The following is a 230,686-nucleotide window of genomic DNA, read 5'->3' on the forward strand; positions in this document are numbered from 1 at the left end:
CCGTCGAGTGACAGCTGCACGTCCACGTAGTCGGATTCGGCCAGCCACCGCGCGCGTTCCGGCGTGATCCGTACCCCGTTGGTGGAGAACTTCACGCCGACCTGGTGGTCGACGGCGTACTCGACGATCTCCCAGAAATCCGAACGGATCGTCGGCTCGCCGCCGCCGATGTTGATGTAGAACACCTGCAGCCGCTGCAGGTCGTCGATGACGGCCTTGCATTCCTCTGTGGACAGTTCCCGAGGATCGCGGCGGCCGGAGGAGGACAGGCAGTGCACGCACGAGAGATTGCAGGCGTAGGTCAGTTCCCACGTCAGGCAGATCGGTGCGTCGAGCCCGTGCTGGAAATGCTCGACGAGTTTCATCTAGTCACCTCTGACTTCGATCGTGCCCGCGGAGGCGAGCCCCGCGAGGGCGTCGAGGTACTGGTCGTGTTGGCCGTCGGGTACCTCGGCCGACCGCAGTGCCGCGTGTGCGTCCGGCGTCTTTTCCAGCGCGTGCACGACGTCGACGAGCAGCCGGGTCTTCAGGAAGGAGAGCTTCCGCGTGGTGAAGTCGTAGACGAGCGCCCCGAACGGTTCCGGCCGCAGAGCGACACTCGGGGAGAGTCGATACGGCCGGTCCGGGGCGAATGCCTCAGTAGACACCGCACATTCCGTCGATGGAGACCTCCTCGACGAGCAGGTCTTCCTCGATGTCCGCCTCGGCGGTGGTGACCGTGTGGTTCTCGGACATGGCACGCTACCTTTCACGTCGTTGTGTGTGACAGCACACCCGACATTAATGACACCGGGTGTCAAATGGAAGGGGGTCAGGTGAGTACCGCGGCAAATTCGCCCGGACGGCCAGGTCGGCGCCCTTCGACCAGTCAGGTCGAACTCGAGAAGGTCGCGTTCCGGCTGTTCGACCGGAACGGCTTCGACGCCACCACCGTCGACGACATCGCGAAGGCCGCGGGCATCGGCAGGCGCACGTTCTTCCGGTACTTCGACTCGAAGAACGACGTCGTGTGGGGCGCGTTCACCGACCAGCTCGAATACATGCGCGAACGGTTCGCGGCCCGTCCGCCGGCCGAACCCGTCATGGAATCACTGCGCGCGGTGGTCGTCGACTTCAACCGGGTGGAGGCCGGCGAGACGGACCGGCACCGCAGGCGGCTCCAGCTGATCCTGCGCGTGCCCGCACTCCAGGCGCACTCCACGCTGCGGTACGCCGACTGGCGCGCGGTGGTCGCCGAATTCGCCGCTCACCGGACCGGAGTGCACCCGGGCGACCTGCGACCGCAGGCGATCGCCCACGCCGCACTCGGCACTGCGCTCGCCGCCTACGAGCACTGGCTCGGCGACCCCGGCAGTGACCTGGCCACCGTGCTCGACACCGCGTTCGCCGAGCTGGCACGCGGTTTCGGAGAGGAGTCCCGATGCAGTTGACCGAGACGTTCGACTGGCGTGGCCGTGCCGTCCGCTGGGCCTCGCGCGGTAGCGGCCCGCCCGTCGTGTTCTGCCACGGCACGCCGTGGTCGTCTCGGTTGTGGGAACCCTTCGCCGATGCCCTGTCGGCCGAGTTCACCGTCTACCTGTGGGACATGCCGGGCTACGGGGCGTCGTCGAAACTCCCCGAACACGCCGTGTCGCTCGACGTCCAGGGCGAGCTGCTCGCCGAGCTGCTCGAGCACTGGAACCTCGACCGGCCCCACCTGGTCGCCCATGACTACGGCGGCGCCGTGTCCCTGCGGGCACACCTGTTGCACGGCTGCGCCTACGCCTCCCTGGCGCTCGTCGACGTCGTCGCGCTGGCCCCCTGGGGATCGGAGTTCTTCCGGCAGGTGCGCGAGACCCCGGACGCGTTCACGACACTCACCCCGGACATCCACGAAAGCCTCGTACGCACCTACATCAGCGGGGCGAGCCACCGCGGACTGCGCGAAGCCGATCTCGCCGCGCTCGTCGCACCGTGGCTCGGCGAGGTCGGGCAGCGGGCGTTCTACCGGCAGATGGCCGAAGCCGACCAGGCCTACACCGACGCGGTGCAGCCCCGGTACGGCGAACTCGACCTGCCCGTGCTCGTCGTCTGGGGCCGCGAGGACACGTGGATCCCGGTCGACCGTGCCCACCGGCTCGCCGCGACCATCCCGGGCGCCGAACTGGAGCTCATCGACGACGCGGGCCACCTGATCCAACTCGACCAGCCCGCGCGGCTGGCCACTCGGCTGCACCGGTGGCTCACCGCGCAGGCGTCCAACAGGGGAACGTGACGGTCGCGGGCGCCGCCGGGGCCGGCCGAGGCCGGATCCGCGACATATCGGTCGAACGGTCACGATTCTCCCCGTTCACCCAGTAGCAGCGGCAAGATCGTCTCGATGTCGGCAGCCGGTCCTGTTGTACGAACAGGCTGACCGCATGGCCGTACAACGCACTCCCCGGACCCGTCCCCGTAGCCCCCGACTCCGCGTGCTGCTGGCCGCGCTCACCGGTGCGGTCCTGCTGGCCCAGCCCGGCCTCGCCGCGGCGGGCAACCCCGCGCCGGAAGCCGCCCGGCCCGGCGGCCCTGCGCACGCCGAGCCGAAGCCTGGCGACCCGGGCACGACCACCTTCGACGTCTTCAGCGACATCCAGGGTCACATCGACGACTGGGACGCGGTGCTCACCGACGCCGAGCGGGCCGCACCCGGATCCGCCGCCACGGTGATCAACGGCGACATCGTCGACCGCGGCTACGCCGACGAGTACGCCGAGGTTCGAGAGGTCATGGACGCGCACGATCGCAACCAGCCGTTGCTGACCTCGTTCGGCAACCACGAGGCGTACGCGCCCGCCTGGTGCGACCAGCAGACGCTGTGCCAACCGAGCTGGCCCAACGGCTTCGTTCCCGAGGACCTTTACGGCACCTACTTCGACTTCGCCGGAACCGACAAGGTCTACGGCGAACGCGTCGTGAACGGTGTCCCGCTGATCGGCATCGGCCCGGACGAGCTGATGTGGTGGGAGGACCCGAACCTCGACGATCACGTCCACATCGGTTCGGAGCAGCTGGAGTGGTTCCGGGACCGGGTGGAAACCCACGGCCGCACCGGCAAGCCGTTCTTCGTCTTCACGCACTATCCGCTGTCGGACACCGTGACCCAGTCGGACGGTGACGCGGGCCGCTACCACCTGATGGAAGAAGAGATCCGCGAGATCCTCGGCGACTATCCGCAGGCCGTGCTCTTCTCCTCCCACACCCACGCCGACATCGGCCGGGACTGGTGGGCCTCGCGGGTCCGCGTCCCCGGTGGTCACCCGGACGGCTTCACGGCTGTGGACACCGGTGCGGTGCTGAACCGGCAGTACATCCAGGTCACGACAGGCCCTGCCGGTGCCGTCGTCCGCGCGCGTGATGCGCGGGGCGGCAGCGTGATCAATCAGTTGACCGTGCCGAAGGCCGACCGGGGAGTCGGGCGCACGACGCTCACGCTGGACACGCCGGTCGAGGCCGCGGCCCCGGGACGGTCAGTGGACGTCACGGCGACGGTGGCCCGGCTCGGCAACGGCGCCATCGGCGGCGCGACCATCGAACTCGACCTGCCGGACGGTTGGGCGACCGACGCGGACACGACGCGCTCCGTCGGTCCCGTCAAGCCGGGACAGCGGGAGCGGCTGACCTGGACGCTGCGGGCGCCGAACGCCTTCGCGGACGAGGCGATCGGTGTCGTCGCACGTGACCGGGCCGGCCGGGAGATCGCCAGGGCCTCCCGGAACGTGGCGGTCGCCGCGGCCCCGAGTGGCGAGACACGCCTCTCCGATCTGCCGCTGCTCGCCGAGACCAACACCCACGGCCCCGTCGAACGTGACCGCACCAACGGCGGCCCGGCACCGGCCGACCGCGGAGCGATCACGATCGACGGCACGACCTACGAGCACGGAATCGGCATGCTCGCCCCTGCCTCGGCGACGTTCTACTCGGGCGGCCGGTGTTCGCGGCTGACCGCGCTGGCCGGGCTGGACGACAACATCCCGCAGGGATCGCAGCGGAGGCCGTACCCGGACGGCGACGCCGGGGACGTCGTGTTCGTCGTCCAGGCCGACGGCACGGAGATCTACCGCAGCGGCGTGGTCCGGCAGGGAGACCCGGCGGTGGCGGTCGATGCGGCGATCGACGGTGCCGACACCGTGCGGCTGATCGCCGAGGACGCCGACGGCACCTCGACCGGGGACTACGCCGACTGGGGTGACGCGACTCTGACCTGCGCAGGCTGAGTCGCGACCGGCCGAGCTACGCCGGCCCGAGCCGGAACGCGCGGCCCACCACGAGGGATCGGTGATCCGGCCCGGTTGTCCCTGCTGTGACAGCAGCGACGGAAACCGGGCCGGACCGCCCGGTACCGGCGGTTCACCGCGTAGGTCGTCACTCGGGGGGTGTGAGCTCGACGATCTCCGCCGACACCTGACCACCGGGCGTGCGATAGGTGATCGTGTCGCCCTTCGCATGACCGGCGATGGCGCGGCCGAGCGGGCTGTCGGCGGTCAGGCTGGACAGCTCGTCGTCCGCCTCAGCCGTGAACCCGACCACGAACAGATCCTCGGTGTCCCCGTCCTCGAACTTCAGCGTCACCCGCGTGCCCGACGGCAACAGCCCCTCGTTCTGCTCGGCGGTCGGGCCGCCGTGCAGCAGATCCGTGATCTCGGCGATCCGCCGGTCGAGCTTCGACACCGACTCGGCGCGCTCCAGCAGGTCCGCCTGATCGGCACTGTCGCCCAGCGGATCCTCGCCCAGCCGTGGAGCCAGGGACTCGCGCTGCTGCCGTAGCGCATCCAGTTCCTGCTGGAGGCGCTCACGGGTCTTGGCGCTCAAGCCTCCGGTCGACGTCATCCGGTCCTCCCTCACGTGATCCGACGACGTTCGCGCCGCGATCTACGACATTGTCGACGTTGTGTGCTCACCTCGCCACGTGTTACCCGGCACGGGCCGTGTTCACCGAGGTCACGTGAGGGAGAACCGAATGAACGGCCGGGCCTGTCAGCCGCTGTAACCGGCCTTGCGGAGGGCGTCGGCCATGGCGCCACCCGCCGCGGCCTGCTTGCCGCCGCCCTGCCGATTCTGCCGGCCGCCCTGGTTACCGCCCTGCTTGCCGCCCTGGCGTCCGCCGCGGTCACCGCGGTCACCGCCGCCGCGCGGTTTGCCACCCCGGGGCTTGCCACCGTCCTGCTCACCGGGCGTGATCTCGTCGTCGAGGCGGAGGGTCAGTGAGATGCGCTTGCGGTCGGCGTCCACGGCGAGCACCTTCACGGTCACCACGTCGCCCGGCTTGACGACCTCGCGCGGATCGCTGACGAAGTTGTGCGACATGGCCGACACGTGCACCAGGCCGTCCTGGTGCACGCCGACGTCGACGAACGCGCCGAACGCGGCCACGTTCGTGACGACACCCTCCAGGCGCATCCCCGGGTCGAGGTCCGACAGCTTCTCCACACCGTCGGCGAACGTCGCGGTCGTGAACTCCGGACGCGGGTCCCGGCCGGGCTTCTCGAGCTCGGACAGGATGTCGGTGACGGTCGGCAGGCCGAACGTGTCGTCGACGAACCGTTCGGCCTTGACCCCGCCGAGCGCCCGCGTGTTGCCGATGAGCTCGCGGATGCCCGTGCCGGTCTGGTCGAGGATGCGCCGCACCACCGGATAGGCCTCGGGGTGCACGGCCGAGGCGTCGAGCGGGTCGTCGCCGCCGGGAATGCGCAGGAAGCCCGCGCACTGCTCGAACGCCTTCGGCCCGAGCCGCGCCACGTCCTTGAGCCCGTCCCGCGTGCGGAACGGTCCGGTCGCGTCGCGGTGCGAGACGATGTTCTCCGCCAGCGACGTGCCGATGCCCGACACCCGGGCGAGCAGCGGCACCGACGCGGTGTTGAGGTCCACGCCGACCGCATTCACACAGTCCTCGACGACCGCGTCCAGCGACCGGGACAGCTTCGACTCCGACAGGTCGTGCTGGTACTGGCCGACGCCGATGGACTTCGGGTCGATCTTCACGAGCTCGGCGAGCGGATCCTGCAGGCGCCGCGCGATCGAGACGGCGCCGCGCAACGACACGTCCAGGTCCGGCAGCTCCCGCGCGGCGTAGGCCGAGGCCGAGTACACCGAGGCACCCGACTCGGACACCATGATCTTGGTGAGTCCGAGCTCCGGCTTCGCCTTCACCAGGTCGGCCGCGAGCTTGTCGGTCTCCCGGGAGGCCGTGCCGTTGCCGATCGCGATGAGGTCGGCGCCGTGCTCGCGAGCCAGTTTCTCCAGCGTCGCCATCGCCTCGTCCCAGCGAGCCTGCGGCTTGTGCGGGTAGATCGTGTCGGTCGCGACGACCTTGCCGGTGGAGTCGACGACGGCGACCTTCACGCCCGTGCGGTAGCCGGGGTCGAGGCCGATCGTGGCGCGCGTACCCGCCGGGGCGGCGAGCAGCAGGTCACGCAGGTTCGTGGCGAACACCCGCACGGCCTCGTCCTCGGCGTTCTGCCGCAACCGCATACGCAGGTCGATGCCCAGGTGCAGCAGGATCTTGGTGCGCCATGCCCAGCGCACCGTGTCCGACAGCCACTTGTCGGCCGGCCTGCCCCGGTCGTCGATGCCGAAACGTTCGGCGATCCGCACCTCGTAGTCGGTCGGGCCGGTCCGGGGCGCCTCGTCCGGGTTCGCGGGCTGCTCCGGCTCGGTCGACAGGTCGAGGATCTCCTCCTTCTCCCCGCGCAACAGCGCCAGCACCCGGTGGGAGGGCAGCTTCGTCAGCGGCTCGGCGAAGTCGAAGTAGTCGGCGAACTTGGCGCCCTCGGTCTCCTTGCCTTCCCGGACCTTCGAGGTCATCCAGCCCCGGTTCCACATGCGCTCGCGCAGTTCGCCGATCAGGTCGGCGTCCTCGGCGAACCGTTCCACGAGGATGGCCTTCGCCCCGTCCAGCGCGGCCTGGGCGTCCGCGACGCCCTTCTCCGCGTCGACGAAGGCCTCGGCGGCCGCCTGCGGCTCGGTCGTCGGATCACCCAGCAACTCGTCGGCGAGCGGTTCGAGACCCGCTTCCCGCGCGATCTGGGCCTTGGTGCGGCGCTTCGGCTTGTACGGCAGGTAGATGTCTTCGAGGCGGGCCTTCGTCTCGGCCGCCATGATGCTCGCTCTGAGCTCGTCGTCGAGCTTGCCCTGGGAGTCGATCGACTCGAGGACGGCCGTCCGGCGCTCTTCGAGTTCCCGTAGGTAGCGCAGGCGTTCCTCGAGGGTGCGCAACTGCGTGTCGTCGAGGGTGCCGGTCACCTCCTTGCGGTACCGGGCGATGAACGGCACGGTCGCACCACCGTCGAGCAGCTCGACCGTCGCCTGGACCTGACCGGGGCGGACGCCGAGCTCGTCGGCGATCTTCTGGGGAATGGACACCGTCTGAACCACGCAGGGCATTGTGCCCTGCCGGTCCGGCCGGATTCGGGGGAGGATCTCCCCATGGCCGAACATGACGTGAAACCTCGCAGCCGCGAGGTGACCGATGGGATGGAACGTGCGGCCGCTCGCGGGATGCTCCGAGCGGTCGGCATGGACGACGAGGACTTCGCGAAGCCGCAGATCGGGATCGCGTCGTCGTGGAACGAGATCACCCCGTGCAACCTGTCCTTGGACCGGCTGGCCGAGGCGAGCAAACAGGGTGTGCACGGCGGCGGAGGGTTCCCGATGGAGTTCGGCACCATCTCGGTGTCGGACGGTATCTCGATGGGCCACGAGGGGATGCACTTCTCGCTCGTGTCGCGAGAGGTCATCGCCGACTCGGTGGAGACGGTGATGGAGGCCGAACGCCTCGACGGGGCCGTGCTGCTCGCCGGGTGCGACAAGAGCCTGCCCGGGATGCTCATGGCCGCTGCGCGCCTCGACGTGGCGTCGGTGTTCCTCTACGCGGGCTCGATCCTGCCCGGCAGTGTCGACGGCCGCGAGGTGACGATCATCGACGCGTTCGAGGCAGTGGGTGCCTGTGCGCGCGGGCTGATCACTCGGGAGGAGGTCGACAAGGTCGAACGCGCCATCTGCCCCGGTGAGGGTGCGTGCGGCGGCATGTACACGGCGAACACGATGGCGTGTGCCGCCGAGGCACTGGGCATGTCGCTGCCGGGCTCGGCCAGTCCGCCCTCGGTGGACCGCCGCCGCGACCGGTTCGCCAGGGCCGGCGGTGAGGCCGTCGTCGGGCTGCTGGCGAAGGGCATCACCGCTCGCGACATCCTCACCCGCGAGGCGTTCGAGAACGCGATCGCGGTGGTCATGGCACTCGGCGGGTCGACGAACGCGGTGCTGCACCTGCTGGCCATCGCGAGCGAGGCCGAGGTGGAACTGACCCTCGACGACTTCTCCCGGATCGGTGACCGGGTGCCGCACCTGGCCGACGTGAAACCGTTCGGGCGGCACGTGATGACCGCTGTCGACCGGGTCGGCGGCGTGCCCGTCGTGATGAAGGCGCTGCTCGACGCGGGTCTGCTGCACGGCGACTGTCTCACGGTCACCGGCAAGACAGTGGCCGAGAACCTCGCCGAGCTGGCGCCGCCCGAACTGGACGGCGACGTGATCCGCAAGCTCAACGAACCCATCCACCCGACGGGCGGGCTGACGATCCTGCACGGCAGCCTCGCTCCCGAGGGCGCGGTCGTGAAGAGCGCGGGCTTCGACTCGGCCCGGTTCGAGGGCACGGCGAGGGTGTTCGACGGCGAACAGGCCGCCATGGACGCACTCGGCTCGTTGCAGCCCGGCGATGTCGTGGTGATCCGCGGCGAGGGCCCGCGCGGCGGGCCCGGGATGCGCGAGATGCTCGCGGTGACCGGTGCGATCAAGGGCGCGGGGCTCGGCAAGGACGTGCTGCTGCTCACCGACGGCCGGTTCTCGGGCGGCACCACCGGCCTGTGCATCGGGCACGTGGCACCGGAGGCCGCGCACGGCGGGCCCATCGCGTTCGTCCGGGACGGTGACCCGATCACCCTCGACATGGAGCGGCGCGTACTCGATGTCGGCGTGAGCGACGAGGAACTGGCAAGCAGGGCGGAGGGCTGGGAGATGCCCCCGGTGCCGCGCAGGACCGGCGTGCTCGCCAAGTACGCGAAAACGGTGGGCACGGCGGCGAAGGGAGCCGTCTGCTCCTGAGGCCTCCCGAGCCCGAGCCCGAGCCCGAGCCCGAGCCCGAGCCCGAGCCGGAGCCGGAGCCGGAGCCGGAGCCCGAGCCGGAGCCGGAGCCGGAGCCCGAGCCCGCGGGCTCTGCCATCGCGGCCGCGGTGGCTCCGTCGAGGCTCGGAGCCGGTGCGGTGGCCGCCTCCGCACCGGCACTGGGCCGTAGGCCCGCCCGTGTGCGGCGACCGTGCCGGGCACCGTGGGTGCATGACGGGCCAGGCCTGTCATGCACCCACGGGCGAGGACGTCACCTGTCTTCCAGGTCGCCCTCGATCCGGAGGTAGACCTCCTGCATGGCCGACATCAGTTCCGGGTCCGGCTCGGCCCACAGGCCTCGATCGGCCGCCTCGTTCAGCCGCTCGATGATGCCGCGCAGCGCCCACGGATTGGCCTGTGCCAGGAAGTCCTGGTTCTCCTTGTCGAGCACGTACGACTCGGTGAGCTTCTCGTACATCCAGTCGTCGACCACGCCGGCTGTGGCGTCGTAGCCGAACAGGTAGTCCACCGTCGCGGCCTGCTCGAACGCGCCCTTGTAGCCGTGCCGCCGCATCGCCGCCAACCAGCGGGGGTTGACGACGCGGGCACGGAACACCCGGGTCGTCTCCTCGGACAGCGACCGGGTGCGGACCGCGTCCGGACTGGTGCTGTCCCCGATGTACGAGCGTGGCGCACTGCCGGTCAGTGCGCGTACCGCGGCGATCATCCCGCCGTGGTACTGGAAGTAGTCGTCCGAGTCGGCGATGTCGTGTTCGCGGGTGTCGGTGTTCTTGGCAGCCACCGCGATCCGCCGGTACGAACTCTCCATGTCCTGGCGCGCTTCGGCGCCGTCCAGACCGCGGCCGTAGGCGTAGCCGCCCCACACGGCGTAGACCTCCGCCAGGTCGGAGTCGTCACGCCAGTTGCCCGAATCGATCAGCGGCAGCAGACCGGCACCGTACGAACCCGGCTTCGAGCCGAAGATCCGGGTCGTGGCACGGCGTTCATCGCCGTGGTCGGCCACGTCCGCGCGCACGTGGGCGCGGACGAAGTTCTGCGTCTCCGGCTCGTCCAGCGTCGCCACGAGGCGGACCGCGTCGTCGAGCAGGTTCACCACGTGCGGGAACGCGTCGCGGAAGAACCCGCTGATGCGCACCGTGACGTCGATCCGCGGCCTGCCCAGCTCGTCGAGCGGGATCGGCTCGATACCCGTGACCCGGCGCGAGGCCTCGTCCCACACCGGCCGGACACCCAGCAGCGCGAGCACCTCGGCGGCGTCGTCGCCGGAGGTGCGCATCGCCGACGTACCCCACACCGACAGCCCCACCGAGCGGGGGAACTCGTCGTCGTTGTCGGCCCGGTAGCGCTTCAGCAGGGAATCGGCGAGCGATTGGCCCGTCTCCCACGCCAGTCTGCTCGGGATCGCCTTCGGGTCGACGGTGTAGAAGTTGCGACCGGTCGGCAGCACGTTGATCAGCCCGCGCAGGGGTGAGCCGCTCGGACCCGCCGGGATGTACCCGCCGTCGAGCGCGTGCAGGATCGCGTCGAGTTCGCCGCTCGTGCCCGCGAGTCGCGGCACGACCTCATCGGCCGCGAACCGCAACACCGAGGCCACGTCCGCCCGCACGTCCGTGTCCACGGCGGCGCAGACCTCGTCGACGGCGCCGGGCGACCAGTCGCGCTGCTCCATCGCGTCGACCAGTTCGTGAGCGGTGGCCTCGATGCGGTCCACATCGGACTTCGGTGCGTCCTCGCTGAGCCCGAGTGCGGTACGCAGTCCCGGCACCGCGGCCTGGGTGCCGCCCCACATCTGATTCGCCCGCAGCATCGCCAGCACGAGGTTGACGCGCGCCTCGCCCGCCGGAGCCTCACCGAGGATGTGCAGCCCGTCGCGGATCTGCGCGTCCTTGACCTCGCACAACCAGCCGTCGACGTGCAGCAGCATGTCGTCGAACTCCGCGTCGTGCGGCCGCTCCTCGAGACCGAGGTCGTGGTCGAGCTTGGCCGCCTGCATCAGCGTCCAGATCTGCTGCCGGATCGCGGGCAGTTTGGCCGGGTCCATCGCCGAGATGTTGGCGTGCTCGTCGAGAAGCTGTTCCAGCTTGGCGATGTCGCCGTAGCTCTCGGCGCGCGCCATCGGCGGTACGAGGTGGTCGATGATCGTGGCGTGCGCCCTGCGCTTCGCCTGTGCGCCCTCACCGGGGTCGTTGATGAGGAAGGGGTAGATCATCGGCAGGTTGCCGAGGACGGCGTCCGGTGCGCACGCCGAGGACAACCCGGCGGTCTTACCGGGCAGCCACTCCAGCGAACCGTGTTTGCCCAGGTGCACCACCGCGTGGGCGCCGAATTCCTCCTCCAGCCAGCGGTAGGTGGCCAGATAGTGGTGGCTCGGCGGCAGATCCGGATTGTGGTAGATCGCGACCGGGTTCTCGCCGAAGCCGCGCGGTGGCTGGATCATCAGGATGACGTTGCCCGCCTGCAGCGACGCCAGCACGATGTCGCCGTCCTCGCCACCGTCGACGTAGAGCTCGCCCGGAGGCGGGCCCCAGTGCTCGATCATCCCCTCGCGCAGTTGCTGCGGCAGCTGGTCGAACCACTCCCGGTAGCGCGCGGCGGGCACTCGGATCGGGTTGCCCGCGAGTTGCTCCTCGGTGAGCCACTCCGGGTCCTGGCCGCCGGCCTCGATCAGCGCGTGGATCAGTGCGTCGCCGTCGGGCTGATCCGTACCGGTCGGATCGACGCCCGGGAACGCGTCCGGTCCCAGATCGTATCCCTGGGTGCGCATCCGGCGGAGCAGTTCGACGGCCGAGGCGGGTGTGTCCAGCCCGACCGCGTTGCCGACGCGCGAGTGCTTCGTCGGGTACGCCGACAGCATGAGCGCGATCTTGCGGTCGGCGGCGGGTGTGTGGCGAAGGCGGGCGTGTGCCAGCGCGATGCGAGCGACCCGCGACGCGCGTTCGGCGTCCGGCACGTAGTGGGGCAGACCGTCCTCGTCTAGTTCCTTGAACGAGAACGGCACGGTGATGAGCCTGCCGTCGAACTCCGGTACGGCCATCTGGTTGCCCGCGTCCATGGGGGACAGGCCCTCGTCGTTGTCGAGCCACGTGTCCCGATCGCTGGTCAGGCACATCGCCTGCAACGTCGGGACGTCGAGCGCGGCGAGTTCGGCCACGTCCCACGACTCGTCGTCGCCGCCGGCGCCCGCCTCGGACGGCCGGGTGCCGCCTGCGGCCAGTACGGTCACCAGCAGCGCATCGGCGCGCTCGAGCTCGGCCATCATCTCCGGTTCGCGCGAGCGCAGCGACGCGCAGTATATCGGCAGCGGCCGCCCGCCGGCGGCCTCGACCTGATCGGCCAGCGTGTGCACGAACGCGGTGTTGCCGGACAGGTGGTGCGCGCGGTAGTAGAGGATCGCGACGACGGGACCGTCGGCCGGGCCGCTCGAGGTCCGCGGCAGCACGCCCCACGAGGGCTGTTCGGCGGGAGGTTCGAACCCGTCGCCGGTCAGCAGCAGCGTGTCGGACAGAAAACGGTGCAGCTGCGCCAGGTTCTCCGGTCCGCCGTGGGCGAGATACGTGTGCGCCTGGGTCGCGGTGCCGACGGGGACCGTCGACAGGGCCATCAGCTCCGCGTCCGGCGCCTGTTCGCCGCCGAGCACCACCACGTGCGCACCGCTCTCGCGCACGATGCGGAGTCCCTCGGCCCACGTGCGCTCGGTGCCGAGGATGCGCACGACGACGATCGGCGCGCCGTCGAGCAGCCCTGGCAGCTCCTCGAGATCGAGGCGGGCGGGGTTGGCAAGGCGATAGTCGGCGCCGCTCGAGCGCGCACTCAACAGGTCGGTGTCCGACGTGGACAGCAGCAAGATCACAGGTGGTTCCTCCTCGGCCGCCAACTCTCCGGGGGCAGCCGTGGCGAGTCAAGGTGACGTATTGCTCCGCAGTGCGCTGACCTGGGGGAGACGGCACGAAGGGTCCCTTCGTGCCACCCTGATCGGCGCACGCGGCTTTCGTTGGCAGCGCGCCGTTTCCCGCGCGGGGCCCCGCGGAGCCGGGACCAGCAGCGGCGTGGCCACCATGACCGCGAGCACAGCCGCCCCCGCCGTGGTGCTCCCGCCCCGCTGGGACCTGTCTCCTCCGCGCCCGAGCCACACGGGGCTGGCGCGGGCGGGACGGCTGCCTAGAGTGGGTCCATGGCCACGACCCCACCCGCCGCAGGCGGACCCGGCGGCGATCGCTGCGGTACCCGGCGCCCCGATGCCGAGCGCCCCGGTGCCGAGCGCCCCGGTGCCGTCCGGCTGCGTGCGGACGCGTGCCCCGGGGTGCTCGCGACACACGACGCCGCCGACGGTCCGCTCGCACGGGTCCGGCTGCCCGGCGGCGGGCTGTCACCGGCGCAGGCGCAGGCGATCGCGGCCTGCGCCACAGAGCTCGGTGACGGCGCGGTGCACCTCACCTCCCGCGGGAATCTGCAGCTGCGCGCGGTCAGTGACGTCGACGCCCTCGTCGGCAGGTTCGCCGAGGCGGAGCTGCTGCCGTCGCCCGGCCACGAGCGCATCCGCAACATCCTGGGCTCGCCGCTGTCCGGCCTCGCTCGTCGGCGGGTGCCCGAGACCTCCGAGTCCGGTGGGGCCGGTGGCGCAGGGGACGCCGAACCGGGGAGGATCGCCGACGTCCGCCCGCTCGTGCGCGAACTCGACGCGGTGGTGTGCGCCACACCCGAACTGACGGGGCTGCCCGGCCGGTTCCTGTTCGCCCTCGACGACGGCAGTGGTGACGTCGCGGCCGATGCGGACCTGTGCTGGCGCGCGACGGCGGCCGACACCGGTGCCGTGCTCGTGGCGGGTACCGACACGGGGCTGCGCGTGCCGGCGTCCCGTGCTGCGGCGGCGATGGTCGCGGGTGCGCAGGCCTTCGACGAGATCCGTGCCACGGCCTGGCGGATCCACGAGATCGACCCGTCACCCGTGGTGGCTGCGCTGCGCCCGTACGCGAGCGCCGACACCGAGCCCGTGCCGCAGCGGTTCGCCCCTCCTGCGCCGGTCGGCCCCGTCCCGGGGGTCCACGCCGTCGTCGCCGCACCGCGGTTCGGCCAGCTGTCCGCGGACACGCTGCGTCAGCTGGCCGGCCGCGCCGGTGACGGCCGCGCGCTCACCGTCACGCCGTGGCGCACCGTCGTGGTGCACGACACGTCACCCGGCGACCTCGCGGTGTTCCCGGACCTCGTCGTCGACCCGGCCGATCCGCTACTCGGGGTGAGTGCGTGTATCGGCGCGCCGCGGTGCGCGAAATCGCACGCCGACGTGCGCGCCGACGCGCTGGCACTCGCCCCCGACGGGATCAGCGCCCACTTCGCAGGGTGTTCGCGGCGGTGCGGGAGACCGGGCGGATCTCACATCGACGTGGTCGCCGCGGAGGGCGGCTATCACGTCGGGGGTACGTTCGTCGGGCTCGACCGGGTCGCCGAGGCCCTGTCCGCGCCGAGCCGGTGACGATCTCGCCGGGGCGCGTGACCATCCGACCGCACGACACGGAAGGACAGCAGTGATCGACTACATCCGCGACGGAGCGGAGATCTACCGCCACTCGTTCGCGACGATCCGGGAGGAGGCCGATCTCGCCGTGTTGCCGGACGACGTCGCAGGCGTGGCGGTGCGCATGATCCACACGTGTGGCATGCCGGATCTCGTCGATGACCTGGCCTACAGCCTGGACTTCGTGGAGGCAGGGCGCCGGGCGCTCGAAGCGGGCGCGCCGATCCTGTGCGACGCCAACATGATCGCCAGCGGGATCACCCGCAAGCGGTTGCCCGCCGACAACGAGGTCATCTGCACCCTGTCCGACGACCGGGTCCCGCGGCTGGCCGAACAGCTCAACAACACACGCTCGGCGGCCGCGCTCGAACTGTGGCGGGACCGCCTGCCCGGCTCGGTCGTCGCGATCGGCAACGCGCCCACCGCCCTGTTCCGCCTGCTCGAACTGATCAACGAGGGAGTCGGCAAGCCCGCGGCGATCATCGGTGTCCCGGTCGGGTTCGTGGGCGCCGTCGAGTCGAAGGACCTGCTGATCACGCGTGGTCCGGCGCCCTATCTGGCCGTGCGCGGGCGGCGTGGCGGCAGCGCGATGGCCGTGGCCGCGGTCAACGCGCTGGCCACGAAGGAGGAGATCCTGTGAGCTCCGGAACCGGCGTGCTGTACGGCGTGGGGCTCGGGCCCGGTGACCCGGAACTGGTGACGGTCAAGGCCGCGCGGCTGATCTCCGAGGCCGACGTCATCGCCTACCACTGCGCCCGGCACGGCAGGAGCATCGCGCGGTCGGTCGCCGAGCCGTACCTGCGTGACGGCCAGCTCGAAGAGCGGCTCATGTACCCCGTCACCACGGAGACCACCAACCACCCCGGCGGCTACGAGGGTGCGATCGCCGAGTTCTACGAGCTCGCCGCGAAGCGCCTGGCCGAGCACCTCGACGAGGGCCGCAACGTCGTCCTGCTGTGCGAGGGCGACCCGTTCTTCTACGGCTCCTACATGTACATGCACGAGCGCCTCGCCGACCGCTACGAGGCCCACGTCGTTCCCGGCGTGACGTCGGTCAGCGGCGCGTCCGCCGAACTCGGCCGTCCGCTGGTGCAGCGTGACGAGGTGCTCACCCTGCTGCCCGGCACGCTGCCGGCCCCGGAACTCGCCCGCAGGCTGGCCGACACCGAGGCCGCCGCGGTGCTCAAGCTCGGGCGGACGTTCGGTGCCGTGCACGAGGCGCTGAGCGAGGCCGGCCGGCTCGAGGAGGCGTACTACGTCGAGCGTGCGAGCTGGCAGGTGCAGCGGGTCGAACCGCTCACCGACGTCGACCCCGAGACGGTGCCGTACTTCTCGCTGGCCGTGGTGCCGAGCCCCGCGTACGCCTCCCGCAAGGCGGGCGCGGACGAGGCACCGGCACCGGAGGGCGACCGTGCCCGTGGGGACGTCGTGGTCGTCGGTCTCGGCCCGGCAGGCCCGGAGTGGCTGACCCCCGAGGCCGACGAGGCGCTGCGGGAGGCCGAACATCTCGTGGGCTACGGCCCGTACGTGGCGAAGGTGCCGCAGCGGGCAGGGCAGCAGCGGCACGCGTCGGGCAACCGCGTGGAGGCCGACCGGGCCCGCGAGGCGTTGCAGCTGGCCGCGGGTGGTGCGCGGGTCGCCGTCGTGTCATCGGGTGATCCCGGCGTGTTCGCCATGGCCTCGGCGGTGCTCGAGCAGGCGGAGACGTCCGAGTTCGCCGAGGTCGCGGTGCGGGTCGTGCCCGGGGTGACCGCGGCGCACGCGGCCGCCTCCCGGGTGGGCGCCCCGCTGGGCCACGACTTCGCGACGGTGTCGCTCTCGGACCGGCTCAAGCCGTGGGACGTCATCGAACGCCGCCTCGACGCCGCCGGGCAGGCGGACCTCGTCGTCGCGCTGTACAACCCGGCCTCACGCAGCCGCACGACACAGCTGGCGGCCGCGCGCGACGTGCTGTTGCGGCATCGGGCGGCCGACACGCCGGTCGTGATCGCCCGTGACGTCGGCGGCGCCGAGGAGTCGGTGCGCGTGGAGACGCTGGGCGGATTCGACCCCGCCGAGGTCGACATGCGGTGCGTCCTCATCGTCGGTTCGTCCCGCACGCGGGTGCGGACCCAGCCCGACGGCACCCCTCTCGTCTGGACTCCGCGTAGTTACGACTGACCCCCGGCAGGGACCGATGTCCGACACTCCAGACCCCGTGGACGGCCTGCGTGCACTCATGGGCAGGCCGTCTCGCCGGTTCTTCACGGCCGAGCCGGTGCCGCGCGAGGACGTCGAGCGCATGGTGGACCTCGCGCGGCGAACCGGTTCGGCGCGCAACCGGCAGCCGTGGCGGTTCGTCGCGGTCACCGCTGCCGACGTGCGCAGGCAGCTCGCCGGATGCGGTGCGTACGCGGGTCACCTCGCGGGCGCACCGTTGGTCATCGTGCTCCTGACCTGCGATAACGGGTTCCGCGACACGCCCTTCGACCTGGGCCGGGTCGCTCAGTCGCTCACCCTGGCGGCGTCCGTACTGGGCTACGACACGTGCATGGCCACGTTCTACCCCGATGACAACGTCCACGCCGCGGACCGCCTGCTGGGGATCGACGGCCCGTGGCACGCCGAGCACGCGATGTCCCTGGGCCGCGCTGCGAGACCTGTGGACGGCGCGGCGGGCAACGCCGCGTCGGGAGGCTCGGCGGTGCCGACGGGGAGACATCCCGTCTCCGAGCTGTTGACCTGGCACGAGTGAGCCGCCGGGGCGCTGCGCACCCGTGATCCGCCCGGCAGCGGCGTGCCGGTCTCAGCAGCGGTGCAGATCTCAGCAACGACGCGCCGGTCGGCAGTGGCGGGCCGCGACCGTGACGGTCACTGCGTCGCGGCCCGCCACCGCTCAGCGGCTCTTGGAGTTGCCGTCGGGCTGCTGCGGGCCCGGCCCGGGGGACTGCCAGCCCCACATTGTCCGTTCACCCGTCTCGACCGCCGGTTCCGTTCCCTGGCGGTACGGCCTGACCTCGTACAGCGATCCCCACGCCTGGCTGGGCTTGCCCTTGACGTAGCTCGGCACCTCGGGGTCGTCGGCGACCTCTTCGAGGTTGCCGATCGGCCCGCCGCCCTGGCTGCTGGCGATGTTCGACTCGTGGGCCAACGGCTCGGCGACGATCCGGTACTCGGGCATCTCGTAGATGCCGTTGCGGATCTGCATCGGCCTCAGGCAGGGGTAGACGAACGAGGCGGGCCAGTCGATGTACACCGGTTCGTCGCCGACGCGTTCGGTCAGCGTGGTGAACGTGGGCACGCGCGGGGCGGTCACGGCGACCCAGCCGTCCTCGGTGAGGTCGTCGTCGCCCGCGGCGACCCGCACGGCGGTGGCACCGTCCGGCGCCTTGTCGAGGCTCAGCCGCAGGTCCTTCCACTCGTCCTGACCGTCGCCGGTATCCAGCAGCTTCTCGGTGCCGACGACCTCGAAGCCTTGCGGCGTGGGCTTGCCGAACTCCAGCTCGATCTGCGTCGCCTTGCCGCCCGGCGCGTAGGCCGACAGCGCGACCTGGTCACCGTCGGCGCGGTCGCCGAGCCCGAACCAGTCCGTTCGCAGCTGTCCGGTCGGGTTCGCCTGCTCGTTGTAACTGCTCCACATCGGCACCGTTTCCGGGGTGAACCCGTGCGGCGGCTCGGCCAGCGCGTCGCCGTCGCTGATCGGTTCGGTGTGGAAGCCCTCCTGCACGGGACCGTTCGCCCGCTGCGGTTCCGGCAGATCCCCCGGCCGGTTCTGGTCGGGCTGCTCCTGCGGCGGGGCGGTGCGCTGCTGTCCCTGTGGCAACCGCTGGAGCATGCTCGACACCGGGTCCCGCTCGACCATCACGTAGTCGCCGAGGCCGCAGCTCGAGCCCAGCACGTGCTCGACGTTCGCCTTGCCGAACGAGTAGGTGTCCCGCTGTGCGTGGATCGCCTTGGCCATGGACCCGACCTCGGCGGTCACGAACAGCCCGCTGACCACGACGAACGCCAGCGATCCACGGAACAGCATCCGGCGTTGCGACGGTTGCGGCGCCTCCGGCCGTCCCGAGCGGATGTTCTCGACGAACGCGTACAGCGCGAACAGGGCGGCCCCGGCCAGCAGCACCGTGGCGATCTTGATGCCGAACAGCTGGGGCGGCATGTTCCACCACGGCACACCGAGGCGCGAGATGAACCAGTAGGCGTTCGGGCCGGTCAGCGCCAGCGCGGAGACGCCGAGCAGTCCCACCACGAACAGGGCCTGGTTGCGCCGCGATCGCAGCACCGACGCGCTGACCGCCAGTGCCGTCAGCGCGGCCATCGCCGCGCCCACGGCGGCGAAGGCGCCGAAGTGGTGCGTGAACTTGGTCGGTGTCAGCGCCATGAGCAGGAAGAACACCGCCGTGGTGCCGATGAGGCGACGGCTCGGCCCGAGCGCGGCACCCTTGATCCGGCTGCGCCGGAGCAGCACCGCCAGGCACGCCGCGGTGCACAGCAGGAGCAGCAACACGGGGAAGCGGCGGGTCGCCGAGCCGTCCGCGGAATCGGCGAACAGCAGCTCGTAGCGGTTCAGCTCCTGGAACCACGACAGGTTCGGCCCGACCGCGGTCCGCAGTCGCGTGCCCTCCATGACCGTCGCGAACGTCTGGTCGGCGAACACGACGACCAGCACCAGCAGCCCGGTGCCCGCGATCGGCGCCAGCACCGGGCGCCACCCGTTGTCGCGGGCGCGCTGGCGCAGCAATTGGAACAGGGGTTTCGCCGCGACCAGGAAAGGCGCCACGGCGATGAGGCCCGTGGGCGTGGCGGCCAGGGTCAGCGCGGCGGCGAGCAGGCCGAGGCAGACGGGCAGCAGCCTGCGGGTGACCAGTGCGCGTTCGACGGCGCAGATCGCGAGCAGCGAGCCGAGCGCGGCGACGGGCTCGGGGCGGGTGCCGGTGTTGTAGGTCATCCACCAGACCAGGAACACCGTCGCCGCGGCCCACCCGGCGGCGCGACTGGACCGGACCGCCTTGCCGAGGCGCGGCATCACCTCGCGGCTGATGAGCAGCCAGCTGAGCACACCGAGCAGGAAGGACGGCAGTCTGATCCATGGCGCGACCGTGCTGACGTGCGCCATCAGCTCATAGACGTGGTAGAACCAGCCGAACGGCGCCTCCGCGACGCCGAACCAGCGGTGGTAGTTCGTGAGGTATCCGGCGTCCTCGGCCACGCGGGCCATCGACAGGATGTAGCCGTCGTCGGCGGTGACCGGGCCGATGAACACCCAGATTCCGAGCATGCCGATGACGACTGCGTCGCGCCCCGTCAGCCGCCACCAGCCGACCGGTGCCCAGCGGGGGGCGCGGCGGGCGAAGCCGCGGTCGAGCCGGTTCACCACGAACAGGCACGCCAGCAGTGCCACCACGGCCACGGCGCCCACGACGGTCTTCAACACCGTCGGTGTCGACTGGTAGCGGGTGTCGGGCGTGATCGACACGCCGAGCCCGTCGGTCGGGTCCTGCGCGGCCTCGAGCGACGAGTAGATGCCGACCACCCGCGGGCGCACGTCGCCGTCCTCGGAGTACACCGGCGTGTCGTTGACCGACATGCTCGTGTGCTCGGCGGTCGACGAGACCGAGATGGTGCAGTCGCCCGGTGGGAGCTGCTGGCGCGCGACCTGCTCGCCGCGGCTGAACGCGATGAGCGTGTTGTCGTTCACCCGCAGCTGCATGCCCGAGCCGTCCTCGAGGCGCTCCGGCGGGACGGTCGACAGCAGGTTCGTCTCACCCGCGGTCCGGTCGTCGAGCGACCTGGCCGCGGCGCACGGGACGTCGGCCGTCAGCTCCTGGGCCCAGTATCCGGCGAGCGGCGCGTTGACCTGTTCGGTGTTTCCGCCCGCAGGCCAGGTGATCCGTGCGGTGTCCTGGACCACAGGCAGGAACGGGTAGGCCACGGCGCATATGGCGGCGACGAGCCCCAGGATCGTCGCGAGCCACTTCTTCTGTGTGTTCGCGCGAGGGCCCCGTGATCCGGCGGACGCGCCGGAATGTTCCGGCTGTGTGCCGGAATTGTCCGTCGAAGTCGAGTTCGCTGGCGGCATCGGACGTCACGCTAGCGGCAGCGCACCGCCGCTCCGCCCGCGGGGCTATCGCTTCGTGCGGTCGACAACCCAGCGCACGGCGGATTTCACATCGGCCGAATGGGGCATATCGGGCCGCGCTGGACGGCGTACGACGATCACCGGAATACTCGCGTCCCGTGCCGCGTGCAGCTTTGCCGCGGTCATGTCGCCGCCGCTGTCCTTCGTGACGAGCACGTCGATGCGGTGCCTGCGGAGCAGTTCGGCCTCGTCGGCCACGCGGTACGGGCCGCGCGACAGTGTCACCTCGAGCCGCGCGGGCAGCGGCCCGTCCGCCTCGTCCGGCGGGTCGACGCAGCGCGCGAGCAGCCACATGTCGAGACCGGCGAACTCGGCGAGTCCCTGCCTGCCGGTGGTGAGCAGCGCCCTGGTGCCCAGCCGGGGCAGCAGCCGTGCCGCGTCGGCGAGGGTGTCGGCCCAGTGCCAGTCGTCGCCGTCGCCGGGCTGCCAGCCGGGCCGTTCGAGCCGGAGCACGGGTACGCCGGCCGAGGCGGTCGCCGTGGCTGCCGACGCGGAGATCCGCCGCGCGAACGGGTGCGTCGCGTCGACGACGGCACCGATGTCGTGGTCGGCCAGCCACCGTGCGAGACCGTCGGGGCCGCCGAAACCACCCACTCGGATGTCCCCCTGAGGGAGGCGCGGCTTCGCCACCCGGCCGGCGAGGGACGATGTCACCGGGACCTCGCGGGCGACGAGTTCGGCGGCGAGCGCGCGAGCCTCGGAGGTGCCGCCGAGGATCAGCACCCGTGGAGCGATACTTCCCATGACCGGACAGTCTGACCGAGCCCTCCGCCCGGCCGGGCGAATGTGTGACGTAAGCGAGCGCGTGACGGAGTGATTGTGTGACCGAGCTCCGGTACGGCTGGACGACGGGCGCCTGCGCGACCGCAGCGACGACGGCCGCCTACACCGCGCTGCTGACGGGCGTGTTCCCCGACCCGGTCGAGGTCCGGCTGCCGAGGGACCGGCGGCCGTCGTTCGCGCTGGCCACCGAGCGCCTCGCCGACGGCGAGGCGAGCGCCGGGGTGATCAAGGACGCGGGCGACGATCCTGACGTCACGCACGGTGCGCTGGTGATCGCCACCGTGCTGCCGGGCAGGGCGGGCAGTGGGGTCACCTTCCGTGCGGGCGCGGGCGTCGGCACGGTGACGCTGCCCGGCCTGCCGCTGGACGTCGGTGAAGCCGCGATCAATCCCGTGCCGCGGCGGTTGATGACCGAGGCCGTGCAGCGGTTGGCCGCCGAGCACGGCGGCAGCGGTGATGTCGTCGTCGAGATCGGTATCGACGGCGGTGAGGAGATGGCCCGGCACACGTGGAACCCGCGGCTCGGCATCGTCGGGGGCCTGTCGGTGCTCGGCACGACCGGTGTGGTGGTGCCGTACTCGTGCTCGGCGTGGATCGACAGCATCCGGCGCGGGATCGACGTCGCGCGGGCGCTGGGACTCGAGCACGTCGCGGGCGCGGTCGGCTCGACGTCGGAGCGTGTCGCGAAGGAGCTGTACGACCTGCCGGACGAGGCGCTGCTCGACATGGGTGATTTCGCGGGCGCGGTGCTGAAGTACCTGCGCCGGAATCCGGTGCCGCGGCTGACCCTCTCCGGCGGGTTCGCGAAGCTGTCGAAACTGGCTGCGGGACATCTGGACCTGCATTCGAAACGGTCACAGGTGGATCTGGGCCTGCTGGCCGGCATCGCCGAGGACGCGGGCCGGGGCGAGGTGGCGGCCGCCATCGGCGGGGCGAACACAGCGCTGCACGCGCTGGAACTCGCGCGGGAAGCGGGCCTGGAGCTGGGCGACCTCGTCGCGGAACGCGCCCGGCAGCAGGCTGTCGAGGTGCTCGGCGACGCGCCGGTCCACGTCGACGTCGTGGCCATCGACCGCGCGGGCACCGTCGTCGGCAGGGCAGGCTGACCGCGCCCGTGCCGGCGGGGTCGATGCCGGCACGGGCGCGTGCGGGCGTGTCAGCAGTGGCTCAGCAGCAACTCGACGTAGTTCGTGTTGGCCACGCGGTAGTTGAAGCTCTCGCGCGAGCCGAAGCCCGTCGTGCGTGCGACCCCCGTGCCGTCGCCGGTGTCGACGCAGACGTCGGTGTTGTCCGGCCGGGTGTCCTCGACCCAGCCGAAGAAGTTGACACCGCCGTCGGCGCACACGAGCTCCCAGTGGGCCCGGCCGCCGGGGATCGTGGGATCGGAGACCGAGGGGCAGAAGCCACTGACGTGATAGCCGTCGTCGCCGGCCGGAGCCGACTGCGCCGTGCCGGCGTGGGCGGTGGTCGTCATGGTGCCGGCGAGCGCGAGAGCGCCGAGCGCTGCGGCGGCGTGGCGGGTGATCGGGCGCATGCGTTCCTTTCCCTCTGCGGTTTCTGACGCGGCGAGTGTGCGGCGACGGCATGGTCCGCCGGTGGTTCTCGGGTGGCACCGGGTGGTCGGGCGGTGGTTCGAACCGTGCGGGGTCGTGCTTCCGCTCGGTTCCCGCAGGGGACCACTGTCGGCGCACGGAGCTGCGTGGCCGGGCTCCGGTGGCAGCACCGGAAAACGAGTCGACGCGCCACGGCGCACGCACGTACGTTGTCCCGCGTGGGTACAGGTGCTTTCTTCGCAGCGTTCTTCGTGAGGCTGCGCCGCGCATAGCGGCGGCCTCGGCGTATCGCGCGACTCCTCCGTGCGCCGGCCGTCCTCGGCAGGTCCTGCCGGGCGGCCCGTTTCGTGCTGCCCGGGTCACCCCACGGCACCCGGAGAGAACACCCGTGTCTCGTCACAGCGGCCGGCATGAGCTCGGCCAGAACTTCCTCACCGACCGGGCGACGATCGCCCGCATCGTCGACCTCGTCGCCCGCACCGACGGCCCGATCGTCGAGATCGGCCCCGGAGCGGGCGCCGTCACGCTTCCGCTCGAAACTCTCGGCAGGCCGATCACCGCCGTCGAGCTCGACGGGCGCCTCGCCGCCGAGCTCCGGAACACGGTGGGGCCCAGGCGGCCCGCCGACCGGCGACGGGCCGATCGGTTTCCAGCCGGACAGCGGCCCACCGGACAGCAGCCCGCCGCACAGCGTGATTCCGGGCAGCGTGACTCCGGACGGCGTGACTCCGGACGGCGTGACTCCGGACGGCCCGATGCCGCACAGCACGATGTCGGACAGCGTGACTCCGGACGGCGCGGGGAGGCGCCGCGTACCCGCGTCGTCCAGGCTGATTTCGGCAGCTTCGCCCTGCCCCGCACGCCGCACGTGATCGTCGGCAACCTTCCCTTCCACCGCACCACCGGCATGCTGCGCAGGGTGCTGGCCGCCGACCACTGGACCGACGCCGTGCTACTCGTCCAGTGGGAGGTGGCGCGCCGCCGCGCGGGCGTCGGCGGGGCCACGATGATGACGGCCCAGTGGTGGCCGTGGTTCGAGTTCGGTCTCGACCGGCGGGTTCCCGCCGCGGCGTTCACCCCGCGTCCCGACGTCGACGGCGGCCTGCTGACGATCACCCGCCGCGCGCATCCGCTCCTACCCGCCTCCGAACGCCGCGGTTACGCCGAGCTGGTCCACGCCGTGTTCACCGGACCGGGTCGCGGTATCCAGGAGATCCTGACGCGCCGGTTCGGCCATCGCACCGCGGTGAGCCGGTGGCTCGCCGACAACGGCGTACCTGCCACGGCCCTGCCTCGCGCGCTCACCGCGCCGCAGTGGGCAGCGCTGCACGCGCTGGCAGCGGAGTTGTCGGCGCGGCCGTCCGGCGGCGGGCGACGATCCGGCGGGCGCACTCGCCCGCGGCGCCGATGACCGTGGCCATGGCGATCCCGGCGAGCAGTGACAGCACCGGGTCGCCGCGGGTGACCGGTGCGATCAGCAGTCCCATGCTCGTCATGTATCCGCACCACACGGCGGAACTGAGGAGCGTGGCCGGGACGAAGCGGGTCACCGGAATCCGCACGCGGCCGGCCGCGGCGACGCTGACCAGGCGCCCTCCCGGCAGGAACCGCACCGCCACCAGCGTCAGTATCGGCCTCCGGTGCAGCTGTCTGCGCACCCAGGTGTCGTCGCGCCTGCCGCGCAGGAACCGGTGGGACGACCGGCCCAGTGTGTACAGCAGGGCGTCACCGGCGAGTGACCCCACGAAGGCCGCCGCTGCGAGCGCCGCGACCCTGCCGGCGTCGCCTGCCGCCGCGACCGAGGACAGCAGCACCGGTTCGCTGGGCAGGAACGGCAGCGGACCGTCGGCCAGCACGGCGAGTGCCAGCAACGGCAGGAGCCAGGTGCTGCCCAACAGATCGCCCGTCATGCACTCCAGGGTCCCGGCCGGTGGCGGGTCGGTCAGTGGGGCTGGCCCCCGTGTTCGCAGTAGGGATCACCGGGTGCGTGGCGTTCGCGGCCCGCCGAGTAGAGGAAGCTGTCGGGGAAGTTCTCGGCAGCGAGGACCTTGCCTACGAAGATCATCGCCGCGCGGTTCAGTCCTGCCTCGCGCACCTGGACCGCGATGTCACCGAGGGTCCCGCGCAGCACCGTTTCACCCGGCTGGGTCGCCTTCGCGACCACGGCGGCGGGGCAACCGGGCCCGTAGTGCGGCAGCAGCTCGTCGACCACCTGCTCGACGCGGTTGACCGCCAGGTGCAGGGCCAGGGTCGCCCCGGACGCGCCCAGCGTCGCCAGTTCCTCACCCTCGGGCATCGATGTGGACCGGGCCTGCGCACGGGTGAGGATGAGGCTCTGCCCGACGGTTGGCACCGTCAGCTCGCGGCCCAGCACGGCGGCGGCCGCGGAGAAGGCGGGCACTCCCGGGGTGACGTCGTAGGGCACGCCCGCCGCGTCGAGCCTGCGCATCTGCTCGGCGACCGCGCTGTAGACGGCGGGATCGCCGGAACACAGCCGCGCGACGTCGTGACCCGACTCGTGCGCGGCGACCAGTTTGCCGATGATGTCGTCGAGTGTCAGGTCGGCGGTGTCGACCAGGGTGGCGCCGTCAGGACAGTGGGCGAGCAGGTCGGTCGGCGTGAGGCTGCCCGGGTAGAGGCAGACGCCGCAGCTCGCGAGCAGCTGCTGCCCGCGGACGGTGATCAGGTCGGCGGCACCCGGTCCGGCGCCGATGAAATGGACGGTCACGGCTTCCTCACACTCCATTGCGTTACAGCGCGGGCGGGGCTCCACCCGGTCAGGCCGCCCAGCGGTGCGGCGCGTTCGACGGAGATCCTGGTCAGTTCGCCGCCGCGGTCGGCGTACCGGGCCGCCAGTGCCTGTTCGGCCTCGAGCGTCACGCCGTGGGCCACCAGTCTGCCGCCGGAGCGGAGGGCATCCCAGCAGGCGGTCAGCACGCCGACGCCCGCGACACCGCCGCCGACGAACACCGCGTCGGGGGTGTCCAGACCGGCGAGGGCGTCCGGGGCGCTGCCGGTGACGACCTCGATGTCCGGGACACCCAGGCCGGCTGCGTTACGGGCGATGCGCTCGGCCCGTTCGGGGCGGGATTCCACGGCCACGGCCCGGTTGGCGGGGTGCGCGCGGCACCATTCGACCGCGACGCTGCCCGCACCGGCGCCGACGTCCCACAGCAGTTCCCCGGGCGTCGGGGCGAGCCGGGCGAGTGCGCTGGCCCGTAGGTCGCGCTTGGTGAGCTGGCCGTCGTGGTCGAACGCCTCGTCGGGCAGTCCCGCCAGCAGCGAGTACGCCGCTCCGGCGCAGGTGATCGCGACGACGTTGAGCGGCGCGCCGGGTGGGTGCGGCCAGTCGCGTGCGGTGCCGTCGAGGCGGCGTTCCTCGGCCGAGCCCAGGTTCTCCAGGACGGTCAGGGTGCTGTCCCCGAAGCCGTGATCGGCCAGGAGGGCGGCAAGGGTCGCCGGGGTGTCGGCGCCGGAACTGAGCACGAGCAACCGCCTGCCGGGAGCCAGCGCGCGGAGCACCTTGCGGGCGTCCCGGCCGACGGCGCTGACGACGTCGGTCTCCTCGGCGGTCCAGCCCAGCCGCGCGCGGGCGAGGGTGACCGACGACACCGCGGGGACGATCCGCACGGCGTCGGCGCCGAGCCTGCGGATCAACGTGCCGCCGATGCCCGACAGCAGCGGATCCCCGCTGGCGAGCACGCCGACGCGCCGCCCGGCCAGTTCCGCGAGGACGTCGTCGAGCGCGGGCAGCAGCGGACTGGGCCACGGCCGTTTCTCGTACGGGCCGTCGGGGACCAGGTCCAGCTGCCGGGGCCCGCCGAGCAGCACGTCGCACGTCTCGAGCTCCGCGCGGGAAGCCGGTGGCAGTGCCTGCCAGCCGTCCGCGCCGATACCCACCACGGTGATTGTCACGTCTGGTCACGGTAGTTGTGTTGCGGCGAACACCCGAGGGCGGTGGAACATGTGCGATGATGCCCACCGAAGCGGTCGCCGTGGAACCCGGTGCGAATCCGGGACGGTCCCGCCACTGTGACCGGCCGGAAGGCCGGGAAGTCAGAGCTTCGGTGGCCGCGGAGTGCTTGCGTGGTGTGAAACCCGGTGGGCGTGGAAACCCGCCGTCGAGCAAGGGAGTCTGCATGCGGCCGTACCCGTTCACGGCAGTCGTCGGAATGGGCGAACTGCGCCTGGCGCTCCTGCTGTGCACCATCTCACCCTCGATCGGCGGGGTGCTGGTGCGCGGGGAGAAGGGCACGGCGAAATCCACCATGGTGCGCGCTCTCGCGGGGCTGCTGCCCGATGTGGACGTCGTCGACGGGTGCCGGTTCTCGTGCGACCCGGCGGCACCCGACCCCTCGTGCCCGGACGGTCCACACCGGACGGTCTCCTCGTCCCAGCGGCCCGCGCGGCTGGTGGAACTGCCCGTCGGCGCCGCCGAGGAGCGGGTCGTCGGTTCGCTCGACCTGGAACGTGCGCTGCGCGACGGTGTCACCGACTTCCAGCCCGGCCTACTGGCGGGCGCGCACCGCGGGATGCTCTACGTCGACGAGGTCAACCTGCTGCACGACCACCTGGTCGACACGCTGCTCGACGCGGCGGCGATGGGCCGGGTGACCGTCGAACGGGAGGGCGCGTCCGTGTCGCACGCGGCGCGGTTCGTCCTCATCGGAACGATGAACCCCGAGGAAGGCGAACTGCGGCCGCAGCTGCTGGACCGGTTCGGGCTGACCGTCGAGGTCTCCTCGAGCAGGGACGCCGCCGAGCGGGTCGAGGTCGTACGACGGCGGCTCGCCTACGAATCCGATCCGGACGCCTTCGCTGCGGGGTATGCCGACGAGGACGCCGCGCTGGCCGCCGAGATCGCCGCGGCGCGCAAACTGTTGCCGTCGGTGGAGCTGACCGACGATGCGCTGCTGCAGATCGCCGAGGTGTGCGCCGCGTTCGAGGTCGACGGCATGCGGGCCGACATCGTCACGGCTCGCACCGCCGCGGCGCACGCGGCCTGGTGCGGCCGCACGGATGTGTCCACAGAGGACATCCGCGTCGCGGCGCGGCTGGCCCTGCCGCACCGCCGCAGGCGCAACCCGTTCGACGCGCCCGGTATCGACTCCGAACAGCTGGAACAGGCCCTGCAGGACGCCCAGCCACCGGAGGACGACCCCGACCCCGACCCCGACGGCGACGACTCTGACGACGGCGGTGACGGCGGTCCGGAGGGCCCTGACGACGGTGGCCCTGAGGACGGCCCCGATGACGACGGCCCCGATGGCGACGGCCCAGGAGGGGGCGCGCCAGGACCGCGACAGGACAACGAGGACGCGGGGCAAGTCGACGGAAACCCGCATCAGGGTGACCGGAAACCGCGATCCGGCGATACGGACACGGGGAGCGAGGACGGCGCGGCACCGCGTACGGAGCAGCGGGCCGGGACGGACACCCCGTACCGCGCGAAGCTGTTCACCGTCGACGGCACCGGTGCGGGCTCGGACGGCAGGCGTTCCCGCGCGGAAGGGGAGCGGGGCCGGATCGTCGGCGTCCGCCCCGACGGCACGCGCAGCGGATCGCCGCACCTCGTCGCCACGTTGCGCGCTGCGGCCCGGCACCGGCCGCGGCGCGGCCCGCGCGCCGACGGTGCCGGCCCGGTCGTACTGCCCCGTGACCTGCGGTTCGCCCGGCGGGAGGGCAAGGAGGGCAACCTCGTCCTGTTGTGCGTCGACGCGTCCGGCTCGATGGGGTCGAAGGCCCGCATCCGTGAGGTGAAGACCGCCGTCCTGTCGCTGCTGCTGGACGCCTACCAGCGGCGTGACAAGGTCGGGCTGGTCACGTTCCGCGCGTCCGAGGCCGCGGTGGCGTTGCCGCCGACCAGCAGTGTCGACGTCGCCGCCGCGCGGCTGGAGCAGCTGCCGACCGGTGGGCGCACCCCGCTCGCCGAAGGGCTGACCCGCGCCGCCGAGGTGCTGCGGGTCGAGGCGCTACGCGACGGCGATCGCCGGCCGCTGCTGGTGGTGGTGACCGACGGGCGGGCGACGAGCGGGCCCGAGGCGCTCGAGCGGGCGCACACCGCCGCGGACGGTCTGGCACGCATCGGGGTGTCCACTGTGGTCATGGACTGTGAGACCGGCCGCATGCGGCTCGGCCTGGCGAAGACCCTCGCAGGCAGGCTCGGCGCGGAGCACGTGGCCGTCGGGGACGTGGCTGCGGAGAAGCTGACCGACGAGGTGAAACGGAGGGCGGCCTGATGCCGCAGGGAAAGCCGGCCGTGGTGCCGGACGACGGACTGACGACGCGGCAGCGGCGGAACCGGCCCATCGTGGCCGTCCACACAGGACCGATGAAGGGCAAGTCCACGGCGGCGTTCGGCATGGCGCTGCGGGCGTGGAACCAGGGCTGGAACATCGGTGTGTTCCAGTTCGTCAAGTCGGCCAAATGGCGGGTGGGCGAGGAGAACGCGCTGCGCACGCTCGGTGAGACCGGCCAGGGCGGGCCCGTCGAGTGGCACAAGATGGGCGAGGGCTGGAGCTGGTCCCGTAAGAAGGGCACCGACGAGGATCACGCCGAGAACGCCCGTGAGGGTTGGGCGGAGATCAAGCGCAGGCTCGCCGAGGAGACGCACGACTTCTACGTGCTCGACGAGTTCACCTACCCGCTGCACTGGGGCTGGGTCGACGTCGACGACGTGGTGGAGACGCTGCGCACCCGGCCCGGCCGGCAGCACGTGGTGATCACCGGCCGCAACGCCCCGCAGCCACTCGTGGAGGCGGCCGACCTGGTCGCCGAGATGTCGAAGGTCGCGCACCCGATGGACGCCGGGCAAAAGGGTCAGCGGGGCATCGAGTGGTAGCCCGCGTCGTCATCGCCGCGCCCGGTTCGGGGCACGGCAAGACGACCGTCGCGACCGGGTTGATGGCGGCGCTCCGTTCCCGCGGCACCGCGGTGTCCGGGCACAAGGTCGGCCCCGATTTCATCGACCCGAGTTATCACGCCATGGCCACCGGGCGGCCCGCGCGCAATCTGGACCCGTTCCTGCAGGGGGAGCACCGGGTCGTGCCGCTGCTGCAGCACGGGTCGAGCGGAGCCGACGTCGCGGTGATCGAAGGCGTGATGGGCCTGTTCGACGGTGCGCTCGGCACCGACGGCTACGCCTCGACGGCGCACGTCGCGCGGCTGGTCGACGCGCCGGTGGTACTGGTGGTCGATGCCAGCGCGGCGAGCCGGAGCGTCGCGGCGTTGGTGCTGGGGTTCGCACGTTACGACCCGGACATCGAGCTCGCGGGCGTGATCCTCAACAAGCTCGGGTCGCAGCGGCACGAGGACGAGATCCGCGGGGCACTCGCGCCGACGGGCATCCCCGTGCTGGGTGCGCTGCGGCGCAGCGACGACATCCACGCACCGAGCAGGCACCTCGGACTCGTCCCCGCGGGGGAACGGGAGACCGACGCGCGGGAACTGCTGCCGAAGCTGGCCGACTGGATCGCGGGCGGAGTCGACCTCGACGCCGTGGTGCGGGTCGCGCGCGGAGCGCGGCGGTTGACGGAGGCGCCGTGGTCGCCGGGTCCGGTCCACAGTGGACCACGTGCCGTGGTGGCAGCCGCGGCGGGTGAGGCGTTCACGTTCCGGTACACCGAGACTGTCGAACTGCTCGCAACCCACGGCGTCGACGTCGTGGACTTCGACCCGTTGCGGGACGAGGAGCTGCCGCCCGAGTGCGCCGGCATGTACTTCGGTGGCGGGTTCCCCGAGGCACACCTCGAGCAGCTGTCGGCGAACGAGCCGTTGCGTACCGCGATCGGTGACGCTGTCGCGGACGGCATGCCTGCGGTCGCCGAATGTGCGGGCCTGCTGTACCTGTGCCGGGAGCTGGACGGGCTGCCGATGGTCGGCGCGCTCGACGCGACGGCCCGCATGACCCGGCGGGGAGCCCTCGGTTACCGGACGGCGACCGCGGCGTGCGACAACGTCCTCGCCGCCGACGGCGACACGGCGCGTGGGCACGAGTTTCATCGCACCGTCGTCGAACCGCGGGCGGGCGCGACGGCCGCGTGGCGCTGGAACGGCGAGCCGGAGGGGTTCGCGACCCCGACCCTGCACGCGTCCTACCTGCACGTCCACTGGGCGGGACATCCCGAGCTGGCACGCGCCTTCGCGGGCGCGGTGCATCGGAGGGCAGGCCGATGAGCAGCGGCGAGCGCACCGAAAGCGAGAACGATGCCCGCGACATCGACCTGTGGCATCACGGCGACCGTGAGGTCGGTGACGGACTGGTCGACCTCGCGGTGAACGTTCGCGTGCCGCAGCCGCCGGAGTGGCTGCTGGCCGAACTGCGCGACAGTCTGTCGGCTGTCGCCGCCTATCCCGACGTGGCCGGTGCCACCGAGGCGATCGCGGCCCGGCACGGCCGCCGCCCCGAGGACGTGCTGCCGACCGCGGGCGGCGCCGAGGCGTTCACGCTGCTGGCACGGGCGTGGCCGGTGCGCAGGCCGGTCGTCGTGCATCCGCAGTTCACCGAGCCGGAGGCGGCGCTGCTCGCCGCGGGACACGACGTGACGCGCGTCGAGCTGCCCGAGTCCGGCGGGTTCGCGCTCGACGGCGACCCGGTGCCCGCCGACGCCGATCTGGTGTTCGTGGGCAACCCGACGAACCCCACGTCGGTGCTGCATCCCGCGTCGTCGATTCGCGCGCTGGCTCGGCCAGGCAGGCTGGTCGTGGTCGACGAGGCGTTCCTCGACGCGGTGCCCGGTGAGCCCGAGAGCCTGGCAGCAGCGCGGATCCCGGGGATCGTCGTGGTGCGCAGCCTGACGAAGACGTGGGGCATCGCCGGGCTGCGCGCGGGATACGTCCTCGCCGAGCCCGCCGTCGTCGAGCGACTGCGCGGGCTGCAGCCGCCGTGGTCGGTGTCGACCCCTGCGGCCGTGGCGATGGCGGCGTGCAGCAGGCCCGGCGCCGTTGCCGAGGCGGAGGCGCTGGCCCGCGAGGCCGAGGCCGACCGCGACCGGCTGGTCGCCCGGCTGCGGGACCTCGGCGTCCACGTGGCCGGCACGCCGCGGGCACCGTTCGTGCTGGTGCGCGTGCCGGACGGCGAGAAGATCCGCCTGGCGCTGCGCGAGGCGGGTTACGCCGTGCGGCGCGCGGACACGTTCCCCGGGCTCGGACCGGACTGGCTGCGCATCGCCGTACGCTCCGACATGAACGGCTTCCTCGACGCGTTGGCCGCCCTGCTCTGACCCGCGTGTTCTGCACCCAGACGCGCGTGTTCTGCACCCGGACGCGCGTGTTCTGCACCCAGACGCGCGTGTTCTGCGCCCGCCCGTCGCCCGACCACCACCCCCAGCGTCGCGCTGCACGCGCGACTGCTGCGTCCTCCCGCGTGTTCCGCACCCGGACGCGTCGTCGGCCCCCGCACCCGCGAGGGCGCTGCCGCGCGACTGCGCCCACCCGTCGACCCGGCTACCACTCCTCAACGCCGCGCTGCTCCTCAACGCCGCGCTGCCGCGCGACGGCGTGGTCGGGTGCGCCGCGTCCGGGCGGCGCGGTCACCGGACGAGGGCGAGCTGCCGGGACTGGGCGACCAGCACGCCGGCCGAGTCCCAGATCTCGAAGTCTTCCTCGTGGTAGCCGCCGGACAGGTGCCTGGTGAACGCGCGGCAGGTGAGCCATCCCGGCGCGGGCCTGGCGCGCATGTGGACGGTCAGTTCGATCGTCGACGACCCGCCGACACCCAGGTCCAGCACGACCGGCGCCGCCGCGTCGACGAGCATGGCGAGGGCCGTCGTGTCGGCCGCGCGCCCGTCGGCGAACCGCAGCCAGAACTCGGAGACCGGATTCCGCGACGGTGTGCCGTACCAGAAGCCGGGAACCCGGTCGAGCCGGTAGTCGACGCGTGCGGCGAGGGTGACGCCAGGCTGCTCGCTCAGCGTCAACGGATCCGTGCAGCTGTCAGGGTCGGCCAGCGCGGGAGCGGTGTTGTCGAACGCGGCTGTGTTGTGGGGCGCGGCTGTGTTGTGGGGAGCGGCTGTGTCGTGGGAGGTAACCGTGTCGCCGGGCGCGGCCGTGCCGTTCGGCGCTGCCGGGTCCGGCATCCCGCCGAGATCAGCGTAGGTCGCCTGCGCGAGTACGACCGCACCGTCCTGCTGGGACAGCCGGGCACTGCCGGTCGCCGTCCTGCGGCCCTGTTTCACCACCTCGGTGGTGATCTCGGCCGGACCGGGTGTGCCGGGTCGCAGGAAGTGCGCCGACACCGCCAGCGGATCGGGCAGCGCTATCTGATCGCCGAGCGCCCGCACGCACAGTGCCAGCAGGTATCCGCCGTTGGCCACACCCTCGCGTATCACCCAGCGGTCCGAGACGGTCGTGGAGTAGTGGCCGTTCCCGGACGGGGTGACGGCGGTGTCGGTGTCGAACTCGGACGATGCGGTCGTGGTCATCGGCGCCCCTTTTTCGTCGTTGGCACCGATCATGCTGCCGGTCCAGGATGCGTGTCGATGACCTCCGAGGTAATGGTCCGGTGGCCGGGAGTCGCGTGCGGTCGCGGAGCCACCACGACTCCGGAGACGCGGCCGATCGCTGGAACGTGCTGTAGCCGGTGCGGTCATGGCACCACCGCGAGCCGGCGGGACCGGCCGGCGACGGGCCTACCGGGTGATCAGGGTGACGCTGTAGCGACGATCCACACGATCCGTCCCAGCCAGCCGACGGGGCCGAGTCTGCCGCAGCCGTCGCCTGCGCCCGGCACCGGAAGTCAGCCGCGGACGTGGCGGACGTTGACGACGACCGCGATCAGGCGAAAAACCGATTCCGCCCAGTCTGGCCTGAACGATGATGTTCACGTCGCCTGCTGGGGGAGTGTGTCCCAGGACGGCCCGTCGGGATCAGATGCTCAGCACCAGCAGTGTGGCGGTCAGCGCGATCTCGACGCAGCCGCCCAGGACGTCGCCGGTGACCCCACCCAGTCTGCGTACGCACCGCAGGAGCACAGCGCCCGCCGCGCACCAGCCGGCCAGCGCGGCGACCGGGCCCTGCCACCACGCGACGGCCGGGTCGAACCCCGCCAGCACGGACAGCGCCGCTACCGTCAGCGCGACGGTAGCGGCGACCGGTACCGGTACCGCTCCGGCCACGGCGGCGCCCAGGCCCTCCGGCCGCGCCGACGGCACGAACCGCGTGCAGCACAGCGGCAGCACCACGCGGCTTGCGACCACGGCCACGACGAGGCCCGTGACACCGGCACCCGCCGCCACCACCCCGGCGAGGGCGCCGGTCTGGACGAGCAGGACCAGCACCAGCGTGGCGACGCCCGTCGGTCCGGCGTCGCCGCGGCGCATGATGTCGAGGGCGCGGTCGCGGTCGTAGGACGCGCTCAGGCCGTCGGCCGTGTCGGCCAGGCCGTCGAGATGCAGTCCGCGGGTCGCCAGTGCCACCGTGGCGAGCGCCAGTGCCGCCACGGCGAGTGCGGGCAGGCCGAGCAACCCGCCCAGCCAGACGACCACGCCGGCCCCCGCGGCGAGCGCCAGTCCCGCGAGCGGTGCCGTCGCCATGGCGATGCCGGCGACGCGGCGGTCGACCGTCCGGGGTGCGGGTACCGGCAACGCCGTCAGCGTGCCGAACGCCATGCGCAGGCCGTCGCCCGCTGCGTGCCCTGGTGCCGAACCTCCGCCGGAACCGGGAGCGATCCCACCCGCCTGGTCGTGCTCAGCCAAGGCCGGCCAGCCGTCCCATGCCCGCGAGCACGGCGCGGGCGTTGCGCAGCACGGGCACCGCCTGTACGGCGCCACTGCCCTCACCGAGCCGCAACCCCAGGTCGAGGATTGGTTCCAGACCGAGCGCCTTGAGGGCAAACGCTTGCGCCGGCTCGGTGGACCGGTGTCCGGCGACCCACCACTGTTCGGCACCCGGCGCGATCTCGCGCGCCACGACCGCCGCCGCGCACGGGAACACGCCGTCCAGCACGACCGGCACCCTCCGCTCGGCGGCCCGCACGAGAAAGCCGGCGGTCGCCGCCGCGCACGCGCTGCCCAGCGAGGTCAGCGCGGCGAAGGGGTCGTCGGCGGTGGCACGGGAAAGGGCCTGCTCGAGGACGGCGACCTTGCGGGCGCGGCCGTCGTCGTCGATGCCCGTGCCCGTGCCGACCACGTCGTCGGCGGGCAAGCCCAGCACCGAGGCCACGAGCGCCGCGGCGATCGTCGTGTTGCCGATGCCCATGTCACCCGGGATAAGCAGATCCGCCCCGTCGTCGATCTCGGCGTCGGCGACCGCGGCGCCCGCATCGAACGCCTGCCGAGCCTGGCCGGGTTCGAGCGCGTCGGCCACGTCGATGGCTCCCGACCCCCGCCGCACCTTGTGCCGCCGCACCTGTTCGGGCACGTCGTCCAGCGGGTCGTCGACCGCCAGGTCCAGCACGCGCACACGCGCGCCCACCTCGCGAGCCAGGACGTTCACGCCGGACTCACCGGCCAGGAACACGCGCACCATCGCCGCCGTCAGGTGTCGCGGATACGCCGACACCGCCCCGGACGCCGACACCCCGTGGTCGCCCGCGAACACCACGACGCGCACCTCGTCCAGCGGGCGCGGCGGCACCTGGCCGTGGGCGGCGCACAGCCACGCGGCCAGCTGTTCGAGCCTGCCGAGCGCGCCGACGGGTTTGACCAGGCCGTCGAGCTGCTGCAGCGCCTCGTCGCGGGCACGGTCGTCGAGTGGGGGGATCTGCACGGTGTTCTCCTATTCCAGCGTCAGCACGCGACCGGCGACGATCAGCCGGACGGCGTCGGAATGCGTGGCCACGGCGGTGTTCAGGGCCCCGAGTACGTCACGGAAGATGCGTCCCGACGCCGATGCGGGCACGACGCCGCTGCCGACCTCGTTGCTCACCGCGATCGCGGGCACGGTGGCCTGCCGCCACGCGTCGGCGAACGCACCGAGCCGTTCGTCCACGCGTTGCTGCCAGCCCTCGCTCTGCTCCCACGCGCCGGACTCGTCGAGCACGCGCGTCAACCACGTGCCGAGGCAGTCGATGAGCACCGGGGAGTCGGCCTCGCGCAGTGCGGCCGTGACGTCGCCCGTCTCCACCGTGGCCCAGTGCACAGGCCTGCGTGCGCGATGTGCGGCCACGCGGGCGCTCCACTCGGGGTCGTCGTCGCTCGGCGGCTTGCCCGCGGCGATGTAGGTCACCGCGGGATACCGGTCGGCGAGCTGTTCGGCGTAGCGGGACTTGCCCGAACGGACACCGCCGAGCACGAGCGTCTTACCGCCGTCGGCGTCATTGGCCCGGGTCACCGGTTCCCGGTGGCCGCGGAGCGCCGAGGCCGCGGCTTCGAGGCGGCTCGCCGCGAACTCGGCGAGGCGCCTCTTCGCATCGTTCGTCATGCAGGGCATTCTGGACCACTCGATAGGGTGAGCGCTGTGGTCCGTGTTCAAGCTGTCACCGCCGCCGGAATCGTCGCCGGGTACGCGGTCGATGTCGTCGCAGGCGACCCCCGCCGGGGACACCCCGTCGCACTGTTCGGCACCGCCGCGGCCGCGCTCGAACGGCGCATGTGGGCCGACTCCCGCGCGCGCGGCGCGGCGTACGCCGGCGTGTGTACCGGGGGAGCGGTGGCCGCAGGTGCACTCGCGGCGGCCGCGACCCGGCGCAGGCCGCTGGCCCGGTTCGCCCTCACGACCGCCGCGACGTGGGCCGTGCTCGGCGGCACCGGACTGGCCCGCGAAGGGGACGTCATGGCAGGGCATCTGCAGGAGGGGGAGCTGCCCGCCGCCCGCGCCCGGCTCGGGCACCTGTGCGGCCGCGACGCCACCGAGCTCGACGAGAAGGGCCTGGCCCGCGCCGCGACCGAATCGATCGCCGAGAACACCTCGGACGCGGTCGTCGCGCCCCTCGTGTGGGGCGGAATCGCGGGCCTGCCGGGGCTGCTCGGCTACCGCGCCCTGAACACGCTCGACGCGATGGTCGGGCACCGCTGCGCCCGGTACGAGCGCTTCGGCTGGGCGGCCGCACGGGCCGACGACGTCGCCAACCTCGTCCCGTCGCGGCTGTCGGCGCTCGCCGCCGCCGTCGCCGCGCCTGGAGTCGGCGGGCGTTCCGGCGCCGCCGTGCGGGCCTGGCGCCGGGACGCCCGCCAACACCCGAGCCCGAACGCCGGCCCCGTCGAGGCCGCGTTCGCCGGCGCGCTCGGCGTGCGACTGGGCGGAACCAACGTCTACGGCGGGCGCAGCGAGAACCGCGGCACACTCGGCGACGGGCCGTCGCCGAGCGCCGCCGACCTGGGACGGTCCGTGCGCCTGTCGCGCCTCGTCGGACTGGTGTCGCTGGCCGTCACCGCCGGCGTCGCCGCGGTCCGGCGTCACTGACGCACCGTCACCGCGTGGCCGTCACGGCTGCCGCGTCCCAGCGCCTTCTCGGCGAGCATCGCGAACACCAGCCCGAGTGCGCACCACAGCACCACCTGCGTGCCGAGCGAGGCGAGCCGGAAGTCCCACAGCAGCGAACCGGGGAAGCCGTCCGGCACCTCGTCGACCGCTGGCAGCAGCGCCCCGGCCACGGCCATCACGGTGACGTAGACACCCACACCCAGCAGGCCTCCGCTCGCCGCGCCGGCACGATCTGCGGCCGCCCTGCCCACGGCGACCGCCACCATCGCGGTGACCACCGACAGCGCCAGGAACCCGAAGTAGAGCGCGGTGCGATCCTCGATCGTGCCCGCCTGGCCCACCGCGGGCGGATTGGCCGGGTATTTCAGGAACGGCACCAGCACTGCCACGGCGAACCCGCCCGCGGCCAGCAGCGCCACCGATACGCGCGGCCGCAGCGTGGTCACCCGGCCCTGCACCACGGCGAACGCGATCGCGAACAGCCCGCCCACCGCGACGGCGTACCCGGTCACACCGGTCAACAGGCCGAGGGTGCTCTGCACCCCGCGGCCGACGAGCGCGTCGTCACCGTGGTTGTGCCCGGGTGCGGCGTCGGACTCCGCCGCGTGGTCGGGAGATTCGGAGTGTTCGTGTGCGGCCGCGTCGCCGGATCCGGCCCGGCCGGGCGACTCGGCGTGGGGCGGGGCGTCGTGGGATGCCGCGTCGTGGGATGCGGCGTCGTGGGATGCCGCGTCGTGGGCTTGCGTGCCGTGCGATTCCTCGAGCGCGATGGCATCGCCGACCGACGGTTCCCCCACGAGGTAGGCGAACCCGGCCGCGAGCACACCGGCGACGAGGCCCGCGAGCATGCCGCGGACCAGCAACGTCTTCATCATGTGTCCCCTCTCGCCGGTCAGTGGCAGGGGAAGGCCAGCAGGTGCCGGCCGTCGTGGACGAACTCGTGGACCAGACCGTCCGACACCAGCGAGACGGCGCCCGCCTCGGTCGTGACGAACAGCAGCACGAGCAACGCCAGCACAGTGGTGAAGACCGCCCACGGCACGATCTCCCGCAGGGGAATGCGGACGGCAGTGGGGCGGGGGACGGAGACGACGTTCGTCTGCGACATCGCGTGTACCTCCTTGGGCTTGTCGCGGCCCGATCGGAACGGTGGCGATGACGGTGGGTCTGACTACGGGATGTGCTGGACTGAGCACACGCCCGATCACAGTGGCGCGACCGTGCCGGGTTCTCACCGGCTTCCAGCCGCCATCGCATGAGCCGTTCGAGGCTAGGCCCGCCCCGCGCGGAAAGTCAACGCGGTGTGGCCCGGACCGCTCGTCGCGTGTCCTGCGCTCAGAACCGCGTGTCCTGCGCTCACTCGTCGCCCAACCCCACGAGACGCCGAGGCGCGGCTGCGCCCTCCCGCGTGTTTAGGTATCGCTGCTGCCCACCGTCACGGCGTGCATGCCTGTCATGGGCGGCCCACGTCGCCGGTCCGCAACCCGTCCGGACCGGCGACGTCGCGCGCGGTCGGGTCAACCAGGCAGCATGAACTCATTTCGTGCCAGGGCCCGCGACACGATGCGCGTATCGCCCACCTGGCCGTAGAAGCCCTGTCCGAAACGCCCGCCCGACTGGGTCCCGCCGATCGCGAACGGTTTGCCGACCGTCGCGATGCCGCGCGAGTGCTGCGCCGCATTGCGGGCGATCGGTGACCCATCGACGTGGACCACCGTGTGGCTGCCGTCGTTGACGATCGCGACGTGCGTCCACCGTCCGATCGGGACGGCGTGACTCCAGCACGTCGGGTCGTCGTTGATCGACGTCGGGTACACGACGTACTGCAGGAAGCGTTCGCTCGTGACGTTGAGGCTGCACACGGCGTCGTCGGTGGAGTAGCCGCCGTCCTTGCCCGCATCTCCCGCGCGGCCTTCCCAGCTGAGAATGCCCATCCACGCGTGGTCGCCTTCGAACGGCTCGGGCAGGCGGAAGAACGTCTCGATGGTGTAGCCGCGGGTGAACGTCGCCGTGTTGACCGGTGCGCCGGAACGGGTGTGCAGCACGGCGCCCCTGTCGGGGTTCTTGCCGCCGTCGAACCGGACACTGGCGTGAGCGGGTGCGCCGGCATGGTGGTCGGCCGACCACGTCAGCACCTCGGCCGGGCCGTCGTGGAGGCGCTGGGCGACGAGGTCGTTGCCGTTGCCGGACAGGTCACGGGCGACCGCGCCGCCCGCCACCGGTGCGCCGTCGTCGCCCGTGCCGGCGAAGCCTTCGTCGTCGAACCGCCAGTACGCCGCCGTGCCCGCGACGAGTACCTCCGAGGCCGGGCGCGACGGCGGGTTCGGGGGCGGGGCGAACCCTGCGAACCGCTCGGTGAACGGGATCTCGATGCTGAACCGGTCCGCCTCGCCCGTCAGCTCCGCCGTTTCGGCCTCCAACGGCGTGGGGTTCTTCTTGGTCAGCAACCACGGCGAGAATGTCTCGACGTCGATGCACCCGCGGGGGAGGTCGAATGCGTACGTTCGCAGCATGCCCGCACCGCCGTAGTAGCGGTCCTGGTAGTTCGTGATGTGCACGTGGACGGGATTTCCCGCGTCGTTGGTCAACGTCGCGCGCCCGCACGGCCAGTAGTGCCCGCCCAGTGCGAGGAAGATCTGATCGTTGCCGCGGATCAGCCCGTCCCACAGGTGCCGGCCGTGATCGGACAGCGTGGCGTCGCCGGATTCATCGGCCCACACGATGTCGTGCGTGGTGAGGACGGTCGGCAGCTTCGGATGCCGGTCCAGCACACGTTGTGCCCACCGGATCCCCGCGTCGGAGACGCGCCAGTCGAGCGCGAGCACCAGCCAGCTGCGGCCACCGGCGTCGAAGGTGTGGAAGCTGTTGTAGCCGTCAGGCGACGAGCCCCCGTACGACCGCGAACGTGCGAACCGTCCGGGGCCGAACGTGCGCAGATACGGCGTGTCGCCGCGCTGGTCGTCGCCCGACACGTCGTGGTTTCCCGCCAGCACGCTGTAGGGCAGCCGGCGGTCGACGCCGGTGCGGAAGACCGTGTCGGCGACCTGCATCTCGGCCTTGGTGCCGTGCTCGGTCAGATCGCCGAGCTGGGCGAGAAACGCGATGTTGCGATTGCGCCGCTCCCGCACCGCCCAGCGCAGGCTTTCGCGCACCGGTTCGTGGTCCGAACCACCCTCGTCGATGAGGTACTGGATGTCGGGCAGGACGGCGAACGTGAACCTCGCGCCGTCAGGGGAGGCCTGGCTGTGCGGGGCGGCCTGCGCCGGTGCCGCGTTGACAGCACCGGACGTCGCCACGACCGCGGGGGTGACGGCGGCGGCGGACAGGACGGAACGTCGGGATACTCCGGAAGGGGACATGCGCCGCAGTCTCGTCGCCGCCGTTGGCCGCCGAGTGGCACGGATGTTGAGCCATGCTGAACATTTGCGCGTCCACTGTGGCCGAATCGAGACCTGCGACGCCGGATGCGTGCTGCGACACAGGGATGCGGGGACCGATGCAGCACGAAAGCACCGCCGCGCGCCAGCGTGACGGGTGGGAGCATCTGCGGGGCCCGGAGTCCGCAACACGGTCCCCGGAATCGACAACACGGGCACGGAGAGCGCACCTCTCGTGCACGAACGCAGGGCACGCGGTGCCGGATGCAGGACACGCGGTGCTGAATGCAGGACACGCGCGGGGTGGGCCGGAGGGCCGGCCCACCCCGCGCGTGTGGTTGTCGAACGCTGTGGGGTTGTTACGAGATGGGACGGTCCGTCGGCGCGATCGGCGCCGGGAGCATGTCCCGGTCGGTGAGGTACGCGTCGACGCCCGCGGCCGCCGACCGGCCCTCTGCGATCGCCCACACGATCAGCGACTGCCCACGGCCCATGTCGCCGGCCACGAACACGTTGTCCAGGCTCGTCTTGAACTCCGAGTCCCGCGCCACGTTGCCGCGCTCGTCCAGCTCGACGCCCAGGTCCTCGATCAGCCCCTGCTTCTCAGGCCCGACGAAACCCATCGCCAGCAGCACCAGCTGTGCGGGCAGCTCCTGCTCCGTGCCCTCGACCGGTTCGAACCCGCCGCTCTCGCCGCGCTGCACCTCGACGATCCGCAGAGCCTGCAGGTTGCCGTCGGCGTCGGCGACGAACTCCTGCGTGTTCACCGAGTACAGCCTCTCGCCGCCCTCCTCGTGGGCCGAGGAGACGCGGTAGATCATCGGGTACGTCGGCCACGGGTGGGCCTCCGAGCGCGACTCCGGCGGCTTCGGCATGATCTCCAGCTGCGTCACCGAGTTCGCACCCTGCCGGTGGGCCGTGCCAACACAGTCGGCGCCGGTGTCGCCGCCGCCGATCACCACGACGTCCTTGCCCGCCGCGTCGATCGGCGAGGCGCCGAGCTCGCCGCTCGCCACCTTGTTCGCGGGCGGCAGGTACTCCATCGCCTGGTAGACACCCGTGGCCTCACGGCCGGGAGCGGGCAGGTCGCGCCATGCCGTCGCCCCGCCTGCCAGCACCACCGCGTCGTACTGCGACCGCAGCTCGTCGGCCGTGACGTCCACGCCGACGTTCACATTGGTGCGGAACTCCGTGCCCTCCGCGCGCATCTGGTCGAGACGCCGGTCGAGACGGTGCTTCTCCATCTTGAACTCGGGGATGCCGTACCGCAGCAGTCCGCCGATCGCGTCGGCCCGCTCGAGTACGACCACGTCGTGCCCGGCGCGCGTCAGCTGCTGGGCGGCAGCCAGGCCCGACGGACCCGAGCCGACGACCGCGACCTTCTTGCCCGTCTTCGTCGTCGGCGGCTGCGGCGTGACCCAGCCTTCCTCCCAGGCGCGGTCGATGATCGAGATCTCGACGCGCTTGATCGTCACCGGGTCGTCGTTGATGCCCAGCACACACGCCGTCTCGCACGGCGCCGGGCACAGCGTGCCCGTGAACTCCGGGAAGTTGTTCGTGGCGTGCAGCCGCTCGATCGCGTCGGCCCAGTCGTCGCGCCACGTCAGCGTGTTCCACTCCGGAATCAGGTTGCCCAGCGGGCAGCCCTGGTGACAGAACGGGATGCCGCAGTCCATGCAGCGGCCCGCCTGGTCCTTGAGCTTGGTGCGCTCGAAGTCCTCGTAGACCTCACGCCAGTCCTTGATCCGGATGTCGACGGGACGAGACTTCGGCGTCTCCCGCTTCGTGTTCAGAAAACCCTTGGGGTCAGCCATGAGCCGCCTCCTGTGTCTTGTGGGACACCCACGCCCGGTCGGGGCTCATGGCTGCCGCTTCGTAAACTCCGCGATTGTCAGCCATGAGCCGCCTCCATGATCGCCTCGTTCACGTCCCTGCCGTCGCGCTCGGCCTGAGCGCGGGCCTGCAGGACACGCTTGTAGTCCTTCGGCATGACCTTCGTGATCCGCGGCAGTGCGGACTCCCAATCGGTGAGCAGCGCGTGCGCCACGGCCGACCCGGTCTCGGTGTAGTGCTTCTCGACGGCTTCGAGCAGGACCTCGACGTCCTCCTCGTCGAGTCCTTCCAGGTCGACCATCTCACCGTTGACGCGGATCGGGTCGAGATCGAGCACGTAGGCAACGCCGCCGGACATGCCCGCCGCGAAGTTGCGGCCCGTCTTCCCGAGCACGACCACGCGCCCGCCCGTCATGTACTCGCAGCCGTGGTCGCCGACACCCTCGACGACGGCCAGCGCGCCGGAGTTGCGCACGCAGAACCGCTCACCGACCTTGCCGCGCAGGAACAGCTCGCCGCCCGTGGCGCCGTAGCCGATCACGTTGCCGGCGATGATGTGGTTCTCGGCCACGACCGGTGAGTCGTGCGGTGGCCGCACCGTGATGCGCCCGCCCGACAGGCCCTTGCCGACGTAGTCGTTGCCGTCACCGAGCAGCCGCAGTGTGATGCCCTTCGGCACGAACGCACCGAACGCCTGACCGGCCGTGCCGGTGAACGTGATGTCGATCGTGTCGTCGGGCAGGCCCTCGCCGCCCCACTGCTTCGTCAACTCGTGGCCGAGCATCGTGCCGACCGTGCGGTTGACGTTGCGCACCGGCAGGTCGAGCGTCACGCGGTCGCCGGACCGCAGCGCGCCCTCTGCCAGCTGGATCAGTGTGTTGTCGAGCGCGGAGTCGAGACCGTGGTTCTGCTCGACGACCTGGTGCCGGGCGGCACCCGGCTCGATCTCCGGCACCTCGAAGATCGGCGACAGGTCGAGGCCTTCGGCCTTCCAGTGGTCGACAGCGTCGCGGGTGTCGAGCAGCTCCGCGTGCCCGACGGCCTCGGCGATCGACCGGAAGCCCAGCGCCGCCAGGTACTCGCGCACCTCCTGGGCGATGAACTCGAAGAAGTTCACCACGTAGTCGGCCTTGCCGCTGAACTTCTCCCGCAGCGCGGGGTTCTGCGTGGCCACGCCGACCGGGCAGGTGTCCAGGTGGCAGACGCGCATCATGATGCAGCCCGACACCACCAGCGGTGCGGTCGCGAAGCCGAACTCCTCGGCACCCAGCAGGGCGGCGATGAGCACGTCACGGCCGGTCTTGAGCTGGCCGTCGGTCTGCACCACGATCCGGTCGCGCAGCCGGTTCGACAGCAGCGTCTGCTGCGTCTCGGCCAGGCCCAGCTCCCACGGCCCGCCGGCGTGCTTGATCGACGACAGCGGGGACGCGCCGGTGCCGCCGTCGTGACCGGAGATCAGCACGACGTCGGCGTGCGCCTTCGCCACACCCGCGGCGACCGTGCCGACGCCGACCTCGGACACGAGCTTCACGTGGATGCGCGCGGCCGGGTTGGCGTTCTTCAGGTCGTGGATCAGCTGCTTGAGGTCCTCGATCGAGTAGATGTCGTGGTGCGGCGGCGGGGAGATGAGCCCGACCCCCGGCGTCGAGTGCCGGGTCTTGCCGATCCACGGGTACACCTTGCCGCCGGGCAGCTGACCGCCCTCGCCGGGCTTGGCGCCCTGCGCCATCTTGATCTGGATGTCGTCGGCGTTGACCAGGTACTCGCTCGTCACGCCGAACCGGCCACTCGCGACCTGCTTGATCGCGCTGCGGCGCTCCGGGTCGTACAGGCGCTCGGGGTCCTCGCCGCCCTCACCGGTGTTGGACTTGCCCTGCAGTCGGTTCATGGCGATCGCGAGGGTCTCGTGCGCCTCGGCCGAGATCGACCCGTACGAGATCGCGCCCGTCGCGAACCGCTTCACGATCTCCGAGACCGGTTCGACCTCCTCGATCGGCACCGGCGGGCGCTCGCCCTCCTTGAACTTGAACAGCCCGCGCAGCGTCATCAGCTGCTCGGCCTGCTCGTCCACGGCCTGGGTGTACTCCTTGAAGATCTCGTACTTGCCCGACCGCGTGGAGTGCTGCAGCTTGAACACCGTTTGCGGGTTGAACAGGTGCGGTTCGCCCTCGCGGCGCCACTGGTAGTCGCCGCCGGTGGCGAGTTCGCGGTGGTTCGGCCGCACGTCGTCGGCGGGGAAGGCGCGCCGGTGCCGCTCGGTGACCTCGCGGGCCAGCACGTCGAACCCGACGCCGCCGAGCCGCGACGTGGTGCCGGTGAAGCACGTGTCGACGACCTCGGAGCCGAGACCGATCGCCTCGAAGATCTGCGCGCCGGTGTACGAGGCCACCGTGGACACACCGATCTTCGACATCGTCTTGCGGACGCCCTTGCCGAGCGCCTTGATGAGGTTGCTGGTCGCGTCCTTGGCGGTGACGCCGGGAACGCGGCCCTGTTCGGCGAGCTCCTCGACGGTGGCCATCGCCAGGTACGGGTTCACCGCCGCGGCGCCGTAACCGATGAGCAGCGCGATGTGGTGCACCTCGCGGGCGTCGCCGGACTCGACGATCAGCCCGACCTGGGTGCGGCTCTTCTCGCGCACCAGGTGGTGGTGCACCGCGCCGGTCAGCAGCAGCGACGGGATCGCCGCGTGGCCTGCGTCCACGCCGCGGTCCGACAGCACGATCAGCCGCGCACCGTCGGCGATCGCCTCGGACACCTCAGCGCGGATCTCGTCCAGCCTGTGCTGCAGTGCCTCGCCGCCGCCGGCGACCTCGTAGGTGCCGTGCACCGTGTGCGACGAGAACTCGGGCAGGTTGCCGTCGTCGTTGGCGTGAACCAGCTTCGCCAGGTCGTCGTTGTCCAGCACCGGGAACGGCAGCACGATCTTGCGTGCGTGTTCGGGGCCGGCTTCGAGCAGGTTCGGCTCCGAACCGAGCTGCGTGCCCAGCGCCGTGACGAGCTCCTCGCGGATCGCGTCCAGCGGCGGGTTCGTCACCTGGGCGAACAGCTGCGTGAAGTAGTCGAAGATCGGGCGCTGGCCGCTCGAGAGCGGCGCCACCGGGGAGTCGTTACCCATCGACCCGATCGGCTCGGCACCCGAGCGCGCCATCGGCTCGAGCAGCACGTCCAGCTCCTCGGCCGTGTAACCGAACGCCTGCTGCCTGCGCACGAGCGAGGCGTGCGTGGGCACCTCACGCTCGCGCTCGGGCAGGTCGTCGAGCTTCAGCCGGCCCGCCTCGAGCCACTCGGCGTACGGGTTCTCGGCCGCGAGCTGGCCCTTGACCTCCTCGTCGTCGATGATCCGGCCCTCGGCCGTGTCGACGAGGAACATGCGGCCCGGTTCGAGCCTGCCCTTGCGCACGATCGACGCCTGGTCCAGCTCGAGCACGCCCGCTTCACTGGCCAGTACGACGAGACCGCCGTCGGTGATCCAGTACCGCGCGGGCCGCAGCCCGTTGCGGTCGAGCACGGCGCCGATCTGCGTGCCGTCGGTGAACGACACCAGGGCAGGGCCGTCCCACGGCTCCATCATCGTGGCGTGGAACTCGTAGAACGCGCGGCGCGCCGGGTCCATCTCGGCGTGGTTCTCCCACGCCTCCGGGATCATCATCAGCACCGCGTGCGGCAGTGACCGGCCGCCCAGATGCAGCATCTCGAGCACCTCGTCGAACGAGGCCGAGTCGCTTGCGCCGCGCGTGATCACCGGGTAGATCCGGCGCAGCGGTCCGGGGATGAGGTCGGTGTCGAGCTGGGACTCGCGGGCGTCCATCCAGTTGCGGTTGCCCTTGAGCGTGTTGATCTCGCCGTTGTGCGCCACATAGCGGTACGGGTGTGCCAACGGCCACGACGGGAAGGTGTTCGTGGAGAACCGCGAGTGCACGAGGCCGATCGCGCTCACGACACGCTCGTCGGTCAGGTCCGGGAAGAACTTCGGGACCTGCGGCTCGGTGAGCATGCCCTTGTAGACGATCGTGCGCGCCGACAGGCTCGGGAAGTACACGCCGGACTCTTCGAGCTGGTGCTCCGCGCGCTTGCGCACGACGAAGGCGGCCCGTTCCAGTTCGAGGCCGGTCAGGGTGTGGTCCCCGTCGCGCTGCGAGCCGAGGAACACCTGCGCGAAGTACGGCATCGCCTCGCGGGCGCTCGGGCCGACGTGCTCGGCCTGGACCGGCAGGTCGCGCCAGCCGAGCACGCGGAGGTGCTCCTCGGCTGCGATGCGCTCGATGGCCGACATCGCCTTGTCGCGTGCGGCCTCGTCGGTCGGCAGGAACGCGGTGCCTGCGGCGTACGTGCCGGGTTCGGGCAGTTCGAAGTCGGTGACCTCGCGGAAGAACGCGTCCGGGATCTGGATCAGGATGCCTGCGCCATCGCCGGTTTCGGTTTCGGCGCCGCGCGCGCCACGGTGTTCGAGGTTGCTCAGGGCGACCAGGGCTTGGCGGACGATCTCGTGGTCGGGACGGCCGGACAGGTCGGCGACGAAAGCGACGCCACAGGCGTCGTGCTCGTACTGCTCGTCGTAGAGACCGGTGTTCGGCTTACGCGGGGCGTGGCGGGTCACGGCTTGCCGCCCTCCTTGGCTCGGCACAGCCAGGCCGCGCTGCCAGCCGGCCGGGGCGTTCCGGTCGGCTAACGGTGCGGCCTGGTGGTGCGATGGTCAGTAGGGGACTCGTCGATGGCGTCCCGTCCACCTTCCGGCGGCGGGCATGGCACCGAAGCGTCGACCACACGCCGTTGTGTGGATCCTGGTTGGCTCTCCGATGAGCCGGGCGCGCAGTCCGTGGTGGCGAACGGCGCTGGTGCGCAGACACGCGCCGTACACAGGCAGGGTTCGCCTGCCAGCGTGCGGCGCGCGCTGAACATACCGGGGTTAGCCGGTCTTATGACAGTAATGTGAAATCGCCGTTATAGGGACTTCTCAGTGAGCGCTCGTGGGATACAACACTGCGGGATTGACGGCCGGGAAGTCAACTGGTCGATTCCGCAACTTCTGCTGTGACCTGCGACGACGATGCTGATTTCGGCAGGTGCGGACCACGATCACGCCGGCTCGGGGCCGAAGGTCGCCGTGACATCCCCGAGACCGTCCATGTGGGCCACGATCGTCTCGCCTGGATGCACGAAGAAGGCCTGCGTCATCGTTCCCGGCAGCACCACGTGTCCCGGTTCGAGCGAAATGCCCAGCGGCCCGATCGTGTTGGCCAGCCACACGAGGGCGTTGAGCGGTGAACCCAGCACAGCACCGCCCGTGCCGGTGGCCAGCAGCTCGCCCGAGCGCTGCAGGGTGCAGCCCATCAGCCGCAGGTCGACGGCCGACAGCGGAGTCGGCTTCGTGCCGAGCACCACACCTCCGGACGAGGCGTTGTCGGCCACCGTGTCGATGATGGAGATGCGCCAGTCCCGGATACGGGAGTCGACGATCTCCAGCGCGGGCAGCACGAACTCGACCGCTCTCGCCGCGTCGGCCACCGTGACGCCCGGTCCCGTCAGTTCCCTGCCGAGGACGAACGCCACCTCGGGCTCGATGCGAGGCTGCAGGAACGGCGCCGTGATCGGCTGGTGCTCGAGGTGGAACATGCCACTCGTGAGATGGCCGAAGTCGGGCTGGTCGACCCCCATCTGCTGCTGCATCGCAGGCGAGGACAGGCCGACCTTGTGGCCCTTGACGATCTCGCCGGCCTCGACCCAGCCGCGGACCTGTTCCTGCTGGATCCGGTACGCGTCGGTGATCGTCAGATCCGGTCGCTCCTCCACGATCGGATCGATGGGGGTGCCGGTCTCGTAGGCCTGCCGCAGGCGTTTCGCGAGGTCTCCGACGGTGGCGGCGTCGATGGCGTTCATGGGCTCACATTCCGGGTCGGGGGCGGCTGCCGGCAAGCCGGTCGTTCCGATCACAGGGACGACCGGCCACGACGGGAGTGCAGGGCGCGGTCGAGGATCTCGGCCAGGTGCAGTGCGCGCCGTGACGTGAGGTCGGCGATCTGGGTACGGCAGCTGAAGCCGTCGGCGAGCACGAGCGTGTCGTCGGACGCGGCTTCGACCTCGGGGACGAGCGCCCGCTCGGCGGCGGCGACGGAGACGTCGTAGTGGCCGCGCTCCATCCCGAAGTTGCCGGCCAGTCCGCAGCAGCCGGAGTCGAGCGTGCGGCAGGAGATCCCGGCCCCGGCCAGCACCCGCTGGTCGGCGGCGTTGCCCGCAACGGCGTGCTGGTGGCAGTGCTGCTGCGTGATGGCAGGCACGGGCCCGTCGGGGTCGAGCTCGGGGAAGTCGACGTCGGGTGCGTACCGCTCGAGGAACTCGGCCAGTGTGAGGGCGTTGATCCCGTCGCCGGTGCCGCCGTCGATCTCGGCGGGCTCGAACAGGTCGTGGATGTCGTGGCGCAGCACGGCCAGGCAGCTCGGTTCCAGCGCGACGATCGGCGTGCCCGCAGCGATCTCCGGGCCGAGGACCTTCAGCGTCCGCCGCAGCACGGTGCGGGCGACACCGAGCTGCCCGGTGGAGATCCACGTCAGACCACAGCAGACCGATGCACGCGGCAGCACGACGTCGAAACCCGCGTGGTCGAGTACGCGAGCGGCGGCGAGGCCGATGTCGGGGGAGAAGTGGTCGGTGAACGTGTCGGGCCACAGCACCACCCGCGGGCGGGTGAAGGTGGCCGGCACGGATTCCGCGCGGGTGCGCAGGCGTTTGCGCAGCGTGCGACGGGCGAAGCGGGGCAGCGACCGTTGCGGTGCGATGCCGCCGAGCCGGGTCAGTGCCCGCGACAGGCGCCGTGAGCCGAGCACCGCGTTGGCCGCCCAAGGTGCCACCGAGGCGAGGCGCGACCACAGGGGCAGGAACCCGAGCGAGTAGTGCGCCGCGGGCCGGACCCGGCGCCGGTAGTGCTGGTGCAGGAACTCCGCCTTGTACGAAGCCATGTCCACATTGACCGGACAGTCGGACAGACATCCCTTGCACGCCAGGCAGAGGTCGAGCGCGTCGCGCACCTCGGCCGATCGCCAGCCGTCGGGAATCGTGTCGCCGCGCATCATCTCCGACAGCAACCTGGCGCGCCCGCGCGTGGAGTGCTCCTCGCGGCCCGTGGCCATGTAGCTCGGGCACATCACGCCGGTGGAGGTGTCGATGCATTTGCCGACGCCGACGCAGCGGCGCGCCGCGACGGCGAGACTGCCGCCGTCGTGCGGGTACTTCAGCGTGAGCGGCAGCTCGCGCACCGGACCGTCGAACCGCAGGTCGGCGTCCATCGGGCGCGGGCGCACCAGCACGCCGGGGTTCAGCAGGTCGCCGGGATCCCAGATCGCCTTGAACGCCTCGAACAGGCGCAGGATCTCGGGCGAGTACATGCGCGGCAGCAGTTCCGCACGGGCCTGCCCGTCCCCGTGCTCACCGGACAGCGAACCCCCGTGCGCGACGACGAGGTCGCCCGCGTCCTCCATGAACGAGCGGAACCGCGCGCGCCCTGCGTCGTCGGTGAGCGTGAAGTCGATGCGCACGTGGACACAGCCCTCGCCGAAATGCCCGTAGGGAATGCCGCGCAGCCCGTGGTCGGCGAGCAGCCGCCGGAACTCCCGCAGGTAGGCGCCGAGCCGCTCCGGCGGCACCGCGGCGTCCTCCCAGCCCGGCCACGCCTCGGCGCTGCCCTCCGGCGTCGGGATGCGCGTCGCGATCCCCGACGCGGCCTCGCGGATCGACCACAGCTGCTTCTGATCGGCCGGATCGTCGGCGATCGACGTCGTCGCGCCCGTCTCCGCGGTCAGCGTGGCCGCGACCCGCTCGGCCCGCGCTCGCGCGTCCGCGAGGTCGTCCCCGCCGATCTCGACGAACAGCCACCCGCCGCCCTCGGGCAGCCGGTCGAGCGCGGCGGGCCTGCGGCCACGCACCAGCAGGGCGTCGATCATGTCCGAGCCCATGCCCTCCAGTGTGAGGGGTTCCAGCGGCAGGGCGTGGGGCACGGCGTCGGCGGCGGCCACGTCGTCGGCGTATCCGGCGACGAGCAGTACGCGCACGGCAGGTGCGGGAACCAGGCGCACCGTCGCCTCGGTAAGCAGCGCGCAGGTGCCCTCGCTGCCGACGAGCGCGCGGGCGACGTCGAAGCCGTTCTCGGGCAGCAGCCGGTCCAGCGCGTAGCCCGACACGCGGCGGGGCAGCGCCGGGAAACCCTGTCGGATCGTGGCCAGGTTGTCGTCGACGAGTGCCCGCAGCGCCCGCGTGTGGGCGTTGTCGGGTGCCTCGCCGGGGCCGAACGTCATCGGCGTGCCGTCGGCGGCCAGTACGTCCAGCGCGACGACGTTGTGCGTCGTGCGGCCCCAGGCCACCGAGTGCGAACCGCACGAGTCGTTGCCGATCATGCCGCCGAGCGTGCAGCGGCTGTGCGTCGACGGGTCCGGCCCGAACGTGAGCCCGTACCGGGCCGCTTCGGTGCGCAGCGCGTCGAGCACGACACCGGGCTGCACCCGCGCCGTCCGCGCCTCGGGGTCGATGTCGAGGATGCGGTTCATGTATCGCGTGTGGTCGAGGACGACGCCCTCGCCGACGGCCTGCCCCGCGATGCTCGTGCCCGCCCCGCGTGCGGTGATCGGGACGCCGAGTTCCCGGCACACTCGCAACGCGGCGCGCACGTCGTCGGCGTCGCGCGGGAACACCACGGCGCGTGGTACGTGCCGGTAGTTCGACGCGTCCATGCTGAACACGGCGCGCGCGGTCGGATCGGCCTCGACGTCGCCGGTCACCGCGGCGCGGAGCCGGGCGGCGAGCCACTCGGCGTCGGCCCGTGCCGTGCCGGGCTGCGGCGCGTCGGGCCGGGGCGGGTCGGTGGGCGTTACGGCGGCTTCGTTGACGGGATCGCTCACGGCGCCCACCGTAGGCGCCGCGGGCCTACCAATTCTCGAGCGACTCGGTGAGAACCGCTTCGACGTCCTCCTCACGCACCGTGCGGGGTGCCACGGCCAGCAGTCGCTGCTGCTGCATCGTGCCCTCCACGAGCGCGCCGATGTCGGAGCGGCCGTAGCCGACGCCGGACAGGCCGTTGGGGATGCCGATGTCCCGCATCAGCGAGGTCAGCGCCGCGGGCAGCCGCTGGCGGTCGTCGGCGGTGGCCTGCTGTGCGCGCGGATCGAGGATGTCGGCCGCGCGCAGGTGTTTGCCCGGGTCGGTGGGGAAGGTGAAGCGGAACGCGGCCGGTGCCGTCAGCGACACGGACTCGCCGTGCGGCACGAGTGCGGCGTCCTGCGGATAGTTGGCCGGCCGGTACTCGCGCACCCGGCCCGCGATCGGATACGCGCACGCGTGCGGCACGTGCACGCCGGCGTTGCCGAAGCCCATGCCCGCGAACGTCGCGGCGAGCATCATGTCGGTGCGGGCCTCGAGGTCACCACCGTTGAGGACGGCCTTGCGGAACGAGCGCGCCAGCAGCTGCAGCGCCTGCTCGGTCCAGGCGTCGGAGATGGGGTTCGAGCCGTTGTAGGCCACCCGCGTCTCCGGCGTGTGCCTGGGGAACGAGTGGAACGGGCGCGCGGTGTACGACTCGAGGGCGTGGCACAGCACGTCCATCCCGCTGGCCGCGGTCACCTCCGGCGGCATCGACAGCGTCAGCAGCGGGTCGATCACGGCGAGGTTCGGCCGCAGGTGGGAGTGGCTGATACCGGACTTGACCTGCAGATCGAGGAAGTCCATGACGCACACGGGCGTCGTCTCCGATCCGGTGCCCGCCGTGGTCGGAACCGCGACGAGCGGCTTCAGCGGCCCCTCGGGTGCCTTGCCCTGTCCGATCGGCTTGTTGACGTAGTCGTAGAGGTCGGCCGGGTAGGTCGTGAAGAGGTTGACCGCCTTGGCCGTGTCGATGGCCGAACCGCCGCCGACGCCGATGAAACCGTCCCACGTGGACTCGCTCGCGAAGTCGATCGCGTCGCGGATGCTCCGGTCGGTCGGCTCGACGTGCACGCGGTCGTAGATCTCGACGGTGAGCCCGCCCGCCTTCGCCGCGTCGGCGACGCGCTGCGGCACGCCGGTGGCGGCGACGTCCGGGTCGGTGACGATCAGCACGCGCCGGGCGCCCAGCTGCGCGAGGTCCCAGCCGATCTCGTCCACGGCGCCCGCACCGAACTTCAGCGGCGTCGCACCCCAGGTGAAGACGGTCTCGTTCAGGTACTGGGTTTTCGGCGAGCTGGGTGTCATCGGCGAGCTCCAGGTTCGTCGCGCGGCAGTCGGCAGCCGCGTCGCGCTCCGTTGCGGACGGATCCGAGCCTCGCACCCCGGTGCCCACTGATCAACCACTGAGTCGGCGTCCGCCGGTCGAGTGAAGGAGCCGGGTGCCGGTTCAGGTCGGCAGGAACCACCGGCGTGCCAGCGACGGCAGCGTCGGGGTGTCCGGGGCGGGTAGCAGCTGCAGGTACGACGACAGGTTCGAGTACCGGTGCAGCACGGTGTACGCCAGCAGGCGGCGTGCCAGGTCCTCGTCGAGCTCGGCCGCGTCGTAGCCGTACCCGAGCAGCAGCTCCCGCAGCAGGCCCGTGTCGCCCGCGGTGAGGAACACGCCGACGGCCGAGAACTCGTACTCCGGCGCGCCCCGCATCGCGGGTTCGAAGTCGAGCAGTCCCGTGGGAACGAATGTGTCGGGGTCGACGAACACGTGCTCCGGCATGACCTCGGTGTGCAGCAACACCGGGTCCGGGTCGCCCAGGTCGACGTCGTCGAGGAACTCCGGTATCTGCGCGCGCCAGTCCTCGGCAAGGCCGAGCCCGGACTGGTGGGCCATCACCTCGCTGCGGCGGCCGGACAGGAACCGCGACCAGTCGGCGGGCCACAGGTCCGGCGGCGGGACGGCGTGGAGTTGCGCCAGCAGCCCGCCGAGGCGGCGCATCAGGCATACGCGGTCCGATGTGGACATGGCAGGCCATGCCGTCGGGAGATCCACGCCCGGAAGCCGCCGCATGAGGACGTAGCGCCACTCGTCGAGCTCTCCCTCGCCCTCGACGCGGGGAGTCGCGACGTCGAGTGCCCCGTCCAGCGCCGTGAGAGCCGCCAGTTCGGTCAGCGCCTCGTCGACGTCGTCGGCCGGGTAGGCCTTGAGTACGAGCGCGTCGCCGACCGCGAAGACGGGCAGCGAACCGGTGGGGAACGGCTGCACCGGAAGATCGGCGAGGCCTTCGCGGGCGCACGCCGCCGCGACGGGGAAGGTGTCCACCCGCGCAGGCTACGACGGCACATGCGGCCGTACGAGCGATTTCGGTGATTCAGGTGCCCGCCGCGGCCGGTTCGCGGCCGAGGGAGCTCGACGCTGGACCTCCAGCGCGCTCGAGGTTGCATCGTTGCCGGCATGACGACGACCGCGCCGGAGCCGCAGAGCCCGGACCCCGCACACCAGGGCTCCCCGCATCCGCCGTCGCCGCATCCGGACTCCCCGGAGCTGCGGCCAGGACGGACACGACCTCGGCGCCGGAGCGTGCTCTGGAGTCCCGAACGCCGGACAACCACCGCAGGCGTGCTGCTGCTCGTCACGCTGATGGCGTTCGAGAACCTCGGCGTGGCCACCGCGATGCCGACGATGGTCGCTGACCTCGACGGCGGGACGCTGTACTCGTGGCCGTTCACGACGTTCCTGGTCGCCAGCGTGGTGGCGACGGTGCTGTCCGGGCGCGTGTGCGACCGGCGCGGTCCGGTTCCCTCGCTGCTCGGCGGGCCGGTGGTGTTCCTGGTGGGCCTGCTGGCGGCCGGGTTCGCACCGAACATGGCCGTGCTGCTGGCCGGGCGCTTCCTGCAGGGCCTCGGGACGGGAACCGTGCTGGTCGCCACGTCGCTGCTGATCGCGCTCGTGTTCACCGATGCCGAACGCCCGGTGATCTACGCGGCCAACGCGGCCGCGTGGGTGCTACCCGCCGTGATCGGGCCGTCCGTGGCGGGGTTGGTGACCGACACCGTCGGGTGGCGGTGGGTGTTCCACGGACTGGTCCCGCTCGTGCTCGTGGGTCTCGCCCTACTGGTGCCGGTGGTGCGCAGTGTCGCCGGTTACCGTCCGCCGCCGCGCGGCCGTGCGGCGAGCGTGCCCGCCGCCGTCGCGGCCGCCGTGGGGGTTGGCGCGCTGACCTGGGCGTCCCAGCACCCGTCCGGGTTCGCGCTCGCCTACGGTGCGGCGGGACTGGCCGCGGTCGGGCTCGCGTTGCGCAGGCTGCTGCCCGCCGGGACGGTCACCGGCAGGGGCGGACTGGGTGGGCTGGTGCGGTCGCGGGCGTTGCTGGCGGGCACGTTCGCCGGCATGGAGGCGTTCCTGCCCCTGACGATGACCGGGGTGCACGGCTACGGCCCCGCCCTGGCCGGGTTGCCGCTGACCGTCACGGCGCTGAGCTGGTCGCTGGGATCGGCCCTGCAGGGGCGGTTCCCGCACTGGGACCGCGACCGGCTGGTGCGGGCGGGGTTCGCCCTGGTCGGGGCCGGGGTGGCGATGTTCGGCTGCGTCGCGCTGCCGGGATGCCCCGGATGGGTGGCGTTCGCGGCGGCGATCGTCGGCGGGGCGGGAATGGGCATGGCGTACCCGTCGGTGCAGGTCCTGATGTTGCGGCGCGCCGACGAGTCGGAACGCGGCTTCGCCAGCTCGGCCATGCAGCTCGGTGACTGGGTGACATCGGCGCTGGTCATCGGCTTCGGCGGGGTGCTGCTCGGCGCGCTCGGCTCCGCGGCCGCCCCCGGCACGCCGATCGTGGTGCTCGCCGCGTCGCTGACGGTGCTGGCGGCCGTCGGCGGTGCGCTGGCCGGTGCGCGGCGGGAGGGCGAGCGCTCGTGAGCGACGCCGCAGCGTTCGCCGTGAGGGCCCGACTACCCTGGAATGGCGATGACCTACCTCGACCATGCGGCGACCACCCCCATGTTGCCGGACGCCATTGCGGCGATGAGTGACGCGATGTCCACCGTGGGCAACGCGTCATCGCTGCATTCCTCGGGCCGCCGTGCACGCCGCGTCGCCGAGGAGGCCAGGGAAGTCGTGGCCGAGGCACTCGACGCCAGGCCGTCCGAGGTGATCTTCACCGGTGGTGGGACGGAGAGCGACAACCTCGCCGTCAAAGGCACCTTCTGGGCGCGCAGGGACGCCGACCCCGCGCGCCGGCGGATCCTGGTCAGTGCCGTCGAGCACCACGCCGTGCTCGACGCCGTCCATTGGTTGGCCGATCACGAGGGCGCCGAGCTGACGTGGCTAGAGGTCGACGACCACGGGCGCGTGCGTCCGGAGATGCTGCGGGCCGCGTTCGAGCAGGGCCACTCCGACATCGCCCTCGCCACCGTGATGTGGGCGAACAACGAGGTCGGCACCGTCAACCCGATCGCCGAGCTCGCGGCCGTCTGCGCCGAGTACGACGTGCCGCTGCACACGGACGCGGTGCAGGCCGTCGGAGGCGTGGAGGTCGGCTTCGCCGCCTCGGGGACCCAGGCACTGACCCTGACCGGTCACAAGATCGGCGGGCCGTACGGCGTCGGCGCGCTGTTGCTGGACCGGTCGACCCCGGCCGTCCCGCTGCTGCACGGTGGCGGCCAGGAGCGTGAGGTGCGGTCCGGCACGCTCGACGTGCCCGGCATCCACGCCTTCGCCACGGCGGTGCGGGTCGCCGTCGAACACCGCCGGGAGGTCGCCGAGCGCACCGTCAAGCTCCGCGACGAACTGATCACCGCCGTGCGCTCGGCGGTGCCGGACGCCGTGCTGAACGGTCTGCCCGCCGATTCGGCCGATCGGCTGCCGGGCATCGCGCACTTCACGTTCCCCGGTTGCGCGGGCGACAGCCTGCTGATGCTGTTGGACGCGAAGGGCATCGAGTGTTCCACCGGCTCGGCGTGCACCGCCGGCGTGGCCGAACCGAGCCACGTGCTCACCGCGATGGGCGCCGACGCCTCGGCGGCCCGCGGTTCGCTGCGGTTCTCGCTGGGTCACACATCCACCCAGGACGACGTCGACGCGCTGGCGCGGGAGCTGCGTGGAGCGGTCGACAGGGCACGCCAGGCGGGCCTCGCCGGCATGCGCAAGCAGAAGCAGGAGGCATGAGCCGATGCGCGTACTGGCCGCGATGAGCGGGGGCGTGGACTCGGCGGTGGCGGCGGCGCGTGCCGTCGAGGCCGGGCACGACGTGACGGGTGTGCACCTGGCGCTGTCGGCCAAACCCGGCACGCTCCGCACGGGCGCGCGAGGATGCTGCACCATCGAGGACTCGCGGGACGCCCGCCGCGCCGCCGACATCCTCGGCATCCCGTTCTACGTCTGGGACTTCGCTGAGCGGTTCACCGAGGAGGTCGTGGAGACCTTCGTCGGCGAGTACGCCGCAGGGCGCACCCCCAATCCGTGCGTCACCTGCAACGAGAAGATCAAGTTCGAGGCGCTGCTGGAGAAGGCGATCGCGCTGGGCTTCGACGCGGTGTGCACCGGGCACTACGCCCGGCTGTCCGTTGTGGATGGCGTGCCGGAGCTGCGCCGCAGCGCCGACGACCACAAGGACCAGTCGTACGTGCTGGCCTCGCTGACACCGGAGCAGCTGCGGCACGCGATGTTCCCGCTCGGCTCCTCGCGCAAGCCCGACGTGCGTGAGGAGGCCGCCGAGCGAGGACTGGCCGTCGCCGAAAAACCGGACAGCCATGACATCTGCTTCATCCCCGACGGTGACACGAAGAAGTTCCTCGAGAACCGCCTCGGCGAGCGCCCCGGTGACCTCGTCGACGCCGAGACCGGTGCCGTGCTCGGCAGGCACACCGGTGTGCACGGCTTCACGGTCGGCCAGCGCAAGGGCCTCGGCATCGACGCGCCCGCGGCCGACGGCAAGCCGCGGTACGTGCTGTCGTTGGAGCCGGTGTCCGGAACGGTGAAGGTCGGTTCGTCGCAGGAACTGTCCGTGTCGACGATCGACGCCGACCGTGCGATCTGGCCGTCGGAGCAGCCGCTGACCGGCCCGACCGAATGCGTCGTGCAGGTGCGCGCGCACGGCGGCATGGCTCCCGCCGTGGCCGAGGTCGACTCCGACGGGGACGCGGTGCGGATGTCACTGCGGGAACCGCTGACCGGCGTCGCCCCGGGGCAGGTCGCGGTGCTCTACAGCCCCGATGCCGAGGCGGGCGACGTCGTCCTCGGCAGCGCGAAGATCTCCGCCACGGCGTAATCCCCGGGGATCGTGTCCTGGACACGCGGTGCTGAGCGCAGGACACGTGGTGCTGAGTGCAGGACACGCGGGTGTTGAACGGCTCATGCAGCTGGGGGAGGATCGCGGCGACGACGCAGGTCGAACGCGTCGCGATCACGGAGGAGTTCAATGTCGAACGCAGGGCCCGCCGCCGCGAACACTGCCGCCGCGAACACCACTGCAGTGAACGGTGTCGCGGCGAGCGGTATCCGTTCCAGCACGATCGCCGACATCCCACGGCGCAGCGCTTCGCGGACGCCCCACCGCGTGGCGATCCGGTTCGCCGACCGCACGTGGACCTACGCCGAGTTGGACGCCGCCGTCACGCGCGCCGCCGCGCACCTGCTCTCGCTGGGCCTGAACCACGGTGACCGCGTCGCCGCGTACGGCAAGAACTCCGACGCCTTCCTCATCGGATTCCTCGCCTGCGCCCGCGCGGGACTGGTGCACGTGCCCGTCAACTACAACCTCACCGGTGACGAGCTCGCCTACCTGATCACCCAGTCCGGCAGCCGGATGGTGCTGACCGATCCGGCGCTGCGCGCCAACCTCGACGCCCTCGACCTCGACGTCGAACGCATCGTGGCGCTGCGCGACGCCGACGACTCGCTGTTGGCCGTCGCGAGCACCGGAGACGTTCCGGACTCCGGGACCCAACTCGGCACCAAGGTCGCCGACACCGATCTCGCCCAGTTGCTCTACACCTCCGGGACGACGTCGCGGCCCAAGGGCGCGATGATGACGCACCGCGCGCTCGTGCACGAGTACCTCTCGTGCATCGTCGATCTCGACCTTTCCGCCGACGACGAACCGCTGCACGTCATGCCGCTGTACCACTCGGCGCAGATGCACGTGTTCCTCATGCCCTGGCTGGCGGTGGGCGCGTCCAACACGATCGTCGAGACACCCGACCCCGCCGACATCCTGCGCCGGATGGCCGAGGACCGGCACGGGGCGTTCTTCGCCGCGCCGACGCTGTGGGTCGCGCTGGCCAACCACGCGGACTTCGGCACGCGCGACCTGTCGGCGCTGCGCAAGGCCTACTACGGTGCCTCGATCATGCCCGGCCCGATCCTGCAGCGCCTTCGCGAGAAGCTACCGGAGCTCGGGTTCTACAACTGTTTCGGTCAGTCGGAGATCGGCCCACTCGCCACCGTGTTGCGCCCCGAGGACCACGACACGCGCCCCGAGTCCGCGGGCCGTCCCGTGTTGTTCGTCGAGGCGCGGGTCGTCGACGCCGAGGGAGGCGACGTCCCGCCCGGTGGCGAGGGCGAGATCGTCTACCGGTCCCCGCAGTTGTGCCTCGGCTACTGGGACAAGCCGGAGGAGACCGACGAGGTCTTCGGCGGCGGTGGGGGTGCCCCCGCCAATGGGGGCGTAGCCGGTGGGGGAGGGGGTGCCCCCGCCGATCAGGGCGTAGCCGGTGGGGGAGGAGGCGTTCCCGCCGATGAGGGCGGGGGATGGTTCCACTCGGGTGACCTGGTGCGGGTGGACGAGGAGGGCTACATCTTCGTCGTCGACCGCATCAAGGACGTCATCAACACCGGCGGTGTCATGGTGGCCTCGCGGGAGGTCGAGGACGCGCTGTACACCCACCCCTCGGTCGGCGAGGTGGCCGTGGTCGGCCTTCCCGACGAGAAGTGGATCGAGGCCGTCACCGCGGTCGTGGTTCCCAAGGACGACGGCCGGCCCGACGAGGACGAGCTGACGCAGTGGGTCAAGGACCGGCTGTCGGCGTTCAAGGTGCCCAAGCAGGTGCATTTCGTCGACGATCTGCCGCGCAACGCGTCCGGCAAGATCCTCAAACGGGAACTGCGCGACCGCTTCAGCGGATAGGTGCAGGGACGAGGGCCAGGAGCGTCTCGGCGAGACGCGCGGCCACGTCGTCGGCGCCGGTGCCGGCAGTGGTGTCGGCGAGCACGATGCGGTGGAGGGTGATCTCGGCGGTCTGCACCAACAGCGCCGCCGTGTGATCCGCCTGCTCCTGCTCCTGCTCACCGACACCGCCACCGTCACCGCCACCGCCACCGCCACCGCCACCGCCACCGCCACCGCCACCGCCACCGTCACCGTCACCGTCACCGACACCGACGGGGGCGACTCCGCAGCGGCGCACGTGCCGGGCGAGAGCCGTCGTGGCCTCGGCGTGCAGTGCGTGCAGGCTTGCCACGCCCTCGGGCACGCGTGGAGCCAGGTCGTACAGCACGGTGTGCAGCCGCGGCCGGTCGGCGTGCAGCGCCGCCAGCGTCGCCGTGAGCGCCCGGACGGTGTCCTCCCAGCCCGGTCGGGAGTCGTCGAGTTCGGCGAACGTGACGTGCAGGCCGGCGGCCGCGTCCTTGATATGCCGTTCGGCCAGCCCGCCCAGCAAGGCGACCTTGTTGGGGAAGTACTGATACAGCGTGCCGATGGAGAACCCGGCGCGTTCGGCGATGCGATTGGTGGTCGCCGCCATGCCTTCGCGCTCGAAAACCTGAGCAGCCGCTTCGAGTACGGCGTCGACCGTGAACCGGGATCGCTGCTGGCGTGGGCGTTTTCTGGGTGTGTCCATGGCGGTCCCAACGCGAGTTGTCCCGCACCGCGAGCGGGGCTGGGATGGGTGTATGCACGAAGCCTACCGTCGTTTCCTGCCCTCCGAACTGCGCGCGGAGCCGCCGCCGCGCCGCGAGTCGACGTGGTGGCGTTGGCGCGGGGCGGACGTCCACGTGGAGCGGGTCGGCGATCCGGACGCGCCGGTGCGGGCGGTCGCCTTCCACGGTGCGGGCGGGCACGCCGCGCTGATGTGGCCGTACGCGGCGCTCGCGGCCCGGCGCGGGGTTCACGTCGTGGTCCCGGACCTGCCCGGGTACGGCGACACCCGCGTGCCCGACCGGTCGGCGGTCCGCTATGCCGATTGGATCGAGGTGGCCTGCGCATTGACGTCCGCCGAACGGGAAACGCACGACGGTCCACTGTGGCTGATCGGCGCCAGCATGGGCGGGATGGTCGCGTACGAGGCCGCCACGCGCACGTGTGGTGTGGACCGGCTGATCGCGACGTGCCTGCTCGACCCGCGGGATGCCGAGGCGCGCAGGGCCGCGGCCCGCCATCCCTGGCTGGGCGCGGCTGCGGGGCCACTGTTGCGGGTCTCCGCGGGGCCGCTGGCCGGTGCCGCAGTGCCGCTGCGGTGGCTCACCAACATGCGCGGCATCGCCAACGACCCTGAGCTGGTCGACGTCGTGCTGGCGGACCGGCGGGGCGGCGGCAACCGGATGCCGCTCGGTTTCTTCCGGAGCTTCTTCGAGTCGGCGCCCGCCGTCGAACCGGAAGTGGCGACGGGGCCGCACGTGGTGCTGGCCCACCCCGCCGACGACCGCTGGACGCCCGCGGCGCTGAGCCTGCGGTTCTTCGACCGGATCGCCGCGTCGAAGGAGTACGTGCCGCTCGAGGCGGCCGGTCACTTCCCGGTCGAGTCGCCGGGTGCCGAGCGGCTCGCGGAGCTGCTGACTCCGCACTGATCCGTTGTGACGGCGGCCCCGCGGTGACACGCCGGGTGCCCGGGACACGCCGTCGGGCCGATGGGAAACAATCGGGACCGTGGAACAGCGAGTGTGGCCTAGCGGCGTGGCGACGGGGATCGGATCGATGCCGGGCACGGACATCGCCGAGGCGGCGGCGATCGTGTTCGGGGAACTGCCCGACCTGCCTCATGTACCGGAACTTCCCGACCGCGGGGTGGGCGCCGACCTGCTGGGGCGCACCGCGGGCATGCTGGTGGACATCGCGGTGGACGTCGTGCCGACGGCGTACCGGATCGCCGCTCGTCCCGGGCGGCACCACCGGCGGGCGGTCGATCTGCGGCGCTGGGACATCGACGCGGTCACCGAGGCCGCCCAGCATGCGGGTGCCACGCCGTGGGCGGTGAAGACGCAGGTCGCCGGGCCGTGGACGACCGCAGCCGGTATCGAGCTCGCCCGCGGGCGCCGGGTGCTGACCGACCACGGGGCGACGCACGACGTCGTCGAGTCCCTGCTCGAAGGGATCGCCGTGCACGTGGCCGAGCTGTCACAGCGGACCGGTGCGGGCGTCGTGGTGCAGTTCGACGAGCCGACGCTGCCGGACGTGCTGGCCGGTGCACTGCCGACGCCGTCCGGTTACGGCACGGTCGACGCGGTCCCCGAACCCGAGGCGCGCGAACTGCTGCACCACGTCATCTCGCGCACGGCCGAGATCACCGGCAACCCGGTCGTCGTGCACTGCTGCGCGCGCAGGCCTCCGGTGGCGCTGTTGCGCGCCGCGGGTGCGCACGCCATCGCCCTCGACGCGACGTTGCTCGACGGCGCCCCGGGCAGTCTGCTCGACGAGCTCGGCGAGACGTGGGACGCGGGCGTGCAGTTGGGGCTCGGGCTGATCCCCGCCGAGCCACCCGCCGTGTGGCCGGATCTGTCCCGTGTGGCACGGCCTGCGCTCGATCTGGTCGACCGGCTCGGGTTCAACCGGTCGATCCTGGCCGAGCGTGCGCTCGTGACCCCGACGTGCGGGCTCGCCGGTGCGACGGGAGGCTGGCTGCGCCGCGCGTTGGCGCTGACCCGCGACCTGGGCAGGGCATTCGTCGAACCGCCGGAACGGTGGTAGGAGGGGCAGATCATGGGGTGGTTCCGCAGGAAGCGATCCGGCGAGGCGAACGGCCGGCGCTCGGGTGAGGACGGTGCGCGTGGCGGCGGCCCGCGCGGTGGGGACGATGTGGTCGGGGAGGCGCCCGATCCGCGGACGCCGTGGCCCGACCAGCCGGTGCCGGACGATCCGCACGCCGCGGCGGCGGAGTTCTGGTCGACGTGGGCCGAGTTGTTGCCGCACCTGAGCGCGGCGCTGGGGGAGGGCGACACCGAGCGGGCCGAGAATCTGCTCGTCGAACCGGTGGCGGCCGTGCACCCCGGTCTGCAGTTCAGCGTGGATCGTGGCAGCCGCGCGATCTACGCGCTCGTGGTCAGCAGCAGGGAGGACCCCGAGCTGCGGCCCTACACCGACGCGTGGCGGCAGGCCGCGCCGCCGGAGGACGCGATCTGGGAGTTCCACGACTCGGTGCCGCCCGTGCCCGACCCGGCCGGTGTGGCCGTGAACTTCGCAGGCCAGCGGTTCGACCTCGGCGACGTGCGCGTCGTGGCGCAGGTCGACGACGATGCCGGCCTCGTCGACGTCGCGGTGCACCATCCGCTGCTCGCCGAGGTCGACGAGTTCTCTCGGACGACGATGACGTTCCTGCCGCTCGATGTGACCCTCGGCGAACGGCTCGCGGCCCAGCGCCTGCGGCGGGTCGAGACCGCCGTCGCCGAACCGGACAACGCGATCACCCTCGGCGAGTTCCGCGATCTGGTGCGCGAACTCGCCGGCCTGCCCGCCGGCGACGGCGGCGGTGCCTCTGACGGAAACGCGGGTGAGGGCGGCGGTGCCGCTGATGACGGAACTGCACCCGGCGACGGACTCGCAAGTGGCGAGACCGCGGGCGACGGGGACGCGGGGAACGGGAATATGGGCGACGACGGCCCGAGCGCGGAGAGCGACGGCGGCGAAACCGGCCGATAGCGGATCACGGAGCCGATCCCGGCCCGCTGCTGGTCCGCCGTGGCCCGGGGAGCACGCGGTCACCTCCAGCCGTGGTGCACAGGTCCGGATCGGACACGGGGAGCACCGGCATCCACCGGCGGCGCTTCGACGGCCGGAGCGGTTCGTCCCGGCCGGAGTGGGTCGGCGGAATGTCGGGCACGGTGACTACTCTCGGACGGTGTGAGCACTGAGGACCTGTCGGGCGGCCACGTGGCCGAGGACATCAAGGACGTGCCCGCCGACGTGCGTGAGGAGCACGCGGCGCTGACCGAGGAGGTCAAGGGCCACCAGTTCCGCTACTACGTGCTGGACTCGCCGACCATCTCGGACGGTGAGTTCGACACGATGCTGCGCCGCCTCGAAGAGCTGGAACGCGACTATCCGGGACTGGCGACACCGGATTCGCCCACGCAGAAGGTGGGCGGGACGTTCTCGACCGAGTTCGTCGCCCACGACCACCTCGAGCGCATGCTCAGCCTCGACAACGCGTTCGATGTCGACGAGCTGCGCGCGTGGGTCGACCGGGTGGAGAAGGAGATCGGCGGCCGCGCCCGGTACCTGTGCGAGCTCAAGATCGACGGGCTGGCGGTGAACCTGCTCTACGAGAACGGCAAACTCACCCGGGCGCTCACCCGCGGTGACGGGCGCACCGGCGAGGACGTCACGCTCAACGTGCGCACCATGCAGGACGTACCCGACCAGCTGACCGGCACCGACGAGTTCCCCGTGCCAGGGCTGGTCGAGGTGCGCGGCGAGATCTATTTCCGCGTCGAGGAGTTCGCCGAGCTCAACGCCGGCCTCGTCGACGCGGGCAAGCCGCCGTTCGCCAACCCCCGCAACGCCGCCGCCGGTTCGCTGCGGCAGAAGGACCCGAAGGTCACCCGCACGCGCCCGCTGCGGCTCATCTGCCACGGTCTCGGCAAACGACAGGGTTTCGAGCCCGCCCGCCAGTCCGAGTCGTACGAGGCACTGGCCGCGTGGGGCCTGCCCGTGTCGAGCCACAGCACGACGATCGACGACGTCGAAGCGCTCGTGCGGCACATCGAGTACTGGGGCGGCCACCGGCACGACGCCGAGCACGAGATCGACGGCGTGGTCGTGAAGGTCGACGACGTCGCACAGCAGCGCAGGCTGGGGGCCACGGCGCGCGCACCGCGCTGGGCGATCGCCTACAAGTATCCGCCGGAGGAGGCGACGACGCGGCTGCAGGACATCCGCGTCAACGTCGGCCGCACCGGCCGGGTGACGCCGTACGCGGTGATGGAACCGGTGAAGGTCGCCGGGTCGACCGTCGCGATGGCGACCCTGCACAACCGTGAGGAGGTCGAACGCAAGGGCGTCCTCATCGGCGACCGCGTGGTGATCCGCAAAGCGGGCGACGTGATCCCCGAGGTGCTCGGCCCCGTGGTCGACGTGCGCACCGGCGACGAGCGGGCATTCGTCATGCCCGACCACTGCCCGGAGTGCGGCACCGAGCTGGCTTACCAGAAGGAGGGCGACGTCGACATCCGTTGCCCCAACGCGCGTACCTGCCCGGCGCAGCTGCGGGAGCGGCTGTTCCACCTGGCGGGCCGCGGCGCGTTCGACATCGAGGTGCTCGGCTACGAGGCGGCGGCCGCGTTGCTGGAGTCGGGTGTGCTGACCGACGAGGGGGACGTGTTCTCCCTCGATGAGGACAAGCTGAGCCGGGTCGACCTGTTCGTCACCAAGTCGGGTGAGTTGTCGGCGAACGGCGCGCGCTTGCTGGCGAACCTCGACGCCGCCAAGGATCGTCCACTGTGGAAGGTCCTGGTCGGGTTGTCGATCCGGCACGTCGGGCCGACCGCGGCGCAGGCGCTTGCCCGCGAGTTCGGCTCCATCGAGGCCATCGACGCGGCGACCGAGGAGGAGATCGCCGACGTCGACGGCGTGGGCCCGACCATCGCGGCGGCCGTGCGTGAATGGTTCGCCGTCGACTGGCACCGCGAGATCGTCGACAAGTGGCGCGCCGCGGGGGTGCGCATGGAGGACGAACGCGACACGTCGATCCCGCGCAACCTCGAGGGGCTGTCGATCGTCGTCACCGGGTCGCTGGAGAACTACTCCCGCGACGAGGCGAAGGAAGCGATCATGGCCCGCGGCGGCAAGGCGGCCGGGTCGGTGTCGAAGAAGACGGCGTTCGTCGTCGTCGGTGACGCACCGGGCTCGAAGTACGACAAGGCTCTGCAGCTCAAGGTGCCGGTGCTCGACGACAACGGCCTGACCGTGCTGCTGCAGCAGGGTCCCGACGCCGCACGTGAGATCGCGGAGGTCGCCGCCGATGAGTGAGATTCTGGTGCCTGGTGGCGGCGCGATGGACGGCTATCCTGTCCTCATGGATGAGGCCACAGCACGCTCGCGGAGTCTGCGGGCGATGCTCCGGCTCCGCAGTGACGACGTGCTGGCGGTCGCGAGCCGGTACGGCGCCTCGAACCCTCGCGTGTTCGGTTCGGTGGCCAGGGGGGACGCGGGCCCGAACAGCGACATCGACATCATCGTCGACCTCGGCCCCGGTGCGGGGAACCCGCTGTTGGCCGTCGCGGGGATCAGCGACGAACTGGGCGAACTCCTGGGGGTTCGGGTCGACGTCGTCTGCGACGAACTCCTCCGGGATCGCATCTCGGATACCGCGCACGCGGAGGCCGTGGCGCTGTGAGCCGGACGGATGCCGAACGCCTCGGGGACGTGCTCACAGCGTTGGAACGGTGCGTGAGATTCCGTGCGCACTCGGAATCCGACGATTCCACGGTGTCGGACATGGCGCTCGATGCGATTCTCCGGAATCTCGCCGTCGCGGGTGAAGCTGTGCGGGCATTGCCGGACGAGGTTCGCACCCAGTTCACGTCGACGTCGTGGCACAGCATCGCCGGTTTGCGCAATATCGTGATCCACGAGTATTTCCGGATCGACAATAAGATCATCTTCGATGTGGTCGACAACCACGTGGGGCGTCTCGTCGACGAGATTCGCAGCCGACTGTCCGGCACCGGTGAGACGGAGGTCGCCGCCGATGAGTGAGATTCGGGTGCGGATCGCAGAGCCCGAGGAATACGCGGCCATCGGCGAGTTGACGGTCGAGGCGTACACGGCGGGCGGGCATCTCGCCGACGACGTCGGGTACGACGCGGCGCTGCGGGACGTCGCGGGCCGCGCGGCGACCGCCGACGTGCTGGTCGCGACCGGCGGCGACGGCGCGGTGCTCGGATCGGTGACGGTGGTCGAAGCCGGCAGCCCGAAGGCCGAGGTGGCGCGGGCCGGTGAGTTGGAGTTCCGGATGCTCGCCGTGTCGCCGGACGCCCAGGGCAGGGGAGTGGGCGAGGCGCTCACCAGGGCCGTCGTCGACATCGCCCGGGTGCGGCGCATCAGCCGGGTCGTGCTGTCCAGCCGCGACCGCATGACCACGGCCCATCGGCTCTACGAACGCCTCGGCTTCACCCGCACCCCCGAACGGGACTGGGCCCCGCACCCGGAGGTTCCGCTCCTGGCCTTCGGGATGGACGTCTGAGCCGTCGGCGTAACGGCCCGGTCGACCCGCTCTGCCGATCGGCGCGGCCGTGCACCAGTGCCGATCGACGTGGTCGCGAGGTCCGGACCGCGCCGGTCCGGACCTCGGGCCGCCGCGGTGGGCGGGCCCCTGCGCTTCAGCTGCGAATCCGGGTGAGCAGCCGTCCGACGCCGTAGATCGCCCCGGCCGCGGCGATGCCGGCCAGCACGGTGCCCGGAACGCCGACGTGTTCGAGGAACCAGTCGACCACGTGACGGCTCCGGGAATCCGGGTCGGCCAGCACGATCAACGAGAACACGCCGGCCAGGACGATCACGCCCGCCAGCACCCATCGCGCTCGGCGCTGCCCGAGACCGAGCCGTTCGACCACCACCCGGCCCGCGTTCACGATCCGCCGTGCCCGCAGGATGTGGAAGCCGCCGAGCAGCAGCACCAGCCGCAGCACCTGCAGCGGCCCGATCACGAACACCACCGCAGGCACCGCGGCGGCCACGACGAGCAACTGCCAGCGGTACCGGCGCAGCCACCGCCGCACGCTGCCTTCGAGCCACAGCAGTACCACCGACTCGCCGACGAGCACCGACACCGAGGCCCAGTTCAGCACCGTCCCGATCGCCGCGGCGGTCCCGCCGGCACGGGTGAGGAAGACCGCCGGGATCGATGCGAGCGCCGCGATGAGGACCGGAATGGTCAGTTTCCGTTCGAACTCGTCGGCCCGGTCGGACTGCTCGTCCCCGGTCGGCGCCTGCCCGGGCGGTTCGCGGCCCGTCTCGTCCGCGGCGCCGTCGTGCTCCGGCGTCCCGCCGGCCGGGGCTGCGTCCTCCGTTCCCGCGTCCTCCGTCCGGGCGGATTCTGTTCCGGCGTCGTCCGTTCCCGTGTCTCCCACGCCCGTGTCTCCCATGGCCGCGTGCCCGGACGCCGTGTCCCCCGGACTCGCCTCGTCCCCCGGGTTCCCGTCGCCAGCGGCCCCGTCGGCGCCGCCACCCGGGGTGCCGGGACCCGTGGCCCCGGCGCGCGCCTCGGTGGCACCGGGGGTGTCCCCGGCGCCGTCGCGGTGAGGCGGGTCGGGGCGGGGCGAAACGGGCACGGCGGGCTCAGCGACCTCGGATACTCAGCGGGTTCGGCGGCTGGTCCCGGCGCGGCTCAGCCGTCCAGGACCACCGCGACAATACCGGCAAGATGCGCGAGTCGGGCGACTTCGGCGGCACGGAACATCGGCCCGCCCGGCCTGCCGATGAGCAGCACCAGATCAGGCTTGCCGAGCGGGGTGGCCGCCAGCTCGGTGCCCAGCTCACGCCAGGTGTCGGGCACCCACGGCGCCTCCCCGTCGAGCACGGTGGCGCGTTCCAACGGCAGCCACGGCACGTCCCCGATACGGGTCTCCGGGGCCGCGCCGGAGGCCGCGAGCCGATGCACCCCGCCGGAGGTGTGCTGCACGACCACCGACCAGCCCGCATGCATGATCCGGGGCACCCCGCCTGCCAGCACCGTCAGCCCGTGGGCGGGCTGCTCGGCGATCTCCTCGACCAGTTCGAGTTCACTGTGGGTGTCGAGCACGCCCGCGTAGGGGCGGACGGCGTCCACCTCGACGCCGTCGACGCTCTCGGCCGCGGTGATCAGCGCATCCGGCAGCCGGTCCGACGGCAGGTCCACCACCAGGTCGTCGATGGCGGTGCCGCCCGAGCGCTCGACGACATCGACGCTGAGGATGTCGGCACCGGCCGTGCCGAGGGCGGTGGCGATCGCGCCGAGGATGCCCGGAGTGTCCGGCAGCTGCACACGGATCAGGAACGACACCGCGGTCTCCCTTCAAGCAGGTGCGAGAACCGGATGCGCGCCCCACCGGCCACCGGCGGGGTGCGGGAGCATCGCGGCCGTCTCGTCACGTCGTGTCACGTCGTGGCCGGGCGCCTCCCTCGACGGCCGTCGACGGCTGCGGAGGGCCTGCGCCGACCGGTGATTGTTGCAGAACACGCGTTGCGAATATAGGCACCGCCACGCGCACCGCGCGGCCGCCGCGGCAATCCCCGCCCGGCCGCACCGGTCCGGCGCGGCGGCCATAGACTTCGCGGGAGAAGACAGACCTCCGCAGGCGCTCGGCGGTCCTGCGGTCCGAGCACACCCCATCGGAGTCAGCTGCGTGTCGAACATTTCCCGCGACGAGGTCGCGCACCTCGCGAAACTGGCCAGGATGGCCGTCACCGAGGAGGAGCTGGACACTTTCGCCGGCCAGCTCGACCAGATCCTGGACGCGGTGGCCAAGGTCGGCGAGGTGGCGGGCGACGACATCCCGCCCACGTCGCACGCCGTGCCGCTGACCAACGTCTTCCGTACCGACGAGGTCCGTCCGGGGCTGTCCCAGGACGAGGCACTGGCCGGAGCGCCCGCCGCCGAAGAGGGACGGTTCCGCGTCCCGCGCATCCTGGGGGAGGAACAGTGAGCGACCTGACCAGGCTCACCGCGGCTGAGCTCGCGGACAAGATCCACGCCGGCGAGGTGTCGGCCGCCGAGACGACGCAGGCCCATCTCGACCGCATCGCCGCGGTCGACGGTGACGTGCACGCGTTTCTGCACGTCGACGCCGAGGGCGCCCTCGAGGCCGCCCGCGCGGTCGACGCCGACATCGCGGCGGGCACCGCACCCGCCAGCCCGCTGGCCGGTGTGCCGCTGGCACTCAAGGACGTGCTGACCACCCGCGGCGTGCCCACCACCTGCGGTTCGAGGACGCTCGAAGGTTGGCTGCCGCCGTACGACGCGACCGTCACCCGCCGGCTGCGCGAGGCCGGTGTGCCGATCCTCGGCAAGACCAACATGGACGAGTTCGCGATGGGCTCGTCGACCGAGAACTCGGCCTACGGCCCGACCCGCAACCCGTGGGACCTCGACCGCATCCCCGGCGGTTCCGGTGGCGGTTCGTCGGCCTCGCTGGCCGCTTACGAGGCGCCGCTGGCCATCGGCACCGACACCGGCGGTTCGATCCGTCAGCCCGCCGCCGTCACGGCCACCGTCGGCGTGAAGCCCACCTACGGCGGCGTGTCCCGCTACGGCCTCGTGGCGTTCTCGTCGTCGCTCGACCAGGCGGGCCCCTGCGGCCGGACGGTGCTCGACGCGGCGCTGCTGCACGAGGTCATCGCCGGGCACGACCCGATGGACGCCACGTCCATCGACGCGCCGGTGCCGGCCGTGGTCGACGCCGCCCGTGAGGGAGCCCGCGGCGACCTGAGCGGCGTCAAGATCGGCGTCGTCCGCGAGCTGTCCGGCGAGGGCTACCAGGGCGGCGTGCTCCGCTCGTTCGAAGCGGCCGTGGCGCAGCTGAAGGAACTGGGCGCCGAGGTCGTCGAGGTCTCGTGCCCGAACTTCACCTACGCGCTGCCCGCCTACTACCTGATCGCGCCGAGCGAGTGCTCGTCGAACCTCGCTCGGTTCGACGCCATGCGCTATGGACTGCGCGTCGCCGACGACGGGAACCACAGTGCCGAAGAGGTCATGTCGCTGACCCGCGAGGAAGGTTTCGGCGCCGAGGTCAAGCGCCGGGTCATGCTCGGCACCTACGCGCTCTCGTCCGGGTACTACGACGCCTACTACGGTTCGGCCCAGAAGGTGCGCACGCTCATCACGCGCGACTTCGCCGCCGCGTTCGAGCAGGTCGACGTGCTGGTGTCGCCCACGACGCCGGTCACGCCGTTCAAGCTCGGCGAGAAGGTCGACGACCCGCTCGCGATGTACCTCAACGACATCTGCTCGATCCCCGCCAACCTGGCGGGCAACGCGGCCATGAGTGTCCCCAGTGGACTGTCCGACGAGGACGGTCTGCCGGTCGGGCTGCAGATCATGGCGCCCGCCCTCGCCGATGACCGCCTCTACCGCGTCGGCGCCGCCTACGAAACCGCGCGCGGCCCGGTGCTCGACAAGCTGGGTGAACTGGAGGCCGCCAAGTGACCACCGCCGAACTCATGGACTACGCCGAGGTCATCGAACGGTACGACCCGGTGCTCGGCCTCGAAGTGCACGTCGAGCTGTCCACCAACACGAAGATGTTCTGCGGCTGCCCCAACTCCTTCGGTGGCGACCCGAACACGCACGTGTGCCCCGTGTGCCTCGGCATGCCCGGTGCGCTGCCCGTCGTCAACGGCACCGCCGTGGAGTCGGCCATCCGCATCGGCCTCGCGCTGAACTGCGACATCGCGGAGTGGTGCCGGTTCGCCAGGAAGAACTACTTCTACCCGGACATGCCGAAGAACTTCCAGACCTCGCAGTACGACGAGCCGATCGCCTTCGACGGCCACCTCGACGTCGTGCTCGACGACGGCGAGGTCGTGCGCGTCGACATCGAACGCGCGCACATGGAGGAGGACACCGGCAAGTCGCTGCACGTCGGCGGCGCCACGGGCCGGATCCACGGGGCCGAGCACTCGCTGCTGGACTACAACCGCGCCGGCGTGCCCCTCATCGAGATCGTCACCAAGCCGATCACCGGCATGGGGGAGCGCGCGCCCGAGGTCGCCCGCGCGTACGTCACCGCGCTCCGCGACCTGCTGCGGGCCATGGACGTCTCCGACGTCCGTATGGACCAGGGTTCGCTGCGCTGCGACGCCAACGTGTCGCTCATGGCCAAGGGCGCGGGCGAGTTCGGTACCCGCACCGAGACCAAGAACGTCAACTCGCTGCGCAGCGTCGAGCGCGCCGTGCGGTACGAGATGACGCGGCACGCCGCGATCCTGGCCGACGGCGGCTCCATCAAGCAGGAGACCCGGCACTTCCAGGAGGCCGACGGCACCACCGCCGCGGGCCGCACCAAGGAGACCGCCGAGGACTACCGGTACTTCCCGGAACCCGACCTCGTGCCGATCGCGCCGACGCGGGAGTGGGTCGAGCAGCTGCGCGCCACCATCCCGGAGCTGCCGTGGCAGCGCCGCAAGCGCATCCAGGAGGACTGGAACCTCACCGACGAGGAGCTCCGCGACCTCGTTAACACCGGGGCCATCGAACTCGTGGCCGCCACCGTCGACGCGGGCGCCGACCAAGCCGACGCCCGCAGCTGGTGGGTCCAGTACCTCAACCAGCAGGCCACGTCGCGGGAAACCGAGCTCGCCGACCTCGTCATCACGCCCGCGCAGGTCGCGCGCGTCATCGAGCTCGTCGGCTCGGGGGAGCTCACGAACAAGCTCGCCCGCCAGGTCGTCGACGGCGTCCTCGACGGTGACGGCGACCCCGACCAGGTCATCGAGAAGCGCGGGCTGAAGGTCGTCTCGGACGACTCCGCGCTCCTCGCCGCCGTCGACGAGGCCCTCGCCGCCCAGCCCGACGTCGCCGACAAGATCCGCGGGGGCAAGGTGCAGGCGGCAGGAGCGATCGTCGGTGCCGTCATGAAGGCGACCAAGGGGCAGGCGGACGCCGCCCGCGTGCGGGAACTGATTCTGGAGCGCGTCGGGGCCTGACCGGCCCGACGTGGGCCGACCGCACGGGCCGAGCCGGTGCGGTCGGTGAGAAGTGCGACGGAGGTGAAGGTGGCGGTCGTGTTCCAGGATTCCGGACCATGAGCGCCACCGACCGCTCCGGTTACACGTTCCGCCGCGCCCGGCGTGACGGTAACGGCGACTGCGACGGCAACGGCAGTGGCAACTGCGACGGCAGCGGCAGCGGCGACTGCGACGTCCGTGCGAACGGCGACGTCGCTGCCATCGCCGGCGTCGACGACTCCTTCACGACCGACTCGATCTTCCGGGTGAGCATCTCCGAGAGCGGGTTCGCTCTCACCGAGGTGTCGTTGGCATCGCCGCTGACCAAACAGTTCCCCGCCGGTCCGGACGACGAGGACGACGAGGACGACGCCGAAGGCGGTGCCGACTCCCACCGGCACGCCACGTTCGTCGCGGCCGACCCCGACGGCGCGGTCGTGGGGTTCGTCTCGGTCGCGTACGCGCGCTGGAATCGGCGTCTCAGCGTGTGTGACCTCGCGATCGCTCCCGCTCACCGTGGCCGTGGTGTGGGCACGGGACTGATGGCGTGCGCCGACGAGTTCGCTCGCGACTGCGGTGCGCGACACGTGTGGCTGGAGGTCACGAACGTCAACGCGCCGGCGATCCACGCCTATCGCCGGATGGGGTTCGCCTTCTGCGGGCTCGACGCCTCGCTGTACGAGGGGACGGCATCGGCGGGTGAGTACGCCCTGTACATGAGCAAACCTGTGGCCGGATCGAGTGTCGGCGACGATCGATAGGAGTGGTCCTGTGACTGCGCGGCCTTCGTGGCGTGAGATCGGTGGGCTCGCGGCGGCGGTGCTCGCCGTCGTCTCGCTGCTGCTGCCGTGGACCGTGCTGTCCGCCGACGACCCCGCGGTGCGGTCGGCGCTCGCCGAACTGCCCGCCGAGGACGTCACCCGATCCGTGTGGCGGGCGACCTTCTTCGGCTGGTTCCCGCCCCTGCTCGTCGCGGCCCTCGGTGCCACCGTCGCCGCCGTCGGGCGGATCAACACCGCCCGCATGGGTGGCCTTCCGCAGCTGTGGCTCATCGGCGCCTGCCTGGCGCTGCTGGCCGCGGTGCTCGGCTGGCTGCTCGCGGACTGGCAGTTCGGCAGTGAGGAACGGGCCGTGCTCGAGGCGGGCGGCGTGACCGTCGAAGCGGGCATCGGCCGGTACCTCGGTGCGCTCGCCGCCGTCGCGAGTGTCGTCTTCGCCGCGCTGGACACCCGGGCGCTCCACACCGAAACGCGCCGCAACCGCTGACAAACGCCCGGGTCAGTCGCGGCCCGAACCACCCGAAGGCTGGCGCACGATCAACACCACCCGGTCGTCGCTCGAACCCGGGTCGCCGCCGTCCTTGTTGACCGTGCCCGCCACCGAGACGTTCTCCGACACCTGCGACAGCGCTCCCAGCCTGCCGTAGCTCGGTCCGTTGTCGCCGTCCATCGTGACCTGCGGTTCGCCGCCCACGGAGCCGTCCTGTGTCAGCGGCAGGTTCTGCACGTTCTCGTCTCGGGAGGTCGCCACCGCCACCGAATCCGTCCAGTCGGCGCAGCCGGTGACGCCCGGTTTGCCCGGCCAGGTCCAGGCCGGTGCCCCCAGTTCGGCCGCGCCGCCGGACCCGCTGCCACCGTCCGGCACTGAGAACAGCGCATCCTTGTCGGCGCCGCGGTCGGTCACCCAGGTGCGGGACCCGTCCGGGGTCTGGCACAGGCCGCCCGGTGCGGTCAGCCCGGATGCGAGGACCGGCGAACCGTTCGTCGGATTGCCCTGAGCCGGAGCGCCCGACGGGTCGATCCGCAGCACCTTGCCGGACAGCGTGCCCGCGCGGTCCGACTTCCCTGCGTCGCCGGCGTTGCCGGTGGCCACCAGCAGCGAACCGTCGGCCGCAGCCAGCAGGGCGCCCGCGTTGCCGGTCCGTCCCTTCGGAATTCCCGTCAGCACCGGTTTCGGCTGCTGGCCGCGCGCGAACCGCACGACCCGGTTGTCCTCCGGCGTCGTGACGTAGGCGTAGACGAGGCGGTCCTCGGAGTACGTCGGCGACAGTGCCAGGCCGGTGAGCCCCCCGTCGCCGGCGGCGTCCACGTCGAGCGTCGCGAACTCGTTCTTCGTGCCGTTGCTGTCGACCAGCATCACCCGGCCGCTGCTGCGCTCACCGGCCAGCGCGCTGATGACCTGGCCGCCCCCCGGCAACGGGGCCACCGCCGACACCGTGTCCAGGCAGGTGGCGATCACGGCGCGGTCGAAGTCCTTGCAGCCCTGGGGTGGCGGTACCTTCGTCGGCTCCTCCTGCGGAGCGCTCGGCACGTCGGGCGCCTCGACCTCGGGCAGGTCGGGCTGCGGCCCGCGCTCCGGTGACAGTTCGGGCGCCGCCGACCACCGCTGCCCGGCGGCGTCGTCCTCGAAATCGGCGCACCCGGACAGCACGAGCAGGCCGCTGACCGCCAGGACCAGCGGCACCGACCACCGTCGCTGCCCGATGCGCACGGTTTCCGAGAGTAGGCGCCGTGTCGTGAGCCGTGAGTAAGCGGGTCGCGGGTTCCGGCGCGCGAACGGACCGAGAAGATGGGGTCATGGCGATCACGGTTCTGGTTCCCGACGACGACGGTATGACGGCGCTGACCGGCATCGACGGTGTGCAGCCTGTCAGATACGAACCCGGGCAGCCCCTTCCCGAGGAAGCTGTCGACGCGGAGGTGCTCGTGCCCGGCTTCGGCGTCACCGAGAAGGTGTTGTCCGAACTGCCGAAACTGCGGTTGATCCAGCTGCGCAGCGCGGGCGCCGAGGAGTGGATCGACGTCGTGCCGCCCGGGGTGTTGCTGTCGACGTGCCGCGGAGCCCACGGCGGCAGCACCGCCGAATGGGCGGTGGCCACGCTGCTGTCGCTGTATCGCGAGCTGCCGGACTTCCAGGCCGCGCACGCCGAGGGCGTGTGGCGGCCGCACGGCACCGACACGCTGCAGGGCAAGCGGGCCGTGATCGTCGGGGCGGGCGACGTCGGCAGGCAGCTCGAACGCAGGCTGGTCCCGTTCGACGTGCGCGTCACCATGGTCGGGATGACCGCGCGCGACGGCGTGCACGGCGTTGACGAGCTGCCGTCGCTGCTGGGGCAGGCCGACATCGTGGCGCTGCTCGTGCCGCTCACGTCGAAGACGCGCGGCATGGTCGACGCCGGTTTCCTCGCCGCGATGCCCGACGGGGCCGTACTCGTCAACGCCGCCAGGGGACCGGTCCTCGACACCGACGCACTCCTTGACGAGCTGACGGCGCGGCGACTGCGCGCGATCCTCGACGTCACCGAACCCGAACCGCTGCCGGCAGGTCACCCCTTGTGGACCGCACCCAACGTGATGATCACGCCGCACACCGGTGGGTTCGTCGACGGGCGGCTCGCACGCTCGTACGCCATCGTCGCGCGGGAGCTGGAACGGTATGCCGGTGGGGAATTGCCGGAGAACCTGGTCCACGGCGAGTATTGAGCGGGGGATCGCCGCCCGCTCGGGTGCTGCCGCGATGCCCCTACCTCGTGCTGCCGCCGACCGCGCCGGTCGGCGAGAACGGCCTTGCGCGTCGCGGCCTGCTGTTGCCGACCCCGCTGATGTCTCACCGGCCGCAAACACACTCCTGGTCGCGCTCCATGACGGCGGGTGAGAAACCGTAGCCGTCGGCGGTCGATAGACCGTGGAAGTCGCGACGGCCTGCGCCGGGTGGCCGCGGAGGTGTTTCTCCTCGACCGGCCCGGCTACCGATTCGGCGCCGGCGAGTTCTGGCCTGACTGGTCAACAACGCGTATCGTGGCGGCGTGCCACGGCCCCGGGAGTTCGACGAGGAGTGTGTCGTCGCGGCGATCCGCGAGGTCTTTTGGGACAAGGGCTACGCGGCGACGTCGGTGGACGATCTCATGCGGGCCAGCGGATTGGGCAAGGGCAGCCTGTACGGAGCTTTCGGCGACAAGCACAGGCTGTTCCTACGGGTGCTGCGGGAATACAACGACACCAACGACCGGGTGCTCCGCGAGCGGCTGGCTTCCGCGTCGCGGGCCGTCCATTTCGTGCGGGAGTTCGTACACGGTCCGAGTCGTGACTCCACCGGGGCATCCGCCCAGCGAGGGTGTCTGCTGGCGAACAGCACCGCCGAGCTCGCGACGAGCATGCCGGACGTAGCGGCCGAGGCCCGGCGCAGCTATGACGCCACCGCCGAGATTCTGACGGAGGCGATCGAGCGGGCTCGGCGCGAAGGCGACGTGGATCCCGGCGTGGATGCCGACCAGGTCGCCTATGCGGTTCTGGCCGCCCAGCTCGGAGTGGTCGCGCTCGGACGGACAGGTATGGGCGTCGGGGCTCTGGCCTCGGTCGCCGAATCCGCCCTGACTCGGCTGCTGCCTTCGCCGGGACACGAGTAGGCCGCCAACCACGGTTCACGGCACCGACGCCCAGGGCTTCCGATTCGGGGTTCGAGCGGTCGGACGCAGCCGTGCGCGATTCGCGGCTCGATCGAACCACGGCATCGAACCACGGCATCGAACCACGGCGTAGGCCGGTGCGGGCGAGGCTTTCCCACGCCGGCCTGCCCAGGGCGGCTCACCGAGAATCCACCCTGGGCAGGCATGCTTCGACGGAATCACAACGCCCCTGAGGGCGGAGGGCGTCAGATCTGCGCGGCGCCGCCGTCGACGGCGAGTTCGGATCCGTTGACGTAGCTCGACGCGTTCGAAGCCAGGAAGGTGGCGGCGGCAGCGATCTCCTCAGGTGTGCCGAGCCGGCCGAGAGGGGTGGCTTCCTCGGACTGTTCCCGAACTTCCGCGGGTACGAGATCGAGCAGGCCCGGGGTCGGCACCGTACCCGGCGAGAGCACGTTCACCCGGAAGCCGTACTGCCGCGCACTGTGGGCCCAGCCGCGAGCCAGATTACGCACCGCGGCCTTCGTCGCAGCGTAGATCTCGAGCCCGTAGGGAGGGCGGGTCGCGGCGCTCGAACCCGTCAAGATGATGGATGCCCCTGGGCGAAGCAGCGGCAATGCCTTTTGGACGGTGAAGACGGTTCCCTTGACGTTGGTGGCGAACATGGCGTCGAACTGTTCCTCGGTGACCTCACCGAATGCGGTTTGGATGCCGATACCGGCATTGGCGACCACGACGTCGACGTGCCCGACCTGCGCACGGACGGTCTCGTAGAGAGCGTCGAGATCGGCTGGCGCGGCGGAATCGCAGACCACAGCGGTCGCGTTCGCCCCCAGCTCGACGATTGCCTCGTCGAGTGTCTCCTTGCGACGGCCGGTGATGAACACCTTCGCACCCTCATCACGGAACGCCCGTGCGATCGCGAGCCCGATGCCGCTGCTGCCGCCGGTGATCACTGCGACCTTGTCCGTCAGGACGGCCACGCCGCCCACCTCCTCGAGTTATTGACTGAACCGTCCACAACGATGCCCGATATGGACCGTCCGGTCAATAATGGTGAGGCGAGTCTCCCCGGCCACATGGAGAGTGGTCGGTTGGTGGGCGCTCAGCCCGCGGCTGTGTGCTCGGCCGGCGGGATGCGCCGCGGGCCGTCGACGGGAACGCCGGTTGTCGCAATGTGCTCAGGGTTGTCGTGCTCAGGGCTGTCGTGCTCAGGGTTGTCGAACCTGACGTCGGAACGTCGACCGCAGCGCTCGTTCTCGAAGCTGGTACCGGTCGAGATGAGCGCTGGGCCGTCGGGGTGGTTCGGACGAAGCGTCGACCAATGTCGGTTGTTCGCGTGCTCGGTGCGCTGCTTGCCTTCCTGTCGATCATCGATCCGGCAGAGAGGACCTCCCGATGGACCCGGCAGCAGCCGAGCCCGCCCGACCGTCCCACGCCTCCACGCCAGCACATCCGACACACCACCGGTCGACACGGCACCGGTCGACACGGCAACATCCTTCGGCGCAGCGCCCGTCGACGCGATCTTCCGCCCCGCAGCCGGCTGTCCGTCGTTCGTCCCCGCCGCGCCGTCGGCGGTTCGGGCGGTCGCTGCGGGCGGTGAAGACTCTCGCCGTCACGGGCCTGCTCCTCGTGGCACCCATGGCCGGGGTGGCCCATGCCGACCCGCCCACCGCGCTGCCCGCGAGCCACGCCGAGGCCGACGGCCGGTGGCAGCCCGCGTTCGACTACGACACCGACGGCTGCTATCCGACCCCCGCGGTCGGTCCCGACGGCACGCTGAACGAGGGGCTCAACAACTCGGGCGCCCTCAACGGCAACTGCCGCGACGCCTCCGATTTGGACAACACCAACGCCTACTCGCGGTCCAGGTGCGACGGTGACTGGTGCGCCTACCTGTACGACCTGTACTTCGAGAAGGACCAGGCCGTGCCCGGGCTCGACGCGTTCGGCCACCGCCACGACATCGAGCACGTCGTCGTCTGGGTACGTGGCGGCGACAGCGCCGAGTACGTGTCGGTCTCCGCGCACGGGGACTACTCGACCCATTCCGCGTCCGAGGTGAAGTGGGAGGGCACGCACCCGAAGGTCGTCTACCACAAGGACGGCCCCGGTACCCACTGCTTCCGGCTCGCCTCCACCGGTGACGAACCGCCCGAGAACCATTACGGCACCTGGCAGTACCCGGACCTGGTGAGCTGGGACCACTTCCCCGGTGACATCCGAGACACCCTCACCTCCGCCGACTTCGGCAGCGCGAGCCTGGCGATCTCCGACGGCGCGTTCGCAACCAACCTCGAGAAGGCCAAACCCCGAGACATCGCGTTCGACCCGCACGCGTGACGGGACGTCACCATCGCGACACCGGGTGTGCCGTGGCGTTCACCCGGTCGTCGCGCTGATGCTCTACTCTGCGCGGCTATGAGCACACCCGACAACTTCGACTCCCCGACGACGAAGTTCGACTCCGGCACATACGACGACTCCGGTTTCAACCAGCCGGGGAACGACAGCATGCTCGCCGATGTCGAGGAAACCACTCCCGAACCCGACCGCTGGCACGCCGGACTGGACATCGGCCTGCTCGTGCTGCGGCTGGGGCTCGCCATGGTGATGGGCGCGCACGGTCTGCAGAAGCTGTTCGGCTTGTTCGACGGCCCCGGCATCGGCGGCTTCGCGGACGCGCTGTCCGGCATGGGCTACACGGGTCAGACGACGCTGCTGTCCTGGATCACCGCTCTGGCGGAGACAGGCGGCGCACTGCTGCTGGCGATCGGCCTGTTCACGCCGCTGGGCGCGGCCGCGATCCTCGGCGTCACGATCAACATCGTCATCACGAAGTTCCAGGGCGGCGCCGGTTACTTCGAGACCGAGCTCGAACTCCTGGTCGGGGTCGCGGCACTGACCCTGTTGTTCACCGGCGCAGGCCGGATCGCCGTCGACAAGAACACGCCGTGGCGCCGCAAGCCCGGTGCGTTCGGCCTGTTCGGACTGCTCCTCGCCGTGGCCGCATCCATTGTGGTCATCGTGATGTTCCGCTGAGCCACGCCGCCACCGTCCTGCCCGGGCCGGGCGGACGCGTCGGTGATCGGCCTCGCCGCGCGTGATTCCACGCTGGCGCCCTGGCCGATCGGCGAGCCGCGCGCCGGTCCCGTGCATCCGTGGAACGCAAAAAACGGCGCCGCGCCCTCCGTGAGGGTGCGGCGCCGTTCGTCTGTTGTGGATCTCGTCTGTTGTGGATCACGCGTTGAGGTCGCGCACCGCTCCGCGGTCGGCCGAGGTCGCCATCTTGGCGTAGGCCCGCAGCGCGGTGGTCACCGGACGCTGCCGCTCGGCCGGCTGCCACGGCCGCTCGCTCGCGTCCATCTTGGCCCGTCGCTCGGCCAGGACCTCGTCGTCGACGAGCAGCTCGAGGGAGCGCTCGTGGACGTCGATGCGGATCGGGTCGCCGTCCTCGACCAGGCCGATCATGCCGCCGTCGGCGGCCTCGGGGGAGATGTGGCCGACCGAGATGCCCGACGAGCCGCCCGAGAAGCGCCCGTCGGTGATCAGCGCGCATACCTTGCCGAGACCCGCGCCCTTGAGGAACGCGGTCGGGTGCAGCATCTCCTGCATGCCGGGGCCACCGGACGGCCCTTCGTAGCGGACGACGATCACGTCGCCGGGCTGCACCTGCTTGCCGAGGATCGCCGAGACGGCCTCCTCCTGACTCTCCACGACCCGGGCGGGGCCTTCGAAGTGCCACAGCTCCTCGTCGATACCCGCGGACTTGATGACCGCGCCGTTCTCGGCCAGGTTGCCGCGCAGCACGGCCAGGCCGCCGTCGACGGAGTAGGCGTGCTCGACGTCGCGGATGCAGCCGCCCGCGGCGTCGGTGTCCAACGACGACCACCGGTTCTCGGTCGAGAATGCCTGTGTGGTGCGCACCCCGCCCGGTGCGGCGTGGAATAGTTCGACGGCCTCGTCGGACGGCGACTCGGCGCGGATATCCCATGTGGACAACCACTGTTCCATCGACGGCGAGTGCACCGACGCGACGCCGGTGTTGAGCAGTCCGCCGCGGTACAGCTCGCCGAGGATGGCGGGGATTCCGCCTGCCCGGTGCACGTCCTCCATGTGGTAGTCCGAGTTGGGTGCCACTTTGGACAGGCAGGGCACCGACCGGCCGATCCGGTCGATGTCGCCGATCGTGAAGTCGATCTCGCCCTCCTCGGCGGCGGCGAGGACGTGCAGCACCGTGTTCGTCGAGCCGCCCATCGCCATGTCGAGCGCCATGGCGTTCTCGAACGCCTCCTTCGACGCGATGCTGCGGGGCAGGGCGGATTCGTCGTCCTCGCCGTACCAGCGCTTGGCCAGTTCGACGACGGTGCGGCCCGCGTTCTCGAACAGGGCGCGGCGTGCGGCGTGCGTGGCGAGCGTCGAACCGTTGCCCGGCAGCGACAGTCCGAGCGCCTCGGTGAGGCAGTTCATCGAGTTCGCGGTGAACATGCCCGAACACGAGCCGCAGGTCGGGCAGGCGGACCGCTCGACCTCGGACAGCCCCTCCTCGTCGACCGCGTCGTTCGCCGATGCCGAGATCGTCGTGATCAGATCGCTGGACGGGTGTGCGACGCCGTCCACGACGACCGCCTTGCCGGCCTCCATCGGACCGCCGGAGACGAACACCGTCGGCACGTTCAGGCGCATCGCGGCGTTGAGCATCCCGGGCGTGATCTTGTCGCAGTTGGAGATGCACACGAGCGCATCGGCCTGGTGCGCGTTGACCATGTACTCCACGGAGTCGGAGATGATCTCGCGCGAGGGCAGCGAGTAGAGCATGCCCGAGTGGCCCATGGCGATGCCGTCGTCGACGGCGATCGTGTGGAATTCGCGCGCTACACCGCCCGCCTCGCCGACCGCCTTCGCGACGATCTCGCCGAGATCCTTGAGGTGGACGTGGCCGGGGACGAACTGCGTGTACGAGTTGGCGATCGCGACGATCGGCTTGCCGAAGTCGTTGTCGGTCATCCCGGTCGCTCGCCACAGGGAACGCGCCCCGGCGGCGTTGCGGCCGTGGGTGGTGGTACGGGAACGCAGAGCAGGCATGGCGCCCAGGCTACGCCCGTGGTCTCACGCCGTGGACAGGTGTCGGCCCGACATGCGCAGATCGCAGAAACGGTGTGTCCGGCATGTGGGAGCGGGACCCGACGCGGTGCCGGTGGAACGAGGTGCCGGTGGAACGAGGTGCTGCTGGAACGCGGTGCTGCTGGAACGCGGTGCCGGTGGAACGAGGTGCTGCTGGAACGCGGTGCCGGTGGAACGAGGTGCTGCTGGAACGTGACGTGGTGCCGGTGAGCGTGCCAGGAGTGCACGCCCGCTCGACGGCGGCGCCATCCGCACCAGGTGAGAACCCCGGCCGCCACGGCGACGCCGCACGGGCTCCGGGCCCGCATTGGACGAGCGATGCGGCCACGACGGCCAGTGGCGGCGCCTGAGTCGTCGTCAGGACGTGGCCGCCGGGCGCCCGGCCGTGTCGTCGCCGGCGGTAACGGCACGCCCGGTGTCGTCGGCGCCGGCGTCGTTCGTCGAGTTCTCGTCCGCCGAGGCGGCCTCGCTCGTCAGCGCGCCGGACGGGTCGGGGATGCGGCCGTCGGACAGCAACGACAGCACCGGCACGTGATGCAGGCGGACGTAGGGGAGCGGGACGGGCGTGCCGTCGGTCAGCACCGCACGGATCGCGGCCTTCTCCGTGATCGACAGGCCCGAGAGTTCGTCCCAGCGCATCGAGCGGCTGCTCGTCAGGGTGCGGACGGTCAGCCCCTCCGCGGTCGCCGTCGTGCGGACGCGCACCACCCAGAGCACGACGGCCACGGGGATCAGATACAGCAGCTGCAGTCCGGGCGCGCTGAAAGCGATCGGGGTGACACCGAACAACAGGATCGGGACGGTCAGCAGGGACGCCGCCGGGACACGGAACACCGCGCGGCGCTGTTTGCGCACGACCTGTTCGTCGCGGGCCTGCTGCTCGCCGAGCGGGGCTCCGGACTGCTGCGGGGCTCCGGACTGCTGCGCGGCTCCGGACTGCTGCTGCGGGTCACCTGATTCGTCTGCCACACCTCGATGGTGCCACCGCCGGATGACCTCACGATATTCCGGGCTGCAGCTGCGCAGGGTCAACGGTGTCGGCAGAGGACTCCGGAGGGGCAGGACGACCCGGCAGGACGAGCCCGTCCGGGCGGGCCGGCAGGACGGGGCGGCAGAGCAGGAGCGGCTGGGCCGTCCGGGCGGGTCTGTGGGCGACTGCGGCGGTGGTGTTCCCGTCGTGGTGCTGCCGGACGGCGTCCGTCCGGTTGCCCCGGGTGTCCGCTGATTGGATCAGCGTTCCAGTATTCGGAATCACTATCCCGCAGAGTTGACACTCGCATCGTGATCGGACTACCGTCACCGCTGTGACACCGCAGACGATTCTCGTACTTCCCAAGCGCGTTGACGCCGAGAGCGACGCTTAGGAAGCCGCCTCTGCATCAACGCGCGACCCTCGTACGGCCACCCCGGTCGGCGGGGGTTTTTTGATGTCGGGGTTGTGCTGTCACGGAACCGATCGGGTGACACCGGGTGAGGTCACGACGACTCACCGCCGCACGACGACCACCGTGGAGATCACCATCGCGGCGATCGCCGAACGGCGACCACCACGGCGGCAACCATCACAAACAGGCACAAGAACAACAGGCACAAGAACAACAGGCACAAGAACAACAGGCACAAGAACAACCCCGCCCACGACAGGAATCACCACAACAGGCACAGACGACCGGCACACGACAACTCGACCCGAGAACCGACCCGAGAAGCCGACGAGCCAGCAGGATCGACTCAGCACGCTCGAGAGCACCAGGACACGAGGCAGAAATCGATGACTAGCGCGACCTCGCGATCGGAATCCGGCTCGGCCGGAGACACCGGAGCCACGGACGCCTCCGAGGCGTCCCGCAAGTCCTCCCAGCCGAACGGACCCCGTCCGAAGCCCACCCCGCCCGCGGGCACGCCCGTCCGCGTCACCGGCGCCCAGTCGCTCGTACGGGCGCTCGAGGCGGTCGGCTCCGAGGTCGTCTTCGGCATTCCGGGTGGCACGATTCTGCCCGCCTACGACCCGCTTCTCGACTCGACGAAGGTTCGCCACGTGCTCGTGCGGCACGAACAGGCCGCAGGCCACGCCGCAACGGGGTACGCCCAGGCCACCGGCAAGGTCGGCGTGTGCATGGCGACCTCCGGTCCCGGCGCCACCAACCTGGTCACCCCGCTGGCCGACGCCAACATGGACTCGGTGCCGCTGGTGGCGATCACCGGGCAGCAGACGCGCGCACTCATCGGCACGGACGCGTTCCAGGAAGCCGACATCTGCGGCATCACGATGCCGATCACCAAGCACAACTTCCTCGTCACCGACCCGGCCGACATCCCGCGGGTCATCGCGGAGGCGTTCCATCTCGCCGCCACGGGCCGTCCCGGACCGGTGCTGGTCGACATCCCCAAGGACGTGCTGCAGGAGACGACATCGTTCGCGTGGCCGCCGGAGATGACGCTGCCCGGCTACCGGCCCACCCTGCGCCCGCACGGCAAGCAGGTGCGTGAGGCGGCGCGGTTGATCTCGCAGTCGCGCAGGCCGGTGCTGTACGTCGGCGGCGGCGTGCTCAAGGCCGAGGCGTCGGAGGAGCTGGCCGAGCTGGCCGAGCTGACCGGTATCCCCGTCGCGACGACACTGATGGCGCGCGGCGCGTTCCCCGATTCGCACGACCACCACGTGGGCATGCCCGGCATGCACGGCAGCGTGTCCGCCGTCGCCGCCATGCAGCGTGCGGATCTGCTGTTGGCGCTCGGCGCGCGGTTCGACGACCGGGTCACCGGCAGGCTCGACTCGTTCGCGCCCGAGGCCACCGTCGTGCACGCCGACATCGATCCGGCCGAGATCTCCAAGAACCGCAAGGCCGACGTGCCGATCGTGGGCGACTGCAAGGAGATCCTCCGTGAGCTCATCGAAGCCGTGAAGTTCGAGCACGACCGCGGTGACCGTCCCGACCTGACCGCATGGTGGACGCAGATCAACTCGTGGCGTGACACGTTCCCCGCCGGGTACGAGTGGCCCGACGACGGCGCGCTCGCGCCGCAGTACGTCATCGAGCGCATCGGCGCGCTCGTCGGGCCGGACGCCTACTACGCGGCGGGCGTCGGCCAGCACCAGATGTGGGCGGCGCAGTTCATCAAGTACGACAACCCGCGCAGCTGGATCAACTCGGGCGGGCTCGGCACGATGGGCTTCGCCGTGCCCGCGGCGATGGGCGCGCAGTTCGCGCACCCCGGGGCCCAGGTGTGGGCCATCGACGGCGACGGCTGCTTCCAGATGACCAACCAGGAACTGGCCACCTGTGCGCTCGAAGGGGCTCCGATCAAGGTCGCCGTGATCAACAACGGCAACCTGGGCATGGTGCGGCAGTGGCAGAATCTCTTCTACGCCGAGCGCTACTCCAACACCGACCTCGGCACGCACAAGCACCGCATCCCGGACTTCGCGCTCCTCGCCGAGTCGCTCGGCTGTGCGGGCCTGCGGTGTGAGACGGCCGACGAGGTAGACGACGTCATCAAGCAGGCGATGGCGATCGACGACCGCCCTGTCGTGATCGACTTCGTCGTCGGCAAGGATGCTCAGGTGTGGCCGATGGTCGGCCCCGGCGCCAGCAACGACGAGGTGATGGCGGCCCGCGGCATCCGGCCGCTGTTCGACGACGACGATGTCGCCGACGGACCCGCATCCGGTGGGGTCGTCGCCGACAGGGCCGTCACCGACGTGCGAGGGGAGCAGTAAGACTGATGAGCATGCACACGCTGAGCGTCCTGGTGGAGAACGTCCCCGGCGTGCTCGCCCGTGTCTCCGGACTGTTCTCCCGCCGGGGTTTCAACATCGAGTCCCTCGCCGTCGGGCCCACGGAGAACCCCGAGGTGTCCCGGATGACGATCGTCGTCGCCGTCGAGGAGCAACCCCTCGAACAGGTGACCAAGCAGCTCAACAAGCTCGTGAACGTCATCAAGATCGTGGAACTCGACCCGGACAGCTCCGTGCAGCGCGACCTGCTGCTGGTGAAGGTGCGGGCCGATGCCACCGTGCGCAGTCAGGTCCTCGAAACCGTGGAGATGTTCCGCGCGAAGGTGGTCGACGTCTCGCCGGAGGCGGTCACCGTCGAGGCCACCGGCACGCACGACAAACTGAACGCGCTCATGCGCATGCTGGAACCGTACGGTGTGCGCGAGCTCGTGAAATCCGGCATGGTCGCGCTCGGCCGGGGTGCCCGGTCGATCACCGCGAACTCAACCCGATAGAACCTGCGGCCACCGAGCGCCGCCGAGCCCGCGCGTCAGCCGGAAGCTGCGTCGCGGGCACATCACGCGATGGGAAAGGAAGTACCGCCCCTCATGTCAGTCGAAATCTTCTACGACGACGACGCCGATCTCAGCATCATCCAGGGCCGTAAGGTCGCCGTCATCGGGTACGGCAGTCAGGGCCACGCGCACGCGCTGAGCCTGCGCGACTCCGGCGTCGACGTCCGCATCGGCCTGGCCGAGGGTTCGAAGTCGCGCCCCAAGGCCGAGGAGGAGGGCCTGCAGGTCGGCACGGTGTCCGAGGTCTCCGCGTGGGCCGACGTGATCATGATCCTCGCGCCCGACACGAAGCAGCGCGAGATCTACACCGCCGACATCGAGCCGAACCTCAAGGCGGGCGACGCGCTCTTCTTCGGCCACGGCTTCAACATCCGGTACGACCTCATCAAGCCGCCGGCGAACGTGGACGTCGCGATGGTGGCCCCTAAGGGCCCGGGGCACCTGGTGCGCAGGCAGTTCGTCGACGGCAAGGGCGTGCCGTGCCTGATCGCCGTCGAGCAGGACCCGAGCGGTGGCGGCCAGGCCCTCGCGCTGTCGTACGCGGCCGCGATCGGCGGTGCGCGCGCCGGCGTCATCAAGACGACGTTCACCGAGGAGACCGAGACCGACCTGTTCGGTGAGCAGTCGGTCCTCTGCGGCGGCGCGTCGGCGCTCGTGCAGACCGGCTTCGAGGTGCTGACCGAGGCGGGCTACGCCCCGGAGATCGCCTACTTCGAGGTGTTGCACGAGCTCAAGCTGATCGTCGACCTCATGTACGAGGGCGGCATCGCGCGCATGCGCTACTCGATCTCCGACACCGCCGAGTACGGCGACCTCACCCGCGGTCCGCGGGTGATCACGCCTGAGGTGAAGGAAAACATGAAGGCCGTGCTGGCGGAGATCCAGGACGGCACCTTCGCCCGGGAGTGGGTCGGCGAGGACGAGGCGAACCGGCCGAACTTCACCAAGCTGCGCGAGGCCGGCGAGCAGCACCCGATCGAGGAGACCGGCAAGAAGCTGCGCGACCTGATGTCGTGGGTCGACCGCCCGATCACCGAGACGGCCTGATTCATTCGATAGGTCCGTTTTCCGCCGCAGACCCCCAGGACGTGATTCCACGTCTTGGGGGTTTGTGCTGCTCAGGGCTACCGTGCGGGGTAATGACCGACGGCGTTGACCCTGGCACGCCCTCGGCCGGGGGCCCGGGTGGGACCGCCGGCCCGGCCCGTGCCCAGCAGGCGAAGCAGGATGTGTCGGCCGCACTGGACCTGGGGTCCGCCGCGTGGACGCGGCTGCGGGACGAGGCGGGCATCGCGCGCGGGCCGGTCGAGTACGCGTTCGTGCGCCACACCGACGGCGTGACGTACGTCGTCCTGCGGTCCGTTCCCGGCGGCGAGGGGCACTCCGGCGAGGGGCACTCCGGCGAAGGGAACGCGGGCGACGGGCACGGCGGCGGCGGGCACCACGGCGCGGGGCAGCACGGCGGCGCGGAGCAGCACGGCGACCGGCACGGCGGCGGCATGGGGCACGACGGTGGCGGACAGGACGGCAGGAGGGCGGCCGGAGACGGGCACGCCTCCCACGGGCAGGCCGTGCTCGTGTTCACCCCGTCGGAATGGGATGCGTTCCTCGCGGGGGTGCGCGACGGCGAGTTCGACCGCCCACCGGAGTGATCGGCGCCGAACCCCCGTGCGCCGCGGCCGAAACCGGTGGGTACGTCGAACGGTCCGCTGCACAGCTCGCCTCGCCGACCCGCTCGTCTCGCCCGATCCGGCCGCGCTGTCCGACCCGGTCGCGCCGTCCGACCCGGGCGGCGCGGAAGTTTCGCACCGCCTTCTGCGAGACGGTGACCGGCCCCGTTACGGCCGTGCGACCGACGCCGCGGCCTTCCGCTCCCGCGTCTCGGAACGATCACGGTGACGACGCGGTGAGACAACGGAGAAAGCCCGGATCGCACGAGCTTCGGGTCGTCGAATTCGAGTGGCCGACTCGCTCCGCGCCGATTCGAGCGACGGGATCCCGCATGGTGACCTGACGAACGAAGTTCTCGTTCGGCCGTCGTGACCAGGGACAACGCGGAGAGAATTGTCCTCGATGGCGCTGATTTGCCGTCCGAGCATTGCGTCTGCGTTAACTCGGGCGGATAGACTCCTTCCGATCGAGGGCACAGTGACGTGACCTCGACCACGTCGACGATCGCCCCGGCTGGCGAGCAGCACCGGGCAGGTCCGTCGGCGAGTGCGGGGCAGGCGCAGGTCGTGACACGCAGTCCGCAGCGGAGCCGAGGCGCACCGCCCGCCGCTCCGGCCTGCGGTACGTGACACCGCGAGAGCGGGCGTGCCTGCCGCACAAGACCAGTGAGTCGAGCTACGGAAAGGCGCAACGTGACCACTTCCACCAAGCCCGTCGTCCTCCTCGCCGAGAAGCTCGCTCCCTCCGCGGTGAGCGTCTTCGGAGACGAGGTCGAGATCCGGCACGTGGACGGAACGGACCGGCCGGCACTGCTCGAGGCGGTGAAGACCGCCGACGCGCTGCTCGTACGGTCCGCGACGCAGGTCGACGCCGAGGTGCTCGACGCCACCAGCTCACTGAAGGTGGTCGCCCGCGCCGGTGTCGGTCTCGACAACGTCGACGTGCCCGCTGCCACCCAGCACGGTGTGCTCGTGGTGAACGCGCCGACGTCGAACATCGTCTCCGCAGCCGAGCACGCCATCGCGCTGCTGCTGTCGGTGCTGCGCCGTGTTCCCGCCGCCGACCAGAGCCTGCAGGGCGGCGAATGGAAGCGCAGCTCCTACACCGGTGTCGAGCTGAACGGCAAGACCGTCGGTGTCGTCGGCTTCGGCAAGATCGGCCAGCTCGTGTCGCAGCGCCTCGGCGCGTTCGACACGAAGCTGCTGGCCTATGACCCGTACGCCTCGGCGGCGCGTGCCAAGCAGTTCGGCGTCGAACTCGTCACCCTCGACGAGCTGCTCGAGCGTGCCGACATCGTCACCGTCCACCTGCCGAAGACGCCCGAGACCAAGGGCCTGATCGACGCGAAGGCGCTGGCGAAGACCAAGAAGGGCGTCATCGTCGTCAACGCCGCGCGTGGCGGCCTGATCGACGAGGACGCGCTGGCAGGCGCCGTGTCGGACGGCCACGTGGGCGGCGCGGGCATCGACGTGTTCGAGTCGGAGCCGGTCACCGAGAGCCCGCTGTTCGGCCTGCCCAACGTCGTGGTCACGCCGCACCTCGGCGCGTCGACGGGGGAGGCGCAGGACCGTGCGGGCACCGACGTCGCCAAGTCCACGCTGCTGGCGCTGCGCGGCGAGTTCGTGCCGGACGCGGTGAACGTCGCGGGCGGTGCGGTCACCGACGAGGTGCGCCCGTACCTGCCGCTGGCGCAGAAGCTCGGCACCGTGCTGTCGGCGTTCAGCGCGAAGGCGCCGCAGTCGGTGTCGGTCGTCGCCTCCGGCGAACTGTCCGGTGAGGACGTCAGCGTGCTGCAGCTGGCGGCGCTGCGGGGCGTGTTCGCGGGCGTCGTCGAGTCGCAGGTGACGTTCGTGAACGCGCCGCGGCTGGCCGAGGAACTGGGCGTGCAGGTGTCGGTCAGCACGGAGCCGGAGAGCCAGAGCTACCGCAGCCAGCTGACGGTGCGCGCGGTGCAGGACGACGGCACGGCGCACACGGTGTCGGGCTCGGTCACCGGCAAGGACGAGGTGCAGAAGCTGATCGAGATCGACGGCAGGCACTTCGACATCCGGGCCGAGGGCAACATGCTCCTCATGGAGTACCCCGACAAGCCGGGCATCATGGGCCGGGTCGGCACCGTGCTGGGCGAGGCCGGCGTCAACATCGACGCCGCGCAGATCAGCCAGACCACCGACCGTTCCGACTCGGTGATGCTGCTGCGGGTGGACCGCCCCGTCGACCCGGCACTGCTCGACCCGATCGGCGCCGCCGTGTCGGCGCGCAAGATCCGGTCGATCTCGTTCCTGTGACCACGGTCGTCGGACACCAGGTACAAACCATCACATTCGGGTAAAACGCTACGAACGGCGCTATTGGGTGACGCCCCCAGTGGTGTTGGCTGGCTGACCATCGATTGTCAACCTCCCGACCCATTGGGGGCGCCCCCATATGAACCGCTGGCGAGCACGTCTGCTCGCGATCTGTTCGACCGTCCTGCTGGCCGCCACGTTCGCGGCAGGCGGGGCGTCGGCGCAGGACGCAGCGCGTATCGAACCCTTGCCGACCGCCTCGGCAGACGACCTCGACCCGGGTCGCGCCGATGGCGGCATTTCCCCGCGGTTGGCCGAATCGCAGGGCCGCACCGCGGCCTTCGTCGAGGTGAAGAAGCGGTCCGCGGTCGACGCGTTCAACGACGAGAAGGGCAAGGGCACGAACGCCGCCGCGAAGGCCGCGAAACGTGCCAGGTCCGCCGCGCTGGGCGCCGTCGACACGGTCGTCGGCAATCTCAGGGCCTCCGACGGCAGCACGACGGTGCTGGCACGCACGGCCAACGCGATCGCCGGTGCCGTCGTCGCGGCCGACGCGGAGCGCCTGCGGGAGCTGGCCGGCCGCGACGACGTCGTGTCCGTGAAGCCGATCGTGCCGAAGAAGCACCAGAACGCCGGTGCCGATCAGCTGACCAAGGCCATCAACGTCTGGCAGCAGACGGGCCATTACGGCGAGGGCGTCAAGGTCGGTGTCATCGACAGCGGTATCGACTACACGCACGCCACGTTCGGCGGGCTGGGGACGAAGGACGCCTACGAATCGGTCGACCCGACGAAGGAGGCCCCGGAGCTGTTCCCGTCGGCGAAGGTCGCGGGCGGCACGGACCTCGTCGGCGACGACTACGACGCGTCGGGCGAGAACGGCTCGGAGACCCCGAAGCCGGACCCGAACCCGTTGCCGTGCATGGATCACGGCACGCACGTGGCCGGTACCGCGGCGGGCTACGGCGTCGAGGCCGACGGATCGACGTTCAATGGTGACTACTCGAAGCTCGACGGCGACGCGCTGATGGACATGAAGGTCGCGCCGGGCAGCGCACCGAAGGCCGAGCTGTACGACATCAAGGTGTTCGGCTGCGCCGGCTCGACGGCCGTCATGGCGGAGGCGATGGACTGGACGCTCGACCCGAACGGCGACGGTGACTTCTCCGACAAGCTCGACGTCGTCAACATGTCGGTCGGCAGTGACTACGGCGCGCCGGACGATCCGGAGGCCGACTTCGTGCGCAAGCTCGTCGCCAACGACGTGCTGCCGGTGATGTCGGCGGGCAACGGCGGCGACCTGTACGACATCGGCGGCAGCCCCGGCAACACGCCCGAGGGCCTGGGCGTGGCGAGCATTCGTGACTCCTACGTGTTGCGCGACGCCGTCGAGGTGGCTGCACCGTCCGATGTGGCCGGAAAGGTCGCAGGCCAGTTCAGCCTCCACTACGCCGATTACGACTCGCTCGACATCACGAAGCCGGTCGTGGCGCTCTCCGGCGACAACGCCGACGGTTGCGCGGAGTTCTCCGAGTCCGACGCGGCCGCGGTGAAGGACAAGATCGCCTGGCTCGAGTGGGACGACAACGACGAGACGCGGCAGTGCGGTTCGGGCGCGCGCGGACCATGCCACAGCGGCCGGTGCCGCCGGCGTCGTGTTCACCTCCGGGGTGCAGAACTTCGGCGCGGCCATCGCGGGCAACGAGGACGTTCCGGTCTTCCAGTTGACCGGTGAGGCCACGGAGAACCTGCGTCCTGCCCTCGACGCGGGCACCCTCGAGGTCACCATGACCGGTGACGGCCGCACGTCGCTTCCCACCGAGGACGAGTCCATCGAGGACACCCCGAGCTCGTTCACCTCGCGCGGGGTGCGCGGCCCCGCGGTCAAACCGGACCTGGCATCGCCCGGCGACACGATCGCCTCGGCGCTGATGGGTGGCGGGGACGCCGCCACGGTCATGTCGGGCACGTCGATGGCCTCGCCGCATGCGGCGGGCATCACGGCGCTGGTGCGGGAGGCCAACCCGGACTGGAACGCCACCGAGGTCAAGAACTCGGTCATGAACACCGCGGCCCACGAGGTGACCTCCGAGGGCACGGTCGTCGGGCCGCAGCGGGTCGGTGCGGGCCGTGTCGACGCGCGGGCCGCGATCGACAACGACGTCATGGCCTACTCGCTGCACGACCGCAAGGCCGTCAGCGTGTCGTTCGGCGTGCTGGAGGTTAGCCAACCGACCGTGAAGCGCGAGGTGGTCCGTATCGTCAACAAGGGTGACGAGACCAAGCGGTACTCGCTGCGCTATGCGGCCTCGTCCACCGTCCCGGGGGTGAGCTACGAACTCTCGTCCGAGTCGGTGACCGTGCCGGCCCGCGGCAGCGCCGACGTGGCCGTGAAGCTGCGGATCGACCCGGCGGCGATGCGCAAGACGATCGATCCGACACTGGAGCGCAACCAGCTCGACGTGCCGCGGCAGTTCGTCGCCGAGGCCGCGGGGCGCATGGTGCTCGAGCCCCAGGGCCAGGGTGCGACGCTGCGGCTCCCGGTGCACGCAGCGCCGAAGCCGGTGGCGAAACTGCACCACTCCCGGAACATCGCCTTCCGGGGCGGGTCCGACACCGCGGACGTGCGGGTACTGGGTCGCGGCCTGGACCAGGGTTCCGGCAGGGAGGCCTACCGGTCGTTGATGAGCATCATGGAGCTGCACGCCCGGTCGCCGAAGCTGCCGCCCTGCCTCGGCGAGCAGACGAGCGGCTGTGCGGTCAACGAGACCGCCGAGGGCGGCGACCTGCGCCACGTCGGTGCCACGTCGGTGGGCGAGGGCGACGGTGCGATGCTCGCGTTCGGACTGTCCACATGGGGCAACTGGTCGAGTCTCGGCGGGCACACGATCCCGTACGTCCACACCGACACCGACGGCGACGGTGAGGCCGACTACGAGACGTACGCCATGCCGATGCCGTCCACTGACGTACTTGTCGCCCAGACCGTTCGGTTGTCCGACGGTTCCACTGTGGACCTGCAGCCGGTCAACGGGCAGTTCGGTGACGTCGACACCAACACGTTCGACAGCAACGTCGCGGTGCTGCCGGTGTCGCTGGGTGCGCTGGGGATCGACCCGTCGGCCGACTCGCACGAGATCAGCTACACGGTCGGCGTCTCCGGCTTCTACGGCGACCCGGAGACCGGCGATGTGGACAGGATCGACGAGCCGGTCGCATTCGATCCGCTGAACCCGGCCTACACCGTCGCGGGCGCCGACGATGCCGCTGCGCTGTCGTACGTGGCCGGTCGCGGTGACCGGTTCACGGTGACGCGCAACCCGGACTCGGCGGACTCGGCCGAGGGGCTGCTGGTGCTGAACCACCACAACGCCTCCGGCAGGCGCGCCTCGGCGGTCGGCATCCACGAGCTCGACCACCGGCCGGTGTCGACCGACGACGGCTGAGCGGGCGAGGCGGGCTCGCTGCGGGTCATGCCGATCGCGTGACCAGGTGTGCCCGGGACCCTCGCGCGGGGTCCCGGGCACACCTGTGAGACCACCGGACGGGGGACCCGCGACGGTGGCGCATGGGCCGTTGGGGTGGTCGCGGGTCGACAGTTCGTCGACGCCCGGTAACCTGCCGTCGCTGGCTTTGGATGCGAATGGGGTACCCGCGGTCGATGGGACCCGGTCTGACGGAGGTGTGTGGATGCGGCTCGCTGTGATCCCGGGTGATGGGATCGGGCCCGAAGTGGTCTCCGAAGCGATCAAGGTCCTCGGGGAGGTCGTCCCGAACGCCGAGACGACCAGCTACGACCTCGGTGCGTCCCGCTGGCACTCGACGGGTGAACTGCTGCCCGAGTCGGTGCTGGGCGAACTCGCCGAGCACGACGCGATCCTGCTGGGCGCGGTCGGCGATCCGAGTGTGCCGAGCGGCATTCTCGAGCGCGGCCTGCTGCTGCGGCTTCGGTTCGAGCTCGATCACCACGTCAATCTCCGCCCCGGCCGTCTGTACCCCGGCGTGCAGGGCCCGTTGGGGGACCCGGGCGAGATCGACATGATCGTCGTCCGTGAGGGCACCGAGGGCCCGTACGCCGGCAACGGCGGTCTGCTCCGCAAGGACACCGAGCACGAGATCGCGACGGAGGTCAGCCTGAACACGGCCTTCGGCATCCGCCGGGTCGTGTCGGACGCCTTCCGCCGGGCGAACGAGCGCCCGCGCAAGCACCTCACGCTCGTGCACAAGACCAACGTGCTGGAGTACTCCGGGTCGTTGTGGTCGCGGATCGTGGAAGAGGTCTCGCTCGAGTACCCCGAGGTGTCGGTGGCGTACTCGCACGTGGACGCGGCCACGATCCACATGGTCACCGACCCGAGCCGGTTCGACGTGATCGTCACCGACAACCTCTTCGGCGACATCATCACCGACCTGGCGGCCGCCGTGACCGGCGGCATCGGCCTCGCGGCCAGCGGCAACCTCGACATCTCGGGCCGTAACCCGAGCATGTTCGAGCCGGTGCACGGCAGCGCGCCCGACATCGCCGGGCAGAACGTGGCCGACCCGACCGCCACGGTGCTGTCGGTGTCGCTGCTGCTCGACCACCTCGGCGAGAAGGAAGCCGCCCGCCGCATCGAGGCGTCGGTCGCCTTCGACCTCGCGACGCGCGACCAGGCCTCGCCGGGGACGACGACGGCGATCGGTGACCGTCTCGCGGCGCTGGTGTCGTCCAACGCGGCGCCGCGTCCGGCGCTCTGAGCAGCGCCACCGAGACCTGACAGGCGCCCCGGCCGTAACGGCCGGGGCGCCTGTCGCATGTTCGGGCCCGCCTGCGGCCTATCGCCTGCGGTATCCGCCGCCACGACGGGACGGTCGACGAGAGGGACTCGGAGTGGCCGGAAACGCGGCCAGAGCTGCCGTGACGCTGTGGCCGACGTGATGCTGTGGCCGACGTGATGCGGTGGCCGACGTGATGCGGTGGCCGACGTGAAATGGGGGACGGCTACGAGTCCGGAATGTGGGAGCGGAGACCAGTGGTTGGACTCGCTCGCATGTGGTGTGGCATGATTCGGCCCATGGACACGTTTCGCGTGATCATTATTGGCAGGCGCGCCGGGTAAGTGCCCCGTAGGAGCACCCGGCGCGCAGACCTCTCGCATCCACCGCGGGGGGTCTTTTTTGTGGCCGCTTCCGGTCGCGCGTCATCGCCCGCCGCCCGCCGGCCATCCCACAGTTGTTCGCACACCGCGACGAGGAGACGAACCCGTGACCCGCACGGAACCCGCAGGCACCCCGCTCGGCGACGATTTCCACCTGTACGACACGACGCTGCGCGACGGTGCGCAGCGCGAGGGCATTTCGTACTCGGTCGCCGACAAGCTCGCCGTGGCACGGCACCTCGACGAGCTGGGCGTCGGGTTCATCGAGGGCGGCTGGCCCGGCGCGATGCCGAAGGACACCGAGTTCTTCGCCCGTGCCGCGGCGGGGGAACTGCAGCTCAAGCACGCCGCGCTCGTCGCGTTCGGATCGACTCGGCGTTCCGGTGTGGCTGCCGGTGACGACCCGCAGGTCCGCGCACTGCTGGATTCGCAGGCGCCGGTCGTCACGCTCGTGGCCAAATCGGACGTCCGGCACATCGAGCGTGCGTTGCGAGTGGACGTCGACGAGGCGTGCGCGATGGTCGCCGACACGGTCGAGTTCCTGACCGGCGAGGGCAGGCGGGTGTTCCTCGACGCGGAGCACTTCTTCGACGGCTACGCCTACGATCCGGACACCGCCCTGCGCGTGCTGGACGCCGCGGGATCGGCCGGCGCCGACGTCGTCGTCCTGTGTGACACCAACGGGGGACAGTTGCCGCTGGGGCTGGCCGACACGGTGCGCGAGGTGCGCGAGCGCACCGGGCTGCGCATCGGCATCCACTGTCAGGACGACACCTCGTGCGCCGTGGCCAACAGCATCGCCGCGGTGCAGGCGGGCGCGACCCACGTGCAGTGCACCGCCAACGGTTACGGCGAACGGGCGGGCAACGCCGACCTGTTCGCCGTCACCGGCAACCTCGTGGCCAAGCTCGGCATGGACGTCCTGCCTTCCGGGGGAGCGGCCGAGCTGACCCGCGTCTCCCACGCATTGGCAGAGATCGCGAACATCGCACCCGACACCCACCAGGCCTACGTCGGGTCGTCGGCCTTCGCTCACAAGGCGGGGCTGCACGCGAGCGCGATCAAAGTGGACCCGTTGCTGTACAACCACATCGACCCCGCGCTGGTCGGCAACGACATGCGCGTGCTCGTCACGGAGATGGCGGGCAAGGCGAGCCTCGAGCTCAAGGGGCAGGAACTCGGTGTGGACCTCGCGGGCAATCCCCGTGCACTCAGCAACACGGTCCACAAGGTGAAGGACCTCGAGGCGGGCGGCTGGTCGTTCGAAGCGGCCGACGCCTCGCTGGAACTGCTGATGCGGCGGGAGATCGCGGGCTCGGACGGACAGGAACCCGTGGGCCCACCGTTCGAGCTCGAGTCGTACCGCGTGGTGCTCGACCACCGCACCGACGGCGAGATCGTGTCCGAGGCGACGGTGAAGGTCCACGTCGCGGGGGAGCGGGTCATCGCGACGGCCGAGGGCAACGGCCCCGTAAACGCGCTCGACGCCGCCCTGCGCAAGGCGCTGCAACCGCATCTGGCGTGGTTGGACGAGATGTCGCTGTCCGACTACAAGGTGCGCATCCTGGTCAACCGCCAGGGCACCGGTGCGGTCACCCGCGTGCTCGTCGAATCGTCCGACCGCGAACGCGAATGGACGACCGTCGGTGTGCACGAGAACATCGTCGAAGCCAGCTGGCTGGCGCTGTGCGACGCGCTCGCCCACAAGGCGATGCGGGTGACCCCCGACCGGTCGTCCTGACCCGGAGCCGCCTGCTGGCGCGCCCTTGTCCCCAGGGGCACGTTGGTCGCATCCAATGCAGTCGTGAGGCCGCGTGTCGACGAGGGTGGTGGCCGGGAGACGGGTGGGCGCAGAACACGCGGGGCCCGCCCGTCACCCACCGCCGCCCAAACGGAGACGCTCCGCGCCACTGTTTAAGATGGGAACCGTGCGTTTGGCTCGGATTGCTCACCCGGAAGGAGTCGCCTTCGTCTCGGTGGACGGAGACGGCGACAGCGACGACACGATGGTCTCGGAGATCGCCGACCATCCGTTCGGTAAGCCGAACTACACCGGCAGGAAGTGGCCGCTGGCCGACACCCGCCTGCTCTCGCCGATCCTGCCGACGAAGGTGATCGCCGTCGGCCGCAACTACGCCGATCACGCCCGGGAGATGGGCAACGAGGTCCCGGCCGAGCCGATGATCTTCCTCAAGCCGTCGACGACCGTCATCGGGCCGAACGCGCCCATCCGCAGGCCGAAGCAGTCCGAGCAGGTCGACTTCGAGGGCGAACTCGCCGTCATCATCGGCCAGCCCGTGAAGAACGTCCCCGCGGCGCAGGCGGCGCAGGCCGTGCTCGGCTACACGGTCGCCAACGACGTCAGCGCCCGCGACTTCCAGCGCTCGGACGGGCAGTGGGGCCGCGCCAAGGGATTCGACACGTTCTGCCCGATCGGACCGTGGATCGAGACCGCGCTCGACCCGGCCGACCTGGCCATCCGCACCACGGTCGACGGCGAGACCAAACAGGACTCGCGCACCTCGGAGCTCGTCCACAAGATCCCCGAGCTGATCGAGTTCGTCTCGTCGGTGATGACGTTGCTGCCGGGCGACACGATCCTCACCGGAACTCCCGCCGGCGTCGGCCCCATCGTCGCCGGCCAGGAGGTGTCGGTGACCATCGACGGGATCGGCACCCTGACCAATCCCGTCGAGGACGCCTGATTCACGGCCTTCTGCGGGCGAACTCCGGCGCCTGCTCGGGCCGGAGCCCGATACCGACGAGGTAGGCGGGCACGAGCGACAGTGCCGGAACCCTGCGCAGCAGCCGCTGGACGGGTTTCGGCGGGCCCAGCCGCCTGCCTTCCACGACCGGAGCGGCCACCATCCGGTGCATCAGCCGTTGCAGCGTCTGCACCGCCGCCGTCGGCAGCAGCCTGCGCTTGCGCACTGCGGCCAGGTCGGCGGCCGTCGGCGTGCCACGCCGCAGCGGCCCGGCCAGCAGTCTCGCGGCGGCCACCGCGTCCTGCACGGCCAGATTGATGCCGACCCCGCCGATCGGTGACATCGCGTGCGCGGCGTCACCGATGCACAACAGCCCCTCCGTGTGCCACCGGGGCAGCCGGTTGAGCCGCACGTCGAGGTGTTTGACGTCGTCCATCGACGTCAGGTCGCCGACCCGGTGCGAGAGGTGCGGCAGGACCTCCGCGATGTCGCGTCGGAACGCTTCGACGCCGCGCCTGCGCAGGTCGCCGTCGGTGCCTTTGCGGCCGAGGTAGGCGAGCTGGTGGAAGCCCTCGCGCGGGATGTCGAGGACGAACCGGCCGCTGCGCATCGTGGGCGACAGTGCGGCGGTCGTGTCGTCGGGATCGCGGCCGAGCCGGAACCACCAGACGTCGAAGGGCACCGGCCATTCCTTCGGCGTCAGCCCGACCTCGCGCCGGGCGAACGACCAGCGGCCGTCGGCGGCCACGGTCAGGTCGGCGCGCAGCTCTCCCTCACCGTCCTGCCCGCGGTAGCGCACGCCCACGACCCGGCCCTCCTGCCGGAGGAGTCCGGTGACCTCCGTGTTCATGCGCAGGGTGAACGTCGGTTCGTCGGCACCGGCCTTCGCGAGCAGGTTCAGCAGGTCCCACTGCGGCGTGAGCGCGATGTACGGGTGTCGCGTCCAGCGGGCCAGCCTGCGCAGATCGCCCACCACCACCGACGTGCCGTCCGCGGCGGGGAAGGCGATCTCGTGCAGTCGGGTCTGCGGCAGGGTCGCGAACTCCTCGCCGAGTCCGAGTTCGTCGAGCAGCGTCTGCGTCGACGGGTGCACGGTGTCGCCGCGGAAGTCGCGAAGGAAATCGCCGTGCTTCTCCAGCACCGTCACCTCGATGCCCGCCCGGGCGAGCAGCAGTCCGAGCACCATGCCGGCGGGCCCGCCACCGGCGATGACGCAGTTCGTCCGTGCGGTCATCACGACCACCTCGTTTCCTCGTCGACGTTCGCTCACCGGAGCTCGCCCTTCCGGGGTCGCCCGCGGGGTCCGCTCCCGGCTCCGCTCGTGGCCGTCGCTGCCGGCCATCGCTCCCGGTCATCGCTCCCGGTCATTGCCCCCGGTCTTTTATTCAACGATCGTTGAATAGTTTCAGCATGCGCTCGCGGGCGGCCGAAGTCAACAGCGCTACGCTGGGTGGGCTATGACTGAGAACAAGCCTGCCGCCGTTCGTGCTCGCTTCTGCCCGTCGCCCACCGGTACGCCCCACGTGGGCCTGATCCGCACCGCGCTGTTCAACTGGGCGTTCGCCCGGCACAACGGCGGAAAGCTCGTGTTCCGCATCGAGGACACCGACGCCTCGCGCGACAGCGAGGAGTCGTACACGGCGCTGCTCGACGCCCTGCAGTGGCTCGGCATCGACTGGGACGAGGGTCCCGGTGTCGGCGGCGAGTACGGCCCGTACCGGCAGAGCGAACGCGCCGACATCTACCGCGACGTCGCCGCCAAGCTCCTCGAGGCGGGCGAGCTGTACGAGGCGTTCTCCACCGGCGAGGAGGCCGCGCAACGGCGCAAGGACGCCGGGCAGGACCCGCAGCTCGGCTACGACAACTACGACCGCGACCTCACCGAGGAGCAGAAGCAGGCCTTCCGCGCCGAGGGTCGCGAACCGGTGTTGCGCCTGCGGATGCCGGACGAGGACCTGTCCTGGAACGACCTCGTGCGCGGCGAGATCGAGTTCAAGGCGGGCACCATCCCCGACCCGGTGCTGGTGCGCGGCAACGGAGCGCCGCTCTACACGCTGACCAACCCCGTCGACGACGCGCTGATGCGCATCACCCACGTGCTGCGCGGCGAGGACCTGCTCCCGTCGACGCCGAGGCAGATCGCGCTGTACCGGGCGCTGCAGCGGGTGGGCGTCGCCGAGTTCGTCCCCGAGTTCGGCCACATGCCGTACGTCATGGGCGAGGGCAACAAGAAACTGTCCAAACGAGACCCGCAGTCGAACCTGTTCAACTACCGGGACCGTGGTTTCATCCCCGAGGGGCTGCTGAACTACCTGGCGCTGCTCGGCTGGTCGATCGCCGACGACCGCGACATCTTCACCGTCGACGAGCTCATCGAGGCGTTCGAGATCACCAAGGTCAGCGCCAACCCCGCACGGTTCGACCTCAAGAAGGCCGAGTCGATCAACGGCAACCACGTGCGAACGCTGAGCCACGACGATTTCGTCGCGCGCGTCACGCCGTACCTCGTCGACGCGGGCGTGCTGCCGGCGCAGGCGCCGGAGGACCAGCAGGCGAAGCTCGCCGCGATCGCACCGCTCGTGCAGGAACGTGTCGCGGTGCTGTCCGAGGCGTGCGATCTGCTGCGGTTCCTGTTCGTCGACGAGGCCGAGTTCGCCCCCGAGGATGCAGCCGCCACGAAGGCGCTCGGCCCGGACTCCGAACCGGCGCTGCGTGCGGCCATCGAGGCCCTGGAGGGACTCTCGACGTGGGCCGCGGCCGACATCGAGCAGGCGCTCAAGGATGCGCTCGTGGAAGGGCTGGGGCTCAAGCCGCGCAAGGCTTTCACGCCCGTGCGCGTCGCTGTGACCGGACGCACGGTGTCACCACCGCTCTACGAATCGATGGAATTGCTCGGCCGTGACGTGTCACTCGGACGGCTGCGCCGGGCGTTGCCGGGCAACTGAGCGTAGGCGAGCTGGACCGAAACAGACTCGGCCATATCACCTCGTCAGCAGAGTCGGTCCGGCGCAAAAACCCCTAGCCTCGCGTGAGTGGCTTTTGCGCTTGGCTCCCCGACAGCTCCGCATTCCGTCGCCGACACCGATCGCGACGACGTCGACGTCTGGGCACCGCCCGAACTCCGGGCCGTGTGCCTGGACATCGACGACACGCTGATCGACTTCACGGCGACGGGCAAGCGCACGCTCGCCACCCTGACCGGACGCGCCGACATCTGGGACGAATGGGAACGCGTCACCGACGAGCACGTCGCACGCGTCGTCGCGGGTGAACTCGACTACGCCGACATGCATGCGCGCCGCAGTCATGCGTTCCTGCGCGGACTCGGCATGGACGTCGACCTCGCCGACGCGGCAGTGTTCGAAACCCGTCGCAAAGCGCTGCTGAACCGCTCCTGGCGGCTCTTCGACGACGTCGTGCCGTGTCTCGAATGGCTCGCCGCCGCGGGCGTGCAACTGGCCGCCGTGACGAACGCCTCCGGCGCCCATCAACGCGACAAACTCGCCGCACTCGGTCTGGCCCGGTTCTTCGACCACGTCGCCATCGCGGGCGAACTCGGTGTCGCCAAGCCCGATCCCGCGATGTTCCAGTCCGTGTGCCTCCAGCTCGGGTGCGACCCCCGCGAAGCCGTGCACCTCGGGGACAAACTCACCACCGACGCCATCGGCGCGCGTGACGCCGGTCTCACCGGAATCTGGCTCCATCGAGACCCCGACGGGGCGGCCGGAAGTGGGGCAGAGGTCTCCGCCGACACCGACGACGCCGTCCGCGGTGCAGCACCCGCCGACGTCCCCGTCCTCACCACGCTCGCCGCACTGCCCGAGCTGTTGGTGTCCGAGTTCGTCCGCGTCGGCGTCCCGGCGCCCCGCTGACGGCCACTCAGGCCGCAATACCTGCGGCAATGGGCCCGCCGCCGCCGAAACGGGCCCCGGCTGCAAGCGGCCACAGAGCGTGGTCTATGCTTTCTTCAACAACGCGATACGGACCGGGTAGGAACCTGGCGAACGGCAGTCCGCCGGCCGACTCGGACGAAGTATCCGTTGGGGTATGGTGTAATCGGCAGCACGACTGATTCTGGTTCAGTTAGTCTAGGTTCGAGTCCTGGTACCCCAGCTGAGAAGCGAACAAGCCGCTCTGGTAAGTTCTCTTCCAACATAAAAGAACATGCCCCCGTCGTCTAGCGGCCTAGGACGCCGGCCTCTCACGCCGGTAGCGTGGGTTCGAATCCCATCGGGGGTACAAGAAAAACGGAAAAGCCCTATCTGCGGAAAGCGCAGATAGGGCTTTTCTCGTTGTGTCTTGTGGGGGCGCAGCCCCCACGCCCCGAGCCCGGCGGGCTTCGCCCCCGGACCCCCTGCCTGTGGTTGCTCGGCGTTCGTGTGTTGCGTGGGGTGGGTGGGTCCGGCCGTGCTCGCTGCGCTCGCCGGCCTCGCCGGCCTGGGTGGGGAGGGGCGTCGACCTCGCTGCGCGTGGGTCGACGGTTCGCTGGCGCTCACCGCGATGCTGTGGGTGCGAGTGTGGAGTGATGGTTCGCCGTTGCTCGCTGGCGCTCGCTCGGCTTCTCGGGGTGAGGGTAAGGCGTGGGCCGTTGTCTCGGCGCCCTTGCTCGCTGCGCTCGCTCGGCTGGTGCCGGTTTCGGGGCGTGGGGCGGTTTCAGGCGTGTCCTTCGCCGCGGGTTTCGTGGCGTGGGCGGTCGTCATGGCGCCGTTGCTCGCCGGCGCTCGCTCGGCCGGTGCGGGTTTCGGGGGAGTGTGGGGCCGGGGGCTCCGTTGCGCTGAGTCGTGCTCGGGGAGCGGCGCTGGCGAAAGCCGGGCGCGGCCTCGGAGTTGAGGAGTCAGAGGCGTTCCTGGAGGCCTTCCGCCGCGTCGAGGAGATCGCTGGCCCACCGGGCGCCGGGCTTGCGGCCGATCCGGTCCACCGGACCCGACACCGACACCGCCGCCACGACGGCACCCGACGAATCCCGCACCGGCGCCGAGACGCTCGCCACCCCGGGCTCCCGCTCGGCGACACTCTGCGCCCAGCCGCGACGCCGAACCTCCAGCAGCGTCCGCTCCCCGAACACCGCATCCGAGAGAATCGCCTGCTGCGTATGGGCATCCGCCCACGCCGTCAGCACCTTCGCCCCGGATCCGGCCGTCATCGGCAGCCGCGAGCCCACCGGCACCGTGTCGCGCAGCCCGCTCGGCGGTTCCGCCGATGCCACGCACACCCGCTGCACCCCGTCGCGGCGGTACACCTGCACGCTCTCGCCCGTCATGTCCCGCAATTTGGGCAACACGACCGCCGCCGCGTCCAGTAGCGGATCCGCCGTTCCTCCGGACAGTTCCGCCAGGGCCGCCCCGGGACGCCAGCGGCCGTCGGGTCCGCGCCGCAGTAGCCGATGCACCTCGAGTCCCACTGCCAAGCGGTGGGCCGTCGCCCGCGGCAACCCTGTCTCGGCGCACAACTCTGCCAAGCCGCACGGCTGCTGCGCCGCCGCCTGCAAGACGGCGATGGCTTTGTCCAAGACACCGATACCGCTCTGCTGAGCCTCAGAGTTATGCTGTCCCACACAGCGATACTACAATCCCGAAGTCTGGGACGTCCACCATTTGGGACGGTTCGGGCGATCACAGTCCGGCCGGCCACCACATTTCCCAATGACGGCGGTCCCAGCGACCACAGTTCCCAGCGACATTCATGGAGGAGCCCTGATGGCGGAGAAACGGGGCCGCACACTCGCCGAAAAGGTGTGGGACGAGCACACGGTACGCCGCGGCGAAGGCGCCGAGCCCGACGTGCTTTTCATCGACCTGCATCTGGTGCACGAGGTCACCAGCCCACAGGCGTTCGACGGCCTTCGTCTCGCCGGCCGTCAGGTGCGCAGGCCCGACCTGACGATCGCAACCGAGGACCACAACGTACCCACGGTGGACATCGAACTGCCGATCGCCGACCCGGTGTCCAAGACCCAGGTCGACACCCTGCGCAAGAACTGCGAGGAGTTCGGCGTCCGGCTGCACCCCATGGGTGACGCCGAACAAGGCATCGTCCACGTGATCGGCCCGCAGCTCGGCCTGACCCAGCCCGGCATGACCGTGGTGTGCGGCGACAGTCACACGTCGACCCACGGCGCCTTCGGTGCGATGGCCTTCGGTATCGGCACTTCGGAGGTCGAACACGTCCTCGCGACGCAGACGCTGCCGCTGCGGCCCTTCAAGACGATGGCGATCAACGTCGAAGGCACGCTGCGGCCCGGCGTCACGGCCAAGGACATCATCCTCGCGGTCATCGCGAAGATCGGCACCGGCGGTGGTCAGGGCTACGTGCTCGAGTACCGCGGCAGCGCCATCGAATCGCTGTCGATGGAAGCCCGCATGACGATCTGCAACATGTCCATCGAGGCGGGCGCCCGCGCGGGCATGATCGCGCCCGACGAGACCACCTTCGAATACCTCAAGGGGCGCCCGCACGCCCCGCAGGGCGAGCAGTGGGACGAGGCCGTCGCCGCGTGGCGTGGCCTGCGCACCGACGCCGACGCCGAGTTCGACGCCGAGGTCACCATCGACGCCGACACGTTGACCCCGTTCGTGACCTGGGGCACGAACCCGGGCCAGGGACTTCCGCTGGGCGAGAAGGTGCCGGACCCGGAGCAGCTGGGCGACGAGAGCGCCAAGTTCGCCGCCGAGAAGGCCCTGTCCTATATGGATCTCGAGCCGGGAACGCCGCTGCGGGAGATCGCGGTGGACACGGTGTTCCTCGGCTCCTGCACCAACGGCCGGATCGAGGACCTGCGTGCCGCCGCGGACGTGCTGCGGGGCAAGAAGGTCGCCGACAGTGTGCGCATGCTGGTGGTCCCCGGCTCGATGCGCGTGCGGAAGACGGCCGAGGAAGAGGGCCTCGACAAGGTATTCATCGACGCGGGGGCCGAATGGCGCCAGGCGGGCTGCTCGATGTGCCTGGGCATGAACCCGGATCAGCTCAAGCCGGGCGAGCGCAGCGCCTCGACCTCCAACCGCAACTTCGAAGGCAGGCAGGGTAAGGGCGGCCGGACGCACCTCGTCTCGCCGCTCGTGGCGGCGGCCACAGCCGTGCGCGGCACGCTGTCGTCCCCGGAAGACCTCTGACTCACCCCCGCTTCACACCGATCGCATAGACGACCGATCGCTCAGGCAGGAGACCCTGATGGAACCGATCACCGAGCACACCGGCATCGGCGTGCCGCTGCGCAGGTCCAACGTGGACACCGACCAGATCATCCCCGCCGTCTACCTCAAGCGTGTGAGCCGCACCGGCTTCGAGGACGGCCTGTTCGCCGCCTGGCGCGGTGACGAGGACTTCATCCTCAACGTCGAGCCGTTCGACCGGGGCACCGTGCTCGTCGCCGGGCCCGATTTCGGCACCGGCTCCTCGCGGGAGCACGCCGTGTGGGCGCTGATGAACTACGGCTTCCGCGTCGTCATCTCGTCCCGCTTCGCCGACATCTTCCGCGGCAATGCGGGCAAGCAGGGCCTCGTGGCCGCGCAGTGCTCGCCCGACGACGTCGAACTGCTGTGGAAGATCCTCGAGAACGAGCCCGGCACCACGGTCACTGTGGACCTTGCGGAGAAGACCGTGCGGGCCAAGGACTTCAGTGCCCCCTTCGAGATCGACGACTACACGCGCTGGCGGCTGATGGAGGGACTCGACGACATCGCCCTCACACTGCGCCACGCCGACGACATCGCCGAGTTCGAACGCACCCGGCCGGCCCACAAGCCCGTGACGCTTCCGGCCGCGCAGCCGGAGTAGGCAGCCCGCCTCCCTGGAGAACCTCGAAGATTCCCTGTTCAGCAAGGGAATCCGGCCCGGCCCACCGGCCGGCATCCGACACCAGACGGCCAGCCCGAGAACCGGGGTCGATCGCCGCTCATCGGCGGCGATCGCCCATCCGGTAAGGGAAAAATCCGCGTGCCGTTTGGAAATTGTGCTGCGTAGGTAATACCGTGTGCGCATGTCGGCCGGTGTGGCCGGGTAACACGTAGTTCTTCATGGAGGACTGGAATGGCCAACAAGGCCCAACTCATCGAGGCGCTCGGCGAGCGCCTGGGCGACAAGAAGGTCGCCACGCAGGCCGTCGACAATCTCGTCGACATCATCATTCGGACGGTCAACAAGGGCGAAAAGGTGAACATCACCGGTTTCGGTGTGTTCGAGAAGCGCGCCCGCGCCGCCCGCACCGCGCGGAACCCGCGTACCGGCGAGACCGTCCGCGTGAAGAAGACCAACGTCCCGGCCTTCCGCGCGGGCACCACGTTCAAGGATGTGGTGAGCGGCACGAAGAAGCTGCCGAAGGCCACGAAGGCCAAGCCGGTGTCCGGTACCACCGCGCGTGGCACCACCGCCCGTGCCACGACCTCCACGGCCTCGTCCACGCGCAGCACGACCACCCGTTCGCGCGCGACGACGGCGACCCGTGCCACGGCCACGAAGTCGGCTCCGAAGACCGCGACCAAGTCGACGGCTTCGAAGACGGCGTCGAAGTCGACGGCGACGAAGGCCGCTCCGAAGACGGCTGCCAAGTCCACGGCGTCGAAGTCGACCGCGAGCAAGGCGACGGCCGCGAAGTCCACCGCGGCGAAGTCCACGGCCGCCAAGTCGACGGCTTCGAAGTCCACCGCCGCCAAGTCCACCGCGGCGAAGTCCACGGCCAAGAGCACCACCAAGGCCGCTCCGAAGACGGCGTCGAAGTCGACGGCGACGAAGGCCGCCCCGAAGACGGCCGCGAAGTCCACGGCGTCGAAGTCGACCACGAAGGCCGCTCCGAAGACGGCTACCAAGACGACCAAGGCGGCAGCCACGCCGGCGAAGACCACTGCCAAGGCGTCGACGACGAAGAAGACGGCCGCCAAGAAGAAGTGAGCCGGCCTGCCGGTTCACGTGGCGCCGGCCGCGCCGCGCGCAGACGGGCCCCGCACCACATCAGCGGTGCGGGGCCCGTCGCTGCTCACGGCCCGGCCGCAACGCTGCGACCGCGGTGCCGCCGGAGACGGCCTGGGACCGCGGTGAGCCGGTTCCCGGCCGGATCGGGCAGCGGTACCCGTTTTCCGGCGGCGAGTGGTTCTCAGGCGCTAGTGATTGCTAGACGGCGAGTGGCGCGGCCAGCGCGTTCGACAGATAGCCGGCTGCGACGAGACGTCCGACACGGTCGAACGTGAGCTGCCACACCGAACCCTTCTTCGCCGCGACACCGTCCGGTTTGGTCCGGGGCAACGCCACACCGCCGCGGTCGGCGAGCGTGGCGACCACGTGCGGGATCACTCCGCCCTGGCTGCACACGACCGGAGTCCCACCTTCGACCGCGATCTCCACGATGCGCTGCACCGCCCGCCCGGGATCGGCCGCGAAGTTGCGCTCCGAGAGTGCGTCGTCGTGCGCCACCTCGGTGCCGAGGTCCTCGGCGACACCCTTGACGGTCTGCACACAGCGCAGCAGGGGAGCGGACAAGACCCGGTCGGGGGCGAACGTGGCCAGAATCGGTTGCAGGGCTCGCGCCTGACGTTCCCCCGCATCGCTCAGCGGCCGCAGGTCGTCGTCGCCGGTCCACGTCTCGCGTTTGCCCGCCTTGGCGTGCCGCACGAGCAGCATCGACGTGACCTGCTGGGGCAGGGCGGCGAACCGCTCGACCACGTCGCTGTCCGAATCGTAGGTCAACAGCTGGGCCGCGTCGTCCGGTGCGGCCCAGCGCAGTTCGTCGACTTCCCCGTTCGCTTCGAATACGCCCTCTCCGGCGCGCGCACTGAAGTAGTCGACCGCTTTCCTGCCGCGCGCGATGCGGTATTCGACACGTTTCAGGAATGCGCCGAGGACGGCGGGGAAGCCCGTTTCCTCCCTGAGTTCCCGCACCGCGGCCACGGGGGCGGTTTCCCCCGGGTCGAGATGTCCTTTCGGTAGTGACCAGTCGTCGTATCGCGGCCGGTGGACGACCGCGATCTCGACGCCAGGGGCCCCGTCAGCGGCAGGGCGCCAAAGCACCGCCCCAGCAGCGTGGGCGGCGATGTGATCTGCGGCCTCGGTGGTAGTGCTCACCCTGTTGCTCCGTGCTTGCGTAACGTTTCGAGTTGATGGTCGCGGACCTCGGACGAATCGGCAGGGGAGGGGTGCCATTCGCCCGTCGACGCGAGGATCCAGCACCGAGTGTGCGGGTCCATCGTGGAGCTGAGGATCTCGTCCAGCTCCGCGGTCAGCTTCGGGTTGTGGACCTCCACGAGCGCTTCGATGCGGCGGTCGAGGTTGCGGTGCATCATGTCGGCACTGCCGATCCAGTACGACCCGGTGGCGCGGAAGTGGAAGATCCGCGAGTGTTCGAGGAACCGGCCGAGGATCGAGCGCACCGTGATGTTCTCGCTCAACCCGGGTACGCCGGGCTTGAGCGTGCAGATGCCGCGCACGATGACCTCGACGGGCACACCGGCCTGGGACGCGCGGTACAGCCCGTCGACGACCTGTTCGTCGACGAGCGAGTTGCACTTGAGGCGGATGCCGGCCTCGTGGCCCTGCCTGGCGAGCTCGATCTCCCTGGCGACGTGGTCGAGGATGCCGCGCCGGATGCCGTTCGGCGAGGTGAGGATGTTGCGGTACGTCGCCTGGTGCGAATAGCCGGTGAGGACGTTGAACAGATCCGTCAGGTCGGCGCCGATCGCCGGATCCGCGGTGAACAGGCCGAGATCCTCGTAGTGGCGCGCGGTCTTCGGGTTGTAGTTGCCCGTGCCGATGTGGCAGTAGCGGCGGATCGTCGACCCTTCCTGCCGCACGACCAGCGCGACCTTGCAGTGCGTCTTGAGTCCGACGAGCCCGTAGACCACGTGCACACCCGAACGTTCGAGGGTGCGCGCCCACGTGATGTTGGCCTGTTCGTCGAAGCGGGCCTTGATCTCGACGAGCGCGACGACCTGTTTGCCCGCCTCGGCGGCGTCGATGAGCGCGTCGACGATCGGCGAGTCACCGGAGGTGCGGTACAGCGTCTGCTTGATCGCCAGCACCTTGTCGTCGGCGGCGGCCTGCTCGATGAACCGCTGCACGCTCGTCGAGAACGAGTCGTACGGGTGGTGCACGAGCACGTCGCCGTCCCGCAGGGTCGAGAACACGCTCTTGGGCGTCTCCCGTTCCCCGAACGACGGTGGCGTGGCGGGGACGAAGGGACGGTCCTTGAGCTCCTGCCGGTCCAGCGACAGCAACTGGGTCAGGCACGACAGGTCCAGCAGCCCGGGAACCTCCACGACGTCCCGCGGGTCGACCTCGAGTTCGCGCAGCAGGAGCTCGAGCATGTGCTCGCTCATGTCCCGCGAGACCTCGAGCCGCACCGGCGGGCCGAACCGACGCTGCGCGAGTTCCCGCTCTAGCGCCTGCAGCAGATCCTCGTCCCGGTCCTCCTCGACCTCGAAGTCGGCGTTGCGGGTGACGCGGAACGCGTGGTGCTCGATGACCTCCATACCGGAGAACAGCTCGCCCAAGTGGGCGGCGATCAACTCCTCCAAGGGCAGGAAGGTGGCGGTGCGGCTGTCACGCTGCGGCTCGGTGCGGACCAACCGGGGGACGTTGTTCGGCACCTTCACCCGCGCGAACCGTTCGGTGCCCTCCTCGGGATCGCGCACCGTGACGGCGAGGTTGAGCGAGAGCCCCGAGATGTACGGGAACGGGTGCGCGGGGTCGACCGCGAGCGGGGTGAGCACCGGGAAGATCTGCTCCCGGAAGTAGCGTGAGAGCCGCTCGTGGTCCGAATCGTCCAAACCGGACCACGACACGATGTGGACGCCCTCCGCCGCCAGCGCGGGGCGTACCTGCTCCTCGAAGGCGGCGTTGTGCCGCCCGACGAGCTCCTGGTTGCGCTTGGCGATGTGGGAGAGCTGCTCCCGCGGCGTCAGCCCGTCCGCACTGCGTACGGACAGGCCGGTCTCGTCCCTGCGTTTCAGGCCCGCCACCCGGACCATGTAGAACTCATCCAAATTGGACGAGAAGATGGCGAGGAACTTCGTCCGTTCCAGCAGCGGCTGGGACTCGTCCTCGGCCAGCGCGAGCACCCGCGCGTTGAAGTCCTGCCACGAGAGCTCGCGGTTGAAGTATCGGTTGTCGGGCAGCTCGTCCGGGCTGCGGTCGACCGCGGTCGCCGCTGGCAGGGCGGCGGGCAGGGCGTGGTTGGTGGCGTCGGCGACGTTCGCTTCCGGCGGCGGCTCGGTGGTCACCCGCCTCGCGTCCGGAGAGCTCGCGGCGGGCGGGGTGCTCTCGTCGTGGGTCACGCACGCATTGTCCACCACCACCCGGCTCGATGGGCAGATCCGGTGGGCAGGTTTAACCCTCCGGACGGTGCGCCGCCGCCGGAACGGCACCCGCCCGTCCCAGCAGCTCGGTGGTGCTCGGGCCGAGGCCGAGCGTGCGGGCGTGGCGCAGGTCCGACGGTGTGTCGACGTCCGAGCGCAGCGACGCCGCCGCAGTGGTGAGGGCGACCGCTCCCGAACGCGCGTGCGCGTGGGCCGAGCCGGGCCCGAAGTCCGGTGCGAGCGGCTCCCCGGGGGCCGACAGCAACAGGGTCGTGCCCGTGCCGTGGCGGTCGGCGGTGAACGCACGGCGGCCGTCGGCCTCGGCGAGTGCCGCAGCGAGATCGGAGCTGCGCAGGGCGGGCAGGTCGGCCTGTAACGCCCCGACCACGCCGCGGTCGCCGCGGTCGCCGCCTGCTCCCGGCGGCCCGGCGGCGACGCCGCACGGGGCGCGGACGAGCGGCTCGGCCGCGCGCAGCGCCGTGTTCAGGTCAGGGGCGCCGCGGTCGTCGACGATCTCGGCGCCCAGCTCGGCCAGCGGGGTGAGCGCATCGACATCGCCTGTGACGACCACCACGCGGTCGACACCGGGAGTGTCGAGGGCTGCCGACACCGTGTCCCTGGCCAGCGCGAGCACCAGCGACGTGTGCACCTCGGCGGCCCGCATCCCGGCACCGTCCGGCGAACCAGGCGAAACGGGCGAGGCGAGCGCTCCGCGGAGCCGGGATTTGCCGACGTGAGGCGGCTTCATCGGCACGAGGAGTGTGACGGTCACATCGGCCATCTTCGCGCATCTCTCGTGGTCCGGCGCCTGTGGGAGGATCGAGCGCCGAAGTGTGGAAGTGTGCGAGGAGGAGTCTTGGCGGATCGCGAGAAGGGCGGCTTCTGGGTCGGTGCCGCGGCGGCGTTGTTCTACCCGTTGGCGTACCTGAGCAAGCGGGAGTACCGGAACTTCGAGGGCATTCCCCGTACCGGCCCGGTGCTGCTGGTGATGAACCACGTGTCACACCTGGATCCGGCCGTCGATGCGGTGTTCGTGCACCAGGCCAAGCGGGTGCCGCGGTTCCTGGCCAAGGCGAGCCTCGCGCGCGTCCCGGTCTTCGGCAAGATCATGACCGGCGCCGGCTCGATCCCCGTCGCCCGCGGCACGAGCTCGGCGGGCGACAGCCTCAAGGCGGCGCACCAGGCGCTGGACGAGGGCAAGGTCATCGTGATCTACCCCGAGGGCACGATCACGAAGGACCCGGAGTTCTGGCCGAAGCGCACGCAGACGGGCGTCGCGCGGCTGGCGTTGGCCAACGACGTCCCCGTGATCCCCTGTGCGCGGTGGGGCACGCAGGAGGTCCTCAACGGTTACAGCAAGAAGTTCCGCCCGCTGCCGCGCAAGACCGTGACCCACGTGGTGGGGGAGCCGGTCGACCTGAGCGCCTACCGGGAGAAGGCTCCGACGCCCGACGTGCTGCGCGAGGTCACCGACCTGCTGATGGCGGAGGTGACCACGCTGCTGGCCGACATTCGTGGTGAGGAGCCGCCCGCGAAGGCCGGCCGCGATGCCTGAACGGGCGGAACACCCCGACGCGGCCGGAACACCGTCGCAGCGGCCCGCGGTGCGAACCGTGACGGTGCTCGGCGCCGGATCGTGGGGCACGACGTTCGCGAAGATCCTCGCCGACGCGGGCAGGGACGTCACCATGTGGGCGCGCAGGCCCGAGGTGGCGGCAGAGATCACCGAGCAGCACACGAACTCCGGCTACCTGCCGGGCGTGGTACTGCCGGACAACCTCACCGCGACGTCCGACGCCGCCGCGGCACTCGACGGCCCCGACGCCGTCGTGCTCGCCGTGCCCAGCCAGAGTCTGCGCGCGAACCTCGGCCGCTGGCGGGAGTTGCTGCCCTCCGACACGATCCTCGTGAGCCTTGCGAAAGGCGTCGAACTGGGCACGCTCAAGCGCATGAGCGAGGTGATCGGCGAGATCGCCGGCGTCGCCGAGGACTCGGTCGTCGTCGTGGCAGGACCGAACCTGGCGAAGGAGATCGCCGCGGGCCAGCCCGCGGCGGGCGTGTTCGCCTGCGGCGACCACGATCGTGCGGTCGCGGTGCAGGAGGCGGCGTTCACGTCGTATTTCCGGCCGTACACCAACACCGACGTCGTCGGCAGTGAGCTCGCGGGTGCCTGCAAGAACGTCGTCGCGCTCTCGTGCGGCATCGCGGCCGGACTGGGGTTCGGCGCGAACACCGTCGCGACGCTCATCACACGAGGACTGGCCGAAACGGCGCGACTGGGCGCGAAGCTCGGTGCCGACCCGATGACGTTCGCGGGCCTGGCCGGTGTGGGCGACATGGTGGCCACCTGTGCCTCGCCGTTGTCGCGGAACCGCACGTTCGGCGAGCGCATCGGCCGCGGCGAGACGATCGAGCAGGCACAGGAGGCCGTCGGCGGACAGGTCGCCGAGGGCGTCATGTCGTGCCGGTCGATCCGTGACCTGGCCGCCCGTGCCGGTGTCGACATGCCGATCACGGACGCGATGTACCGCGTGTGCCACGAGGGCAACGACCCCGCCACCGTCGGCGCCGAACTCCTCGGACGGGAGCAGAAGCCCGAGCGCATGTGAGCGTCCCCGCACGGGTGTGGGGTGGTTTTCGCGCGAGTGTGGCCGGCGCGACGGGATCGGCGCACCGGCCACACTCGCGCGCCGTGCTCCGCGACGCCGTGCTCCGGGGCGTCGTGGTGCCGGGGCGTCGTGGTGCCGGGCGGCGCGGTGTCGGACCCCCGTTGTGTCGGGCCCGCTGTGTCGTATGCCGCTGTGTCGTACGCCTCGCCGTGACCGTTTTTCGGGCGGTGGTCCTGGTGCAGGTGCTTCTCGCCGGTGCTGTCACGCCCGCGCGGCGGTTTCATTCCGTGGAATCGCCTTGACGCTCCATCACAGGGCTGGTTCTCTTGCGTACGTGCTGACGCAGAACGTATCCGCGCCACGGGGACCGCTCACCGGTCGCCGCGGTACGTGCTGCGCGCCTTGTTGTCGCTGTTGCCGGTGACCTCCGAGTCCGCACCGCAACCGCTTGATGTCTGCTCGACGCTTCCCTTCCGACAGCAAGGATCTCCCGCACGCCCATGTTCGCCGTTCCCGAGAACACCGTCGCCCTGCCCGAATCTCCCGCCCGTGTCGCGCGACACCCCGTGCGTGTCGCCCGCGACTACGCGCTCGACCGTGACCGGTGGCGCACGCTGCTGCGCTACGACCCGGACGAGCGGTTCGCCGCGCTGATCGATCGCACCGACGGCGACGAGGTCTGGTTGCTGAGCTGGTTGCCCGGTCAGTACACCGGCGTGCACGACCACGGCTTCGCCACGGGGGCGTTCACCGTCGTGTCCGGCACGCTCACCGAAACCGTCAGGCGCAGGGCTGCCGGCGAGCACGCGGGAACCGGCGCAGCCGGGCACGCGGCCGCCGAGGTGCACACGCTCGGCGAGGGGCAGTCCCGCGTGTTCGGGCCCGGCTACGTGCACGAGGTGCGCAACGACGGCCCGGACCCGGCCATCAGCGTGCACGTCTACCGCGCCGAGGGCCGCACCGTCCGGCCGGTGCACGTCGACCCGCTCGCCGGGTCCGTGTCCGAGCCCGGCTGACGCGCCCCTTCCTCGCGTGCGGTCAGCGTGGGGCGGGGCGTTCGGCGATGTGCGGCGGGACCGGGACGTCGTCCGGGACGTACGCCGCGGCACGGGGTGCGCCGTAGACGGTGCGAACGTCGACCACACCCGCCCACACGTCGTCGCGGTCGACGTCCACGGGCTGTTCGCTCGGATCGCCGTCGCGGAGCTTCACCGACGCCTCGGCCAGGTCGAGGGCGAGCACCGCGACGCCGGCCAGCTCCTTGGCGTCCGGGGTGCGGGCGTAGTCCCACGAACCGGGTGCGAGGTGTTCGCTGATCACGCGCAGGGCGTGCTCTCGTTCGTCGTCGTCGGTGACCGCACGGGAGCTGCCGTGCACGACAGCGGAGCGGTAATTCATCGAGTGGTTGTTCAGCGAGCGCGCGTAGACGATGCCGTCGACAATCGTGACCGTGACGCAGATGTCCACGCCGCGGGCGGCGGTGCGCACGTTGCCGGATCCGGTGGAGCCGTGCAGGTAGAGCGTGTCGCCGTCGCGTCCGTACCCGGTCGGGACACACAGCGGTGAACCGCCGGACACGAGCGCGAGGTGGCAGATCAGTCCGGCGTCGAGCACGGCATGCAGCTCGGTGCGGTCGGTGGCGGCTCGCTGCTGCTTGCGGGTCAGCGTGCTGCGGGCTGTGGCGGACAGTGATGGGGACGTCGGCATGGGCCAACGATCATCCACGCAGTGGCATGGTGGAATGTCCACAATCAGGCAAGTTCAGGAGTCCACTTTGAAGGAGTCGGTGTGACGCACGCCGAGGCGACGCGCGAAACCGCGTTGCCGGTGACGCTCGACAGGGAATCGCACGTGCCACTGGCCGTGCAGCTGGCCGACGCGCTCCGCGAATCGGCGTCGTCGGGACACCTGCGCGGCGGTGACCGCCTGCCGTCCACGCGCGCGCTGGCGGGCAGGCTCGGTGTCAGCCGCACCGTCACGGCAGCCGCCTACGAACAGCTGCACGCCGAGGGCTGGATCGTCGGCAAACACGGCTCCGGCACGTACGTCACGACCTCGCCACCGAGTGCCCGCCCCGAACACCGTTCCGCTGCCGCGCGCGACGAACTGCCGCCGGGCAGGCTCGCCCTGCTGCCCGGTGTGCCGTGGGCGGAAGGCCTGGACCGGTCGGCGTGGCGGCGTGCGTGGCGGGCGGCGTCCGACACCCCGCCCGCGGTGTACCTGTCGCGGACCGGGTTGGGGGAGTACCGCGAGGTGATCTCCGAACACCTGTTGCGGCACCGCGGGCTCGACGCGGGTACCGAGTCGGTACTGGCCACCGGAGGAACGACGGCCGCGGTGGTCGAACTCGCCGCCGCCGTGCTGGCCCCCGGCGATCTCGTGGCCGTCGAAGAACCGGGGTATCAGCGCGCCGTGCAGACCTTCTCCCGCGCGGGCATGCGCGTGGCGGGGGTGCCGGTGGACGAGGAGGGGCTGCGCACCGACCGCATTCCCCCCGGCGTGCGGGTCGTGTACTGCTCGCCCGCGCACCAGTACCCGATGGGATGCCGGATGAGCGCCTCCCGGCGGGTCGAGCTGGCCGAACTGGCCAGGGAGCGGGATTTCCTCGTCGTGGAGGACGACTACGACGGCGAGCTGCGCTACGACGTCGCCCCGTTGCCGCTGCTGGCTTCGCTCGCGCCCGACGTCGTCGTGCATCTGGGCACCACGAGCAAGATCCTTACCCCGACGTTGGGGGCGGGCTGGATGGTGGCGCCGCCGTCGGTGACGCGGGCCGTGCTCGAACACCGTGAACTGACCGGCACCCGCCCCTCGCCCGCGGGGCAGCACGTGGTCGTCGAACTCGCCCGGCACGGCGATCTGGGCAGGCACCTGCGCAGGCTGCGGCGGGAGCTGTCCGACCGGAGGTCGATCCTCGTCGACGCGTTCGCCACCGCGGGCGTGCCCGTGCTCGGCGACGACGCGGGCGCACATCTCGTGGTGCCGCTGCCGTCTGCCGAGGACGAGCGGGAGCGGATCGCGGCGGGCAAGCGCCGCGGCGTGCTGCTCGACGGCCTCGCCCGGCACTTCGCCACCGCCCCGACGGCACACGGCGTGCTGGTCGGCTACGCCGGGTGTTCGCGGTCCGAGCTCGCCGAATGCGTGCCGACGCTCGTTGACCTGACCCGGATGCGGCACCGGTAGGGTGGCCGGTCATGAGTAGCCGCAAGACGCGCGTGGCCGTGGTGTTCGGCGGCCGCAGCAGTGAGCACACGATTTCCTGCGTGTCCGCAGGCTGCGTGCTGGACAACCTCGACCCGGAACGGTTCGAGGTCGTGCCCGTCGGCATCACCCCGGCGGGTGGTTGGGTACTGGGTACCGACGACCCCAAGGCCCTCGAGATCCGCGGGCGCGAACTGCCGTCGGTCGACGACGGCCGCGCGCTCGTGCTGGCGGGCGATCCGACGAGCAAGAGCGTCGTGAGCCTCGAACCCGGCAGGGAGGCCGAGGTGCTGTCCGAGGTGGACGTCGTGTTCCCCGTGCTGCACGGTGCCTTCGGCGAGGACGGCACCATCCAGGGGCTGCTGGAGATGGCCGACATTCCTTACGTCGGTGCGGGCGTACTGGCCAGCGCTGCGGCGATGGACAAGGAGTTCGCGAAGAAGCTGCTCGTCGCCGAGGGGCTGCCCGTCGGTCCGTACGCGACGGTCCGCCGTGGACAGTCCACCCTCGACGACTCCGAGCGTGAACGCCTGGGCCTGCCGGTGTTCGTCAAGCCGGCGCGGGCGGGCTCGTCGGTCGGTATCACGCGCGTGACCGACTGGTCACAGCTTTCCGACGCGATCGCGCTGGCACGCGAGACCGACCCGAAGGTGCTCATCGAGGCGGGGATCACCGGTCGCGAGGTCGAGTGCGGCGTGCTCGAGTTCCCCGACGGCCGCGTCGAGGCGTCGCTGCCCGCGGAGATCCGCGTGCTCGCCGACGACGCCGACGCCTGGTACGACTTCGAGACCAAGTATCTCGGCGAGGACGCCGAACTGGACATCCCCGCCAAACTCGGCGACGACGTGACCGAACGCCTGCGCGCGTGTGCGGTCGAGGCGTTCCGTGCGCTGGACTGCCAGGGACTGGCCCGCGTCGACTTCTTCGTCACCGACGGCGGCGAGCTCGTCATCAACGAGGTCAACACGATGCCGGGGTTCACCACGACGTCCGCCTACCCGAAGATGTGGTCCGTCACGGGCGTCGACTATCCGACGCTGTTGTCCACTTTGGTCGACACGGCGATCGCCCGCGGTACCGGCTTGCGCTGACCCGTTCCGTCGCGGGGCCGTTCCGTCGCGGGGCACCGGTTCGCCGGCCTGCGTGGCCCGGTGTCTCCGGCCGTCGGACAGAGCCGGTGGTCGTCAGCAGGTAGGGCCGGTCGCCGTCAGAACGTGGGTGAGACCTGCTTCATCGTCTCGTCGGCCAGGTCCGAGATGCGTTGCAATGGGCCGGTCCCCGTTCCCTCCGGCACGGTGAGCGCCAGGAAGACGGGCCGGTCGACGACGTACCAGGTGGCACTCGGGCCGGCCTCGTCCGGCACGTGCAGCCACTGCACCTCGTTGATCTGCCGCAGTGTGGACGTGCGCTTCAGTTCCGGCGGCCGGTCCAGGCCGCAGCGCAGCACCACCGGACTGTCCTGGCCCCAGGCCGCGGTCGCGGGTGGTGCGGGCTCGGCGAGCTCGCGTCGCTGCAACTGTTCGCCCGACGACGTCAGCCGGTCAGGAACGGCCTCCAGCATGCGCCGGCACGCGTCGCTGTCGGACTCCGGTGCGGGAATCGACACGAGCGGCAGCGGACCGGCCGGGCCGGTGGCGTCCGCATCGGCCTGCGCACCACCGGCCGGGTCGGTCCCGGTGTCCCGGCCGAACAGGCCGATGGCACCGACACCCGCCGCCAGTGCCACGGCGAGCCCGGCCGCTGCGATGATCAGCTTCCGCGGCGGCGCCCCCGTGTCGGTGGCAGCGGTATCGGCGGCGGACGCGGATGCCTCCGGCGCGGTCCCTGCCGCGCCGGACGAGCCGGTCGTGTGCACGGGGTCGGGCGTATCCGCCTGATTCGCAGTGCCCGCCGAACCGGCCGCGTCCGTCGTGTCGGCCCCGTCTACCGAACCGGCCGCGTCCGCCGAGTCGGCAGAGCCGTTCGTGTCTGCCGAGCCGTTCGTGTCCGTCGTGGCTGCCGGATCGGCGGTCTCGCCGGATCGGCTGTCCGGGTCGGGCGTGTCGGAGCTGTCGGTCATGCGGTCGTATCGGTCCTCGGCGTCGGTCGGTCCCGGCAGGCCCTGCGGCGATTCCCGCCGCGGGCGGAGCCCGTCACTGCGGCAGGTGCACCACCGGGCAGGTCAGGGTGCGGGTGATGCCGTCGACGTTCTGCACGTTGGCGACGACGAGCTGGCCGAGATCGTCGACGTTGTCGGCCTCCGCGCGGACGATGACGTCGTACGGGCCGGTGACGTCCTCGGAGCTGGCCACTCCGGGCAGTTCGGCGATCGCGGCGGCCACCGACGCGGCCTTGCCGACCTCGGTCTGGATGAGGATGTATGCGTGCACCACGGCGCGTCCCTTCGTCCGTTTCGGCCCCCGTGGGCCCAAGATAGGTAACGTCGCTGCAACGTACCGCAGGTGGGGCACCGGAGGTGTTGTGTGGAGGGCAGGGACAGCGGCAGAGACCCGGGCGGCCGAGCGGGTGACGGTGCCGGTGGCACGGTCGCCGACGTCGGCGAGTTCGGGCTGATCCGCGACGTCACCGGCAGGCAGCAGCTGCCGGCGGGCACCGTCATCGGGCCCGGCGACGACGCGGCCGTGGTGGCTGCACCGGACGGGCGTGTGGTGATCAGCACGGACGTTCTCGTGCAGGGGGTGCACTTCCGCCTCGACTGGTCCAGTCCCGAGCAGGTCGGTCACAAGGCGGCTGCGGTGAACCTGGCCGACATCGCCGCGATGGGGGCGACGCCGACGTCACTGGTGGTCGGCTTCGGTTGTCCCGCCGACACCGACGCCGCCGTCGCGACCGGCATCTCCGACGGCTTGACCGCGGAGGCCGCGCGGGTGGGCGCGGGCATCGTGGGCGGCGACGTCGTGCGCGCCGACCAGCTGGTGGTCAGTGTCACCGCGCTCGGTGACCTCGGCGGGCGCGCTCCGGTGACGCGTTCGGGGGCGCGGCCGGGACACATCGTCGCGGTGTGCGGCAGGCTGGGATGGGCGGCCGCCGGTCTCGCCGTACTGGGCCGCGGATTCCGGTCGCCGGTCGGAGTGGTCAACGCACAGCGTGCGCCGGAACCGCCCTACACCGCGGGTCCCGCGGCCGCCGACGCGGGCGCCACGGCGATGATCGACGTCTCCGACGGGCTCCTCGCCGATCTCGGGCATCTCGCCGAGGAATCCGACGTCGGCATCGACATCGCCTCCGAGTCGCTCGAGGTGGACCGCAAGCTCGTCGATGTGGCGAACGCGCTCGGGGCGGATCCGATGCGGTGGGTGCTCACCGGTGGGGAGGATCACGCACTCGTGGCGACGTTCCCGTCGTTCGTCGACCTTCCCCAGGGCTGGCGGCAGATCGGCACGGTGCTGATGCCCGACACCGGCGTCACCGTCGACGGCAAGCCCTACGACGGCGATATCGGCTGGGAACACTGGCGCTGAATCGGGTTACATGGACGGCGTGGACATTCATGTGCTCGCCTTCGACCACCCCGACTCGACCAAACTGATCGACCTCGTGCAGCAGGAGTACGTCAGCCGCTACGGCGACCCCGACGTCACACCCGTCGACCCGGCGGAGTTCGCGCCGCCGCAGGGGATCTTCCTCGTCGGCTACCGCGACGAGGTGCCGGTCGCCTGCGGCGGCTGGCGCGCCCACGCCACCGACGACGGTTCGCTGCGCGCGGGCGACGCCGAGATCAAGCGCATGTTCGTCGTCGACGGTGAGCGAGGCCGTGGTCACGCCCGCGTGATGCTCGCCGCGCTCGAGCGCACCGCCGCCGAGCACGGCTGCGGCCGCATCGTCCTCGAAACCGGGCACAAACAGCCCGAGGCCATCGCGTTGTACCGTTCGTCGGGCTATCACGAGATCGAGAAGTTCGGCGTGTACGCCCAGGACGAGCTCAGCGTCTGCATGGCCAAGGAACTGGAGTAACGCGGATGGCGATCTACGCGCTCGGCGACCTCGAACCGGACATCCATCCCGACGCGTGGGTGCATCCGGACGCGACCCTGATCGGCGACGTGCGCATCGGTGCCGAGGCGTCGATCTGGCCGCAGACCGTGCTGCGCGCCGACAACGACCGCATCGAGGTCGGCGTGCGCTCCAACATCCAGGACGGGTGCATCGTCCACGTCGCCAAGGGGCAGCCGACGATCCTCGGGCCGGGGTCGGCGATCGGGCACAACGTCCACGTCGAAGGCGCGACGATCGGCACGGGTTGTCTGCTCGCGTCCGGCTCCGTGGTCCTCAACGGCACGGTCGTCGAGGACGGTGGCGTGGTCGGCGCGGGCGCAGTGGTGTCGTACCGCGGGCATGTGCCGTCCGGGCACATCGCGCTCGGTGTGCCCGCCAAGACGCGGGAGAACACGTCACTGGGCGCCGACGCGATCGCGCGCATCGTCGACGGTTACGTCGAGCGCGCGAAGCGGTATCGGGCGGAGCTACGCAGGCTCGACTGACTGTCAGGGCGGACTCACCGGCGCGCTAGAGTCCGGGCCGTGACTTCCACGGGTACTTCCGGACATGGGCTGGCCGATGTCGTCGAAACGGGCTGGGCCGAGGCCCTCGAACCGGTGGCGGACACGATCGCCGCGATGGGGGAGTTCCTGCGCGCCGAGATCGCCGCGGGACGGACCTACCTGCCCGCGGGCGAACACATCCTGCGGGCGTTCCAACAGCCGCTGGCCGACGTGCGCGTGCTGATCGTCGGCCAGGACCCGTATCCGACGCCGGGGCACCCGATCGGCCTGTGCTTCGCCGTGGCCCCGGACGTGCGGCCGCTGCCGAAGAGTCTCGTCAACATCTACAAGGAGTACTGCGAGGATCTCGGGCATCCGATGCCGTCCAACGGCGACCTGACGCCGTGGACCCGGCAGGGCGTGCTGCTGCTGAACAGGTCGCTCACGGTGCAGCCCGGCAAGCCGAACTCGCACCAGGGCAAAGGCTGGGAGCAGGTGACCGAGCAGGCCATCCGCGCGCTCGCCGCCCGCGACCAGCCGCTCGTGGCGATCTTGTGGGGCAGCAACGCGCGCAAGCTCAAGCCGATCATCGGGGCCGAGCGGTGCGTCGAGTCCGTACATCCCAGCCCGCTGTCGGCCCACAACGGCTTCTTCGGCTCGCGCCCGTTCAGCCGCGCCAACGAACTGCTCCAGGCTCAGGGTGGCGAGCCGGTCGACTGGCGCCTCCCGTAACGATTCCCGCCGCGTGTCCTGCGCCCGCCCGTCGCCCCACCACCGCCCCAACGCCGCGCTGTCGCGCGACTGCGTCCCCGCGCGTGTTCTGCACTCAGCACCGCGTGTCCTGCGTTCGGCACCGCGTGTTCTGCGTTCGGCACCGTGTGTTCTGCGTTCGCGGCTGTCGTGTTGTGTGTTGTGGGGCCCGAGTTGTGAGTCGAGGGGCGTGTGTTGCGCCCGCGCGTGTCCCTACCGCCGCCCCGCGGGTGAGCCGCTGAGCCCGTCGGGGCCGTGGGTGCATCGGTGGGCCCGGGTGCGCGTCCTCGGGCCCCGGGATCAGTCGGTGCCTGCGGCGCGACGCCGGTGGGCGGCGACCTTGTGCCGGTTGAGACAGGTCGTCGAGCAGAACCGGCGGCGGCCCGCGGGAGAGGCGTCGGCGTAGACGTCGACGCAGTTCGCGCCCCGGCAGGTGCCGAGCCGGTCCGGCCCATGCCGCAGAAGCCACGCCAACACGGTGGTGGCGAGCGCGGCGGACAGCGTGTCGGTGGGGTGGTCCACGGTCCAGCGCAGCCCGTCGACCGCGGCCACGGGCGTCGGCCGCAGGTCGCGCAACCGGTCGTTGAGGCGTTCGCGGGCGGAGGTGCCGGCGGCGAACACCGGGTGGATCGCGTTGGCCGCGGCCACGAGGCCGTCGACGTCGGGCAGAGGTCCGGTCCAGGTCAGCAGCTCCGCGGCGTCGGGGTAGGCGGTGTGCTGCTCGCCCGCGGCGTCGCGGGCCGCGTCGGCGTACTCGTTCACGAACTCGACCACGTCGTGCATGTCGAGCACAGGCACATCCGGCATCCTGCAACACTAACTCGTTGCGGCGCTTTATATGGTTACACGATCTGTGTAACCATATAAAGCATGTTTTCGGGTTACATCGACGTCGGTGTGCTGCCCGCGTTCCTGGGTGCGGTCGTGGTGCTGATGGTCGTGCCCGGGCCCGACATGGCGTTCATGGTCGCCACCGGTCTGCGCGACGGGCGGCGTGCGGCAGCGCGGGCGGCGTTCGGCATCACCGCGGGCGTGAGTGTGTACGTCGTGCTGACGGCGCTCGGTCTCGGCGCGCTCCTGGCTGCGATGCCGCAGGTCGGCGACGTGATCCAGCTGTGTGGAGCTGTGTATCTCGGTTATCTGGCGTGGACGACGTGGCGTTCGGCGGGCGGCCCGGTCGCGGTCGACGAGCCGCCGCAACCGCGGGCGTTCCGGCGCGGATTCCTGGTGAACCTGTCGAACCCCAAGATCCTGCTGTTCTTCACCGCGTTCCTGCCACAGTTCCTGGGCGAGGCCGGGGGCGACCCGACGCTGCAGCTGCTCCTGCTCGGCGTGCTCCTGCAGGTGATCGGCCTGGCTGTCGACCTCGTCACGGGGCAGCTCGCTGGCGCGGTCCGGGATCGGGTCCTGGGCAGTCCGCGCGTGCGTACTGCGTTCGAGCGGCTCGCCGCAACCGTCTACGGATCGTTGGCCGCCGCGCTGGTCGTCGACTCGCTCCGCTGACGGGCCGCGGTGCCACGAGCGCCGGCGACCCACGAGTGCCGGCGACGAGGTGTCGACTGTCGCGGCACGAGTGGAGGGTGCGCGAAGAGGCAGCCGTGCGGCGGCGCGTCGGTGGGGGTGGGTGACGCGCCGGCGCAGGGCTCGCGGTGCCGAGTGCAGGGCTCGCGGTGTTGAGCGCAGAACACGCGGTGCTGAGTGCAGGACACGCGGTGTTGAGTGCAGAACACGCGCGAAGTGGGTTGCGCACAGCACGAAGCCCCGAGGATCGATCGATCCCCGGGGCTTCGAGAGCTTCGGATTCTGAGGCGTCAGCCCCGAACGACCTTGCCGGCCTTCAGGCAGGAAGTGCACACGTTCATACGCTTCTTCTGGGAAAGCCCGAGCTTTGCGTGCACGGTCTGGATGTTCGGGTTCCACCGGCGGTTGGTCTTCCGGTGAGAGTGCGAGACCGACTTGCCGAAGCCCGGCCCCTTGCCACAGACGTCGCACACGGCAGCCACGTCGAACACTCCTCGAGAAAGTAGGTAAACACAATCCGCCCGGGAATGCCGGGCATCTCGAACAGGGTAGCCGGTGCGGTCTCCGCCGCTCCATCCGGGTCGATACGCTCGCGTCGAACCCACCTTTTCCCTGCAGGAGGACAAGCGGTGCACTCCCTGGACGCGGCAGCCGTGCGCGCGTGGGCGGGCGCCTGCGTACGGAGCCTCGAGGAGCTGCGCGCCGACATCAACGGCATCAACGTCTACCCGGTCGCCGATTCCGACACCGGTTCCAACCTGCTGCACACCGTCACGGCCGCCCGCGCCGCGCTGGAAGGACGCCCCGAGGTCGCGCATGCGGGCGAGGCGCTGCGCGCACTGGCCGAAGGGGCCGTCGCGTCGGCGCGCGGCAACTCCGGGGTGATCCTGTCACAGGTCCTGCGCGGGTTCGCCGAGTCAGCGGGCGACGCCGCGGTCCTGGACGGCCGGGGCCTCGCCGCCGCCCTGCAGCACGCCGATGCGCGCGCCACCGGCGCGGTCGCCCGGCCCGTGGCGGGGACGATGCTCAGCGTGCTGCACGCCGTCGGTATCGCGGTGGCCGGACCCGACGACGGCAACCCCGACGACGGCGGCAATCCCGACGACGGCGGCAACCTCACCGCCGGCGGCGCCGCAGGAGACGCCGCCCGCCCGCACGCCGCCTACGGCTACGGCACCCACCCGCACGACGCCCACTCTCACGCCGTCCAAACCCACGCCCACGCCGTCGCGGCGGATGGCGCCGGCACGCTCGAGGACGTGGCCCGCACCGCCGCGTGGACCGCGGCCGAGGCGCTGGCGGAAACCCCGCGCCAGCTCGCCGCCCTGGCGGCCGCGGGCGTGGTCGACGCGGGAGGCCGCGGGTTGGTGGCCGTGCTGGACGCGCTCGCCGCGGTCGTCGCGGGCGAGACGGCCGTCGCGCCGGATCGTCCGGTGGCCGCCACGGCGGCGCTGCCCGCGCCGCAGGCGTGGGAGGTGATGTACCTGCTCTCCGACCTCGACCCCGCCGCCGAGGACGCCGCGCTCGCCGCCCTGCGCCGGGATCTGGCCGAACTGGGCGACAGCGTCACGGTCGCAGGCGACGGAGCGGGCAACCACGCCGTGCACGTCCACTGCGACGACATCGGGGCGGCGCTCGAGGCCGGGCTGCGGCACGGCAGACCGCACCGGGTGCGGGTCGAACCACTCATGACGCCGGCACCGCCGGAGAGCACGGCCGCCGACCGTGCCGTCGTCGCCGTGCTCCGCGGGGACGGGGTGGCCGAGCTGGTCGGCGCGGAAGGCGTGCCGGTGCTGGCGGTCGCCGCGGGAGCGGAGCCGACGACGGAGGAGTTGCTCGGCCTCATCGGGGAGACGGCCGCGGAACACGTGACGGTCGTGCCCGGCGGGGTGGACCTCACGGCGGTCGCCGAACGCGCGGCGAGTCATCCCGTGCTGGCCGAGCGTGAGGTCGTCGTCGTGCCGTGCGCCTCGCCGACGCAGGCGCTGGCGGCGCTGGCGGTGCACGATCCGGAACGCAGGGCCGGTGCCGACGTCGTCGCGATGGCCGAGGCCGCCGCTGCCACCCGGCGCGGCGACATCGTGATCGCGGGCGAGGACGCGCTCACGTGGGTCGGCCAGGTGCGTGCCGGTGACGTGCTCGGGCTCGTCGACGGCGAGGTCGTGCGTATCGGCGAGTCGGGCGACGTGACCGAGGCGGCCGTCGAGGTGCTGGAGCGGATGCTGGCGGTCGGTGGGGAACTGGTCACGGTCCTGACCGGCGCCGGCTCGCCGCCCGATGTCGAGGACGTGCTGTCGGAGCATCTGCGCGTCGGCCATCCGGAGGTCGAACTGGTGTGCTACTACGGTGGGCAGTCCGATGCGGTGCTGTTGATGGGCGTCGAATGAACCGGCGCAGCATGAAGCGGCGCCGTGTGAACCGGGCCAGTGTGAACCGGGCAGCGGCACGGACGTGCGAGGACAGGGCGACGCGGGCAGGCGAGTGACATGACGACGATGGCCGACAGGCTTTCCGGTGTGCTGGGTGCCAAGACGGCGAAGGCGCTCGCCGCGTCGCTGGACCTGCACACGGTCGCCGATCTGCTGCGGCACTACCCGCGCCGGTACGCGCGCCGCGGCGAGCTCACCGACATCGTAGGTCTCGAACTCGGCGAGTACGCCACGGTGCTGGCGCGGATCGAATCGACCAAGCGGCGCCCGATGAAGAACCGCAGGGGACAGATCCTCGAGGTCGTGCTCACCGACGGCAGCCGCCGCATGTCGTGTGCCTTCTTCGGTCAGGAATGGCGGGAGAAGGAGCTGCGACCCGGCAGGAGCGGTCTGTTCGCGGGCAAGGTGTCGGCGTTCCGCAGCAACCTGCAGCTGTCCAATCCGGAATACGAACTGTTCGACGATGACGACGACAGCTCGTCCACGGTGGACAGCTTCGTCAAGCAGATCATCCCCGTGTACCCGGCGGCGGCGGGCATCACGTCGTGGGCGGTCTCGCGGGCGGTGCGGCAGGTGCTCGACACGCTCGATCCGGTCGACGATCCGCTGCCCGAGGTGTTGTGCGCCGAGCACGGCCTCACCGACCTCGACACGGCGCTGCGCCGGATCCACCGCCCGGAGAGTCAGGAGGAACTCGATTCCGCGCGAGAGCGCCTCAAATGGGACGAGGCGCTGTCGATCCAGTTGATCTTCGCCCAGCGCAGACAGTCCGAGGTGAGCGATCCGGCGCCGGCCTGCCCGAGGATCGACGACGGTATCGCGGCGGCGTTCGACGAGCGGTTGCCGTTCGAACTCACCGAGGGGCAACGCGAGGTCGGGGAGGCGGTCGCGGCCGACCTGGCGACGGCGCATCCGATGAACCGGTTGCTGCAGGGCGAGGTCGGCAGTGGCAAGACGATCGTGGCGCTGCGGGCGATGTTGCAGGTCATCGACGCGGGCAGGCAGGCGGCGATGCTGGCGCCGACGGAGGTCCTGGCCGCCCAGCACGCGCGGTCGTTGCGGGAGCTACTCGGCGATCTCGGCAAGGCGGGCGAGCTCGGTGCGGCCGATCCCGCGACGAAGGTGACGCTGCTGACCGGATCGATGAGCGCGAAGGAACGCAAACACGCGCTGCTCGAGGCGGCCTCGGGCGAGGCGGGCATCGTCGTCGGCACACACGCGCTGATCCAGGACCACGTGACGTTCGCCGATCTGGCGCTGGCCGTCGTCGACGAACAGCACCGCTTCGGTGTCGAACAACGGGACGCGCTGCGCACGCGCGGTGCGGATGGCACCAGTCCGCACGTGCTGGTCATGACGGCGACGCCGATCCCGCGGACCGTGGCGATGACGGTCTACGGCGATCTGGAGACCTCGGCGCTGCGTCAGCTGCCGTCGGGCCGGTCACCGATCGCCACGACCGTCGTGCCGGTCGCGGAGAAGCCGTCGTGGCTGGACCGGGCGTGGCAGCGGATCACCGAGGAGGTCGGCAAGGGCAGGCAGGCGTACGTCGTGTGCCCGCGGATCGGTGACGAACCGCCGGGTGACACGGGTGACCGCCGCCCGCCGATCGCCGTGCTCGATCTCGTGCCGATGCTCGAACAGGGTCCACTGCACGGCCTGCGGATCGGCGTGCTGCACGGCAGGCAGCCGACGGAGGACAAGGACGCGGTGATGCGCGCGTTCGCCGCCGGGGAGGTCGACGTCCTCGTCGCCACGACGGTCGTCGAGGTCGGCGTGAACGTGCCCAACGCGACCGTCATGGCGATCATGGACGCGGAGCGGTTCGGCGTGAGTCAGCTGCACCAGCTACGCGGACGCGTCGGCCGTGGCTCGGAGCCGGGACTGTGCCTGCTCGTGACGGAGATGCCGGACGGCACGAGCACGCGGCAGCGGCTGGCCGCGGTGGAGTCGACGACCGACGGGTTCGAGCTGTCGAAGCTGGATCTGGAGCTGCGCAGGGAGGGCGACATCCTCGGTGCGGCGCAGTCGGGCACGAAGTCGGCGCTCAAACTGCTGTCGCTGCTGGACGACGAGGACGTGATCGCGCGGGCACGCACCGTCGCGCAGCAGGTCGTGGGTGCCGATCCGGAACTGGCGGGCAGTCCCGGTCTCGCGCGGATGGTCGCCGAGGTCATCGATTCCGAGCGGGCCGAGTACCTGGAGAAGTCCTAGCCTCACCCCGGTGCCCGGTGCCCGGTGCCCGGTGCCCGGTGCCCGGTGCCCGGTGCCCGGTGCCCGGTGCCCGGTGCCCGGTGCCCGGTGCCCTGAAGCGCACCTTTGGGGCACCGGGCACCCCGAAGTGCCCTTCGGGGAACCCTGCGTTTGCCTTTGGGGCACCCTGTGTTCCCGATCCGTGGGAAGGAGCTCCCACGAGACGGGAGGTAGCGGGTAACGTGCCCCGCGACCGATCCGAGGGACGGAAGGACCGGGAATGTTCCGCAAAGTGCTCGTCGCCAACCGGGGCGAGATCGCCATCCGCGCGTTCCGCGCTGCCTATGAACTGGGTGCGGGAACCGTGGCCGTGTTTCCGCGCGAGGACCGCAACTCGCTGCACCGACTGAAGGCCGACGAGGCCTACGAGATCGGCGAACCGGGACATCCGGTGCGGGCCTACCTGTCGGTGGACGAGGTCGTCCGCGCCGCGCAGCGCGCCGGCGCGGATGCCGTCTACCCGGGGTACGGCTTCTTGTCCGAGAACCCCGACCTCGCGCGCGCGTGCGAGGAAGCCGGCATCACGTTCGTCGGCCCGGACGCCGAGACCCTCGAACTGACCGGCAACAAGGCCCGCGCCGTCGCGGCCGCCCGCGAGGCCGGGGTGCCGGTGCTCGGCTCGTCGGCCCCGTCGGCCGACGTCGACGAGCTGGTCGCCGCCGCTGAGCAGCTGACGTTCCCGGTGTTCGTCAAGGCCGTCGCCGGCGGTGGCGGGCGCGGCATGCGGCGGGTCGAGGATCCGGCGCAGCTGCGGGAGGCCATCGAGGCTGCCTCCCGCGAGGCGGAATCGGCGTTCGGTGACGCGACGGTGTTCCTCGAACAGGCCGTCGTCGAGCCGCGGCACATCGAGGTGCAGGTCCTCGCCGACGGCCAGGGCAACGTCATCCACCTCTACGAGCGCGATTGTTCGGTGCAGCGCAGGCACCAGAAGGTCGTCGAGCTGGCGCCGGCGCCGAACCTCGACCCGGACCTGCGCGAGCGGATCTGCGCCGATGCCGTGAAGCTCGCCCGGCAGATGGGCTACCGCAACGCGGGCACCGTCGAGTTCCTTGTCGACCGCAGCGGCAACCACGTCTTCATCGAGATGAACCCGCGGATCCAGGTGGAGCACACGGTGACCGAGGAGGTCACCGACGTCGACCTGGTGCAGTCGCAGCTGCGCATCGCCTCGGGGGCGAGCCTGGCCGATCTCGGGCTGTCGCAGGAGGCGATCTACCTGCGCGGCGCGGCGATGCAGTGCCGGATCACCACCGAGGATCCGGCCAACGGGTTCCGTCCCGACACCGGCATGATCAGCGCCTACCGTTCGCCGGGTGGGTCCGGTATCCGCCTCGACGGCGGTACGGCTTTCTCCGGTACGGAGATCAGCGCGCATTTCGATTCGATGCTGGTCAAGCTGACCTGCCGCGGGCGGACGTTCGACACGGCGGTGGGCCGTGCCCGGCGCGCGCTCGCCGAGTTCCGCATCCGCGGTGTCGCGACGAACATCCCGTTCCTGCAGGCCGTGCTCGACGATCCGGATTTCCAGGCGGGACGGGTCACCACGGCGTTCATCGAGGAGCGGCCGCATCTGCTCACCGCGCGCCACTCGGCCGACCGCGGCACCCGGCTGCTGACCTATCTCGCCGACGTCACGGTCAACAAACCGCACGGCGAGCGGCCGCGGCTGGTCGACCCGGAGGAGAAGATCCCGGCGCTGCCGTCCGGTGCGCCGCCCGCGGGGTCAAAGCAGAAGCTCACCGAGCTCGGTCCCGAGGGTTTCGCGCAGTGGATGCGCACCTCCGGCACGGTCGGTGTCACCGACACGACGTTCCGTGACGCCCACCAGTCGCTGCTGGCCACGCGTGTGCGCACGAAGGACCTGACGGCCATCGCACCCGCCGTGGCCCACACGATGCCGCAGCTGCTGTCGGTGGAGTGTTGGGGCGGCGCGACCTACGACGTCGCGTTGCGGTTCCTGGCCGAGGACCCGTGGGAACGTCTCGCGCTGTTGCGGGAGGCGATGCCGAACGTGTGCCTGCAGATGTTGTTGCGGGGGCGCAACACCGTCGGCTACACGCCGTACCCCACCGAGGTCACCGACGCGTTCGTCGAGGAGGCCACGGAGACCGGCATCGACATCTTCCGCATCTTCGACGCGCTCAACGACGTATCGCAGATGCGGCCCGCGATCGACGCCGTGCGGGCGACCGGGAAGTCGGTGGCCGAGGTGGCGTTGTGCTACACCTCGGACCTGTCCGAGCCGGGCGAGAAACTGTACACACTGGACTACTACCTGCGACTGGCCGAACAGATCGTCGAGGCGGGCGCGCACGTCCTGGCGATCAAGGACATGGCGGGCCTGCTGCGTGCCCCCGCAGCCGAGAAGCTCGTCACGGCGCTGCGCCGGGAGTTCGACCTGCCGGTGCACATCCACACCCACGACACCGCGGGCGGTCAGCTCGCCACGTACCTGGCCGCGATCCGTGCGGGAGCCGACGCGGTGGACGGGGCGGTCGCGTCGATGGCGGGCACCACGTCGCAACCGTCGCTGTCGGCCATCGTCGCCGCGACCGATCACTCCGACCGGCCGACCGGGCTGGACCTGCGGGCGGTCGGCGATCTCGAGCCGTACTGGGAGACGGTGCGGAAGATCTACGCCCCGTTCGAGGCGGGGCTGGCCTCGCCGACCGGCCGGGTCTACGACCACGAGATCCCCGGCGGTCAGCTGTCCAACCTGCGCACGCAGGCGAAGGCGCTCGGACTGGGCGACCGGTTCGAAGAGGTCGAGGCGATGTACGCCGCGGCCGACCGGATGCTCGGTCACATCGTCAAGGTCACGCCCTCGTCCAAGGTGGTCGGTGACCTGGCGCTGCACCTCGTGGGTGCGGGCGTGGCACCGGCCGAGTTCGAGGCCGAGCCCGGCAAGTTCGACATCCCCGACTCCGTCGTCGGATTCCTGCGCGGCGAGCTCGGCGACCCGCCGGGCGGCTGGCCCGAGCCGTTCCGTACGAAGGCCCTTCAGGGGCGTGCCGAGGCCAAGCCCGAATCGACGTTGTCCGAAGAGGACCGGAAGGCGCTCGACACGGATCGGCGGGCCACGCTGAACCGGCTGCTGTTCGCCGGCCCCACCAAGGAGTTCGACGCCCACCGCGACGCGTACGGCGACACGAGTGTGCTGCCGAGCAAGGACTTCTTCTACGGCCTGCGGCCGGGGGAGGAGTACACGGTGGACCTCGAGCCGGGAGTGCGGCTGTTCATCGCACTCGAGGCGATCGGTGAGGCCGACCAACGCGGCATGCGCACCGTGATGTCCACACTGAACGGTCAGATGCGGCCGATCCCGGTGCGCGACCGGTCCGTGGCCACGGACGTGCCCGTGGCGGAGAAGGCCGACAGTCGCGATCCGAACCAGGTCGCGGCGCCGTTCGCGGGCGTCGTCACGCTGCAGGTCGGCGAGGGCGACTCGATCGAGGCGGGCGACACGGTGGCGACCATCGAGGCGATGAAGATGGAGGCCGCCATCACCGCTCCCACGGGCGGCACGGTGCGACGGCTCGCCATCACCACGGTGCAGCAGGTCGAGGGCGGCGACCTGCTGATCGTCCTGGAGTGACCGCCGGCCGGTGCGTCACCCGAGTGCGGCGAGGGTGTCGTCGAGCTCGGTGACGCACCGGTGGCGCCGGTCGCCCGCGGGCTGCAGCAGGCCGCGGGCGACCGTTGTCGAGGAGCCCGGTCGGTTCGGCCGGCGACGTACATCACGAACGCCCGGTCGCGGCGGCCGGGCGGCCGAGGTCACCCGCGTGCGGTGCGGCTGACGAGTACCGTGCCCCCGGTGAGGATTCAGGCGATACCGCAATGGCAGGGTGCTCTCTCCGACGACGCGGCACGGCGGCTCCCCGCGGGATGTCGCGCTCTCGCGGCGTTGGCAGGGGAGGTCCTCGGCGCCGAGGTTCGCGGGGTTCCCGTGGTTGCGGACGCCACGGCCACTGTGGATGGTGTCGGACACCGGAATGCGTTGGTACGCAACCGGGACGCCGTGTTGGCTGCATTGGGTCCCGGCGGGCCGGTGTTGACCGTGGGCGGGGACTGCGGCGTTGATCTGGTCCCGGTGGGATTCGCGCGTCACCGCTACGGTCCGGAGCTGACGGTCGCGTGGTTCGACGCGCACGCGGATTGCAACACGGCCGACACCACGCCGTCCGGGGCGTTCCACGGTATGGTGCTGAGTGCGCTGTGTGGTCGGATGGAGCGTCGTAGCGCGCCGCCCGGCCGGCACTCCGGTGCCGACGCCCCGGCCGCAGACGCCGTCGACCGGGACTTCGACGCCAGTCCTGCCGTCGAGCGTGGGCGTGCGGTGCTCGTCGGCACGCGGGTGTTCGATCCGGAGGAACGCCGCGCCGTGGCCGAGGGTCTCGTGCGGCACGTTCCGCCGCCGGCCGAACCGGCCGCGGTGCGCGACGCCGTGGCGGATGGGCCGGTATATCTCCATGTCGACCTGGACGTCCTCGACCCCGCCGCGTTCGACGGCACGCGGTACCGCGAACCGGGTGGGCTCACGGTCGACGGGCTCGTCGCGGCCATCGACGCCGCATCGCAGGGCCGAGTGGTCGGCGCCTCGCTGACCGAGTGCGCCACCACCGATCCGGTGTCGCTGCGGCGGCTCGTGCCCGTCCTCGAAGCGCTCGGCAGGGCCCTGGAACCCGGCCGCTGACACGGAAAGCGCGCGCCTGCCCGGAAGGAAGCCCCGCCCCGCCCCGGCGTGGCGTGGTGACCCCGGGGGGCGAGATGTGCGACCCGGGGCAGATGTGTGGCCCGGGCAGCTGGTCCCCGCGCCTGCCCGACCCACCGGTCGTACTGGGCTGCCCGGGTGAGTGCCGTGGTGCCTCCGCCAGTGCCGGTCTTCCGCCCCGCTGTTTCGTGTGGTGTGCTCGCTTCGTCCCTCCAATGACTGTGGGGAAGGGAGTTGTCACTGCCCGTGAGTGCTCACCGTGCACGAGAAGCGTCGGAGTCCGGCCTGTTGCGGGGCATCGGCGGGATCATGCGTCCCGAACTGGAGGATGTCGCCGGTGAGATCACCGCGGCGATCCGCGCGGCGATCCCCGAGTACCAGGGCTCGTTCGACGGCCCCTACGGCCGGTGGATGACCGAAGGTGTGCGACAGGCGATCGCGCTGTTCGTCGACCGGCTCGGTGACCCCGCCGCGGTGTCCGCGACGCCGACGAACCCGCGCGGTTCCGCCGCACTGGACGGCCACGAGGTGCACCGCAGGATCGGCAGGCAGGAACTGCACGAGGGCCGCAGCCTGGACACGCTGCAGCGTGCCTACCGCATCGGGGTACGGGTGGCGTGGCGGCGGATCATGCTTCTCGGCAGGCGCAGCGGCTTCTCGTCGGCGGTCATGTCGCAGCTGGCCGACCGGATGCTGGCGTTGATGGACGAGCTCTCGTCCGTGGCGCTCGACGGCTACCGGGAGGCGGAGTCGGAGCCGGCCGATCCGGTGACGGCGGCGCGGCGACGGCTGGTCCGATTGCTCGTCTGTGGGCGCCCCGTCGCCCGGGACGACATCGAGGATCTGGCCCGGCTCGCCCGCTGGCCCGTGCCCGACACGGTCACCGCGATCGCGTTGTGCCCTCCGGTGTGGCCGTCGTCGGGAGAGGTGCCCTGCGACATGCTGGCGGATCTGACCGGCACCAGTCCGTTCCTGCTCGCCCCCGGCGCCGTGACGGCCGACGAGGCGGCGCGGTTGCAGGCGTCGCTGGTCTGCGGGCCCGTCGGCGTCGGCGTGCCGGTCGAGCCGTTCGCCGCTGTGGACTCGTTGCGGCTCGCGCGGCGCGTGCTGGCGCTCGCCGGTGACGGCGCCCCGCCGTCGGAGGTCGTCGTATGGGCGGAGGAGCGTCTGCCCGAACTGCTGCTGCAGACGGCGGACGTCGTCACGGCCCAACTGCGCCGAAGGTTGTTCGAACCATTGTCGGATCTCACGGACCGGCAGCGGGAACGCACGATCGAGACACTGCGCGCGTGGCTCGAGGAACAGGGCAACGCTCATGCCATGGCCGACCGGCTGGGACTTCATCCGCAGACGGTCCGGTATCGGATGCGGCGGATCGAGGACGCGTTCGGGCCGCGGCTCCGCGACGCCAGGGGACGGTTCGAACTCGAAATGGCCGTGTACAGCCTCAGCGGCGATGCGTCCGGCGGCACCGGGAGCGGATTCGTCAGCCGGTGACAACGCGGCCGGAAAAGTTGCGCCACCGGTGAGCGCTGAGCGGTCCGCGGTGCGAATGTCTTGTTTCGGCCGATCCGACCGACCTAGCGTCGCATGAGGCGATCCGGCGCGCCGGGTCATTGCCACGAGATCGGCCGGTCTTGCACGAGTTGTCGCACCAAGAGTCTGTCCCACCAAGAGTCTGTTCCCCCAAGAGTCTTCGCCCAACGGAGGATGGAGTTCGATGCGTACACGTATGCCGGGCATCATGAGTGGTCTGGCCCTGTCGGCGGCGATCGCCCTCGCGGCGGCACCGGCCGCATCGGCGGCGCAGGACATCACCGTCACCAACCCGAACGAGGACGGAACGGTGGCCGCCACGGCCTCCGACGTCCGTTTCACCGACAGCGACACGGGCACCGAGGTGACCTGCTCGTCGTCGGCCGCCGACGGCACGATCGCCAGTGGAGACCACACCACGCCCGCGGCCATCGGCGACCTGTCGGTGAGCTTCGAGGACTGCAACGGCCCGCTCGGTAGCGTGTCGTTGACGCCGAACGGCCAGCCGTACCAGCTGCACATCGATGCCTTCGACAGCGGAACCGGCGTCTCGACCGGTTGGGTCGGCGAGGTCAACGTCAGCGTCTCGACCTCCACTTGCAGTTTCGAGGCCGTCGGCAACGCGCCCGGCCGGTACGACAACGGCACGGGCGAGCTCACTCTGACCCCGGACGTCGCGCTGCCGGACGGTGTCGCGCCGCTCGAGGCCAGGAACGTCGGCGGGTGCTTCGGAATGGTCAACGAGGGTGACGCACTGACCTTCGAGGCCGTCTACGAGGTCACCGACCCGGACACGCCGATCACCATCAGCTGACGCGGCCCCGGCGAATCGACAGCCCCGAGGGCACCCTGGTTGCTCCCGCCACCGCCGGCCGGACACGTTCCGCGCGGGCAGTGCCGACGGTCACGACCGGGGTGCCCCGGGGCGTCGGTGCGTTCGGGGTCATTCCGGCGGGTGGCCGACCGGGACGAGCATCGTCGGGATCTCCGATTCGGGAACGCCGAGCAGCTGGGACAGGTTGGCGTCGTCGAAATCGGACACGGCACAGCAGGCCAGGCCGAGTGCCGTGGCGATGAGGTACACGTTCTGCACCGCGATACCGGAGTCGACGTGCATCGTCCGGTAGTGCCGCAACGGTTTGCGCTGGAACGCGACGTCCATCTGCGTCGTCAGCGCGATCGTGACCGGTGCCGCGGCGAACTCCGGCTGCCAGTACACCTGCTGGAGCGGCCGCACCGGATCCGCCGTGGTGAGGCGGGTGAGCTCGTGGGCGATGGCCTCGTAGCGGTACACGCCCGGTTCGAGGATATCGGTGCCGCGGATCAGGACGTACGCCCGCAGCAGGTCCAGACCATCACCGCTCGGAGCCATGCCCATCGGGTGGTGCTCGGACCCGTAGGCGGGTTCGAACCGCTGCACGCCGAGGGCGAACCGCAGCAACCCGCTCAGCGCCGCGAGGTCCAGGCCACGGTGGGCGAACACGTCCCAGGACCGGCGCTTGACCAACGTCTTCACCAGGTCGGTGCGGGGCGGCTCGACGTCGGGAAGGGGGATCCGGCGCAGTGCGGGCAGCGTGTCCGGCGACGGTGGCGTCTGGCCGTTGAGCAGCCGGTGCACGGCGAGCGCGCGCTGGACGGTGTCGCGTACCGCGGGGTCGGTGGCGCCGTCGTCGGCGGGCTGCGGCGGGGCGGGTTCGGGTTCCGGCGGAGTCGCCGTGCTGTCCGGTGCACTGTCGGCCGGATACGGCGGGTCGTCTGGGTCGGGGAGGGCGTGGCGGCCGCTGGTGCTGGTGGGCCGGGCGGTGGAGTGACCGGGGTCGGCGGCGTGCTGCGCTGGGTAGGGCTGCTGCGGCGGGTGCGGCTCCTGCGATGGGTACTGCTGCTGTGGTTCGGCACCGACACCGGGGAGCCACTCGTCGTAACCGGCCGCGTGGTGGCGGTCGTACTCCGAACCCCAATCGTGGCTCAGCGGCTCACCCATTGGTCCCTCCCCGTTACGCCTGGTCACGTCGAGCGCACGCCAAAACGCATCGTAACCGGTTCGGTCTAGTAATCGGGCCGTGTGAGCGAAGCCACGAGTTCACCGAAGCGCTTCCGGTCGGCGCGATCGCGGGCCGTCGTGGTGATGATCACCTCGTCGCCCCGGTGCCGGCGGTCGGCCGGTCCGGTCGTGACCGCACGGTCGCCGGGCAGCAGACGAGCCGGAACGCCGACCGGTCGCGCCTCGCGACGAGGAGCGAGTCGCTCCGATCACGGCCGAGGTGGGGTTCAGCCGCCGGTCAGATACCCGTAGTGCTCGCCGAACGGACCGTCGAGGTGGACGGTGATCTCGTCCCCGCCGACGTCGGTGACCTGTTCGATCCGGTCGCCGCCGTCCCACCAGTACACCGCGGGCGTGACCCGGGTCCGCTCGTCCCGAGCGAAGGCGTCGGCGGCCATGCCCGCGAGCTGTTCCAGCGCGACGGCGAGGTCCGGACCTGCCGGCACGTGGTAGAGCAGCGCGGAGTTGACCGGGGTCGCCATCAGTGCACCGTGGCGGAACTCGTCCCGCCCGGTGCACTGCGACAGCACCTCCGGTAGGAGCAATGCGAGCGCGCCCGCGTGGTCGCCGGTCACCATCCACACGTCGTGACCGAGCTGTTCGGGACCGTCCACCGGCGCGGCCCGCAGGTTGCTCATCGCCGCACCGAACAGCTCCTCAGGGTCGTAACGCGCGACCGTGTCGCTGCCCAGGTAGCGATACATGTCCGGCAGGTCGTGCACGTAGAGCGTCAACGTGCCCTGCAGCATCGACGTCGCGTACTCCCAGCCGAGTTCGTGGAGGTCGACCGCCGCGGGAACCATGCGCGGGAAGATCGTGCCGTCGGGCGGCGTCGTACCGCTGGGCGGTGCCGTGCCGGCAGGGGCGCCGGGGCCGAGGATCCGCGCGAGCCGTTCGTCGTCGGTCTCGTCCTGTCCGCCGAACAGGGGCGTGCTCATGGTGCTCCCCGGAAGGTCGCGTGTCGTGAGGCGGGCAGCCTAGCGCCCTCGGCAGCGCGGCGCGGGCGAAACGGGCGAATCGGCGCCCCTCGACACGACGCCTCGTTTCCCAGCGAATCGGCGCCCCCGTGTCCCAGAATCTCGGCGCCCCGGTGTCTCGGTTCTCAGCGCCAGTCGTCGTCCGAGGCGAGGATCGTCAGCTGCTGCGTCGCACGGGTGAGCGCCACGTACAGCACCCGCCTGCCGGTGAGCGACTCGGTGATCAGTTCGGTCGGTTCCACCAGCGCGACGGCGTCGTACTCCAGACCCTTCGAATCGAGACTGCCGACGACCTTGAGCCGATCCTCCGACTGCCCGGCCAGCCAGCGCTCCACCTCGGGCACGCGGTCCATCGCACAGATGACGCCGACCGTCCCGTCGACCGCGTCCAGCAGCTCCTTCACCGCCGCGTGCACAGCCGTCTCGCGGCAGGCCGCGTCGGTGGTGCGGACCTCCGGTTCCAGACCGGTCGTGCGTACCGCGTTCGGCAGGTCTTCGTCGTCGGCGGCGCGGCCTGCGACCACGCGGGCCGCCAGGTCGAAGATCTCCGCCGAGTTCCGGTAGTTCGTGCGCAGCGTGTACCGGCGGTGTTTCGTCTTCGCCCCGAACGCCTGCGTGCGGGCCTGCTCGGCCTCGACGGGATCCGGCCACGAGCTCTGCACCGGGTCGCCCACGATCGTCCAGCTCGCGTGGCCCCCGCGCCTGCCGAGCATGCGCCACTGCATCGGCGACAGGTCCTGCGACTCGTCGACCACGATGTGCGAGTACTCGTCGTAGTGCGCGGGGCGCGACGTGCGCAGCCGGGCCGGATCGTCCGAATCGCGCGTCTGCTCGGCGTCCAGCTCGATGTCCTGCGCGCGCTTCCTGCGCTTCGGCGGCGGTCCGATCAGCACGCGGACCTCGTCCAGCAGCGCCACGTCCGCGACCGTCCACTCGTCGCCGTCGCCGCGCAGCGATTCGGCCAGCAGCCCGACCTCGTCGGACGTGAGCACGTTCTTCGCCGCGCGCGCCAGGCGGTCGTCGTCGCCCAGCCACCGCAGCACCTGGGCCGGATACAGCACCGGCCACCACGTCACCAGGAACCGGTGGAAGTCGATGCGCTCGCCGAGATCCTGGATCACGTCGGCGCGGTCGAGCTGCGGACCACCGGAGGCCGCGTTCTGCTCGGCCTTGTCGGCCAGCAGTCCCAGCAGCGTCTCCGCGGCCCGCACCCGGGACCGGTTCGGCGGTCCACCCGCCGAATGCACCTTCTTGCGCGCCTTGTCCAGTTCCTTGGTGCCGAGCTTGAGGACCTCGCCCTTGTAGACGATCCGCAGTTCCGTCGGAGCGTCCGGGGGAGTGTCACGCACCGCCTTCAGCAGCACCTTCCGCATCCGCAGCGATCCCTTGACCGAGGCCAGCGGGGCGGGGTCGTGCCGGGTGGCCTCCATCCCGTCCAGGACCTCGCCCAGCGCGCGCAGCTCGACGTTCGTCTCACCCATCGACGGCAGCACCCGCGAGATGTAGGACGTGAACACCCCGGAAGGGCCGACCACGAGCACGCCCGCACCGCCCAGTTGCCTGCGGTAGCGGTACAGCAGATACGCCGCACGGTGCAGCGCCACGGCCGTCTTCCCGGTGCCGGGCCCGCCGGTGATCTCCGTGACGCCGCGCCACGGCGCACGGATCACCTCGTCCTGTTCCTTCTGGATGGTGGCGACGATGTCGCGCATCCTCTCGCCCCGGGCCCGGCCGAGGGCGGCCATGAGCGCGCCCTCACCGACCACCGGCATGTCGTCGGGCACCGACTCGGGCATCAGCACGTCGTCGTCGACGTCTAGCACCTGCTGCCCGGAGCACCGGATCACCCGGCGCCGCACGACGTCCATCGGAGCCTCGGCCGTGGCCTGGTAGAACGCGGCAGCCGCCGGCGCGCGCCAGTCGGTGACGAGGTTCTCGAAGTCGGAGTCGCGGATGCCGAGCCTGCCCACGTACACGGGTTCGGCGGCGGCGTGGTCCAGCCTGCCGAACACCAGGCCCTCGTACTCGGCGTCCAGCGACTGCAGCGTCTGGTTCGCGTGGAACACCATCATGTCCCGCTCGAACAGCATCGACGCCTGCTCGAACACGGCCTCCCGCTGCGCACCGTGGCCGATCTCGTAGCCCTTCGCACGCATGTCCTCGGCCTGGCTCCGGAGTTCGCCGAGCCGGCGGTACACCCGGTCCACGTGGGACTGTTCGATCGCGATCTCGGCCCGTCTGACCCGAGGTTCCGACACTGACGCGCTCCTGCCGCAAAGTCGCCGGGAAGGGGAAGAACGACAATACGCGAGTCGGCAGCCCGCCAGCACAAGGTCCGGCCAAGAGTCACACTCGCCACCATCGACCGTCGGGACCCCCCCGATCCTCCCGGCGCTCCGGATCCGGTCCGCACCGGTAGCGCGTGCGGCCCCTAGGGCCCGCCTGTCTCCCGCCACCGCCCAACCCGACACGCTTCGCGTGACTGCCTAGGGCCCACCCGTCTCCCACCACCGCCCAACCCGACACGCTTCGCGTGACTGCCTAGGATTTGGGTGTGACCAGGATCGTGGCCGGACAAGCGGGTGGACGGACCCTGCGCGTGCCGCCGCGTACGACGCGGCCGACGTCGGAGCGGGTGCGGGAAGCCCTGTTCAACTCTCTCGAGAACGCGGGCGACCTCGACGGGACGCGCGTGCTCGACCTCTACGCCGGATCCGGCGCGCTCGGGCTCGAGGCGCTCTCCCGCGGCGCCGCCGACGTCCTGTTCGTCGAATCGGACCGCCGTGCCGCCGAGGTGCTGCGCGCCAACGTGGCCGCCGTCGGGCTCGGTGGTCACGTCCGGCAGGCCCCGGTCGAGGCGGTCGTGGCCGAGGGCAGCCGGGAACCGTTCGACGTCGTGCTGGTCGACCCGCCGTACGCCCTCACCGGCGACGCGCTCGCCGGGGTGCTGTCCGGGCTGGTCCGCGGCGGCTGGTTGACCGACCGCGGGCTCGTCGTCGTGGAGCGTCCGGCGGCTGGTGGCGACCCCGACTGGCCCGCGGGTCTGGCACCGCTGCGGACGAAACGCTACGGCGGCACCGCGCTGTACCGGGCCGAGGTCGACACCGATGCCGACGTCGCGACGGCGGGGACCGCGGTGGCCGGCGACTGACCTGCCGCGGCGGCCGGGGTCCGCGGGGCGAAGCCGACATCCCGGACAGGTGGAGATCGGCCACATCCGTGCCCGGTGCGGATGGGCGGTTGCTAACGTCCGCCCGTCCTTCGATCACACGAGCAGCGGTGCTCGGCATCGCGGTTAGGGTTCTGTGCCATGCGGCGAGCGGTATGTCCCGGTTCTTACGATCCGGCGACCAACGGGCATCTGGACGTGATCGAACGGGCCGCGAACCTGTTCGACGAGGTCGTGGTCGCGGTGCTGATCAACAAGAGCAAGCGGGGCATGTTCACGATCGCCGAGCGCATGGAGCTGCTCGAAGAGGCGACGGCGAAGCTCCCGAACGTGCGGGTCGACTCGTGGCACGGCCTGCTCACCGACTACTGCAAGGAGCAGGGCATCCAGTCGATCGTCAAGGGGCTGCGCTCGGTCAGCGACTTCGACTACGAACTGCAGATGGCGCAGATGAACCGGGAGATCTCCGGCGTGGAGACCCTGCTCATGTCGAACAACCCGGCGTACAGCTTCCTGTCCAGTTCGCTGGTCAAGGAGGTCGCGACCTACGGCGGCGACGTGACCGACATGGTGCCGCCCGTCGTACACGAACGTCTCCTGGCGCGGATCGCCGAACTCGACTGACTGTCCGCCCCCGGGGGCACTTTGGTTGCACTGAGTGCAACCAAAGTGCCCCCGGGGGCGTTCCGGCCGGGCACGCGGAGACTTGACACGCCCGGCCGCGCCCGGTCACCGAAAACCCGCGCCAGGACCGGCACACTGGTACGCGGCCACGTTCAAGTTCCAGGGGAGTTGCCGTGTACCGGGTGTTCGAGGCGCTCGACGAGCTCGTCACGATCGTCGAAGAGGCGCGGGGTGTGCCGATGACCTCGAGCTGTGTGGTGCCCCGCGGGGACGCGCTCGAGCTGCTCGACGACATCCGTGAGGCGTTGCCCACCGAGGTGGACGACGCGCAGGACGTGCTCGACAAGCGCGACGAGATCGTGCAGACGGCGCGCACCGAGGCCGACACGGCGATCTCGAACGCCAACGAGCAGGCCGAGCGCACCGTGTCCGAAGCCAACGCCGAGGCCGAACGGCTCGTCTCCGAGGCCAGGGCAAGGGCCGAGCAGCTCGTCACCGACGCGCAGGCGGAGGCGGAACGCACCGTGTCCGCCGGTCAGGCCGAGTATCACGACCTGACCGAGCGCGCGCGCACCGAGTCCGAGCGCATGGTCCAGGCCGGCAGGGACGCCTACGACCGCTCCGTCGAGGAGGGCCGTGCCGAACAGGCCCGGCTCGTCGCCCAGACGGAGGTCGTGCAGGCGGCCCACGGTGAGGCGTCCCGCATCGTCGACGAGGCGCACGCCGAGGCCGACAAGCAGCGCGGCGACTGCGACGCCTACGTCGACGGCAAGCTCGCCGAGTTCTCCGAGTTGCTGTCGACGACGCTGCGCACCGTCGACTCCGGCCGTAACCACCTCCGCGGCAGCGGTGGTTACAACGGCTCCGGCGGTTCCGGTTACAACGGCTCGGGCTCCGGCTCGTACACCTCCGGCGCGGGTGGCCGCGGCTTCTACGACTTCCAATCCCACTGAGCGTTCGTGATCACCGGCATCGGTGCCCGTGCGAGCGTGTCGGGTGCCGCCGCCGGCCCGTCCGGGCCCGTCGGGTTCTGCCCGGCCGCCGGGGACGGGTCCGCGCTGCTCGCGTACGCTGGATTGACGGCCTCACGCCGGCCGGTGTGATCGCCGGCGCCGGTCGTTCCAACCTCCCTCGAACCGAGAAATCCGATGTCTGACGAACGTTCCCCGTATCCGAGCTCCGAACGTGCCGACCGCAACCCGTGGCTGGTCGACACGCACGAGCTGGGCCGCCGCCCCGGCGCCAGCCGGCCGCTGCAACGGGACATCCCCGTCACCGAGCCGCTGGGTGTGCCCGATGTGGTCACCGTGCCGTCCGGTGCGGCCATCGCCGTCGACCTGCTCATGGAGTCGGTCGTCGAAGGTGTGCTCGTCACCGGCTCGGCGAGCGCGTCGACCACCGGCCAGTGTTCGCGGTGTCTCGACCCGATCACCGGTGACGTGGCGATCGACGTCACGGAGCTGTTCGCCTATCCGGAGTCGACGACCGACGAGACGACCGAGGAAGACGAGGTCAGCCGGGTCGTTGACGATCGCATCGACCTGGAACCGGTGGTCAGGGACGCGCTCGTGCTCGCGCTGCCGTTGGTGCCACTGTGCAGCGACGACTGCGCCGGATTGTGCGCCGGATGCGGCGTGAAGTGGGCCGATCTCGAGCCCGGACACGGGCATGAGACGATAGATCCTCGGTGGGCCGCGCTCGTCGAGCGACTGCAGGACACGGAGGACGTCTCGGACGTCCCGAGTGACCGGGCAGAAGAAGGATCCGACGGCTCGGACCGGTGACACCGCACGTCGGTGCCGCATCCCACCCCGGAGTTCGAGCAAGCAGCTCGCGCGATCGCGGGCAGATTTTGATGAGGAGAATCAGCCGTGGCTGTCCCCAAGCGGAAGATGTCGCGCTCCAACACCCGCGCCCGCCGTTCGCAGTGGAAGGCGACGCCGGTGCAGCTCGTGGAGTGCTCCAACCGCGCCTGCAAGGCCAAGAAGCCGCAGCACGTCGCCTGCCCTGAGTGCGGTCAGTACGCCGGCCGGCAGGTCGTCGAGCCGGCCTGAGGTTTCGCGAGATGGGGGGTAAGGCACCGGCAGGCCCGGCTACGGATCCCGCACCGCTGCTCGAAGCGCTCGGTGTCGGCTTCGACAGCGAACTGCTGACGCTCGCGCTGACGCACCGCTCGTACGCGTACGAGAACGGTGGGCTGCTGCCGAACGAGCGGCTCGAGTTCCTCGGCGATGCGGTGTTGGGCCTGGTGGTGACCGATCACCTGTATCGCAAGCATCCCGATCTGCCGGAAGGGCAGTTGGCGAAACTGCGAGCGAGCGTCGTCAACATGCACGCGCTCGCGGGCGTCGCGCGTGAGCTCGGCGACGGTGGTCTCGGCACGTACCTGCTCCTCGGCAAAGGGGAGGAGCTGACGGGCGGCCGTGACAAGGCGAGCATCCTGGCCGACGGGCTCGAAGCCGTTATCGGCGCGACCTACATCGCGCACGGCATCGAGACCGCGCGTGAGCTCGTCCACCGGCTGTTCGGCCAGTTGCTCGAAGAGGCGCCGCTGCGCGGAGCCGGCCTGGACTGGAAGACCAGCCTGCAGGAGCTGACCGCGTCGGCGGGCCTCGGCGTGCCCGAGTACAAGGTCGAGGACACCGGGCCCGACCACCGCAAGGAGTTCACGGCCACGGTGTACGTGAGTGGCCGCGACCTCGGCAGCGGCAGCGGCACGACGAAGAAGGAAGGCGAGCAGAAGGCCGCCGAGACGGCGTGGCGTGCGCTGTCCGAGGAGCTCGACCTCGGCAACGAGTCGTCCTCCTGATCCCGTCCGGAGTCGCACGTGCCTGAGCTTCCCGAGGTAGAGGTCGTGCGTGCCGGTCTCGAACGGCACGTGGCGGGCCGGGTTATCGCCTCGGTCGACGTGCTGCATCCGCGGGCGATCCGCAGACACGTGCCGGGTGCCGACGACTTCGCGGGCAGGCTCACCGGCGTGAAGATCACCGCCGCGCGCAGGCGCGGGAAGTATCTGTGGCTGGATCTCGCCGACGGCGAGGCCATGCTCGCCCATCTGGGCATGAGCGGCCAGATGCTCGTTCAGCCGGCGTCGGCACCGGACGAGAAGCACCTGCGCGTGCGCATCCACTTCGCCGACGACGGCCCCGAGCTGCGGTTCGTCGACCAGCGCACCTTCGGCGGACTCGCACTCGACGACCTCATCGACGCCGACGGCACCCTCGTGCCCGCGAGCGTCGCCCACATCGGTCGCGACCCGATGGACCCGCGGTTCGACCTGGCCGCCGCGGTCGCGGGCCTGCGGCGCAGGCGCACCGAGATCAAACGGGCGCTGCTCGACCAGACGCTCGTCTCCGGTATCGGCAACATCTACGCCGACGAGGCGCTGTGGCGGGCGCGCCTGCACGGCGCGCGCCCCACCGAACGGCTCACCCGAGCGCAGGGCGAACTGGTGCTGACCGCCGCCAGCGAGGTCATGGCCGACGCGCTCGCCGCGGGTGGCACCTCGTTCGACGCGCTGTACGTCAACGTCAACGGCCGGTCCGGCTACTTCGAACGCTCGCTGGCCGTCTACGGCAGGGCGGGCCAGCCGTGCCGTCGCTGCGGCGCCGACATCCGCCGCGAAGCGTTCACCAACCGGTCCTCGTACTTCTGCCCGCGCTGTCAGCGCAGGCCCCGCCGGAGTCCCGCGGCCCGCTGAGCGTGTGCCGAGGCGGTGTCGACGGCCCGACGGTTACCGGCTGGACGTGCTCGAGCCGGTCGGTTCGGAACTCGGTCCGTCCGGAGTGGTGGTAGTCGTCGGCTCCGGTTCGGAGGACGTCGTTGTCGTCGTCGTGGTGGTCGACGAGGTGGTGCTCGACGTCGTCGGGTCCGGGTTGCCCGTCGGCTCCGGACCGGGGTCGTCCGGCTGGTCGTCGCGGGACGACGAGGACCGCTGCGGGTCGTCGGTCGTGGTGACGACGGTGGTCGTCGGTGTGCCGTCGGGGCCGATGCTGACCATGGTGCTCGTGGTCGACGTGGGCTCCGTCGAGGCGGGCACCGGCTTGCCGTCGACCATCACGGTCGTCGCGCCGGGCTCGGAACTGCCGGGGTCGGCCGTGGTGCTGTCGTTGCCCGCGTTGTCCACCTGGGAGCTGTCGTCGCCGTCTGCGGTGGCCTGGTCCCCGCCACCGGTCGTGACCTGGGCGAGCGCTCCGAAGGCGGTGGCCAGCACGAGGCCGCTCGCCGCCAGTGCGAGGTAGCCGGTGCGCTGCCAGCGTCCGGACGACTCGCGTGGGGGTGCGGTCTCGTCGTGCGAGGGGGCCATGCGGTTTCCTCCGACTCAGACAACCCGGATGGACGACGGCGGCACGCTATCACTGTCGGGTAAAGCCTGGGTGCGCGCAGGTGGGTAGGCCGGGTGGGCGGAGACTGCGCCGACGGGGCGCCATCATGGACGCGTGGGTGAAGGAGACGACACCGTGGGTACGGGCGAGACCGTGGATACGAACGACATCTCGCGGCCGGACGACTCGGCACGGGTGACCGCGTGGGTGCACGGAGCGGTGCAGGGCGTGGGGTTCCGGTGGTGGACCCGCAGCCGTGCGCTGGAGCTGGAACTGGTGGGAAGTGCGACCAACCTGCCGGACGGCAGGGTGCAGGTGGTCGCCGAAGGCTCGCGCGAGCGGTGCGAACGGCTGCTGGAGGCGTTGCGCGGCGGACAGCCGCCGGGCCGGGTGGATCATGTGGCGGAGCTGTGGGCCGAGCCGAAGGGCGGTCTGTCGGGGTTCGTCGAACGCTGACTCCCCGGACGCCGACCCCCTGAGTGCTGTTCTGGAGCGCTGATCTCGAGTCTGGAGCGCTGATCTCGAGCACCGGGGCACCGGGGGACTTGGACACCGGCGCACTTGGACGCCGGGCGCTTGGACACCGGGGCACTTGGGCGCTGAGATCGAGCACTGATGCCGGACACTGACGTCGGACACGCACATCGGGCGCTGCCGCCCGCGCGGCCCACGGTGTGACGCCTGTGGTCACGGGGCGAACTGTGCCGGTTGGGGCGGGTGAGGCGAAAGCGGCTGGTCGGCGGGCCTCGGCGGTCGCGATGCGGGTGCGGCCGAGGTGGGCCGCGCCGGGGCGTCGTCCGACGGCGCGCGAGGGCACCCGGGTAGCATTCACCGATCGGAGATCGCCCCGGATGTGAGCGAAAGGTCGACGCCGCGTGTACCTCAAGAGCTTGACGCTCAAAGGCTTCAAGTCGTTCGCGTCGGCGACCACGCTGCGGTTCGAACCAGGTATCACGTGCGTGGTCGGCCCGAACGGCTCGGGCAAGTCCAACGTCCTCGACGCGCTGCGCTGGGTCATGGGTACTCAGGGCGCCAAGGACCTGCGCGGCGGCAAGATGGAGGACGTCATCTTCGCCGGCACGTCGGGTCGCGCGCCGCTCGGCCGCGCCGAGGTCACCCTGACGATCGACAACGCCGACGGTGCGCTGCCGATCGAGTACTCCGAGGTGTCGATCACCCGGCGGATGTTCCGGGACGGCGCCAGCGAGTACGAGATCAACGGCAGCGGGTGTCGGCTGCTCGACATCCAGGAACTGCTGTCGGACTCCGGTATCGGCCGCGAGATGCACGTCATCGTCGGACAGGGCCAGCTGTCGGAGATCCTGCAGGCCAAGCCCGAGGAGCGCCGAGCGTTCATCGAGGAGGCCGCGGGTGTGCTCAAGCATCGCAAGCGCAAGGAAAAGGCCGTGCGCAAACTCAATGCGATGCAGGGCAACCTGGACCGGCTCAACGACCTGACGACGGAACTGCGCAGGCAGCTCAAACCGCTCGGCAAGCAGGCGGAGATCGCGCGCAAGGCGCAGACCGTCCAGTCGGAGCTGCGCGACGCGAAGCTGCGCCTCCACGCCGACGATCTGGTGACCCAGCGGGAGGCGATCGCCAAGGAGGAGGCCGACGAGAACGCCGCGCGTGCCCGCCGGGCCGAGGTGGAGCAGGCGCTGGAGGTCGTCAGTTCCGAGCAGGCGGACCTGGAGCGCTCGCTCGCCGAGGACGCGCCGATGCTGCAGGCGGCGCAGGACACCTGGTACAAGCTGTCGTCGCTGGCCGAGCGGCTGCGCGGCACGGTGCGACTGGCCGTGGAGCGGCAGCGGCACCTGTCGGAGGAGATCGACACCGGCGGCACCGGCCGGGACCCGGAGGAACTACTCGCCGAGGCCGAGGAAGCCGCCGAGCGCGAGGAAGAACTCAACGAGGCCGTCACCGAGGCCCGCGCCGCGTTGTCCGACGCGACCGAACGTCGCGAGCATCTGGAACGGGTGGTGCAGGAGGCCGAGCGCGCCCACATGGCCGCGGTGCGCGCCATCGCCGACCGGCGGGAGGGCATCGCGAAGCTGTCCGGCCAGGTGGAGGCGCTGCGCAGCAAGAACAACGCCACGGCCGACGAGGTCGAGCGGCTCACCAGCGCGATCGAGGAGGCCGAAGCCCGTGCGGAGGCCGCCGCCGAGGAGCTGGAGGCCGCCCGTGCCGAGGGCGGGGTCGAGGACTCCGACGACGCCGGCCTGCAGGAACGCCACGAGCGCGCTGTGGCGGCTGCCGAGGCCGCTAAGCAGCGGGTCGACGAACTGGTCAAGGCCGAGCGCAGCGCCGAGCGGGACATCGCGTCCGAGAAGGCCAGGGTCGATGCGCTCTCGATGGGCCTGAGCCGCAAGGACGGCGCGGGTGCACTGCTCGGCGCGACGGACGAGCTGCCGGGCCTGCTGGGGTCGGTCGCGGCGCTGCTGACCGTCGAAACCGGGTTCGAAGTCGCCTTGGCGGCGGCACTGGGACCGGTCGCCGACGCCGTGGCCGTGTCCGCGGGTGAGGAAGCCCTGTCGGCGCTGCGGTACCTCAAGGACAACGAATCCGGCCGTGCTGGTCTGTTGCTCGGCGGTGCCCGCGGCTCGGTGGACACGTCGGCGTGGCCCGCGCTGCCCAGCGGTGCGCGGTGGGCCCGCGAGGTCGTGACGGCGCCGGACGCGTTGCGGCCCGCCGTCGAGCGCGCACTGGACCGCGTCGCGGTGGTCGAGACCCTGGACGACGCGCGTGAGCTGGTGCTCGCCGAGTCCGGGATCACGGCCGTCACCCGGGACGGCGACGTGCTGGGTGACCACTGGGCCGTGGGCGGATCGGCCAAGGACGAGAGCGTCATCGAGGTGCAGGCCGCCGTCGACGAGGCGCAGGACCGGCTGGCCGCCGCCGAGCGCGCCCTGGAACGGGCGTCCTCCGAACTGGAGGGCGCGCGCGCCGAGCAGGAGGATCGCCAGGCCGAGGTCACCGCGGCGAAGGACGCGCTGGGCGAGGCGAAGGTCCGCAAGGCCCGATCCACCGAGCGGCTCAGCAGCCTGGAACAGACCGCGCGGTCGGCCGAGTCCGAGGTGGAACGGCTGCGGAATCAGCGCGCGAAGGTGGAGCAGAGCCGCGAGGAGATGCTGACGCAGCTCGCCGAGCTCGAGGATCGCCTGGCCGCGGTGTCGGAACAGCCCGTGGAGGAGGACCCCGACACCTCGGAACGCGACGAGGCAGCCGAATCGCTCACCGAGGTGCGGCAGGAAGAGGTCGACGCGCGGTTGGCGCTGCGAACCGCCGAGGAACGCGCCCGGAGCATCGCGGGCAAGTCGGACGCGCTGGTGCGGGAGGCCGAGGCCGAGCGGCAGGCGCGGGAACGTGCCGAGCAGGCGCGCATCGCCCGCGAGCGCGGCGCGGCGATCGCCGAGGCGGTCGCCAGCGGCGGTGAGGTGGCGCTCGACCGTATCGAGACCTCGTTGCAGCGCGCCGCCGCCGAACGGGACGCGGTGAAGGCCCGCCGGGAAGAGCGTGAGACGGCGCTGACGCAGGTGCGCGGCAAGGTCAAGGAGCTGACCGGGGAGTTGGAGAAGCTCACCGACGCGGTGCACCGGGACGAGGTCGCGCGCGCCGAACAGCGGCTCCGACTGGAACAGCTCGAAGTGAAGATCACCGAGGAGTTCGGCATCGGGCTGGACGACCTGGTCGCCGAGTACGGGCCGCACGTCGACGTGCCGCCCGGCGCGGGCGAGTTGGCCGAGTACGAAGCCGCCAAGGAACGCGGCGAGACGGTCGCCGAGCCGCAGCCGATCCCGTACGACAGGCCCACGCAGGAGCGCCGTGCCAAGCGCGCGGAGAAGGATCTCGCACAGCTCGGCAAAGTCAACCCGCTCGCCCTCGAGGAGTTCGCCGCGCTGGAGGAACGCTACAAGTTCCTGTCGACCCAGCTCGAAGACCTCAAGGACACCCGCAAGGATCTGCTGCAGGTGATCCAGGAGGTCGACGACAAGATCCTCGAGGTGTTCAGGAGCGCCTACGAGGACGTCGCGCGGGAGTTCGAGACCGTGTTCTCGGTGCTGTTCCCCGGCGGCGAGGGCCGCATGGTGCTCACCGAGCCCGAGGACATGCTGGCCACAGGGGTCGACGTCGAGGCCCGCCCGCCGGGCAAGAAGGTCAAGCGGCTCTCGCTCCTGTCCGGTGGCGAGAAGTCGCTGGTCGCGGTCGGGATGCTGGTGGCGATCTTCCGTGCCCGCCCGTCGCCGTTCTACGTGATGGACGAGGTCGAGGCCGCACTGGACGACACGAACATGCGCAGGCTGATCGGCCTGCTGGAGCAGCTGCGCGACAGCTCCCAGCTCATCGTCATCACGCACCAGAAGCCCACGATGGAGATCGCCGACGCGCTGTACGGCGTCAGCATGCAGGGCGACGGCATCACGAAGGTCATCTCGCAGCGCATGCGCACCGACACGGGTGAGCCGGAACCGGATTCGTCGGACCGCGACCAGGCCGAGCCCATCGAGGCCTGAACCGCAACGGCCTGTGGGGACCGCGGGCGGGCGTCGCGGGCCGTCAGCGCCGGCGGCGGGCGAAGACGACAGCGCCAGGCACGTCCTCGTCCGGCCGCAGGATCAGCTCGGCGTCGATCGTGAACCCCGCGTCGCGGAGCAGACCCGCGACCGCGTCGGGCCTGCGGTCGTGGCTGTCGACGTTGACCGGTCGGCCCGTGTAGCCCTCGGATGTGTGCCGGATGCCGTCGCCGACGTGGAAGCCGACCAGGACGGGGCCCCCGGGGCGCACCACGCGGTGGAACTCGTCGAACACGCCGGGCAGGGCGTGGTCGGGCACGTGGATCACGGACCAGAACGCGAGCACCCCCGCGACGGCACCGCCGGCGAGGTCGAGGTCGGTCATGGTGCCGACGTCGAAGCGCAGGTGGGGGTAGGTGCGCCGGGCGAGGGCGACCATCTCGGGGGAGAGGTCGATGCCGAACGCGTCCACTCCCGCCTCGTGGAGGTGATCGGTGACGTGGCCCGGTCCGCAACCGACGTCGGCGACCGGGCCGCCTCCGCACTCGTGCACCGCTTCGACGAACACCGCCAGGCTCGCCCGCAGGTGCGGCATCTCGTCGAGCAGCCCGCGCACCTTGTCGGCGTATCCGGACGCGTCGGTGTCGTACGAGGAGCGGGTGTCGGACAGCCAGGCGTCGGCCATGAGGTGAACGGTAGTCGCTGCGCGGGCGGGCGGCCGGGCGCCGAACCGGTGGCGGCCGTCCGGGTGCGGGCGCGCGAAGGCCGGCGGGCGAACCGATCACCCGCCGGCCTTCGCCGTCGTGGTACCCGCCGGTGCTAGACGGGTTCCTCCTCCTGCGTCTCCATCTCGGCCGCGCGCGGGTCGGGGCCGCTGTGCCGCAGCGACAGTAGGCCGCCGATGACCAGCGTGACGACCACGCCGAGCGGCACGTACCAGGGGAAGGCCAGGCCGACCTCCTCACCGTCCACGGTGAACGTGACACCCAGGACGAACACGGCGGCCACGACGACGGTGCACGCGAACGCGATGATCGCGTCGGTCTGCCGTGCCTTCTTGACGATCATGCCGAGGAAGAACGCGCCGAGCAGCGCACCGTAGGTGTAGCTGGCGATGCTCAGTCCGAGTTCGACGACCGGGGTGTCGGTGCTGGTGAACATCGAGGCGAACACGACGAACACGACCGCCCAGATGATCGTCCAGATCCGCGCCTGCTTGAGCATCACCGCGTCGGACATCTTCTTCTTCGTGAACCGCTCGTAAAGGTCGGCGATCGTCGACGTCGACAGCGAGTTCAGCGACGAGGAGATCGTCGACATGGCGGCGGAGAGGATGCCGGCGATGAGGATCCCGGACAGCCCGACGGGCAGTTCCTCGAGGATGAACCTGGGGAACAGGTCGTCCGGGTTGGCCAGGCCCAGCGCGTCGATGCTCTGCCCGCCGTAGAACGAGAACAGCATCGCACCGACCAGCAGGAACACCGCGAACTGGAAGAACACCACGACACCACTGGCGATCACGGCCTTCTGGCTGTCACGCACGTTCTTGCACGCCAGCAGGCGCTGCACCATCAGCTGGTCGGCACCGTGCGAGGCCATCGCGAACAGCGCACCGCCGACGACCGCGGTGATGAACGCGTACTGGTCGGTGATGATGTCGGAGCCGAACTCGAAGAGCTGGAACTTGCCCGCGTCGGCGAGCTCGCCGAACCAGCCGCTGGGCAGCTGGCCCGCCAGCACGAAGATCGCGGCGATGGCGCCGAGCACGTAGATGGCCATCTGGACGACGTCGACCCAGATGACGGCGCGGATGCCGCCGAAGTAGGTGTAGATGACCGCCACGAGCGCGATCGCGGCGATCACGACCCAGTACGACACGTCGAGGCCGATCCCGTCGAGCACGAGTTTGACCGGGATGGCCGTGGCGAACAGGCGAACGCCGTCCGCGAGCAGACGGGTGACCAGGAACGTCACCGAGGCGGTGCCCTGCAGTCCGCCACCGAAGCGCTTGCCGAGGAAGCCGTACGCGCTGACGAAGCCGCCTGCGTAGTACTTGGGTAGCAGCACGAATGCGACGACGACGCGGCCGATGAGGTAGCCGATCGCCAGCTGTAGATACGTGATGTTGCCGAGGTAGGCAACGGTCGGCACGCTCAGCACGGTCAGCGTCGAGGTCTCCGTGGCGACGACCGAGAAGGTGACCGCCCACCAGGGCACCTTCCGGCTGCCGACGAAGTAGTCGTTCGACGATCGCTGCTTCCCGCTGAGCAGGATGCCCAGGATGGGCGTTCCCACCAGGAAGATCGCGATGATCGCGAGGTCCAGTGCGCGCATTGGTCTCTCCTACCGTGTCTCGCGCGAGTTGGCCACCCTCAGCCGCGAAATCGGCGACGTCGGTGGGGTCGGAAGGGCGAGCCGTCGCTCACCAGGGGTGATGCTGCCGAGGACGCGTGGCCCGCGGGCGCCGGTGGCGCTGGGAACATTGCCCGCGGCGCCGTGCCACGACAGCCAGCCGAGCACGGCCGTCAGGTAGGCCTCCTTCGCGTCGGCGGGCAGCCCCAGCTCGTCGCTCCTGTGGACGACGAGACGGCGGCCCAACGCGCGCATCAGGGTCGGGTTGTGCACCCCGCCGCCCGAGGCGTACACGGTCGTGGCGCCGTGGCGGGCGCAGGCGTCGGCGATGGTGACGGCCGTGAGCTCGGTCAGCGTCGCCAGCAGGTCGGTGTCGCCGACCTGGGGCAGGCCGCCGAGTGCCGCGGCGAGGTATGTGCTGTGGAAATGCTCCTTGCCCGTCGACTTCGGCGGCGGGGCCGCGTAGTAAGGATCCGCGAGCAGCCGCTCGAGCAGGTCGGTGCGGACCGTGCCGGCCGCGGCGAGCGCACCGTCGACGTCACTGCGGGCGGCGCCGCCGGTGACCTGGGCGGCCGCGAGGTCGAGCAGCGCGTTGCCGGGGCCGGTGTCGTAGGCGAGCACGTCGCCGACCGCGCCGGAGCCGTCGTCGGAGTTGTTGCCGGAGCCGCCGGGCGGCACGACGGTGATGTTGCTGATGCCGCCGATGTTCAGTGCGACCGTCGGGGATCCCGCCCGGTCGGCGACCGTGCGCAGCAGCAGCGCGTCGAGCGTGCTCGCGAGCGGCGCGCCGTGACCACCGGCGGCGACGTCGCGCACCCGCAGGTCGGAGACGACGGGACGGCCGGTGCGCTCGGCGATCCAGGCGGGTTGGCCGAGCTGCAGCGTGCCGAGTGCCCGGCCCTCGTCGATCCAGTGGAAGACCGTCTGGCCGAGCGAGGCGACCACGTCGACGGGGCCGGCATGTGCCTCGGCGTGGCTGACGGCGTCGGCGAACTCCTGGCCGACGTGGGTGTCGAGTTTGGCGAGTTCTTCGGCGCTGCACGGTGCGGGCGGCAGCGCGGCGAGCAGTCGTGCCCGCAGCTCGTCGGGGTAGGGCAGCTCCCACTGGCCACACGGCGTGAGGACGAGCTCGCCGTCCGACTCGGCCAGTTCGGCGATGGCGACGTCGATGCCGTCCACGGAGGTGCCGGACAGTAATCCGGCGATACGGAGCGAAGGGGACACGGGAGTGGTCTAGTCCAATCAGCTGGTCTGTGCAACACGTTCGGTGGGTACCTGGCCTAGATCTATGCGAGACCGTTAACTTCCCACGCCGCGAGCCCTGACGCACCGTCCGACGCCCGGAGCGTTGCGCCGAGCGTCGAGCCGGGCGTCCGGGTTCGGCGCTACCGCGCTCCGGACGGACCCGGGCCGGTGGAGACGGGCCGGCCGGGGCGCGGGGCGAGCCGTGTCAACCGGATCGGAGGCCAGTGGGAGGATGGCGGCGTGTCGAGCACAGCCGTGATCTGGATCGTTGTCGTTGTGGCCGCCCTGCTGGCGGTCGCCCTCGTCGTGGGGCTGACCCTGTCCCGCAGGCGCAAGATCAGCCTGGAGCAGGACCAGGAGAAGCAGGTCCCGAAGGGCGGCGGGTACCAGGCAGGGGGCGGCATCTCGCTCGCACCCGGCGGGGAGGGCGCCACCACCCGGCCGTCGGACGCGCCCTCCCATCCGGTCGAGGAACGCACCGAGGTCGACGGCCAGCCCGGGGTCGGCGACGACGCATCCGTGCCGCGTGATGCACCGCGTCGCGACATCGTCGACGTCGGACTGCCGGACACCGAGCAGGAACCGGCGTCCACCGGCACCGCGGAGCCGGCCCCGGACACCGTGCGCGCCGACGACACAGCGACGGCCGCTCCAGGCACGACCACCCCGGACACGCCTGCCCCGGACACGGCGCCCGCGGAGCCGGCCGAAGCTCCGAAGACGGGCGAGCCCACGCCGGCCGCCCCGGAGCCGGCCGCCCCGGAAGCCGAGGCACCGAAGACCGCAGCGCCGGAGCCGGAGCCGGAGACCGAGGTCGAGGAGCCCGAGCCCGCCTCGGGTCGTATCGAACGGCTGCGGGGACGGCTGTCGAAGTCGCGGTCGGCACTGGGGCAGGGGCTGCTCGGTCTGCTGGGCGCGGGCGACCTCGACGAGGACTCGTGGGAAGAGATCGAGGACACGCTGCTCGTCGCCGACCTGGGCGCGTCGACCACGACCGAGATCGTCGAGAGGCTGCGTGAGGAACTGTCGGCCCGCGGCGTGCGGACCTCCGACGACGCGCGGGCGGCGCTGCGCGACGTGCTCATCGAGACGCTGTCGCCGGAGGCCGACCGTTCGGTGCGGGCGCTGCCGCACGAGGTGGACGGTGCGAAGCAGCCCGCCGTCGTCCTGGTCGCGGGTGTGAACGGCACTGGCAAGACCACCACGACCGGCAAGCTCGCGCGCGTGCTCGTGGCGCAGGGCAGGCAGGTGCTGCTGGGGGCCGCCGACACGTTCCGTGCGGCCGCCGCCGACCAGCTGGAGACCTGGTCGCAGCGGGTCGGCGCCGAGGTGGTGCGCGGTAAGGAAGGTGCCGACCCGGCCTCGGTCGCGTTCGACTCCGTCAAGCGTGGCGTCGACGCGGGTGTCGACGCTGTCCTGGTCGACACCGCGGGCAGGCTGCACACGAAGACCGGCCTGATGGACGAGCTCGGCAAGGTCAAGCGCGTCGTCGAGAAGCAGGCGAAGGTCGACGAGGTGCTGCTCGTGCTCGATGCGACGACGGGGCAGAACGGTCTGGCGCAGGCGCGGGTGTTCTCCGAGGTCGTCGACGTCACCGGCGTGGTGCTGACCAAGCTCGACGGCACGGCCAAGGGGGGAATCGTGTTCCAGGTGCAGCGCGAGCTCGGCGTGCCCGTCAAGCTCGTCGGTCTCGGTGAAGGGCCGGACGACCTGGCACCGTTCGAACCCTCGGCGTTCGTTGACGCCCTGCTGGGCTGAGCACGACCGACGTCACGGCCGCGCCCGGAACCGGCGCCGTGTGACGGAAGCCTGATATGTCGTGGTTCGGCCCGCTGTGCGGGTCGTGGTCTTCGCCCGGCCGAACCGGGCGGCGCCGGGAGAATCCTGCCCGACCCGGTTGCGGGTGGGCGTCACCTGTCGAGGAGTGCCTGTCATGTCCCGTCTGGCCCGTGTCGTCTTCGTGCCGGTCGCCTGCGCGGCGCTGGCGTTGACAGGGTGCTCGTTCGAGTTCTCCGTCGGGTCGACGGTCGGCAAGGACGAGCTCGAGAAACAGGTCATGGGCGCCCTGTCCGAACAGGACCGGCGTCCGAAGGACGTGACCTGCCCCGACGACCTCGAACCGGAGGTCGATGCGACGACGACGTGCACCTCGACCGGGCAGGACGGTGTCCAACGCGATGCGAAGGTGACGGTCACCGAGGTCGGCGAGGACGACCGGGTTCAGTTCGACGTCGTACTCTCGGGCGGTGACGGTGACGGGCAGGCCGGCGGCGACCGGTCCACGGCACCCGACGCCACGCCGGCAGGCGACGACGGCCGGGCGTCCGACGCGCCCGCCGGCGACGAGATCGACCGGGCCGTGCTGGCGCGGGAGGCTGCTCGGTCGCTCAGCCGCGAGGCCGGGCAGCACCTCGGTGAGGTCGGATGCCCGGAACACGTCGAAGCGACGGTGGGCGCCAGCACGCGCTGCGTGCTCACTAACCCGGCGGGAACCCGGTTCGGCGTCACCGTCGAGGTGACCGAGGTCGACGCGGAAACGCAGAACGCGAACTTCCACGTCCAGGTCGACGCGCAGCCGCTGAGTGGCGGTCGCTGACCGGGCGGAGCACGTCAGCCGGCCGAACTGAGGCGGGCGCGGCGATGCGGCGGATACGCCGCTGGTAGCTGCTGCTCGTGTGTGACCTGTAACACCGATGTGTCAGGGAACGAGAAGCGCACATGTGCGGTCTGACCGAAACATGAGGTTTCGGCATCCCGCCGGAGCCGCCGCCCTCAGGAGATCGTCATGCCCCGCGTGTCGCGCGCTCCGGCCCTGTCGGTTGCCGGCGTTTCCGTTCTCGGGCTGACGGCGTGTTCGGCGCACGTCGAGACGGACGAGCTGGAGAAACAGGTGGCGACGACACTCGTCCAGCGGGGCGACGTGGAGGTCGACAGCGTGCACTGCCTCGAGGAGCTCGACGCAGAATCGGATGCCACGACAGCGTGCAGTGTGACCGTCAAGGGTGGACGGAAGCTCACGGCGAACGTCACGGTGACCGACACCGGAGGTGACCTCGTCCAGTTCATGATCGATACCGAGTAGTGCGCCTCGCCGTAGCCGTCCGCCCACTCCGCGTCAGGCCCCGCGGATGCGCGCACACGCGCGGGCACGGATTCGGACCCGATTGCGGTGCGGCACAGTCCTCAGGACGCCCTCGTTTCTGCCCTCTCGTTTCTGCACTGAAGGAGACCCATGTCCACGACCGCTCGTTTCGTTGCTGCAGCTGCCGCCTGTCTGACGTTGGGGCTGGCCGCGTGCTCCGCCGAAGTGTCGGTCTCCACGGGCCCGCAGATCGAACAGGGTGAGCTCGAGAAACAGCTGCTGGCGTCGGTGACGGCGGAGGTCGGACAGCGACCGAAGGATCTCACGTGCCCGGGTGACGTCGATGCCGAGAAGGGCGCGAGGACCGAATGCACCCTGGTTGCCCCGGACGGAACCGCCGCGCCGGTGTCGGTGACCGTGACGCGTGTCGACGCCGACTCCGGTGATTTCGGGGTCGACTGGGAGGTCGGTCAGCCGGAATCGGCCACCGCCGACTCTTGATTCGGGCGCAGGCCGCTCGCGGTCCGAAGTAGACGGCGGCCTCGGCCCGCCGGTGCGACGGCCCGGCCTCGCGACGACAACCCGCTCCGGCCGGACGTGTATTCGTCATGTCGGATTGCGGCGCGGTGCGAGATTGCGGCGCGGTGCGAGATTGCGGCGCTGTGTGGATTGCGGCGCTGTGTGGATTGCGGCGCTGTGTGGATTGCGGCGCTGTGTGGATTGCGGAGCCGCGGGGGATGAGATGCCGTGTGGGATGGGACACCACGTAGCAACGGAACGCGCCGGGCGACTGTGAAGTCGGAGTGAAGTATGAGGCTGCGGCTGTCCGGCCGGAGCTCCCTTCACGTCTTCAGGAGATCGTCATGCCCCGCGTGTCCCGTGTTCTTGCACTGTCCGTCCTCGGCGTCGCCGTGTTCGGACTGGCCGGGTGCTCGATGTACGTCGAGAAGGACGACCTCGAGGAGCAGGTGTCGTCGTCGATCTCGCAGCAGGGCATGCCGGTGGACAGCGTCGACTGCCCCGACGATCTGGACGGCGAGGTGGACGCCACGACGACGTGCACGGTGACCGTGCAGGGCGGTACCGAGGTCAAGACCGATATCACCGTGACCAGTGTCGACGGTGACGAGGTTCGCTTCGACATCACGCCGCAGCAGACCGCGGGGGAGTGAGGGCGCCGGCCGCTCATCACTGACGACGGCGGGCGCCGGGACATCCGGCGCCCGCCGTCGTCGTATGCACGCCCGGCGCCGGTCGCGGTGTGGGCCGGCAGTGGTGTCGGCCGGGTGGTGTGGGCCGGGCGTGGTGTGGACCTGAGCGTGGCCCGCCGGTGCCGCGCCGCCGCGGCGTCACCCCGGTAGTTGTTTCGCCAGGGCCTCGGCGGTGCGCTGGACAGTCGGGGCAATGCGCACGACGGCGTCCTTGGTCAGCCTGCCCTCCGGTCCGGACACCGAGACCGCGGTCGGGGTCGGCGTGCCGGGAACCGGTACCGCTATGCACCGCACGCCCAATTCCTGTTCGCTCTCGTCGAGCGCGTACCCCTGTCGGGCGATCTCGGCGAGGTGTGCCAGGAACGCCTCGACGTCGGTGTGCGTGTGCTCGGTGTAGGCGGGCATGCCGGTCCGGTCGAGGAGGGCACGGACCTCGTCGGTCGGCAACTGCGCCAGGATCGCCTTGCCGACGCCCGTGCCGTGGGGCAGCAGTCGCCTGCCCACCTCGGTGAACATTCTCATGGAGTGTTTCGAGGGCGCCTGGGACACGTAGACGACCTCGTCGCGTTCCAGGACGGCCAGGTTGGCCGTCTCGCCGATCTCGTCCACCAGTTCGGCCAGCAGTGGCCGTGCCCAGGTGCCGAACTGCAGGCTCGCCTGTTCGCCCAGTCGGATCAATCGTGCCCCGAGGGCGTAACGCCGGTTCGCGTTCTGCCGTACGTAGCCGCAGGCTACGAGGGTGCGGATCAACCGATGGATCGTCGGCATGGGCAGCCCCGACGACGTCGCCAGCTCGGACAGACTCGCTTCGCCCCCGGCGTCCGCGAGCCGTTCCAGCAGCTCGAACGCCCGCTCGAGGGACTGCACTCCACCGCTCGTGGCCACCATGACTCCTTTCACCCTCGCTGCAGGGTTGCTCACATTGAGCTTCCGTAATGTAGAAACTATAGTCCGACATATAGAAGATCGATGCTCAACGACGTTCCCTGAGGTGTTCCATGTCTGATGTTCGTGTGCTCGGCGACGCGATCGAGCGCGGCGACGAAGTGCTGACGCAGGAGGCACTCGACTTCGTGGCCGGCCTGCACGAGAACTTCGCGGCCACTCGTGACCAGCTGCTGGAGGCTCGTAAGCAGCGCCGCGAGGAGGCCAAGCGCACCGGACGCCTGGACTTCCTGTCCGAGACCAAGCAGGTTCGCGAGTCCGACTGGCAGGTCGCCGACGCTCCGCCCGCGCTGCGCGACCGCCGTGTGGAGATCACCGGCCCGACCGAGCGCAAGATGACGATCAACGCGCTCAACTCCGGTGCCAAGGTGTGGCTCGCCGACCTCGAGGACGCGAACACGCCGCACTGGAGCAACGTCGTGAACGGGCAGATCAACCTGTCCGACGCGATCCGCGGCACGATCGAGCTCGAGTCGAACGGCAAGCACTACGCGCTGCGCGACGACGTGGAGCACGCCACCATCGTCGTCCGCCCGCGCGGCTGGCACCTCGACGAGCGCAACCTCGAGTTCAACGGCCGCAAGGGGGTCGGCGCGCTCGTCGACTTCGGCCTGCACTTCTTCCACAACGCGAAGGAACTGCTCGCCCGCGGCAAGGGGCCGTACTACTACCTGCCGAAGATGGAGAGCCACCTCGAGGCGCGGCTGTGGAACGACATCTTCACCCACGCCGAGAAGGCGCTCGGCGTGGAGCACGGCACCATCCGGGCCACGGTGCTGATCGAGACCATCCCCGCCGCGTTCGAGATGGAGGAGATCCTCTACGAACTGCGCGAGCACGCCTCGGGCCTGAACGCGGGCCGCTGGGACTACCTGTTCAGCGTCATCAAGTACTTCCGCGACGCGGGTGAGAAGTTCGTCCTGCCGGACCGCAACGCCGTCACCATGACCGCTCCGTTCATGCGCGCCTACACCGAGCTGCTCGTGCGCACGTGCCACAAGCGCGGCGCCTTCGCCATCGGCGGCATGTCGGCGTTCATTCCCAGCAAGGACCCCGAGGTCGCCGAGAACGCCACGAAGAAGGTGCACGCCGACAAGTCGCGCGAGGCCGGCGACGGCTTCGACGGTTCGTGGGTCGCCCACCCCGGCATGGTCGGACTGTGCAAGGAAGAGTTCGACAAGGTCCTCGGTGACAAGCCGAACCAGCTCGACCGCCTTCGCGAGGACGTGTCCGTCACCGCCGACCAGCTCCTCGACGTGGCCGCGACCGACGCGCAGTGCACCGCCGCCGGCCTGCGGGGCGCCGTGGACGTCGGCGTGCGCTACATCGCCTCCTGGTTGGGCGGTAACGGTGCCGCCGGTATCCACAACCTCATGGAGGACGCTGCGACCGCCGAGATCTCCCGGTCGCAGGTGTGGCAGTGGGTGCAGAACAGCGTCGTGCTCGCCGACACCGGGGCGACCGTGACCCGCGAGCTCGTGCGCTCCGTGCTCGACGAGATCAAGGGCGAGCTGGCCGACGAGATCCCGTCCGACCTGCTCCAGCCCGCGGTCGAGCTGTTCGAGGAGGTCGCGCTCGCCGACGAGTTCGCCGACTTCCTGACGCTGCCCGCCTACGAGCGGATCAAGTAAGTGACCGCCGGCCGGCTCACCGAGGACGTCTACGCGCGCATCGACGCCTCACTCGCGGCGTCCGACGCCCGTGTGGCAGCCGCCTATCCCGGTGAGCCGGCCGGACGGCAACCCGTTCACACCGTCTACGTCCCCGCGGGCCGTTACCACGCCGGGTTGGCGGGCCAGTGGGGCACTCGTGCCCTCGACGTCCTGACGTCCCACGAGCTGCCCGCGACCGACGACGTGCTCGCACGGGTGCGCACCAAACTCGCGTCGGAACCGATCGAAGACCTGCGCATCGACTTCGAAGACGGTTACGGCAACCCCGGCGACGACGTCGAGGACGCCGAAGTCGTGCGCTGCGGACGGGAACTCGCGTCCGAAGTGGCCGGTCGCGGCGACCCCGACAGCGGCCCCGTCGCGCCGTTCTGCGGTATCCGGTTCAAGAGCTTCGAGGTCGGCACCCGCCGCCGCGGCATGCGCACTCTCGACCTGTTCCTCGAAGCGCTCGGCGGTCCGCCGCCCGGCTTCGTCGTCACGCTGCCGAAGGTCACCGACGTCGACCAGGTCACCGCCGCCGCGGACGTGCTCAGCGAGCTGGAGAAGGTCCACGGGCTCGCCGTCGGGACGCTGCGGTTCGAGGTGCAGGTCGAGACCACCCAGTCGGTGTTGCGGGCGGACGGCACCGTCGCGTTGCCCGCCATCGTGCAGGCCGCCAACGGCCGCTGCAGCGGGCTGCACTTCGGCACCTACGACTACAGCGCGAGCCTCGGCATCGCGGGCGCGTACCAGAGCATGGACCACCCGGCCGCCGACTTCGCCAAGCAGTTCATGCAGGTCGCGGCCGCCGGCCGGGGTGTCCGGCTGTCCGACGGGTCGACCAACCGCCTACCGGTGGGCGAGGCCGTAGCCGACGGGTGGGCCGAGCATCTGCGATTGGTACGCCGGTCCCTCGAACGCGGCTTCTACCAGGGCTGGGACCTGCATCCGCACCAGCTGCCCAGCCGGTTCGCCGCCACCTACGCGTTCTTCCGCGAGAACCTCACGTCCGCCGCCGACCGGCTGCGCGCCTACGTCGGGGACGTCGACGGAGCGGTGCTCGACGAGCCCGCGACCGCCCAGGCACTCGCGACGTACGTGCTACGCGGCCTCGACTGCGGCGCCGTCGACGAGACCGAACTGGACGGTGGACTGGACCGGCGAGCACTGTCCCGGTTGGCCGCGCGCGCGGGTTGACCGCCGGCATACGGACGCGCGTGTCCTGCGTTCAAGAGCCCGTGTTGCAGATTCCGGGGCCCGTGTTCCGCATTCAGGGGCCCGTGTTGCGGTTTCCGGGCGCGTGTTGTGCAAACGGGGTTCGTGTTGTGGTTTCCGGGGCTCGTCGCCCTCGCCGGGCGGGCAGTTCTCCGGGATCAGGTGGAACTCCGCGTCATCGCCGCCGTGTGGCCGCGTGTATCACGCGGTCTTCAAAGCGCACGGTGTCGTCGGTGTGCGGCTGTTTCGTGTGCCTGCGTACTCGGTAGGTGTGCTGCTCGGGCTCGTTGGTGACAAGCCGGCACGCAGTTGATGATCTCGATATGGGTGGGTGCCTCCGCGCTCGGTGCGGATCACCACGAACAACACGCCGATCCGAGTAGGTCCTCCGGTGGTCCACCGTGACGCTCCACAGTGGTCCGCCATGGGGTGATGCCGCCGGGTGTACTCCCTCACGTTGACAGTCCTCCCGAAGCGCCCGGCCATCACGGTTGACGTCGTCCCCGAGTTGGCACTGTTCGGCACGACGACCGAAATCGGCACCGCGATATCGGCACTATTGGGTGAAGTTATTCGTACTGGTGTTCGGTAGTGTTGGTGGGGTGCTTGGTACTGGGGACATGGTCGCGGCTGCGCGTTCGCTGCGGGAGCAGCGGGCGCGGGTCGATGCTGCCGAGGTCGAGTTTCTCGCCGCGGTGGACACTGGTCCGGCCGAACGGCGGGGGCTGGCCGAGACGTTGGCACCCGAACTACGTATGTCGCCCCAGGAAGTCGAGGCACGGATCCAGGCAGCAGTGGACCTGGCCAGCCGGATGCCGCAGATGCTGACGGCCATGCGCCATGGGTTGACCGACGGCTACGGGGCGCGCCGGGTGCTGCGGGTGACCGCACCGTTGTCCGACGCTCACGCCCGGCGGGTGGACGAGCTGTTGGCCGATAAGCTGACGGATGCGCCGGTGTCGACGTGGCAGCCGGGCAACCTGGCCCGTCACGCGGCACGGCTGGTGCAGCGCGTCGATCCGGGCGGGCAGACGGCCCGCGCCCGCACTGCCGACGAGGACCGCAAACTCCAGCTCGATCACGGCGAGCACGCCCAATCACGCCTGACCGTCGACCTGCGCTCCGAAGTGGCCTCGGCGTGTTACGCCCGAGTCGATGCCATGGCCCGCCGACTGCGTCGAGGCGGCGAGACCCGCACGTTGGAGCAGTTGCGGGCCGATGTCACCGCCGACCTGCTACTCGGCAACGACCCCGGTGTTCAGGTGCCGCAGGCGGCGGCGCAGGTGTATGTGCACCTGCCGGTCGACGCGGCCCTGTCCATCAGCGACACCGGCTGCGAACTCGACGGCTACGGCCCCATCCCCGCCCCCATCGCCCGGGAGATCATGACCGGTCCGGAAAGCGTGTGGCGGGCGGTGTTGTGCGACTCGGCCACGGGCGAGCCGCTCGACCTTGGCCGGACCCGGCGCCGACCGACGGCCACCATCCGCGAACTCGTCCGCGTACGCGACCGCGAATGTGTTGTTCCCTGGTGCCGGCGGCCCGCGCGGCACTGCGACCTCGACCACGAACGCGAATGGGCCGCCCACCACGGCCCCACCTCGCTGACCAACACCGGACCACGCTGCCGACGACATCACCGGATGAAGAACGCACCCGGGTGGGTCACGCGCTACGACCCGATCCGCGGCGCCACAACGATCACCACGCCCACCGGCGCCACCTACACCGGCGAACGCGAACCAATCCTCACCCCACGACGGCAGTCACCGCTGAGCCGTGACGAACCGCCACCCTTCTGACGGGAACGGCGGCCCAGGTCGGGCGTCGCCACGGGTACCCCGAGGAAACCGCTACCTCCGTGTCTGGTGGCTCTTCGGTGCACGCGCGCACGCCGCCGACCCGGGGCCTGCGTTTACCCTGACGACATGGTGCTCGACCTCAACAGCGACCTCGGTGAAGGTTTCGGGATCTGGCCGTTGACCGACGACGACGCGCTGCTCGACATCGTGACCAGCGCCAATGTCGCATGTGGATTCCACGCGGGCGATCCGACCGTGTTGCGCCGCGTCACCGAACGCGCAGCCGAGCGCGGGGTGGCGATCGGTGCGCAGGTCGGCTACCGCGACCTGGCCGGGTTCGGTCGGCGGTTCATCGACGCAGACCCCGCCGAACTCGGCAACGACGTCATCTATCAGATCGGTGCGCTCGACGGCTTCGCGCGCATTGCAGGCACGCGCGTCCGCTACGTCAAACCGCACGGCGCGCTGTACAACGCCGTCGCCCACCACACTGCTCAGGCCGAAGCCGTCGTGGATGCGGTACGGACCTACGACGCGAACCTGCCGATCCTCGGGTTGCCCGGATCCGAACTGCTGCGGCTGGCCGACGAGGCCGGACTGCCGACCATCGCCGAGGCGTTCGCCGATCGTGCCTACACGCCGGAAGGCAGACTCGTGTCCCGCCGGGCACCGGGCGCCGTCGTGCACGACGCCGACACGGTCGTCGCCCGTAGCGTGCGGATGGCGACCGAAGGAATGGTCACCGCGATCGACGGCACCGAGATCGAGGCGCGGCCGCGCTCGCTGTGCCTGCACGGCGACACAGCAGGCGCGGTCGAACTCGCCCGGCGAGTCCGGGAAGGGCTGCTCGACGCGGGCGTCGAGCTCGCGCCGTTCGCATAGCGGAAGCGCCGCCCTGTAACCCCAGAATCGCGGGAAACCACAGAGCTGCGCAGCGCTGCCGCTGCTGTCCGGCCGCGTGTAGCTGTTCACCGCCCGTCGGTGTCGGCGCGGCCGACCTCGCCGGTGTGGTCGGAGGCCGACCGCCGACGTCGCGGCCGGGAACGCCAGGCCGCCACGGTCATCGTCGCGCCCGCACCGACCTGCGCCGCGGACAGCCAGACCGGGTTGTCGGAACCGATCGCCAGAAAGAGCCCGACCAGAGCGACGAAGACGCCGCACGCGAGCTGCAGCACAGTGCGCTTGCCCAGGATCGTGCCTGCCTCGCCCGAGCCGTCCCGCACGTCGATCATCGTCACCGAGGTTATCCCCCGGTCCCGGGCCCGCGAGGGGTTCGTCGCCGGGACCGGCGGGTCGTGGACGGGCGCTCGGTTCGGCGCACCGTCGTCCGCGGTCAGGCACCGTTCGAGCCGTGAGCGGCCGGCGCCGAGCCACAGCCGCAGGTGCCGGCTCGTTTGCCGTCGCCAGTCGCCAGTCGCCAGCCGTCAGCCGTCGCGGAGCCGGGCCACGCGTAGTGAGCGCAGCCGGGACAGTGCGGCGGCGACCTCGAACCGGCGCGGCACGACGTAGTCGCCGAGGAAGCCGTGGCGGATCGCGTCGGCGCCGTCGGCGAGGTCGTCATCGAGCAGGTCGAGGAACTCGGCGATGGTGCGGTCACCGTCGACCAGTCCCGCTTCGACGCCGTGAGCCAGCGCCAGGCCGATGCCCATCACCTGACCGGGGTCGACGATCTGTTCCACGGCACGCAGGTCGATGTCCGTGTCGCCGTAGGTGAGCGTGTCGATGCCGCGTTGCTTGACCTTGCGCCTGCCCTTGTGTTCGGGCGAGAGCGACGCGGGGTCGCACACCCGGTGCGCCGCGGCGGGAAACCCGCTGGCCTCGACCGTCCGGTCGGCCCGGCCGCGTAGCTGCTGAGCCCGTTCCGTCGCGTCCTCCGCGTGGTAGGACGCCATCATGATCACGCGGTCGGCGATGTCGAGGTAGTCGCCGGAGCCACCCATCACCAGAACGGTCGACACGCCGTGTTCGGTGTAGAGCGGCCGCACGAGATCCACGAACGGTGTCAGCGGCTCGTTGCCCTTGGCGACGAGCTCCTGCATCCGGGCGTCGCGGATCATCAGGTTCGTCGCCGCGGTGTCCTCGTCGATCAGCAGCACCTCGGCGCCCGCCTCGAGGGCCTCGACCGTGGTCGCGGCCTGCGAGGTCGACCCGGAGGCGTTCGACGTCGAGAAGTCCCTCGTGTCCGCGCCGGTGGGCAGCCCGCCGACGAACGCGCTGACGTCCACCCGCTCCACGCTGCGTCCGTCCTCGGCGCGGATCTTCGCCGTGGCAGACCGACTGACCACCAGTTCCCTGCCGTCGCCGGGAACGTGGTCGTACACGCCGCGCTCGAGCGCGCGCAGCAACGTCGACTTGCCGTGGAACCCGCCGCCGACGATCAACGTGATGCCCTCGGCGATGCCCATCCCGGTGACCGTCCCCCGGTTGGGCAATTCCACAGTGGTGCGCAGCGACTCGGGGGATTCGAACGGGACGCCGTCGGCCAACGGCCGGTCATCGGTGCCGCTGCGGCGTGCGAGCATCGCGCCATCGGCGACGAATGCCACCAGCCCGCGTTCGGGCAGGGCCTTCCGCAGCGCGTCGGTGTCCTCCACGGAGTCAACGAACGCGGCGAGGTCGTCGGCGTCGAGCGCGTCGTAGCGCAGCGACTCGACGGCGCGGGGGAGCTGCTCGCACAGCGCCTTCCGCGCGCCGCGGCCGTCGATGCGGCGGCGCGGCCCCGGCAGGTCGATGCCCAGCCGTACGGTCAGTGCGCCGCCGGAGATCCGCAGCGCACTGCGGTCCAGCACCTGCTGTCCGCCCACGTCGGCGCGCAGCAGCGACCCGCGCAATTGCTGACCCAGTACCCGCAGCAGGCGGTCCGCGAGCGCACGTGCGCGGACCGGCGTGTGCCACAGTTCCTTCGGGAACCCGGCGTAGTCCGCCGAGATCCGCACCTCGATGCGGCTCGCCGGGGCGAACGGATCCGTCTGCGCCTTGCGGACGCCGACCGTGTATCCGCCCGCGTCCCAGTCGCCCTGGAGACTCTTGTACCTGCCGTAGCTCTGACCGTCGAGCCGGGACAGTGTCGCCCCCAGCTCGGCGAGCGTTCGTTCGTCACTCCTGTCGCGTGCCATCACTTCACACGGTACGGCCCACAGCGGTGTCGCGAAGGCCGCGGCGGGTCCTGTCAGGACTCCACGGACAGCGCGAGGAAGACCTCGACCTGGGTGCGGAAGTCCGTGAGGTCGGCGTCGAGGATCTCGCCGGCCCGCGCGATGCGGTACCGCAGCGTGTTCACGTGGACGTGCAGTTGCTTGGCCGCCTTCGCAGGGGATCCCGAGCATTCCAGGTAGACGCAGACGGTGCGCAGCAGCTCCGGATGCTGCGGTAGCGCCCCGAGTACGCGCCCGGCCAACGTGCGGCGCAGTTCGTCCGGCGCTCCCGCGAGCAGCAATCGGTGCATGCCCAGGTCGTCACCCGAGGCGACGGCGACCCGTTCGGGGCGGCGCTGTGCCGCCTGCACCGCGTGCCGCGTTTCGTCCGCCGCACCCCGCAGTCCCGGTACCTGCACCAGACCGCCCGCACCGACGAGGACGCGGCCTCGCCCGAGCGCCGCGAGCGCGTCGGTCGCCCGCGCGGCCCAATCCTCGGGCCAGCCGGCGCCCGCGGGTACGACCGCCCACGCCTCCTCCACGAGATCCGGGGCGCCCGGTCCGGTGAAGGCCGTGTCCTCGGCCGACAGGACCGCGAGCAATTCGTCGAGGATCTCCGCGGCCGCACCCGAACCGGGAGTGCGTGCGAGCAGGACCCGCACGGGCTTCTCGCCGGACAGTCCCGTCGCGGCCAGCGCCCGGGTGAGTTCCTCGGTCGTGCTCGCGGGGTCGGCCAGTGCCTGCACCAGGGGAGCGGCGACCTGCATGCGGGTGCGGCGTACCTCGTCCTCGCGGCCACGGGCCAGCCCGACCAGGCTCGCCAGTTCCTCGGCCACCTCCGATGCGCCGGGGCCCAGGTCCGCGTCGACGACGAGCGACCACGGCACCGCGTTCCTTCCTCCCACGGCGAGCACGCTGCGTCGCCGCGGCGGCCTCGGGTCGTTGGCGGCCACGACGCGGCCCGTCGGGGTGACGACCCAGCAGTCCGCGCCGAGTTCGGCGGCGCCGCAGGCCAACAGCGCGGGCAGCGACGCGTCGTCGGCCGCCGCCGACAGCAGCCGTTTGCGGGAACCGCCGGTCTCCGCGGCCAGGGCCAGCACGACCCGTTCGGTCACCACGGCGAACGAGAGGTCGGCGGGCACCTCCAGCAGCGGAATCCGATGCCGCCGGCACGCCTCGACCAGGTCGTCCGGGATGCCGCCGGTGTCGGCCCCCGACGCCGCCAGCCCGGCGCACCACGCGTGGGCGAGCGCGTGCACGAACGGCTCCGCATCGCCCGGTTCGCGCCACCACAGCAGTCCCGACAACACGAACTCGCCCTCGGACAGGTAGCGGCTCGGATCGGGCAGTTCGGTCACGTAGATCCGGCTGACCTCGCGGTCGAGCAGATTCCCGCCCGTGTGCACGCGCAGTCGCAGGCTCGGGATCTCCAGCAGAGTCTTCACCAGCGTCATCAGATTTGTAGGAAAACACAAAATCAGCCGGTTGTGGGGCCGCGCTTTCATGTGTGCGCGCCGTTGCCGCGGACCGGGCCGGGCTGTCTACTGACAGAAGCAACCCGAGACCTGGAGCGAGACCGTGGAATTCGTCCGACCGGACAGCCTGCAGGAGGCGCTCGCCACGAAGGCGGAGCGTCCGGGGGCCGTGCCCATCGCAGGCGGCACCGACGTGATGGTCGAACTCAACTACGACCACCGGCGCCCCGAGGCGCTGCTGGACCTGACGCGGATCGCCGAGCTCGCCACCTGGTCCGCGTCCGGCGGGTACGTCCGACTGGGGGCGGGCGTGCCCTACACCCGACTGATCGACGAACTCGGTGACACGCTCCCCGGCCTGGCGATGGCATCCCGCACCGTGGGGTCGCCGCAGATCCGCAACCGCGGCACCGTCGGCGGCAACCTGGGCGCCGCCTCGCCCGCGGGCGACACGCACCCCGTACTGCTCGCCGTCGGCGCGGAGATAGAACTCGCCTCGGCTCGCGGCGTGCGGCGGATTCCGGCGACCGACTTCTACACAGGCGTCAAGCGCAGCGTCCTTGAACCCGACGAGCTGATCACCGCCGTGCTCCTGCCTGTGGCGGGAACGGCCGCGGAGCAGTTCAGCAAGATCGGGACGCGCAACGCCATGGTGATCGCGGTGTGCTCGCTGGGCCTCGTCCTCCGCGACGGCCGCGCCGGTGTCGCCATCGGATCGGCCGCGCCCACCCCGCGCCGGGTGTCGGGAGCCGAGGAGTTCCTCGCCGCCGAACTGCCGTGGGACGACGACGCGCCGCTGCCGGACTCGCTGAAGCGGCGGTTCGCCGAGCTCGTGGCCGCGGCCACGGAACCGATCGACGACGTCCGGGGTACCGCCGACTACCGCACCCACGCCCTCGGCGTCCTCGCGCGACGGACGCTGACCTGGGCCTGGGACGACTACCGAGGGAGCGTGCGAGCATGCGCCTGAATCTGACCGTCAACGGCGAGCGGCGCCGAGCCGACGACGTGTGGGAAGGCGAGAGCCTGCTGTACGTGCTGCGGGAGCGGCTCGGCCTCCCGGGGTCGAAGAACGCCTGCGAACAGGGCGAGTGCGGCTCCTGCACGGTGTATCTGGACGAGGTGCCCGCGTGCGCCTGCCTCGTCGCCGCGGGGCAGGCCGAGGGCAGGGAGGTTCGTACCGTCGAAGGGCTCGCCGACGGCGACACGCTCGATCCCGTCCAGCAGTCGTTCGTGGAGTGCGGCGCCGTCCAGTGCGGATTCTGCACGCCGGGACTGGTCGTCGCCGCGCACGACCTGCTGCGCCGCGAACCGGATCCGAGTGACGAGGAGATCCGCGAGGCCCTGGCGGGGAACCTGTGCCGCTGCACGGGTTACGAGAAGATCCTCGACGCGGTGCGCTCGGCGGCGAGTGCGCGATGATGATCATCGAGAACGCGGCGGTCGCGACCGTCGACGCCCAGGGGACCGAGTACCGCAACGGCCACGTCGTCGTCGACGGCGAGGTCCTCGTCGCCGTCGGGGACGGCCCCGCGCCCGCGCGGTACACCGGAACCCGGGTCGACGCCTCCGGGCGTCTCGTCACCCCAGGGCTGATCAACACCCACCACCACCTGTACCAGTGGGCCACGCGCGGCTACGCCGCCGATTCGACACTGTTCCAGTGGCTCGTCGAGCTGTATCCGGTGTGGGGCGGCCTCGACGCCGAGATCACCCACGCCGCCGCGTCCGCCGGACTGGCGCGCCTCGCGCTCACCGGCTGCACCACGGTCGCCGACCACCACTACGTCTTTCCGCGCGAGGGCGGCGACCAGCTGGCCGCCCTGGTGTCCGCGGTGGACCGGGTCGGTGTGCGCGGCCACCTCGTGCGTGGCTCGATGGACCGCGGGCAGTCTCACGGCGGACTGCCGCCGGATCACCTCGTCGAAGATCTCGATGCCGCCCTCGCGGGCACGGAAGCGGCCATCGACGCCCACCACGACCCGGCGCCCGACGCGCGGGTGCGCATCGCCGTGGGCCCGTGCTCGCCGTTCACCGTCACCGAGCGGCTCATGATCGATGCCGCGGACCTCGCGCGGCGCAAGGGCGTCCGGCTGCACACGCACCTGGCCGAAACGCTCGACGAGGAGCGGCAGTGCCTCGCCGAGTTCGGGTGCACGCCCGCCGAGTACGCCGACAAACTCGGCTGGCTCGGCGACGACGTGTGGCTGGCCCACACCGTGCACCTCGCCGACGACGCGGTCCGCCGCATGGGCGCCACCGGAACGGGAGCCGCGCACTGCCCGACCTCGAACGGCAGGCTCGGCACGGGCATCGCCCCGGCGCGGGCGCTGCTCGACGCGGGCGCACCCGTCGGCCTCGGTGTCGACGGTGCCGCGTCCAACGAATCCGGCGGCCTGGGGGAGGAACTGCACCAGGCCCTGCTGCAGGCCCGGCAGCAGGGCGGTCCCGAGGCGCTGACGACCCGGCAGGCGCTGTGGATGGGCACGATGGGCGGGGCACGCTGCCTCGGCCGCGAGGGGGAGATCGGTTCGCTCGAACCCGGCAAGTTGGCCGACCTGGCCGTGTGGGATCTCGGCGGACTGCGTTACGCCGGTATCGACGACCCGGTCGCCGCGCTCGTCCTCGGCGCGACACCCGATGTGAGCATGCTGCTGGTCGGCGGCGAGACCGTCGTCGCCGACGGGCGGCTGGCCACCACCGACGAGGAGGCAGTGACCGCGGAACTCCGCACCGCGAGCAGGAGGATGCGATGACGTCGACGACCGGCGGCCGCACCGCAGCCACGACCGTGAACGGGGTAGGCACCAGCCCGGCCCGCCCGGACGGCACCAGGAAGGTGCGGGGCGAGTTCGCCTACTCGTCCGACCTGTGGCACGAGGACATGCTGTGGGGCGCGACGCTGCGCAGTCCGTATCCGCACGCGCGCGTCACCGGCGTCGACATCGCCGCCGCCGTCGCCGTGCCCGGCGTGTACGCCGTGCTGACCCACGACGACGTGCCCGGCCTGAACCGCTACGGCCTCGAACACCCGGACCAGCCCGTGCTCGCCGACGACGTGGTGCGCTACCGCGGTGAACCCGTCGCCGTCGTGGCCGCCGACCACCCGGAGACCGCGCAGCGGGCGGTGAAACTCATCGACGTCACCTACGACGTGCTCGACCCGGTGACCGACGCCGAGGAGGCGGTGCGCGGCGACGTTGCGGCGGTGCACCCGGGCGGGAACGTGGTGCGGCACGCGGCGATCCGGCGGGGCGAGCAGGCCTCGCAGGCCGACGTCGTCGTCACCGGACGCTACGAGGTCGGCATGCAGGACCAGGCGTTCCTCGGCCCCGAGTCCGGTCTGGCCGTGCCCGACGGCAGCGGCGGCGTGGACCTGTACGTGGCGACCCAGTGGCTGCACGTCGACCAGCAGCAGATCGTCGCCGCGCTCGGCGTGTCGCCGGAGCAGGTGCGGCTGACGCTGGCCGGTGTCGGTGGTGCGTTCGGCGGGCGTGAGGACCTGTCGATGCAGATCCACGCCAGCCTGCTCGCGCTGTACACCGGCAACCCGGTGAAGATGGTCTACAACCGTGAGGAGTCGTTCTACGGCCACGTTCATCGGCACCCCGCGACGATGTACTACGAGCATGGTGCCACCCGCGACGGCAGGCTCGTCTATGTCACCGCCCGGATCTACCTCGACGGCGGCGCCTACGCCTCGTCGACGGGTGCCGTGGTGGGCAATGCCGCGACCCTCGGCGTCGGCCCCTACGACGTGCCGAACGTGCGCATCGACTGCTGGGGCACGTACACCAACAATCCGCCGTGCGGGGCGATGCGGGGATTCGGCGCGGTGCAGGCGGCGTTCGGCTACGAGTCGCAGATGGACAAACTCGCCGCCGCGTGCGGGCTCTCGCCCACCGAGGTCCGGCGCCGCAACGCCATGTGCGAGGGCACCGTCATGCCCACCGGGCAGACCGTCGACTCGGCCGCACCGGTGGCCGAGCTGCTGGACCGACTCGACGCCATGCCCCTTCCCTCCGGTCCCTCACGGGACGCGGGCGTGGCCGATCTGCGCAGCCTTCCCGGCGGCGTGTCCAACACGACTCACGGTGAGGGCGTCGTGCGCGGCGTCGGCTACGCCGTCGGCATCAAGAACATCTGCTTCTCCGAGGGATTCGACGACTACTCGACCGCCCGCGTGCGATTGGCCGCCGTCGGCGGCGAACCCGCCGTGACGGTGCAGACCGCGGCCGCGGAGGTCGGCCAGGGGCTGGTGACGATCCTCCAGCAAATCGTCCGCACCGAGCTGGGCGTCGACCAGGTGACGATCCTGCCGGCCGGCACCTCGATCGGCAGCGCAGGCTCGACGTCGGCGTCCCGGCAGTCCTACATGACCGGTGGCGCCGTGCGGGCGGCGGCGCTGAAGGTACGCGGAGCGCTGTTGTCCCATGCCGCGACGACACTGTCCCGCACCGCCGCTGAGCTGCACCTCGACGGCGGCAAGCTCGCCTCCGCGGCGGACGGCGTGCTCGCCGACCTCGTCGACGTGCTCGGCGAGGCGGAGTTCGATGAGACCGTTGAATGGCGGCACCGGCCCACCGAAGCGCTCGACCCCGAGACCGGCCAGGGCAACGCGCACGTCCAGTACGGGTTCGCCGCCCACCGCGCCGTCGTCGACGTCGACGTCGAGCTCGGCCTCGTCAAGGTGGTGTCGCTGGACTGCGTGCAGGACGTCGGCAAGGCGCTCAACCCCCAGGCCGTCGTCGGCCAGATCCAGGGCGGCTCCGCCCAGGGGCTCGGCCTGGCGCTGATGGAGGAGATCCGGACCGACGGCGGCGTGATCCGCAACCCGTCGTTCACCGACTACCTCATCCCGACGGTGCTCGACATGCCGCCGATGAACATCGAGGTGCTCGAACTGGCCGACCCGCACGCCCCCTACGGCCTGCGCGGCGTCGGCGAACCTCCCACGATCTCGTCCACCCCGGCCATCGTCGCGGCCATCCGCGCCGCGACCGGCAAGGAACTGCTCCGAGTCCCGGTGCGCCCCGACCACCTCATCTGAGATCGCGGATCCGCGTTCCCGGCCTCGGACCGTCCCCGGAGCCGCGCAGGCCCGTGTTGCAACTTCCGGGGCCCGTGTTGCGTTTTCCAGGGGCCGTGTTGTGCGTTGCGGGGTTCGTATTGCGGATTCCGGGGCGGCGCCACCCCGCCGACTGGGAACCATCGGCACACGAGTCCGCAACACGGCCGCCTGGATCGACAACACGGCGCCGTTGAAACCCGCCGGTGTCGTGCTCCCGGTGGCGATCGGGCACGCGGGAAACGGTCAGCTGCCGGACGACTCCGTCGGGTTCGGATCCGTCGAGCTCGTGCTTGCCGTGCCCGTGGGTTCCGTGTCCGTGGATTCCGGGTCCGCGGCGGACCGCCGTACACGGTCGCCGAACACGAGGTTGAGCACCACGGCGGCGAGACAGCCCGCGCTGATCCCGGAGTCGAGCACGGTGCGCAGCGCGGACGGGAACCCGGCGTAGAACTCGGGTGCCGCGATCGGGATGAGCCCGATTCCGAGCGCCGCGGCGACGATCGTGACGTTGGCGGGCCGTTCGAACGATGCCTTCGCCAGCGTCCGCAGGCCCGACACGGCGACGCTGCCGAACAGCACGAGCCCGGCACCGCCGAGCACGGGCTGCGGCACGAGGGCCACGATCCCTCCGGTCACCGGGAACATGCCCAGCAACACGAGAATCAGTCCGCTCGCCGCCACCACGTACCGGCTCACCATGCGCGTCAGCGCGACGAGTCCGACGTTCTGCGCGAAGGCCGTGCAGGCGAAGCCGCCGAACACGGTCGCCACGGCGGTGCCGAACCCGTCGGCGCGCAACCCGTCCGCCAGCGTGCGCTCCGAGGTGGGCCGGTCGACGATCTCGCCGAGTGCCAACATGTCCGCGGTGCTCTCGGCCATGATCACCAGCGCCACGATCGCCATCGAGACGATCGCCGCGATGTCGAACACCGGCGTGCCGAAGTGGAACGGTGTGACGATCCCGAAGGCGGGCGCCTCCGCGAGTGTCGACGTGTCGACCTCGCCCAGTGGCCAGGCGACGAGCGTGCCCAGCACCAGGCCCAGCAGCAGCGCGATCCGGCTCCAGAAGCCCGACAGGAACCGGTTGAACGCGAGAACCGCCACGAGCGTGATGCCCGCCAGCAGGAGGTTCGTCCCGCTCGCCGATTCCTCCTGCTGCGCGATCCAGCCGACCGCCACCGGCAGCAGCGACACCCCGATGAGCGTGATGACGGTGCCCGTGACGATCGGCGGGAAGAACCGGGTGAGCCGGGAGAAGAACGGTGCCGCCAGCACGATCAGCGCACCCGCGACGATCGTCGAACCGTAGACGACGCCGAGCGAGGCCTGCTGTCCGTGCTGTTCCACGATGGCCAGCACGGGCGCGACCGCCGCGAACGTCACGCCGTTCACCAGCGGAAGCCGGGCGCCGAACCGCCACACGCCGAGGGTCTGCAGGAGCGTGGCCAGGCCGGCGGTCAGCAGGCTTGCGCTGATCAGCAGGCTCAGCTGGCCGGGGGAGAGGCCCACCGCCCCGCCGATGATCAGCGGCGGGGCGACGACGCCCGCGTACATGGCTGCGACGTGCTGCAGGCCTCCGGCGATCAGTTGTGGCAGCGGCGGTTTCGTGTCGACGGGATGCACGCAGAACCCCTCCAAAGTGGTCGGTGGCTGCCTGGCGACGGTGACGGACGGCGGTACCGGTCGGCGGGGTGCGGTCTCGGCCGGTCGCGGCCGTGGAACCCGGTCGGTGACTCAGAACTCGGGCAACGAGTACCAGGCGAGCCCGGCCGCGTCGGCGGGTTCGTCGTCCCGGAGCACGGTGCCCTCGATGAGGCCGTACGGGCGGTCGGCGGCGTGGAACACCTCGTTCTCGTTGGACAGCCCGAACGGGCTCAGGTCCACGAGGAAATGGTGCTTGTTCGGCATGGCCAACCGGATCTCGGCGACCTCGGGCCGTGCCTCGAGTACGGCTTCGCCCATCGCGTACAGGGTCTGCTGCAGCGACAGGCTGTGTTTGGTGGCGAACGTTTCGAGCAGCGTGCGGCGGATCTCGTCGAACGACAGGGTCCAGTCGATACCGCTCGTGGCGGAATAGCGCCAGCGTGCCGTGACGGCCGTCGCAAGAATCCGGTCGTCGGTCTCGGCGAGCGTGGTGTATTCGTCGCGCGGGAATCCGTGGAACTCCGACCCGGTGGATTTCAGCACCGTCAGGCCGGTCAGGCCGGACACGACCCAGGCCTTGCCGTCCTGCAGCGTCACCGCCGTGGTGCGCTCCTCGCCCCCGGGGCGGCTGAACGCGTGATCGTGTGGTGTTCCGCCCACGTCGATGCGGTTCCACGCGTGTTCGGAGATCAGTATGCGGGCGCCCGTGATGTGTTCGAACGAACCGGTGAAATGCTCGGCGAGCCGCAGTGCGAAGTCCTCGACCTCGCCGACCCCGCCGGCGGCGAAGGCGTAGACGGTGTTCTTCTGCGTGTCGGTGGCCACGACGTCGGCGTTGTCGCCCGTCAGGTGCGTGCGCTCGAGTTGGCCGCGCAGGGACGTCGACACCGTGAGGTCCTTGAGGTGGTGCACCGGCCCCTCGCGGTCGACGGTGACGAGCCTGACCTCGGCCTTGCCGTACTGGTTGGGCCCCAGCGTGATGCCCATGTGGATCAGCTCCCTCGGTAGGTGGAGTAGGCGAACGGGCTCAACAGCACGGGTACGTGGTGGTGCGCGGCCGGATCGGTGATGCGGAAGGCGACGGTCACCTCGGGCAGGAAGCAGCCCTCGCCCAAATAGGACTCGGTGTCGAACACGAGCCGGTACACACCTGCTGGCAGGGTGTCGGGTCCGAGGTCGCGGACGCGGCCGTCGTCGTCGGTGGTGGCGGCCGCGATGGTCGACCAGTCGTCGTCGCGGGCGTCCAGGCGCACGGGAACGCCCGCGGCGGGCCGTCCGCGCCCGGTGTCGAGGACGTGCGTGGTCACGAGGCTCATGCGGTCACCGCTTTCTCCAGGCGCAGCAGCGCGATCTCGACCAGTTCTTCGCCCGCGATGCGCAGCTCGGTGTCTGGGTCGTTGCCGAGCCGTGAGCGGAGGTTCGCGAGCAGTTCGGCGCCGCTGCGGCCGCTCGCGCACACCAGGAACACGTGCCCGAACCGCTTCTCGTACTCGACGTTGGCGGCGCGGAACCGCTCGGCGTCCGCATCGTCCACACCGGACTGTTCGGCGTGCGACGTGCCCGCGGCCGGTTTCTCGCCGATGCGCGGATGGGCCGCCATCGCGGCGTGGATCTCCGCCGGTTCGAGCGTGATGCGGGCATGGGCCAGCAGCGCGCCGACGTCGGCGTACGGGCGGCCCGCCAGCAGGCGGTCGGCCCACCGGTCGACGTCGAGGCATCCGGTCAGCAGTGGCCGGACGCGGTCGGGATCGGCCGAGTTGAACTCGGCCAGCCGCAGGTGGCTCATCCGTTGCAACGTAAGCGAGCCCCATCAGTGCGTCAACATTTTGTTGAAATCCGTGCGCACGCGGGGCGCAAGCGAATGCGCGTGAGCGCGTCCCTGGGGATCAGTCCTGGTCGAGGTGCCGGTCGCGGTTGAGGTAGTTGTACACCGTGAAGCGCGTGACGCCGAGCTGTTCGGCGACCGCTGCCACGGACCGGCGCAGCTGGAAGGCGCCCCGCTCGTCGAGCAGGCGTACCGCCCGCTGTTTGCCTGCTCTGTCCAGATCGGACAACCGGGTGCCGAGTTCGGCCTCCACCCGGCGCACGATGCCGTCCAGCACGCTGCCCGGTTCGGTCCCGTCCGGTTCGACGCTGGCGCCGGGCTGTTGCAGCCGCAGGGTGAGCCGGGTGGCGCCGCCGTCGAGAGCCGCGCGCGCGATCGAGGGGAGTGCGTCGAGCAGGGCCTCCGAGTCACCGCTGACCGACGTGCCGAGTGGGCCGAAGTCCGTGCTCAGCCCAGCCGCCTCGGCCGCGGCGCGCGCCTGGACGGCGTGCTCAGGCGGCGTGCCCTCCCCATGGAAGGGTTCGCTCGTGAACTCGGCCTCCAGGTGTCCCACGAAGGGGAAGGTTACGGGGGAACGCGGCGGGCGGGCCAGAATGGGCGCATGAGCCCGGACCCCACCCTGCACGGCCTGCACTTCGACGCCCACCTGTCGACGCTGTTCACCGAGTTGCCGCTGCTCGAACGTCCCCGTGCGGCGCGCGAAGCCGGCTTCGACGCCGTGGAGTGCTGGTGGCCGTTCGACGCCGTGGCCGTCCCGGCCGATGCCGAGGTCGACGCGTTCGTCTCGGCGATCACCGACGCCGGGGTGCGCCTGGTCAGCCTGAACTTCTTCGCGGGCGACATGGCGGCGGGCGACAGCGGACTCGTGTCGTGGCCGGGCCGTGAGACGGAACTGGCCGACAGCGTCGACGTGGCTCTCGACATCGCGCGCAGGCTCGGTACCCGGCGATTCAACGCGCTGTACGGCAACCGGCTCGACGGCGTCGACCCCCGGGAGCAGGACGAGGTCGCGGCCGCTACGCTCGACCGGCTGGCACGCCGCGTCGGCGAGTTCGACGGCAAGATCGTGCTGGAGGCACTGTCCGGCCGCCCCGCGTACCCGCTGACCACGACCGCTGACGCCCTGGCCATCCTGGACCGCGTCGGCAGGCCCGAGCTGACGCTGCTCACGGACCTGTACCACCGCGCGGTCGTCGGCGACATCGACACCGTCGCCGAGCACGCCGCGCGCACCGGGCATGTCCAGCTGGCCGACGCACCCGGCCGCCACGAACCGGGCAGCGGCACCACCGACCTCGACCGCCATCTCGCCGCGCTCGAGGCGGCCGGCTACGACGGGTTCGTCGGCCTCGAATACCTGCCCACCACGGACACGGTCACGTCGCTGGACTGGCTGCCGCGCGGCCGCCGCTCCGGGCACCGCTGAGCGGGGTGCGGGAGCCGGTCGGCTCGGTGGTCAGTGCACGTTGATCCACACGGCGACCGCGGTGTCGGCGCCGTCGTTGCGGATGCGGTGTGGCCGCGCCGACGGGAACCGGATGCCGTCGCCGGGGCCGAGTTCGTGCCGGACACCGTCGACGTCGACGGTCAGCCGTCCGGCCGTGACGCTGCCCATCTCGTGGCCGGCGTGGCTGAGGTACTCGGCGTCCTGGCTCGAGGTCGACCCCGGTGGGTAGACGGTCTCGTACACCTCTGCGCCGGACAGCGGTACGGGGGTGAGGCTCCGGTACGTGACGCCGTCGCCGAGCGAGAGCACCGCGGACTCGTCCGCGCGCGTGACCACGACCGCGTCGCCGAGGTCGGACGTGCCCGCGCGCCGCGCGGCCCCAGTTCCGCCCGGCGGCGCGTCGCCGGTCTCCGTCCCGTCGGTCGGCGTCCCGCTCGGAACCGCCTCCGCCGCTGTCGCGTCCGCCGCGGTCGCTTCGGCAGTCGGCCCGCCGGGGGCCGTCTCGCCGAAGGCCGCGGACAGTGGCGCGTTCAGCGCCGACATGATCTGCAGCAGCCGGGTCACCGAGGGGCGCATCCGGCCGCGTTCTATCTGCGACAGCGCGCTCGGGCTGATCCCGAGTTCCGCCGACAGGGCGCGTAGGGACACGCCACGTCCGGTGCGCAGCGACCGGATGCGGGTACCGAGGTGCGTGTCGTCGGCGGGGAGCACGGATCGAATCTAGCGCGCCGGTCCCGGCCGCGGGGTCAGGCGCGGGGTGGTTGCCGCGCACGGGGTGCGTAGCGCATCGTGGGTACGGCGCGGGTGTTTACCTATGACTTCACATGTGCTTGGCTGCACGTGGTCTTTCGGTGAGGAGGTGCGGGTATGGACCTGGTGTTCCACGCGGCACGTGCGGTGACGCCCGACGGCGAACGGTCGTGCAGTGTCGGCGTGTCCGACGGGCGTGTCGCGGCGGTCGACGACTACGGCGCGCTGTCCGGTGATCGCGTGGTCGAGCTGCGGGAGGACGAGGTCCTGCTCCCCGGACTGGTCGACACACACGTGCACGTCAACGACCCCGGCCGCAGCGACTGGGAGGGCTTCGACACGGCCACCCGCGCGGCGGCCGCCGGGGGCGTCACCACGATCGTCGACATGCCGCTCAACTGCCTGCCGCCGACCGTGGACGTGGCCTCCCTCGACGTCAAACGCCGTGCGGCCGAGGGGCGCATCGCCGTCGACGTCGGGTTCTGGGGCGGCGCCGTCCCCGGCAACCGCGGCGAGCTGCGGCCGCTGCACGACGCGGGCGTGTTCGGGTTCAAGTGCTTCCTGTTGCACTCGGGCGTCGACGAGTTCGCCCCGCTCGACGAGACCGGACTCGAGGAGGCGATGCGCGAACTGGCCGAGTTCGACGGCCTGCTGATCGTGCACGCCGAGGACGCCGACACCATCGAAGGGGCGCCCGCCGCGCACGGCCGCGCCTACACCGACTTCCTCGGCTCACGCCCGAGCGCCGCCGAGAACACGGCGATCGCCCGCGTGCTCGACCTCGCCCGCCGTACGGGCGCGCGCGTGCACATCCTGCACCTGGCGGCGGGCGACGCGGTGCCGTTGGTCGCCCAGGCCCGCGCCGACGGGGTGCGCGTCACCGCCGAAACCTGCCCGCACTATCTGAGTTTCGTCGCCGAGGAGATCCGCGACGGCGCCACCGAGTTCAAGTGCTGCCCGCCGATCCGCGAAGCGGGCAACCGGGAAGAGCTGTGGCGGGCGCTGGGCGACGGCGTGATCGATTGCGTCGTGACCGACCATTCACCGTGCACCCCGGAGCTGAAACGGTTCGACACGGGCGACTTCGGCGATGCCTGGGGCGGCATCGCCGGCCTGCAGGTGGGACTGCCCGCCGTGTGGACCGGGGCGCGGTCGCGGGGATTCACCCTCGACGACGTCGTGCGGTGGATGGCGCAGCGGCCCGCCGAGCAGGTCGGACTGGCCAGCAAGGGACGCATCGCCGTCGGATGCGATGCGGACTTCGCGGTGTTCGCACCCGACGAGGCGTTCGTCGTCGACCGGACACGGCTGCGGCACCGCAACCCGGTGAGCGCCTATCACGAGCGGGCGCTGGCCGGAGTGGTGCGCGCGAGCTGGCTGCGCGGCCGGGAGATCAACCTCGAGCACGGGGCCGAGCCGTTCGGCGAGTTCCTGAGCAGGGAGGAATCCGCTGCGCCCGTCCGGAGTGGACAGCACTGACCGGCACATCCGTGCACGCGATCCTCACTCGGCCTCAGCCGAGCAGGGAGCGCAGCTGAACGCCCCCAAGGTCACCTTGGGGCGTTCAGCGCAGCCACGCGTCAGCGTGTCCTTGAGGGGCGGTGGCCGGGCGGCGGGTGGGAGCCCCTGTTCTTCCCTTGATCAAGGTGTGCCCTGCGGGGCGCTGTGTGCCTTGCGGGGCGCTGTGGGGTGCTGCGGGACGCTGTGGCGCGCCTGCCTACCCGTCGGGTCTCGCGCCCGGCCTCAGCCGAGCAGGGAGCGCAGCCGCCGGGTGCGTTCCTCGGGGGTCTGCTTCGGACAGCTGGCGCACTTCTGGCCGCCGGGGATGTCGTAGATCAGGCAGCACGAGGTTCGCCGCACCACCGGAGTCCCGCCGACCTCGGTGAACAGCGGCCGGGGCATCGGCGCGCCCGCGGCGACGATCCCGTCACCGAGCTCGCCAGCCAGCCGCATCGCCTCCCCGGCCCTGTCCGTGCGCGACCCCGCCCAGAGCAGCCGGTTCCCGATCGAATCGGCCGCGATCGCCCACAACGAGCGTGACGTGGCCCCGCTGACCTCCGCGATCGCCTCGACGGCCGCACCCAGCGCCCGCGCGAACGCCTCCGCGAGCCGATCGAACTCACCGTGGAAGGCCCGCACCGACCGGGAGTCGAGGATCCGGCCGTCGTGGTGGACCTGCAGCATCACGGCTTCCAGCGACGGATCCGCCGCCGTTCCGGTGTGGACCAGTGACTCCAGCGCAGGCGCCACGAGCATCGACGACGCCGAGTACCACCGGATCGTGCCGAGCACCCGGTCACCAGCCGCGCCGTAGAGTCCCGCCGCACGCCGCAGGTCCTCTCGCAGCCAGTCGCGGTCGGCCAGCACGCTCGCCGCCAGCTCGCTCACATGTTCCTCCCACGTCGCAGGTCGGCGGTCGTCGCGGCCCTACCGTTGCCCGACGGTACGCGCAGGCTCCGTCCGTTCCTCCGCCTCATCCGCTTCGTCGCAGCACCGACACGTCGAACTCGACGGTGACCGTCGTGGCGCCGGTCAGCGCGTCGAGCTTCTCACCGAGGCCGTCGCGATGGAGGTGGTGGGCGTTCGGCCCCATGAGCACGAGCCTGCGGACCTCGTCGGCGTCGAACTCGGCGGTGTGCCGCACCGTCTCCACCCCGGCGAGCTCGAAGTGCCCGGCCAGCGACTCGGCGACCCGGTCGGTCTTGTCGCCCGCGATGTCGAGTAGCCCCAGCTCGGTGACCAGCTCGCGCAGATGGCCCGCGCCGGGCGTCGCCACGGCGAGCAGGCCTCCGGGGCGCAGTACGCGGTGGAACTCGACGGGGTTGCGCGGCGCGAAGACGTCGAGGACGACGTCGGCGACGGCGTCGGCCACCGGCCACGGCTCCCACAGGTTCCACACCACGGCGCCGATCCGCGGATGTGCCTTCGCCGCACGCCGCAGGGCGGGCGCCGACACGTCGAGCGCCAGCCCCCACGCGGACTCGGTGGCCTCGAGCACCGCGGCGAGGTAGTAGCCCGTGCCCGCCCCCGCGTCGACGACGAACTCCGGATCCCCTGCCGACCGGGCGATGCGCGCGAGCAGGTCCGAGAGCGGTGCGTACCGGCCCGTCGCGAGGAAATCCGCGCGGGCGGCGACCATCTCGCTCGTGTCGGCGGTGCCGGCGTCGACACCCGCGCGGAGCAGGTTGACGTAGCCCTGCTTGGCGATGTCGAACGAGTGGCCACGTCCGCAGCGCAGCGACCGCCCCTCCGGATGCAGCTGCTCCGAGCACACCGAGCAGCGCAACGCGCCCACGACGGCGGGCGGCAACGAGCGCGGGTCGTTCCGAGTGGTCACGGACCATATTCGACCACGACGTTTCGCAACCGGACGTATCCGGCCCGGTGGGCGGAAACGCAGAAGTAACAATCCCGACGAACCGCTTCACGCACCCGAAACGTCCTGAGCCATTCGGCGCAACACGGCTTCCCGATGCTGTCCCGCAATCGCGAGTTCGGCTGCCTGCTCTCTTAAGGAGGAGACGCGTGGAAGGGAATACCGCCTGGTTGCTCACCAGTGCTGCGCTGGTGCTGCTCATGACGCCGGGGTTGGCGTTCTTCTACGGCGGCATGGTCCGCTCGAAGAGCGTTCTGAACATGCTGATGATGTGTTTCGGCTCGATGGGCCTCATCGGCGTGCTGTGGGTCGTCTACGGCTACTCGATGGCCTACGGCGGCACGGTCGGCGGGGTCGTCGGCAACCCGTTCGAGATGCTCGGGCTCTCCGGCCTGATGACGCCGGAGGGAGACCCGACAGCGGGCACGGTCGACGTCGCGTTCCAGGCGATGTTCGCGATCATCACGGTCGCACTGATCGCCGGTGCCGTCGCCGACCGCATGAAGTTCGGCGCCTGGATGCTGTTCGGCGGCCTGTGGGCCACGCTCGTCTACTTCCCGGTGGCGCACTGGGTGTGGGGTTCGGGCGGCTGGATCGACGAGCTGGGCGCACTGGACTTCGCGGGTGGCACCGCGGTGCACACCAACGCGGGTGCCGCCGCACTCGGGCTCGTGCTGGTACTCGGCAAGCGTGCCGGCTGGCCGAAGGAACCGATGAAGCCGCACAACCTGCCGTACGTGATGCTCGGCGCCGGCCTGCTGTGGTTCGGCTGGTTCGGCTTCAACGCCGGTTCGGCCTACGCCGCCGACGGTGTCGCGGGCATCGCCTTCATCAACACCGTGACCGCGACCGCTGCCGCGATGCTCGGCTGGCTGCTGCTCGAGCGAATCCGGGACGGCAAGCCCACCAGCCTCGGCGCCGCGTCCGGTGTCGTGGCGGGCCTGGTCGCCATCACGCCGGCCTGTGCCTACGTCGACACGTGGGGCGCGCTGGCCATCGGCACGATCGCCGGTGTCGTCTGCGCGGCCGCCGTCGGCCTCAAGTACCGCTTCGGCTACGACGACTCGCTGGACGTCGTCGGGGTGCACCTCGTCGGCGGCCTGATCGGCACGATCATGCTCGGTTTCGTGGCCACTGCGAGCGTGGTCCCGGACGGTGAGGGTGTCGACGGCCTGTTCTACGGCGGTAGCGTCGACCTGCTGGGCAAGCAGGTGCTGTCGGTGGTCGTCGTGATGATCTACTCCGGGGTCGTCGCCGCGATCCTCGGTGCCGTCGTCAAGGCCGTCACGGGTGGCCGGGTCTCGACCGAGGACGAGGTCGCGGGTATCGACGAGGCCGAGCACGCCGAGTCGGCCTACGACGTCGCAGGCGGTCGCGGTGGCCGTCCGACATCGGCCGGCGGCGGTATGGCGAGCTCGGCCAAGAAGCTGGAGGAGACCAACTCATGAAGCTGATCACCGCCGTCATCAAGCCCTTCACCCTCGACGACGTCCGCTCCGCGCTGGAACAGCTCGGCGTGCTCGGCATGACCGTCAGCGAGGTCCAGGGCTACGGCAGGCAGAAGGGCCACACCGAGGTCTACCGCGGCGCCGAGTACGCCGTCGACTTCGTGGCCAAGTTGAAGGTCGAGGTCGTGACCGACGACGCCAATGTGGACAAGGTCATCGACGCGGTGGCCGCCGCGGCCCACACCGGCAAGATCGGTGACGGGAAGGTGTGGGTCACCTCGGTCGACACCGTCGTGCGGGTCCGCACCGGTGAACGCGGCGCGGATGCCCTCTAGGCGCGCGCGGTGGTCGCAGGGGGGCTCGTCGAGGCGGTCGACAGACTGCTGGAAGGCAGGCACGGCAGGCTCGGTGCCGCGGCACTGCGCGCCGCGCTGGTCGACCTGTACGAGTTCTGGCTGAACAAGGCCGCCGCGGCGGCCGGCGCCGACGTCACCGGTTCGCTACCGGACGGCGTTGCGCTGGTCGCCGTCGGCGGTCTCGGCCGAAGGGAGCTCGTGCCCTTCTCCGATCTCGACCTCGTGCTGCTCCACAATGGACATCCGGAGATCGGCGAGATAGCGGATGCGCTCTGGTATCCGCTGTGGGACGCGCGCATCGGCCTGGACCACTCGGTGCGTACTCCTGCCGAGGCGCTGAAGGTCGCCTCGGAGGATCTGCGTACGGCGACGGGACTGCTGGACGGCAGGTTCGTCGCCGGCGATGCCGCACTGGCGTCCCGGCTCGTGGTCGCCGCTCGTGACCAGTGGCGGCGCACCGCGAGGAAACGCGTTCCGGAGCTCGTCGCCGCCACCCTGGAGCGCTGGCAGCGCAGCGGGGAGATCGCCCAGTCATCCGAACCCGACCTCAAACACGGCCGCGGCGGCCTGCGGGACCTGGGACTGCTGGATGCGTTCGCCGTCGCCCAGGTGGCCGACCGGCCCGGGGAGGAACTCACGGCCGCCCGTGAACTGCTGCTCGACGTGCGGACGGAACTGCGCCGCACGGTGCGCCGCGGCCGGGACGTGCTCGGGGCCGAGGACGCGGCCGTGGTCGCGTCGGAACTCGACTTCGGCGACCGGTTCGCCCTGGCCCGCAGGCTGTCCGGGGCGGGAAGGGCGGTCGCGTACGCCGTCGACGTCGCACTCAGGGCGGCCGACCCGCCGAAAGGCAGGTTCGGCAGGAAACCACCGCGCACGCCGTGCGGCGACGGCGTCGTGCTGCACGGCGACGAGGTGGCATTGGCGCGCGACGCCGTGCCCGCGCGGGATCCCGGACTGCTGCTGCGCGTCGGGGCCGCGTCGGCGCGGACCGGCACCCCGATCGCGCACGGCACGTTGCGCACGCTCGCCGATACGGCGCCCGAACTGCGGGCGCCGTGGCCGGAACCGGCCCGCAGGGCGCTGACGGAACTGCTCGGCGCCGGCGCCGGGCTCGTCGACGCCGTCGAGGCCCTCGACCGGACCGGGCTGTGGGCACGGCTGCTGCCCGAATGGGGAGCGGTCCGCGACCTGCCGCCGCGGGAACCGGTGCACGCGTGGACCGTCGACCGGCATCTGGTGCAGGCGTGTGTCGAGGCCGCAGGGCTGACCGACACGGTGGCGCGGCCCGACCTGCTGTTACTCGGGGCGTTGCTGCACGACATCGGCAAAGGGCGGGAGGCCGACCACTCCGAACTCGGCGCGGAGCTCGCCAAGCACGTGGCCGTCCGTATCGGACTGTCCGAACGGGATACCGAGCTCCTCGTCGGCATGGTCAGGCACCACCTGCTGCTGCCGGACACCGCCACACGCCGCGACATCAGCGAACCGGAGACGGTCGAACGCGTCGCCAAGACCGTCGACGGCGACCCCGTGCTGCTCGAACTGCTGCACGCGCTGGCGAAGGCCGACTCGCTGGCGACCGGTCCCGGCGTGTGGACCCACTGGAAGGCGGGCCTGGTGGCGGAACTGGTCAGCCGCACCCGCGCCCTGCTCACCGGCAGGCCCCTGCCCGAACCGGAGGCCGTCGACGCGGCGCAGCGCGAGCTGGTCGCCGAGGCGGTCCGCACCGGCAGGGGACAGGTCATCGTGGCCCCGGACCGCAGACAGGACAGGACCGCCACGGTCGTGTTCGCCGTTCCCGCTGGCGCCGAGCTGCTCACTCCCGCGGCGGGCGTGCTCGCGCTCAATTCCCTCGAGGTGCACACCGCGACGCTGCACACCGTGCCACCGGACGGACGCGAACCGGGCGACCGTGAGGCCGGTACGCACGAGAGCGGCAGGGTCGGCGTGTTCACCGCGTCGCCGCGCTTCGGCACGCCGCCCGATCCGGCGCTACTGCGCGACCAGTTCGCACGCGCGGTCGCCGGTGGGCTGGCGCTGGCGGAGAAGCTCGCCGAGAAGGAGCGGGCCTACGCGGGTGCTGCGACCGGACCCGTGTCGCCCAGGGTGCTGTGGTTCGACGACGAGACGGCCGGCCCCGAGACGGTCGTGGTCGAGCTGCGCGCCATGGACCGCATCGCCCTCCTGCACCGCGTCGCGGGCGCGCTGCGGCGCTGCGACGCCGAGGTGCGCTGGGCGAAGGCCGAGACTCTCGGCAACCGGGTGGTCGACGCGTTCGCCGTCACGCCGCGGACCGGCACGCGCGACACGGGCTGGCGCGAGCGCATCGAGCAGGCCCTCCTCGTGGCGGCCGGCTGACGGCGGGCGATCATCGCCCGGCTGTCGAGGCTGCCCCGCCTGCGCAGGCTGCGCAGTGCCGCCGCGCAGGGCGGCTCAGCGCGTTCCTGCCACCGGCCGTGCAGGACTGCTCCGCTGTTCGGGGGCGGCGCAGCCCGGGCGTCGCGCGCGTCCGGGACGAGCCGCGCGCGACCGGCCGTGCGAGTCCGAGCGCGGGAACCCCGGGAAACCCTCACACGGCAGGGCGCGCTCACCCAGCACCGGTTGAGTAGCTCTACTCAGCCCGATTCCGGTGTCTTCACGCTGCCGCGTACCCCCGTGCGGGCCGCATGCTGGGAACCAGCTCGGGCACATCGGTTCTCCAGCGGTGCGGTTCGCCTGGTGCTGGGGGTCTGGCGAACAGGCCGACCAGGGAGCCGAGTGCCCGAGAAGAGACGCCGCCCGGCCGGGCGAGGGGGATCTGTGGGGGACAGACCGGCCGGGCGGCCCCTCGACCATCGGCGGCCAGTACCCTGGGAGGTCGTCGGCGCAGTGAGCCGGCGCCAGGAACCACGAACTGCTGGAGCGTGCACCCCGTGTTCGACACCCTCTCGGATCGGCTCACCTCGGTCCTGCAGAACCTCCGCGGCAAGGGCAAGCTCTCCGACGCCGACATCGACGCCACGGCCCGCGAGATCCGCATCGCGCTGCTCGAGGCCGACGTCGCGCTGCCCGTGGTGCGGGAGTTCATCAAGCACGTCAAGGAGCGCGCGAAGGGCGCCGAGGTCTCCGAGGCGCTGAATCCGGCGCAACAGGTCATCAAGATCGTCAACGAGGAGCTCGTCGGCATCCTCGGCGGCGAGACGCGGCGGGTGAACCTCGCGAAGACCCCGCCGACCGTGATCATGCTCGCCGGTCTGCAGGGTTCCGGTAAGACGACGCTCGCGGGCAAGCTGGCGACGTGGCTGAAGAAGCAGGGGCACGCGCCGATGCTGGTGGCCTGCGACCTGCAGCGCCCGAACGCCGTGACGCAGCTGCAGGTGGTCGGTGAGCGCGCGGGTGTGACGACCTACGCCCCCGAGCCGGGCAACGGCGTGGGCGACCCGGTCGACGTCGCCAAGCGCAGCATCGAAGAGGCACGCCACGCGCAGCACGATGTGGTCGTGGTCGACACGGCCGGCCGGCTCGGTGTCGACGAAGAGCTGATGCAGCAGGCCGCCGACATCCGCGACGCGGTCCAGCCGGACGAGACGCTGTTCGTCGTCGACGCGATGATCGGTCAGGACGCGGTGACGACCGCCGAGGCGTTCCGCGACGGCGTCGGGTTCACCGGTGTCGTGCTGACCAAGCTCGACGGCGACGCCCGCGGTGGTGCGGCACTGTCGGTGCGGCAGGTGACCGGTGAGCCCATCCTGTTCGCCTCCAACGGGGAGAAGCTCGAGGACTTCGACGTCTTCCACCCCGACCGCATGGCCAGCCGCATCCTCGGCATGGGCGACATGCTCACCCTGATCGAGCAGGCGGAGCAGGCGTTCGACCAGGAGAAGGCCGAGCAGGCGGCATCCAAGCTGGGGACCGGCGACATGACGCTCGAGGACTTCCTCGAGCAGATGCAGGCCGTCCGCAAGATGGGGCCGATCGGCAATCTGCTGGGCATGCTGCCCGGTGCCGGGCAGATGAAGGACCAGCTGTCGCAGGTCGACGACTCGCAGATCGACCGGCTGCAGGCGATCATCCGCGGTATGACGCCCGCGGAGCGGGAGAACCCGAAGATCATCAACGCGTCCCGGCGGCAGCGCATCGCCAACGGTTCCGGTGTCGCGGTGCGTGAGGTCAACGACCTCGTCAACCGCTTCTACGAGGCCCGCAAGATGATGCAGCAGATGGCGGGCAAATTCGGCTTCGGCGGTGGCGGCGGCAGCGCCACGAAGAAGCAGAAGAAGGGGCGCAAGAACAAGAAGGGCAAGAACAAGGGGCAGCAGAAGCAGAAGATGCCCGGTGGCTTCCCCGGGATGCCGCCCGGTGGCATGCCCAGCGGTGGGGGCGGCATGCCCGACATGTCGCAGCTCGGCGGCGGGCTCAACGATCTGCCCCCCGGGTTCGATCCGTCGAAGCTGAAGCTGCCGAAGAACAAGTAGCCGCCCATGTTCCACATTCGCGGTGTCGTGCTGCCCGACGGACGGCAGCAGGACCTCTGGATCGACGGTGACCGGATCTCGCTGACGCCGGTGGAGGGCGCGCGCACGCTCGACGGTGCGTTCGTGCTGCCCGGGCTGGTCGACGCGCACTGCCATCCCGGCATCGGCGTCGACGGCCCGGTCACGCTCGACGAGGCCGCGGCGCAGGCCGAGACCGACCGTGACGCCGGGACCCTGCTCATCCGTGACTGCGGGGTGCCCATCGACACCCGTCCGCTGCAGCGGCGCGACGACCTGCCGCGGATCATCCGCAGCGGGAAGCACATCTCGCTGCCCAAGCGCTACATCCCGAATCTCGGTCTCGACCTCGAACACCCGGAGCAACTGCCGGATGCCGTGACCGAGCAGGCGCTCGCCGGCGACGGCTGGGTGAAGCTCGTGGGCGACTGGATCGACCGCAGCGTCGGGGACCTCGCGCCGCTGTGGCCGGACGACGTCCTGGCCGACGCCGTGAAGGCCGCCCACGACGCCGGCGCGCGCGTGACGGCGCACGTGTTCGGCGAGGCGGCGTTGCCGGGGCTCATCGACGCGGGGATCGACTGCCTCGAGCACGGCACCGGCCTCGACCGTGAACTCCTCGACCGGATGGCGGCACAGGGCACCGCCCTCGTGCCCACGCTGATCAACATCGAGAACTTCCCCGGAATCGCCGACCAGGCGGGCAAGTACCCGACGTACGCGGCCCACATGCGGGCACTGCACGCGGGTGTCGGCGACATGATCGGCGAGGCGATCGACGCCGGCGTCGACATCTACGCGGGCACCGACGCGGGTGGCATGGTCGCCCACGGCAAGTTGCCCGACGAGGTGTCCGCCCTGCACCGCGCGGGAATGCCGGCGGAGCAGGCGCTGGGTGCGGCGTCATGGGCGGCCCGCGCGTGGCTCGGCTACGACGGCATCGCCGACGGGAGGCCGGCCGACCTGGTGGTGTTCGACGCCGACCCGCGTGACGACCTCGACGTCCTTCGCAGCCCCCGGCACATCCTGCTCCGGGGACGACTCGTCGGCTGACGGCTGCCGGGCGGTCGTAACGACGCGGGCACGCACAGTAGGCTCGCGACGATTTGTCGGCCGAACACGGGGGAGGCCCAGCGTGGCGGTACCGAATCCGGGGCAGCCGGCGGCCGGCGACCCGAGTCCCGCGAGTCTGCCACGGCCACGCTGGGGCTTCGGTGCCTTCCTGCTCGTCGAGGCCGTGCTGCTGGCCTCGGCCGCCCTGATCGGCGCCATCCTGCACAGCGGCGGCGGGGACATGTCGGTGCGCAACGTGCTCATCGGCACGATGCTGCCCACGGTCATCGCGGCGGGCACGGCGCTGGTCATCACGAAGGTCCGCGGCAACGGCCCGCTGGCCGACCTCAACCTGTCCTGGTCCGCCGGCGACGTGAAGCTCGGCATCAAGCTGGGCGCCGTGGGGCTGGTCGTGACCAGCGTCGGCGCGTGGATCTGGACCGGGATCGTCGGCGAACGCAACGCCCAGTCCGCGATCAGTGCGCTCGTCGAGGGCCAGCCGATGTCGGTGCAGGCCGCCATCGTGATGTTCCTGTACCTGTGGCTGCTCGGGCCGATCTGCGAGGAGATCATCTACCGTGGCCTGCTCTGGAGCGCCACGGAACGACTGGAATGGCGCAAGGAGAAATGGGGCAGGCTCGCGGCGTTCGGCCTGTCGACCGCCGTGTTCGCCGTGAGCCACCTCGAACCGCTGCGCACGACGTTGCTGCTGGTCATCTCGATCCCCATCGGCCTGGCGCGCCTGATCACCGGACGGCTGCTCGGCAGCATCGTGGCCCATCAGATGAACAACTTCCTGCCCGCCGTGGCCATCCTGCTGACGGCGCTGGGGATCGTCGAGGTGTGACCCGCTACAGGGTCTGGACCAGCAGATGGGCCGCGAGCCCGAGGCCCGCCAGCGCGATCGCGATGCGCAGCGGACGTTCCGGCAACTTCCGCACGACCATGGGTCCCAGCCATGCGCCGACGAACGATCCTGCGGCCAGCGAGATCGCGGCGGTCCAGTCGACCGGGGCGAGGATCGCGAACGCGACGGCGGCCGTGGCGTTCGCGGCGCCCGTGGCGATGTTCTTGAGCGCGTTGGCCACGGGCAGTCGGTCCGGCAGCGAGATCGACAGCACCGCGAGCATCATGATGCCCGCGCCGGCACCGAAGTAGCCCGAGTAGATGGTGACCGCGACGAACGACGCCGCGAAACCGGTTCCGGGGGAGCGCTGCCGGCCTTTCCGCGCGGCGCGCACGTCGGCGGCCTGCCGCAGCCGGTCGCGCAGCAGGAGCAGCACCGAGCCGAGCGCGATCAGCCACGGCACGACCAGTTCGAACGTGTCGCCCGGGGTCGTCAGCAGCAGCGCGGCACCGACGGAACCACCACCGACAGCCGCGGCGACGATCTTGGCGAGCCTGCGTCCCTGGCCGCGGAGTTCGCGGCGCGACCCACCCGCCGCACCGAGGGTCGTCGCCAGCATCGCGACGGTGTTGGTCATGTTCGCCGTCAACGGCGGCAGGCCCGCGGCGAGCAGCGCCGGATAGCTGAACAGCGATGCCAGGCCCGCCACCGACGACGCCAGGCCCGCCGCCACGCCCGCTCCGGTGAGCAGTGCCACCGCCGTGACGTCCACCTGCGATCCTTTCGTCGTCGGCCCGTGCGGCGGGCGGCCGGCGCGCACTGCGGTGCCGGGCCCGCCACCGCAGTGTTCTCCGGGGCCGCTGGGGCCGGGGAGGGGAGCCCGTCGCAGGTGACGTACCTCGCTCTGGCAAAATGGTGGCTTGCCCGCTCCGAACGGGCCCTCTCACCGTGTCGGAGCGATACACAGACCTGCGGGCATCGCCGATCCGCTCCCCACTCGGGGGTGGTGCCTCGAACCGAGCAAGCGAACACGACAGGAGTACCCACACCCGTGGCCGTCAAGATCAAGCTGCAGCGCCTGGGCAAGATCCGTGCGCCGTACTACCGCATCATCGTCGCGGACGCGCGTACCCGGCGGGATGGCAAGGCCATCGAGACGATCGGCAAGTACCACCCGAAGGAAGAGCCGAGCTTCATCGAGGTGAACTCGGAGCGTGCGCAGTACTGGCTGGGCGTCGGCGCGCTGCCGACCGAGCCGGTGCAGCGCATCCTCGAGGTCACCGGCGACTGGCAGAAGCACAAGGGCCTGCCCGGTGCCGAGGGCACGCTGAAGCCGCAGCCGGAGAAGAAGACCAAGCAGGAGATCTTCAACGAGGCGCTCGCCGCCGCGAACGAAGAGCCGTCCGTCGCGGCCGTCACCCCGAAGAAGAAGGGTGGCAACAAGAAGGCCGACAAGGCGGAGAGCCCTGCCGAGGAGACCGCCGAGGCAGCTGAGTCCACCGAGGCCGAGGGCGAGAAGAAGGCCGACGAGGCGTGAGCTTCCTCGCCGACTCGCTCGAGCACCTGGTCCGCGGCATCGTCGACAATCCCGACGATGTCCGCGTGGACCTGGTCACCAACCGTCGTGGTCGCACACTCGAGGTCCACGTCCACCCGGACGATCTCGGCAAGGTGATCGGCCGTAGCGGCCGTACCGCGACGTCGCTGCGCACCGTGATGAACTCCGTCGGCGGCAAGGGTATCCGCGTCGACGTGATCGACACCGATCGCTGACGGGATTCGCCGTGGAGGTCGTGGTCGGCCGGGTCGCGAAAGCGCACGGCATTCGCGGTGAGCTCGCCGTGGACGTGCGCACCGATTCGCCGGACGAGCGTTTCGCCGAAGGTGCGGTTCTCACCGGTAAGTCCCGTAACGGTGGCACGACACGACTCACCGTGGCAGCCGCCCGCTGGCACAGCGGGCGGCTGCTGCTGCGTTTCGAGGAAGTTCCGGACCGCACCGCGGCGGAACGGCAGCGCGGTCTGTTGCTGCTCGCGGAGGCAGGTGAACTACCGCCGATCGACGATCCCGACGAGTTCTACGACCACGAACTCGAAGGACTGCGTGCGGAGCTGACCGACGGCACCGTCGTCGGCACTGTGCGCGAGATCGTCCATTCCCCAGGGGGAGAGCTGCTGTCGCTCGACCGTGACGGGGCCGAGGCACTCGTGCCGTTCGTGCGGGAGATCGTGCCCGAGGTCGACATCGACGGTGGCCGCGTCGTCCTCGACCCGCCCGAAGGGCTCCTGGACGACGGCGGCGAGACCGCCGGTGCGCCCGACGACGCGGCCGGTCCGGACGAACCGGCCCGATGACGCTCGCCCCGGGCCACGTCCCCGCGGCCGATCCAGCCCACGAACGTCCCCGAAAGCTGCCGCAGTGAAACTCGACGTCGTCACCATCTTTCCCGAGTACCTGCAGCCGCTGCGTGCCGCGCTGTTGGGCAGGGCGATCGATCGCGGCCTGATCGAGATCGGCGTGCACGACCTGCGGGACTGGACCTACGACGTACACCGGGCCGTCGACGACGCGCCATACGGCGGTGGCCCCGGCATGGTGATGAAACCGCAGGTCTGGGGTGAGGCGCTCGACGCCGTGTGCACCGAGCGTTCGCGGCTGGTCGTGCCGACACCCGCGGGCAGGCCGTTCACACAGGCGATGGCGAGGGAGTACGCCGAACAGGAACACCTCGTCTTCGCCTGCGGCCGCTACGAGGGCATCGATCAGCGCGTGTTCGACGACGCGGCGCGGCGGATGCCCGTCGACGAGGTGTCCATCGGCGACTACGTCCTGGTCGGCGGTGAAGCGGCGGTGCTGGTCATGGTCGAGGCGGTCGTGCGGCTCCTGCCCGGTGTACTGGGCAACCCCGTCTCGGCCGAACAGGACTCGTTCTCCGACGGCCTGCTCGAAGGCCCCAGCTTCACGCGACCCGAGGTGTGGCGTGACCTGGCCGTGCCGGACGTGCTGCGCTCCGGCAACCACGCGCGCATCGACCGGTGGCGTCGTGACCAGGCCCTCGAACGCACGTTTCACCGCCGGCCGGACCTGCTCGACCGCCTGGCCGGCGAGCTCGACGACCACGATCGTGCGGTTCTCGACCGGCTCCGCGACGACGACGGCGGATCCGACGGTGCCGGGGCGGCCGACCAGGCATGACTCTGCCTGCCGGCGGCCCCGTGTCCGGCGCGAACACCCCACATGCCATACTTGACCAGTTGGCGCGACGTGTGAACACGCGCTGCCGAGAACTCCTGGGCCGCCTGCCGTGAGGCCGGTGCGTGCCCGGACATGTCAAGCCACATTGCCACAAGGACGAGGACGGACCTGAAGATGAACACCCTGGACGCGCTGGACGCTCAGTCGCTGCGTTCCGACATCCCCTACTTCCGCCCGGGCGACACGCTCAAGGTTCACGTCCGCGTCATCGAGGGCAACCGCGAGCGGAACCAGGTCTTCGAGGGCGTCGTGATCGCCCGCCAGGGCGGCGGCATCCGCGAGACGTTCACTGTCCGCAAGATGTCGTTCGGCATCGGTGTGGAGCGCACGTTCCCGGTGCACTCGCCGAACATCGCGAAGATCGAGGTTGCCAAGAAGGGTGACGTCCGCCGGGCGAAGCTCTACTACCTGCGCAACCTGCGCGGCAAGGCGGCCAAGATCAAGGAGCGTCGCGAGACCTCCGCTTCCTGAGCATTGTGGAGCTTGCCGTAGCCTGACGCCGTGGTCGAGCCTGTGCCTTCAAACGCCCCCCAGGATGAGCCGGAGCAGCCGGACGACGAGCGGAACAACCCGTTCGAGACGCCCGCAGACGGAGTCGGATCGTCCGAGGACAGCGGCGGGAAGGCACAGGCCGCCGGCGGTGCCCATGGCCAGTCCCGGAGCCGTCGCAAAGGCAAGTCGAAGAAGCAGCGGTCGTTCTGGAAAGAACTGCCGATCCTGATCGGCATCGCGCTCGTACTCGCGTTCGTCATCCAGCAGTTCTTCGCTCGGGTCTACATGATCCCGTCGGGCTCGATGGAGCAGACGCTGCACGGCTGTCCCGGCTGTACGCCCGACCGGATCCTGGTCGACAAACTCGTCTACGACTTCGCCGATCCCGACCCCGGGGAAGTCGTCGTGTTCCGCGGTCCCGAGGCCTGGGTCGGTCCGGGACTCGCCGACGACGGCGGCAATGCCGTGGCCGACTTCTTCCAGATGGTCGGTTCCGCGTTCGGCCTCGCTCCGCCCGATGAGCGCGACTTCGTCAAACGGGTCATCGCGACCGGCGGGCAGACCGTCGAATGCTGCGACGACCAGAATCGGGTCCTCGTGGACGGTCAGCCGCTCGACGAGCCGTACCTGCATCTCGCCGGTGGCCGGCCGCAGGCCTCCTTCGACGAGGTGACCGTGCCCGAAGGATACGTCTGGGTCATGGGTGACAACCGGAACAACTCGGCCGACTCGCGTTATCACAACGACGGCGGCGGCGCGTCCGGTGCAGTGCCCGTGGACAACATCATCGGCAAGGCGCGGCTGATCGTGCTGCCGCCGTCGCGGTGGGGGATCATCCACGGCGAGAATCCGCAGGAGCAGCAGGTGGGCGCCATGAGTGCGCCGACCTGGCAACAGGGCCTCCCGCTGGCCGCCGGTGCGTTGGCAGCGTGGCCGGTACTCGCGACGGGACGCCGGGTCGGCGCCGCCGTGGGTGGAGCGTCGCGACGCGACCGCTGACCTCCGGGTGAGAGCTGGAGCCTGCCGTGCCCACACCGTCGAACCGTTCCCCGGCATCGTCGAATCCGGCCGTGAACCGGCCGCGGCGACGGTCGTCGTTGTCATCCGCCGGCCCGAGGCCTCCGCGCGCGATCATCCGCGGCGCGATGCCGTGGGCATTGCAGGGTGCGCTGGACCGTCGCGGACTGGGTCCGGTGGCCGGGGTCGACGAGGCGGGCCGTGGTGCCTGTGCCGGTCCGCTGGTGGTCGCCGCGTGCGTGCTGCGCCCCGGCGACGCGTCCCGGCTGCCGGAACTCACCGATTCGAAACTGCTGACGGCAGCGGCCAGGGAACGCGTGTACGAGCGGGTCGTCCGGCGCGCCGTCTCCTACACGGTCGTCGTCGTGCCGCCCGACGAGGTGGACGCCCGTGGCATCCACGTCACCAACATCGAAGGCATGCGCCGCGCGGTGACCCGGCTGGAGGTCGCGCCGGGCTATGTGCTGATCGACGGGTTCCGTGTGCCGGGGCTGCCCGCACCGAGCATTCCCGTGATCAAGGGCGATCGCGTGGCGGCATGTGTGGCGGCGGCGTCGGTGCTGGCCAAGGTCACCCGCGACCGGATCATGGCCGATCTGCACGCCGAGTATCCGCAGTACGGGTTCGACGTGCACAAGGGCTACACGACTGCGGACCACGGGCGGGCACTGACGGACCACGGACCGTGCGCGGCGCACCGCTGGTCGTACACGAACGTCGCCGTCGCGGCGCAGGAACACGACCTGCAGCCGCCGCACCCGGTGATGCTGACCGCGGCTGCGCTGCAGGCGAAGCCGGCGCCCGCCATCGACAACCAGGAAGCGCTGTTCGACGTTCCCGCCGGGTGAGGTGGAAAACGGCGGCGCCCGAGTCCTCTCCAGCCGTGGCTTCGGGTGTCACAATGGTTGTTCGCCACCGACCGGCTGTAAGGCTTGCGAGGAGCAGATGAGCGCAGAGGATCTCGAGAAGTACGAGACCGAGATGGAACTGTCGCTGTACCGGGAGTACCGCGACATCGTCGGGCAGTTCTCGTACGTCGTGGAGACCGAGCGGCGGTTCTACCTGGCCAACTCCGTCGACGTGCAGGTGCGTGACAGCGGCGGCGAGGTGTACTTCGAGGTGCGCATGTCGGACGCGTGGGTGTGGGACATGTACCGCCCGGCCCGCTTCGTCAAGAGCGTCCGGGTGATCACCTTCAAGGACGTCAACGTCGAAGAGCTGGAGAAGCCCGAGCTACGGCTGCCGGAGGAGGGCGGCCCGTTCGGCGGCTGACGTGCGGTCCGCCGCACCTCCGGCAGGTGCCGGCGACGTAGCACAGACCTCCGACAACACCGGAGTGCCGCAGCCCTCGGCGGACGGGTTGTCCACAGCACCCGGGTTGTCCACAACTTCGCAGAATCCCCCTGCCGCGGAGCCGGTCAGCCGGTGATCGTGGGTCGAGGCCGGTGAGTGCCGGCCGCGGACCTTGGGGGTGAACGCGAGTGAGTATCACGTTGCGCGGCCGGGGGAACGACAGTTCCCGGGCACGAGGCAGACGATCCCACCTCGACCTCGGCCGCAGGGGCGAAGACCTGGCGGCGCGGTATCTGACCGAACGCGGCCTGGTCGTGCTGAGCCGCAACTGGCGATGCCGGGAGGGTGAGCTCGACATCGTCGCGACCGACCGGTCCACCCTCGTCGTGTGCGAGGTCAAAACCCGGTCCGGGCACCGTTTCGGAGACCCGGCGGAGGCCGTCACCGACGACAAACAGGCACGGATCCGCAGGGTCACGTCGCGATGGCTGTCGGAGTTCCAGGTGGGCTGGTGCCCGATCCGGTTCGATGTGCTCTCCGTGGACTGCACGCCGGGTGGCGAGCCGACGGTGCGGCACATCGTGGGGGCGTTCTGATGCCGCTCGCACGCGCCTGGTCGGTCGCCCTGATCGGCATCGACGGGCGGCCGGTGGAGATCGAGGCGGACATCGGTGCCGGACTGCCCGGGACGAAACTCGTCGGCCTGCCGGACGCGGGCCTGCGGGAGGCCAAGGACCGGGTGCGGGCTGCGGTCCGCAACAGTGGTCAGCGTTGGCCCGACAGCAACGTGACACTGGGTCTGTCGCCTGCGGATCTGCCGAAGGACGGCTCCGGCTACGACCTGGGGATCGCCGCGGCCGTGCTCGCGGCGTCCGGCGCGGTGCCCGCTCCGAAGCTGGTGGACACGATCCTGCTGGGGGAACTGGCGCTCGACGGCAGGGTCCGGCCGGTGCGCGGCGTGCTGCCGGCACTGCTGGCAGCGCGGAAGTCCGGCTACCGGCGGGCGGTGGTGGCACCCGAATCGCTCGCCGAAGGGTCATTGGTCGGCGGAATCGACGTACTGGCTGCCGGGCGCCTCGGTGAACTCATCGCCTGGCTGTGCGACGAGGACGGGCTGGACCGCGCCGAACCGGACCACGGCCGCGCCCAGCCGGAACACCCGGACCTGGCCGACGTCGCCGGACAACCCGAGGCCCGCTGGGCCCTCGAAGTCGCGGCGGCGGGCGGGCACAACCTGCTGATGACCGGCCCACCGGGGGTCGGCAAGACGATGCTGGCCACGCGCCTGCCGGGGCTGCTGCCCGCGCTCGGGGACGACGAAGCGCTCGAGGTCACCGCGGTGCACTCGGTCGACGGCTCTTTGGAACCCGACTCGCCGCTGGTGCGGGTGCCACCGTTCGTCGCGCCCCACCATTCGATCTCGGTCGCCGCGCTGATCGGCGGCGGCACCGGTATCGCCACGCCCGGTGTGATCAGCAAGGCGCATCGCGGGGTGCTCTTCCTCGACGAGGCTGCGGAGTACGGCGGCGAACGCCTCGACGCGCTGCGCACCGTGCTGGAGGAGGGTGAGGTGCGGATCGCCCGCTCGCGTGGCTCGGTCCGCTATCCGGCGCGATTCCAGCTGGTGCTGGCCACGAACACCTGCCCGTGCGCGCCCCCGCAGGAAACGGAGTGCCGGTGCAGCCCGGCGGCGCGGCGGCGGTATCTGGCGAAGCTGTCCGGTCCGTTGCTCGACCGGGTCGATCTGCGGGTGCGGATGCGCCCGGTGACCTCGATGAACATGGCGGGCGGCGAGTCGGCCGAGCCGACCGGGCGCGTTCGGGAACGTGTCGTCGCGGCGCGTGAGCGTGCGGCGAAGCGATGGTCGGACCACGGCTGGCAGACCAACGCCGAGGTGCCGGGCCCGGCGCTGCGCCGCGAGTTCGCCCTCCCGCCGGAGGCGACCCGACTGCTCGACCGCGGGTTGAGCCGGGGTGCCATCACCGCCCGCGGAGCCGACAGGTGCCTCCGCATCGCGTGGACGTTGTCGGACTTGGCGGAGGCCGACGAGCCGACCGCCGACCATGTCGCAGCCGCTCTCGAGTTCCGGGATCGGAGGGCGGCATGAACGCCGAAGGCGACGCCGGAACCGGTCCCCGGGCGGAGGCGGCTGCCGACGCCGTGCACCGCGCCCGCGCGTACCTGCTCGGTGCCGCCGAGCCGCCCGCCCCTGCGCTCGCTGCGTTCGTCGCAGGACACGGCCCGATGGAAGCGGCCGAGCGGGTCCGCCGCGGTGACGTGCCCGAGCGGGTCGCGCAGGAGACCGAGGCGCGGCGCGACACGGACAGGTCGGAGAGGGACCTCGCCAGGGCTGCCGAAGCGGGCTACCGGCTGCTGACCCCGGAGGACGACGAGTGGCCCGCGTGGCCGCTGTTGTCACTCGAGGTGGCTACCGGCCGTGGGGCGGACGGTGTCGCGCCGCCGCTCGGCCTGTGGGTCAGGGGAACGGCACGGCTCGACGAGTCCGTGGATGGTGCGGTGGCGGTGGTCGGGGCGCGAGCCGCCACCGAGTACGGCGAGTATACCGCGGCGGAACTCGCGCACGGACTCGTGGCCGAGGGCGTGGCGGTCTTCTCCGGTGCGGCCTACGGCATCGACGGTGCCGCCCATCGTGGCGCGCTGGCCGCCGGTGGTCCGACCGTGGCGGTGCTGGGCTGCGGACTCGATGCCGGTTACCCGGCGGGGCATGTCGGACTGCTCAATCGGATCGCCGACCGGGGTGCGGTGATCAGCGAATATCCTCCGGGTGCACCGCCGGCGCGCCACCGATTCCTCGTCCGGAACCGGCTGCTCGCGGCGCTCACCGCTGGAACGGTCGTCGTCGAGGCCGGCCGGCGGAGCGGTGCCCGCAACACGTCGTCGACGGCCGGAGTGCTCGGCAAGGTCGTCATGGCGGTTCCGGGGCCGGTCGGTTCCGCGACGTCGGTCGGCTGTCACGAGCTGATCCGCGAGGCGTACGCGACGTTGGTGGGATCGGTCTCCGACGTGCTCAGCACCGTCGGACGACTGGGGGACCACGGAGGCGAGGCGACCGCGCCGCGGCCTCGAAGGCCGACCGACGAACTCGGCCCACAGGCCCTGCGTGTGCACGAGGCGCTGGGCAGACGGCGGGGCCTGTCGCCGGAAGCCGTGGCCGAGGAATCGGGTGTACCGCTCGCTCGCGTGCGCGCGTTGTTGCCGGAACTGGAACTGTCCGGGCTCGCTGAGCGCTGCGAGACCGGCTGGAGACTCGCCGCCGGTGTCCCCGATCGAGTGATTTCGCCCGGTAGTGGGACGGGAACGGGCGAGAACCGCCCGCGTACCGGCTGATTGCAGCTTGATCATCGAGGTGTGGCGATGCTTGACCCCGTTCGTGGCGTGGCCCAGCGTCGGCGGCATGAGTTCTTCGACAGCGCGCGGGCGGCGGTCCGCGGGCACCGCAGGTCGCCGCGCGGACCTGCGCCGGTTGCGCCAGCGGCTGCCGGTGCGCGCCGCAACCGTCGTCGATGACTACGAGCGGCACCTTGCGTCCGAACGAGGGCTGTCGGAGCACACGGTTCGCGCCTATGTCGGTGACGTCGTGTCGATGCTGGCGTTCCTCCACGGACTCGACGGTGCCGGGGAAACCGGGGAAGCCGAATCCGACGGTGCGGATTCCGGCGGCACGAATTCCGGCGAGGCCGACCCCGGCGACGGCAGGTCGGCCGGCGCAGGCTCCGGTGAGCCCGGCGGGCCCGGTGAGCCCGGTGGGCTCGGTGGGCTCGACATCGGGGTGCTGCGTGCCTGGCTGGCGCAACAGCGCGGCGAAGGCCACAGCCGCACCACACTCGCGCGGCGGGCGGCCTCGGCGAGGACGTTCACCGCGTGGGCCGCGGACCGCGGACTGCTGGCGGTCGATCCGGGGCTCCGGCTGGCTGCTCCGAAGGCACACCGCAGGTTGCCCGGGGTGTTGCGGCAGGAACAGGCCTCCGACGTCATGGGTGCGTCCGCAACGGGGGCGCAACAGGAGGATCCGGTCGCCCTGCGTGATTACGCACTCCTGGAGATGCTGTACGCGACGGGAATGCGGGTGGCCGAACTGTGCGCCGTCGACGTGGACGACGCCGACCTCGACAGCAGGCTCGTGCGGGTGTTCGGCAAGGGATCGAAGGAACGGATGGTTCCGTTCGGGTTGCCCGCCGAACGGGCGCTGCGGTCGTGGCTCGACGCGGGTCGCGGCGCGCTGGTCACCGCGTCGTCGGGCGCTGCGCTGTTCCTCGGCGCCCGGGGCGGGCGGATCGACCAGAGGACTGTGCGGCGCGTCGTGCACGACGCCGTAGAGTCGGTGCCCGGCGCGGCGGGCATGGGCCCGCACGGGCTGCGGCACACGGCGGCGACGCACCTGCTCGAAGGGGGAGCGGATCTGCGAAGCGTTCAGGAACTGCTCGGTCACGCTACGCTGTCCACGACGCAGCTCTACACGCACGTGACCGTCGAGCGGCTGAAGGCGATTCATGACCGAACCCACCCCCGTGCCCAATGACACCGGTGGAGTTTCGGCCCATACGGTCGCGAGCAGGGCGGGTGAGACCGTGACATCCACTCGTGAACCCTCCGACGCGCCCACCGCGGAGCCGCCCGTCGGTGACGCAGCACCCGCCAGCTACGGAGCACCCGGAACGGACGGGGTACCCGGCGCCGACGCAGCGTCTGGCGCCGACGCAACGGCCGGCACGGACGCAGCGGCCGGCACGGACGCAACGCCCGGCACGGACGCCCCGGTCGCCGTCGACGCCACCGGCACCGATGCAGCCGCTGCCGCTGCCGCCGTGACGGACACCCCGGTGGCCGGGGTCGACCGGGCCGACGATGACGCGCCGGCCAGTGGCCCTGCTCGCCCCCTACCGGCCGACGCGAACGGCTCCGGCGGTGGCCGGGCCGAAGCGGATGCCGCGATCAAGGCGTTGTGGCACGAGTTCGCCACCGAGCCGTCGCAGCGCGTGCGTGATCGCCTCGTGCTGCACTACGCGCCGCTGGTCAAGTACGTCGCCGGCCGAGTGGGCACGGGACTGCCCACCCACGTCGACGTCGCGGACCTGATCCAGTCGGGCATCTTCGGGCTCGTCGACGCGATCGAGAAGTTCGACCCGGACCGCGGGCTGCGGTTCGAGACCTACGCGATGCAGCGCATCCGCGGCGCGATCCTCGACGACCTGCGGTCGCAGGATTGGGTCCCACGCGTCGTCCGCAGCCGTGCCCGCGAGGTGGAACGCACACTCGAGCGGCTCGGAGCGCGGCTCGGCCGGACGCCGACGGACGCCGAGGTCGCCGCCGAACTGGGCATCTCACTGGGCGAACTGCACGATCTCTACGGGCAGTTGCGGCTCACCAGCGTCGTCGCGCTCGAGACGCTCGTCGCGGCAGGCCGGGACAGCGAATCGGTCGTCGAATCGCTGCCCGACGACGAGGCGGTCGATCCCGCGGCCGTGCTCGTCGACCGCGACAACCGCAAGCAGCTCGCCGACGCCATCGCTCAGCTCAACGAGCGGGACCGCATCGTCGTCAGCCTCTACTACTTCGAGAGCCTGACGCTCGCCGAGATCGGCAAGGTCCTCGGCGTGACCGAATCGCGGGTCAGCCAGCTGCACACGCGGGCGGTTCTGCGGTTGCGCGCGAAACTCCAGGAGCAGTCCGGGACCTGAGACGGTCAGCCGGGCCACGGCTTCAGCCGCAGCGGGCCCGCTGCGGGCACGACGGTGAGTGGGTCCAGGTACCGTTCGCCGCGCCGCAACCCCCAGTGCAGGCATGCCGCGCGGTCACAACCGTCGTGGCCGCGGGTGACCGTGCCGATGCGTCGACCCGCCTCCACCCGCTCTCCCTCGGCGACCTGCACCGACAGTGGTTCGTACGTCGTGCGCAGGCCACCGGGGTGTTCGATCGACACGACGCCCCTGCCCGCGAGGTCACCGGCGTGGACGATCCGCCCGGCGGCGGCCGCCGACACCGGTTTCCCGGGTTCGGCGGCCAGGTCGACACCCCGATGGCCGGGGCCGTACTCGCTGTCCGGGGGATCGAACGGCCGCACCACCTCCGGTTGCGGAGTCAACGGCCAGGTGAACGTCACCTCGGCATGCGGCTCGCCCGTGGCACGCAAGGACCGCACGGCGGCTGTCTCGGCACCTGCGACCTCGGCACCTGCGACCTCGGCACCTGCGACCTCGGCACCTGCGACCTCGGCACCTGCGACCTCGGCACCTGCGATCTCGGTCCCGGCCGTCCCTCCCGCCCCGGACCGCGGGCCCGGTGCGGCCGTGATGTCCGGCGGGGCGAGCGCCGTGACGGCGGTGACAACGGTGACGACGGCGGTGACGACGGCGGTGACGACCGCGACCGCCACTGCGACGCCGCTGGTGACGGTCGCGGCCCCGGCCCCGCGGAGCTGTCCCGGAGAGGGTGCCGCCGGTGTACGGACCGCGATGACGGTACGTGCCCGCCGCCGCGGCCCGTTCCGGCCACGTCCGGCTGCGCACGAGCGGCGTGGCGGAACCGCGGGCGGTCGCGCGATCGAACGGAACCTCATCTGCCCAGCGTCCCGCTGCGAATGCCGGCGGTGGTCGTGCGCTGCGAATCTGTGGATGGCCGACGTCGATGTGGACAACTCGTGGCGGCCGGGCCTCCGGGTCGAGCGCCGATGGCCGGGCGGCGTACACTACTTGGCGCAGTCTGTGTTCACACAGGCTGACTTCGCGTGCACGTGCGTGCCCCGCCAGCGGTTTCGGCCGTCACGGGGCGACGGTGCCCGGCGGTCTCCCGGACCGAGGAACGACCCGGGAGTCCGGACGCCGGCACGGCACCAGGGCGGCCACCGACCCCGGTGGACCGCGACAACCGGCCCCGCGCGCCGGACGAGACGTCCGGTGCGCCTAGACAGAAGAGGTGCGAATCAGGCCATGGCCGTCGTCACCATGAAGCAGCTGCTCGATTCCGGCGTGCACTTCGGGCACCAGACCCGCCGCTGGAATCCGAAGATGAAGCGCTACATCCTCACCGAGCGCAACGGCATCTACATCATCGACCTGCAGCAGACGCTGAGCTACATCGACCGCGCGTTCGAGTTCGTCAAGGAGACGGTCGCGCACGGCGGCACGATCCTGTTCGTCGGCACGAAGAAGCAGGCGCAGGAGGCCATCGCGACGGAGGCCCAGCGTGTGGGCATGCCGTTCGTGAACCAGCGCTGGCTCGGCGGCATGCTGACCAACTTCCAGACCGTGCACCGTCGTCTTCAGCGGCTCAAGGAGCTGGAGTCGATGGAGCAGACCGGCGGCTTCCAGGGGCTGAACAAGCGCGAGATCCTCACGCTCACCCGTGAGAAGGACAAGCTGGAGAGGACTCTCGGCGGTATCCGCGACATGTCCAGGGTGCCGAGCGCCATCTGGATCGTGGACACCAAGAAGGAGCACATCGCCGTCGGCGAGGCGCGCAAGCTCAACATCCCGGTCGTGGCGATCCTCGACACGAACTGCGACCCGGACGAGGTCGACTACCCGATCCCGGGCAACGACGACGCGATCCGCTCGGCCGCCCTGCTGACCAAGGTCGTCGCCGAGGCCGCCGCCGCGGGCCTGATGGCTCGTTCCGGTCGCAACGGTGCCGCCCCCGAGGGTGAGGACAAGCCCGAGGCCGCTGCCGAGCCGCTTCCCGAGTGGGAGCAGGAGCTGCTCGCCGGCTCCGAGGCCGCCGGGCAGAGCACCGCTTCCTGATCCCGTACCGACACCACCTGCGCATCCAGCGACAGAGAACGGAAACGCACGATGGCGAACTACACCGCGGCAGACGTCAAGCGCCTCCGCGAACTCACCGGCTCCGGCATGATGGACTGCAAGAAGGCGCTGGAGGAGAGCGAAGGCGACTTCGACAAGGCCGTTGAAATCCTGCGCATCAAGGGCGCCAAGGATGTCGGCAAGCGGGCCGAGCGGTCGACCGCAGAGGGCCTGGTGGCCGGCGCCGGCGGTGCCCTGATCGAGCTGAACTCCGAGACCGACTTCGTCGCGAAGAACGAGGAGTTCCAGCAGCTGGCCGACAAGCTCGTCGAGGTCGCCCAGCAGCAGAAGACCGACGACGTCGAGAAGTTCAAGGCCGCAGAGGTCGACGGCAAGTCCGTCGCCGAGGTCGTCCAGGAGCTCTCGGCGAAGCTCGGTGAGAAGCTCGAGGTCCGCCGGGTCACGTACTTCGACGGCAACGTCGAGACGTACCTGCACCGTCGCGGCTCCGGGCTGCCGCCCGCGGTCGGCGTGCTCATCGAGTACACCGGCGAGGGCGAGGCGGCCGCCGAGGCCGCCCGCGGCGCGGCGCTGCAGGTCGCGGCGCTGAAGGCGCAGTACCTGACGCGTGACGAGGTGCCGTCCGACGTCGTCGACAACGAGCGTCGGATCGCCGAGTCGACCGCCCGCGAGGAGGGCAAGCCGGAGCAGGCCTTGCCGAAGATCATCGAGGGCAAGGTCAACGCGTACTACAAGGACAACGTGCTGCTGGAGCAGCCGTCGGTCACGGACAACAAGAAGACCGTGAAGGCGCTGCTCGACGAGGCCGGGGTCACCGTGACGCGGTTCGCCCGCTTCGAGGTCGGCCAGGCCTGAGTCCGCTCGCACGCATGTGCCCCGTCTCCCGCCAGGCCGGAGGCGGGGCACATGTGCGAGACCCACATCGATACCCCTCCGATCGCCGCCCGTAGACGCTGAAGGGACCCCGGACATGACCGAAGGACAGACCGACCGGCCCGGACGCGGATACCGGAGAGTCCTGCTGAAGCTCGGTGGCGAGATGTTCGGCGGTGGCTCCGTCGGCGTCGACCCGGACGTGGTCCACTCGGTCGCCGTGCAGATCGCCGAGGTCGTGCGTGACGGCGCGCAGATCGCGGTCGTCATCGGCGGCGGCAACTTCTTCCGCGGTGCGGAGTTGTCGACACGTGGACTCGACCGTGACCGCGCCGACTACATGGCGATGCTCGGCACCGTGATGAACTCGCTGGCGTTGCAGGACTTCCTCGAGAAGGAAGGCGTGCCGACGCGCGTGCAGACCGCCATCACGATGGGGCAGGTCGCCGAGCCGTACATTCCGCGCCGGGCGGAGCGTCACCTGGAGAAGGGTCGCGTGGTCATCTTCGGCGCGGGCACCGGCATGCCCTACTTCTCCACCGACACCGCCGCGGCCCAGCGTGCGCTGGAGATCGGCTGCGACGCCGTGCTGATGGCGAAGGCCGTCGACGGTGTGTTCACCGCCGACCCCCGGGTGGATGCGAGTGCCAAGCTGTACGACGAGATCACCCACCGCGAGGTGCTCGAGCGCGGCCTCAAGGTGGCCGACACGACGGCGTTCAGCCTGTGCATGGACAACAACATGCCGATCATCGTTTTCAATCTCCTCACCGAGGGCAACATCGCGCGCGCGGTCAGCGGTGAGAGGATCGGAACACTGGTCAGTACACCGACGAACCTGGAGCAGCCGTGATCGACGAGACACTCTTCGACGCAGAAGAGAAGATGGAAAAGGCGGTGTCCCACGCCAAGGAGGAGCTGTCGTCGGTGCGCACCGGCAGGGCGAGCCCGGCGATGTTCTCCCGTATCACGGTCGAGTACTACGGCGCGCCGACTCCGCTGAACCAGATGGCCAGCATCAACATCCCCGAGGCGCGCATGGCCGTCGTCAAGCCGTACGACGCGTCGCAGCTCGCGGCCATCGAGAAGGCCATTCGGGACTCCGACCTGGGCGTGAACCCGACCAACGACGGCCACATCATCCGCGTCGTCTTCCCGCAGCTCACCGAGGAGCGGCGCAAGGAGATGGTCAAGGTCGCCAAGCAGAAGGGCGAGGAGGCCCGTGTCTCCGTCCGCGGGGTGCGCCGCAAGGCGAAGGACGAGCTCGATCGCATCGGCAAGGACGGCGAGGCCGGTGAGGACGAGGTCAACCGCGCGGAGAAGGAGCTGCAGAACCTCACGGACAAGTACGTGGCGCAGGTCGAGGAGCTCGTCAAGCACAAGGAATCCGAGCTGCTCGAGGTCTGATGCCGAACGTGACCGACGACCGGGAGCGGCGCTCCGGTGCTGCCGATCCTGGCCGGCGTCCGGACGAGAGCGACGACGCCGCAGTGTCCGAGCCGGGTGATCGACCGGGCCGGCCCGCCACACCGGGCGAGCCGTCCGGCCCGTCGTCGGCTTCCGACGAGCCGGTGCATCAGCCCGAGAAGAAGGGGAAGGCCGGGCGGAACCTGCCCGCCGCGATCGGCGTGGGCGTGCTGCTCGGCGGCGCGATCCTGACGTCGCTGTTCACGGTCCGGTACCTGTTCATCGGGATCGTCGCGATCGCGATCGCGATCGGCACGGTCGAACTGAGCAGGGCGTTCCGCAAGGCGGCCGACATCCGCATCGCGATGACACCGGTGCTGGTCGGCGGCCAGGCGATGATCTGGCTGGCCTGGCCGTTCGGCCGGGAAGGCGCGTTGACGGCGTTCGTCCTGACGGTGCTGGTGTGCCTGCTGTGGCGGTTGCCCGGCGGTGCGGACGGCTACGTGCGGGACGTGGGGTCGTCGGTGTTCGCGGCGGCGTATCTGCCGCTGTTCGCCTCGTTCGCGGCGATGCTGGTGCCGCCGGACGACGGGGTGGGCCGGGTCATTTCGTTCATGGTCGTCGTGGTCGCCTCCGACACCGGTGGGTATGTGGCCGGGGTGCTGCGTGGCAGACATCCGATGGCGCCGTCGATCAGCCCGAAGAAGACCTGGGAAGGTTTCGCCGGTTCACTCGTCGCGGGCATCGCCGCGGGTTCGCTGGCGCTGGCACTGCTCGTCGACGGTCACGCCTGGCAGGGCGTGCTGTTCGGGATCGCGATCGTGCTGACCGCGACGCTCGGCGACCTCATGGAGTCGTTGATCAAGCGCGATCTCGGCATCAAGGACATGGGGAATCTGCTGCCGGGCCACGGCGGGCTGATGGACCGCCTCGATTCGCTGCTGCCGTCGGCGCTCGCGTCGTGGCTGCTGCTCAGCGCTTTCGTCCCGGCCTGACGTCTCGTCGGCCGCGCCTTGTGGTGCTGGGCTGACAGGGGAGGCCCGTCACGGGTCAGTCGTCGTAGGGATCGTCGACCTCGGCGCGGCCGATACCCAGGTCCACGGGACAGCTGTGATCGACCACGGAGAACACGGCGCCGCCGGGGTCGGCGAGCACGGCGATCCGGCCGAACGGGGTGTCGAACGGCGGGGTGATCACCGACCCGCCGAGCATCAGGCTCTGCCCGGCCACCGCATCGGTGCCGCGGTGCGGGTCGACCTGCAGGTAGACCATCCAGTGGGGGCTGTAACCGGCCTGTTCGGGCGGCAGGACGTACCGGTAGATGACGGGTTCGGCGCCGAGCCGCCATTCGAGGTAGTCGATGCCGTCGGTGCCGATCTGCTGGCTGGTGTAGCCGAAGAGCTTGTCGTAGAAGTCGTCGGCGCGCGCGGCGTCGTGGGTGCCCAGGTCGGCGCTGCTGAAGCTGCCGGGCAGGGTCCTGGCGAACGTCCAGCTGTCGGTGATTTGCCAGAATACGACGGGTGCGCCGCTCGGGTCGAGTGCGTGCACGATGGCGCCGCGGTCGGGGATGTCGACGGGTCCGAGGGTGACGACGCCGCCGAGGTGCTGCACCCATTCCGCGGTGGCGGCGGCGTTGGTGACGGCCAGATGCGGCACCCACCCGGTCGGCTGGTTCCGGCCCACCTGGTACATGCCGCCGACTTCCCAGCCGTCGAGTGTCGCGATGTTGTAGCGGTGGTTGACGGTCGCGGGGTCCCGTTTGACGGCGAAGGTCCAGCCGAACAGTTCCTCGTAGTAGGCCCGTGCCGCGGATTCGTCGGGGGTGGCGAGCTCGATCCAGCACGGCGTGCCGGCGGCCAGGAATGCGGTGGGTTCGTTCGTGTCTGACATGGTCCCGAGACCCTTCGCCGCCGTCGTCCTCGAGCTGAAGCGTAAATGATCTTACGCCCGGGGAAGCGACGTCGATACGCTGTGTGCGTGAACCGGCTCCTGCGCAAGACAGAGGTCTACCCCAGCCCGAACATCTGGTATCACACCGGCACATACGAGCTGGAGAACCGGGTGCAGGACGCCGACGACGCGATCTGGGCCGAGCTGCGTGACAGGGTGCCGTGGACCGGCAGGGATGTCGTCGACGTCGGGTGCGGGGACGGTTTCCACCTTCCTCGGCTGGCGGCGGATGCACGGTCGGTGCTGGGCGTCGAGCCGCACGCTCCGCTGGTGCGGAAGGCGCGCCGGCGCATGGCCGCGTCGTCGAACGTCACGGTGGTGCGTGGCCGTGCACAGCGCATTCCGGTGCCCGACCGGTCCGCGGACCTCGTGCACGCCCGCACCGCGTACTTCTTCGGGCCCGGCTGCGAGCCGGGACTGCGGGAGGCGGAGCGGGTGCTCCGGCCCGGCGGGGCGCTGGTGATCGTGGACCTCGACACCCGGCACGCGCCGTACGGCGACTGGATGCGCGAGGACCTGCCGCACTACGAACCCGACGCCGTCGATGGGTTCTTCGCCGACGCCGGGTTCGCGTGCACACGCGTGGAGACGCGCTGGGTCTTTCCCGACCGGGAGGCCGTGGCGGCTGTGCTGGGCATCGAGTTCAGTCCGCGGGTCGCCCGGCGCGCCGTGGGGGAGACCCTGGGCCGCCGCGCCGGCGCGGGCGGGCCGTTCGAGCTGCCGGTCGGCTACCGGGTGCTGGTGCGTCACAAGCCCGCCGGTCTCGTGATTCACCCTTCCGTCGACGGGGCTTCGCCGAGGATGCCGTAGAGCGTGCGGCGGGCCTCGTCGAGCGCGTCGGTCGCACGGGCACGTTGGTCGCTGGAGGCGACCTGCGAGACCTGTTTGATCGCGACCATCAGTGAGCCTGCCGCCGCGCGGAGCCGGAGTTCGTTGGGGTCGGCGTCCTGGGTGAAGTGCTCCCACGGCGGTGTCCCGATCTTCTCCGCGGCGGCGCGGCCGTCGTCGGTGAGCTGGAACAGGCGCTTGCCGCCCTCCTCGTCGCCCTGGACGAGGCCTTCGTCGGCCAGCAGCTGGAGCGTGGGGTAGATGGAGCCGGGGCTCGGCTTCCAGAACCCGCCGCTGCGCTGGCTGATCTCGCCGATGATCTCGTAGCCGTGCCGCGGCTGTTCGGCCAGCAGCGTCAGGATGGCCGACCGCACGTCACCGCGCTTGCCGCGCCTGCCGGGGCCGCCGTGTCCGCGGCGGGGTCCACCCCGCCTGCCCGGGCCGAACTCGTGCCCGAACTCGTCGTCGAACGGGCCGCCGCGTGGGCCGAAGGCCGGGCGTCCGTGATGGTCGTCCGGTGTCATGAATCCGTTGAGTCGCCTTCTCATGGTTGTCGTTCCTTTCACGATTGTTTCCGACAGGTCGACGATATATCGGAAACAGTCGCCGCGCAACATGTCGACATGTGGGACCATGGCGAGTGCTATGACTGCTCTTCCCCTCGTTTTCGACGCGCCACGCCGCGGCCTGCCCGCGCGGCACCTCGCCGACCTCACGCTGGACGAGCGTGCCGAGGCCGTCGCCGAGCTCGGCGAGAAACCGTTCCGCGCCAAACAGCTCTCGCACCACTACTTCTCGCGGTTGACCGTCGATCCCGAGGAGATGACCGACATCCCGGCAGCGTCCCGGCAGAAGCTGGTCGACGACCTGATGCCGGAGCTGCTCACCGAGGTGCGTGCGCTCGACTGCGATGACGGCGAGACCCGCAAGATGCTGTGGCGGGCGCACGACGGGACGACTCTGGAGAGCGTGCTCATGCGCTATCCGGACCGGGCCACGCTGTGCATCTCCAGTCAGGCGGGGTGTGGGATGGCGTGCCCGTTCTGCGCCACCGGCCAGGGTGGGCTCGACCGCAACCTGTCGACCGCGGAGATCGTGGACCAGGTGCGCTCGGCCGCCGCGGTGATGCGGGACGGCACGATGCCGGGCGGCGAGGGCCGGCTGTCGAACATCGTCTTCATGGGCATGGGGGAGCCGCTCGCCAACTACAAGCGGGTCGTCGCCGCGGTTCGACGGATCACCGAACCCGCGCCCGCGGGCCTCGGCATTTCGCAGCGTTCGGTGACCGTCTCGACAGTCGGCCTCGCGCCCGCGATCCGCAAGCTCGCGGACGAGCGCATGCAGGTACGGCTCGCCGTGTCGCTGCACACGCCGGACGACGAGTTGCGCGACACGCTCGTGCCGGTCAACAACCGCTGGGCGATCGACGAGGTGCTCGAGGCGGCGCGCTACTACGCCGACACCTCCGGTCGTCGCGTGTCGATCGAGTACGCGCTGATCCGTGACATGAACGACCAGCCGTGGCGCGCGGACCTGCTGGCGAAGCGCCTGCGCAAGCACCTCGGCCACCTGGTGCACGTCAACGTCATCCCGCTGAACCCCACGCCGGGCTCGAAGTGGGATGCCTCGCCGAAGGACGTGGAACGCGAGTTCGTCCGCCGCGTCAACGACGGCGGCGTCCCCTGCACCGTGCGTGACACCCGTGGCCAGGAGATCGCCGCCGCCTGCGGCCAGCTGGCCGCGGAGGGCTGACGGCCCGACTGCGGGATCAGCCTGCGCGCAGGTCGTAGAAGCGGCCGATGTGCACGGTCACCGCTTGCGACGCGCGCTGTGGGTCGCCTTGTTCGACGGCGCACAGGATGTCGTGATGCTCCTCGGCGAGCCGGGCCGCGGTGTACGGCCAGCGCAGCATTCGCCCGTACCCGGAGTGCATCTCGCTCTGGACCGCGTCGCCGAGTGAGGTGAGCAGGAGCGTCGCCAGGTCGTTGTGGCCGGCGCGAGCCAGGCAGGTGTGGAACGCCCGGTCGAGCTCGCCGAAGTGATGGATGTCGATGTCACGCTGGGACATCGCCTCGACGATGCCGTGCAGCGGGTCGAGATCTTCGGGGGTGGCGTCGGTCGCCGCACGTGCCGCGACGGTGCTTTCGAGCTCGAGGCGGATGGACATCAGGTCGTTCGTGCCGAAGCCGGACAGGCTCATGTGGACCCGGACGAGCCTGTCGACCGAGGCGCCGCTGTGCTCGCTCAGGACATGACGTTCGTCCGAGTAGTGCAGGACCCGCATCGATTCGAGAATCGCCAGGGCGTGGCGGACCTCGGGCAGTGTGGCGTCGAGACGCCGTGCCAGGTCCCGCTCGTGGGGTAGGCGATCCCCTGCCTCGAGTCGGTCGGCGGCGATCACGTCCTGGATGGCGGTGACGACCTTGCGGCGCGGTTGCAGGTAGCGAACATTGTCCGGCTCGTCCATCGAAAAGTCGCCTCCTCGACAGCGTTGTCGGAACGCGAGCGTAGCTTGATAGTGGTACGACCACAATCGAGGACTGTCGGCAGATTCCACAGGCGCCGGATCACAGCACCAGGTCGTCGTCCAGTGGTTGGAAGAAGCGATCCACGTCGGCGTCCGTGACGGCCGTCAGATCGGCGGGGTCCCATTTCGGTGTGTGATCCTTGTCGATCACCGCGGCGCGGATGCCCTCGGCCAGATCGGGGTGGAGCAGGAATCGGCTGCACACACGGTAGTCCTGCCGTAAGCATTGGCCGATCCCGCTGTGCGTATGGGCCATCTCCATGGCCCGGAGCGTCACCTTGAGCGCCGTCGGAGCGCCTGCGCTGATCGCGTCGAGGGCGTCGACTGCCGTGGGCTCGGTGCGCCGGCTGAGGCGTTGCAGGATTCCTTCCACGTCCCGCGTCCCGTAGCAGTCGTCGATCCATGCCCGATGTGTCGGGAGTGCGGGCCGCGGCTTCACGGCGTACTCGGCCCCGACGGCGGTCGGCGGGCATCCGGCGGCGAGGTCTGCGACCAGCGGTGACAGCGACGACGACGCGACGACGTGGTCGGCGAGTCCGCAGTACACCGCGTCGTGTGCGTCGACGCGCTGTCCGGTCAGTGCGAGGTGGACGCCGATCCGGCCGGGCGCGCGGGACAGCAGCAGAGTACCGGCGACGTCGGGCGCGAGGCCGATCGCCACTTCCGGCATCGCCAGTGCGGCTCGATCACTCACGATCCGCACGCTCGCGTGGCAGCCGATTCCCATGCCGCCGCCGAGTGTCAGGCCGTTCATCAGTGTCACCACCGGCTTCGGATAGTGGGCGATGCGCGCATCCAGCCGGTACTCCTCCCGCCACAGCAGCCGTGCCCGTTCGCGGTGGCCGTGTGCCGCGTCGTGTACCGCCACGATGTCACCGCCCGCGCAGAAGGTCCGGTCGTCGGAGGAGTCGATCACGATCGCGTCGACGTCGGTGTCGCGTTCCCACCGCGTCAGTGCGTCGAGCATCCGCCGGATCATCGTGAGATCCAGTGCGTTGCGTGAGGTCGGACGGTCGAGAGTGATGCGTCCGACGGCTCCGTCGCGGCGGCAGGCGACCCCGTCCGGGTGGGTCATGACATCTCCTTCGTGGATTGCTCCACAGGTGGCCGCCTCGAGATTAGGCCTTGCCTCGCTGTCTGGCCAGTCCTATGGTCTGACCACATCTCTGTCGTACCAAAACTCGGAGTTGAGATGGACACACGCGAGGAGCCGATCAGAGTGATGCTCGCCAAGATCGGCCTCGACGGACATGACCGCGGCGTGAAGGTCGTCGCCCGGACGTTGCGTGACGCGGGGATGGAGGTGATCTACACCGGGCTGCACCGCAGCCCCGAACAGGTACTCGATGCCGCGGTTCAGGAGGACGTCGACGTGTTGGGTGTGAGCCTGCTGTCCGGCGCCCACATGCCGATCTTCACGCGCATCTTCCAGTTGATCGACGAGATGCCCGAACGGCCGCGGTTCGCGATCATCGCCGGCGGCGTGATGCCCGACGAGGACGTCGACGCGCTCACTGCGATGGGCGTGTCCGCGGTGCTCGGGCAGGACACCGCCCCCGACACGATCGTCGAGCGCATCCGTGACGTGAGCGCTCCGGTGCGGGAGGCGTGATGGAACAGTGGAGCTGGCCGCCGCGCTACGACGAGTCGTACCAGCCCGACCCCGCGGAGCGCTTCTGGTTCCCGCGCAGGGAGACCATGCCCGCGGAGCAGCGGGACGAGGCGATTCTGGCCCGTATTCGCCAGGTCATGGAGTACGCCTGGGAGAACGCTCCCTTCTACCGCCGGAAATGGGACGAAGCGGGAATCCATCCCTCGTCGATCAAGAGCCTGGCCGACTTCGAGAAGGTTCCCGTGGTGCGCAAGGAGGAACTGCGCGCCGACCAGGCGGAGAACGAACCGTTCGGCAGTTACCTCGCCGTGCCCACGTCCGAGGTCAAGCACGTCAACGGCACGTCGGGGACGACGGGACGTCCCACGGCGTTCGGGATCAGCGAGCGTGACTGGCGCAGCGTCGCCAACGCGCACGCCCGTGTCATGTGGGCCATGGGCATCCGCCCGGACGACACCGTGCTCGTGGCTTCGCCGTTGAGTCTGTACTGGGGTTCATGGGGTGCCTACATCGGTGCCGAACGGCTGGGTGCGCGGGTGTTCCCGTTCGGTGCAGGCACCGCGGGACAGACCGCGCGGACGGTGCGATGGATGCGGCAGATGGGTGTGACCGTCTTCTACGGCACACCGTCGTATGCGCTGCACCTGGCTGAGGTGGCTCGCGACGACGGCCTCGACCCGGCGTCGCTCGGGCTGCGAAAGCTGTTCTTCTCCGGTGAACCGGGGGCGAGTGTGCCGTCGATCCGTTCGCGCATCGCCGAGGCGTTCGGCGCGCAGGTCTACGACTCGGGAAGTATGGCCGAGGTCAGCCCGTGGATGCACCTCGGCGCCGACAGCGACGAGCCGGGCGTGCTGTGCTGGCAGGACCTCGTCTACACCGAGGTGTGCGATCCCACCGGTCTGCACCGCGTCGACTACGGGTCCGAGGGAACGCCGGTGTACACGACGCTCGAGCGCACCAGCCAGCCGATGATCCGCCTGCTGTCGGGAGACCTCACACGGTGGGAGGCGCCCTCGGCCGACCGCGGGCGCACGTACCCGTTCCTGCCGCGCGGCATCTACGGCCGGATCGACGACATGTTCACCGTCCGGGGCGAGAACGTCTACCCGAGTGCTATCGACGACGTCGTCATGGCGGCTCAGGGCTACGGCGGTGAGCACCGCATTGTGATCAGCCGGGAGTCCACGATGGACTCACTCGCCGTGCAGGTGGAGTACGAGGACGCGATGGCGTCGTCACTGGAGTCCTGGGCTGCCGGGATCGCCGACCGCCTGCGCACGGTACTCGGGGTCGGCGCGAAGGTGGTTCCGGTACGGCAGCAGACGTTCGACCGCACCGAGTTCAAGGCCCGCCGTGTGGTCGACGACCGTGACCTGCTGCGTCGCTTGGAAGGCGCATCATGACGGCTCCGAAGGAGATCGTCGACGCCGTGCTGGAGGGGCGGAACCAGGCGGTCGCGCGCATGCTGACCTTCGTCGAACGCCGTAGCGACGGTGTCGACGACGCGCTCGCCGTGCTGCACCGTGCTGCGGGCAGCGCGCACGTGCTGGGGCTGACGGGACCGCCGGGCAGTGGCAAGAGCACGCTCGTGTCCGCGCTCGCCCGCCACTACCGGAGTCAGGGCAGAACGGTCGGGGTGCTGGCCGTGGATCCGTCCAGCGTGTTCAGTGGGGGAGCGATCCTCGGCGATCGCATCCGAATGAGCGATCACGGTGACGACGCAGGCGTGTTCATTCGTTCGGTCGCCACCCGAGGTGCGCTCGGCGGGTTGTCGCGCGCCTGCCTCGACGCGATCACCGTGCTGGACGCGGCCGGCACGGATGTGGTCATCCTCGAGACCGTCGGCGTCGGTCAGGCGGAAGTGGACGTCATCAGTGCGGCGCAGACGGTCGCGGTGGTGAGCGTGCCGGGCATGGGCGACGACGTGCAGGCGATCAAGGCCGGTCTGCTGGAAGTCGCGGACGTGCACGTGGTCAACAAGGCGGACCGTGACGGTGCGTCCCGCACCGTGGCGGAACTGCGGGAGATGCTGCGGCTCTCGCACCGCACCGCGGGCCAGTGGAACGTGCCGATCCACCAGACGGTGGCGGCGAACGGGGACGGCGTTGCCGACCTGGCAGCCGTGTTCGCGGCCCATCTCGACTGGATGACCGAGCACGGTGAACGCGAACGCCGCGCCCGTCGCAACGCCGCGACCCGCATTCGCTGGGTCGCCGAGGAGCTCGTACTCGACGAACTGCGGCCGGGGGTGGCCGCGTTCGATCACGCGCTGGACGAAGTGACCGCCCATCGCACCGATCCGCTCTCCGCGGCTCGGCAGCTGGTCGGCCGGTGATGACCGGCCCTGCCATGGACCTCTGGAGGATTCTCATGACCGATGACAGCCGTTACCGGCTCGCCGCCCCGGGACTCGCCGAGGCCGCGGCCGGCGACCTCGCCTCGTGGGAGAACGATGAGCTCGCCGGGTTTCTCGCCCGGCGGCCCGAGTCCCGCGACGAGTACCGCACCGGCAGCGGACTGCCGGTCGAGCGCGTATACACGCCCGCCCACGTCGACGGTGATTGGCACGACGTCGGCCTTCCGGGCCGCTATCCGTTCACTCGCGGGCCGTATCCGACGATGTACCGCGGCCGCACGTGGACGATGCGCCAGATCGCGGGTTTCGGGCAGGCGGAGGAGACCAACGAGCGGTTCCGGTACCTGATCGCACAGGGACAGACCGGGCTGTCGATCGACTTCGACATGCCCACCCTCATGGGCCTGGACAGCGACGACGCGATGAGTCTCGGCGAGGTCGGCCGGGAGGGCGTCGCCATCGACACGCTGCCGGACATGGAGGCGTTGTTCGACGATATCGACCTGGAGCAGATCAGTGTCTCGATGACGATCAACCCGTCGGCCTGGATCCTGCTGGCGATGTACGTCGCCGTTGCCGAGGAGCGTGGCTACGACCTCGACAAGCTGTCGGGAACCATCCAGAACGACATCCTCAAGGAGTACGTCGCACAGAAGGAATGGATCTTCCCCGTCGAACCCAGTATGCGGATCGTGCGGGACACGATCGGCTACTGCGCTGAGAACATGGCGCGCTACAACCCGGTGAACATCAGCGGCTATCACATCAGCGAGGCCGGTGCGAACGCACAGCAGGAGATCGCCTTCACCATGGCGATCACCAAGGCGTACGTAGCCGATGCCGTGGCGACCGGACTCGACGTCGACGCGTTCGCTCCGCGGCTGTCCTTCTTCTTCGTCAGCCAGGCGGACCTGTTCGAGGAAGTGGCGAAATTCCGTGCGGTGCGGCGGTTCTATGCGCGCATGATGAAGGAGACGTTCGGCGCGAAGGATCCGGCGTCCATGCGGTTGCGCTTCCATGCGCAGACTGCGGCCGCGACCCTGACGAAACCGCAGCCGATGAACAATATCGTCCGCACGGCGCTCCAAGCGCTGTCGGCGGTGCTCGGGGGTGCGCAGTCGCTGCACACCAACGGACTGGACGAGGCGTACACCATCCCGAGCGAACAGGCGATGAAGATCGCGCTGCGTACCCAGCAGATCATCGCCGACGAGACCGGGGTGGCCAGCGTGATCGACCCGTTGGGCGGTTCCTACTACGTCGAGCGCCTGACCGATACGCTGGAGGAGGGCATCGCCGACTACTTCACGAAGATCGAGGAGCTCGGCGGCGTGGTCGCGGCGATCGAACAGGGCTTTTTCCAGCGTGAGATCTCGGACAGCGCCTACGAGTTCGCGCGTCGTAAAGCGTCCGGCGATCGGCCGGTCATCGGCGTGAACAAGCACGTCGATGCGGGCGAGGCCGAGAAGATCGAGACGCACGAACTCGACCCGGAATCGGAGGCCCGGCAGATCTCGCGGCTCAAACAGGTTCGGGACGTCCGGGATCCGGAGCGCGCCAAATCCGCGATGGAGCAGCTGCTCAGCGTGGCGGCCGATCCGTCGGCGAACCTGATGCCGGCGACGATCGAGGCCGTGAAGGCGCATCTTTCGATGGGCGAGATCACCGGTGCACTGCGCGACGTGTTCGGCACCTACACGGAGACTCCCGTGTTCTGACCCAGCTCAGCTCCACCGTCCCCTCTCAACGTCGAGAGTCGCCGGAGGTCGTCATGTACCAACAGGTTCCCGATCCACTGTGGGGCAGTCTGGGATGGTCCGCGCTCGTCGCGGCACTTCCGCTGCTGACCCTGTTCGTGTTGCTGGGCGTGTTCCGAATGCGCGCGTGGCTCGCATCCCTGATCGGGCTAGGACTGTCCATTATGGTCGCCGTGGCGGCGTACGGGATGCCGCCCTTCACCGCCGTGAACTCGGCGCTCGAAGGTGCGGCGTTCGGTCTGTTCCCTGCGCTGTGGATCGTGGTGAACGCGATCTGGATCTACCAGATGACACGGGTGTCGGGACACTTCGACGTCTTGCGGCGCGCCTTCGCGCGCATCAGCGACGACCAGCGAGTGCAGGGAATCATCATCGCGTTCTCGTTCGGAGCGTTGCTCGAGGCGTTGGCGGGGTTCGGGGCCCCGGTCGCGATCTGTTCCGTGATGTTGGTGGCCGTCGGGCTCAAACCGGTCAAGGCCGCGACCGTCGCGTTGATCGCCAACACTGCGCCGGTGGCCTACGGAGCCGTGGCGCTGCCGGTGATCACGTTGGCGAAGGTCACCGGCTTGCCCCTGGACGACCTGTCGGCGATGACGGGGCGGCAGGTGCCGGTGCTGGCGCTGATCGTGCCGCTCGTGCTGGTCGTCGTGCTCGACGGCAAGCGCGGGTTACGGGAGACATGGCGCGAGGCACTGGTGTGCGGTGCGGTTTTCGCCATCGCGCAGTACCTCATGGCGAACTACGGCGCGGTGCAGCTGACCGACATCGTCGCGGCGCTCGCGTCCGCGGCCGCAGTGCTTCTGGTCGTGCGGATGCGTGACCGGCCCGCGGCCGAACCGATGGCGGACACGGGAGGGACCGCGTCCGTCGACGATGCCGGTGCCGGACCGGTGGGCGGCGGGGCCGTCACCACTGTGGAGACCGCCGTGGAACTGCCCGACACACGTCTCGAGCGACTGCGGTCGTTCGCGCCGTACGCAATGATCATCGTGCTGTTCTCGGTGGCTGCCGTACCGGTGGTCGCGGATCTGCTCGATCACACGACCGTTGCATTCGACTGGCCCGGCCTCCATGTCGTCGACTCCGAGGGGCAGCCACTCAGCCTCGCCGAGTACAAGTTCGACTGGCTGGCCAGCAGCGGGACGGTGTTGTTCGTCGCAGGTCTTCTGTCGATTCCGATGCTCGGGGTGTCGCTGCGTCAATCGGCGCGCGCGTTCGGGGATACCGTGCTGCAGCTCCGCACTGCAGGTGTGACGGTCATGGCGGTGCTCGCGCTCGCGTACGTGATGAACATGTCGGGTCAGACCGCGACGCTCGGTCTGTTGCTGGCAGGGGCAGGCGGCGCATTCGCGTTCCTGTCGCCGTTGCTCGGTTGGTTCGGCACCGCTGTGACCGGATCCGACACGTCGGCCAATTCGCTCTTCGGCGCATTGCAGGTCAGCGCCGCATCTGGCGCCGGACTCGACCCCGTCCTTATGGCCTCGGCCAATACCAGTGGTGGCGTGCTGGGCAAGATGGTGAGCCCGCAGAATCTCGCCATCGGTGCCAGTGCGGTCGGCCTCGCGGGGCGGGAGGGCGAACTGTTCCGGAAGGTGCTGGCGGCATCGGCGCTGTTCGTGCCGTTGATGTGCATTCTCGTCTACCTGCAGTCCACCCCGGTGCTCTCGTGGATGGTGCCGTCGTGACGGCCGCGAGGGATGCCGTCGACGAGGCGAACGCGACACTCGGTGCGGCACTGTCGACGATGGACGTGCCCGCCGATCTCGAGGTGGTACTGGGCGGGATCCAGCTGGAGCTGCTTCGGCTCGGTGACGCGCTCGACGGTGACGGCGAGGCGCCGTCGAGCGCGCGGATTCGGAGGGTACTGGCCGAGAATCCGCTCCCACCGGAGCTGCCTCCCGGGTTCAGTGTGTCGGCTGGCTTCAACTCGGCGGTCGGGCTGATCAAGCTGGCGCGCATGACCACGGTGCGGGCATCACGGACGGTGACCGGCGGAGCGGCCGAGTATCTGAGCGTTCTCGCCGACCTGTTGCTCGCGTCGGCTGCCCGCATCGACCGGGAAGAGCAGCGCCAGGTGCCGTTGGGAGTCTGTGGGGGTGTGGTCGGACCAACAGAGTGGTCACATTGACAGACCCGTGCTGTTCTGATTACCTTGAGTGACAGATCGCGGAGTTGAGGAATTCCGGTGAGAACCCGGACCGGTCGCGCCACTGTGATCGGGGCGCCGCGCGGCGGCCCCGGAGGCAGACCCTCCCTCCGTGCCCGTCCTTGATTGGGTCGCTCGAACCCAGAGGGAGGCACCACGATGATGTTCAGCACCGGGAGCCGATCGTGACCAGCGACGCGGCGTGGGAGCCGGTCCGTCGGGTCCGTACTCATGAGCAGGTACTGGCCCAGATCCAGCAGAAGATCCTCGACGGCACCCTGAGCGCGGGCGAACGCTTGCCGAGTGAGCGTGAGCTGGTGAACATGCTCGGAGTCAGCCGGACCAGCGTGCGCGAGGCGTTACGTGCGCTCGAGGCCATGGGCATCGTCGAGTCGCGCACGGGCTCGGGACAGGACGCGGGCTCGGTCATCACCGCCACATCCACTCCTGCGATGACGAACCTGCTGCGGCTGCACATTGCACTAGCCAGGATCAGCCTGTCCGACCTGGTCGACACCCGGGTCGAACTCGAGCGCAGCGCGGCCCGTGGGGCCGCGTCCGTCCGCACCGACGACGACCTGCGTCACCTCGTGGAGCTGCTGGACCAGATGCGCTCCACCGACTCCGATCCGTACCAGTTCAACACGCTGGACACGGAATTCCATGTGAGCATCGCCCGGATCTCCGGCAATGCGTTGGCCGTCGATCTGATGCAGGCCCTGCGCGGTGCCGTCGAACACGAGATGGCCGAGACGTTCGCGCAGCTGGAGGACTGGCGTGCGGCTGCCGACGGCCTCGTCGACGAGCACGAGGCGATCTACCGCGCGATCGAGAAGGGCAGCGGGGAACTGGCCGCGAACCTGGTCGCCGACCACATCACGACTTTCTACCGGGACCGCATCGCCGGGCGGTGAACGTGCGCGGCAGCGAACAGGTCGTCGGTCTCGACCGCGCGAGTGGGCGTGTTCGGCGACGCGGTTCGGCCTCCGGTGCCTTCGGGTGCCGGAGGCCGAACCGCGTCGGGAACCGACGTCAGGCCTCGACCGGGTCGAGTACGAAGCCGTAGTCGACCGTGGCAGAACCGTCGCCTGCCGGCTTCGGGTCGAGGATGAGCTCCGGCTTCACGGCCGAGGCGATGTCGTCGTCGTTGTGCTCGTCGCCGGGGAAGTACAGCTGCGCGGTCAGCAGCTCGTGGCCCGGCGCGGAGACCTTCACATGGAGGTGGGCCGGCCGCCAGGCGTGCCAGCCCGCGGCGGCGATCAGCTTGCCGCAAGAGCCGTCCGTCGGGATCTGGTACGGCGCGGGCTGGATCGTGGTGATCTCGAACCGGCCGCCCTCGCCCACGGAGAACGTGCCGCGCAGGTTCCACTGCGGTTGGCTCGGCTCGAACTGGCTGTAGTAGCCGTCGTTGTCGGCGTGCCACACCTCGACCTTGGCGCCTTCCAGCGGCGTGCCGTCGGTGGCGGTGACCGTGCCGGTCCAGGTCAGGTTCGTGCCCTGCTCGTCCTCGCGCATCGGGATCGTGCCGACACCGTTCTCGGCGCACTCGGGAGCGTCCGGGACGTAGTACGGCCCCTCGATCGTGCCCTTGCTGCCCTCACGGTGCTCGGTGGCCACCTCCTCGACGACGTGCTCGACCCACACGTCGAGGAACAGCGGCCACTCGCCGTCCTCTCCGACCTGGATCAGCCACGCCTTGAGCGCGTTGTACTCGTCGTAGGTGACCTTCTCCTCGCGGATCGTGTCGTGGATCGCCGTCAGCACCCGCTTGGCGAGCCTGTCGACCCGCGCCGGCGGGACGTCCTTGACGGCCTCGTATGGGTTCTTGTCGCTGGTGAAGTGCGCGGTGGCGTTGGCGCCGGCGGCCGCGGCGGTGGGTTCGGCGGGAACGGTGGTCATGGGATCCTCCTTGATTCCAGTGTCGGGAGCTCCTGCGGCCGGGACTCAGACGTCCTGCCGGTAGTGGGCGAGTTTGTCGGGGTCGATCTCGACGCCGAGGCCCGTGCCGGGCCGGATGGCGAGTTCGCCGCCGGAGATCTGCAGTGGTTCGGTGAGCAGGTCGTCGCTCATGTCCAGGAAGTTCGACAACTCACCGGCTCGCCGCGCGGTGAGTTCGAACGCCGCGCCGAACGCGACCGTGCACATCGACCCGAGCTGGCCGTCGATCTGGTTGCCCATCACGACTTCGAGGCCCAGCCCTTCGGCCAGGTGGTGGGTCCGCTGCGCGAGCGTGAACCCACTGCGCGCCACCTTGATGTTGATCGCGGTGGCCGAGCCGCCCAGGATCTCGCGGGTGACGTCGGCGGCGGTGACCGCGGACTCGTCGGCGATGAACGGAACGTCCAATCTGGACACGAGCCAGCGCCGGCCCAGCACGTCGTCGGCAGGGGAGAGCTCCTCGGCGAACAGCAGGTCCAGATCGGACATCTGCTGCATGGCCTTGGCCGACTCCGCCGCGGTCCACCCGCGGTTGCCGTCGACGTACAACTCGACGTCCTCGCCGAGATGTTCGCGCAGCGCCCGCACCACGGCGGTGTCGAGCGACACGGGACGCCTCCCGACCTTCACCTTGAACGTCGTGATGCCGTAGTCCTCGCGCATGCGCTCGGCCTCGGCCACCATCGCCGCAGGTTCGTCGAATCCGAGCATGTGCGAGACACGCATCCGGTCGGTGTACCCGCCGAGCAGTTCGCTCACGCCGACGTCGAGGCTGCGCCCGAGCGCGTCCCAGACGGCCATGTCGATCGCCGCCTTCGCCGCCGGATTGCCGACGGTGCGGTGCATCCGCGCGTGCATCGTCTCGCGCTCGAGCAGGCTCAGCCCGGTCAGCTGCGGCGCGAAGATCTGGTCGATCACGGCGATGATGCCGGTCTGAGTCTCGCCGTAGGTGAACGGCCGGGGTGGGGCCTCGGCGACCCCGACGACGCCGTCGTCGGTGTGCACCCGCACCAGCACGTGCTCGGCCGCGTGCACCTCGCCGGAGGCGAACTTCAGCGGCTTGCGGTACGGGATGGCGAACGGGATCGCCTCGATCTGCGTGATCTTCATGGACTTCCCTCGGGATTCGGGGCATCGGCGGTGGTGGCCGTGGGGACGGTGCCGGGGGAGGTGAGGGCGGGTTCGAGCACGTCGACGACCGAGCGCACCAGCGCGGAGTCGTTGCCCGTGTGCCAGGCGAGTGCGAGTTCGACGCTGCCCGCATCGGTGAGATCGCGGAACACGACGCCTTCGAGCGGCAGGGCGCGCGCCGACGTCGGCACCATCGCGATGCCGAGCCCGCCCGCGACCAGGGACAACAGCACCGCCGTACCCGCGGCCTGGTGCTCGCGCTGCGGCGTGAATCCCGCGGCCTCACAGCTGCGGGTCACGGCGTCGTTGACCACGGAATCCTTGCTCGCGTACCCGATGAACCCCTCGGTGCGCAGGTCCGGTGTCGCCACGACGGGTTCGTGGGCGAGCCGGTGATCGGCGGGAACGGCGAGGATCAGCGGTTCGGACTCCACGACGCGCAGCTCGATGTGCTCGCCGTGGGCCGGCGGGCGCAGGATGCCGAGGTCGAGATCGCCCGACCGGAGCAGATCGCATTGGGCGGGGGTGAGCAGGTCGGCGTTGACGTCGAGCGCCACCTCGGGCAGGTCACGTTTCAGCGTCCGCGCGATCCGGGGCAGGTGCGAGAACGCGGCCGTGCCCGTGAACCCCATGCGCAGCAGGCCGAGCCTGCCCCCGGCGATCTGCCGCACGCCGTGCACGCTGTCCGCCAGCGTGTCGAGCACCCGCTGCGCCTCCGCGAGGAAGAACTCTCCCGCCGGGGTCAGGCTGACCTGGCGGGTGGTGCGGGCGAACAGTGTCGCGCCCAGCTCCGCCTCCAGCTGGCGGATCGCATGGGACAGCGCGGGCTGGGCCAGCCGCAGCCGCTCGGCGGCACGGCCGAAGTGGCAGGTTTCGGCCACCGCGACGAAATAGCGCAGATGGCGAAGCTCCATGCCGCGCCTCCTTCCTGCTGACCCGGCCCGTCACCTGCGAACTGGGCCGATTCACCACGGTAAGGAGCGGCATTCATCTATGACAAGGACTTGTTTGCGCATGATTGATAAACACAGGCGATCAATATCCCCCTGGGTCAGGACTGGGCATTTGCCTTGTTTGCCCCCGTTAACGGCGCTGTCACAGTCGGAACACCCCGCCGACTCAGAGCCGAACGGCTTCAGGAGGACTCAATGACCGAGACCCTTGACCACGTGTCGGACGTTCTCGCCGACGCCGTCGTCGAAGACCGCGAAGCCGGTGTGTACCGCGCCAACCGGCGGATCTTCACCGACGAGGAGATCTTCGAACTCGAGATGAAGCACATCTTCGAGGGCAACTGGATCTACCTCGCCCACGACAGCCAACTGCCCAACCCCGGTGACTACTTCACCACCTACATCGGCCGGCAGCCCGTCGTGATCACCCGCGACAAGCAGGGCGAACTGCACTGCCTCATCAACGCGTGCGCACACCGCGGCGCGATGCTCTGCCGACGCAAGACCGACAACCGCACCACGCTGACCTGCCCGTTCCACGGCTGGACGTTCCGCAACGACGGCAAGCTCCTCAAGGTCAAGGACCCGGACGGCGCCGGCTACCCCGAGTCCTTCGACCAGAACGGCTCACACGACCTCACCAAGGTCGCCCGCTTCGAGTCCTACCGCGGCTTCCTCTTCGGCAGCCTCAACCCCGACGTGCTTCCGTTGACCGAGCACCTCGGCGACACCACGAAGATCATCGACATGCTCGTGGACCAGTCGCCCGAAGGCCTCGAGGTCCTCCGCGGTGCCTCCACCTACACCTTCGACGGCAACTGGAAGGTTCAGGCCGAGAACGGCGCCGACGGCTACCACGTCACCGCCACCCACTGGAACTACGCCGCCACCACCTCCCGCCGCAACACCGGGGAGTCGAAGAACGAGACCAAGACCCTCGACGCCGGCAGCTGGGGCAAGTCCGGCGGCGGCTACTGGTCCTACCCCAACGGCCACCTGTGCCTGTGGACCTGGGCCGGAAACCCCCAGGACCGTCCACTGTGGCCGCGAATGGACGAACTCAAGGAGAAGTTCGGCGACGCCAAGGGCGAGTTCATGGTCAAGGGGTCCCGCAACCTCTGCCTCTACCCGAACGTCTACCTGATGGACCAGTTCTCCACCCAGATCCGCCACTTCCGTCCCATCGCGCCGGACAAGACCGAAGTCACCATCTACTGCATCGCGCCCAAGGGTGAAAGCGACGAATCGCGCGCCTGGCGCATCCGCCAGTACGAGGACTTCTTCAACGCCAGCGGCATGGCCACCCCCGACGACCTCGAAGAGTTCCGCTCCTGCCAGCTCACCTTCCGCGCCACCGCCGCGCCCTGGAACGACATGAGCCGCGGCGCGGAGCACTGGTTGGGCGGTCCCGACGAGGTCGCCACCGCACTCGACATGCCGGGCGTCATCTCGGCAGGGCAGCGCAACGAGGACGAAGGGCTCTACCCCGTGCAGCACGGCTACTGGGCCGAAACCATGCGCGCCGCCGTCGAAAAGGAAGCATCCGGCGACAGCGACGCCTGAGGTTCCCCGACGCCCGACCAGCCACGAGGAGGCCTTCCGACATGACTGCCACCACCGACACCACCACCGACAGTGCCGACGTCGGTGCGCGCACCAAACACATCACCCAGAACGACATCGAACAATTCCTCTACCGCGAAGCCCGCTATCTCGACGACCGTGAATTCGAGAAATGGCTCGAATGCTACGCCGACGACGTCGTCTACTGGATGCCCTGCTGGGACGACAACGACAAACTCACCGAAAACCCCCAGCGGGAAATGTCGCTCATCTACTACCCCAACAAGGGTGGCCTCGAAGACCGCGTGTTCCGCATTCGCACCGAACGCTCAAGTGCGACCTCCATTCCGGAACCACGCACCAGCCACAACATCAGCAACGTCGAAGTCATCGAACGCCGCGGCGACCTCGTCGACATCAGATTCAACTGGCACACGATGTACTTCCGCTACAACACCGTGGACCCCTACTACGGAACCTCGTTCTACACGATCGACTTCTCCGGCGAATCACCACTCATCCGCCGCAAGACGGTCATCCTCAAGAACGATTACATCCACCACGTCGTCGACATCTACCACATTTAATGATTGTCCGTGGTTGCGTTGCTTGACGGTGCCAGTGGCGGAACCTGAGCGTGTTTCTGGCTCCGGGATCACCTCCTCATGAATGTCCAATTCACCACGTCGGAGCTGTCCTCGCCAGAAACACGCTCAGAACCCGCGGCGGTGCCGGCGGGCGAGCGTGGACAGTCCGTAGACGGGCCGCGCCCGAATGGGCGAGCGAGGGTCCCGCTGTGCGGGCTGCGGGCGCGCTGACGCCTGCCGTGTACGTGGTTTCCGGCCGTATCGCTTGACGACCCTCCGAGAGGGCAGGCAGCGCTGATCGGGCGCCGGGTCGAGTTTTTTTCCTAGGAGCTGTTGTGAGTCACCAAGTAGCGCTGTCCTTCGAGGACGGTGTCACCCGTTTCATCACGTGCGAGCCGGACCAGACCGTCGCCGACGCCTCCTACCGGCAGCGGATCAACATCCCGCTCGACTGTCGTGACGGCGCCTGCGGCACCTGCAAAGCGTTCTGCGAATCCGGCGACTTCAACGGCGGCGACTACCTCGACGACGCCCTCACCGACGGCGAAGCCGCGCAAGGCTACGTGCTGCCCTGCAGCATGACCCCAAAGTCCGACCTCGTCCTCCGCATCGCCACCACGTCCGAGGTCGCCAAAACCCAGGCCGGCACGTTCGAAGCCACCGTCACCGGCCTCGACCGGCTCTCGCCCACGACCGTCGCGCTCACCCTCGACACCCCACAGCGCGACGACCTCGCCTTCCTCCCCGGGCAGTACGTCAACATCGCCGTGCCCGGCACCGACGAGACCCGCAGCTACTCGTTCAGCAACGGGCCCGACGAGAAATCCCTGACGTTCCTGATGAAGCTCGCCCCCGGCGGCGTCATGTCGGACTACCTCACCGACCGCGCCGCTGTCGGTGACCGGCTCACCGTCACCGGTCCCCACGGCAGCTTCTTCCTCCGCGAAACCGACCGGCCCGTCCTGCTGCTCGCAGGCGGCACCGGCCTCGCACCGATCCTGTCCATCCTGCGCACCATGGCCGCCACCGGATCGAGGCGTCCCGTGCACCTCATCTACGGCGCCAGCACCGACGACGACGTCGTCGAACTCGGCACCATCGCCGAGCTCGCCGCCCAACTGCCCCAACTGACCTGGGACTATGTCGTCGCCGACCCGGCGAGCACCGCGCCCAACAAGGGCTACGTCATGAGCCTGATCCGGGACGAGCACCTCTACGGCGGCGACGTCGCCGTCTACCTGTGCGGCCCGCCGCCCATGGTCGAGGCCGTTCGCACCCACTTCACCGAACGCGGCATCGAACCCACCGGCATCTACTACGAGAAGTTCGCCGTCGCAGCCGCGCCCGAGACCACTGACACCGCCGACGGCGACACCGGCGTCGGCGACGGGCACGACCCGACCGCACCGGAGGCAACCATGGACAGCGCCGTCCTCGCCCTCGAACCGGAACCACTCCTCGAAGCCGTCCACCTCGGCGCCGGCGAGGGCCGCCGCATCGCGGGTCAGGACACCTTCCCCGGCACCACCGCCGAACCGGTCGGAGCAGGCGTCGCCACGGCCCCGGCCGCAGCCGACGAGGCCGACACCATGCGTGCCATCGCCCGTCAGCCCATCTGGCCGAGCGGCGGAGGGCAGCCGTTCGACCGCGACCCCGGCGAGGACCTCCTGCCCGCAGGCACCGCCCGCGCCATCGCCGGGCAGGAGATGCACCCGGCCGACGACACGATCGCTCCCGTCGCCGCACCGGCGTCCACCGCGCCCGTGGCCGTCGCGTCCGCCCCCGCCGTCACGACCGCCACCACCGCGCCGGCGGCTCCGGTCATGGCCACGGCGGACGGCTACGAGATCGGCGAGGAGCACCCCTCGGTGCACGAGTCGGACGCCGTGTTCGACGCGCGGCAGGCACTCGAACTCGGCGCCGTCGAACTCACCATCGGCAGGCTCACCTCGCAGCAGCTGTCCGGATTCCGGCTGCTGGCAGAGGCGACCGTGCCCTACGTGGACGGTGACCGGTTCGTCGACGCAGCCGCGTACACCGAGACCAACGCGGCCTTCCACGACTACCTGTTCACCCTGACCGGCAACGACCACCTGCTCCAGGCCTACCGCGCCCTCGGCGTCAAAGGCCACATGGACGAGGTGCTGCGCGACGCCACGTGGTGCGATCCCCGCTGCACACAGGACCACCTCGACATCGTCGAGGCGTTCGAGGCCGGCGACCGGCAGGCCGCCCGCTCGCTCGTCGCCGAGCACGCCGCGCGGTCGAAGGCCACCACCCGGCGTGCCATGAAGGACGCCCAGCACGCCAAGCGGCCCGCGTTCGTCTCGCCCGGCCGGTTCGACGGCAAGGTCGTGGTCGTCACGGGCTCCGCCCAGGGCATCGGCGAACGTGCGGCCAGGCGGATCGGCGCCGAAGGCGGACAGGTCGTCCTGGCCGACCGTTCCGACCTCGTCACCGGCGTCGCCGACGACCTCGTCACGGCAGGCGGCCAGGCACACGCCGTGCTCGCCGACCTGGAAACCTACGAGGGCGCGCAGTCGGTGGTCACCGCGGCGCTGGAGAAGTTCGGCCGCATCGACGTGCTGATCAACAACGTCGGCGGCGCGATGTGGTTCAAGCCCTACACCGAGTTCACCGCCGAGCAGATCCAGGCCGAGATCAACCGCTCGCTCATGACGACCCTGTGGTCGTGCCGGGCCGCGCTGCCGGAGATGGTGCGCCAGGGTGGGGGAACGGTCGTCAACGTCTCGTCGGTGGCCCGCCGCGGCATCCACCGCATCCCGTACTCGGCGGCCAAGGGCGGGATCAACGCGATCACCGAGTCGCTGGCCATGGAGTACGCCGACGCCGGCATCCGTGTCGTCGCCACCGCGCCGGGTGGCACCGAGGCACCGCCACGCCGGATCCCTCGCGGCGGCGACGCCCCGCAGACCGACCAGGAGAAGGCCTGGTTCCAGGCCCACATCGACCAGACCGTCGACTCCTCGCTGTTGAAGCGCTACGGCACCCTCGACGAACAGGCCGCCGTCATCGCCTTCCTCGCCTCGGACGAGGCCGCCTACGTCACCGGCACCGTCGTGCCCGTCGCAGGCGGCGACCAGGGCTGACCTTCCGCGGCGGCGGCCGGCACGGCCTCCGCCGCGGAAGGGTCACTGGGCCGGCCGGGCGATCCCCGCCGTACCCGCAGCCGAACCCGTATTCCCGCCGTTCACGCCCGCCACAGCGGGCCGACGCGGCCCGGCGTCGCGCCACGCGGCGCACCGCAGTGATCGACATCCCCTTCCTCTCCCCGGGAGCTCAGAATGTCCGACTCCGACGCAACGAAGCGCCGGCGCACCGTCTTCTGGGTGGTCGCCCTGTCCGCGATCTCCCTGGTCTTCGACGGCTACGACCTGGTCGTGTACGGCACGGTCCTGCCCATCCTGCTCGACGACCCCAGCCATCTCGGCGCGATCAGCCCGCAGCAGGGCGGGGCGCTCGGCAGCTACGCCCTCATCGGCGTGCTGGTCGGCGCTCTCGCCGCCGGCACGTTCGGCGACCTCGTCGGCCGCCGCCGGATCATGCTGCTCAACCTCGCGTGGTTCTCACTGGGCATGGCGTTCACCGCCATGACGACCAGCGTCATGCTGTTCGGCATCGGCCGGTTCTTCACGGGCATCGGCGTGGGCGCACTCGTCGGTACCGTCGGCGCGATCGTCGCCGAGTTCGCCCCGACCCACCAGCGCAACCGCCTCAACGCGATCGTCTACAGCGGTATCCCCGCCGGCGGCGTGCTCGCCTCCCTGCTGGCGCTGGCACTGACCGACGTCATCGGCTGGCGGGGTCTGTTCTGGATCGGCGCGGTGCCGATCGTCACCGTGCTGCCGCTCGCGCTGATGAAGCTGCCCGAATCGGCGCAGTGGCTTGCGTCGCGGGGCAGGCACGAACAGGCGCGAGCCGTGGCCGATCGCACCGGCATGCAGCTGCTCCCGGAGACCGGCTCCACCGGTGGGCGGGTCGGATTCCCCGCGCTGGCCACCCGCGCACTCGCGTGGCCGACCATGCTGCTCGGCACGATGAGCTTCGCCGGACTGCTGCTGACCTACGGGCTCAACACGTGGCTGCCGGAGATCATGGGTGCCAGCGGCTACGGCGAGAGCTACTCGCTGGCGTTCCTGCTCGTGCTCAACGGCGGCGCGATCGTCGGCGGTCTGCTCGCCTCCGCGTGGGCGGACCGGACGGGCGCGAAACGCGTCGTCAGCACGACGTTCGTGCTGGCCGCGATCACGCTGGCGCTGCTGCCACTGGACCTGCCGCTGGTCGTGCTCCTGCTGGCCGTGGCCGTGGCGGGTACCGGCACGATCGGCACCCAGGTGCTCATCTACGGCCTCGTGTCGAACTACTACCCGACGCGGGCCCGCGGCGCCGGTGTCGCGTGGTGCGCCGGATTCGGCAGGCTCGGCGGCATCGGCGGACCGGTCATCGGTGGTCTGCTCGTCGGTGCCGGTCTCGGTGGGATGGCGGCGTTCTACATCTTCGCCGGCATCGCTCTCCTCGCCGCGCTCGTGACGATGCTGGTTCCCCGTCCCGCCCACGAGACGGCGCACGAGGCCACGGCCCAGGTGGGCCAGCCCGAGCCGGTCTGAGGGCGCAGCGACCTGCGAGGCCGCGGCGGTCCGGCCGCGGCCTCGCAGCGTTGCGGAGATGGTCCGGCGTGACGGGTGGTGGTTCCGTGTCCAGAGGCGCCGTATCCAGGGGCGCTGTTTCCAGCGGCGCCGTATCCAGAGGTGCTGTGTCCAGGGGCGCCGCCTCCCACAGCGCTGTGTTCGATGGTGCCGTGGCCGGGGGAGCGGCGGCCCGTGACGCCGCGTCGCGGGGCGTACGGCGGCGCGGAGCACCGGATCGGCGAACCGGTGCCGGGCCTTCCGGGCGATACAGTGCGAGCGTGAGCGACGAGGCCGCAGCCCTGATCGGCAGGGACCGCGCGCTGAGCACCCTCGAACGGGCTCTCGGCAGGGCCGCCGCGGCCGAACCCGGATTCGCGGTCGTCACCGGCGGTGCGGGTACCGGCAAGACGGCCCTGCTCGCGGCGCTCGCCGCCCGGCACACGGGACCGGTGCACCGCGCTGCGGGCGTGTCGTGGGAGACGGAACGCGCGTTCGGCGTCGCCGGCCAGCTCGTCCGCGGCCTCGGCAGCCCTTCCGGCATTCCCGACGTGGCCGCCCGCATCGCAGCACTCGCCGACCCCGACCCCGATGCCGGTGATGCCCGGCGTCCCGGAACCGTGGCCGGCGAGCCGGGACGTGACGACCCGATCGCAGGCGGGAACCCCGGCGAGGACGGTCCCGCGACGCTGCTGCTCGTCGACGACGCG

197 protein-coding genes, 2 tRNA genes, 4 pseudogenes and 1 riboswitch (2 of these 204 cut by a window edge) are annotated in these 230,686 nt (G+C 70.7%); of the genes and pseudogenes, 132 read left to right on the top strand and 71 right to left on the bottom strand.

Features of this window, described 5'->3' with window-relative positions; translation table 11 throughout:
- The 3 genes in view from mftC to mftA are tightly spaced (each overlapping or abutting the next) and all read right to left on the bottom strand, a layout consistent with a single transcriptional unit that may run on beyond the window.
- A protein-coding gene (mftC, locus tag LY40_RS16000; RefSeq protein WP_183778727.1) for a mycofactocin radical SAM maturase crosses the window boundary here: on the bottom strand, window positions 1-365 show its 5' end (the start). 853 nt of this gene lie to the left of the window's left edge; the window shows 365 of its 1,218 coding nt (coding positions 1-365); it begins with the start codon at window positions 363-365; the stop codon falls past the left edge of the window.
- Window positions 366-647 carry a mycofactocin biosynthesis chaperone MftB gene (gene mftB, locus LY40_RS16005; RefSeq protein WP_183778725.1) on the bottom strand — a complete coding sequence of 94 codons (282 nt, stop codon included), beginning with the start codon at window positions 645-647 and terminating at the stop codon, window positions 366-368.
- Window positions 637-735: a mycofactocin precursor MftA gene (gene mftA / locus LY40_RS16010; RefSeq protein WP_183655698.1), complete on the bottom strand. Its 99-nt coding sequence runs from the start codon at window positions 733-735 to the stop codon at window positions 637-639. The genes mftB and mftA overlap by 11 nt, the downstream gene beginning before the upstream one ends.
- Before the next feature lie 80 nt (window positions 736-815).
- On the opposite strand from mftA, the gene mftR reads away from it, so the two are divergent.
- The 3 genes from mftR to LY40_RS16025 all read left to right on the top strand — a co-directional run bounded on the left by mftR (window position 816) and on the right by LY40_RS16025 (window position 4,235).
- On the top strand, window positions 816-1,430 hold the full coding sequence (mftR, locus tag LY40_RS16015) for a mycofactocin system transcriptional regulator MftR (protein ID WP_258937336.1): 615 nt from the start codon (window positions 816-818) through the stop codon (window positions 1,428-1,430).
- Window positions 1,421-2,254: an alpha/beta fold hydrolase gene (locus LY40_RS16020; RefSeq protein ID WP_183778720.1), complete on the top strand. Its 834-nt coding sequence runs from the start codon at window positions 1,421-1,423 to the stop codon at window positions 2,252-2,254. Before mftR ends, LY40_RS16020 begins: the two co-directional genes overlap by 10 nt.
- 145 nt (window positions 2,255-2,399) lie before the next feature.
- Window positions 2,400-4,235 (top strand): NPCBM/NEW2 domain-containing protein, encoded by a 1,836-nt coding sequence (locus LY40_RS16025; protein WP_258937337.1) that lies wholly within the window; start codon window positions 2,400-2,402, stop codon window positions 4,233-4,235.
- 148 nt (window positions 4,236-4,383) lie between these two features.
- Here LY40_RS16025 and LY40_RS16030 read toward each other — a convergent pair whose 3' ends face one another.
- Both LY40_RS16030 and LY40_RS16035 read right to left on the bottom strand, forming a co-directional pair.
- Window positions 4,384-4,848, bottom strand: a complete 465-nt coding sequence (locus tag LY40_RS16030) for a GreA/GreB family elongation factor (RefSeq protein ID WP_183778716.1) — start codon at window positions 4,846-4,848, stop codon at window positions 4,384-4,386.
- A gap of 147 nt (window positions 4,849-4,995) precedes the next feature.
- Window positions 4,996-7,401, bottom strand: coding sequence for a Tex family protein (locus LY40_RS16035; protein ID WP_258937483.1), 2,406 nt, complete (start codon window positions 7,399-7,401; stop codon window positions 4,996-4,998).
- Between the two features lie 42 nt (window positions 7,402-7,443).
- Between LY40_RS16035 and ilvD (LY40_RS16040) the strand changes: the two genes are divergently transcribed.
- Window positions 7,444-9,117, top strand: coding sequence for a dihydroxy-acid dehydratase (gene ilvD, locus LY40_RS16040; protein WP_183778714.1), 1,674 nt, complete (start codon window positions 7,444-7,446; stop codon window positions 9,115-9,117).
- Window positions 9,118-9,388: 271 nt separating this feature from the next.
- Here ilvD (LY40_RS16040) and cobN read toward each other — a convergent pair whose 3' ends face one another.
- The gene (gene cobN, locus LY40_RS16045) at window positions 9,389-12,988 is read right to left on the bottom strand and encodes a cobaltochelatase subunit CobN (RefSeq protein ID WP_258937338.1); all 3,600 of its coding nucleotides are present in this window, start codon (window positions 12,986-12,988) and stop codon (window positions 9,389-9,391) included.
- A 321-nt stretch (window positions 12,989-13,309) separates the two neighbouring features.
- On the opposite strand from cobN, the gene LY40_RS16050 reads away from it, so the two are divergent.
- The 4 genes from LY40_RS16050 to LY40_RS16065 are packed head-to-tail and all read left to right on the top strand — an operon-like array spanning window position 13,310 to window position 17,384.
- Window positions 13,310-14,608 (top strand): ferredoxin-like domain-containing protein, encoded by a 1,299-nt coding sequence (locus LY40_RS16050; RefSeq protein ID WP_258937339.1) that lies wholly within the window; start codon window positions 13,310-13,312, stop codon window positions 14,606-14,608.
- A gap of 52 nt (window positions 14,609-14,660) precedes the next feature.
- Window positions 14,661-15,290: a precorrin-8X methylmutase gene (locus tag LY40_RS16055; protein ID WP_183778707.1), complete on the top strand. Its 630-nt coding sequence runs from the start codon at window positions 14,661-14,663 to the stop codon at window positions 15,288-15,290.
- Window positions 15,287-16,810, top strand: coding sequence for a precorrin-2 C(20)-methyltransferase (locus LY40_RS16060; RefSeq protein ID WP_258937340.1), 1,524 nt, complete (start codon window positions 15,287-15,289; stop codon window positions 16,808-16,810). The genes LY40_RS16055 and LY40_RS16060 overlap by 4 nt, the downstream gene beginning before the upstream one ends.
- Window positions 16,811-16,826: 16 nt before the next feature.
- Complete coding sequence (locus tag LY40_RS16065) at window positions 16,827-17,384, top strand: nitroreductase family protein (RefSeq protein WP_258937341.1); 558 nt, start codon at window positions 16,827-16,829, stop codon at window positions 17,382-17,384.
- A gap of 141 nt (window positions 17,385-17,525) precedes the next feature.
- Here LY40_RS16065 and LY40_RS16070 read toward each other — a convergent pair whose 3' ends face one another.
- Together LY40_RS16070 and LY40_RS16075 are read right to left on the bottom strand one after the other, a co-directional pair.
- Window positions 17,526-20,711 carry an arabinosyltransferase domain-containing protein gene (locus LY40_RS16070; protein WP_372497693.1) on the bottom strand — a complete coding sequence of 1,062 codons (3,186 nt, stop codon included), beginning with the start codon at window positions 20,709-20,711 and terminating at the stop codon, window positions 17,526-17,528.
- A gap of 45 nt (window positions 20,712-20,756) precedes the next feature.
- Window positions 20,757-21,515 (bottom strand): cobalt-precorrin-6A reductase, encoded by a 759-nt coding sequence (locus LY40_RS16075; RefSeq protein ID WP_258937342.1) that lies wholly within the window; start codon window positions 21,513-21,515, stop codon window positions 20,757-20,759.
- A gap of 77 nt (window positions 21,516-21,592) precedes the next feature.
- Between LY40_RS16075 and LY40_RS16080 the strand changes: the two genes are divergently transcribed.
- Window positions 21,593-22,660 carry a cobalt-precorrin-5B (C(1))-methyltransferase gene (locus LY40_RS16080; RefSeq protein WP_183778700.1) on the top strand — a complete coding sequence of 356 codons (1,068 nt, stop codon included), beginning with the start codon at window positions 21,593-21,595 and terminating at the stop codon, window positions 22,658-22,660.
- A gap of 50 nt (window positions 22,661-22,710) precedes the next feature.
- On the opposite strand, the gene LY40_RS16085 is transcribed toward LY40_RS16080, so the two are convergent.
- Complete coding sequence (locus LY40_RS16085; RefSeq protein ID WP_258937343.1) at window positions 22,711-23,088, bottom strand: hypothetical protein; 378 nt, start codon at window positions 23,086-23,088, stop codon at window positions 22,711-22,713.
- 407 nt (window positions 23,089-23,495) lie between these two features.
- On the opposite strand from LY40_RS16085, the pseudogene LY40_RS26155 reads away from it, so the two are divergent.
- Together LY40_RS26155 and LY40_RS26160 are read left to right on the top strand one after the other, a co-directional pair.
- Window positions 23,496-23,705, top strand: a pseudogene (locus LY40_RS26155) (rRNA adenine N-6-methyltransferase family protein); the annotation flags it as partial.
- A 147-nt stretch (window positions 23,706-23,852) separates the two neighbouring features.
- A pseudogene (locus tag LY40_RS26160) lies at window positions 23,853-24,518 on the top strand (ribosomal RNA small subunit methyltransferase A); the annotation flags it as partial.
- On the opposite strand, the gene LY40_RS16095 reads toward LY40_RS26160, so the two are convergent.
- From LY40_RS16095 to cbiE, 3 genes are read right to left on the bottom strand one after another with little or no spacing between them, the layout of a single operon-like run.
- A complete protein-coding gene (locus LY40_RS16095; protein ID WP_183778696.1) occupies window positions 24,409-25,017 on the bottom strand; it encodes a DedA family protein in 609 nt (202 codons plus the stop codon). The pseudogene LY40_RS26160 and the gene LY40_RS16095 overlap by 110 nt on opposite strands.
- Window positions 25,018-25,049: 32 nt before the next feature.
- Window positions 25,050-25,835, bottom strand: a complete 786-nt coding sequence (cobM, locus tag LY40_RS16100) for a precorrin-4 C(11)-methyltransferase (protein ID WP_258937344.1) — start codon at window positions 25,833-25,835, stop codon at window positions 25,050-25,052.
- Window positions 25,832-27,022 (bottom strand): precorrin-6y C5,15-methyltransferase (decarboxylating) subunit CbiE, encoded by a 1,191-nt coding sequence (gene cbiE / locus LY40_RS16105; protein WP_258937345.1) that lies wholly within the window; start codon window positions 27,020-27,022, stop codon window positions 25,832-25,834. Before cbiE ends, cobM begins: the two co-directional genes overlap by 4 nt.
- 71 nt (window positions 27,023-27,093) lie before the next feature.
- A riboswitch (adenosylcobalamin (AdoCbl) riboswitch) is annotated at window positions 27,094-27,182 on the top strand.
- Window positions 27,183-27,246: 64 nt separating this feature from the next.
- Between cbiE and LY40_RS16110 the strand changes: the two genes are divergently transcribed.
- Genes LY40_RS16110 through cobC form a run of 4 tightly spaced genes read left to right on the top strand, consistent with a single transcriptional unit; the run spans window position 27,247 to window position 32,328 of the window.
- Entirely contained in the window at window positions 27,247-29,346 is a 2,100-nt protein-coding gene (locus tag LY40_RS16110; protein WP_258937346.1) for a putative cobaltochelatase, read from the top strand.
- Window positions 29,346-29,948, top strand: a complete 603-nt coding sequence (cobO, locus tag LY40_RS16115; RefSeq protein ID WP_258937347.1) for a cob(I)yrinic acid a,c-diamide adenosyltransferase — start codon at window positions 29,346-29,348, stop codon at window positions 29,946-29,948. The genes LY40_RS16110 and cobO overlap by 1 nt, the downstream gene beginning before the upstream one ends.
- Window positions 29,942-31,282: a cobyrinic acid a,c-diamide synthase CobB gene (locus LY40_RS16120; RefSeq protein ID WP_183778688.1), complete on the top strand. Its 1,341-nt coding sequence runs from the start codon at window positions 29,942-29,944 to the stop codon at window positions 31,280-31,282. The genes cobO and LY40_RS16120 overlap by 7 nt, the downstream gene beginning before the upstream one ends.
- On the top strand, window positions 31,279-32,328 hold the full coding sequence (cobC, locus tag LY40_RS16125) for an Rv2231c family histidinol phosphate aminotransferase CobC (RefSeq protein WP_258937348.1): 1,050 nt from the start codon (window positions 31,279-31,281) through the stop codon (window positions 32,326-32,328). Before LY40_RS16120 ends, cobC begins: the two co-directional genes overlap by 4 nt.
- 309 nt (window positions 32,329-32,637) lie before the next feature.
- On the opposite strand, the gene LY40_RS16130 is transcribed toward cobC, so the two are convergent.
- From LY40_RS16130 to LY40_RS16145, 4 genes are all read right to left on the bottom strand, one after another.
- Window positions 32,638-33,528: a thioesterase family protein gene (locus LY40_RS16130; RefSeq protein ID WP_258937349.1), complete on the bottom strand. Its 891-nt coding sequence runs from the start codon at window positions 33,526-33,528 to the stop codon at window positions 32,638-32,640.
- 444 nt (window positions 33,529-33,972) lie between these two features.
- Window positions 33,973-34,713 (bottom strand): adenosylcobinamide-GDP ribazoletransferase, encoded by a 741-nt coding sequence (locus tag LY40_RS16135; protein WP_258937485.1) that lies wholly within the window; start codon window positions 34,711-34,713, stop codon window positions 33,973-33,975.
- Window positions 34,714-34,792: 79 nt separating this feature from the next.
- Window positions 34,793-35,812: a nicotinate-nucleotide--dimethylbenzimidazole phosphoribosyltransferase gene (gene cobT, locus LY40_RS16140; protein ID WP_258937350.1), complete on the bottom strand. Its 1,020-nt coding sequence runs from the start codon at window positions 35,810-35,812 to the stop codon at window positions 34,793-34,795.
- A 9-nt stretch (window positions 35,813-35,821) separates the two neighbouring features.
- A complete protein-coding gene (locus LY40_RS16145; protein ID WP_183778680.1) occupies window positions 35,822-36,466 on the bottom strand; it encodes a bifunctional adenosylcobinamide kinase/adenosylcobinamide-phosphate guanylyltransferase in 645 nt (214 codons plus the stop codon).
- Between the two features lie 36 nt (window positions 36,467-36,502).
- Here LY40_RS16145 and LY40_RS16150 point away from each other — a divergent pair, with 36 nt between their 5' ends.
- Complete coding sequence (locus tag LY40_RS16150) at window positions 36,503-37,447, top strand: cobalamin biosynthesis protein (protein ID WP_183778678.1); 945 nt, start codon at window positions 36,503-36,505, stop codon at window positions 37,445-37,447.
- On the opposite strand, the gene LY40_RS16155 is transcribed toward LY40_RS16150, so the two are convergent.
- The 9 genes from LY40_RS16155 to LY40_RS16195 all read right to left on the bottom strand — a co-directional run bounded on the left by LY40_RS16155 (window position 37,441) and on the right by LY40_RS16195 (window position 53,899).
- Entirely contained in the window at window positions 37,441-38,343 is a 903-nt protein-coding gene (locus LY40_RS16155; protein ID WP_258937351.1) for a CbtA family protein, read from the bottom strand. The two genes, LY40_RS16150 and LY40_RS16155, sit on opposite strands and share 7 nt — an antisense overlap.
- 17 nt (window positions 38,344-38,360) lie before the next feature.
- Window positions 38,361-38,576, bottom strand: coding sequence for a CbtB domain-containing protein (locus LY40_RS16160; protein ID WP_183778674.1), 216 nt, complete (start codon window positions 38,574-38,576; stop codon window positions 38,361-38,363).
- Window positions 38,577-38,985: 409 nt separating this feature from the next.
- The gene (locus LY40_RS16165; protein ID WP_258937352.1) at window positions 38,986-40,827 is read right to left on the bottom strand and encodes a LamG-like jellyroll fold domain-containing protein; all 1,842 of its coding nucleotides are present in this window, start codon (window positions 40,825-40,827) and stop codon (window positions 38,986-38,988) included.
- Window positions 40,828-41,204: 377 nt separating this feature from the next.
- The gene (locus LY40_RS16170) at window positions 41,205-42,659 is read right to left on the bottom strand and encodes a glutamate synthase subunit beta (RefSeq protein ID WP_183778656.1); all 1,455 of its coding nucleotides are present in this window, start codon (window positions 42,657-42,659) and stop codon (window positions 41,205-41,207) included.
- Window positions 42,660-42,736: 77 nt separating this feature from the next.
- Window positions 42,737-47,278 carry a glutamate synthase large subunit gene (gltB, locus tag LY40_RS16175; protein ID WP_258937353.1) on the bottom strand — a complete coding sequence of 1,514 codons (4,542 nt, stop codon included), beginning with the start codon at window positions 47,276-47,278 and terminating at the stop codon, window positions 42,737-42,739.
- A 479-nt stretch (window positions 47,279-47,757) separates the two neighbouring features.
- Window positions 47,758-48,549: a 2-keto-4-pentenoate hydratase gene (locus LY40_RS16180; protein ID WP_443687887.1), complete on the bottom strand. Its 792-nt coding sequence runs from the start codon at window positions 48,547-48,549 to the stop codon at window positions 47,758-47,760.
- Window positions 48,550-48,608: 59 nt separating this feature from the next.
- A complete protein-coding gene (locus LY40_RS16185) occupies window positions 48,609-51,398 on the bottom strand; it encodes an FAD-binding and (Fe-S)-binding domain-containing protein (protein WP_258937486.1) in 2,790 nt (929 codons plus the stop codon).
- Window positions 51,399-51,591: 193 nt separating this feature from the next.
- Window positions 51,592-52,890, bottom strand: a complete 1,299-nt coding sequence (locus LY40_RS16190; RefSeq protein ID WP_183778650.1) for a hydroxyacid-oxoacid transhydrogenase — start codon at window positions 52,888-52,890, stop codon at window positions 51,592-51,594.
- A gap of 142 nt (window positions 52,891-53,032) precedes the next feature.
- Window positions 53,033-53,899, bottom strand: a complete 867-nt coding sequence (locus LY40_RS16195; RefSeq protein WP_258937355.1) for a phosphotransferase family protein — start codon at window positions 53,897-53,899, stop codon at window positions 53,033-53,035.
- Window positions 53,900-54,031: 132 nt separating this feature from the next.
- Here LY40_RS16195 and LY40_RS16200 point away from each other — a divergent pair, with 132 nt between their 5' ends.
- From LY40_RS16200 to LY40_RS16215, 4 genes are all read left to right on the top strand, one after another.
- The gene (locus LY40_RS16200; RefSeq protein WP_258937356.1) at window positions 54,032-55,492 is read left to right on the top strand and encodes an MFS transporter; all 1,461 of its coding nucleotides are present in this window, start codon (window positions 54,032-54,034) and stop codon (window positions 55,490-55,492) included.
- A gap of 48 nt (window positions 55,493-55,540) precedes the next feature.
- Window positions 55,541-56,740, top strand: a complete 1,200-nt coding sequence (locus LY40_RS16205; RefSeq protein WP_183778644.1) for a cysteine desulfurase family protein — start codon at window positions 55,541-55,543, stop codon at window positions 56,738-56,740.
- A gap of 4 nt (window positions 56,741-56,744) precedes the next feature.
- A complete protein-coding gene (mnmA, locus tag LY40_RS16210; RefSeq protein WP_183778642.1) occupies window positions 56,745-57,842 on the top strand; it encodes a tRNA 2-thiouridine(34) synthase MnmA in 1,098 nt (365 codons plus the stop codon).
- Window positions 57,843-57,992: 150 nt separating this feature from the next.
- The gene (locus LY40_RS16215) at window positions 57,993-59,699 is read left to right on the top strand and encodes an acyl-CoA synthetase (protein ID WP_258937357.1); all 1,707 of its coding nucleotides are present in this window, start codon (window positions 57,993-57,995) and stop codon (window positions 59,697-59,699) included.
- On the opposite strand, the gene LY40_RS16220 is transcribed toward LY40_RS16215, so the two are convergent.
- On the bottom strand, window positions 59,689-60,411 hold the full coding sequence (locus LY40_RS16220; protein WP_258937358.1) for a TetR/AcrR family transcriptional regulator: 723 nt from the start codon (window positions 60,409-60,411) through the stop codon (window positions 59,689-59,691). The genes LY40_RS16215 and LY40_RS16220 overlap by 11 nt on opposite strands.
- A gap of 52 nt (window positions 60,412-60,463) precedes the next feature.
- Here LY40_RS16220 and LY40_RS16225 point away from each other — a divergent pair, with 52 nt between their 5' ends.
- The 7 genes and pseudogenes from LY40_RS16225 (at window position 60,464) to LY40_RS16255 (ending at window position 66,966) form a co-directional block, all read left to right on the top strand.
- Entirely contained in the window at window positions 60,464-61,357 is an 894-nt protein-coding gene (locus LY40_RS16225; RefSeq protein ID WP_258937359.1) for an alpha/beta hydrolase, read from the top strand.
- Between the two features lie 79 nt (window positions 61,358-61,436).
- A complete protein-coding gene (locus LY40_RS16230) occupies window positions 61,437-62,474 on the top strand; it encodes a uroporphyrinogen decarboxylase/cobalamine-independent methonine synthase family protein (RefSeq protein ID WP_258937360.1) in 1,038 nt (345 codons plus the stop codon).
- Between the two features lie 12 nt (window positions 62,475-62,486).
- Window positions 62,487-63,236: pseudogene (locus tag LY40_RS16235) on the top strand (hypothetical protein); the annotation flags it as partial.
- Between the two features lie 387 nt (window positions 63,237-63,623).
- Window positions 63,624-65,750 (top strand): NAD-dependent DNA ligase LigA, encoded by a 2,127-nt coding sequence (gene ligA, locus LY40_RS16240; protein ID WP_183778630.1) that lies wholly within the window; start codon window positions 63,624-63,626, stop codon window positions 65,748-65,750.
- Window positions 65,743-66,117 carry a nucleotidyltransferase family protein gene (locus tag LY40_RS16245; protein ID WP_221212615.1) on the top strand — a complete coding sequence of 125 codons (375 nt, stop codon included), beginning with the start codon at window positions 65,743-65,745 and terminating at the stop codon, window positions 66,115-66,117. Before ligA ends, LY40_RS16245 begins: the two co-directional genes overlap by 8 nt.
- Window positions 66,118-66,146: 29 nt before the next feature.
- Window positions 66,147-66,479: a HepT-like ribonuclease domain-containing protein gene (locus LY40_RS16250; protein WP_258937487.1), complete on the top strand. Its 333-nt coding sequence runs from the start codon at window positions 66,147-66,149 to the stop codon at window positions 66,477-66,479.
- Entirely contained in the window at window positions 66,472-66,966 is a 495-nt protein-coding gene (locus tag LY40_RS16255) for a GNAT family N-acetyltransferase (RefSeq protein ID WP_258937361.1), read from the top strand. Before LY40_RS16250 ends, LY40_RS16255 begins: the two co-directional genes overlap by 8 nt.
- Window positions 66,967-67,102: 136 nt before the next feature.
- Here LY40_RS16255 and LY40_RS16260 read toward each other — a convergent pair whose 3' ends face one another.
- Both LY40_RS16260 and LY40_RS16265 read right to left on the bottom strand, forming a co-directional pair.
- Window positions 67,103-68,053, bottom strand: a complete 951-nt coding sequence (locus tag LY40_RS16260; protein ID WP_258937362.1) for a hypothetical protein — start codon at window positions 68,051-68,053, stop codon at window positions 67,103-67,105.
- A 56-nt stretch (window positions 68,054-68,109) separates the two neighbouring features.
- Window positions 68,110-68,763: an ACT domain-containing protein gene (locus LY40_RS16265; RefSeq protein ID WP_183778623.1), complete on the bottom strand. Its 654-nt coding sequence runs from the start codon at window positions 68,761-68,763 to the stop codon at window positions 68,110-68,112.
- Between the two features lie 343 nt (window positions 68,764-69,106).
- Between LY40_RS16265 and gatC the strand changes: the two genes are divergently transcribed.
- From gatC to LY40_RS16290, 5 genes are all read left to right on the top strand, one after another.
- Entirely contained in the window at window positions 69,107-69,406 is a 300-nt protein-coding gene (gene gatC / locus LY40_RS16270) for an Asp-tRNA(Asn)/Glu-tRNA(Gln) amidotransferase subunit GatC (RefSeq protein ID WP_183778621.1), read from the top strand.
- The gene (gene gatA / locus LY40_RS16275) at window positions 69,403-70,905 is read left to right on the top strand and encodes an Asp-tRNA(Asn)/Glu-tRNA(Gln) amidotransferase subunit GatA (RefSeq protein WP_258937363.1); all 1,503 of its coding nucleotides are present in this window, start codon (window positions 69,403-69,405) and stop codon (window positions 70,903-70,905) included. Before gatC ends, gatA begins: the two co-directional genes overlap by 4 nt.
- A complete protein-coding gene (gene gatB / locus LY40_RS16280) occupies window positions 70,902-72,404 on the top strand; it encodes an Asp-tRNA(Asn)/Glu-tRNA(Gln) amidotransferase subunit GatB (protein WP_258937364.1) in 1,503 nt (500 codons plus the stop codon). Before gatA ends, gatB begins: the two co-directional genes overlap by 4 nt.
- A gap of 98 nt (window positions 72,405-72,502) precedes the next feature.
- Window positions 72,503-73,186 carry a GNAT family N-acetyltransferase gene (locus tag LY40_RS16285; RefSeq protein WP_258937365.1) on the top strand — a complete coding sequence of 228 codons (684 nt, stop codon included), beginning with the start codon at window positions 72,503-72,505 and terminating at the stop codon, window positions 73,184-73,186.
- 10 nt (window positions 73,187-73,196) lie between these two features.
- Window positions 73,197-73,691 carry a hypothetical protein gene (locus LY40_RS16290; RefSeq protein WP_183778615.1) on the top strand — a complete coding sequence of 165 codons (495 nt, stop codon included), beginning with the start codon at window positions 73,197-73,199 and terminating at the stop codon, window positions 73,689-73,691.
- A 12-nt stretch (window positions 73,692-73,703) separates the two neighbouring features.
- Here the strand turns inward: LY40_RS16290 and LY40_RS16295 are convergent, their stop codons facing one another.
- Window positions 73,704-74,915 (bottom strand): PQQ-dependent sugar dehydrogenase, encoded by a 1,212-nt coding sequence (locus LY40_RS16295; RefSeq protein ID WP_258937366.1) that lies wholly within the window; start codon window positions 74,913-74,915, stop codon window positions 73,704-73,706.
- A gap of 86 nt (window positions 74,916-75,001) precedes the next feature.
- Here LY40_RS16295 and LY40_RS16300 point away from each other — a divergent pair, with 86 nt between their 5' ends.
- Together LY40_RS16300 and LY40_RS16305 are read left to right on the top strand one after the other, a co-directional pair.
- Window positions 75,002-75,907: a 2-hydroxyacid dehydrogenase gene (locus LY40_RS16300; RefSeq protein WP_183778610.1), complete on the top strand. Its 906-nt coding sequence runs from the start codon at window positions 75,002-75,004 to the stop codon at window positions 75,905-75,907.
- A gap of 323 nt (window positions 75,908-76,230) precedes the next feature.
- Entirely contained in the window at window positions 76,231-76,830 is a 600-nt protein-coding gene (locus tag LY40_RS16305) for a TetR/AcrR family transcriptional regulator (protein ID WP_183778607.1), read from the top strand.
- A 245-nt stretch (window positions 76,831-77,075) separates the two neighbouring features.
- Here LY40_RS16305 and LY40_RS16310 read toward each other — a convergent pair whose 3' ends face one another.
- Window positions 77,076-77,810, bottom strand: a complete 735-nt coding sequence (locus LY40_RS16310) for an SDR family NAD(P)-dependent oxidoreductase (protein WP_183778605.1) — start codon at window positions 77,808-77,810, stop codon at window positions 77,076-77,078.
- A gap of 122 nt (window positions 77,811-77,932) precedes the next feature.
- Window positions 77,933-78,319, bottom strand: a complete 387-nt coding sequence (locus tag LY40_RS16315) for a hypothetical protein (protein WP_183778603.1) — start codon at window positions 78,317-78,319, stop codon at window positions 77,933-77,935.
- A gap of 152 nt (window positions 78,320-78,471) precedes the next feature.
- Between LY40_RS16315 and LY40_RS16320 the strand changes: the two genes are divergently transcribed.
- Entirely contained in the window at window positions 78,472-79,173 is a 702-nt protein-coding gene (locus tag LY40_RS16320; protein WP_183784809.1) for an NPP1 family protein, read from the top strand.
- Window positions 79,174-79,344: 171 nt separating this feature from the next.
- Window positions 79,345-79,872, top strand: a complete 528-nt coding sequence (locus LY40_RS16325) for a DoxX family protein (RefSeq protein ID WP_372497706.1) — start codon at window positions 79,345-79,347, stop codon at window positions 79,870-79,872.
- A gap of 198 nt (window positions 79,873-80,070) precedes the next feature.
- Here LY40_RS16325 and ilvD (LY40_RS16330) read toward each other — a convergent pair whose 3' ends face one another.
- Together ilvD (LY40_RS16330) and LY40_RS16335 are read right to left on the bottom strand one after the other, a co-directional pair.
- Complete coding sequence (gene ilvD / locus LY40_RS16330; RefSeq protein ID WP_258937368.1) at window positions 80,071-81,915, bottom strand: dihydroxy-acid dehydratase; 1,845 nt, start codon at window positions 81,913-81,915, stop codon at window positions 80,071-80,073.
- A 396-nt stretch (window positions 81,916-82,311) separates the two neighbouring features.
- Window positions 82,312-82,923, bottom strand: coding sequence for a PH domain-containing protein (locus tag LY40_RS16335; RefSeq protein ID WP_258937369.1), 612 nt, complete (start codon window positions 82,921-82,923; stop codon window positions 82,312-82,314).
- 22 nt (window positions 82,924-82,945) lie between these two features.
- On the opposite strand from LY40_RS16335, the gene LY40_RS16340 reads away from it, so the two are divergent.
- From LY40_RS16340 to LY40_RS16390, 11 genes and pseudogenes are all read left to right on the top strand, one after another.
- Window positions 82,946-83,179: a hypothetical protein gene (locus LY40_RS16340; RefSeq protein ID WP_258937370.1), complete on the top strand. Its 234-nt coding sequence runs from the start codon at window positions 82,946-82,948 to the stop codon at window positions 83,177-83,179.
- A gap of 546 nt (window positions 83,180-83,725) precedes the next feature.
- Entirely contained in the window at window positions 83,726-85,672 is a 1,947-nt protein-coding gene (locus LY40_RS16345; RefSeq protein WP_183778595.1) for an acetolactate synthase large subunit, read from the top strand.
- A gap of 5 nt (window positions 85,673-85,677) precedes the next feature.
- Window positions 85,678-86,184, top strand: coding sequence for an acetolactate synthase small subunit (gene ilvN / locus LY40_RS16350; RefSeq protein WP_183778593.1), 507 nt, complete (start codon window positions 85,678-85,680; stop codon window positions 86,182-86,184).
- 93 nt (window positions 86,185-86,277) lie between these two features.
- On the top strand, window positions 86,278-87,291 hold the full coding sequence (gene ilvC / locus LY40_RS16355) for a ketol-acid reductoisomerase (protein ID WP_183778591.1): 1,014 nt from the start codon (window positions 86,278-86,280) through the stop codon (window positions 87,289-87,291).
- Window positions 87,292-87,812: 521 nt separating this feature from the next.
- Window positions 87,813-87,896 (top strand): annotated as a pseudogene (locus LY40_RS16360) (DUF397 domain-containing protein); the annotation flags it as partial.
- Between the two features lie 711 nt (window positions 87,897-88,607).
- Entirely contained in the window at window positions 88,608-90,203 is a 1,596-nt protein-coding gene (gene serA, locus LY40_RS16365) for a phosphoglycerate dehydrogenase (RefSeq protein ID WP_183778588.1), read from the top strand.
- A gap of 139 nt (window positions 90,204-90,342) precedes the next feature.
- Window positions 90,343-91,938, top strand: a complete 1,596-nt coding sequence (locus LY40_RS16370; RefSeq protein ID WP_258937371.1) for a S8 family serine peptidase — start codon at window positions 90,343-90,345, stop codon at window positions 91,936-91,938.
- Complete coding sequence (locus LY40_RS16375; RefSeq protein ID WP_258937372.1) at window positions 91,859-93,649, top strand: DUF8811 domain-containing protein; 1,791 nt, start codon at window positions 91,859-91,861, stop codon at window positions 93,647-93,649. The genes LY40_RS16370 and LY40_RS16375 overlap by 80 nt, the downstream gene beginning before the upstream one ends.
- A 244-nt stretch (window positions 93,650-93,893) precedes the next feature.
- Window positions 93,894-94,940: a 3-isopropylmalate dehydrogenase gene (locus LY40_RS16380; protein WP_183778586.1), complete on the top strand. Its 1,047-nt coding sequence runs from the start codon at window positions 93,894-93,896 to the stop codon at window positions 94,938-94,940.
- A gap of 507 nt (window positions 94,941-95,447) precedes the next feature.
- Window positions 95,448-97,082, top strand: coding sequence for a citramalate synthase (gene cimA, locus LY40_RS16385; protein WP_183778584.1), 1,635 nt, complete (start codon window positions 95,448-95,450; stop codon window positions 97,080-97,082).
- A 187-nt stretch (window positions 97,083-97,269) separates the two neighbouring features.
- Window positions 97,270-98,046, top strand: coding sequence for a fumarylacetoacetate hydrolase family protein (locus LY40_RS16390; RefSeq protein WP_183778582.1), 777 nt, complete (start codon window positions 97,270-97,272; stop codon window positions 98,044-98,046).
- Between the two features lies 1 nt (window position 98,047).
- Here LY40_RS16390 and LY40_RS16395 read toward each other — a convergent pair whose 3' ends face one another.
- On the bottom strand, window positions 98,048-99,280 hold the full coding sequence (locus tag LY40_RS16395; protein WP_183778580.1) for an FAD-dependent oxidoreductase: 1,233 nt from the start codon (window positions 99,278-99,280) through the stop codon (window positions 98,048-98,050).
- Window positions 99,281-99,503: 223 nt separating this feature from the next.
- On the opposite strand from LY40_RS16395, the gene gltX reads away from it, so the two are divergent.
- The 4 genes from gltX to LY40_RS16415 all read left to right on the top strand — a co-directional run bounded on the left by gltX (window position 99,504) and on the right by LY40_RS16415 (window position 102,285).
- Complete coding sequence (gene gltX / locus LY40_RS16400) at window positions 99,504-100,991, top strand: glutamate--tRNA ligase (protein WP_258937373.1); 1,488 nt, start codon at window positions 99,504-99,506, stop codon at window positions 100,989-100,991.
- Window positions 100,992-101,078: 87 nt separating this feature from the next.
- Window positions 101,079-101,918 (top strand): HAD family hydrolase, encoded by an 840-nt coding sequence (locus tag LY40_RS16405; protein WP_372497692.1) that lies wholly within the window; start codon window positions 101,079-101,081, stop codon window positions 101,916-101,918.
- A gap of 169 nt (window positions 101,919-102,087) precedes the next feature.
- Window positions 102,088-102,159 (top strand) — tRNA-Gln (locus LY40_RS16410).
- A gap of 53 nt (window positions 102,160-102,212) precedes the next feature.
- Window positions 102,213-102,285 (top strand) — tRNA-Glu (locus LY40_RS16415).
- A gap of 595 nt (window positions 102,286-102,880) precedes the next feature.
- Here LY40_RS16415 and LY40_RS16420 read toward each other — a convergent pair.
- Window positions 102,881-103,600 (bottom strand): IclR family transcriptional regulator, encoded by a 720-nt coding sequence (locus LY40_RS16420; RefSeq protein WP_183778576.1) that lies wholly within the window; start codon window positions 103,598-103,600, stop codon window positions 102,881-102,883.
- Window positions 103,601-103,742: 142 nt separating this feature from the next.
- Between LY40_RS16420 and leuC the strand changes: the two genes are divergently transcribed.
- From leuC to LY40_RS16435, 3 genes are all read left to right on the top strand, one after another.
- The gene (gene leuC, locus LY40_RS16425; RefSeq protein WP_183778574.1) at window positions 103,743-105,155 is read left to right on the top strand and encodes a 3-isopropylmalate dehydratase large subunit; all 1,413 of its coding nucleotides are present in this window, start codon (window positions 103,743-103,745) and stop codon (window positions 105,153-105,155) included.
- A 58-nt stretch (window positions 105,156-105,213) separates the two neighbouring features.
- Window positions 105,214-105,819, top strand: coding sequence for a 3-isopropylmalate dehydratase small subunit (gene leuD / locus LY40_RS16430; RefSeq protein WP_183778572.1), 606 nt, complete (start codon window positions 105,214-105,216; stop codon window positions 105,817-105,819).
- Window positions 105,820-106,071: 252 nt separating this feature from the next.
- Window positions 106,072-106,929, top strand: a complete 858-nt coding sequence (locus LY40_RS16435) for an HU family DNA-binding protein (RefSeq protein ID WP_183778571.1) — start codon at window positions 106,072-106,074, stop codon at window positions 106,927-106,929.
- Between the two features lie 219 nt (window positions 106,930-107,148).
- Here LY40_RS16435 and LY40_RS16440 read toward each other — a convergent pair whose 3' ends face one another.
- From LY40_RS16440 to LY40_RS16450, 3 genes are read right to left on the bottom strand one after another with little or no spacing between them, the layout of a single operon-like run.
- Window positions 107,149-108,096, bottom strand: coding sequence for an NUDIX hydrolase (locus LY40_RS16440; protein WP_258937374.1), 948 nt, complete (start codon window positions 108,094-108,096; stop codon window positions 107,149-107,151).
- A complete protein-coding gene (locus LY40_RS16445; RefSeq protein ID WP_372497691.1) occupies window positions 108,093-110,303 on the bottom strand; it encodes an RNA degradosome polyphosphate kinase in 2,211 nt (736 codons plus the stop codon). Before LY40_RS16445 ends, LY40_RS16440 begins: the two co-directional genes overlap by 4 nt.
- Window positions 110,304-110,355: 52 nt before the next feature.
- A complete protein-coding gene (locus tag LY40_RS16450; protein ID WP_258937375.1) occupies window positions 110,356-111,096 on the bottom strand; it encodes a CofC family guanylyltransferase in 741 nt (246 codons plus the stop codon).
- 84 nt (window positions 111,097-111,180) lie between these two features.
- On the opposite strand from LY40_RS16450, the gene LY40_RS16455 reads away from it, so the two are divergent.
- The 3 genes from LY40_RS16455 (at window position 111,181) to LY40_RS16465 (ending at window position 113,949) form a co-directional block, all read left to right on the top strand.
- Entirely contained in the window at window positions 111,181-111,879 is a 699-nt protein-coding gene (locus LY40_RS16455; RefSeq protein ID WP_183778563.1) for a lysophospholipid acyltransferase family protein, read from the top strand.
- Window positions 111,872-112,933 carry an NAD(P)H-dependent glycerol-3-phosphate dehydrogenase gene (locus LY40_RS16460; RefSeq protein ID WP_258937376.1) on the top strand — a complete coding sequence of 354 codons (1,062 nt, stop codon included), beginning with the start codon at window positions 111,872-111,874 and terminating at the stop codon, window positions 112,931-112,933. Before LY40_RS16455 ends, LY40_RS16460 begins: the two co-directional genes overlap by 8 nt.
- Window positions 112,934-113,433: 500 nt before the next feature.
- On the top strand, window positions 113,434-113,949 hold the full coding sequence (locus tag LY40_RS16465; RefSeq protein ID WP_258937377.1) for a cysteine dioxygenase: 516 nt from the start codon (window positions 113,434-113,436) through the stop codon (window positions 113,947-113,949).
- A 22-nt stretch (window positions 113,950-113,971) separates the two neighbouring features.
- Here LY40_RS16465 and LY40_RS16470 read toward each other — a convergent pair whose 3' ends face one another.
- Window positions 113,972-114,640, bottom strand: a complete 669-nt coding sequence (locus LY40_RS16470; protein WP_258937378.1) for a pyridoxamine 5'-phosphate oxidase family protein — start codon at window positions 114,638-114,640, stop codon at window positions 113,972-113,974.
- A gap of 81 nt (window positions 114,641-114,721) precedes the next feature.
- Here LY40_RS16470 and pdxR point away from each other — a divergent pair, with 81 nt between their 5' ends.
- Together pdxR and LY40_RS16480 are read left to right on the top strand one after the other, a co-directional pair.
- Window positions 114,722-116,116, top strand: a complete 1,395-nt coding sequence (gene pdxR, locus LY40_RS16475; protein WP_258937379.1) for a MocR-like pyridoxine biosynthesis transcription factor PdxR — start codon at window positions 114,722-114,724, stop codon at window positions 116,114-116,116.
- Between the two features lie 11 nt (window positions 116,117-116,127).
- A complete protein-coding gene (locus LY40_RS16480; RefSeq protein ID WP_258937380.1) occupies window positions 116,128-117,225 on the top strand; it encodes a D-alanine--D-alanine ligase family protein in 1,098 nt (365 codons plus the stop codon).
- A 116-nt stretch (window positions 117,226-117,341) separates the two neighbouring features.
- On the opposite strand, the gene LY40_RS16485 is transcribed toward LY40_RS16480, so the two are convergent.
- Both LY40_RS16485 and LY40_RS16490 read right to left on the bottom strand, forming a co-directional pair.
- Complete coding sequence (locus LY40_RS16485) at window positions 117,342-117,881, bottom strand: DUF3515 domain-containing protein (RefSeq protein WP_258937489.1); 540 nt, start codon at window positions 117,879-117,881, stop codon at window positions 117,342-117,344.
- Between the two features lie 385 nt (window positions 117,882-118,266).
- Entirely contained in the window at window positions 118,267-118,506 is a 240-nt protein-coding gene (locus tag LY40_RS16490) for an Lrp/AsnC ligand binding domain-containing protein (protein ID WP_183778557.1), read from the bottom strand.
- A gap of 90 nt (window positions 118,507-118,596) precedes the next feature.
- Between LY40_RS16490 and LY40_RS16495 the strand changes: the two genes are divergently transcribed.
- From LY40_RS16495 to LY40_RS16510, 4 genes are read left to right on the top strand one after another with little or no spacing between them, the layout of a single operon-like run.
- Window positions 118,597-119,595 (top strand): thiamine-phosphate kinase, encoded by a 999-nt coding sequence (locus LY40_RS16495; protein ID WP_183778555.1) that lies wholly within the window; start codon window positions 118,597-118,599, stop codon window positions 119,593-119,595.
- Window positions 119,596-119,605: 10 nt separating this feature from the next.
- Window positions 119,606-120,088, top strand: a complete 483-nt coding sequence (locus LY40_RS16500) for a GNAT family N-acetyltransferase (protein WP_221212609.1) — start codon at window positions 119,606-119,608, stop codon at window positions 120,086-120,088.
- A gap of 5 nt (window positions 120,089-120,093) precedes the next feature.
- A complete protein-coding gene (locus tag LY40_RS16505; protein ID WP_183778551.1) occupies window positions 120,094-120,615 on the top strand; it encodes a gamma carbonic anhydrase family protein in 522 nt (173 codons plus the stop codon).
- A 39-nt stretch (window positions 120,616-120,654) separates the two neighbouring features.
- Entirely contained in the window at window positions 120,655-121,347 is a 693-nt protein-coding gene (locus tag LY40_RS16510; RefSeq protein ID WP_372497690.1) for a uracil-DNA glycosylase, read from the top strand.
- 318 nt (window positions 121,348-121,665) lie between these two features.
- Here the strand turns inward: LY40_RS16510 and LY40_RS16515 are convergent, their stop codons facing one another.
- Complete coding sequence (locus LY40_RS16515; protein WP_183778549.1) at window positions 121,666-122,172, bottom strand: CGNR zinc finger domain-containing protein; 507 nt, start codon at window positions 122,170-122,172, stop codon at window positions 121,666-121,668.
- Window positions 122,173-122,235: 63 nt separating this feature from the next.
- Here LY40_RS16515 and LY40_RS16520 point away from each other — a divergent pair, with 63 nt between their 5' ends.
- Window positions 122,236-122,868, top strand: coding sequence for a LysE family translocator (locus tag LY40_RS16520; protein ID WP_258937381.1), 633 nt, complete (start codon window positions 122,236-122,238; stop codon window positions 122,866-122,868).
- 308 nt (window positions 122,869-123,176) lie between these two features.
- Here the strand turns inward: LY40_RS16520 and rpmB are convergent, their stop codons facing one another.
- Complete coding sequence (gene rpmB, locus LY40_RS16525; protein WP_075846683.1) at window positions 123,177-123,368, bottom strand: 50S ribosomal protein L28; 192 nt, start codon at window positions 123,366-123,368, stop codon at window positions 123,177-123,179.
- A gap of 147 nt (window positions 123,369-123,515) precedes the next feature.
- Between rpmB and LY40_RS16530 the strand changes: the two genes are divergently transcribed.
- The 6 genes from LY40_RS16530 to LY40_RS16555 all read left to right on the top strand — a co-directional run bounded on the left by LY40_RS16530 (window position 123,516) and on the right by LY40_RS16555 (window position 134,629).
- The gene (locus LY40_RS16530; protein ID WP_258937382.1) at window positions 123,516-125,273 is read left to right on the top strand and encodes a DAK2 domain-containing protein; all 1,758 of its coding nucleotides are present in this window, start codon (window positions 123,516-123,518) and stop codon (window positions 125,271-125,273) included.
- A gap of 99 nt (window positions 125,274-125,372) precedes the next feature.
- Window positions 125,373-127,529, top strand: a complete 2,157-nt coding sequence (gene recG, locus LY40_RS16535; RefSeq protein ID WP_258937383.1) for an ATP-dependent DNA helicase RecG — start codon at window positions 125,373-125,375, stop codon at window positions 127,527-127,529.
- 259 nt (window positions 127,530-127,788) lie between these two features.
- Window positions 127,789-131,163 (top strand): pyruvate carboxylase, encoded by a 3,375-nt coding sequence (locus LY40_RS16540; RefSeq protein WP_258937384.1) that lies wholly within the window; start codon window positions 127,789-127,791, stop codon window positions 131,161-131,163.
- A 219-nt stretch (window positions 131,164-131,382) separates the two neighbouring features.
- Window positions 131,383-132,261: an arginase family protein gene (locus LY40_RS16545; RefSeq protein ID WP_258937385.1), complete on the top strand. Its 879-nt coding sequence runs from the start codon at window positions 131,383-131,385 to the stop codon at window positions 132,259-132,261.
- 264 nt (window positions 132,262-132,525) lie between these two features.
- Window positions 132,526-133,776, top strand: a complete 1,251-nt coding sequence (locus LY40_RS16550; protein ID WP_183778539.1) for a PucR family transcriptional regulator — start codon at window positions 132,526-132,528, stop codon at window positions 133,774-133,776.
- Between the two features lie 223 nt (window positions 133,777-133,999).
- A complete protein-coding gene (locus LY40_RS16555) occupies window positions 134,000-134,629 on the top strand; it encodes a hypothetical protein (protein ID WP_183778538.1) in 630 nt (209 codons plus the stop codon).
- Between the two features lie 129 nt (window positions 134,630-134,758).
- Here LY40_RS16555 and LY40_RS16560 read toward each other — a convergent pair whose 3' ends face one another.
- The 3 genes from LY40_RS16560 to LY40_RS16570 form a co-directional block, all read right to left on the bottom strand.
- Window positions 134,759-135,796, bottom strand: coding sequence for a SagB/ThcOx family dehydrogenase (locus LY40_RS16560; RefSeq protein WP_307876891.1), 1,038 nt, complete (start codon window positions 135,794-135,796; stop codon window positions 134,759-134,761).
- A gap of 287 nt (window positions 135,797-136,083) precedes the next feature.
- The gene (locus LY40_RS16565) at window positions 136,084-136,794 is read right to left on the bottom strand and encodes a DUF1444 domain-containing protein (RefSeq protein ID WP_258937386.1); all 711 of its coding nucleotides are present in this window, start codon (window positions 136,792-136,794) and stop codon (window positions 136,084-136,086) included.
- A 164-nt stretch (window positions 136,795-136,958) separates the two neighbouring features.
- Window positions 136,959-139,091 carry a HelD family protein gene (locus LY40_RS16570; protein WP_258937387.1) on the bottom strand — a complete coding sequence of 711 codons (2,133 nt, stop codon included), beginning with the start codon at window positions 139,089-139,091 and terminating at the stop codon, window positions 136,959-136,961.
- A gap of 296 nt (window positions 139,092-139,387) precedes the next feature.
- Between LY40_RS16570 and rsmD the strand changes: the two genes are divergently transcribed.
- From rsmD to mutM, 7 genes are all read left to right on the top strand, one after another.
- A complete protein-coding gene (gene rsmD, locus LY40_RS16575; RefSeq protein WP_183778535.1) occupies window positions 139,388-139,984 on the top strand; it encodes a 16S rRNA (guanine(966)-N(2))-methyltransferase RsmD in 597 nt (198 codons plus the stop codon).
- Between the two features lie 159 nt (window positions 139,985-140,143).
- Complete coding sequence (gene coaD / locus LY40_RS16580) at window positions 140,144-140,626, top strand: pantetheine-phosphate adenylyltransferase (RefSeq protein ID WP_183778534.1); 483 nt, start codon at window positions 140,144-140,146, stop codon at window positions 140,624-140,626.
- A 173-nt stretch (window positions 140,627-140,799) separates the two neighbouring features.
- Window positions 140,800-141,579: a flotillin family protein gene (locus LY40_RS16585; RefSeq protein WP_258937388.1), complete on the top strand. Its 780-nt coding sequence runs from the start codon at window positions 140,800-140,802 to the stop codon at window positions 141,577-141,579.
- Between the two features lie 195 nt (window positions 141,580-141,774).
- Window positions 141,775-142,410, top strand: coding sequence for a YceD family protein (locus LY40_RS16590; protein WP_183778533.1), 636 nt, complete (start codon window positions 141,775-141,777; stop codon window positions 142,408-142,410).
- An 87-nt stretch (window positions 142,411-142,497) separates the two neighbouring features.
- Complete coding sequence (rpmF, locus tag LY40_RS16595) at window positions 142,498-142,680, top strand: 50S ribosomal protein L32 (protein WP_030531269.1); 183 nt, start codon at window positions 142,498-142,500, stop codon at window positions 142,678-142,680.
- Window positions 142,681-142,691: 11 nt separating this feature from the next.
- Window positions 142,692-143,435, top strand: a complete 744-nt coding sequence (gene rnc, locus LY40_RS16600) for a ribonuclease III (protein WP_183778531.1) — start codon at window positions 142,692-142,694, stop codon at window positions 143,433-143,435.
- An 18-nt stretch (window positions 143,436-143,453) separates the two neighbouring features.
- Window positions 143,454-144,326: a bifunctional DNA-formamidopyrimidine glycosylase/DNA-(apurinic or apyrimidinic site) lyase gene (mutM, locus tag LY40_RS16605; protein WP_183778529.1), complete on the top strand. Its 873-nt coding sequence runs from the start codon at window positions 143,454-143,456 to the stop codon at window positions 144,324-144,326.
- 33 nt (window positions 144,327-144,359) lie between these two features.
- On the opposite strand, the gene LY40_RS16610 is transcribed toward mutM, so the two are convergent.
- Complete coding sequence (locus LY40_RS16610; RefSeq protein WP_183778527.1) at window positions 144,360-144,932, bottom strand: hypothetical protein; 573 nt, start codon at window positions 144,930-144,932, stop codon at window positions 144,360-144,362.
- A gap of 187 nt (window positions 144,933-145,119) precedes the next feature.
- Between LY40_RS16610 and LY40_RS16615 the strand changes: the two genes are divergently transcribed.
- Together LY40_RS16615 and smc are read left to right on the top strand one after the other, a co-directional pair.
- The gene (locus LY40_RS16615) at window positions 145,120-145,407 is read left to right on the top strand and encodes an acylphosphatase (protein WP_183784795.1); all 288 of its coding nucleotides are present in this window, start codon (window positions 145,120-145,122) and stop codon (window positions 145,405-145,407) included.
- Window positions 145,408-145,826: 419 nt separating this feature from the next.
- Window positions 145,827-149,462 carry a chromosome segregation protein SMC gene (gene smc, locus LY40_RS16620; RefSeq protein ID WP_183778525.1) on the top strand — a complete coding sequence of 1,212 codons (3,636 nt, stop codon included), beginning with the start codon at window positions 145,827-145,829 and terminating at the stop codon, window positions 149,460-149,462.
- Between the two features lie 43 nt (window positions 149,463-149,505).
- Here smc and LY40_RS16625 read toward each other — a convergent pair whose 3' ends face one another.
- From LY40_RS16625 to LY40_RS16635, 3 genes are all read right to left on the bottom strand, one after another.
- Complete coding sequence (locus tag LY40_RS16625; RefSeq protein ID WP_258937389.1) at window positions 149,506-150,147, bottom strand: class I SAM-dependent methyltransferase; 642 nt, start codon at window positions 150,145-150,147, stop codon at window positions 149,506-149,508.
- Window positions 150,148-150,281: 134 nt separating this feature from the next.
- Window positions 150,282-151,796, bottom strand: coding sequence for a sodium:solute symporter (locus LY40_RS16630; RefSeq protein WP_183778521.1), 1,515 nt, complete (start codon window positions 151,794-151,796; stop codon window positions 150,282-150,284).
- Between the two features lie 9 nt (window positions 151,797-151,805).
- Window positions 151,806-153,038, bottom strand: a complete 1,233-nt coding sequence (locus LY40_RS16635) for an anhydro-N-acetylmuramic acid kinase (RefSeq protein ID WP_258937390.1) — start codon at window positions 153,036-153,038, stop codon at window positions 151,806-151,808.
- A 261-nt stretch (window positions 153,039-153,299) separates the two neighbouring features.
- Here LY40_RS16635 and ftsY point away from each other — a divergent pair, with 261 nt between their 5' ends.
- From ftsY to LY40_RS16660, 5 genes are all read left to right on the top strand, one after another.
- Complete coding sequence (gene ftsY / locus LY40_RS16640) at window positions 153,300-154,817, top strand: signal recognition particle-docking protein FtsY (RefSeq protein WP_258937391.1); 1,518 nt, start codon at window positions 153,300-153,302, stop codon at window positions 154,815-154,817.
- Window positions 154,818-154,992: 175 nt separating this feature from the next.
- Window positions 154,993-155,655 carry a DUF4333 domain-containing protein gene (locus LY40_RS16645; RefSeq protein WP_258937392.1) on the top strand — a complete coding sequence of 221 codons (663 nt, stop codon included), beginning with the start codon at window positions 154,993-154,995 and terminating at the stop codon, window positions 155,653-155,655.
- Window positions 155,656-155,844: 189 nt separating this feature from the next.
- Window positions 155,845-156,141 carry a DUF4333 domain-containing protein gene (locus LY40_RS16650; RefSeq protein WP_258937393.1) on the top strand — a complete coding sequence of 99 codons (297 nt, stop codon included), beginning with the start codon at window positions 155,845-155,847 and terminating at the stop codon, window positions 156,139-156,141.
- A gap of 150 nt (window positions 156,142-156,291) precedes the next feature.
- Window positions 156,292-156,642, top strand: a complete 351-nt coding sequence (locus tag LY40_RS16655; RefSeq protein WP_183778514.1) for a DUF4333 domain-containing protein — start codon at window positions 156,292-156,294, stop codon at window positions 156,640-156,642.
- Between the two features lie 362 nt (window positions 156,643-157,004).
- A complete protein-coding gene (locus LY40_RS16660; RefSeq protein ID WP_183778512.1) occupies window positions 157,005-157,313 on the top strand; it encodes a DUF4333 domain-containing protein in 309 nt (102 codons plus the stop codon).
- A 177-nt stretch (window positions 157,314-157,490) separates the two neighbouring features.
- Here LY40_RS16660 and LY40_RS16665 read toward each other — a convergent pair whose 3' ends face one another.
- The gene (locus LY40_RS16665) at window positions 157,491-158,240 is read right to left on the bottom strand and encodes an IclR family transcriptional regulator (RefSeq protein WP_183778510.1); all 750 of its coding nucleotides are present in this window, start codon (window positions 158,238-158,240) and stop codon (window positions 157,491-157,493) included.
- 110 nt (window positions 158,241-158,350) lie between these two features.
- Here LY40_RS16665 and aceB point away from each other — a divergent pair, with 110 nt between their 5' ends.
- The 4 genes from aceB (at window position 158,351) to LY40_RS16685 (ending at window position 163,848) form a co-directional block, all read left to right on the top strand.
- Entirely contained in the window at window positions 158,351-159,928 is a 1,578-nt protein-coding gene (gene aceB / locus LY40_RS16670) for a malate synthase A (protein WP_183778508.1), read from the top strand.
- A complete protein-coding gene (locus LY40_RS16675; protein WP_183778506.1) occupies window positions 159,929-161,146 on the top strand; it encodes a DUF6986 family protein in 1,218 nt (405 codons plus the stop codon).
- Window positions 161,147-161,766: 620 nt separating this feature from the next.
- Window positions 161,767-162,966, top strand: coding sequence for an HNH endonuclease signature motif containing protein (locus LY40_RS16680; RefSeq protein WP_258937394.1), 1,200 nt, complete (start codon window positions 161,767-161,769; stop codon window positions 162,964-162,966).
- Between the two features lie 126 nt (window positions 162,967-163,092).
- Window positions 163,093-163,848, top strand: coding sequence for a LamB/YcsF family protein (locus LY40_RS16685; RefSeq protein WP_258937395.1), 756 nt, complete (start codon window positions 163,093-163,095; stop codon window positions 163,846-163,848).
- Between the two features lie 86 nt (window positions 163,849-163,934).
- Here the strand turns inward: LY40_RS16685 and LY40_RS16690 are convergent, their stop codons facing one another.
- The 3 genes from LY40_RS16690 to LY40_RS16700 all read right to left on the bottom strand — a co-directional run bounded on the left by LY40_RS16690 (window position 163,935) and on the right by LY40_RS16700 (window position 167,554).
- Window positions 163,935-164,198, bottom strand: a complete 264-nt coding sequence (locus LY40_RS16690) for a hypothetical protein (RefSeq protein WP_183778500.1) — start codon at window positions 164,196-164,198, stop codon at window positions 163,935-163,937.
- Between the two features lie 192 nt (window positions 164,199-164,390).
- The gene (locus LY40_RS16695; RefSeq protein WP_183778498.1) at window positions 164,391-166,082 is read right to left on the bottom strand and encodes an ABC-ATPase domain-containing protein; all 1,692 of its coding nucleotides are present in this window, start codon (window positions 166,080-166,082) and stop codon (window positions 164,391-164,393) included.
- 53 nt (window positions 166,083-166,135) lie between these two features.
- Window positions 166,136-167,554 carry a PucR family transcriptional regulator gene (locus LY40_RS16700; protein ID WP_258937396.1) on the bottom strand — a complete coding sequence of 473 codons (1,419 nt, stop codon included), beginning with the start codon at window positions 167,552-167,554 and terminating at the stop codon, window positions 166,136-166,138.
- A gap of 124 nt (window positions 167,555-167,678) precedes the next feature.
- Between LY40_RS16700 and LY40_RS16705 the strand changes: the two genes are divergently transcribed.
- The 4 genes from LY40_RS16705 to pucD are packed head-to-tail and all read left to right on the top strand — an operon-like array spanning window position 167,679 to window position 172,625.
- A complete protein-coding gene (locus LY40_RS16705) occupies window positions 167,679-168,545 on the top strand; it encodes an FAD binding domain-containing protein (protein WP_258937397.1) in 867 nt (288 codons plus the stop codon).
- Window positions 168,536-168,997, top strand: coding sequence for a (2Fe-2S)-binding protein (locus LY40_RS16710; RefSeq protein WP_183778492.1), 462 nt, complete (start codon window positions 168,536-168,538; stop codon window positions 168,995-168,997). The genes LY40_RS16705 and LY40_RS16710 overlap by 10 nt, the downstream gene beginning before the upstream one ends.
- The gene (locus LY40_RS16715; protein WP_183778490.1) at window positions 168,994-170,331 is read left to right on the top strand and encodes an 8-oxoguanine deaminase; all 1,338 of its coding nucleotides are present in this window, start codon (window positions 168,994-168,996) and stop codon (window positions 170,329-170,331) included. Before LY40_RS16710 ends, LY40_RS16715 begins: the two co-directional genes overlap by 4 nt.
- On the top strand, window positions 170,328-172,625 hold the full coding sequence (pucD, locus tag LY40_RS16720) for a xanthine dehydrogenase subunit D (RefSeq protein ID WP_258937398.1): 2,298 nt from the start codon (window positions 170,328-170,330) through the stop codon (window positions 172,623-172,625). Before LY40_RS16715 ends, pucD begins: the two co-directional genes overlap by 4 nt.
- A gap of 264 nt (window positions 172,626-172,889) precedes the next feature.
- Here the strand turns inward: pucD and LY40_RS16725 are convergent, their stop codons facing one another.
- From LY40_RS16725 to LY40_RS16745, 5 genes are all read right to left on the bottom strand, one after another.
- Window positions 172,890-174,269 (bottom strand): nucleobase:cation symporter-2 family protein, encoded by a 1,380-nt coding sequence (locus tag LY40_RS16725; protein ID WP_258937399.1) that lies wholly within the window; start codon window positions 174,267-174,269, stop codon window positions 172,890-172,892.
- Window positions 174,270-174,380: 111 nt separating this feature from the next.
- Window positions 174,381-175,277, bottom strand: a complete 897-nt coding sequence (pucL, locus tag LY40_RS16730) for a factor-independent urate hydroxylase (RefSeq protein WP_258937400.1) — start codon at window positions 175,275-175,277, stop codon at window positions 174,381-174,383.
- Between the two features lie 5 nt (window positions 175,278-175,282).
- Window positions 175,283-175,606: a hydroxyisourate hydrolase gene (gene uraH, locus LY40_RS16735; protein WP_258937401.1), complete on the bottom strand. Its 324-nt coding sequence runs from the start codon at window positions 175,604-175,606 to the stop codon at window positions 175,283-175,285.
- Window positions 175,603-176,076 (bottom strand): 2-oxo-4-hydroxy-4-carboxy-5-ureidoimidazoline decarboxylase, encoded by a 474-nt coding sequence (uraD, locus tag LY40_RS16740; protein WP_258937402.1) that lies wholly within the window; start codon window positions 176,074-176,076, stop codon window positions 175,603-175,605. The genes uraH and uraD overlap by 4 nt, the downstream gene beginning before the upstream one ends.
- A gap of 100 nt (window positions 176,077-176,176) precedes the next feature.
- Window positions 176,177-176,668 carry a helix-turn-helix domain-containing protein gene (locus LY40_RS16745; protein WP_258937403.1) on the bottom strand — a complete coding sequence of 164 codons (492 nt, stop codon included), beginning with the start codon at window positions 176,666-176,668 and terminating at the stop codon, window positions 176,177-176,179.
- A 48-nt stretch (window positions 176,669-176,716) separates the two neighbouring features.
- Here LY40_RS16745 and LY40_RS16750 point away from each other — a divergent pair, with 48 nt between their 5' ends.
- Window positions 176,717-177,541, top strand: a complete 825-nt coding sequence (locus LY40_RS16750; RefSeq protein WP_183778477.1) for a hydroxypyruvate isomerase family protein — start codon at window positions 176,717-176,719, stop codon at window positions 177,539-177,541.
- A 30-nt stretch (window positions 177,542-177,571) separates the two neighbouring features.
- Here LY40_RS16750 and LY40_RS16755 read toward each other — a convergent pair whose 3' ends face one another.
- Complete coding sequence (locus LY40_RS16755; RefSeq protein ID WP_258937404.1) at window positions 177,572-178,273, bottom strand: helix-turn-helix domain-containing protein; 702 nt, start codon at window positions 178,271-178,273, stop codon at window positions 177,572-177,574.
- A gap of 156 nt (window positions 178,274-178,429) precedes the next feature.
- Here LY40_RS16755 and allB point away from each other — a divergent pair, with 156 nt between their 5' ends.
- Complete coding sequence (allB, locus tag LY40_RS16760) at window positions 178,430-179,791, top strand: allantoinase AllB (protein WP_258937405.1); 1,362 nt, start codon at window positions 178,430-178,432, stop codon at window positions 179,789-179,791.
- Window positions 179,792-180,055: 264 nt separating this feature from the next.
- Here allB and LY40_RS16765 read toward each other — a convergent pair whose 3' ends face one another.
- Both LY40_RS16765 and LY40_RS16770 read right to left on the bottom strand, forming a co-directional pair.
- Entirely contained in the window at window positions 180,056-180,700 is a 645-nt protein-coding gene (locus LY40_RS16765; RefSeq protein WP_183778474.1) for a (2Fe-2S)-binding protein, read from the bottom strand.
- An 85-nt stretch (window positions 180,701-180,785) separates the two neighbouring features.
- Window positions 180,786-181,622, bottom strand: coding sequence for a putative RNA methyltransferase (locus LY40_RS16770; protein WP_307876937.1), 837 nt, complete (start codon window positions 181,620-181,622; stop codon window positions 180,786-180,788).
- 215 nt (window positions 181,623-181,837) lie between these two features.
- Between LY40_RS16770 and LY40_RS16775 the strand changes: the two genes are divergently transcribed.
- From LY40_RS16775 to LY40_RS16800, 6 genes are all read left to right on the top strand, one after another.
- Entirely contained in the window at window positions 181,838-183,136 is a 1,299-nt protein-coding gene (locus tag LY40_RS16775; protein WP_183778470.1) for an ammonium transporter, read from the top strand.
- The gene (locus tag LY40_RS16780) at window positions 183,133-183,471 is read left to right on the top strand and encodes a P-II family nitrogen regulator (protein ID WP_183778469.1); all 339 of its coding nucleotides are present in this window, start codon (window positions 183,133-183,135) and stop codon (window positions 183,469-183,471) included. The genes LY40_RS16775 and LY40_RS16780 overlap by 4 nt, the downstream gene beginning before the upstream one ends.
- A gap of 9 nt (window positions 183,472-183,480) precedes the next feature.
- Complete coding sequence (locus LY40_RS16785; protein WP_258937407.1) at window positions 183,481-185,853, top strand: [protein-PII] uridylyltransferase; 2,373 nt, start codon at window positions 183,481-183,483, stop codon at window positions 185,851-185,853.
- Window positions 185,854-186,407: 554 nt separating this feature from the next.
- The gene (ffh, locus tag LY40_RS16790) at window positions 186,408-187,949 is read left to right on the top strand and encodes a signal recognition particle protein (RefSeq protein ID WP_183778465.1); all 1,542 of its coding nucleotides are present in this window, start codon (window positions 186,408-186,410) and stop codon (window positions 187,947-187,949) included.
- Window positions 187,950-187,955: 6 nt separating this feature from the next.
- A complete protein-coding gene (locus LY40_RS16795) occupies window positions 187,956-189,020 on the top strand; it encodes an amidohydrolase family protein (protein ID WP_183778463.1) in 1,065 nt (354 codons plus the stop codon).
- Between the two features lie 82 nt (window positions 189,021-189,102).
- Entirely contained in the window at window positions 189,103-189,867 is a 765-nt protein-coding gene (locus LY40_RS16800; RefSeq protein WP_372497689.1) for a CPBP family intramembrane glutamic endopeptidase, read from the top strand.
- A 4-nt stretch (window positions 189,868-189,871) separates the two neighbouring features.
- Here the strand turns inward: LY40_RS16800 and LY40_RS16805 are convergent, their stop codons facing one another.
- Complete coding sequence (locus LY40_RS16805) at window positions 189,872-190,639, bottom strand: sulfite exporter TauE/SafE family protein (protein WP_258937408.1); 768 nt, start codon at window positions 190,637-190,639, stop codon at window positions 189,872-189,874.
- Window positions 190,640-190,918: 279 nt separating this feature from the next.
- On the opposite strand from LY40_RS16805, the gene rpsP reads away from it, so the two are divergent.
- The 13 genes from rpsP to LY40_RS16870 all read left to right on the top strand — a co-directional run bounded on the left by rpsP (window position 190,919) and on the right by LY40_RS16870 (window position 201,623).
- A complete protein-coding gene (rpsP, locus tag LY40_RS16810) occupies window positions 190,919-191,404 on the top strand; it encodes a 30S ribosomal protein S16 (RefSeq protein ID WP_183778452.1) in 486 nt (161 codons plus the stop codon).
- Window positions 191,401-191,640: an RNA-binding protein gene (locus tag LY40_RS16815; RefSeq protein WP_183778450.1), complete on the top strand. Its 240-nt coding sequence runs from the start codon at window positions 191,401-191,403 to the stop codon at window positions 191,638-191,640. Before rpsP ends, LY40_RS16815 begins: the two co-directional genes overlap by 4 nt.
- An 11-nt stretch (window positions 191,641-191,651) precedes the next feature.
- Window positions 191,652-192,221, top strand: a complete 570-nt coding sequence (rimM, locus tag LY40_RS16820) for a ribosome maturation factor RimM (RefSeq protein ID WP_183778448.1) — start codon at window positions 191,652-191,654, stop codon at window positions 192,219-192,221.
- Between the two features lie 64 nt (window positions 192,222-192,285).
- The gene (gene trmD, locus LY40_RS16825) at window positions 192,286-193,062 is read left to right on the top strand and encodes a tRNA (guanosine(37)-N1)-methyltransferase TrmD (protein ID WP_183778446.1); all 777 of its coding nucleotides are present in this window, start codon (window positions 192,286-192,288) and stop codon (window positions 193,060-193,062) included.
- Between the two features lie 174 nt (window positions 193,063-193,236).
- Entirely contained in the window at window positions 193,237-193,593 is a 357-nt protein-coding gene (gene rplS / locus LY40_RS16830) for a 50S ribosomal protein L19 (RefSeq protein WP_183778444.1), read from the top strand.
- A 42-nt stretch (window positions 193,594-193,635) separates the two neighbouring features.
- A complete protein-coding gene (gene lepB, locus LY40_RS16835; protein ID WP_183778442.1) occupies window positions 193,636-194,613 on the top strand; it encodes a signal peptidase I in 978 nt (325 codons plus the stop codon).
- A 146-nt stretch (window positions 194,614-194,759) separates the two neighbouring features.
- The gene (locus tag LY40_RS16840; protein WP_183778440.1) at window positions 194,760-195,479 is read left to right on the top strand and encodes a ribonuclease HII; all 720 of its coding nucleotides are present in this window, start codon (window positions 194,760-194,762) and stop codon (window positions 195,477-195,479) included.
- Window positions 195,480-195,576: 97 nt separating this feature from the next.
- On the top strand, window positions 195,577-195,903 hold the full coding sequence (locus LY40_RS16845) for a DUF2469 domain-containing protein (protein WP_183778438.1): 327 nt from the start codon (window positions 195,577-195,579) through the stop codon (window positions 195,901-195,903).
- Window positions 195,904-196,118: 215 nt separating this feature from the next.
- Window positions 196,119-196,520 carry a YraN family protein gene (locus tag LY40_RS16850; RefSeq protein WP_183784787.1) on the top strand — a complete coding sequence of 134 codons (402 nt, stop codon included), beginning with the start codon at window positions 196,119-196,121 and terminating at the stop codon, window positions 196,518-196,520.
- Window positions 196,520-198,031 carry a YifB family Mg chelatase-like AAA ATPase gene (locus LY40_RS16855; RefSeq protein WP_258937409.1) on the top strand — a complete coding sequence of 504 codons (1,512 nt, stop codon included), beginning with the start codon at window positions 196,520-196,522 and terminating at the stop codon, window positions 198,029-198,031. Before LY40_RS16850 ends, LY40_RS16855 begins: the two co-directional genes overlap by 1 nt.
- Entirely contained in the window at window positions 198,028-199,272 is a 1,245-nt protein-coding gene (gene dprA / locus LY40_RS16860) for a DNA-processing protein DprA (RefSeq protein ID WP_258937410.1), read from the top strand. The genes LY40_RS16855 and dprA overlap by 4 nt, the downstream gene beginning before the upstream one ends.
- Before the next feature lie 67 nt (window positions 199,273-199,339).
- Window positions 199,340-200,464: a tyrosine recombinase XerC gene (locus LY40_RS16865; RefSeq protein WP_258937411.1), complete on the top strand. Its 1,125-nt coding sequence runs from the start codon at window positions 199,340-199,342 to the stop codon at window positions 200,462-200,464.
- 49 nt (window positions 200,465-200,513) lie between these two features.
- A complete protein-coding gene (locus tag LY40_RS16870) occupies window positions 200,514-201,623 on the top strand; it encodes a FliA/WhiG family RNA polymerase sigma factor (protein WP_258937412.1) in 1,110 nt (369 codons plus the stop codon).
- A gap of 5 nt (window positions 201,624-201,628) precedes the next feature.
- Here LY40_RS16870 and LY40_RS16875 read toward each other — a convergent pair whose 3' ends face one another.
- Window positions 201,629-202,318, bottom strand: coding sequence for a M23 family metallopeptidase (locus LY40_RS16875; protein WP_258937413.1), 690 nt, complete (start codon window positions 202,316-202,318; stop codon window positions 201,629-201,631).
- Window positions 202,319-202,871: 553 nt separating this feature from the next.
- Between LY40_RS16875 and rpsB the strand changes: the two genes are divergently transcribed.
- The 5 genes from rpsB (at window position 202,872) to LY40_RS16900 (ending at window position 206,977) form a co-directional block, all read left to right on the top strand.
- Entirely contained in the window at window positions 202,872-203,681 is an 810-nt protein-coding gene (gene rpsB, locus LY40_RS16880; RefSeq protein ID WP_183778421.1) for a 30S ribosomal protein S2, read from the top strand.
- 51 nt (window positions 203,682-203,732) lie between these two features.
- On the top strand, window positions 203,733-204,557 hold the full coding sequence (tsf, locus tag LY40_RS16885; protein WP_183778419.1) for a translation elongation factor Ts: 825 nt from the start codon (window positions 203,733-203,735) through the stop codon (window positions 204,555-204,557).
- Between the two features lie 115 nt (window positions 204,558-204,672).
- The gene (gene pyrH, locus LY40_RS16890) at window positions 204,673-205,428 is read left to right on the top strand and encodes a UMP kinase (RefSeq protein ID WP_183778417.1); all 756 of its coding nucleotides are present in this window, start codon (window positions 204,673-204,675) and stop codon (window positions 205,426-205,428) included.
- A complete protein-coding gene (gene frr / locus LY40_RS16895; RefSeq protein WP_183778415.1) occupies window positions 205,425-205,982 on the top strand; it encodes a ribosome recycling factor in 558 nt (185 codons plus the stop codon). Before pyrH ends, frr begins: the two co-directional genes overlap by 4 nt.
- The gene (locus LY40_RS16900) at window positions 205,982-206,977 is read left to right on the top strand and encodes a phosphatidate cytidylyltransferase (protein ID WP_183778413.1); all 996 of its coding nucleotides are present in this window, start codon (window positions 205,982-205,984) and stop codon (window positions 206,975-206,977) included. Before frr ends, LY40_RS16900 begins: the two co-directional genes overlap by 1 nt.
- A gap of 55 nt (window positions 206,978-207,032) precedes the next feature.
- On the opposite strand, the gene LY40_RS16905 is transcribed toward LY40_RS16900, so the two are convergent.
- Window positions 207,033-207,872 (bottom strand): VOC family protein, encoded by an 840-nt coding sequence (locus LY40_RS16905; protein ID WP_183778411.1) that lies wholly within the window; start codon window positions 207,870-207,872, stop codon window positions 207,033-207,035.
- Between the two features lie 87 nt (window positions 207,873-207,959).
- On the opposite strand from LY40_RS16905, the gene LY40_RS16910 reads away from it, so the two are divergent.
- The gene (locus LY40_RS16910) at window positions 207,960-208,742 is read left to right on the top strand and encodes a class I SAM-dependent methyltransferase (RefSeq protein WP_183778409.1); all 783 of its coding nucleotides are present in this window, start codon (window positions 207,960-207,962) and stop codon (window positions 208,740-208,742) included.
- Here the strand turns inward: LY40_RS16910 and LY40_RS16915 are convergent.
- Window positions 208,703-209,308 (bottom strand): PadR family transcriptional regulator, encoded by a 606-nt coding sequence (locus LY40_RS16915; RefSeq protein WP_183778407.1) that lies wholly within the window; start codon window positions 209,306-209,308, stop codon window positions 208,703-208,705. The two genes, LY40_RS16910 and LY40_RS16915, sit on opposite strands and share 40 nt — an antisense overlap.
- A gap of 97 nt (window positions 209,309-209,405) precedes the next feature.
- Here LY40_RS16915 and rlmN point away from each other — a divergent pair, with 97 nt between their 5' ends.
- On the top strand, window positions 209,406-210,512 hold the full coding sequence (gene rlmN, locus LY40_RS16920) for a dual-specificity RNA methyltransferase RlmN (RefSeq protein WP_183778405.1): 1,107 nt from the start codon (window positions 209,406-209,408) through the stop codon (window positions 210,510-210,512).
- A 16-nt stretch (window positions 210,513-210,528) separates the two neighbouring features.
- Here rlmN and LY40_RS16925 read toward each other — a convergent pair whose 3' ends face one another.
- Together LY40_RS16925 and LY40_RS16930 are read right to left on the bottom strand one after the other, a co-directional pair.
- Window positions 210,529-211,227 carry a FadR/GntR family transcriptional regulator gene (locus tag LY40_RS16925; protein WP_258937414.1) on the bottom strand — a complete coding sequence of 233 codons (699 nt, stop codon included), beginning with the start codon at window positions 211,225-211,227 and terminating at the stop codon, window positions 210,529-210,531.
- 100 nt (window positions 211,228-211,327) lie between these two features.
- Complete coding sequence (locus LY40_RS16930; protein ID WP_258937415.1) at window positions 211,328-212,362, bottom strand: enoyl-CoA hydratase/isomerase family protein; 1,035 nt, start codon at window positions 212,360-212,362, stop codon at window positions 211,328-211,330.
- A gap of 117 nt (window positions 212,363-212,479) precedes the next feature.
- Between LY40_RS16930 and LY40_RS16935 the strand changes: the two genes are divergently transcribed.
- The 7 genes from LY40_RS16935 to LY40_RS16965 all read left to right on the top strand — a co-directional run bounded on the left by LY40_RS16935 (window position 212,480) and on the right by LY40_RS16965 (window position 220,072).
- Window positions 212,480-212,899: a cobalamin B12-binding domain-containing protein gene (locus tag LY40_RS16935; protein ID WP_183778399.1), complete on the top strand. Its 420-nt coding sequence runs from the start codon at window positions 212,480-212,482 to the stop codon at window positions 212,897-212,899.
- On the top strand, window positions 212,899-214,302 hold the full coding sequence (locus LY40_RS16940; RefSeq protein WP_183778396.1) for a phenylacetate--CoA ligase family protein: 1,404 nt from the start codon (window positions 212,899-212,901) through the stop codon (window positions 214,300-214,302). Before LY40_RS16935 ends, LY40_RS16940 begins: the two co-directional genes overlap by 1 nt.
- On the top strand, window positions 214,299-215,234 hold the full coding sequence (gene meaB / locus LY40_RS16945; protein WP_258937416.1) for a methylmalonyl Co-A mutase-associated GTPase MeaB: 936 nt from the start codon (window positions 214,299-214,301) through the stop codon (window positions 215,232-215,234). The genes LY40_RS16940 and meaB overlap by 4 nt, the downstream gene beginning before the upstream one ends.
- A 35-nt stretch (window positions 215,235-215,269) precedes the next feature.
- Entirely contained in the window at window positions 215,270-216,973 is a 1,704-nt protein-coding gene (locus tag LY40_RS16950) for a methylmalonyl-CoA mutase family protein (RefSeq protein ID WP_258937417.1), read from the top strand.
- Window positions 216,974-217,026: 53 nt separating this feature from the next.
- The gene (locus tag LY40_RS16955) at window positions 217,027-218,697 is read left to right on the top strand and encodes an L-lactate permease (protein WP_183778390.1); all 1,671 of its coding nucleotides are present in this window, start codon (window positions 217,027-217,029) and stop codon (window positions 218,695-218,697) included.
- On the top strand, window positions 218,694-219,140 hold the full coding sequence (locus LY40_RS16960; protein ID WP_183778388.1) for a hypothetical protein: 447 nt from the start codon (window positions 218,694-218,696) through the stop codon (window positions 219,138-219,140). The genes LY40_RS16955 and LY40_RS16960 overlap by 4 nt, the downstream gene beginning before the upstream one ends.
- Before the next feature lie 203 nt (window positions 219,141-219,343).
- Window positions 219,344-220,072 (top strand): FadR/GntR family transcriptional regulator, encoded by a 729-nt coding sequence (locus LY40_RS16965; protein WP_183778386.1) that lies wholly within the window; start codon window positions 219,344-219,346, stop codon window positions 220,070-220,072.
- 118 nt (window positions 220,073-220,190) lie between these two features.
- On the opposite strand, the gene catA is transcribed toward LY40_RS16965, so the two are convergent.
- Genes catA through LY40_RS16980 form a run of 3 tightly spaced genes read right to left on the bottom strand, consistent with a single transcriptional unit; the run spans window position 220,191 to window position 223,141 of the window.
- Window positions 220,191-221,057 (bottom strand): catechol 1,2-dioxygenase, encoded by an 867-nt coding sequence (gene catA, locus LY40_RS16970; protein ID WP_183778384.1) that lies wholly within the window; start codon window positions 221,055-221,057, stop codon window positions 220,191-220,193.
- A gap of 45 nt (window positions 221,058-221,102) precedes the next feature.
- Window positions 221,103-222,206 carry a mandelate racemase/muconate lactonizing enzyme family protein gene (locus LY40_RS16975; RefSeq protein WP_183778382.1) on the bottom strand — a complete coding sequence of 368 codons (1,104 nt, stop codon included), beginning with the start codon at window positions 222,204-222,206 and terminating at the stop codon, window positions 221,103-221,105.
- A complete protein-coding gene (locus tag LY40_RS16980) occupies window positions 222,203-223,141 on the bottom strand; it encodes a LysR family transcriptional regulator (RefSeq protein WP_183778380.1) in 939 nt (312 codons plus the stop codon). The genes LY40_RS16975 and LY40_RS16980 overlap by 4 nt, the downstream gene beginning before the upstream one ends.
- A 234-nt stretch (window positions 223,142-223,375) precedes the next feature.
- Here LY40_RS16980 and benA point away from each other — a divergent pair, with 234 nt between their 5' ends.
- The 5 genes from benA to LY40_RS17010 form a co-directional block, all read left to right on the top strand.
- Window positions 223,376-224,743: a benzoate 1,2-dioxygenase large subunit gene (gene benA, locus LY40_RS16985; RefSeq protein WP_183778378.1), complete on the top strand. Its 1,368-nt coding sequence runs from the start codon at window positions 223,376-223,378 to the stop codon at window positions 224,741-224,743.
- A 41-nt stretch (window positions 224,744-224,784) separates the two neighbouring features.
- The gene (benB, locus tag LY40_RS16990) at window positions 224,785-225,330 is read left to right on the top strand and encodes a benzoate 1,2-dioxygenase small subunit (protein WP_258937418.1); all 546 of its coding nucleotides are present in this window, start codon (window positions 224,785-224,787) and stop codon (window positions 225,328-225,330) included.
- Window positions 225,331-225,665: 335 nt separating this feature from the next.
- Window positions 225,666-228,440, top strand: coding sequence for a benzoate 1,2-dioxygenase electron transfer component BenC (benC, locus tag LY40_RS16995; protein ID WP_308216673.1), 2,775 nt, complete (start codon window positions 225,666-225,668; stop codon window positions 228,438-228,440).
- A 195-nt stretch (window positions 228,441-228,635) separates the two neighbouring features.
- Window positions 228,636-229,958 carry an MFS transporter gene (locus tag LY40_RS17005; protein ID WP_183778372.1) on the top strand — a complete coding sequence of 441 codons (1,323 nt, stop codon included), beginning with the start codon at window positions 228,636-228,638 and terminating at the stop codon, window positions 229,956-229,958.
- A 299-nt stretch (window positions 229,959-230,257) separates the two neighbouring features.
- On the top strand, window positions 230,258-230,686 hold the start of the coding sequence (locus LY40_RS17010; RefSeq protein ID WP_258937419.1) for a helix-turn-helix transcriptional regulator. The gene runs 2,340 nt beyond the window's last position; the window shows 429 of its 2,769 coding nt (coding positions 1-429); the start codon lies at window positions 230,258-230,260; its stop codon lies off the right edge, out of view.

Origin of the sequence: Prauserella salsuginis (assembly GCF_024648885.1) — a bacterium.
Classification (GTDB): Bacteria; Actinomycetota; Actinomycetes; order Mycobacteriales; family Pseudonocardiaceae; genus Prauserella; species Prauserella salsuginis.

Bases quoted from the DNA above. Each gene is read 5' to 3' on its own strand.
- mftA (WP_183655698.1), bottom strand. From the start codon at position 735: ATGTCCGAGAACCACACGGTCACCACCGCCGAGGCGGACATCGAGGAA.
- LY40_RS16020 (WP_183778720.1), top strand. From the start codon at position 1,421: ATGCAGTTGACCGAGACGTTCGACTGGCGTGGCCGTGCCGTCCGCTGG.
- LY40_RS16025 (WP_258937337.1), top strand. From the start codon at position 2,400: ATGGCCGTACAACGCACTCCCCGGACCCGTCCCCGTAGCCCCCGACTC.
- LY40_RS16030 (WP_183778716.1), bottom strand. From the start codon at position 4,848: ATGACGTCGACCGGAGGCTTGAGCGCCAAGACCCGTGAGCGCCTCCAG.
- LY40_RS16035 (WP_258937483.1), bottom strand. From the start codon at position 7,401: ATGCCCTGCGTGGTTCAGACGGTGTCCATTCCCCAGAAGATCGCCGAC.
- ilvD (WP_183778714.1), top strand. From the start codon at position 7,444: ATGGCCGAACATGACGTGAAACCTCGCAGCCGCGAGGTGACCGATGGG.
- LY40_RS16050 (WP_258937339.1), top strand. From the start codon at position 13,310: ATGGCCACGACCCCACCCGCCGCAGGCGGACCCGGCGGCGATCGCTGC.
- LY40_RS16065 (WP_258937341.1), top strand. From the start codon at position 16,827: ATGTCCGACACTCCAGACCCCGTGGACGGCCTGCGTGCACTCATGGGC.
- LY40_RS16070 (WP_372497693.1), bottom strand. From the start codon at position 20,711: ATGCCGCCAGCGAACTCGACTTCGACGGACAATTCCGGCACACAGCCG.
- LY40_RS16075 (WP_258937342.1), bottom strand. From the start codon at position 21,515: ATGGGAAGTATCGCTCCACGGGTGCTGATCCTCGGCGGCACCTCCGAG.
- LY40_RS16085 (WP_258937343.1), bottom strand. From the start codon at position 23,088: ATGCGCCCGATCACCCGCCACGCCGCCGCAGCGCTCGGCGCTCTCGCG.
- LY40_RS16095 (WP_183778696.1), bottom strand. From the start codon at position 25,017: ATGACGGGCGATCTGTTGGGCAGCACCTGGCTCCTGCCGTTGCTGGCA.
- LY40_RS16110 (WP_258937346.1), top strand. From the start codon at position 27,247: ATGCGGCCGTACCCGTTCACGGCAGTCGTCGGAATGGGCGAACTGCGC.
- cobO (WP_258937347.1), top strand. From the start codon at position 29,346: ATGCCGCAGGGAAAGCCGGCCGTGGTGCCGGACGACGGACTGACGACG.
- cobC (WP_258937348.1), top strand. From the start codon at position 31,279: ATGAGCAGCGGCGAGCGCACCGAAAGCGAGAACGATGCCCGCGACATC.
- LY40_RS16130 (WP_258937349.1), bottom strand. From the start codon at position 33,528: ATGACCACGACCGCATCGTCCGAGTTCGACACCGACACCGCCGTCACC.
- LY40_RS16135 (WP_258937485.1), bottom strand. From the start codon at position 34,713: ATGGCGTTCGGCACGCTGACGGCGTTGCCGGTACCCGCACCCCGGACG.
- LY40_RS16145 (WP_183778680.1), bottom strand. From the start codon at position 36,466: ATGACGAACGATGCGAAGAGGCGCCTCGCCGAGTTCGCGGCGAGCCGC.
- LY40_RS16155 (WP_258937351.1), bottom strand. From the start codon at position 38,343: ATGATGAAGACGTTGCTGGTCCGCGGCATGCTCGCGGGCCTCGTCGCC.
- LY40_RS16160 (WP_183778674.1), bottom strand. From the start codon at position 38,576: ATGTCGCAGACGAACGTCGTCTCCGTCCCCCGCCCCACTGCCGTCCGC.
- LY40_RS16165 (WP_258937352.1), bottom strand. From the start codon at position 40,827: ATGTCCCCTTCCGGAGTATCCCGACGTTCCGTCCTGTCCGCCGCCGCC.
- LY40_RS16170 (WP_183778656.1), bottom strand. From the start codon at position 42,659: ATGGCTGACCCCAAGGGTTTTCTGAACACGAAGCGGGAGACGCCGAAG.
- LY40_RS16185 (WP_258937486.1), bottom strand. From the start codon at position 51,398: ATGGACGCGTCGAACTACCGGCACGTACCACGCGCCGTGGTGTTCCCG.
- LY40_RS16190 (WP_183778650.1), bottom strand. From the start codon at position 52,890: ATGACACCCAGCTCGCCGAAAACCCAGTACCTGAACGAGACCGTCTTC.
- LY40_RS16200 (WP_258937356.1), top strand. From the start codon at position 54,032: ATGACGACGACCGCGCCGGAGCCGCAGAGCCCGGACCCCGCACACCAG.
- LY40_RS16205 (WP_183778644.1), top strand. From the start codon at position 55,541: ATGACCTACCTCGACCATGCGGCGACCACCCCCATGTTGCCGGACGCC.
- mnmA (WP_183778642.1), top strand. From the start codon at position 56,745: ATGCGCGTACTGGCCGCGATGAGCGGGGGCGTGGACTCGGCGGTGGCG.
- LY40_RS16215 (WP_258937357.1), top strand. From the start codon at position 57,993: ATGTCGAACGCAGGGCCCGCCGCCGCGAACACTGCCGCCGCGAACACC.
- LY40_RS16220 (WP_258937358.1), bottom strand. From the start codon at position 60,411: ATGGACACACCCAGAAAACGCCCACGCCAGCAGCGATCCCGGTTCACG.
- LY40_RS16225 (WP_258937359.1), top strand. From the start codon at position 60,464: ATGCACGAAGCCTACCGTCGTTTCCTGCCCTCCGAACTGCGCGCGGAG.
- LY40_RS16245 (WP_221212615.1), top strand. From the start codon at position 65,743: ATGAGTGAGATTCTGGTGCCTGGTGGCGGCGCGATGGACGGCTATCCT.
- LY40_RS16255 (WP_258937361.1), top strand. From the start codon at position 66,472: ATGAGTGAGATTCGGGTGCGGATCGCAGAGCCCGAGGAATACGCGGCC.
- LY40_RS16285 (WP_258937365.1), top strand. From the start codon at position 72,503: ATGAGCGCCACCGACCGCTCCGGTTACACGTTCCGCCGCGCCCGGCGT.
- LY40_RS16300 (WP_183778610.1), top strand. From the start codon at position 75,002: ATGGCGATCACGGTTCTGGTTCCCGACGACGACGGTATGACGGCGCTG.
- LY40_RS16320 (WP_183784809.1), top strand. From the start codon at position 78,472: ATGGCCGGGGTGGCCCATGCCGACCCGCCCACCGCGCTGCCCGCGAGC.
- LY40_RS16325 (WP_372497706.1), top strand. From the start codon at position 79,345: ATGCTCGCCGATGTCGAGGAAACCACTCCCGAACCCGACCGCTGGCAC.
- ilvD (WP_258937368.1), bottom strand. From the start codon at position 81,915: ATGCCTGCTCTGCGTTCCCGTACCACCACCCACGGCCGCAACGCCGCC.
- LY40_RS16340 (WP_258937370.1), top strand. From the start codon at position 82,946: ATGACCTCACGATATTCCGGGCTGCAGCTGCGCAGGGTCAACGGTGTC.
- LY40_RS16345 (WP_183778595.1), top strand. From the start codon at position 83,726: ATGACTAGCGCGACCTCGCGATCGGAATCCGGCTCGGCCGGAGACACC.
- ilvN (WP_183778593.1), top strand. From the start codon at position 85,678: ATGAGCATGCACACGCTGAGCGTCCTGGTGGAGAACGTCCCCGGCGTG.
- ilvC (WP_183778591.1), top strand. From the start codon at position 86,278: ATGTCAGTCGAAATCTTCTACGACGACGACGCCGATCTCAGCATCATC.
- LY40_RS16370 (WP_258937371.1), top strand. From the start codon at position 90,343: ATGAACCGCTGGCGAGCACGTCTGCTCGCGATCTGTTCGACCGTCCTG.
- LY40_RS16380 (WP_183778586.1), top strand. From the start codon at position 93,894: ATGCGGCTCGCTGTGATCCCGGGTGATGGGATCGGGCCCGAAGTGGTC.
- LY40_RS16395 (WP_183778580.1), bottom strand. From the start codon at position 99,280: ATGACCGCACGGACGAACTGCGTCATCGCCGGTGGCGGGCCCGCCGGC.
- gltX (WP_258937373.1), top strand. From the start codon at position 99,504: ATGACTGAGAACAAGCCTGCCGCCGTTCGTGCTCGCTTCTGCCCGTCG.
- leuC (WP_183778574.1), top strand. From the start codon at position 103,743: ATGGCGGAGAAACGGGGCCGCACACTCGCCGAAAAGGTGTGGGACGAG.
- leuD (WP_183778572.1), top strand. From the start codon at position 105,214: ATGGAACCGATCACCGAGCACACCGGCATCGGCGTGCCGCTGCGCAGG.
- LY40_RS16435 (WP_183778571.1), top strand. From the start codon at position 106,072: ATGGCCAACAAGGCCCAACTCATCGAGGCGCTCGGCGAGCGCCTGGGC.
- LY40_RS16460 (WP_258937376.1), top strand. From the start codon at position 111,872: ATGCCTGAACGGGCGGAACACCCCGACGCGGCCGGAACACCGTCGCAG.
- LY40_RS16465 (WP_258937377.1), top strand. From the start codon at position 113,434: ATGTTCGCCGTTCCCGAGAACACCGTCGCCCTGCCCGAATCTCCCGCC.
- LY40_RS16470 (WP_258937378.1), bottom strand. From the start codon at position 114,640: ATGCCGACGTCCCCATCACTGTCCGCCACAGCCCGCAGCACGCTGACC.
- LY40_RS16480 (WP_258937380.1), top strand. From the start codon at position 116,128: ATGAGTAGCCGCAAGACGCGCGTGGCCGTGGTGTTCGGCGGCCGCAGC.
- LY40_RS16500 (WP_221212609.1), top strand. From the start codon at position 119,606: ATGGACGGCGTGGACATTCATGTGCTCGCCTTCGACCACCCCGACTCG.
- LY40_RS16505 (WP_183778551.1), top strand. From the start codon at position 120,094: ATGGCGATCTACGCGCTCGGCGACCTCGAACCGGACATCCATCCCGAC.
- LY40_RS16515 (WP_183778549.1), bottom strand. From the start codon at position 122,172: ATGCCGGATGTGCCTGTGCTCGACATGCACGACGTGGTCGAGTTCGTG.
- LY40_RS16520 (WP_258937381.1), top strand. From the start codon at position 122,236: ATGTTTTCGGGTTACATCGACGTCGGTGTGCTGCCCGCGTTCCTGGGT.
- recG (WP_258937383.1), top strand. From the start codon at position 125,373: ATGACGACGATGGCCGACAGGCTTTCCGGTGTGCTGGGTGCCAAGACG.
- LY40_RS16540 (WP_258937384.1), top strand. From the start codon at position 127,789: ATGTTCCGCAAAGTGCTCGTCGCCAACCGGGGCGAGATCGCCATCCGC.
- LY40_RS16555 (WP_183778538.1), top strand. From the start codon at position 134,000: ATGCGTACACGTATGCCGGGCATCATGAGTGGTCTGGCCCTGTCGGCG.
- LY40_RS16560 (WP_307876891.1), bottom strand. From the start codon at position 135,796: ATGGGTGAGCCGCTGAGCCACGATTGGGGTTCGGAGTACGACCGCCAC.
- LY40_RS16565 (WP_258937386.1), bottom strand. From the start codon at position 136,794: ATGAGCACGCCCCTGTTCGGCGGACAGGACGAGACCGACGACGAACGG.
- coaD (WP_183778534.1), top strand. From the start codon at position 140,144: ATGCGGCGAGCGGTATGTCCCGGTTCTTACGATCCGGCGACCAACGGG.
- LY40_RS16590 (WP_183778533.1), top strand. From the start codon at position 141,775: ATGTCTGACGAACGTTCCCCGTATCCGAGCTCCGAACGTGCCGACCGC.
- rnc (WP_183778531.1), top strand. From the start codon at position 142,692: ATGGGGGGTAAGGCACCGGCAGGCCCGGCTACGGATCCCGCACCGCTG.
- LY40_RS16610 (WP_183778527.1), bottom strand. From the start codon at position 144,932: ATGGCCCCCTCGCACGACGAGACCGCACCCCCACGCGAGTCGTCCGGA.
- LY40_RS16625 (WP_258937389.1), bottom strand. From the start codon at position 150,147: ATGGCCGACGCCTGGCTGTCCGACACCCGCTCCTCGTACGACACCGAC.
- LY40_RS16630 (WP_183778521.1), bottom strand. From the start codon at position 151,796: ATGCGCGCACTGGACCTCGCGATCATCGCGATCTTCCTGGTGGGAACG.
- LY40_RS16645 (WP_258937392.1), top strand. From the start codon at position 154,993: ATGTCCCGTCTGGCCCGTGTCGTCTTCGTGCCGGTCGCCTGCGCGGCG.
- LY40_RS16650 (WP_258937393.1), top strand. From the start codon at position 155,845: ATGCCCCGCGTGTCGCGCGCTCCGGCCCTGTCGGTTGCCGGCGTTTCC.
- LY40_RS16655 (WP_183778514.1), top strand. From the start codon at position 156,292: ATGTCCACGACCGCTCGTTTCGTTGCTGCAGCTGCCGCCTGTCTGACG.
- LY40_RS16660 (WP_183778512.1), top strand. From the start codon at position 157,005: ATGCCCCGCGTGTCCCGTGTTCTTGCACTGTCCGTCCTCGGCGTCGCC.
- LY40_RS16665 (WP_183778510.1), bottom strand. From the start codon at position 158,240: ATGGTGGCCACGAGCGGTGGAGTGCAGTCCCTCGAGCGGGCGTTCGAG.
- aceB (WP_183778508.1), top strand. From the start codon at position 158,351: ATGTCTGATGTTCGTGTGCTCGGCGACGCGATCGAGCGCGGCGACGAA.
- LY40_RS16685 (WP_258937395.1), top strand. From the start codon at position 163,093: ATGGTGCTCGACCTCAACAGCGACCTCGGTGAAGGTTTCGGGATCTGG.
- LY40_RS16690 (WP_183778500.1), bottom strand. From the start codon at position 164,198: ATGATCGACGTGCGGGACGGCTCGGGCGAGGCAGGCACGATCCTGGGC.
- LY40_RS16695 (WP_183778498.1), bottom strand. From the start codon at position 166,082: ATGGCACGCGACAGGAGTGACGAACGAACGCTCGCCGAGCTGGGGGCG.
- LY40_RS16700 (WP_258937396.1), bottom strand. From the start codon at position 167,554: ATGACGCTGGTGAAGACTCTGCTGGAGATCCCGAGCCTGCGACTGCGC.
- LY40_RS16710 (WP_183778492.1), top strand. From the start codon at position 168,536: ATGCGCCTGAATCTGACCGTCAACGGCGAGCGGCGCCGAGCCGACGAC.
- LY40_RS16715 (WP_183778490.1), top strand. From the start codon at position 168,994: ATGATGATCATCGAGAACGCGGCGGTCGCGACCGTCGACGCCCAGGGG.
- pucD (WP_258937398.1), top strand. From the start codon at position 170,328: ATGACGTCGACGACCGGCGGCCGCACCGCAGCCACGACCGTGAACGGG.
- pucL (WP_258937400.1), bottom strand. From the start codon at position 175,277: ATGGGCATCACGCTGGGGCCCAACCAGTACGGCAAGGCCGAGGTCAGG.
- uraH (WP_258937401.1), bottom strand. From the start codon at position 175,606: ATGAGCCTCGTGACCACGCACGTCCTCGACACCGGGCGCGGACGGCCC.
- uraD (WP_258937402.1), bottom strand. From the start codon at position 176,076: ATGAGCCACCTGCGGCTGGCCGAGTTCAACTCGGCCGATCCCGACCGC.
- LY40_RS16750 (WP_183778477.1), top strand. From the start codon at position 176,717: ATGAGCCCGGACCCCACCCTGCACGGCCTGCACTTCGACGCCCACCTG.
- allB (WP_258937405.1), top strand. From the start codon at position 178,430: ATGGACCTGGTGTTCCACGCGGCACGTGCGGTGACGCCCGACGGCGAA.
- LY40_RS16780 (WP_183778469.1), top strand. From the start codon at position 183,133: ATGAAGCTGATCACCGCCGTCATCAAGCCCTTCACCCTCGACGACGTC.
- LY40_RS16795 (WP_183778463.1), top strand. From the start codon at position 187,956: ATGTTCCACATTCGCGGTGTCGTGCTGCCCGACGGACGGCAGCAGGAC.
- rplS (WP_183778444.1), top strand. From the start codon at position 193,237: ATGAACACCCTGGACGCGCTGGACGCTCAGTCGCTGCGTTCCGACATC.
- LY40_RS16840 (WP_183778440.1), top strand. From the start codon at position 194,760: ATGCCGTGGGCATTGCAGGGTGCGCTGGACCGTCGCGGACTGGGTCCG.
- LY40_RS16845 (WP_183778438.1), top strand. From the start codon at position 195,577: ATGAGCGCAGAGGATCTCGAGAAGTACGAGACCGAGATGGAACTGTCG.
- LY40_RS16855 (WP_258937409.1), top strand. From the start codon at position 196,520: ATGCCGCTCGCACGCGCCTGGTCGGTCGCCCTGATCGGCATCGACGGG.
- dprA (WP_258937410.1), top strand. From the start codon at position 198,028: ATGAACGCCGAAGGCGACGCCGGAACCGGTCCCCGGGCGGAGGCGGCT.
- LY40_RS16865 (WP_258937411.1), top strand. From the start codon at position 199,340: ATGAGTTCTTCGACAGCGCGCGGGCGGCGGTCCGCGGGCACCGCAGGT.
- rpsB (WP_183778421.1), top strand. From the start codon at position 202,872: ATGGCCGTCGTCACCATGAAGCAGCTGCTCGATTCCGGCGTGCACTTC.
- tsf (WP_183778419.1), top strand. From the start codon at position 203,733: ATGGCGAACTACACCGCGGCAGACGTCAAGCGCCTCCGCGAACTCACC.
- pyrH (WP_183778417.1), top strand. From the start codon at position 204,673: ATGACCGAAGGACAGACCGACCGGCCCGGACGCGGATACCGGAGAGTC.
- LY40_RS16900 (WP_183778413.1), top strand. From the start codon at position 205,982: ATGCCGAACGTGACCGACGACCGGGAGCGGCGCTCCGGTGCTGCCGAT.
- LY40_RS16905 (WP_183778411.1), bottom strand. From the start codon at position 207,872: ATGTCAGACACGAACGAACCCACCGCATTCCTGGCCGCCGGCACGCCG.
- LY40_RS16915 (WP_183778407.1), bottom strand. From the start codon at position 209,308: ATGAGAAGGCGACTCAACGGATTCATGACACCGGACGACCATCACGGA.
- rlmN (WP_183778405.1), top strand. From the start codon at position 209,406: ATGACTGCTCTTCCCCTCGTTTTCGACGCGCCACGCCGCGGCCTGCCC.
- LY40_RS16925 (WP_258937414.1), bottom strand. From the start codon at position 211,227: ATGGACGAGCCGGACAATGTTCGCTACCTGCAACCGCGCCGCAAGGTC.
- LY40_RS16930 (WP_258937415.1), bottom strand. From the start codon at position 212,362: ATGACCCACCCGGACGGGGTCGCCTGCCGCCGCGACGGAGCCGTCGGA.
- LY40_RS16935 (WP_183778399.1), top strand. From the start codon at position 212,480: ATGGACACACGCGAGGAGCCGATCAGAGTGATGCTCGCCAAGATCGGC.
- LY40_RS16940 (WP_183778396.1), top strand. From the start codon at position 212,899: ATGGAACAGTGGAGCTGGCCGCCGCGCTACGACGAGTCGTACCAGCCC.
- meaB (WP_258937416.1), top strand. From the start codon at position 214,299: ATGACGGCTCCGAAGGAGATCGTCGACGCCGTGCTGGAGGGGCGGAAC.
- LY40_RS16950 (WP_258937417.1), top strand. From the start codon at position 215,270: ATGACCGATGACAGCCGTTACCGGCTCGCCGCCCCGGGACTCGCCGAG.
- LY40_RS16955 (WP_183778390.1), top strand. From the start codon at position 217,027: ATGTACCAACAGGTTCCCGATCCACTGTGGGGCAGTCTGGGATGGTCC.
- catA (WP_183778384.1), bottom strand. From the start codon at position 221,057: ATGACCACCGTTCCCGCCGAACCCACCGCCGCGGCCGCCGGCGCCAAC.
- LY40_RS16975 (WP_183778382.1), bottom strand. From the start codon at position 222,206: ATGAAGATCACGCAGATCGAGGCGATCCCGTTCGCCATCCCGTACCGC.
- LY40_RS16980 (WP_183778380.1), bottom strand. From the start codon at position 223,141: ATGGAGCTTCGCCATCTGCGCTATTTCGTCGCGGTGGCCGAAACCTGC.
- benA (WP_183778378.1), top strand. From the start codon at position 223,376: ATGACCGAGACCCTTGACCACGTGTCGGACGTTCTCGCCGACGCCGTC.
- benB (WP_258937418.1), top strand. From the start codon at position 224,785: ATGACTGCCACCACCGACACCACCACCGACAGTGCCGACGTCGGTGCG.
- LY40_RS17005 (WP_183778372.1), top strand. From the start codon at position 228,636: ATGTCCGACTCCGACGCAACGAAGCGCCGGCGCACCGTCTTCTGGGTG.